The organism is Bacillus sp. JZ105, assembly GCF_053903125.1.
Genome location: NZ_CP096387.1, coordinates 1,957,277 through 2,187,962 on the forward strand (window position 1 = coordinate 1,957,277; position 230,686 = coordinate 2,187,962).

Genomic DNA, 230,686 nt, shown 5'->3' on the forward strand with positions numbered 1-230,686 from the left:
TCATGATTTATTCCTGACAGAAACAGCGGCGTATGCAGACATTGTCCTGCCGGCGACATCAGCCTTTGAAAACGAGGATTTTTATACGTCATACTGGCATCATTATATTCAAATTCAGGAGCCCGTAATTGAACGCTACGGAGAAAGCAAATCCAATACTGAAGTATTCCGCCTGCTTGCCCATGCGATGGGCTTTGAAGATGAAGCCTTCCGCGAGACAGATGCTGAACTGATGGAACAAGCTCTTCATCATCCAGAAAATCCGCATTATGAGGACATTTCATACGAAGCATTAAAAGAAAAAAAATGGATCAAAGCGAAACGTGGACCTTTCCAGGAATTAAAGCTTCAAACCCCAAGCGGGAAAATTGAGCTTTATTCTGAACAAATGAAAAAAGACGGGTATCCAGCACTTCCAACCTATGTGCCCCTTTATCAGGAAAGCGATTATCCGCTTACCTTTATACCGGGACCGAACCATAACTTTCTGAATTCCACCTTCTCACTTCATGAAAAGCATCAAAAGCTTGAGAAATTTCCGAAGCTTCACATGAATGAACAGGATGCAAAGGAAAGAAAAATTGAAGATGGTGACATGGTACGTGTGTTGAACGACCGAGGAGAGTGTGAGCTTGTCGTGTCAGTCGGTCAAAATGTATTATCTGGTGTTGTGGTCAGTCAAGGATTATGGGCAGATCAAAAAGGCAAGAAGCATTTAGTGAATGGATTAACACCTGATCGATTGGCAGATATGGGCGGCGGCGCGACGTTCTTTTCTGGCAGAGTGGAAGTTGAAAAATTATCATAGAAAAAAGCCAGCCATTTTTTAGACTAACCTAGTCAAATGGGACATAAAAAAACACCCTTCAAGTGATACACTTAAACTAAGTGCTAATTTGGAGGGTATTTTTTATGAAAAAAAACAAATATTCAGCTGAAATAAAATGGGCGGTTGTGAAAGATAAATTAAGCGGGCAGTTTACCAATCAACAAATTATGGATAAATATCATATAAAGAATGTATCTCAGATTAAAACATGGATGAAGTGGTATCGAGGAAATCAGTTACATCGATTCGATCAGCCAATTGGAAAACAATATAGCTTCGGGCATGGACCTGACAATGTATCCAAAGAGGAAAAAGTGAATAGGCAGGTTGAACACCTTAAGATGGAGAATGAAATTCTAAAAAAGTATTTGGAGATCGTAGAGGAGTTGAAAAGGGAGTAACCTTGTATTTGATCGAGAGATTACGGAAGAAATATACAGTAAAGTCTGTCTTAAGTATTTTGCAGGTCGCCAGATCGACCTATTATCGTTGGGTATCCGAAGGAATACGTAAAAAATCACAAGTGGAGAAGGCTGTTATTTCCTTATGTACCGAAACGTCGTTCCGGTACGGCCATCGTAAGATCCGAAAGCTACTTCAGCGTCAATATGATATCAAACGAAACCGAAATACTATACAGCGCATCATGCAAAAATACCATCTTCAATGTCGTGTGAAGCGTAAAAGGAAATGGAAATCAAAAGGGGAATCTGTCATCATTGCCCCAAATATATTAAATCGAAACTTCACCGCAATACACCCGAATTTAAAATGGGTAACAGATATTACTTATATTCAGTATGGACCAAGAACGCTCTACCTTTCGACCATTATGGATTTGTACAACAACGAAGTTGTTGCCTACACCCTAGATGATCACCAACAGACATCACTCATATTGGACACATTGAGAGCAGCTTTAGAGAAAAGGAATTCGCCTAAAGGTGTACTTGTGCATTCAGATCAAGGAAGTGTATACAGTTCGTATGCATATCAAAAGGAGCTGGGGGTAAGGAACCTCACAAGCAGTATGTCTAGACGAGGTAACTGTTGGGATAACGCAGTGATTGAATCATTCCATTCCAGCTTAAAATCAGAGGAATTTATGTTTACAAAGTTCAACTCTATATCAGAAAAAGATGTCAGGCAACGAATCGACCGTTACATCAAGTATTATAATGAAGAGCGTATCCAAAAAAAATTAGGCTACCACGCACCAAAAACATTTGGTAGCATGGCAACCTAATAAGGGTGTTTTATTTGTGTCTCAATCTGCTATGTCAGTCTATTTTGCTGGCTTTTTTCATATGCTTTTATCGAATCATCAGCTGATTCGTCATGACATTCGCACTTCCGTTGCTTCGGTAGCCTTCTACAGTTAATGCTGTTTCATACATTTTTCCCATTGGCATGCCTAAGCTTTCCCATTTTTTAAAATGCTCACTGACGGAGACCGTTCCGCTTGTGCGTTTTGTTTGACGTACACTCCAATATTGTTTGAAGGTAGCGTCTCCAATGATAGAAGGCTGATTGACACGGAGCGTTTCATATATGTCATATGTGCCTCCATCGGCATAAAATGATCCTTTATACGTTCCTGTTGGACGATATGTGCCCCATGACTCAACAATGTAGTATTCAGCTAATGGAGATTGTGTCCAGCCATAGACACATAAATAGGAATTCCCGCCTGGGTTAAAGGCTGCGTTGTAGTTGATGGAGATGTTGCCAAGTTGATGATGAGTTTTAGTGGAATCAAACTTCTTTCCTTTTCGAAATAAGGCATTTCCGATATTGTTCCAGCTTGCACTAAATGCCCCGCCGTTATTGAGTGTCATCGAGGTATTTCCGTAATCCTTCCATAATTCAAAATCGTATCCGCTGTGTGTGCCTATTCTATTATCATAAATCGTTTCCGCATGAGCCGGCACAGCCGTGAGTGTCAGCACAAATCCAATACACATCACAAACAACAGCCTCAATCTTTTCAAATTCATTTTCCATCCCTCTCCTTTTTTCATCCGTATTGTTCTGTCATCCCTAAGATGAAAAACCCATCACCTCCTTTCATACAGACCTTTCTGTTAGATGGAACGATACTGATTTAACCCGGCATGGATGTCTTTTGTTTGTGTATAAATCCTTTGATACAAATGAAATAGATCGGCATATACTTCTGCGAGCAGCTGATTTGGCTCATAAACGGCAGCTTGATGGATCAACTGATGTGCACATACTTCAAGTGACGGATACCATCCGCAGCCAACCGCAGCAAGCATGGCTGCACCTATAGCAGGCCCTTGTTCATTGTCTAACTTGATGACTTCAGCCTGAAAAATGTCTGCTTGCATTTGAAGCCAAGTCCGGCTTCTCGCACCGCCGCCAATGGACACAATAGAATCTATGTTTTTTCCTGCTTGCCGGAATAATGCGATAGATTCATTTAGCGAAAAGGTAATTCCCTCTAACACAGCTCTGACAACATGTGCCCTTTCATGCCTGCTGTCTAATCCAATCAAGCTGCCGCGAATGATCGAATCCGCATGAGGTGTTCTTTCCCCGACTAAATAGGGAGTAAAGAGCAATCCTTTCGCTCCTGGCGCTACATGAGCCGCACCTTCTAAAAGTGATTGGAACGATTCCTCAGGAGCCAGTAAGTGTTTTGCCCAGTTAAGACTATATCCTGCGGAAAGGGTGACACCCATTGTGTAAAAAGCGTCTTTTTTTGCATGATGAAACAAATGCAAATTCCCTTGAAGCTCCCTTTCATGATCCTCTTCGTAGGAGAGAATGACCCCAGATGTGCCGATGCTGCATAACGTGCGGTCAGAGGACAAGATGCCAGCACCAATTGCTCCGCAAGCATTATCTGCCCCGCCGGCAAAAACCTTCGCGCCTTCTTTCATCCCAACATCACGTGCAATGTGCGGCAAAAGTGTACCAACCTCCGCCTCTGATGTAACAAGCGGCGGACAAATATGAAGAGGAATATCAAATGCTTGACAAATCTCCTCACTCCACATCTGTTCACCGATATTTAACAGCAAAGTGCCAGCCGCATCAGAATAATCCATATGGACAGCGCCAGTTAAACGAAATCTGACATAGTCTTTTGGGAGTAAAAACAGGTCGATTTGCTGATCAATATGTGGTTCATGTTCCTTTACCCATAATAATTTTGGCAGTGTGAATCCTTCTAACGCCTGGTTTTTTGTGATCTTTTGCAGCCGGTCTCCCAGCTTTTTTGTCATGTGTGCACATTGTGCTGTCGTTCGTGTATCATTCCATAAAATTGCAGGGCGGAGCACTTCGCGAGATTCATTTAATAGAACTAATCCATGCATCTGGCCGGAAAAGCTGATGCCTTCAACTTGTCTTGACTGAACAGACTGCTTTGCCATCAGTTCCTTCATCACAGCCATTGTCTGCTTTACCCAATCCTCGGGGTGCTGCTCACAATATCCAGGCTTCTCTTGAATGAGGCGGTACGGCTTAGAGGCTTCGCAGCACACCTTCCCGCTTTCATCCACTAATATCGCCTTAACCCCGCTCGTTCCAAGATCAATTCCCATCACATATTTCATGTTTTCACTCCTTCAAAACAGATCAGCCCCTTCAATTAATCTTCTAACAAGTATTGATTTAAACGGGCTTTCAGCTGTTCCTCTCTTCCCGATTCGTTTCTGATCAAAGGATGTTTCAGCGCATATTCTTCTAATGTATGAAAGTTTGCCTTCCCTTCTGAAATGTCACGTCCAATTCCTTCAGAAAAGCTGCGATACCGGTGCTTTATCACATCTTCAAACACACGGTCTTCTATGAGTCTATGAGCGACCCGCAATCCTTTTGCAAACGCATCCATCCCGGCAATATGGGCATATAAAATATCTTCAAGTTCAAAGGAAGCTCTTCTCACTTTTGCATCAAAATTAAGACCGCCAGACCCTAGCCCGCCATTTTGCAAAATTTCATACATGGCAAGAGTTGTCGCATACAGATCGGTTGGAAATTCATCTGTATCCCATCCAAGAAGCGAATTGCCTTGGTTTGCATCAACAGAACCGAGCAGCCCATGAATTCTTGCGACCCGTAATTCGTGCTCAAACGTATGACCCGCCAGTGTCGCATGATTGGCCTCGATATTTAATTTAAAATGTGAGTCTAATCCGTATTGTTTTAAAAAGGCGATGGATGTCGCTGCATCTGTGTCGTATTGATGCGTGGTTGGCTCTTTTGGCTTTGGCTCAATTAAAAATTGACCAGTGTACCCAATTTCTTTTGCATAATCAACAGCCATATGCAAGAAAGCCGCCATGTGATCAAGCTCTCTTTTCATGTCTGTATTGAGCAGCGTATCGTACCCTTCTCGTCCACCCCAGAAAACATAATTTTCTGCACCGAGTTCTTTGGCGGTTTCAATGCCTTTTTTGACCTGTGCGGCCGCATAGGCAAAGACATCTGCATGACAAGATGTCGCAGCGCCGTGAACAAATCTAGGGTGCTTGAACATATTGGCTGTGTTCCACAGCAGCTTTACTCCGCTTTGCTTCATGTATTCTTTCATTCTTTCTAAAATGATGTCTAATTGTTGATTGGTCTCTTGAAGCGTCTCCCCCTCTGGCGCGATGTCACGGTCATGGAATGAAAAATACGGAACATCCAATAGGTCAAAAAGCTGAAAAGCGACTTCCAATCTAGCTTTTGCTAAATCCATTCCGCTATAGGAATCCCACGCTCTTTGCATCGTGCCAGTTCCAAACATGTCTGTTCCATCAGCAGTTAATGTATGCCAATAAGCGACTGAAAAACGCAGGTGGTCTTTCATTGTTTTTCCGCCAATCACTTCGCTTGGATTATAGTATTGAAAGGCGAGTGGATTTTTTGATTGTTTTCCTTCATATTGAATTTTGCCGATCCCTTCTAAGCTGTATAACGTTTTCATATTTGAATTAGCCATTCTTCATTCCTCCTGAGTCCACTTTGTAAGTTGATCCAACAAACTAATGATCAATCTATGAGAAAATCACTTTGAATTTTCCATATTTTTTAGTTTTTTAGAAATATTTTCGTTATAATAAAGTTAAAATCATCTATCTTACTGAATACATGCTGAAAAAAGCAGCTCTTCTCAACTTAATCTAAAGACGAAACAAATGGAGTGGATAACGTGGATATCGCTGATCAGAACTTTGTCAAAAAAATAAATCAAAAACTATTATTAAAAGAAATTCTCCAGCATGCGCCCATTTCGAGAGCAAAATTATCTGAACGCACTGGATTAAATAAATCGACTGTTTCCTCTCAAGTAAGTACGTTAATGAAAGAACATCTTGTCTATGAAATCGGTCAAGGTGAGTCTAGCGGCGGGAGAAGACCGGTTTTACTGATGTTTAATAAACGTGCTGGCTGCTCCATCGGAATCGATGTCGGCGTTGATTACGTCAATGGCATATTAACTGACCTTGAAGGGTCCATTCTTTACGAAGAGCAGATCAAGCTCCCACCCAGCTCTCCTGAGGTGACGATACGTAAATTAATTGAATTAATACAGCAGCTCATCTCACAAATGCCCTCTTCTCCATACGGGCTCATTGGTATTGGCCTATGCATACATGGTTTAGTGAATGCAGGTGAACAAATCGTGTTTACGCCGCATTCCAAATGGAAAAATGTTGATCTGAAAACCACGCTCCAAGACACATTCCAAGTACCGATTTTCATTGAAAATGAAGCAAATGCCGGTGCATATGGTGAAAAAATCTTTGGTGCCGCTAAACATTATGACCATTTGATCTATGCAAGCATCGGTACTGGCATCGGGATCGGCATCATCATCAATCATCATTTATACAGAGGAGCGTATGGCTTTTCTGGTGAAATGGGACATATGACGATCGATTTTAACGGACCGACATGCAGCTGCGGAAACCGTGGGTGCTGGGAATTGTATGCTTCTGAGAAGGCCTTGTTTCAGTCTCTTCAAACAGATGATCAGCACATCACCCATCAAGACCTTGAACAGCTGGCCAAGTTAAATGATATGAAAACGCTCAATGCCCTGCGCAACTTTGGGTTTTTACCTTGGCGTCGGTCTCACAAACGTCCTGCATACCTTTAACCCGCAAGCCATTATTTTAAGAAACAAAGTGATCGAATCACATCAGGCGGTTCTACATGTGATTGAGGAGGAGGTATCCTCGCGAATGGATACGCAATTCAGCTCACATGTAGAGCTGCTCCCTTCATCATTAGGACACAATGCACCAGTATTGGGGATGACATCTCTTGTCATAGAAGCGTTTCTGCAAAATGTTACCCTCACAACATGATCTATATATTATTCAAAAAGAGGCAGCTCGTAGCGAGTTGTCTTTTTTATTCATCTGTTTCCTCATAGCGAAAATAGCGAAAATCAGCAGGAAGACGCTCGCCGCTCGTATCTTGGCACTGCATACCGACAAATGCCCCTGTAAAAAACCCCCCACCTCGAATGAAATCATCGGATAAATGGATGGAATCTAGCAGTACATCAATTTCCTTCCACTCTTTCTGATCAAATGAATAAGAATATTTATACGTCTCTTTTCGAACGGTCACTTTTAAATAGACATAAGTGACCTCGTCAGGAATGATAATTTTATGTGCCAATGGCTGAGAAAAGGCAAGGTTTTCACAGACAGATAGTTCAAGCGTGCGGCCAAGTTCCTCATCATATGTCACCTGGAGTGCTGTCCAGTTTTCCGTATTATAATAATTCACAAGACCAGCGGCTTGCTGAAAGTTTTCTGGGAAGAACGAAACAGCTGTCTCTGCTTCAAAATAAAAGCTTTGCCAGCGTCTTGCAACAAATGCTTGGGTAAACTTAGACGTTAAAGATTCGCGGCCGAATAACCTTAAATGCTGAGGTTTCTCCGTTAACGAACCAATCTGATCGGTAAACGGAATTCTTAATGTTTGGAAATGTCTATTTAGTGTTGATTCTTTAAATTCATCGACTGTATGATAGGTTGGTGCAAAAACCTTTTCTTCGATCTTTGGCGCTTCAACCTCTAGCGTCCCCTCTTTTCCGCCTACAACATAAGGCCAGCCATCCTTCCATTCAAGCTTTTGGATCGCTGTTTCTCTTCCTAAAGGACACCACCCTCTCTGTTGAAAAATAGATTCCTTACTTGACTGAATCGGGCGGCCAGTGAGATGAGCGAGATACCATTCATTTGTATGCGTTTGAACGATTGAAGCATGCCCGCATTTTTGAAGCGGATGTTCAGGCGCGTGGAAAGCACTTAAAATCGGGTTATCAGGATGAACCTCATAAGGCCCTTCAATATGCGGGGACCGGGCGATCGTTGCTGCATGCTCATACCTGGTACCTCCTTCTGCCGTTAATAAATAGTAGTAGTCACCGATGTGATACAGATGCGGTGCTTCTGTCAGTTTAATCGGCGTGCCTTTAAAAATGACCTTCCTTTGACCGATGAGCTTCTTTTCCGCCACACTATATTCCTGCAAGGCAATACCTGCAAAGGAATGATGCTTTTCCCTATGATCCCACAGCATATTTAAGACGTATTTCTTCCCGCTGTGATCATGAAATAAAGATGGATCAAAGCCGGAGCTGTTGAGCCGGATCGGTTCACTCCAATCGCCGTCCACCTCACTTGCCGTGACCAAATAATTATGACCGTCTTTAAATGGGCCATCCACTACTTTGATATCTGAATAAATAAGCCAAAACTGCCCATCGGCATAGCTTAAGCACGGCGCCCATACCCCGCCAGAGTCAGGATTCCCCTTCATATCCAGCTGCGACGTTTTTTGCAATGGACGCGCAGCAAGACGCCAATGGACGAGATCCTTTGAATGATAAATTTGCACCCCTGGAAACCATTCAAATGTAGAAACGGCCATATAATAATCTTCTCCTACACGGCAAATACTTGGATCAGGATTAAACCCTTTGAGCACTGGGTTGGTAATCTTCATTGAACTTCCCCCTCTTTCAGAGACCTACATTTTAAAATCGTCCATATGATCGATATACACTTTGTCTCTATTCTCAAGCTCCCGTACGACTTTTTTATGTTTTTCTTCGTCTAGGTTATAAAAATTAATATCCACCATCGCTAAAATCAGTAAGCATACAGGAATCACCGTTGTCGTGATTAAAATGCCAAGTAAAGCTTCTGGTGATTGCATTTGATTCGCAACATAGCCAAAGCGATCGAGTACAAGCCCTGGCACAATCCCGCCTAATGCCATCCCAAATTTAAAGAAAAATCCGATGATGGCATAGATGAGCCCGCCCATCCTTTTCCCTGTTTTATATTCGCCATATTCAACGGTTTCAGGAATGAGCGCCCACATGTAAGCACCGGCTGTAATACTTCCTGCAGCTGCAACGAGCCTAAAAATCAGTATTAAAGTGATTTGACTCGGCGGTATCACAAGTAATGCAAGAAGACCTACGATATTCAGCAACAATGAATAATTCAGCAGCTTTTTCTTTCCTAACAGCTTGTGCAGTTTTGGAATAAACGGCAGCACCATTAAAGCTGGCAGACTGCCAATGAGTCCGTACCATTTCACTAAATCTTCTCTGCCGAGGTTATACGTCACATAATAGATCCCAACAGAGTTACTGATCGAGTTCACGCCAAAAATAATAATAAAGAAAATGCTTAATACAACAAGCGGACGATTCACACGTAATTGCACAAAGATATCACTGAACTTAATTTTTTCCTCCGGCTTTTGAAGCGTGACACGTTCATTCGTGCTTTTAAAACAGAAAATAAGTAATGCACCGCCAAGAACGCCGAGAAAAGCCATCGTCATCTGCCAGCCGAGGGCTGTATTTCCTGTTTTACCGCTCAAAAAAGTCGCAAGAAAAGGAACAAAAAAAGCAACAACTAGACCTCCGAGATTAGCAAAAAGCATACGAACAGACGTAATACTGACAACCTCTTGGTTATTTCTTGTCATTGCGGATGTTAAAGCACCATAAGGAACATTGATGAATGTGTATGTAAGCGATAAACCAACATACGTGATGTAGGCATAAACGAGTTTACCCATTTCAGAAAGATCAGGTGTTGTAAAGCAAAGGATAGCAAGTACCACAAAAGGAAACGCACCGAATAACAAGTAAGGTCTGAACCTGCCAAAACGGCTGTTCGTTCGATCCACCAATGCACCAATAAACGGATCTGCAAGCGCATCAATGGCGCGGACAACTAAAAACATCGTTCCTGCTGCCGCCGCTGATAAACCATACACATCTGTATAAAAAAATAATAGATACGTAGAGACAGTTGCATAAATTAAGTTACATGCGAAATCTCCTGAAGCATATCCCACTTTTTCAGACATACGAACCTTTTTTAAATTCTCACTTACCATGAGCTTTCTCCCTTCTTCTCTTAGCCTCTTCTAATGAACAGATGATGGAGGGCAGCAGCAGTCAATGCAAGGAATATAAAGCGCTTTCAATTTGTTGTAAAAATGAAGCTGAACATCTAATCTTTTCAGCTTAGCCCACATACACAGCAAATGATTTGAATAATGGAATCATCCCCTTTAATGGTCGAATCATTACTTGGAATTCATCTTAGTTTATCGACTAAACAAACTAAGATGAATTCATTTTATAAAATCTGATCTGACTTTTCAATATTTTTTGAAAAAATAATCCAAATAATTGATTTCTTGTCATTTTTCTGCTGAAATGACGTGAAAAACTGAAGTAAATCATTTAATGGTTGCAATTCCGATCACCTCATGCTATATTAATCAAGCGATGAGCTGAATTGTGTAAGTCGGGTAACATGTCTCCTTGAGACACACACGAATGTGGCGTGTGGTTATTCCGCCTCAATACGCAAAAGACATCTTCTCAGGAAGATGTTTCAGACCGTAGACAAACCCCTCCTTTACTTAAAGTAAAAGTGGGGTTTTCACATTTTTTGATAAAAATATCATGTGTTTTACGCTGGACATGGTCCTTTCCATGTCCAGTTTGCTAGCTTTTTAAGGTTCATGGCAGCGAAAGTAAGCATCGCTTGCATTGAAACTTTTTTTAGTCCACGAAGTTTCGTCCAACGCATACCATGCTTTTCTTTGGCATCCGCAAAAACGCGTTCAATTGTTTCTTTCCGTTTTGCATAGATGCTCTTATTTATTTCAGTGAGTCTTAGGTTGTCTGCTTCATCTAGGTAATCCTGCCAAATATGCCGATGAATTTGTTTGGTATGATTTTGACTTTGTGTACAGTTATCTAAAAACGAGCAGGACTTACATACTTCTGAGTCGGACGCATATTGCTTATAGCCTTCTCTAGTCGTTGTACGATAGGAGAGAATTTGCCCGTTGGGGCAAATGTAACAATCAAAATATGCATCATACACGTATTCATTCTTTTTCAAATAACCAGCTTTTGTTTTTGGACGAGTGTAAGGCATGACTGGTCTTATCTCTTGATCCATTAAAAACTTAGCGATGTAAGGTGTTTTATATCCAGCATCTACTGCGACTACATTTGGTTTTCCGATTTTCTCTGTCACCTTTGATACGAGTGAATCTAACATACGACTATCATGAACATTGCCACCTGTGACCAGTGATCCTAGAATAAATCCTTTTGAATCACAAGCTGTATGAAATGAATAAGCAAATGACTTTTCACGTTCATCCTTTACATAGTAGCCACTCTCTGGGTCAGTTGTACTGACCTTGATTTCTTTTATTTCTTCTTTATTCTGAAGGGGTAAAGGCTTTTTTCCATGTTCTTCACGATCAATATTAATTTCCTCATGAAGCTGATTTTGATAACTTCTCGTCTCAACTCGAACGATTTTCTTTTCAAGTTTTTTCTTATTGGCATTCGCTTTGACATGTGTTGAATCAATGAAGGCGACAGAAGGGTCAACGAGGCCTTTTTTCATCGCTTCTCTTAAGATTCGATAAAAAATTTGTTCGAATAAATCTGTATCGTGAAAACGTCTCACGTAGTTTTTACCGAAGGTAGAAAAGTGCGGAATTTTCTCCGAAAATCCATACCCAATAAACCAACGATAAGCCACATTGGTTTCAATTTCTTTAATCGTTTGACGCATGGAGCGAATGCCAAATAGATATTGGATCAAAACCATTTTAATGAGAACAACGGGGTCCACACTTGGTCTGCCATTGTCGGAACTATAATGATCTTTGACAAGATCATAAACGAAGTCAAAATCGATTGCTTGATCTATTTTCCGTACAAGATGATCTTCAGGCACTAATTCATCTAATGCCACTACTTCTAATTGATTTCTTCTTTCTTCTTCACGTTTCGATAACATGTTCATCCCCCACAGAAATGTTAATATCCTTATTATACAAAAAAGCTTGTAGACTTTGTCTACAAGCTGAAACCGCTCATTTATTGAGCGGTTTCAACGTGTAGACAAACCCTCGCATTCTTTGTCAGTCCTGTGCGCTGGTGCTCACGAATAACATATTCGCTCCGCTCCGGTGCTCGCCCTTCCTAGACTGCAAAGGTTTTCTATCACGCTGAAAAGAAGACAAAGGGCTAAAATCAAGATCATTTTAGCCCTTTGTCAACAATCTGAGACATCTTCTCAGGAAGATGTCTTTTTTCTTATCCTATTTTTGTTCCATTTTCAACAGGCTCATCTGTGGCTAGTAAAACTACGTCTTCTTTTGACGGCATGCCCCCTAAGACAAGCACTTCTGATTTGAACCCTGCAATTCTTCTTGGAGGAAAATTGACGACTGCTACGATTTGTCTGCCAGTGAGACTCTCAGCCGTATAACGTTTTGTCAGCTGAGCACTGGATTGCTTTAGACCAATCTCTTCACCAAAATCAATCTTGAGTTTCAATGCAGGTACTCTTGCCTCTGCAAAGAATTCTGCTTCAATGATCGTCCCTACACGAATATCTAACGCCAAAAACTGTTCAATATCTGCCATCTGATTCTCTCCTCTTCATTCAAGGGTAGGTTCATTTACTAGAGTCATCTATGTTTTTTTCATTGTAGCACATTCATTTCGTAAAAAAGTGAGTCAAAAAGCCGATTCAACACAAAACCCTTTTTTAGTTTGCATAATAAATTTATTGTCGTGTATTAAATATTTGCATCCTGAAAATGAATTCAGTAAAATGGCAAATAATCCTACTGCTTCCTCCCAAATATATTGGGGAGGGGTTAACACTTGTTTACATTATCGGATATGTGGACATTTTGCTGGTCGTTTTTCGTCATTCTTCCAATTGTCGCCATCTTGCATCAGCTTGGCCATATTATGGTCGCATGGATGTTTGGCGCAAAGGTTTCTTTTGCTCTTGGCAGAGGCAAAAAAGTATTGAAAATAGGCGTTGTTGAAATTAGACGAATCTATTTTCTAGATGCATTTTGCCATTATGAAGAAATGAGGAAAAATAACCGATTCTCGCACATTCTTGTCTACCTAGGCGGATCATTATGCAACCTGCTCAGTGTTCTCATACTGAATACGATGATCGCCAATGATATCCTGCCAGAACATCAATTTTTCTATCAATTTGCTTACTTCTCAATCTACTATGTATTTTTTGCACTGCTGCCAGTCCAGTATGCAGATCACCATCCCAGTGATGGGCAAGCAATTGTGAATATCATTCGGCACGGTGAACCATGTGACATCATTGACTAACAGGAAGGATTCCCGCTGTCAATTTGATAATGAATCGTTAAAAAGGGAATACCGAATAGCTTCATTTGATGAACCGCTGTGAGACTTTTATCTGTCTCCGGATTCATATGAAAGCTTTCTTCCATTGGCAGTTTCATGGTGATAAAAGGTGTATGCAAATACAACCCTTCGTCACCGGTACTGCCTTTTGGACATGCACTTTTTAAGAGAAAGTCTTCCTTTTCATTAAAAGGTTTTAAAATGGCGGTCAGCTGAGAATAAGGAAGCGGCAGCGCAATATTCATATAGCCCGCAGCTGCATCGTGATGATGAGCATAAAGTGCAAAAAAAACCTGCTCCCCTTTTTCGTTATAACGAATCCACGCCCTGACATTCTTTCGCCCTTCTTTAGGATGTTGAAATGTAGTCAGACGCCCCTTCATTTCATACGGGATACGAGATGTCCCCAAATAGAGCTGGCCTATTTTCTTAAAAACTGGCTGAAGTAAAAAAACAAACGGCCTCACCCACCAATGAAAACAGACTGCTGCTTTTAACGTAAAGGCCGCCGGATTCTCATAAAACCTTCGAATCACAGGTGACACCCTATCAGCTGAAAATGTCGTTCCATTTAAATCATCAAGTGAATCGACTAAACCGAGGTTCTCTTGATCATGCATTCTTTCTTTTTGAAAAGAGATCAAATGAAAACGGCCATGCACTCTTGATATCGGAAAGTCCTTCTGCTTCAATTGATCCTTTGGTCCTTCGATCAGCCATCCAATCAAACCTGGTAAAATAACAAAAAGGGCATTAATACTGCCATGAAACCAAATCATTTGATCAATACTGATATAGGTCACGCGCATGAGCATGCCAGCGGAATAAAGAAGAGATAGCACGATCGTTCCCATTAAGACGCAGCTAGAAAACACAATCAGCACTTTTGCCACAGCCGATCGAAACCTTGTTTTCATACAAAGAATACCGTACAAGTAGAGTGCAATGACATATAGCGTGACGCTGAACGTATCAAATAGACGGGAGAAGCTAATCCCAACAGCAATCATCACAGGCGACAGCAAAATCGCCCAGCCAGCCGCTTTGTATAAAGCTGTCTCTTTTTCTCGCTGTCTCCCTAATAATCCATAGAAAAGCGGGATAAAAAAAGCCGAGTAATGAAAATGAATAGCAGTCAAAACCACGATGATTGGTGAAAAGGTCATCACCTGTATATCTGCCGTGTACAGCCAAAACCAAAGCCCTCCTAAAGCGAGATACATCCATGCACCATCGATGATCAATTCATGAAGCGGAAAGAATCCCCTTTTCAGCAAACGAGTACAGCCATATAACGCCAAAAGAATCGTATACAAAAACCATCCCGATGCAAAAAAGGCAGAATGATAGATGAATGCAGCCGTTGCACAAAGAGCAGCTAATGGAAAGGCTTTCATTAAAAAGCAGAGCAGTATCCCCGGCTTACTCTCCCTCTCTTCCTTCACAAAAAAGGCCAAAACTGCAGGTAGGAAAAACAGAATGGCTATCAGTACAAATAACTCTGCGACCGGACCTGTCATCAAGCGGGTGGTGATAAAACAGTACATGAAGACGAGGCTTGATATCAAATGCCATTTATTCATCATGAGACATCACCCTTTCAGTAAACCGGCCTTTATATGTAAAAAGGGTCCCAAACAATCGGTTTTTCACATGCACATCAATGGTATACTCACCCGCGTGCTCCTCGTAGCCTTCTGTGACATCTGACACACCGTAAAGCCATGAAGGCAGCGGCCACTCACGTCCTAACATGAGCAGCTTCTGCCGGCCGGATTGAATGTGAAGGAACCCATGCTTTGTTACTGTAAAATGAAGCTCTGACATAAGAAGTCTAGGCTTTCCAAAATAGTCTAGTACTTTATGACTCTTCTGATCAATGATCATATCTGCATCAAAGTGCCGTTCCTTCTTTGGAAAATAAAACGTACGAAACCAGTGCATGCCTTCCTCTCCCTTATTTGTCATAAAGGGTTTATTCACAATCCGGAAAGGAATGTTTTTTCCTCTCTCAGGGAAAAAACAGCGAAACAGTGGACCAATTTTGAAGAAAAATCGAATGAGCCTCGTTCCGCCGCCTATTTCCTCCATAGTGCCTTCTGCGGTAAACGCACGGTTGTATCTCTTTTTTAATTTTGGATGAAGCTTATCGTAATCCTTTACTTGATGACGATGAACGACCATGTCTACCTCCCCTTTTTCGTTTGATCGAAAATACATCTAAACAATCTTTTAAATTAATCATTCCTGCAATAGATAGAATCAAAAATGCACTCATCACAAGCGGCTCATGGAGTGTCGTTTGGGGGGATAGGATCCCGATACAAAGCATCAGCAGCAGAAACACACTTTGAAGAATGAACAAATATTTCTTTGATAGCTTAGGTATCAGCCATGATACGCCTATAAGGGCATAAAACAACCGAAATCCGGTACTATGATCAAAAGCAGAATGTGAAAAAGGGATAACCGCTTGGCATAGCCAGACGATGGCAAACAGCAAACAAATTCCATAATGGGCAAGTGTTCTCTCCAGTAACAACCGAGGGTGCGTACCCTTTTCAAGCCACGTCTTTAGTGCGCCAAAACTAAAGGCCGTCATAAACCCCATCATCGGGCGAAAAAGAAATCGATCTGCCCACGCCCATCCTTTTCCTTCTTTCGGTTCATAATCAAATTGCGTTTGAAACACAATATGATCGTTCGTTTTCACATATTTCCAATAGCCGCCGCCTTCTTTGATAAAAGACAATGGGTGTGACGATTTGAATTTAAGCGAGGATGCCCGTTCATTCCGTTCATCCATCATTCTAGTTCGATATGCTCCTGTCCCTGTGACACTTACCCCAAATCCAAGATGCTTTTCATACAAAAAAGTTTGGGGCTGTTCATCTTGGGGTCCATTTAATGAAATGGTTGAAAAGCGCAAATCCCACTGTTCATGAAGCTTTGGATTTTGCGTATATTCCCATACTTTCTCTAAAGGTGCATGAATGGTTGTTTCCACATAAACAGGCTTTCTTTTCATCTGCCTCTACTCCTCTATGTGAATTATTTCACATAATAAGCATACCATGTTTCACAAAACTGTCAAATCTTTATTCGTTTTTCTCGCTAAAAAATTGTGCCAGAGGGACACTCCTTTATGATATCGTTTTGCTATAAAAAAAGACCTGTCAAATAGACAGATCTTCTTTTTGCAATACACCTGTGATATAGAGCCGAACCGCATAGCTCACACTTTCTTCAAGCTGTTCTTTTCGTTGAAATCCCTTTTTATTAGAAATATCACCGAAGCCGTGCAGTAAGCTTCTCAGTCCTCTGACGACATGCGTCATTTCTTCTTCTTTTACACCAAAGCGTGACATAATGGATTGAACAAACTGAACAAGGCGATCTGCTGCAAGGCGTACTTCTTTTTCGTTCATATGTGAAAAGGCAGCTTCATAAAGACCGGGGTGTTCTCGGACAAATTGCACATATTGTCTGGCAAAGGCTAAAACAGCTTCTTCTTTTTCTAGTCCCTCTGTGACTTGCATCCCTTCCTCACAAAGCATGGACAGCCCCTTTACTGCAAGTGCTGCCTGAATCTCATGAAGGCCGGATACGTGATTGTAAAGAGAAGGCGGCCTGATATTCAGCCTTTTAGACAATGTAGCAATAGTCAAAGCGGAGAAACCCTCTTCATCAACAAATGCAGCCGCTGTATCCATAATTTTTTCTTGTGTAATTCCCATTCTTGGAGACACGGTTTACTGCCCTCCTTTTTTTAGCTGGTGCTGTCTTTTTTTAACGGCAGCTTGAAGCTTTTCATGAGGCTCTATAACAAGATCACCATGTCCTGCAGCAAGACAGGATATGCGCAGCGCTAGTAATTTTTCAGCGCTTTTTAATGCGGATGCTGCATCCCATGTGGCAAATGCAGGGAACGGGAAGCTCCACCGAAACTCACCCGTAACCGATAATCCGCCTTTTGTCACAAGTGCATCCCCTGCAATGACAACTCCTGACTTTTCATCGTATAAAGAAATGCTTCCAGGTGTATGCCCTGGTGTTGCAATCACTTTGAGCATCCCAATCTCATCTCCTTCTTCGACAAGCACATCTGGTTTTGTATGAATATTTTTCATAAAACTACCTTTGATTTTTTGCTGGGGTTCATCAGGGAGCAAGGAAAAGTCCCCTTCAAAAAGGCGTGCATCACGTTTTGATAAATAGACGACTGCCTCTGGAAAAGCCTTCTTCACCTCATCTAATGCGCCGATATGATCCATATGACTATGAGTGAGAATAATCTTATGAATGGGTTTGTTCTTTTTACGGGCAAATTCGATGATCGAGTTCGCCGCCATTTTTAAAGCAGCATCAATTAAGATGAGTCCTTCTTCTTCCTCAAAGACATAGCAATTTACCGGAAATAATCGCGGCATCAATGTAAGCTGGTGCAGACGGTCAAAAGTTGTTAATCTCATGATTGCCCTCCTAAAACTAATATCGTTAGTTTTATATTAACTAATAGCATTAGTTTTAGCAATCATTTTTTCATCAACCGCAATATAAATATCAATTTGCGCTTCTTTTGGATCAATAGATCTTTCATCATACCATTCAAAATCACCTGTATAAGTGCGGTATTGACGCTGATCCCACGTCCAAATCCTGTGCCATGTTTCAAGCACGACCTCTTCGATCGGTCCTTTTCTCGTTTGAAATCTTGCGTAGGTGGACGCAGGAATCTTTTTTACATGTTCGATCTGCTGATCCGCGAATTGCCCCGCTGTAAATAAATAAGAACCATGTTCATCTTTTTCATAATCTGAATACAGCCCTATGACTGGAGCTTGTCCCCCATGTAGCTGCTGCGCAAAAAAATCCTGCCAGAGCGGTGCAATCTTCCGCTCTTTTGTTTTCTCTATTTCATTTGTTGTTCGAACAGACAACCCTTTGATCCATTGTTTCTCTAATGTGACGATATCGTACATACATTCTCATCTCCTTTTCTCCCATCATATAAAAAGAAACCTGACAACGGTGTGTCAAGTTTCTAATCGCTTCATAAATTGTTTTAATTGGAGATCAAATGCTTCCTTGATGTGCTGAGGTGAAACAATGTCGACGTCCGGTCCTAAATGGAATAGGAAACTGTGCAGCCAATCATCTTGCGGCACAGTCAATGCTGCCAGATAGGTCCCGTCTGAACATATGATCAATTCGTTCTCATCCACCCATTCCTTCACTTTGCCAACTGATGCTTCCGTTAACCTGAGCGTGAGGGTTGTGACTGAAGGTTCTTCATGCCAAGAGTCATTCCAAGGCTTCTCTTCATTTTTGATTCTTTTCGGCCTGAAATATGCTGAAATGGTGATGAGGTCTGTCATTCTGGTCAGCTTGAATAGACGAAAATCATGTTTCACACAACAAAACGCATACAAGTACCAATGCCTTCCTTTTAAGACTAGCGTATAAGGCTCCACTTTACGTGGAAGTGTTTCACCTTTTGCGTTTCGATAAGTGAACTGGATGAATTGATGCGCGGAGACAGCGGTATGGATCAGCTGAAGCTTCTTTTCTGCCTGGCTGTCTTTCCCCCATGAGCTTAAATCAATAAAGACATGGTGCTGTTTCTCGCTTTCATCGCTTTGTGGCGGAATGAGAGATTTGATTTTTTTCAGTACATGTTCACTTTCTTTAAAGGAGTATGCACTCGTCATGCTTTCAAGGGCAGTTAAAATAAGCTCAATGTCATCATCGGTAAATAATTTTTTCTCTAAACGATAGTCGTCAACAAGTGAAATACCTCCACCTGCTCCTTGTGTTGTCACAACAGGAATACCGGCTTGATTGATGGTCTCAATATCGCGATAAATCGTCCTCACGCTCACTTCGTGAAGTTCAGCAAGGTCTTTCGCTTGTACTTGCTTTTTGCTAATGAGCAGCATCACAATAGACAAAATACGATCGATTTTCATGCCTTTTCCCCTTTTTCATAATTATGGGTTTTGATTTGATAAAAAATGAAAGAATGGTAAAGATAAGGAACAGCCAGCATTCGTTTACATCCCTGCACATGCAGGAGGAGGTTGCATCATGACACATCACGTGTGGCAGTTATTCATAATTGGGAGCATTTTGCTGATCTGCATCGTCTTTCGAATGAATCGAATGCGGCGCTATCAGATTGTGCGCCCGATCAGTCTTTTGATGAGAATGTATGTATTTGGACTCACTGCCCTTATTCTCTTATTAGAAGGCTGGCAAAATCACAGCATTTTCATCTATGCCGCTATTGGTATGCTCTTTGGAAGCAGTCTGGCCGTTCATGCCTATGAGACGATCCGCATGAAAGAAGAAAATGGCCGTCTTTATGTGAAAACGAGTAAATGGATTGAAAGCTTCATTTTATGCTTATTTTTATCTCGACTTAGTTTTAAGCTGGGTGAGCTGACGAACCATTCGCTCACAAAGATTGGTGTCGTTGAACTGTATCAGCATATTGTGAGTGATGATGCCATGACCATGCTCAGCTTTTTTCTGTTAGCTGCTTACTATGTTGTTTTTTCTTATCAAATGATGAAAGCAGGTAAACAATCATCACGTATGCATCATGCGTAAAAAACCTTCCTATATGAGTAGGAAGGTTTTTATCAGTCATGCTGTGCATGATGAATCATTTGTTCAAGTACTTCCATCACATGCTGATCTTCAGGACTGTAAAAAATCGATGTCCCTGCTCGTCTAGATTTCACGAGACGAAGGTTTTTTAAAAAACGCAGCTGATGAGAAACTGTTGATTGCATGAGATTCAGCGTTTCCGCGATATCATTTACCGAGTATTCACCTTGAGACAAGAGGTGCAGAATACGAATACGTGTCGGATCAGATAAGGCTTTAAACGTTTGGGAGACAAGAAATAAACTTTCTTCATCCAGCTCCATCCGTTCCTGTTCTTGATTTGTATTCAGTTCTTCCTTCATTTCGCTTCACCTTTCTTGTTAGTCAAATCACGACTTAATCATATACTAAAACGTCCGGCGTGCAAAGCGGGCACACTTTAGAAAAAAGATTTATTCAAATAGCATTGACACTTGGTAGCATTCTTTTTAAAATGAGCATTATTTATTCATTTTTAGAGGAGCTGATAGGCAAATTGACTGAAGAGCCAAAACTAAAACGCAGCCTGACTGTCTTTCCACTTGTTGTGATCGGGCTTGCTTATATGGATCCACTTGTCGTATTTGATTCATACGGCATTGTTGCTCAGCTGACGAAAGGACACGTAGCTGCAGCTTATATATTTACGTTACTTGCATTACTATTGACAGCGCTTAGCTATGGGAATATGGTGAAGGCTTTTCCAAAAGCAGGATCTGCTTATACATATGCGCAAAAAAGTATTCATCCTCATGTCGGCTTCCTTGTGGGCTGGACACTTTTACTGGATTATTTATTTTTGCCTATGGTGAATTTTGCAATCGGAAGTGCTTATTTAACCGCAGCCTTTCCTGATGTACCTCATTACATTTGGATCATCATACTTGCTATCGCCATAACGACTGTCAATGTCATCGGTATACGGCTTACAGCCAACATTACGGCGCTGTTTGTGACGTTTCAGGTCATTGTCGCCGTCACCTTTGTTGGGTTTGTTATTTATGGGCTCACGCAAAACGCTGGCAGTGGAGAGTTATTGTCAGCCCGGCCTTTTTATTCAGCGAGCTTAGATCCAGCGCTTATTTTTTCAGGAGCGACCATTTTATGTTTCTCCTTTCTGGGATTTGATGCCATTTCGACTATGTCTGAGGAGACCCTTAAACCCAAAAAGACGATTCCGCTTGCCATTTTCTTAACAGTTGCGATTGGAGGCGTACTGTTTACTTTGACATCTTATTTTTTGCAGCAGGTGTTTCCAAATTTTCAGCAGTTCAAACATCCTGATGCAGCCTCACTTGAAATTGCAGAATTTGTGGGCGGCGCATTTCTCCACTCGTTCTTTTTAGCCGGCACAATGGTCGCTGTCATTTCTTCCTCCTTATCGTCACATGCGAGTGCAGCAAGGCTTTTATATGCAATGGGAAGAGATCAATCGTTACCAAAGCGTTTCTTCGGGTATATTCATCCGAAATTAAAAACCCCTGTTTTTAATATTTTATTAATCGGAGCTTTCTCTTTAACCGCAGTCGTTGGCGAACTTGAAGTCATTTATTCCTTTATCAGCTTCGGCGCGTTAATTGGATTTACCTTTGTGAATTTGTCTGTTTTTGCGTACTATTTCGTCAGACAAAAACAAAGAGGTGTACTGAATACATTGAGATATGCAGTGATCCCTCTATGCGGGACAGCGTTTTGCATTTGGCTGTTAACGAGCATCAGTACAAATGCATTAATCATTGGCATGATTTGGCTGATTATCGGTTTTGTTTATTTTTGCTTCAGGCTGAAAACAAGACCCGAATTTACGTTTGGATATGATTGATTATAAGGTTTTCACTTGGTATCCTGCACAGGATATGGCATAATGAAAAGGCTGTACTTCCCTTTTAAAAGCGGGGCAAAACAGGGGTGAACTGACCTTGAAAAAGAAAAAAACAGGATGTTTTGCCATTTCAGGCTGTTTCACGATTTTTCTCTTTGTTTTCGTATTAGCAGCCATTATCTTTTCCTTTAATCAAAAGGAGTTAAAAAAGCTGCCGATTGATACGGAATCAGTTGTTTTGTCGAGATTGGATGATTACAAACCGCTTGTAGAAACAGAGTTAAGAGATCAAGATTTAGATCAGTATACCGGGTTAATCCTCGGTATGATGTATCAAGAATCAAAAGGCAGAGGCGGAGATCCAATGCAAGCCTCTGAATCTCTTGGTTTGAAACGAAATGAAATCAATGACCCTGAGAAAAGCATTAAACAAGGAGTCCATCATTTTTCGACTATGTACAAGCATGGGAAGAAAAAAGGCGTTGATTTGGAAACCATTATTCAAAGCTATAACATGGGAATCGGCTATATTGATTTTGTTGCAAAAAACGGGGGAAAACATTCCGAGAAATTGGCAAAGCAATACTCCAAAAAGCAAGTGAAACGAAACCCCAAGGTCTATACGTGCGGCGGCAATAAAGATAACTTCCGCTATCCGTATTGCTACGGTGATTTCACTTACGCTGAAAAAGTAAAAGAAAAAACGAAAACAGTTGAAGAAAAGATGAAATTGGCTTCTTCATCCTCACCATCATCGTAAAAAAAGCACTTCCGTCAAGGAAGTGTTTCAGATTGTTGTCAAAGGGCTAAAATAATCTTTATTTTAGCCCTTTGTCTTTTTTCAGCGTGATAGAAAACCTTTGCAGTCTAGGAAGGACAGCTACTTTTGCGGAGCGAATTGACATTCGTGAGCACCAGCGCGCAGGACTGACAACGAATGCGAGGGGTTGTCTACACGCTGAAGCACTTCCGTAAAGGAAATGCTTTTCATTTTACCGCTGTTCTTTCCCGATTTCCGGGAGAATCGTTTTTGCTAAATGCTGGTCCATTTCCTCATATTCATCATAATGAATCGTTTCATACAGCTCTTTTCTCGTTTGCATATCCCCAAGTATCCCCTGCTGCGTTCCCTTTTCCATGATTTCTGTAAATAAACGCTCATACGCTTTTGCAGCAACTCTAAGTGATGACACAGGGTAAATGACCATTTGAAAGCCAAATATAGAAAATTCATCTGCATGATAATAAGGCGTCTTGCCAAACTCCGTCATGTTTGCAAGGAGCGGACCTTTAATATGGTTTGACGCATGCGTGAAGTCCTCTGCTGTGATGAGTGCCTCAGGAAAAATAGCGTCCGCTCCTGCTTCTACGTAAAGATTGGCCCGGCGGATGACATCCTCCATTCCATTTACGGACTTTGCATCGGTTCTTGCAATCACCAAAAGCGTTGGTGCCGCTTGTTTGATGGCTTTGATTTTTGCGACCATTTCTTCTACTGGAACGAGTGATTTCCCATTTAAATGCCCGCATTTTTTCGGCATTTGCTGATCTTCAATTTGAACAGCTGCCACCTTACTTTCAACCATTTCTTTTGCCGCTCTTGCTGCATTTAAAACACCGCCATAACCTGTGTCCATATCGACCAAAAGCGGCAGCTGGGAAGCTCGAATAATTTCCTTCGCTTTTTCTGCCATTTCTGTTGAATGGATCATGCCGAGGTCTGGCAGTCCTTTGCTGGCACAAAAAGCGGCACCTGATAAATAGAGCCCTTGAAAGCCCATTTTTTTCGCATAGAGCGCAGACATTCCATCGTGAACGCCTGGAATTTGAAATAAAGCTGATTTGTTCATTTGTTCTTTAAAGGCTGCGGCTAAATCAGCCTGACTTCTTTCTTCATTCACGATCCACACGCTAGCTCCCCCTTATATAACGAATAAGTCCATAAATGCTGGTACTGTTGTTGTTTTTAATTGATTTGGATTTTGACAGAGTGATACAATTTGATCCACTTGCTTTTGTGGAAATCTTGTTTTCAAATGATAGACCCATTTCTTTTCAAGCAGCGGAATGCCTTCCTGTCTTCTTCTGCGATGACCAAGCGGGTATTCAATTTCAATTCGGTCTGTCATCGTCCCGTCTTTAAAGAAAATTTGTACACAGTTAGCAATCGATCTCTTTTTCGGATCTAAATAATCCTCTGTATAACGTTTATCCTCTTTCACAATCATTCGATCACGAAGACGATCAATGGCTGGATTTTGCGCCGTTTCTTCTTCATAATGGTCAGCTGTTAGTTCACCGTAGATCAGTCCAATGGCTGTAATATACTGCAAACAATGATCTCGGTCTGCCGGATTATAAAGCGGCCCTTTCTTATCAATAATCCGAATCGCTGACTCGTGTGTGGTAATCTCTACCCGGTCAATATCATCTAAACGATCTTTTACAGCGTCATGCAGCATCACAGCCGCCTCTGCAGCAGTCTGTGCATGAAACTCAGCAGGATAAGCAATTTTGAAAAGAACATTTTCTATGACGTATGATCCAAGGGGCTGGGCGAGCGTAAGCGGCTTTCCTTTCATAAGAACATCTTCAAATCCCCACTTCTCTGCACTAAGCGGCGTTTGATAGCCCATTTCCCCTTTACGTGTCATCATTGCCAGTCTCACTCCGCGGCTTGTTGCATCCCCTGCTGCCCATGATTTCCTCGATCCTGTGTTTGGGGCGTGGCGATACGTCCTAAGCGGGGAATTATCAACAAACGCTTGTGATAACACATGCTGAACTTCTTCTTTTGTTCCGCCAAGCATTGCACACACAACTGCACTTGTTGCCACTTTAACAAATAACACATGATCCAAGCCATTTCGATTTAGACAATTTTCTAAAGCTAGCACGCCTTGAATTTCATGTGCCTTGACGATTGCATGCAGTACGTCATTCATCGTTAGCGGCTCTTCTCCGTTTGCAAGGCGTGTTCTGCTGATATAATCACTTACAGCTAATATTCCGCCTAAATTATCTGACGGATGCCCCCACTCTTGTGCAAGCCACGTGTCATTATAATCTAACCAGCGGATCATACAGCCAATATTAAAAGCCGCTTGAACAGGATCTAGCACAAACGAAGTGCCGGGAACTCTTGCTCCGTTAGGCACAACTGTTCCAGGTACGATAGGTCCAAGGTGCTTCGTACATTCTGGAAAATTAAGAGCCAGCATTCCGCACCCGAGTGTGTCTATGAGCACATACCGCGCTGTTTCAATGGCCTCTTTGCTCGTAATTTCTCCGTCTACTGCATAAGCAGCGATTTCTTCTAATAGCTGATCTGTTTGATTGGCGACTGCTGTTTTGTTCATGTTCATTCCCCCGTTTTTCCATCATCATTTGAAACCTTTAATCCTCTTGGTCCTAAATACCGGACTCTCGGTCTAAAAATGCGATTATGCAAATGCTGTTCAATAACATGTGCGGCTAATCCGCTAGCTCTTGCAGCAAAGAAAATGGGTGTATAAAGTGAAATAGGGATTCCGAGCACGTAATAAATAGGTGCAGCATAATAATCAAGATTTGGATAAAGGTTTTTCTGCTCTTTCATATAGGCCTCTCCTGCTACACACATGTCATATAGTGTTGTATCTCCCTTTGATTCGGTAAGCGTTTTCAATGAACGTTTTAAAAGAGCGGCTCGCGGGTCCATTTTTCTCATGTATACTCTGTGGCCAAAGCCCATCATTTTTTCTTTTGCGGCTAATTTTCGTTCAATGAGCGCAAGAAATCCCTCTGTTGTTTTTCCTTCAAGAAGCATGTGCATGACAGCTTCATTTGCTCCTCCGTGGAGGTCACCTTTTAATGAAGAGACCGCTCCAGTAAAAGCACCATACATGTCAGAATGCGTGGATGCAATCACTCTAGCCGCAAACGTTGAATTCGGCAGCTCATGTTCGCTATATAATGTGAGTGTTTGGTCAAAAGCGGTAATTTCTTCTTGTGTCGGGGTGCGTCCAGTTAGCATGGATAAAAAGTTTTCAGTGTAGGGTTTGGTCTGATTTGGAAAAATAACGGCGTCTTTTGTGAGAATATAATAGCTTCCAGCAACAATGGCCGGCAGCTGTCCTAGTAATCGAACTGCACGTCTTTCTTGGCACGCTTCAGATCGATCATGTAATGCGTCATCATACCCTGAAAGAGCAGATAAACACGTTCTCATCGCATCCATAGGGTGAGTGGTTTTTGGAAGATTCGTTAATATGGTTTGAATGGTTGGATGTAAGCTCGTTTGTGAGGATATATCTTGCTGAAATTGGTGATATTCCAACTTATCTGGTAATCTTCCATAAATAAGCAGATAGGCTGTTTCTAAATATGTCTTGTTTTGTGCCAGCTCAATGAGGTCGTACCCGCGAATCACAATTTCCTCTTGCTCCACATCTAAGTATGATATGGACGTTTCGCTTGCCACAATGTCTTCAAGCCCCGGTTTATACTGCAATTGTTCAGTCATCATATAACCCCCGTTTCGTCCAATTGTTGATCTCCATACGAGCAAACGGCCAGAAATGATGTGAATCTATAGATGGGAAGATACCGTGCTAGTCGGATACCCAATTTCCATTCTATCCAAAGCACTTCATCTTGTAAATAAAAGAACGTATGTCCAGTTGGACATACGTTAGCTGTAATATGGAGAAATCATGATATAGACAATGACGCCAGTGAGACTAACATAAAGCCAAAGCGGCATCGTCCAGCGGGCAATTTTACGGTGACGCTCGACCTGCATCTGTGCGCCTCTAAATAGTGTAATCAGTGCAAGCGGTACAATAATAGCTGAGAGCACAATATGTGTAATCAAAATAAAGAAGTAAATCGGACGGATGATCCCTTCTCCTCCGAAATGTGTATCAGCTGCCATTGAATGATATGTCACATAGGAAATTAAAAAGACAAGTGTTGTTGAAAATGCAGCAAAAATAAATCGTCTATGTGCTTTAATGTTCTTTTGTTTAATCATAATGAGTGCTGAAAGTAAGAAGATAAACGTAAAGCTGTTCATCACGGCATTCAGTAACGGCAGAAATGTAATATCCAGATGACTAAATTTATCTGTTTTTGGCATTAAAAATAATAAAGCGATTAATCCGTTTATGGCAATTGTTAAAATGACAACAATGCCGGTGAAATTTTTCGGTTTTTGATTCTGTTCGTTCATGTTTGAAAACCTCTCTTTATTAGTTCCGACTAAGAGTATGTTATTTAACTTTCTCTATAAAGTCAATGAATTCGCTGTCTTCGTCGAATTTTAGACAAACTTGCCGATTACTGGCGTTCTAACGGGTTGAAAGATTCATCCACTTCCTTTAGAATGGAAATTTATGTGGTTTTTATGATTTCTTATATGAAAGGAGTAATGGACTTGTCAATCTTACAGGAAACAGCAAAAGATGTGAAGACGTTAGAGCAAGAATTACAGCAATTGCAGTTCCAAATGTATCGAATGCAAGAAAATATGAAAGATATTTCGAAAAAAGCAAAGATCATTGGCATTGATCAGGCGAAAGAAGATGAATGGATGATTGTCTCTGCCATTGAAAATGCTGATACATGTAAAATCATGCTGACCGATTGTGAAAAAGCTTTTCGCGGACAATCTGATTTTTCCTTAATCGCGGAATATCCTGAAGAAGGAAAGATTCATATTGCCGATATTAAAGGACCTCCCGATAATGGGTATGGCTCAATCTGTATGAAGCATTTAAAAGAAATCGCAAGAGAGCAGAACATCCCAGTCATCACAGGTGACCTCGTCAAAAGAGATTGGAATCACGTGGACCGATTGATTCACTTTTATGAAAAGCACCAATTTGATGTCCAAATCAATTGGAAAGAACAAAGCGGAGAAATTTATTGGGTGGACAGCTAATGACAAAAAAACAGCGTGTATGACGGAATATACGCTGTTTTTTGTCGAAAATGCAAATTTTTCTGAAAAATATGTGTTTTTTTAACCAAAAAAAGGGTACAATAAAAGCATCAGGCCGCCACCTGATGCTTTCTTCCAAAAAACAATTGTTTACTAGTTAAGTACTTTCACTTTGACTGTTTTTACGCCCCAATTTTTTGCTTGGGATTCGCTTGGTACATGTACATCAATTTTGTTACCTTTAATTGCGCCGCCAGTATCTGCTGCGATGGCTTCACCGTAGCCTTCAACATAAACCTTACTTCCTAATGGAATGACATTAGGATCTACTGCAATCACTTTCGCATTTGGGTTTTTGTTTAAGTTTACCCCTGTTGCAGTAATACCTGAGATGCCACCATCATTTGCTGTATAAGCCGTAGCCGTTACAGTCATTTCTTTTTGTACACTTTGACTAGCAGAAGATGATTCTGCTTTAGCTGTTTCCTGTTTAGGAGCAGCTTTTTTCGGTGCTTCCTGTTTAGGAGCAGCTTTTTGTGTTGTTTGCTCTTTTTGGACAGGCTCCTGTTTTTGGACAGGCTCTGAGCTTACCGGAGCTGAGCTTTGACCAGCAACACTTAGTGTTGAACCAATCATAATTATATCTGACTTTAAGTTATTCCAAGACTTAATATCGCTAATTGACACATTGAATTTTTGAGCGATTTTCCAGAGGCTGTCCCCCTTCTGGACTTTATACTGCTCCTGAGTTTTCTCTTTTGAAGAGATTGTCAATTTATCACCTACATAAATCATGTCTGTAGATAAATTGTTCCAACCTTTTAGGTCCTTTAGAGACACACCATTTTTTTGAGAGATTCCCCAAAGTGTATCACCTTTCTTCACAGTGATCTCCTTTGCAGAAGCTTGCTGTGCTCCAAATGCTGTTGTTGAGATTGCTGCAACAGCAACCAAGGACATAATTGTCTTCTTCATAAAGTAAATCCTCCCTTGTTAGCTTTTTATGGCGGCTAACGAGTGCTATCGTAACATATGTAAATGTCAATTCAATAACAAAACGATATGTTTTAGATTACAGTTCCTTTACATGAAACATCTCTCTCCATTGGTAAATCAGACCACAAAACAGCTCGATTACCCGCCATATCAAGGTTTTGAAAGGATCAGAAACCTCCTGTTGAAAACGTGTCCAAACGCAGCGAAAAAAAATTTATTTTTCTTCTTCAATCTCTTTATTTTTCTCTTTTTCTATAAATAAACGGATTTCTTCTAAAAAAACATCCCCGTATTTCTCTCTTTTTTGAGCGCCTATTCCCTTAATATGGAGAAGTTCTTCTTCTGTTTTAGGCTGAACGGCTGACATTTCCTTCAAGGTTTGATCAGAAAATACAACAAATGGCGGAACGCCCTGCTCTCTCGCCAGCTTCATTCTCACCGCTCTCAGCTGCTCAAATAATGCATCGTTTTCTTGAATCGCCTCTCTTTTAACTGCCTGTTTTTTATACACAGCCTCTTGCCCGACTAACACTTTTTTTCCTTTATGTGTCACTTTTAATGTTGGATAAGCCCCTTCAGACATGTGCAAATACTCTTCTGTAATTAAAAATTCGATGAAATCACTGATTTGCTGGGCTGATTGCCGCTTCATTAAAGCGTATGTAGGAAGACGGTCGAAACCGAGGTCAAGCACTTTTTTATTTTTAGAGCCTGCCAGTACTTGAGCAATCATCATTTTTCCAAACCGCTCGTTCATTCTAACCGTACACGATAAAACCATTTGCGCTTCTCGAGTAACCTCTTCACGCTCTCTTTCATCAAGGCAATTGCTGCATTTTTGGCAAGGAGGACTTGCTGATTGATCAAAGTAGGCCATCACAAATTGCTGCAAACATTGCTCAGTATGACAGTAATCGACCATTTGTCTTAATTTAAGCAGTTCATGCTGATAGCGCACTTCATCTTCTGTTGACTGTTCAATGAGGAATCGCTGCATTCGTACGCCCTGCGGCGAAAATAGTAAAATGCATTCACTTTGGAGCCCGTCTCTGCCGGCGCGTCCAGCTTCTTGATAGTAGCTTTCAATATCCCTTGGGATTTGATGATGAATCACAAAACGGACATTTGACTTATTAATTCCCATGCCAAATGCAGATGTAGCGACCATGACCTGGATGTCATCGTTTAAAAACAGGTTTTGCTGCTCTTCTCTTACATCGTCATCTAACCCGCCATGATAAATGCCAGCTTTGATCTTTTGTTTCTTTAGCCGATTGTAAATGTTTTCGGCTTCTTTTCTTGTAGCAGTATAGATAATGCCGGACTCAAGCTTATTTTTCTTCATATAATGTGTGATAAAACGGTCACTATTTTCTCCTTTGACCACCTGAAAAGATAAATTTTCTCTAGCAAACCCAGTAAAAATGGTTTCTTCTTCGTTCATGCCAAGCTGTTCACATATATCTCGGTGAACCTTTTTCGTGGCTGTAGCAGTTAATGCAACAATCACTGGTCTTTTTGTTAACTGATTTAAGCATTCTTGAATAAAGCGGTAGCTTGGCCTAAAATCATGCCCCCACTCAGATATACAGTGCGCTTCATCAATCGCAATTAAAGGGATCGTTAACCGATCAAGCAGCTGAAAAAAACGCTCATTTTGTAAACGTTCAGGTGTGATATAAAGCAGCTGATATTCCCCATCTTCACATTTTTTCAGCCTTTTATTCATTTCAGCAGCTGAAAGTGTGCTGTTTAAAAAGGACGATCGTATGCCCATCTCATTTAGCGCATCGACTTGATCTTTCATTAAAGAAATTAGCGGGGATACAACGATCGTTGTTCCTTCCATCATCAGGGCAGGAATCTGGTAGCAAACCGATTTCCCTCCGCCTGTCGGCATAATACAGACGGTATCTTTCTGTTTGTTTACAATCGATTCAATGGCTTGTTTCTGTCCCTGCCTAAAGGCGTCAAAGCCAAAGTATTGTTTCAGGAGTGCTTCTGCTTGTTCTAACATCCAATTCCCTCTCCGTCTTTTGTTTTGTCTATTTTAACATACATTCATGCCTCTTCCTGCTGACTGTACAATTTCGTTTTTTCACAAAATAAAAAGCCATTTTCCGAAATGGAAAATGGCTTGAATCATCCTAGGAAAAGCTGCGGATGCCGTAATCTAAGTAAGAAAGTTTTAAACCACCACTCCTCAAAGTGGGTGTTTGCAGAAACGTTCCTGTCTTCCTCTCTAAGGAGGCATGACATTCCGGCTTCAATATAAAACTCCCTATTACAGCTTAAAGGTTAAAACTTAATTAACATTACGCACATCGCAGCCTTTAAACTATATTACACGAAAGTTTATTAAATTTCAAGAGATCTTTTTTCTATGAAATACTCATGTATACAAGCTATTTGATCATGTGTGCATAAGAAAAAATTATTCTGAAAAAATTTAACCTTTGCTTATGATCCTATTTTTCCTCATCTACATCAGCATCTTGCTCTTCCTCTAATCTTTCATACGTATCTGAATGCATCTGATCCATTGTTTCTCTATTTGTTAAATCGCGCATTTGATCGGAGAATGAACGGTCAAATTCGTTTGGATCTTGAGTACTTTCTTCATTTTTCTTTGCATCTATTGAATAACGTGTATATGGAACTGCTTTTAAACGCTCGTATGGGATCTCTTTCCCCGTTTTCTCACATATCCCATATGTTCCGTCTTCCATTCGTTTCAGTGCTGCATTGATTTCATCTTCAAGCTGATCATCGACTTGATCCAGCGTTTGTTCTGTCATGCGGTCTAAATAGATGCTCCCATGATCAGCGATATGATTCCCAACACCATTTGACATCTCACTCGATTCAACGAGCATCGATTCTTCTTTCTTTTTTGATCCCTTCACATCTTCTTTTAATTGAATCAATCTTTCGTATAAATCAGCTTGTTGTTCTTTCGTTAAGCCCACGGTCAATCACTCCTTTCTCATTACCTTCCCGCTGAAAGGGAAAAGAAAACATCAAAAAAGCCGCCGCCTCTTTGGCAGCAGCTTTCTTCTCTTATAGATGACGAAGTGCTTCTTCTACTGATTTATCGCCTTTATTCAAGTCAAAGGACTTATTTTTCACATTGGATTCTGTTAAGCTCTCCACAAGCACAATGGCTACGTCCTCTCTTGAAATCTTGATGTTTTGATCATCTGGAATATGTTCGGCAGCTTCAATCTTTCCTGTCTTCTCCTCATGCAGCAGGGCACCTGGGCGGACAATCGTATAGGAAAGACCAGACTGTTTTAAGTACTCATCAGCTTTTCTTTTCGCTTCATAATAAGTTTCCATACTTCCTTGCCCTTTTCCTTGGTTCGGATCATCAGCATTATAGGCACTAAGCATAACAAAATGCTGGATGTTTTCTTTTTTCGCTGTATCAACGAGGCGTTTTGCACCTTCTTGATCGACCGCAATGGTCTTATCTGCACCTGTTTTTGAGCCTGAACCAGCGGCAAAGATGACAGCGTCTGCTTGTTTCACAGCATGTGTCACATCTTTTTCAAGATCACCGATGACAGGTGCTGCACCTAGTTCTTTTAGTGCATCAGCTTGTTTTTCATCTCGAATGAGAGCAAGCGGCTCATGTCCTTTTTCTTTTAAATAACGAACGACCAGTCTGCCTGTATGTCCATTTGCTCCTGCAACTAATACTTTCATTGTTCATTCTCCTTTCTGTATCTGTTTCATCTTTATCCTTTTTTGTTATCATTCAAACAATTAAGCAGAAAAAACCCCTTCCCATCAGAATGGGAAGGGCTTAGCCATGTGCGATCTATAAAAATAAGAACGAAGAATGAGAAAAGTGCATATGATCTATGTAATCGCAAGATTGATCAGCAAAGATGTTTTGTCAAAATGGCTTGCACATCACTCAAATCCGTCTCTTTAGAAAAGTCGAGTTCAAATACTTTTGAGCTTGTGACAAGCAGCATACCTGTGTCCTGATCAAACACGCCAGCTTCTTGTATGGCAAAACTTTCAATTGATCGATACGGCAAGGAGACCCTGACTTTCTTCTTAGAAAATACGCGGTTATCGCCAAAGATCAGTCGTTTATTGGTAAAGCAAATTTGGTCGTGACGCAGTCTGTAAACAGCCTCAATTCTTTCCCCTTCAATCAATAAGGATTCGAATTTCTTATCATTTTGTTTACTGACAGAAAAAATACCCACGTAAACCCCCTCTTCCTGCATCAAATTCCTTTATGACAAAACGGCCACACGGCTCTGTGGGTACGTTTTATTCTCACTTTTAGAATACGCTATAAATGGTTGTTATTCCATTACGAATAGATTAAATTTCATTTAACTTTTTCTTTTTGATCCGATGCTCTTTCCTCTACTTATTTAGACTGTTAAAACAGGAAAAAAGTTTCAGTTCTTTTCGAGAAAAATGCTGCATCATTCCAATAAAAAAACAGTGATTATGCCAAATCACTGTTTTTAAATGACTATTCGTCTTTTGGTGTATCAATCGTTCCCTCGGCATACACATCGGAAATCTGTTCGAGCGTAATCGCCATATCAGCATCCTCGTGTTCATGCCATGCATTTTGATTTTTCTGCTCGTCATTTTGCTGCTTTTTCATCATCATCACCCTTTACTGTTTTTCTTAGTATGAGTGATGACCCTCAAAATCATTCAGCTGAAATATCTTCGAAATACTCCTTGTAATACCCGCCTACTTTACCCGTATTGTCTACGACAAACAGGAATTCTTCTGTTTCATTTTTCACTTCATATGTGCTTCCAACCGTTAATGCCCGGTCGACCATATATTTTTTCGCATTTGTATGTACGCATTTTACTTGTTTTAACGTTTGAGCCGTTTGCCAGTTTTGATGGATCATGATTTAAAAACTCCTTTTTTCATCTATACATTTATTGTAGCCAAATTTTCGAGAAATGCAATGAGTGTTATGGATTGCTTTCAAACATGTCGTGTAATATGATAATTGTATACGTTTACATTTTGTGCGTATACAGTTTCGTTGCATGTCCGCTTTTCCCACCTAGAACTCGCAGAAAACAATCCATATCTTTAAGGAGGTTTGTTTATTTATGAGCTCTACAACACTTCAAATTAGTTCAAAACTCGAATCTTTTCTCCAAGGGACGAAAAAACTCTACATTAATGGTCAGTTTGTCACAAGTCACGATAACAAAACCTTTGCTACTCCTAACCCAGCCACAGGCGAAACCCTTATTGATGTTTATGAAGCAGGTGCAAAAGATATTGATGAGGCAGTAAAAGCTGCAAAAAAGGCCTTTCATGGTCCTTGGCGCACAATGTCTGCCGCTGAACGCGCCCGCCTCATGTTCAAGCTTGCTGATTTAATGGAAGAAAACCAGGAAGAGCTTGCACAGCTAGAAACTTTAGATAACGGGAAACCAATTAATGAAACAACAAATGCAGATATCCCCCTCGCTATTGAGCACATGCGCTATTATGCGGGCTGGACGACAAAGATGAATGGACAAACCATTCCTGTCAGTCAAGGATATTTTAATTATACCCGCCATGAGCCGGTTGGGGTTGTAGGACAAATCATCCCATGGAACTTCCCGCTGCTCATGGCTATGTGGAAAATGGGCGCCGCACTTGCAACAGGGTGCACCATCGTTTTAAAGCCAGCCGAACAAACTCCACTCTCTGCTCTTTACTTAGCAGAATTAGTGGACAAAGCCGGCTTCCCAGAAGGCGTAATTAACATCGTTCCTGGTTTTGGCGAAACAGCCGGAGAAGCCTTAACTGATCATCCTGACGTGAACAAGCTGGCCTTCACAGGGTCAACAAGTGTTGGGAAATTAATTATGGAGAAAGCGGCTAAATCCATTAAGAGGGTCACATTAGAGCTTGGCGGAAAATCACCGAATATTATTTTACCTGATGCCGATTTAAAGAAAGCTATTCCAGGTGCTTTAAATGGCGTCATGTTTAACCAAGGTCAAGTATGCTGCGCGGGCTCCAGAGTCTTTGTTCACCGGAGCCAATATGATGAAGTGGTCGATCAAATGGCCAAATATGCAGGATCCCTCAAACAAGGCGCTGGTCTTCATCAAGATACGCAAATTGGGCCTCTTGTAAGTAAAGAACAGCACGAACGCGTGTTAGGCTATATTGAAAAAGGTAAATCCGAAGGGGCGACAGCCGTTGTCGGGGGCGATTGCCCTTATGAGGCTGGCTATTTCGTCTCCCCTACTATTTTTAAAGATGTAGAAGATGAAATGACCATTGCCAAAGAAGAAATCTTTGGACCTGTCTTATCTGCCATTCCTTATGATTCTATTGATGAAGTGGTTGAACGAGCCAACCAGTCTGAATATGGATTAGCAGCAGGACTTTGGACAGAAAACTTAAAGCATGCCCATGATATCGCTGCACGTCTTGAAGCAGGAACGATTTGGGTCAACTGCTATAATGTCTTTGATGCCGCCTCCCCGTTTGGAGGATATAAGCAATCAGGTCTTGGCAGAGAAATGGGATCATATGCCCTTAACAACTATACAGAAGTCAAGAGTGTATGGATTAATCTCCAAGACTAATGACGTCAAGAAAGCCGGTGACCCTGTCATCGGCTCAGATCGTTGACAAAGTGCTAAAATGATTTTTATTTTAGCACTTTGTCTTCTTTTCAGCGTGATAGAAAACCTTTGCAGTCTAGGAAGGACGAGCACTGGCGCGGAGCGAATTGACATTCGTGAGCACCAGCGCGCAGACCTGACACCGAATGCGAGGGTTTGTCTACACGCTGAGCCGGTGACCCTGTCATCGGCTTTTTTTGTGTTTGCATGTGACAGGCCGGCTCCTGAATATAGTATGAAAGGAAAGGAGCATGGCCGTATATGCAAGATTTTAAATTGAAAGTAAACGAATATATCGAAAAATTGCACATAGAAATGCAGCGAAGACAACGAGAAGATGGCGCCTTTGTTTTCTGTTTTGAAGGTCCAATGATGACAAATGCTTTTTTGATTATGCTGTTAAAGGCTGTTGGCGATTCGGATCAGGCTTTGGTTCATCAATTAGCAGAAGCGATACGCGAAAAACAAAATGAGGATGGGTCTTTTTCTTTGTATCATGATCAAACGGGACATCTAACTGCCACTGTGCAGGGCTATTGCGGAATGCTCGTTTCAGGCAGGTTTCAACAAGATGAGCCTCATATGGAAAAAGCAGCGCAATATATTCGATCAAAAGGCGGATTAAAGAACGTTCACTTTATGACAAAGTGGATGCTCGCCGTCAACGGTATGCACCCTTGGCCATACTTCTATGCACCACTTTCCTTTTTACTCATTCCTACATACTTTCCGCTGCATTTCTATCATCTTAGTGCATATGCAAGAATTCACTTTGTGCCAATGATGATTGCACTCAACAAACGATATACTTCTCATGAGAAGTTTCCAAGCCTAGCACACCTTGATGCAAACATGTCTAAGAATCCATTTGATTGGTTTATGGCAAGAGAAGAACGTTCCACTCATCACTTTTTGACTTACATGCGATCGTATACAGCACTCGACAGCCGGCTGGACTTTTTCGGATATGAAACAGCAAAGCGATATATGTTTGACCGCCTCGAAAAAGATGGCACACTGTACAGCTATTTAAGTGCAAGTATTTTTATGGTCTACGCACTTATGAGTCTTGGGTACTCCCCAGGACATCATCTCATTTTAAAAGCAGTCAAAGGCATGAAAAAGCTAGTCACTGACTGTCAGGGCAGAATGTATGCAGAAAATTCCACATCCACCGTTTGGGATACAGCGCTTGTTAGTTATGCTTCTCAAAAAGCTGGCAAAAAACAAGAAGACCCAGTCATCACAAAGTCTTTCTCATACTTACTGAACCGGCAGCAAATGAAGAAAGCAGATTGGGCGATTCATAACCGGCATGCTGCTCCGGGAGGCTTTGGTTTTTCAGATATCAATACGAATAACCCTGATTGTGATGATACGCAAATTGTCTTAAAAGCCATTCCGAAAACATACGCACCAGTTCAGTGGAATCGAGGATTTTATTGGCTTCTTTCCATGCAAAACCGTGACGGCGGATTCTCTGCCTTTGAAAAAAATCAAGATCACTTCCTGCTTCGACATCTGCCTCTTGAATCTGCGGAGGATGCAGCAATTGATCCATCGACACCCGATATTACAGGCCGCGTGCTTCATCTCATTGGTCTTGAAGAGAAAAACATGTCAACGCCTATTCAGAGGCAAAAAGATCAATGTGTCAAGTGGCTCCTAGATCATCAAGAGAAACATGGATCATGGTTTGGCAGGTGGGGTGTTTGCTATATTTATGGAACGTGGGCAGCATTAACAGGTCTAAAAGCTGCCGGCATCCCCTCCACTCATCCTGCTGTTCAAAAAGCATGCCGGTTTTTAAAGCAGATTCAGCGAGAAGATGGCAGCTTCGGAGAATCGTGTAAAAGTGCAGAGGTAAAAACGTATGTCCCCCTTCCGTTTGGCACAGTGGTTCAGACGGCTTGGGCAGCAGAGGCACTTTTACAATATGAGAAGCCAGATGACAAAACGATTTTAAAAGCCATCTCATTTTTGATTCATCATCAGCACACGAGTGAAGCCTTGCACTATCCAGTAGGCATTGGCCTGCCAAAGCAATTTTACATCACCTATCATAGCTACCCATATGTCTTTCCCATGATGGCTTGTTCCACATTTTTAGAAGAAATGAGGCGTAAGAATGAATAAGGAAGAGTACCGTTTGCAGCTCAAAGAGTGGCTTAGCTCCATTCAACCCGCGATTCAAGATGACAACATCCGTCAGAAAGTAGACCATTTATGGTTCTCAATGGATGATGAATATTCTAGTGAACAAGAGTGGTACGAACTGGCAGAACGTATTGCTAAGGACATGAACCTACAAGAAGACATGCGAGAAGTAGCAGCTGGAAGTCACAAGTTACCCCCTCTCCCTTACCGGTATGATGCACTAGAACCGTTTATTTCAAAAGAAATTATGTATTTGCATCACCAGAAGCATCATCAATCATATGTTGATGGTTTGAACCAAGCTGAACTAGCCTTAAAAAATGCAAGAAGAACCAATGATTTTAAAATGATCAAGCATTGGGAACGGGAGCTTGCCTTCAATGGTGCAGGGCATTATTTACATTGTATTTTTTGGTTTTCCATGAGTCCTTCAGGAAAACGAAAACCCACCGGACAAATGCTTCATCTCATTGAACAATCGTTTGACAGCTATGATGCATTTAAATCTCAATTTTCAGCAGCGGCCAAACAAGTAGAGGGTGTTGGCTGGGCTATTCTCGTATGGGCGCCCAGATCTCAGCGATTAGAGATTTTACAAGCAGAACGCCATCAATTTTTGTCACAATGGGACGTGATCCCTCTCCTAGCCCTTGATGTATGGGAGCACGCCTATTACCTTCAATATCTGAATGAAAAACCGAAGTACGTAGATCGTTGGTGGAATGTAGTCGACTGGCGTGAACCAGAAGCAAGGCTTAAGCAAGCACAGCAAGTGAAATGGACCCCTTTTTAAGACGATGCTCCCCATATAGGCAAGTGCTTATATGGGGTATTTTTAGTTTACATAATTTTATTATTAACACCTTTATAAAGAATGGGTTGTTTTTTCAGAAAATTCGTTTAAAATAGGAAAGATATGCGAGGAAAGTGAGATGAAGCAATGAATGAACATTCTTTTAACCATTAGTCAATTTGCAGGAAGAACCTTTGCAATCTGGGTCATTATCTTTGCATGTCTTGGATTTGCTTTTCCTGACGTATTTTCTCAGATTGGACCGTATATTCCGTTTTTACTAGGTGTCATTATGTTTGGGATGGGGCTTACATTATCTGGTGAAGATTTTAAGGAGCTTTTTCGAAAACCTCTCTATGTGCTAATCGGGGTTTTGGCGCAGTACACACTCATGCCGCTGATCGCCTTTCTATTAGCTTACGGATTACAGCTGCCATCTGAAATTGCTGTAGGCGTTATTCTTGTGGGCTGCTGCCCGGGCGGTACAGCTTCCAATGTCATGACCTTCTTGGCAAAAGGCAATATGGCATTATCCGTAGCGGTCACAACTATATCGACCCTTCTTGCTCCCTTTTTAACGCCTCTCTTTATCTATATTTTTGCAAGATCATGGTTACCTGTATCACCGGAGGCATTATTTTTGTCGATTGTCCAAGTTGTGCTAATTCCTATTATCTTAGGGGTTATCGTTAAGGTATTTTTCAAAAAACAAGTAAACTATGCGGTTCAAGCATTGCCGCTTGTATCTGTTGCTGGAATTGTGCTGATCATTGCAGCAGTTGTCAGTGCAAATAAAGAGCAGATTCTTCAATCTGGATTGCTGATATTTGCCGTTGTTATATTACATAATGGACTTGGTCTCTTAATTGGTTACCTGATCGCAAAGTGGTGCAGAATGGATATCCCTTCACGTAGAGCGATCTCGATCGAAGTAGGCATGCAAAACTCCGGGCTAGGTGCAGCGCTAGCAACAGCACACTTCTCACCGCTCGCAGCCGTACCAAGTGCCATTTTTAGTGTGTGGCATAATTTATCTGGTTCCTGTCTTGCGACGTATTGGTCAAAACGAGGACAACATGACAGTGAAAGAAAAAAAGCTAGCCCCTGTTAGGGTGCTAGCTTTTTATAATTGAAGATTATCCTTCAAGTAATAGCTGCTCAGGATCTTCAAGCAGATTTTTAATCGTAACGAGGAATCCAACTGCTTCTTTACCATCGACAATGCGGTGGTCGTAAGAAAGAGCTAAATACATCATCGGACGGTTCTCAAAACGTTCTTCATCAATCGCGACCGGACGAAGCTGAATTTTATGCATCCCTAAAATTCCAACTTGCGGGCTGTTTAAAATCGGAGTTGAAAGCAGAGAACCAAATGTTCCACCGTTTGTGATCGTGAATGATCCACCTTGTAACTCATTAAGAGACAATTTGTTATCTCTTGCTTTTTTCGCAAGATGACCAATTTCTTTTTCAATCCCCGCAAATGACAATCTGTCTGCATCACGGACAACCGGTACGACAAGTCCTTCGTTTGCAGCAACAGCGATGCCGATGTCATAGAATTTCTTTACGACAAGCTCATCACCTTGAATTTCTGCATTAAGCAGCGGATATTTCTTCAGTGCTGCTACAACTGCTTTTGTAAAGAAGGACATGAAGCCAAGCTTGACATCATTTTGCTCTAGGAAGGCATCTTTACGACGCTTTCTTAAATCCATCACAGCTGTCATATCGACTTCATTAAATGTCGTGAGCATCGCAGCCGTTTGTTGAACTTCAACTAAACGTTTTGCAATTGTTTGTCTGCGGCGTGACATTCTTTCACGTTCAACTGGCTTTCCTGGTTGTTCAGTTTGCACCGCAGCATTTGCTTTTGGCGCGGCTTTCGGTGCACTTGCAGGTGCTTCATTCTTTTGATAAGAAGCGACATCCTGCTTTCGTACCCTGCCCAGCGGATCTACGGTTGGAATCTCAGATAAGTCTAATCCCTTCTCTCTCGCTAATTTTCTAGCTGCAGGAGAAGCGATGGTTCTGCCATTACCAGCTTTCGGCTCTTCTTTCACTGCTTCTTCTTTTTGAGCAGCTGCCGGTTCTTCTTTCGAAGCTGGTGCAGAAGCTTGCTCAGGTGCTGGAGCTGCGGACTCGCTTCCGCCAGCTTCACCTGCTGCAATCGTTCCGATGACCTCTCCAACTTGTACAGTGTCACCAGAATCTTTCAGCACTTCTTTTAATACACCAGATTCTTCAGCAGTCAGTTCGACATTGACTTTATCTGTTTCAAGTTCCAGCAGGTACTCCCCCTGCTCCACATAATCGCCCGGCTGCTTTAGCCATTGAGCAATCGTTCCTTCCGAGATTGATTCCGCTAATTCAGGTACTTTAATTTCCGCCATTTTTCATTTCCCCCTTAGTTTTTGCGAGTCAAGCTATCAGATACAATTCGTTCTTGTTCTTTTTTATGCACAGTTGGATCACCCTCAGCCGTACTTGAACGTCTTCTTCGGCCGATGTAACGTACTTTTACTTTTTCAGGCGCAATTTCACGTAAATATGGCTCAATGTATCCCCAAGCTCCCATATTTTGTGGTTCTTCTTGCACCCATACGATTTCTTCTAAGTTTGTCAGCTTTGTTAAAATTCCTTTAATATCTTTGGCTGGGAACGGATATAGCTGTTCCACTCTTGCAACGTGAAGCCAATCTTTCGGCTCTTGCATTTGAGTAAAACGATCACTAATATCAATGGATACCTTCCCGCTAGATAGCACGAGACGTGATACTTTTTCGTGATCATGTACAAGACCTGGCTGTTCAAGAACTGGATGGAACTGTCCATCCGTTAATTCTTGGACTTCAGACAATGTGTTCGGGTTACGAAGCAGACTCTTCGGTGTCATAATGACAAGCGGACGAATCTCTTCACGAAGCAGCATTTTCGCCTGTCTTCTAAGAATATGGAAATATTGCGCTGCACTTGTCAGGTTCGCAACTGTCCAGTTATTCTCAGCAGCTGATTGCAGGAAGCGCTCTGTTCTTCCACTTGAATGCTCAGGACCTTGTCCTTCATATCCATGCGGCAGCAGCATAACTAAACCTGATTTTTGTCCCCATTTTGCACGGCCGGCTGAGATAAATTGATCAAAATACACTTGAGCCGCATTTGCGAAGTCTCCGAATTGAGCTTCCCAAATCACTAACGTTTCAGGAGAATAGACGTTATAACCATATTCAAACCCGATGACTGAGCCTTCTGACAGTGGACTGTTATGAACAGTAAACGATGCATTTGCATCACTCAGTTCATGAAGAGCAATAAATTCATCTCCCGTTTGACTGTCGTGAAGAACAAGGTTTCTTTGAGCAAAAGTACCACGCTCTGAATCCTGTCCGGTCATTCGAATTGGCGTACCGTCTTTTAATATAGATGCAAATGCGAGTGCTTCCCCAAGTGACCATTCTACTTTACGGTCATCTGTAAACACTTTTGCACGTTTTTCAAGGATCCGCTTCAGCTTGCCAAATACTTGGAAATCATTCGGCCAGCTGATCAATTCTTCATTCAGCTTTCGCAATACATCAAATTCTACTGATGTATCCACTGCTGGGAAGCCGTTTGATACAGGCTCTGGCAGTTCAATTTCTTGAATCGTGTTTTCTTTCTTTGAAGGCACCTTTTTATAAGCTTCTTCTATTTTTGCCGTCACAGCCTGCTCGATTTCTTCACGCTGCTCTTTTGTCAAAAGACCTTCTGAGACAAGTTTATCTGCAAAGATATTCTTGACCGTTTTATGCTTTCTGACCGCATCGTACAGCATTGGCTGAGTTGTAGAAGGCTCATCCATTTCGTTATGACCGTATCTGCGGTAACCGATCAAGTCAATAAGGAAATCCTTCTTGAAACGTTTGCGGTATTCTACTGCTAGCTGAACAGCCGCTAAACACGCTTCTGGATCATCTGCATTGACGTGAACAATAGGAATCTCAAACCCTTTTGCAAGGTCACTCGCATATTTCGTCGAGCGGGATTCATTGCTTTCCGTTGTAAACCCGATCATATTGTTGGCAATAATATGGATGGTTCCGCCCACTTGATAGCCTACAAGCTGGCTTAAATTTAATGTTTCTGCCACAATTCCTTCTCCAGGGAATGCTGCATCCCCATGAATTAAGATGGCTAACGCTTTTTCAACGTCTTGAACTGGATAGCCTTTTTGAGTACGTGATTCTTGAGCGGCACGCGTGCTTCCTTCAATGATTGGATCAATGAACTCCAAGTGACTTGGGTTATTCGCAAGCGTGACTCTCGCACTCTTTGTATCTTCGTCTTTGATTTGACGGTCAGCTCCAAGATGGTACTTAACATCCCCTGTCCATCCGTAGCTGATGCCAATAGACCCTTCTGATGGAACAAGCTCTTTATTTGGCGCATGCTGGAATTCTGAGAAAATGATCTCATATGGTTTTCCTAACACATGTGCTAATACATTTAAACGGCCTCTGTGTGCCATTCCAATGTTAATATTTGAAGTCCCTTGTGTAACAGACTCTGAAATAATTTCATCAAGTACTGGGACAAGTGCGTCTAAACCTTCTATAGAGAAACGCTTTTGCCCAACAAATGTTTTATGAAGAAACTGCTCGAACTGCTCAACTTCTGTTAATCTCTTGAATACAGAAACTAGTTTTTCTGCTGGTTTTTTCTTAAATAGTTCACCAGACTCGATTGATTTTGAGAGCCAGTTCCGCTCTTCGAAGTCATGCACGTGATCAAACTCAAATGAAATGGTACGCTTATACGTATTTCTCAAATGGTTAATGGCTTCTATGCCGTTTGAAATGTGTTTTGGTGCATCCGGACTAATAATAGATATCGGAATATTCTTGACATCTTCTTCTGTTAAACCGTACTCCTTTAAAGGAAACAGCTCTTTTAATTCCTTTTCTTTACGAAGAGGATTGACGGAAGCATTTAAATGGCCATACGTTCTGATGTCTTCTGCCAGTTTAACGACTGATGCTATCTTTTGGATTTGTTCAGAAGTAACTACGCTATTTTCTTTTTTCCCAATTTCCTCCTTCATTTCACTCGGTGGTGCACCAAGTTCATCAAATATGCCTCTTAGATCTTCATCAACACTAGTAGGATCCTGGACATACTGATCGTAGAGCTCGAGCACATAGCCGAGGTTCGGACCATGAAATTCTTCCCAACTCAACGGTTGTTTCACATCATTTTGAAACATTTTGAACACTACCCCCAACTTTGATCATCAAGTGATTGAACACTATCTCGATATAACTTCCAGAACACAATGACCAAATTTATGTAATAAAACGCTTCCAATAATATTCTACCACTGTTTTGGATTACTTTCTACATTCTTTGTTCAATTAAAGATAAAAAATTCACAGAAAAACCAAAAATTTAAATCATTCCGAAAAATAATTTGAAGAAAGGGGCAAAACCTTATGCCCCAATGCTTTTATGCAGCAGTTTCTTCAGTAATGGATATAAAACATCTGGCAATGTATCGACATCTGGTACAAAAATGCTGAACTTGCCATACATATCTTGAATGGTTTTCATCTGTGCTTCTTCTATCGGCGAATTGGATAAAAACACATTGATCACCTCAATGCCCTTTTTCCTCGCTTCAAGAACTGCTTCATGCGTATCGACAATCCCGTTTTGTTCGTAGCTGAACGCAGCTGGCTCTCCGTCTGAAAAGACAATCAGAAACTTTTGCTCTTCTCTTCGCTTTAAAATCATCTTTGTCATTTGACGGATCGCATAACCATCCCGGTTATCCTCTTCTGGCTCAAGGGACATAATTGAAGGCCCTGCATCAAATAGAGAATCTTTGAACGACACGACTGTGTTGAAGTAGTTTGGCTGACTTGTTTCTGTTGCGTCGTTTGTATCTTCCCAAAACCCAACAATTTGATGTGGGACTTGCACGGATTTTAACGCTTCATGAAAGAGAACAATGCCTTTTTTCGTCTCATCCATCTTGTCAAACATGCTCGCTGAACAGTCTACTAATAAGGTGAAAACAGCATCAATCTGAGAAGACGGCGCCTGTTTTTTATAGAAAAGACGCGGGTTAGACTCTGTAAAGTAGCGAATCAGCTTTTTACTGAGACGTCCTGCATGAAGGTCTGTTTTAGGCCATGATTTTTTATGTTCAAGTGTTTTTTGGATCATTTGTTTTAAGCGTTTCTGATAAGGCTCAATTTCCTTAGCATGCTGCTTGTATATATCGATTTGTTCTGGCTTAGGAGGATCTGGTGAAATCATGACTGGAAACGCATATTTGTTTTCTTTTCCATTCTCATGACCATCTGCTCCGCTTTCTTCACCTTCAGCCTCTTCCAGCGCTTCAAGCTTTGAATAATCTTTTCGGTGTGTTTGCTTTGCAGAACCTTGGACAGTTCCGAGTGCCTGATCTCCGTCATCACCTTCTCTTGCCGCATCCTTACCAAGATCACTTTTACCGCCGTGCTCTAAATCAAATTGTAGGAAACTTTTGGATGGCGCTTCGGTTTCTCGATGCCACACTTCCATGTACTCTTGGTGAATGTCTTCATCGCCTTCTTTTTCTCGGTCGACTTTAATGTCCTCACTTAATGTAGGTTTTCTTTTTAAATCATGGAACAGCGGTTCTTTTGCCGCTTGTTCATAGTCCAATTCAGGGAAGAAAAAGTACGTATTCAGCATATCCTTTTCAAGCAGTTCATCGAAGCCTTCCGTCAATTCTTTGACAATAGCTGCGATGTCTGCTGTTGAACCCGCATCATACACACGTTCAAGACTTGACTCAATAAACGGAATCATCGGGTTGATCTGCTCATGAAGAGGCGGAATCTCTTCGAGCGGAGAATCAGCTGTCAGCTTCACATAAATCGCACAAAAAAGTGCATCTGTTAAAATACTTCGTTCTTGGTTAATCGTTAATTGTGTCTTAAAGTGACGCCGGTACAGCTCTCTTCTTCGTTTAAATACCTTTTTTGTTCCTGGGCGGTCATGTTTAATCCGCTCTTCAATCCGGATATCTTCAAACAGCATAAACAATTGTTTACATACATCAGGAATGGATAATGTATGGGCATAGCGAATGATCTCCTGAAATACCGTAAGATCACTATAAACCGTCCCTACTGCACGAAGGAACACATCACTTTTCAGCCCTGCTAGCATATCTTCTTGTTTACGATCATCCCAAAAATGACTGATGAAAATTTTCTTTTCAAACGGTTCATAGTAGGACTGCACACCGTATTCAAGCTCGACATCATCACTTTTTGCTAACGTTTTGGCTAAATCCGTTAATTCCATAAATAGAAATGAATCGATTCTGCTGTCATTAAATTTGATGAATTTCAAAAGTCAGAACCTCACTCGAATAATGTTTGAGCGATATTTCTTACCGCTGCTTTTTCCCGGTCATCTTCCAGCTTTTCAACAATGCCTCGTTCAACGGCACGAAGCGGCGGAATGTATTGCGCAAGATCACAAGTATCCAGGAGTGCGCGGATGGATGCTGCTTCTTCACTCACCTGTCCGTTATGAGCTTGTGTAATGAGGTCTGATGAGAGCTGAACGAATTGATCAATTAACCGCTCATCCTTTAAAACAGATTGAGATTGCAGTACATCTTTCAGGATACCGCCGCCGATATATGGAACGTCAATGACAACAAAACGGTTTTTTAACGCTTCATTTAAAGGTACTGTGCCGACATATCCTTCATTGATTGCCGCAATGACGCCAAAGCCTTCTTCTGCTCGAACAACCTCACCTGTAAATGGGTTTGTCATCATTTTTCTGTAGTCGAGTACACCATTTAAAATAGGCAGTGTTTCTGGCTTCGCCATGTTGATTTCATCAATATATAAAAGATGGCCTTTTTTCATTGCTTTTGTCACAGGTCCTTCAATGAATTCAATCGAAGCCACCTGACCATCATTGTGAATGGTTTTATAGCCAATCAAACTTTCAGCATCAAGATCAACCGAGCAGTTTACACTGTGCATCGGCTGCTGAAAGAAAGCGGATAATGTTTCTGCTAGTTTTGTTTTACCTGAGCCGGTCGGCCCCTTTAAAAGAACATTTTTTCCTAATGCTAATGCAATCATGGCATCTTGAATGATAGAAGTATCCTGTGATTCATAGCCGCCTGTTCCAATAAGTGGACGAAATTCTTCTTCCAGCACTTTTGCTTTTGCTGCAATTATTGCTTGAATTTCTTCTGGGAGTGATTGTTCGTTAAACATGTATGATTAATTCCTCTCTTCGATCATTTTCCTCACCAAGTATACTAAAAAAACCTTTATGCACTCAATACATAAAGGTTAGACTTCTGTTATTTTACCATTTCTTTTGTGATCGATCCGCAAGCGATGCGTTTCCCTGAGTTTCCAGAAGGGTTGCTTAAATAATCATCTGCTTCTGCATGAATGATAAAGCTTCGCCCATTTTGATCGATTAATTGATTCGGGCCTCCCTTTAACGTCACATCCGGTACGTTCACAACCACATCAATTTGTCCATCTGCTCCTACCTCTAAATTAGGCATATCTCCAGCATGGTGCCCCTTTGGATTGTCAAAACCATGCTCTCTATGGGTTGGATTAAAGTGAGCCCCTGCCTTTTCAAAATCTGGCGTTTCACATATTCCTGTTTCATGAATATGAAAACCGTGAGGACCTGGCGGCAGCCCTTTCGCTTTTACATGCAGATCCAGCCCATTTTCTGAGGATTCTCTTATTTCAATGCTTCCTATTTTTTGCCCGCTTTCGTTTATGAGTGACGTTGTGACTGGTGCTTGTTTAGGTGCTGAAACTTCACTTGTTTCTTCTGTCGTTTCTTTTTTCGGCGGTGCATGACATGCTGATGCGGTAAAGATCAAACATATCATGATCATCCACACTGACTTTTTCATTTATGACTGCCCCCTTTTGTTATCAGTATGGACAATCACAGCAGCAGGCAAACAAAAAAAGCCGAAATCGGCTTTTTTTAGAAGAAACGTTTTGCACCTAAGTAGGCTTTTTTCCAATATGGGTTGCTTAAGTTCGAGATTCCTACTCCATTGTCACTTGCATGAAGGAAATCTCCTCCGCCAAGGTATAGTCCCATATGAGAAGGTCCTGCTTTGTACGTTGTAAAATAAACAAAATCTCCAACTTGTGGTGTGCTTACAGGAGTCATCATATTCCAGTAGCCAGCTGTGCTTAATCTGGATACAGATGAAACTTTGTTAATGAGATAGTAAACAAAGCCGCTGCAGTCAAATCCTGCTGGTGTATTACCGCCCCATCTGTAAGGAACGCCTGTCAGCTTTTTCCCCTCTTGAATCATTGTCGTGATCTTTGCGTTCATTGGTACATCGTTTTTGTTATTGTTGGCCGGAGTTGTTGAACCGTTAGACGTAGAGCCATTCGATCCAGTTGAGCCGGAAGCTGCACCATTGATTTTTAAGACTTGTCCAATTCTAAGCACATCACTTTTCAAGCTGTTGGCTGTGCGGATTGATTGAACCTGTACTTTGAATTGATTCGCAATTTTCCATAACGAATCGCCTGATTTTACAGTATAAGAGCTTGTTTTCCCGCTAGAAGACTGGTTACTGTTTGAATTGCTTGGCTTAGTAGGTTTCGGCTGACTTGGTTTTGATGCAGCCGTTCCTTTTACTTTCAATACTTGATTCGGATAAATCATATCAGATTTTAATCCGTTCAATGTTTTGATTTCACCAATCGACATATTTAGCGAATTTGCAATTTTCCAAAGGGAATCCCCTAATTTAACCTTGTATGTACTTGAAGATGATGAACTATTTGAGTTCGTTGTCTTTTTGCTTGAGCTGGAATTTGAAGATGAGTTTGAATTTGATGACTGGCTTCCGCTCGTCTTCGTGCTTCCAGATACCTTTAGCTTTTGACCAGGACGAATCAGGTCGCTGTTTAAGCTGTTTAGGCTTTTTAAGCTCGCAACTGACATTTTATGATTTTTTGCAATCAGCCATAAAGAATCTCCAAGCTTTACAGTATAGCTGGAAGTCGTTGAAGCACTTGATTTCTTTGCTTTTGACCTTGTTGATGAACTGGATTTCTTGCTTTTTTCACCAGGAATTTTTAAGCTTTGTCCTGCAAAAATCATTGTCGTTTTTAATTGATTAAGAGATTGAAGCTCCGAAATACTTGTATTGTACTGTTCGGCAATCTTCCAAAGTGAGTCACCGCTTTTCACCTTGATCGTCTGTGCTTCTGCCGGTGCAGCAAACACAGCTGAGCCAGCGATCGCTGAAACTGTGAGTCCGGTTACTACTTTTTTCTTCATAGAGGAATCTCCGCCTTTCGTGATTTTGTCCAATAAGATTTATGTACTAGTTTTGAGTTTAGCATTTAATGGTTCTGCTTCTCTTGCACTATTTTATCTTTATTTCTATTATATTACTCGACATGAAGACGTTGGGCAATAACAAATAGGCTAAAGCAGCCAACTCAAAATGCTAAACAACAAAGCCATATCGTTTCTATCGGCTGTTTGTTGTATTTATAAACATTTTTTAAGGAATTTTTAAGTTGACGTTTAGAAATTTGTCAAAACAAGCACGCTGCTAGTTTCATAGTTCTATTCTACATGACAAATTTTTCTGTATCAAATGACTTTTTACTTAATTGGCTGTTTTTTCTCCGTAAATAAAAAAGCATCCTTCCGAATGAAGAATGCAGCGTTCGTTTTTATTTTCTTATTTCCGGATCTTTTACGGTAAGCGGATAAAGCACGCCTTCTTTCGCAAACGACATTTTCCCCGTTTCTTCTGATACGACAAGAACAAGTGCATCTGTCATACCAGAGAGTCCGATCGCTGCCCTGTGCCTTGTGCCAAGCGAAGGACTCACTTTTTTTGAGGTAAGCGGCAGCACATTTGCAGCAGAAACAAGTGTATTTTCTTTGACTAAAAGAGCGCCATCATGCAGTGGATTTCCCGGGTAGAAAATGCTTTCTATTAAGGAAGCACTAATTTTCGCATGAAGGTTTGTCCCTTTTTGAATAAAATCCTCAACCTCATCGCGTCTTTGAATCACAATGAGTGCTCCATGCTTTTGTTTTGATAAATTCTCAATGGCTAAAGAAAATTGAGCAAATCCTGGTGTGAATTCTTCCATATACGCTTGTAAATAAAACGACGAGGCCTCTGCATGCATTTCATTAAACTGATCATGCAATGCTTCGAGATCACAAAGTAAACACTGCTCTGTTTCATCAAGAGAATCAATGATGTCACTTGCATCCTTCATAATGTTCATCAAATGTGTTCTCATCCCGGCTTTAAATATCACTTCTTCGTTCGTCAGGTGGATCATCTGATCTTTTCCCTCCTTCTTTCGCTTGTTGTTATAAAATAGCAAATTGTGCACATTCTATTTGTATGGAGGTGAGCTTAATATGACCATTCAGAAAATCATCCAATATGCTTGCAGCATTTTAGGTGTTGTCAGTCTTTCTTTTATTTATGCCCAAATGTTTAAAAAAACGAAGCCATCTAAGAAAAATAATCCGACGGAGAATTGATTTTTTTACATAGCATGATATAATTCCTCTCGTTATTTCTGTTCAGAGAGGAACTTATGATGAGAGAAACGAATAGCATTCGAGCAAAGCTAACACTATTTTTAACCATTTTGATTCCGATTTTAATCACCCAAGCAGGTCTTTCGCTTATTACCTTTTTAGATACGGTGATGTCTGGAAAAGTGAGTGCAGAAGACCTTGCGGGTGTTGCAATCGGTTCTAGTATTTGGACACCTGTTTATACGGGACTTGCCGGGATTTTGATGGCCGTTACTCCGATTGTGGCTCAGCTGATGGGCGCTGGGCATAAAGAAGATGTTCCCCGGGCTGTCTTTCAGGCGATTTATTTATCCTTTCTTTTAAGTATCGCTGTGATTGTCATTGGTACGATCAGCGTTCCTTACATACTAGGAGGACTTGGACTCGAGCACTCTGTAGAGGATATTGCCCGGCATTTTCTCAGCTTTCTTGCTTTTGGCATCATTCCGCTGTTTGGTTATTCGGTGCTAAGGTCATTTATTGATGCATTAGGGAAAACACGTGTGACAATGTTCATCACGCTCACAGCACTTCCTATTAACTTTGTTTTAAATTACGCATTGATTTTTGGGAATTTTGGCTTTCCAAAGCTTGGGGGCGCGGGTGCCGGTCTTGCATCTGCAATGACGTATTGGGCGATTTTCATCATGAGTATTTTTATTGTCATTAAAGCAGAACCATTTGCCTCATTTCGTTTGTTTCAAAAACTGCCTCGAATGAATATCTCCCGTATAGGGCAAATACTGAAAATTGGCCTTCCGATCGGGTTTGCGATCTTTTTTGAAACGAGTATCTTTGCCGCAGTGACGCTATTAATGGGGCACTTTGATACTATTACTATCGCCAGTCACCAAGCAGCGATGAACTTTGCTTCTATTCTTTATATTTTACCGCTTAGTATCTCAATGGCGTTAACGATCGTTGTTGGGTTTGAAGCGGGGGCTAAGAGGTATCAAGACGCGCAAAGCTACAGCTATATCGGCATTGGAACGGCGGTATTATTCTCATTATGTACGGCGGCCCTCATCTTGCTATTCAGACCAGAGATCGCTGGTTTATATACAGCTGAATCAGCTGTTTTACAAATGACACAGCACTTTTTGATTTACGCGATCTTTTTCCAGCTGTCAGATGCGATTGCTGCACCCATTCAAGGGGCTCTGCGCGGCTATAAAGATGTGAATTATACGCTGATTGCTGCTTTTGTCTCTTACTGGGTCATCGGTCTTCCTGCCGGTTATCTCATTGGCACATATACCTCCTTTGGGGCGTTTGGTTATTGGATCGGACTGATTGCCGGGCTTGCCGCAGGCGCCATCGTCCTCTTTATCCGTCTCAGATTGATTCAAAAACGTCACCTTCGATATGTATCGAACCACTAAATACAACACAAAAGCAGCTGACAAATATCAGCTGCTTTTGTGTTTAATCATTCCATCGATACGTCCACAAAATTTCTTCATCAAACCATTTCTGGACAACTGGTTCATTGTTTTTCAGCTTTTGTTCAAGCTCTCTCAGCATGCCCTCTGTTTGCGTTCTATGCGCTCTCAGTGCATTTAATTTGATATCTGCAACATCTGTAATATCAATCACAATATCCGCATGTCCAAGGACTTCTTCTCTATTCTTCGTAATGGCCATGCAGTATGTGACAGGACGGTCTTCTTTTTTCTTGCGATATAGAGCACGAATCACAGCTTCACCTGTCGCATCATGATCAGGATGTACACCGTGTCCTGGATAAAACGTCACAATGAGTGTCGGTTTGACTTCATCAATGATGGTTTCCATCACATCTGCTAAATACTCGTCGTCTTCAAATTCCAATGTTTTATCACGCAGGCCAAGCATACGTAAGTCTGTGATATCCATTTCTTTGCAGGCATTGATTAATTCCTGTTTTCTTAATTCAGGAAGTGTTTCACGGTTCGCATATGTTGGGCTTCCCATATTTCTGCCCATTTCTCCAAGTGTCCCGCATGCATATGTGACGGGAATTCCGCGTTTTCTGCTTTGTGCAATGAGACCAGCAACCCCAAAGGATTCATCATCGGGGTGAGGCAGCATCACTAGTACATGTTCGTTCATGACTTGTCACCCTTTCTTCTACACCTGAAATGGTGTTTCACTAATTTGTAATGAAATCGCTAGTTTACCGTCTGGCAAGTGTCCAGCTAATAGCAGGCGGCCTTGGTCATCAAACACATAATCGGTTAATCCTTCTGCGTAAATCCAGCCATCTTCTGTTTTCATTCCAACACGGTATGGACCTTGTCCTTTTATTTTCGCCTGTGAATAGACGACTTTCGCGTTGCGGATATACGCAACAACCGTCATATTTTGTTCATTTACATGAGCTGAATAAGAACCAGTTGTCGTTTCAAGATGAACGAAGACTGGACGATTTAAAAACGATTCAAGATGTGCAGTGACATCTTCCGTTTGAATTGGTTTCATGAGTGGTTCCTTCCTTCATTTTGAATTAATTCTCGCAGCTTTTTCGTATGTAAGCTGATCAGCTGCAGCTGATGATCATGCTTAAGCTCACTTTCTAAAATTCTCTCCACAGCAAGCACATACTTTTGGTGTAATGATTTCCTTGCCCGCGGATGTGTTCGTGCATCAAGTAAATCATCACATATAGCCTCGTGTAAAGAAGACATATCATCAACATCAAGCTGACGATTTTTCCATAAAGATTGATAGGCGGCTGCAAGCTCATGAGCTGACGACATATGATCACCTCTACAGTTTTGGTAACAACTTATTATGACATGATCCGCCTGCAAAAAAAAGCAAACTGCTCGTTTGGCTTAATGAGAATTCGCTGTTTTTTTCATGCGTAATTGAGAGGTGGTAAACAGTAAAATCGCCACCCAAATACAAAGGAATGTCACAATTTTAGCTGCGGATAAGTGTTCGTGATAGACAAACAGCCCTAAAAACAGCGTAATTGTCGGTGCAATGTATTGCAAAATGCCCACTTGATAAAGTGGAATTCTTTTTGCGCCTTCTGAGAATAAAAGAAGCGGCACGGCTGTAAAAACGCCTGCAAAAAATAAGAGACCGAGCGACCCGAAGCTGTTAGGATTCATAGTCACGACAGGTTCTTTTAAGAAAAATAATAAGTACACAAGTGCAGCCGGTGCGAGAAGCAGCGTTTCAATCGTCAAACCAATCGCGCTCGTGAAGCTCATCCTTTTTTTAATCAAACCATAAAAGCCGAAGCTAAGAGCTAATAAGAAAGCAACAACAGGAAATGACCCGTATTGAACTGTTGAAAGGATCACCCCAAATGCGGCAATGAGGATGGCAATGGTTTGCAATTTATTTAGTCGTTCTTTTAAGAAAATAATGCCTAATAGAACGGATACAAGCGGATTAATATAGTACCCTAAACTTGCTTCTAGCATAAGACCATGATTGACTGCCCAAATGTAAACATACCAGTTGACCGAAATTAAAATAGCAGATAAAAGTAATGAAAAAAATGCTTTACCATCCAGTATGAGACCCTTCACTGTCTGCATCGCTGGACGGACTTGTTTTAAATACAAAAGAATACCGCACATAAACACAAATGACCATACAATTCTGTGCGCTAAAATTTCGCCTGACGAAATATGCTCCATCAGCTTCCAATATAACGGGAATAAACCCCAGAGTATAAAAGATGCTGCAGTGTAGAGAACACCTTTTGATTGCTGTTCGTTCAATGTAACCATCCCTTTCTAAATCTAACGTATATTATAGCACGCACGCAGGCGAATGGGCATATACTAATTCAGGGCATTTAGAAAGGATGATTCGCATGTTTGACTGGAACCGATTATTCCCTTTTCAAAAGCAGTTCTCAAAAGAAGCCTTAAAGAATTCAGATCCTAAAGACGTTGAGCAGTATGTCAATCAAGTCATGGAAAGTGTATTCGGCTCCAATTATCCTGCTCAGTTCCCATTTCAGAACCCCCTTTCTCAAAATCAAAAAACGAGAGAAACTGATGCCGAAAAAGAAAAAGAGCCAGAAGTCGAAGTGTTCGAAACGACTGATCATGTGTTTGTCAAAATTGAACTTGCTCGTCCGAACACAGAAAAAGTCAAAATCAAACATACAGCCAATCTGCTGTTTATTGATCATTTTCCTGAAGAAGGGACGCAGAAGAAAGTCGTCCTCCCTGCTGCTGTGAAACGTAAAGGAACGAAGGCATCATATCAAGATGGTATATTGGAAATTATGTTTTTAAAACATGATGATCCAGGAATTTCTGAAATTGATATTCCATTATAAAAAGCCTGCTTTAAAAACGGAAGCAGGCTTACTCTTTTTAATAATATGGTGGATATCCGCCGCCATAAGGTGGTGGAGCAGGCGGTGGTGGCGGCGGGTAATATGGACGGGGATAATTAAAAATCGCACTTCCTAGAAATCCGCCAAGCAGTCCGCCGACTAAAGGAGCGCCAAAACCAAAAAACAAAGGGACTCTGGATTCATATGGCGGAATGCCAGGGGCGCCGCCTCGAAAATACGGAGTATGAGGGTACATGCATTTCTCCTCCTTTGTCATGTGCCTAACATCAGCATATTCATCAGGAGTCAAAATGTTTGGGCAAACCTGAAACTAGGCTTGTTCCTTTTTCTCGTGAGAGCCTATATACTTCCCAGCCCACCGAGATACCTCATGAAACACTTCATGTAACGCATTCCCTTTTTCAGTTAAACTGTAAATGACTTTGACAGGCGTCTCAGGCAGGACAGTCCGCTCTATAATCCCTTCTTGCTCGAGCTCTTTTAAACGCTCTGCGAGCATTTTTTGACTGATCGACGGGATCGTGTCTGTGAGGTCTTTAAAACGCTTTGGTCCATCAAGCAATACATGTATAATGAGACCGTTCCACCTTTTTCCTAGAAGTAAAAAAGCTTGCTGAATGTGTGGACATAATTGGAATTCCATAAATTTCAGCCTTTCTTTTCATGATTGTTTGACAAACTAACGGTGTACAATTTAAAATAACCCTAGTTACAATAAGTAAGTTTCTCACTTTTTATTTATTGTACCATATTATTTGCAAAAACGGGAGGAAATATCCATATGGCGACCGATCAAAAAACAATTGACATCTTAAAACAAAGAGCTTCAGTAAAAGAGTATGATACTTCTCATGAAATGACAAAAGAAGAGTTAACAGAGCTTCTTGAAATCACAACTAAAGCACCATCTGCTTGGAACCTTCAGCATTGGCATTTCACTGTTTTCCATAGTGCTGAAGCAAAAGCAAAATTACTTCCAATCGCTTACAACCAAAAGCAAGTATCGCAGGCATCAGCTGTTATTGCAGTTCTAGGTGACCTAGAAGCTAACCAAAATGGCGAAAAAATCTACAGTGAGCTGGCAGAACAAGGCTTCATAACAGAAGACATTAAAGAAACATTGATGACTCAAATCAATGGCGCATACCAAAGCGAGCAATATGCACGCGAAGCAGCGTATTCAAATGCTTCATTAGCTGCTATGCAATTAATGATTGCGGCAAAAGCAATGGGCTATGATACATGTGCAATGGGTGGTTTCAGTAAAGACGCGTACATCAAAGAATTTAATGTAAGCGGCCGCTACGAACCGGTTATGCTGATTTCAGTTGGTAAAGCAGCGAAAGAAGCTCATAAAAGCAACCGTTTCGACATCGAAGAAGTTTCTGATTTCCTTTAAAAATTGGCAAGGTCTCAGCATATATGCTGGGGCTTTTTTATTTGCTTTAAATATTATTTCTACATACTTTCTTTCACCTTCACCCTCTTTACATCTTCACTCTCTCTCCTTTCTCAAGAATGAAAGCGTTATATTAGTATGATATTCATCAAAATGATTGTTTTTTCTGAAAATGGTCTTGTGATCTAATCTGACAACTGCTATTATTATGAAATTACAAAATATTCAGGAGGAAATTATGAACAAAAAATTGATGCTGGCACTGCTAATCGCGATTCCATTCATTGGACAGCTCGCTTTGCTGCCTTTTGCGAATCGTATTCATCCATTTGTCATCGGGCTGCCCTTTTTCCACTTCTGGCTCTTGCTATGGATTGTACTCACACCAATTTGCACATTTATCATTTATAAGATGCAACATTCAAATGGAGGAACAGACTAATGCAAGGAAATTTAACAGCTTTATTGATTACTGCAAGTATTATTTTCATCGTCGTGGTCATCGGATTTGCCGCTGGTCGTGACAAATCATCAAGACAGTCAGTAGAAGAATGGTCTGTCGGCGGGAGAAAATTTGGCGGACTGCTTGTCTGGTTCCTCGTTGGCGCAGACTTATATACAGCTTATACCTTTTTAGGGCTTACAAGTACAGCTTATACAGCTGGAAGCGTCGCTTTTTTCGCTATTCCCTATTCAGTCCTAGCTTATTTTATTGCTTATTTCTTTTTACCGAAACTATGGACGGTGGCGAAAAGTCACAACCTTACAACACTTGCTGATTATGCACGTGAGCGCTTTGACAGCAAGCTGTTATCTAGTTTGATTGCGATTGTTGGGGTGCTTATGCTGATTCCTTATATTTGTCTTCAGCTGAGCGGAATTCAAGATACGTTAACTGTCGCTGGAACTAATTATATTAATGTGAATGCAGTTGTTATCATTTCATTTATTTTAGTCGCACTTTATACATTTTTCAGTGGTATTAAAGGTCCTACATATACAGCCATTATTAAGGATATTCTCGTTTGGGTGATCATGCTGTTTATGGTCGTTTCACTGCCAATTATTCATTTTAACGGCTGGACACCGATGATGAACACGTTAGCCAAAGAAGCGCCTCAGCTTCTAACGATCCCTGAAGGCGGTCCTAAAGGCATTTTATGGTTCATAACTGCTTCAGGCGTTTCTGCTCTTGCTTTGTTTATGTGGGCACACGCAGCAACTGGGGTTTTTACAGCCAAAAGCGCAGATGCCATCCGTAAAAACAGCATGTTTTTGCCTCTTTATAATATTGTATTGATTTTGGTCATCTTCCTTGGATTTATTGCTTTTTTAGTCTTACCAGAAGATACAAATCCAAGATTTGCTCTTCTTCATTTAATTCAAACGTCATATGGCGGCGTGATGCAGGGACTCGCTTATTCAACAATTGCACTGGCTTCCCTTATTCCATGCTCCATCATGGCCATTGGCGCATCAAATTTATTTGCCAATAATTTATACCGTGACTTAATTCATCCGAATGTGTCACCTAAAAGATTGACCATCATTACACGTTCGATGGTGTTTATCGTCATCGGGCTCGCTCTTTTATTCGGGATGCTGTTCCCAACTGCACTTGTCACGCTTCAGCTCATTGGTGTTTCAGGAATGGTTCAAATCTTCCCAGCTATTGCCATCAGCTTGTTCTGGAAAAAACAATCGAGAGAAGCAACGATTGCCGGGTTAGTCATTGGAATCATCGTGACCTTTACAGCGAATATCTCACAAGTCACGTTCGGTCTTTATGAAGGATTTCTTGGTTTACTAGCAAACGTCGTCGTCATCTTGATCTTGAATCCATTTTTCCAAAAGAAGGTCACATCCAATTCTGTCATGAATGATCTATTTGAAAAGGATGATGAAAAAACAGAAGCGGTCACAAGATAAGAAAAAGCAGTCCCCTGATGAGGACTGCTTTCATCTTGCAGGCAAAGTCTACAAGATTTTTTGCATAACACAATTCTTTATTTTTTACGGCATGAATGTAATGAATGGTTTCAAAAGCTGATAGGTAATCTTCTCTATTGTTAAAATACAGTTCATTAATTTTATCAGGTGATAAATGTTCATAAATGAGTAAATCTGCTTTCTCTAACACCTTTTCGATTTCACGGTACGAAAAACACGATTTCATTGGTTCCCCGCTTATTGAAGCCATTTTCACCATATTTTCAACTCTATTAGAGGTTCCTTTTTCTTCGAATAGTTTTTCATCTGCATAATCAAAAACGATCGAACTTCCTGATGGAACCTTGGTGAATAAATAACCTATTAAGCTTGAAACCTCTTCTTTCGTTAAATAGTATGAAACACCCAAAAGACTAAAGAACGTCTTTTTGTGATCAAATCCTTTACCTATTAGGTTTTGATAAGACAAATTTTTGGTGAAGTCCATAGAAACAAAATGAAGATTATTTGGGATTTTTAATTTAGCCTCGTCCAATCTTTGCTTTTTAAATTCCTGTGTAGTGGGATGATCAATTTCGAATATTTCTAAGCTGCTTTCTAATTCTGGATGCCGGAAACTAAAAGTATCTAATCCAGCACCAAGTATGACATATTGTTTTATTCCTAACGCTACCTCATGAAGCAATACTTTTTCGCAATACGCAGCACGTGATAAGGTTATTGGAGAAAGCTGGACTTGTGTAATCCATTTTAATATTTCTTCTGTATTTCCTTCGAATTTTTGAGCGATATCTTTGTTGAAGAAATGTATGCCTTGAACCATATTTTCTTTGATGTCATTGAATTCTTTTTCAGAAATTAATTCTTTAGCTATATCATCATTAAAGATCTTAGGTGTATCAAATTGACTATGATAGGATCTGGCAAAAGCCGATATTAACGAAGTGACACTGGACTCATCTTTCTTCATACAAACACACTCCTTCATTTTAGAACAAAAAATAGGATTCTCCTGGCCAGGAGAATCCTATTATATATTCTAAAAACAAGAAAGTAAATTATAGCACAATTACATTATTTTGTCAAGTTTAAAACAGTCTTTTTCCATACAAATATTAACACATAGCAGCGTTACATGGATCAAAAAAGAAGGTATTCTTACTGGCAAGTGATGAAAGAACCGTGTTCAGCATAAAAACTCTATATGTTTTTATACAATTTTAAAGCAGTCCCCTGATGAGGACTGCTTTTTTTATTTCATTTCTTTTTTCAAGACTTCAATGGCTTTTTTCATTTGTGTATCGTTGTTCTTTAATTTATCTTGGATCTTTGTCATCAGAACGGTCGTTGTATCTCCTGTCAGAATACCGTCTGCCTTGAGATCGTTGTCTGTTTGGAAGCTTTTGACGATAGACTGGAATGCTTGATCGTACTCACCGTTTGCTTTTGCTTTGTAGCCAAGCGCTTGGAACATTTTTTGAGCTGCTTTGACTTCATCTCCATTGTCATTTAGCTCATATGATTTTTTCGGGCTTAAGTAAGGCAGCTTTGCATAACTTGGGAGAGCTGCTTTCACCTGTGGTTCGATACCTTTTTTGTGAATCCAAGAACCGTCTGGTGTCAGCCATTTTGCAATGGTTAACTTGACACTAGAACCATCATTATAGTTTTGCGCATTTTGAACAGTTCCTTTGCCAAACGTCTTTTCACCCACAATTTGAATGCCTGAAGATTGGTGCAGAGCTGCCGCCATGATTTCAGCAGCGCTGGCTGAGCCGCCATTTACAAGGACAACTGCCGGCTGATGGACTTTGCGTTCTTTTTCAGCCTTGTACACTTGTTTCTTCCCTTTTTCTTCAACCTGCATGATGACTTTCCCTTTATCAATAAAGTCATTGCTCATTTCAATGGCTTCTGTCATGATGCCGCCTGGATTATCTCTCAGGTCAATGACAAAACCTTTTGCCCCTTTTTTCTCGAGGTCATCAATTGCTTTATCCAGCTCTTTCGATGTGGTTTCAGCAAAGGACGTAATTTGGATTTCTCCTATTTTATCTTTTGTGAGTTTTGCATACACAGTTTCAAGCGGAATCGTGTCTCTTGTGATGGTCACATCTACATTGCCGACTCCTTGCCGGTTGAGATGCAGCTTAACATCCGTTCCTTTTTTCCCTCTGATGAGAGAAACTGCTTTATTGACCGACATTCCTTTGGTGCTTTTTCCATCCACTTTTAAAATATGATCATGAGGTTTCAAACCAGCTTTTTCAGCAGGAGAGCCTTTAATCGGCGCGACAATTAAAATTTTTCCATCCTTCTCTTCTACTTGTGCACCAATTCCTTCAAATGAAGAAGAAATGGTATTGTTAAATCCTTCGGCTTCCTCCTGATCCATATATGTAGAGTATGGATCATCAAGTGATGCAATCATTCCTTGGATCGCACCATCTACTAGTTTTTGATCATCCGTTTTTTCGTAATACTCATCCTTTACCTTCGTATACGCAGCCATGAGTTTACTAAACTTCTCGTCTCCTGAGACGCTGACAGCACCTTGTTTTGTGATCACAAATGTAATCGCTGAGGACAGTGCAGCAGTCACTAGAATGGCTACCACGAACTTCATTTGTTTTTTCAAAAAAACACCACCTTTATCTCCTTTCATTATTATCAAGGACGATGCTTCATCCGTCAACCAAAGGATCAACTTCTATTTGAAAAGATAAGCCATTTGCCCCTCTATTGCATAATCTTTAGAGAAGAACAGGATAAGGAAAGAAGGGATTATATGAATGATTATGTAGAAATGCTTGCTTATTTTGGCGTATCAGGTGCCCATCCTGGCGGAATTGAGTTAACAAAAACGATGATTGAGCATATAAAACTGCCGCCTCATGCACGTATACTGGACGCCGGATGCGGTACAGGACAGACGGCTGCCTATTTAGGAAATATAGGTTATCAGGTGGAGGCCATTGATACACATCCATTGATGATTGAAAAGGCGAACCTGCGATTCAAGCGGGAGGAACTGCCGATCCGCGCTTTAGAGGCATCCATTGAGCAGCTGCCCTTTCCAGATCAGGCATTCTCTCTACTCATCAGTGAATCTGTTTTAAGCTTTACCAAACTGCCTGATGCACTAGCTGAAATTAAACGTGTGCTTGCTCCTGGCAGTCAATTGATTGCAAATGAAGCTGTGTTAAAAGCCTCTCTTACACCTGAAGAGATGGCAGTTGTTCAAAATTTTTACGGCTTTCACTCGCTCTTGTCGCTTGAAGAATGGAAGGAGCAGTTAACAGCAGCAGGATTCCGTGACATTCAGATTCTTTCATTCGATGAACATATGGTGCAGGAGGAACCGACAGAGATGGAATTATCTGAACACATACCGCCTTCTCTTTACGAGACGCTGCAAACACACTACGATCTCATTCAAGCACACCGAAAGCAGTTAAGCCACATTCTATTTGAATGTACCGTATAAAATGAGCGAATCTCCTATATGTTTTGTCCAAACTCTATGAAGTCTCTCGCATAGGATAAGAGTGAAAAGAGTTTGTCATAAGGAGGAAAAACATGGAGCGCTACTACAAGCTTTGTCAGCAGCACATGGGGAAAGTCGCTAGAATCACTGACCGTAATGGCAGAGTACACGTCGGACGCATTGAGCGTGTGACAAACCGCAAAGTTTATATTCGTCCAGTCGGCGGGTCTCGCGGAGGCTTTGGCTTTGGCTATTGGGGCGGATATTATGGCTGGGGTGCAGCGTATGGCATCGGCCTCGGTTTCATCACCGGCTTCGCATTAGCAGGATTGTTCTTTTTTTAAAAGAAGAATAAGAGAAGGCCTCCCGAATAGCTGGGAGGCCTTTAACTTGTTTAGATTTTCTTTACTTTGTTCATGTATTCTTCAAATGTTAAATCGTGATCATGCATCGCTTTTGCGGCTTCTTTTCCCACATAGCGCAGATGCCACGGCTCATATTCGTATTTCGTAATGTCTTCTTTTCCTTTTGGATAACGGATGATAAAGCCATATTTATAGGCGTTTTTAGCCACCCATTTGCCATCTGGTGTTTCACCAAACTTTTCAGAGATCTCAAAACCGGCACTTTTTGAGGAAATGTCCATGGCTAAACCTGTTTGATGTTCACTTTCGCCTGGTAAAGCGACTGCTTCTTGTGCTTTTTCTTTGCCTTTTAATTTGACCTCACTATCAAAAATGACTTTTTGACGGTCATAGGAGCGATAGCCAGATACTGCAGCAAGCTCGAAGTTTTCCTTTTTTGCACCTTTGAATAACTTCTCAAGCGCTTCCGCTGCTTCTTTGCGGATATATCGCTTTTCAATATCTTCCGAAAAAGAGAATTCTACTTTTGGTACAACAAGATCAGAAGGTTTATAGGTTCCTGGTAATGCATATTCTTTGTTGACAAGTGCTAGCACATTTTCAGGATTTTGAATGGTTTTCAGACCGCTCACAACCTTGATGTCATTGAAATATTCACTCTTTAACGTCAGCTCTTGATTCGATGAATCTGCCTTATCGTTTGAGTTGTGCTGGGGAGATGAACTTGCTGCGTTTTTTTGTTCGTTTGTTTTGTTTGATTCAGATGTACCGCTTTTTTGATCCAGCAACTGGCAGCCTGATAGCGCGGCTGTCAAACCAAGAATCGATACGATTGAGAGTATTTTGTAGCTTTTCTTCATGACATACCTTCCTTTTGCTCTTCTAAAAAAATAAAGATGCGCTACATTGTAGCACACCCTTTATACTATTATAAAACGGAGTCTAGCGCAATTAAGATCATTTCATCAAACGTTGTTTGACGCTCTTCAGCCGTTGTTTCTTCTCCTGTTAGAACATGATCACTCACAGTCAAAATTGATAACGCTTTTCGATCAAATTTTGCTGCAAGAGAATAAAGAGCGGTTGTCTCCATTTCGATCGCTAGGATACCATATTGAGCCATGAGCTCAAGTGGTTTTTCATTGTAAAATTGGTCTGCTGTAAATACATTTCCGACACGTACAGCGACATTTTTTGCTTCTGCCGTATCGTAGGCTTTCTTGAGCAGTTCAAAATCAGCGCATGGCGCATAATCAATTGGTCCAAATGCCACACGATTCATTTGTGAATCTGTTGATGATGTCTGGGCTAAAATGACGTCCCGTACATTGACATCTCTTTTGATGGCTCCGCAAGATCCAACGCGAATTAAGTTTTGAACATCGTAGTTTTGAATGAGTTCATTCACATAAATCGAAATAGACGGTACGCCCATTCCAGTGCCCTGTACAGAAACACGTTTTCCTTTATAGGTTCCAGTATAGCCATACATTCCGCGCACTTCGTTATAGCACTCAACATATTCTAAATATGTATCTGCAATATATTTCGCACGAAGCGGATCGCCTGGCAGCAATACCGTTTCTGCAATTTGTCCTTTTTCTGCTCCAATATGTACACTCATTTTTTAGCCTCCACTTACGTTTACTATGTATTTTATCCTATTTATTATAAACGATCGAGCTTAAAAAGGAAAATACCAGCTGGATCTCAAGCTGGTATCATTCATGATCTATTTAACCTATCGTCATTAATCGTTCACTGCGTTTCCACCCTGCCGGAGAGAGCTGATAATAGCACTTCCCCTTTTTCTTATCATCAATCACAACAATATCACCTGTTGTGATAAACCGCGCATTGTAATCATTAGGGACTGTATCATGTACATTAAATGTCGAGAATGCTTTTTCCAGTACATCAAGGTGTGTTCTGCCGCCAATCTTTGTCCGGTACACAGGCTGATGCCCGCTTGCAGCGCCATATTCAGGTGTCTGATAAATGGTTAACTGAAATGCTGAAGGTTTCTTTTGAAAAAATCTCAACGTTAATTGCATTCAAATCCCTCCCCTTTTATATAAAATTGGCTGGGATCTGTCAATTTCCTTCTTCTATTTTTGTCGAATGACAGGCAATCTTTCGTCAATCTTTTTACAAATGAGAAATAAAGCGAGTCCTATCGCAAAGCCTCCTGCAACATCTGTCAAATAATGCACCCCGATATACATCCGGCTGATGCCAATGACTAGGACGCCTAGCCCTGTGATCAAATAGACGATTTTTTGTCTTTCTTTCAGCCATGGGATCATTTCAACTAATAGATAAGCAATAAAAGGGTAGATTGTGGCTGCATTCATCGAATGTCCGCTCGGAAAGCTGTAATACGTTTCACCTACAAGGTGATCAAAGGCCGGACGCTCTCTAGCAAACAGCCCCTTTAATTCATGATTGATTGTTTTTTCTGTGAGATATAATAGAAAAAGCATCATGATAGAGTAGTAGCGCTTATACATAAACAAGACCACACTAAAAATGAGCATGATTGGAACGAGCAGCGCGCTGATGCCAAAATCCGTCAAAACCAGCATAACATCATTTAAAAAAGGGAGTCTGATGCTTTCAAACCATAAGATGATCTGGTTGTCCAAATCTTGAAAAGCCCCAGATACCATGAGCGCAGCAATAGCGCCAAATAAAATGAAAAGAAATAGGATGTACACGTGAAGGATTCCCCTCCCTCTCTCTTCAGAATCTCTTCAAAGTATAGTGCCTACCACGCCTCTTCTTCAACTATCATTGCTTTTTTCAGCATATATTCAAATGTAATGTCAGCCAGCTCAAATGTTTCAAGCTCAGCAGGTATGTACCCTCTTTTGATCAGCTCCACGTAGAAGAACTCCGCAATTTCCTCTGTATCAATCACCAAATCTGCTTCTTTCATTGCATTCCGCCTCCTTTTTTATGATGTATGAACGCCGGCTGTTTTTTATTACAGTTTGTCATAATGGCTCATTCCATACATATAAATGCTGTAAACAAAAAGAAAAGGGGCTTGAAAGAATGAAATGGTTAAGCATATTAGATGGAGAAACTTTTGATCAGGTGATGGGCCGTATCTTGAGGGGATGGTTTTATGTGATTGCATTTTTCTGTGTGCCTTATTTTTTATTCGTGTTAGGACAAGTCTTTCTTTAACCAAAATGTTCGTGTAAACTTTCCAAAATAAAATCCATCATATCCTTATATTCTGGATCTTTGAAAAATTCATAGAGAATTTTATAATCGTTATAAATATCAAGAAGCTCATCCACTATAGATACAGCCAGAAATTCAAGTGAAGATTCGCTTTCTTGTTTCTCATTTAGCTGTAATAGAGCCGTTTGGACCATATCTTCTTCTAACTCTTTTGAGGTTTCTCCGACGTAATGCACAAAAAGAAGCTGATGAACAAACTGGTCCATCTCATATTTTCTTAGGACAAGCGTTAAATCTTCCTCTTCTGTTTCCAGCCACTCTCCGTCTTTCAGCCTCGTGAGTTCGTAAATGACATCTTCCCAGCCATCTTCAAGGTAGCGCCAAATTTCAGTCCGATGACCGATGATTTTAAATAACTCTTTTCCGTAATCTTTTACATAAACAACATCGCCAATGAGGAACTCATATTCAATGTCCAGCTTTTCTGTGTCGACAATCACTCCGCTGTACTCATCGTAAAGCTGAAGTGATGTTTCAAAATAAAGCACCTCATTATGATTGACCTCATATAAATAGTGCTGGTCAATTTGATGGACTTTTGTAATCGTTCCGACTGTGCCGTACATGACAACGACGACAATTTCCCCTACTTGATATTTTGGTGCTTTCGCCTTCATTCTGTCTCCCCCTTGCCCGACTTTTGGTCTTAACGTATCGTATGCCGGCGCAAGGAATTCTGCATGGGCAACCACACCATGCAAAACGCCATTTTATTTCTCATGAAAAAACCGCTTCTCCATTCGGATAAGCGGTTGTGTGTTATTTTTTTTTGACTTCTACTTCGTATTGCTCAAATGCTTCGTCAAATGTTGTCATTGAGCTTAAATAATCACCATTTAATTCTAAATAAGCGCACAGCTCATGATAATCTGTGGAAGCTTTAGGAAAGCTGTGATCCTCATACGCAGCATTTGCGAAATGGCTGATTTCATCTTTCGGTTTTGGATGTCTGAACTTCATTAAATAATGGTAAAACGACTTCACCTGTTTTTCCCTCCGCGACACACTATTTTGTTGTTATATTATACAGCAATTTGATGACTTGTATAGGCGGAGGTACAACTTATGATGAAAAGTCAAAGTAATTTCGCTTTAATAACCGCTCCATGCTCATTAATTCCTCGTAGGAGATTTTTTCTGGAAGTTTTGTCTGATCCACTAAAATTAATTGATCCTCAATCTCTTTGACCGTCTCATCTTTTTGATAGATCATCCCGCAGTGCGTGCAGGAAATGGACGGCGTTTCGATGATTTCAATTGATTGTGTGCCCGTGATCAGTTCCCAATAGACTGTTGTCTGCTCCGCATTTGCTTTGTTTTCCTCACACCAATCACATGTCAGCAAGGCTATTTCTCCTCCTTTACGGTTTGTTCTTTTTTGAGCTGCGCTTGATATTTCTTCTCTTTTAATTCATCTCGTTTTTCACGTTTGTTTTTAAGTGTGTCGTGCTCAGGATTTGTCTCATATGCTTCTCTACGTTTCATTCGGCTTAAATTCTCAGGCGTAAACGATCTCGCCTCATCCTCAAATAGTGCGGTAATACCAATTGCCGGTTCTTGTTTCTCTTCATAAATTTCATTAAAATACGCATCTGCCTGGCCTGCGACGTAATGCTCTGGTTCTGGATAAGTGGTGATGACACCTTCAAAGTTACGTAGGACGACTTTGTCAGGGCTTTGCGATAACAAATAATTTGGCTGTAAGGCAATTTTCCCTCCGCCTCCTGGCGCATCTACAACAAAACTTGGTACTGCATAACCGCTCGTATGCCCTCTTAAGCCTTCAATGATTTCAAGCCCTTTTGATACGGGTGTTCTAAAGTGGCCAATGCCCTCAGATAAGTCACATTGATAAATATAATATGGTCTGACCCGAATCTTCACAAGATCGTGCATCAGCTTCTTCATAATCGGCACACTGTCGTTAATACCTGCAAGGATGACGGCCTGATTCCCTACAGGAACGCCGGCATTCACAAGACGTTCGCACGCTTCTTTTGCTTCTTTTGTGATTTCAATACTTGTATTGAAATGGGTGTTCAGCCATACTGGGTGATATTTTTTCAAAATCTCGCACAGCTCATCTGTAATACGCTGCGGAAAGACAACCGGCGCGCGGGTTCCAATCCGAATGATCTCAACGTGCGGAATATCTCGTAAGTTTTTCAAAATGTATTCAAGCACTTGATCGTTGATTAACAGCCCATCTCCGCCAGAGATTAACACGTCCCGCACCTCAGGTGTTTCTCTAATATATCCAATTGCAGCATCTAACTGCTTTTTCGGCACACCCATACCAATCTGGCCGGAAAAACGTCTTCTCGTACAATAACGGCAGTACATGGAGCACTGATTTGTCACAAGAAACAGCACACGATCTGGATATCGGTGCGTGAGCCCCGGGACAGGTGAGTCCTCATCTTCATGCAGCGGATCTTCCAGATCATATTTTGTTTTATGAAGCTCTTCTGCAATTGGCACAGATTGCATACGTATTGGACATCTTGGATCGTCTGGATTCATCAGTGAGGCATAGTAGGGTGTAATGTTGAGTGGAATGGTTTTGGTGGAAATCTTCACCCCTTCTCGTTCCTCTTCTGTTAAGTTTACGATTTTTTCTAAATCCTCAAGCGTTTTCACGGTATGCGTCAGCTGCCAAATCCAGTCGTTCCACTTTTCCTCAGGTACATCCTTCCAAAGCTCAATGTCCTTCCAGTGACGTGCCGGTTCATACAATTTCTGATTCATATCCATTCCCCCTATCAGCATTCACTTTATACTATGCAAGTTATGTGCCAACATGGGAAAATGCCCCTATTCTTTACAAAAGGAGCTTTTACCCGTCATATTCAATTGGATGTTGTGCCTATATTTCGGCATCTGCATATTTCTTTAATTTATATTGCAGCGTTTGTCGAGGGATTTTTAAAGCAGCGGCGGTTTTTTTAATATTCCCATTATGCTGATGTAAAGCTTCTTGAATCAATGTTTGTTCAAATGAAGACACTTGATTTTTTAAGGAGGATTCAGATGTTTCTTTTTCCAGCTTTTGCTCACGTAAATGAGCCGGAAGGTATAGAGGGATGATCTCTTCCGCTTCCTTTGGCATCATCAACACAGCATGTTCTATTGTATGTTTTAATTCTCTGACATTCCCAGGCCAGTGGTGCGCCATAAACAATCGTTCCGTTTCTTCAGAAAGGCGTGTAACGTTTTTTGAAAACTGCTGACGATAGGTTTGAATGAAGTGGCGGGATAGCAGCGTGATATCTTGCTTTCTTTCACGAAGCGGCGGGATATGAAAAGATGATACATGCAGTCTATAAAATAAATCTTCTCTTAAAATTTGCTTTTTCACTGCTTCGAATGGGTCCATATTGAGCGCAGTAATGAGCCGAATATCCACTTGAATGGACTTTGCATCACCGATGCGGCGCACCACGCCATCTTCTAACACACGTAATAATTTCGTCTGCAGCGTGAGCGGCATCGCTTGCAGTTCATCAAGAAAAAGTGTGCCCCCATCAGCTAATTCGAAAAGTCCCTTGCGATCAAGCGCGCCCGTATAGCTCCCTTTGACAGATCCGAACAATAAACTTTCAAGTAATGATTCTGGGAGTGCTGCGCAGTTTTGCGGAATGAACACTTGATTTTTTCGATCAGATTCATGGACAATGGCTTGAACGAGCACTTCTTTTCCTGTCCCTGTTTCCCCGTAGACAACAACTGATGATGGATAAGCAGCTGCTTTTTTTGCCCTTTCAAGCATTTCTTTTAAAAGCGGATCATTTGTTAAAAATGAAGCAAAATCATGCATTTGTACGGCCTCAGCCGCATCTTGTGTCCGCTTTTTTTGACCTAAACGATTGGAAAGGGCTGACAGCTTTGATACATCTTTTGCGACTTCGACCGCGCCTATTAACTCGTTATCTTCAATAATAGGCAATGTCGTGTTCACTGTTTCAATTCTTTCTCCGTTTTTATTCAAATAGGTTTGCAGCGAATGATAAATGGGCTTTCCTGTTCTCAACACATGCATGAGCGTACTTGTTTTTTCTGTTAAAGAGGGATACACATCAAGGATGTACTTGCCAATCACCTCTTCTTTTTGTAAACAGTCAAATTTAGCGGCATTATGATTGTAAAAGATCGTTATTCCTTGATCATCTACAACGTGAATGGCTTCATCAATGGCTTCTAAAATCAATTCAAACCAATCTGCTCTTTCGACAACCTTCCCCATTCTTTCCCCCTCACTTTCAGTGCCAAAAAACCGGCATCAATTGCCGAGTTTTCAGCGGCTTGATCATTTCTTCTAAAAGGTTCCTGTCCTTTTCATGTTTCGCTTTTTCCTTTCTACTTCCTGCAATCATTGCGAAAAAAGCACCCCTCTTATGAGGAGTGCTTTCGTCCGGATGTTTGATAAAGAGACATATCGAATTCTTGCAGCGATTCCCTATAGAGCGGCACAATCGGCTTTCCTTCCTGAAATAACGTAAATTGGGACGGGTACAGCTTAATCGGCTGATGATAAAAAGCAAACCGCTTCACGACCTCAGGATCAATTCGGCAAAAGGTATGATGCACAAGCAAATAAACATCTTGTTTCCATTTAAACAGCCGCCTGTTTGGCGGACTGAAAACAGGAGAAGCTTGAATGATGCTGCCATCCTCAAATGCCTGAAGCTGATCATTTGAAATCGAATAGATCTCTTTTTGGTGAAACTGAAAATATTGCACGTCACGTTTTGAAGCAAACCGTCTTTTTTTCTGATCTTCAATATAAAAGAACGTTTTCCCATAATCTGCGGTGACGACTGTATAATTGGGCACCGCCAGCTTCTCTTTCATTTCATATTTCATCTCACATAACAACGGAACACGGATCGCACGCCTGTTCTTTTCATTGATCCAGCGTTTTTCAATTCCATGAAGTTTCCCGTCTGCGATCTGATAATAATCTCCTTCTTTTTCAATGACCGTTCCGTCAATTAAATCATACGGCATACTCGAAAACAGATGATGAAAGGAATGGGGCGTTTTATACGTTGTATCCAGTACATCTTTTAATGGAAAAAACGCAGCGAAGTGATTCAGCCTCATCCAAAATACAGAATCTGCATGATGCCAGTGCTTTGGCTCATCGTCCCAATATTGTCCGTATTTTTCATAAATCAGTGGAAGCAAGCAGCTTCTGTGCATGACCGAACAATGGTCCACTTGAAAGGACGCATGCTCTAAGATTTGATCTGCTTCTCGAATAAAACTCATCGTTTCCACTAAATGCTGATCAACATGCACGACCCGCTGCGAGGAATACACAATATCTATGTGAGGCTTTGACCGAAAAACATCCACCATTTTAAGCAAACGATTTTTATCGTACACGGTATCATCGGTTAAATAACAAATGAGCTCACCTGTTATACGGGTTAATGCCTCATTAATAAGCGTCGCATATCGTGCGGTTAACAACCGTTTTGCCGGATGAACTGTGTGCGAATAAAGCTGAATGCGTTCATCACTTAAATAGGGCTGGATCTTTTGAATGGTGCCCTCTTCTGAGCCATCATCCATAATCAAAAGCTCCCAATGCGGATACGTTTGATCTACCATACTCTTTAGCACACGATCAATGAAATCTGGTTTATTGTAGCTTGTTAAAATCACCGATACTTTCATGATCATTATCCTTTTTGATTAGATTAAAAAGCCCCCCAGCTGACAATGTTCACATAAGGAACACTCACTCTTAGCTGATTTGTCGCGTTTTTAAAGACTGCAACCGTATCAAACAATTGCACGACAACTACGTTTTGAAGTACATCTCCATTGACTAAATGAACACGCGGCACTGGAATGCCAAGCTCAAGCCATGGACGAAGTAATTCTTTGATGTCTGACACATTCTCTTCCCCACTTTCTTCTAAAAGACGAAGAAGAAGTAAAATCAAGATGACTTCAAGCACTCCTTCCGACTCTAGTAATTCTTCGTTCCAACCTTCTAATAATTGTTCAAATTCCATTTATAATCCCTCTCTCTTCACATTTAATCTTTACTAGAGTATGAGCGCCACTTCATTTAGCCTCAGCATTTGAAAACATTTTTAAAAATGTGTGAAGTGATTAATTGAAAAAAAGAATCAGGAATCAGCGTTCTGCTTATGCCAAAAAAAATGAACGGCATATACATAGGGGTGAGTTTGAATTGATGAAGAAAGGATGGGGAAAAAATGAGCGAAAAGCGTGCTGAATTAAAAAAGGAACTATTGAAAGTGTTTTTCAAACCAATTACTCATGCATTAACAGCTAATCTCGAAGAAGGAGGAGTTCAAATGGAAGAAAAATTGAACGATTTATTTAGTGAAGTGGCAGCTGAGGCATCACCTTCAGATTCTGCTACAACACTCGATGTATCTCAGCCAGCAAGATGGATCTTTGCAAGACTTGCACCAGGAACAGTCATTAGCATTGTCACTGACTCAGGAGATTTAATTGGGCCAGTTCAATTTGTATCATTCGATGCTTCAACAGGTGTTGTATTTGTTACACAAGAAAGCTCTGTCACACCTACAGGCTCAGCAACGACTCTATTAGATGTAGATAAAGTTGAAAGTGTTACATTCACATCTTAATGTGAGAGGGTCATCATGAAGCTTCTTTATATCAGTTCTGGCTACGGCGGAATCTATCACATGTTTGATCAATGGGTAGAAGAGAGCTTCATTGATTCCCCCTTTTCATGTGTAAAGATTGATAGAGAATCTCTACCCACTAACATGCACAAAATCCGGACATTTTCTCCGGATTTTGTTTTGATGATGATCGGTGATCATGTTCCGAAAGATGTGCTTCATCAATTCAAACAAGAAAAAATCCCGATCGTTCTGTGGATGACAGAAGATCCCTTTTATACAGATGTGTCAGCTGCTTGCGCACGTGATGCGCGGCTCATATTAACGATCGATGAAGGGGTTTTGCCATTTTACAAACAATTAGGTGCTGAAAATACGCACTACTTTCCCATTCCGGCAAATACACGTGTCTTTCAGAAAAATGAATCGCCAGAAGAGATGTTCACGTATGACATTGCACTCGTTGGCTACCCTTATCCCAACCGCATCAAAGCCATCGATACACTCTTGCAGCAAAACAAATGGCGTATTCTCGTTGCAGGTAAGGAATGGCACCGTCACTTCAATAAATCACGGAGACAATATCGTGATTTCACACTAATAACGACTTGGCTGAGTCCTCAGCAAATGGCGGACATCTATCAGCAGACAGCGATTGTTCTGAATCCGCATAGGCCGGCTCAATTTGCGTATAACAAAAACAAAGCCATGATTCAAAATATGAGCCTTAATAACAGAGCATTTGACATTGCTGCAACTGGAAGTTTTCAATTGACGGATCTGCATCCGCCGCCTGCTTTTTCAAGCTTTGTTTTTTACAAAGATGAAGACGATTTAATAAAACAGGTGGAATACTATGGATCAAATGCAGGTGAAAGAAAGGCGGCTGCACTGAACAACTACGAGCAAACCGTTCGCTGGAATACATTTGATACGATGCCACAAAGACTTTATGACATTGTAAAAAGCGCCCTATAACTGGGCGCTTTCAAATTGTTGACAAAGGGCTAAAATGATCTTGATTTTAGCCCTTTGTCTTCTTTTCAGCGTGATAGAAAACCTTTGCAGTCTAGGAAGGACGAGCATCGGAGCGGAGCGAATTTGACATTCGTGAGCACCGGAGCGCAGACCTGACACCGAATGCGAGGGTTTGTCTACACGCTGAAAGCGCCCTATAACTGGGCGCTTTTTCTCGTTGAATGCCAGCTTATGCATGATCTTCCGCATCTCGGCGAGCCAATAAGATTTTCTCGGCCTCTTTCCGGTCTGCCTCTTGTTTCACCACAAGTGACCGCGTGTGATCCATCATATATGCTCCGACAGATCCTTCTAAAAAGGAATGAATGCATTCTTTTGCATAATGAGCATGAAAAGCATATACCGCACCATTTAGCCGGCCATACGTATAAGGCTGCTCATGCTTTGGCATGAAAAAGGAATGATTGTCCTTATATAAAGTAGCTTCATTGTTTTCATGCAGTGTCCAAGTTTCATTTGGGTTTTCTAACGCCTCTGTAAAAGATGCGGTGCAGTCATATCCCCCCTCCACTAAAAGCTGCAAGCACTTCTCGATATCTGCCGGCTGTCTTAGAGGAGACGCTGGATGCAGATACAGCACAATATCAAAGGTTTTCCCCTCCCGCTCTAAATATGCAAGCGCATGCTTCACAGCTAACAGTGACGGCGTTTGTTCTGTCACATGGGTGCTTGGCAGTTCAATCACATTTGCTCCGTAGTGAGATGAAATGATTTGCGTATTGACATCCTCTGAGGAAACGATGACTTCATCTAACTCAATCATTTGCAGTAACGGCTGAATGGTCCAATAGATAAGCGGCCTCTCTGCCAATATGCGTATGTGTTCATCATGCTGGCCGTCGTGACTTCTAAATGCAGGTATCATGGCTAAAATACGATTTCCCCTATACATGTCTTCTCTTCTCCCCTCGCGCACAGCTCCCTACAATTTTCTTCTCTGCCCGAGCTGACCGCAGTACTGAAGTATTCAGGTCTCTCGTTTTTCTAGTTGATCTCTTATCTCTCCATATTCTATTAAGACAACAAGCAGATGGTTATAATTTGTTCACCTAATTTATACATGAAGTGGTTCTTTTCCTCAAACGAATGCCGCTCTTTCACATATGATGCAAAGTAGAGAAATGAGAGTTGGGGGATTAGATATGTCTAAACAGATAGAAACGACTTTGAAGACCTTTTTTCGTGACAAAACGATATTGGTTACAGGCGGTACAGGATCAATCGGCCGGCAAATCGTGAATAAATTAACAAGTTGCTCTCCAAAGAAAATAATCGTCTTCAGTAAAGATGACAGCAAACAATACATGATGAAAAATGAGTACGCAGATCATCCAGAGGTCGCATTCGCTTTAGGAGATGTCCGGGATGCAAGCCGCGTGAGACAGCTCGTCAAGGGTGTGGATATCATTTTCCATGCAGCGGCCTTAAAACAAGTACCCACTTGTGAAGATAATCCGTTCGAAGCCGTTCAAACGAATATCATCGGCGGGCAGCACGTCATTGAAGCCGCAATTGAACATGAAGTGAGTCATGTCGTCAACATCTCCACTGACAAAGCGGTTTCTCCAACGAATGCCATGGGTGCAACAAAATTGATTTCAGAAAAACTATTTTTCCAAGCAAACGAAAGTATTCCGAATCAAAAAACGAGATTTTGCTCTGTACGCTTTGGCAATGTGCTTGGATCTAGAGGTTCCGTTATTCCGATCATGCTCCAGCAGCTATTAAATGAAAAACCTTTGACCGTGACTGATCCTCATATGACACGTTTTTTTATGTCCATTGAAGAGGCTGTTTCCCTCACACTTCAAGCAGCAATCATGATGAAAGGCGGCGAAACCTTCATTCTCAAGATGGAGTCCTTACAGCTTGCCGATCTCCTAAAAGCGTTTCATGAATATGCCGCTCAAATCAATGCTAAATCTCCAGATGTTCTTGTCGTCGGAAAAAGACCTGGCGAAAAGCTTCACGAGGAGCTTACATTCCCGCACGAAGCAGATGCACTGTTTGAACATGAACAATTTTATGCCATTTTACCGAGACCACATTTGCACCCTGCCTTTCAAAAAGTTGACTTAACGAATTACACCTCAAAAGAAGCACCGCTCATTACAAAAGAAAAGCTGTTCCACATCATTGAACAACTACATCATACACATCATAAAAAATAAAAAATCGTCACACGGAAGCAGCTGCTTTCCATGTGACGATTTTTAAATGGATCAATCAAATAGATGTTTCAAATCCCCGTAGCCTTCTTTTTCAAGATCATCCTTTGGGATAAATTTTAAAGCGGCTGAGTTAATACAATACCGAAGTCCGTTTGGCCCTGGTCCATCAGGAAAAACATGACCTAGATGAGAATCAGCTGTTTTACTGCGAACCTCTGTCCGCACCATTCCATGACTCGTATCAATCTTCTCTGCTACCTCTTCCTCTTCAAGCGGTTTTGTAAAACTTGGCCATCCGCAGTGGGCATCAAACTTATCTAAAGAAGAAAAAAGCGGCTTTCCTGAAATGATATCCACATAGATACCTTCTTCTTTATGATCCCAAAATTCATTTTGAAATGGCGGCTCTGTGCCATTATTTTGCGTGACTTCGTACTGCATGCGGTTTAATTCTTTTATACGCTTTTCTTTTTCATTTTCCATTATTTATCACTCCAATGGGACTCAATAAAACCGGCTCTGCCCGAACCGACATGATATCGTTCGTAGTGCATTTTGTTTTTCTTATAATAATGCTGATGATATTCCTCTGCTGGATAAAAAGGGCCTGCGTCTAAAATTTCTGTAACGATTGGCTTTTTGAAAATCCCGCTTTGGCTCAGCTGCTCTTTCGATGCTTCAGCTAGCTTTCGCTGCTTGTCATGATGAACATAAATACCTGTACGGTAAGATTCCCCTCTATCGCCAAATTGCCCGCCATCGTCTGTTGGGTCTATTTGCTGCCAATACAGCTCTAGCAGCTTCTCATATGGAAACACGTCAGGATCAAACGTAATTTGAACCGCTTCTCTATGTCCCGTTGTATTTGTACATACTTCCTCATAGGTCGGATTCACTGTATGTCCGCCAGTATACCCTGATTCAACTTTGATAATGCCCGGCTGTTCATCAAAAGGTTTAACCATACACCAGAAGCAGCCTCCTGCAAATGTGGCTAATTCTTGTTTTTCAGACATATTAGTGCCCCCTTCATTTAAAAAATGGTATCATCATATTATAACATGATAAAAAATAATGAAAATGATACGACTTGTATACCAAAATAAAAGAAAGCATTCTGTCGTATCTTTAAAATATAATGGGGGTTTAATGATTGGAACAAAGAAAACAAATGATGTACGAAATGGACACTTTACTGAGAACCGTATTTAAGCAGATCCGTTATGAGATTAACAGCCTGCTCGAAAACGAATTATCTCGGAATGAATTTCTTATTTTAAATCTGCTCCGAGAGCAAGGGGCAAAAAAAGTAACGGAATTCGCTTCCATTCTTGGAGTGTCAGCAAGTCATATTACCGCTGTGACTGACACACTCGTAGAAAAAGGCTGGATCACTCGTATCCGCTCAAAAGAGGACCGCCGCATCATCAAAATCCACTTAACCGATAAGGGTAAGGAAATTACTGAGCATTTTGAGAAAAAGAAAACGGAATACTTTATGGAGCGGTTTGAATCATTTGATGACGAAGAACTAAAAACAATGATCAAATTATTTAAAAAGCTGGATAAAAGTCAAAAGGATTAAGCATAGATTTTAGCGCTCAGGACATGCTACGGATAAAAAGAGGTGGAATGAACCATGACAAGCCCTTATCTTTGTCCAAACTGTAAAACAAACAGAACGCGCTTTAATCTCATTGAGCAGCTTTCAGAACCTGTCAAGCTAGATCCAGCAACAGGAGCAGTTGTCGAAAGATACGAAGGAGAACAGCTGTCTCCTTTTCACTTGAGCTATCAAGGTCCTCAAATGAAAGTCCAGTGCGGTGTTTGTGGTTTAATTGAGGATGAAAAAACGTTCATTAAACTAGCTGAATATCATCAATATTCTTCTCCTTCTTAACATGCCGGCCTGACGGAATACGTCAGGCTTTTTTCTATGCTTCTTTTGCCTATACAGATCGTCTTTTTCATGCATACGCTACAAAAAACACCATTGTATGAGAAAGAAGGGATTGATGACATGCAGCAGCTCTTTTATTATGACTTTCCATATCGGCCATTCGCTGACACCTACGAGCATCTTCAAAGCAGCCCTTCATCAAAAGCCTTTATTCGATTATTTCACGCTGCACCAGATCTCAGTGAGCTCGCTGTTTATGTGAACCGGAAGCAGGTAATGAAACCAATGCCTTACAGCCATTTAACCGCTTATATGGAGTGGGATGAGGGAATGTATGAAATAGAAGTGTTCAAACTGGCTACAAATGAGAGAATTCTTCATTCCCGCATTCGATTTAAGAGCGGCGAGGTCTACACATTATGTATCACAGGTGCCCGTGCAGGCTTTGCACTGCTGACTGAGCGGCAGACTACTTTGATCAAACAAGAAGACCTGTCAGCACTTACATTTGTACAGCTGTCTCCGGACCTTCCTTCTATAGATATATATGAACGAGACCAAGGGATCATATCGAAGGAGCTTGATTATGTAAACAGCACCCACCTTCATCATTTCTCTCCAAATAAATATCATTTTGAATTGAAAGCCGCCGGCACTCAAAGTGTACTGCTTGATATCCCAAAAGTTCATCTGCAAACAAAGCGTGCATACCTGATTCTGCTTCATGGTTTTGCGAACGGAGAACCTGAACTTATGGCAAAGGTGGTTTTGTCTCGGCAACTATAAAAAAGAGCCTTTCCTAAAATGGAAAAGGCTCCTTACGAGACATCTTCAGCTTTTTCTTGCTTTTGAAAATCAAAAGCAAGAATCATCGTGCCTAGAAATAATGCACAGTAGGCAATATTTAAGTAAAACTGATCGATATTTTCTGCTTTTAAAGCATTGACAGCTGTTATGCCAAAGTACGCAGCAAATAAAAACGACAGTAAACTAAAATATTGATAGACTCGCTTCATGATTTCACTCCTGACTCACACATTCTATTGCTTTGGATGATAATATGAGAATTCAATTTCATCGTTCTGCAGATCAATTTTGTTTGCTTTGACATACATATCATTCGTCAGCGGCATTTCTGAAAGACGCACTTCAACCGTTTTTTGATCCGGTTTTACATGAACGAACTCTGGCAGCTCATAGAACTGACCCATGTAGCTTAAAACAAAACTAATCGGAATGCTCAATTGTCCAATTGAAAAGTCATCCACTTTCAAAAGCACATCACCATTATCTTCAACAGTTGGCGTAAATGAGACGTTTGCATCAATCGTTGAAGAGAAAGCTTTAATTGCGCCTGTTACTTTCACATCTTGATCGATTGCTACATGAAAGTCTGGCATATCATTTGATCCTTGATTTTTCAAATAATCATTCACAAAGCTGGTGAGTGATTCCTTTGAGCTGGATATATTAAAAGCATATTCGCTTTTCACTTCTTTGGTTGAAGCGGATTGACCGCCTGGCAGCAGCATCAAAATACCGCATCCAATCACAATCAATAGATTGATTGCAAGCAAAATAAAAAATAAGCTTTTCCATTTTTTCATCTGTTTCACCCTATTCCTTCGGCAGTCCTTCTTTTTTCACTTCGGAGAATAAACGATTTGCCATAAGAGAGTACCCCTTTTGGTTTGGGTGGAAATCATCTTCTGCCAGTAATTTTTCATCAGAACCTTCTTCAAATAAATCTGCTACATTGACCATATCCGCATTGCCGTCTTTTTTGAGTTCCTTTTTGGCAGCGGCATTCCAGTCTTGAACGACTTCATCAATATCTCGCAGCTCAGACAAACTGAACTTAAAAGGATTGTACATGCTGACATACATGATTTTCGCATGGTCATTCTGTTCTCTCAGCCTAGACAGAATGGTTTTAAAGCGCTCTTCAAAAGGACCCTGCTCTTTTTGAAAAGGAGCAAACGTCAAATTAAGCACATTTTGACGGACAACATGCATGAGGTCATTCCCGCCGATCGTAAAGAAAATATAGTCAGCGTCTTTCAGTCCGTCCTGCACCTTTTTTTCTTTTAATCTTTTTAATAAATCTACTGTTCTACTGCCTTTAATGGCATAGTTTTTTAATGTGACAGACTGCACGCCGTCCACTGCTTCTATCTTGTCACGGGTCATGCCTGCATAGCCTTTTTTATCTTGATCTCCAATTCCTTCTGTTAAAGAATCTCCAACCGCTGCGATGGTAATATGTTCTTTTACTTTTGGTGTGTCTTCTAGTTTATCCTTTATGCCAGCCTCTTGCGCGGAACATGCAGAAAGAACAAAAGCTAGAGACATCACAATCAAAATCAAACGAGCCTTCAAACGATGATGTCCCTCCTTTTTCTGATTAAAAAAGTGTATCATGTTTTCGCCCATTTGAACATCCTTATGCTAGCTTCGGTTCAGCGTTTTGATGTCCTTGATGATGTCATCATAAGGTGTGTTTTGCACGCCATCATAATTTTTCATCACTTTCCCATCTTGATTGACAAGAAAAAACAGGGACTGATGAATCACTTGGTCTTCATCTTCAGGTTTTTTTACAATGGTTTTAAAGCTTTTCATTGCGAATTTTTCAATTTCTGACTGTGAATACCCAGTGAGAAAATCCCAATTTTTAAAGGACAATGGATAGGCTTTTGCAAATTCCTTTAACTTTTTCGGTGAATCGACCTCTGGGTCCACGCTAAAGGAAATGATATGCGCATCCAATTTTTCTTCTTTTAACCGTTTTTGCAGCTCTGTCATATGAGCGGTCATCGGCGGACAAATCGTTTCACAGCTTGTGAAAATAAAATCAGCGACCCATACTTTCCCCTTCAAATCATCCAATGACACCTTTTGGCCATCTTGGTTTTCAAACTCAAACGGCTCTATTTGATAATTTAAAGCATCCTTGATTTGTCCATTTGAACATGAGACTAAAAGAAGCACGCTTATCATCATAAGCGCACCAAGTAAGGCTCTCCTTTTTCTATCCATGATATGTCCATCCCCTTTTTCTATCAATCGGTATAAAAAGTAAAGCCTATTGCGCCCTTTCCAGTATGACACGAAATAATCGGTGTTGTGTAGGCGATGTCAATCAGTGCTTCAGGTGTGTGATCAAGCAGCGCTTTTTTTAGCTTTTCAGCGAGTTCTAATGCATCAGCATGTGCGATCCCAATGGCTTGAACTGTTTTTCCCTTCACCGCCTGTACATACTGTTTTGTCAGATGGCGGACAAGCGCAGAGTAGCTTCTCACATTCGCTTCTGGCGTATATACCCCGTCTGTTAAGCTGGCAATAGGTTTGATGTGAAGAAGTGAGCCGATCAGCGCCTTTCCTCTTCCAATTCTGCCGCCTTTGACGAGATTTTCTAATGTATCGATCGTGACATATAGCTTTGTTTGATGACGGATTTTATCTAATTCTGTGATAATATCTTCACGGCTTGCACCCTTTTTGGCTAGTTCTGCTGCTTTGATGACTTGAAATCCTAATCCATAGGAAATAAAATTCGAATCAATCACCGTGATATTTCCATCTACCATTTTCGAAGCGCTTTCAGCAGTTTGAACCGTACCACTCATTCCACCAGTTAAATGGATACTGATCACTTCACTTCCATCTGCCGTCAGCTTTTCATATAATTCGACGAATTGACCGATCGCAGGTTGAGACGTTTTCGGCAGTTCCTCAGCGGCCTCCATTTTTTCAATAAATTCATCTGGCTGTATATTCACTCGGTCAATATAATCAACTCCAGAAATGGAGATATTGAGCGGAATCACGTGAATGGAAAGATCATTGATTTTTTCTTGCGGAAGGTCCACAGTTGAATCTGTTACAATTTTAATTTGTTTCACTATCGTCTCATCCTTGCTGTCTTAGTCTTTACTTATGATATTACCTTATTTCCTGCACACTTGAAAACAACTGACCTAACGTTTTTGAAATTGTCACATTTTCTTCTTGTCACGAAAAAAATCCTTGCCAAAATGAGCAGCAGCCATTTCAAAATGGCGGCTTGCCCCTTTTGACAAAGATTCCTGCTTACGCATTGTGTTTCAGTGTAGGCTCCTGATAGATCTGTTCATATGTGCTCCACTTGACGTTACGTTTCACATCCTCTCTGAAAGAGTACACAGCTCTCTTTCCTTTAGATACATAGACTTTTTTCAAGAAAGCTTCAAGTCTAAAGGTGAGCATGAAACGATACGTCTCATCTCCCTTTAGAACAGGGACTTCTGTTACCTTGATCTGAGCTCCATCCATCCGTCTAAAACATATTGTTTTGAGCAGCACAAACGATCAATCCTCTTTTCCAATTATCTGTTAAGCCTAAATAAATAGGTGGAATAAATCTTGATCTTTATTCACTTCAACATAGTGGAAGCCTTTTTTATCCATCCGCTCAATCAGCGCCGCATAGTCATCTCTTTCTTTCAATTCGATGCCAACAAGCGCAGGACCTTTGCTTCGGTTATTCTTTTTCGTATATTCAAAGCGTGAGATATCATCATTTGGCCCTAACACTTCATCTAAAAATTCACGAAGCGCTCCTGCTCTTTGCGGAAAATTGACAATAAAGTAATGTTGAAGCCCTTCATAGATCATCGAGCGTTCTTTGATTTCCTGCATTCTGCCGATGTCATTATTGCCTCCACTGACAATACAGACAACATTTTTTCCTTTGATCTCCTCGCGATGAGCATCTAATGCTGCGATCGGCAATGCGCCTGCCGGTTCTGCTACAATCGCACATTGATTATACAGCTCTAAAATCGTTGTACATACTTTCCCTTCTGGTACAAGACTGATTTTATCGACAACAGACTGAAGCGATGTAAACGTCTTTTCGCCAATCCGCTGAACCGCTGCTCCGTCTACAAACTTATCAATCGAATCAAGTGTCACAACCTTGCCCTTCTCATGCGAGGCATGCAGTGAAGCTGCGCCAAGCGGTTCGACTGCAATGATTTCGGTTTCTGGTGAGATATTTTTGATATATGTACCAACACCAGATAACAGACCTCCACCTCCGACACTTGCAAATAAAAAGTGAGGCTCCACTTCGATATCATTTAAGATTTCGACAGCAGTCGTCCCTTGTCCTGCCATCACATCCAGATCATCAAACGGATGGATAAATTCGCGCTTCTCTTCATCTCCGCATTTTACGGCTTCATGATACGAATCATCAAACGTATCTCCGGTTAAGATAATTTCAACATACTCTTTTCCGAACAGCTCCACTTGTGATACTTTTTGTCTCGGCGTCGTAGCAGGCATAAAGATTTTCCCGTGGATGCCTAAATATTTACAAGAATAGGCAACCCCCTGCGCGTGATTTCCAGCACTTGCACAGACAATGCCATTTTCTAGTTTATTTTTTGGAAGCTGGCTCATTTTATTAAAAGCGCCTCTTAATTTAAAGGAACGAACTACTTGAAGATCCTCTCTTTTTAAGTAGACATTGCATTCATATCGTTCAGAAAGTCGCTCATTTTTTTGAAGTGGTGTATGAATGACTACATCCTTCAAATTTTGATGGGCTTTTAAGATGTCTTTCACTTGAATTAGCGTATTTTCTTTGAGCAACGGTTTCATGTACAAGATCCTTTCTCTTTAACCTTATTTAATTTGTCATTATAACATGAATATTCAAAAAATAAACCAATAGATCATGGATCCATCATAAATTTTATAAACTTTTTCATTTTCCTGTACATTTGTTTTAATTGGGTGTTACAATTGAACCAATTAGAACCACAAAGAAAGGAATCACCCCATGGCCACTCAATCGTTCGCGTCTATCTATGGAGATCATCAAGATATTAAACATGCAATTCATCTGGCAAAACAATTTTCGAAAAACGAGCAGCCGGTCTTGATAACAGGAGACATCGGCACAGGCAAAACGAAATTCGCCCAAGAAATGGCGAACGCATCACTGACACACATGTATTGCCCCATCTTGAATGAAGAAACCTTACAGAAAGCCTTCACAGAAAAAAACAATCAAATTCTTTATTTAGATGAAATCAGTGCATTAAGTATTTCTATGCAGCACAAGGTCATTCACTTTCTAGAAACGTCACCTGCAACAAAAGTAATCGCTTCTTCGACTTTATCAATAGAGGCACTCAGGGTTTCTTCTGCCTTTTTACCCGAGCTGTTTTATCGTCTGAATGTTCTTCATTTGGCTCTTCCACCTTTAGCCGAACGAAAAACAGACATTCCTGTGTTAACAAATGCTTTCTTTCAAGAGCTGAACATGGCTCCTGACATTGATCCAAGTGTTTGGGAAGCCTTGCAGCAGTATCCATTTGAAGGAAATGTGCAAGAGCTCAAAAATATCGTTCATTATGCTGCTGCCATACTCGAGGGCCACACGGTATTTTTACATCATTTACCGCCCTTTGTGTTAGCACCCCTTCCCTCAGCCGTGAAAGGGAAAAAGGAAGAACACCAGCTCACACTAATGGAAAAACAAGAGTTTGTTTTCTTGCTGGAAGCCATTAAATCTCTCAATGAAAAAGGAGAAGCAGCCAGCAGGCGCATCTTGTCTGAATTAAGCAAACAAGGAGACATCCCGCTGACCCCTCAGCAGGTGCGAAACCGGTTAGATGATCTTGAGAAAAAAGCATACGTGACGAAAGGAAAAGGCAGGGCCGGAACGAAGATTACACTTGAAGGTCTTTCATTCCTGAAGTCGCTTGATGGTTATATACCGGTTCAATAAAAGGAGGACATCCATTGTTTACTGTAAAAGAAGAAATTGCAAACGCCATTACACATGGCATTGGTGTTATTTTATCCATTCCAGCTATTGTGTTTCTCGTCTTATTCGCTGTTCAATACGGCACCGTCACAGACATTATCAGCTTTTCGATATTTGGTGCATCCATGCTGCTGCTCTATTTAAGCTCAACCCTGCTTCATAGCATTCGGCACCAAAAAACAAAAGATATTTTTGAAATCCTCGACCATTCGGCTATTTATGTATTGATTGCTGGTACATATACACCCTTTTTACTTGGACCACTAAAAGGTGCACTGGGTTATACACTCCTTGCGATTGTATGGGCGCTTGCTGCTGGTGGGATTGTCTTTAAAATCTTTTTCGTCAAACGCTTTATTATCGTATCTACCCTTGTCTATTTATTAATGGGCTGGATGATCATCATTGCCATCAAACCGCTTTATATCCAATTAACAGGTGCAGGATTTGGCCTCTTACTGTTAGGCGGCATTTTATATTCAGTCGGAACCATCTTTTATATTTGGCGGAAAATCCCCTATCATCATGCGATTTGGCACAGCTTTGTTCTCGGCGGCAGCGCCTCGATGTTCTTCTGCATTTTATTCTATTGTGTGAACGTTCCTGCTGCATAGAAAAAACCAGCATCCACTATTCGGATGCTGGTTTTTTCTATGCACGCTTTTGTGCGTAATCACTGATCATGACAGGAGCTTTAATATGAATATCAACATTAACAGGGCGCAGTCTTTTCACGATCTTCCCCGTTAAAAGACGATCCGTTCCACTCGTTTCAATCGGTACAAGCGGACAATCGTATTCTTCAGCAAGCGCCTCTGCAATGTGACGATATGCTTCTGAAAGCAAGATACTCTGCCCAGACATGATTCTTTCCTTTGCTTCTTCTAATAAGACCTCATCCGTTTGATTCTGATGAATGACCGCCATTTTTTTGAGCCATTGTTTTATAATCGGATACCGAAAGAGCTTCGGCTTTGCCATAAAAGCAAATGGCTTCTCAAGGTGGCCGATCAATAATGTCGTTGTGACTGGATTCAGCTCTTTTGTGACATAAATAACCGGGCCATCTGGCAGCTTCTTTTGCTGATGAATGGTCATGACTGATCCTGATTGGTCAATACATCCCCGGGCAAATCTTTTTGCATGCTCATGAATGAGATGCATTCGTTTCGTATAGGAAATGCGTGGATCCGTTAATTCATGATCGTACAAATGCCTCATACTTTTTAAAAAGGATACAACAACATACATCGTTAAAAACCAATAACGAAACAACCGTACTCCTCCTACTCACTTATCCTTTTTTGTCATAGACGACAAATTCATAATTGTAGGGGTTCTTTTCGTCACGATGGCCTTTTTCGCGTGATACAATCGTCCATTCATCTTCATTGTAATACGGGAAATAGCGGTCTCCTTCAAACGCATGGTGAATGTGCGTGATATAGAGACGATCCGCATATGGCATCATTTCTTCATACAGCTTAGACCCGCCAATGATAAATAACTCTGTCTCGCTTTCCCCAATTGCCAAAATATCAGCAATTGAATGAACAACCTCGCATCCTTCTGCTTTAAATGAAGAACTTGTAGTCAGCACAATATTTCGGCGGTTAGGCAGCGCTCGTCCAATGGATTCAAAGGTTTTTCTGCCCATGACAACCGTATGACCGCCTGTGACTTTTTTAAAATACGCTAAATCTGCTGGTAAATGCCAAGGCATTTGATTATCTTGACCAATGACTCTGTCTTCTCCTGTCGCCGCAATCATGGAAATCATACACTGACTTCTCCTTTAATATGCGGATGCGGATCATAGTTCTCAAGCACAAAATCATCAAAGGTAAAATCAAAAATGCTTTTTACATCTCTTGTAATGCGAAGCGTAGGCAGCGTGCGTTCCTCGCGCTCTAGCTGCATTTTCACCTGTGGAAGATGATTTTGGTAAATATGAGCATCTCCGAGTGTATGAATAAACTCTCCTGGCTCAAGATTTGTGACTTTGGCAATCATCATCGTTAGAAGAGCATATGAAGCGATATTAAATGGCACGCCTAAAAAGATATCTGCCGATCTTTGATATAGCTGGCAGGAAAGCTTCCCGTTTGATACGTAAAATTGAAACAGACAATGACAAGGAGGCAGCGCCATTTGATCAATTTCCCCCGGGTTCCAAGCACTGACGATCAGTCGTCTTGAATTCGGGTTGTGCTCAATATCATGAATCAGCTTTGCGATCTGATCCACTGTCTCGCCGTCTCCGCTCGCCCATGATCTCCACTGCGCCCCGTATACACGGCCCAGCTCTCCATTTTCATCTGCCCATTCGTTCCAAATCCGGACACCATTTTCTTGAAGATATTTGACATTTGTATCACCTTTTAAAAACCAAAGCAACTCATGAATGATTGATTTCAGGTGTAATTTCTTTGTGGTTAAAAGAGGAAACCCTTCCTGTAAATCAAATCTCATCTGGTAACCGAACGTGCTGATTGTACCTGTACCCGTTCTGTCACCTTTTTCATCCCCGTGCTGTAATACATGACGGCATAACTCTTTGTATTGTTTCATTTTTTTCATCCTTTATTTATGTTCTTGTTGTAGTTTACCTTATTTCGGCTTTTCTTGAAACCAAAAAAACATGCCTGCATGATGAGCAGACATGTTTTTCTTTTTATGCTTGATTCACTCGTTCCTGCTCTTCATCCTTAATATCTTGGTGTGAGTGAGCAATGCGGCTTGCAGCTGCTGCGGCAAGTGCAGCGACTAGGTCATCAAGGAAAGTATGTACTTCCCCTGGACGGCCTTCATCTAATTCACGAATAATACCAAATTTCTCTTTATCTAAATAACCGAAGTTGGTCAAACCGATTGATCCATATACATTGACAATGGAAAGCGGAATAATCTCATCAATTCCATATAGCGGCTCATCTGTTTCAACTAAGTGCTGTAAAGGTTCTGGCAAAAGCTTTTTTTCTGCCAGCTGATCAAGGGCAAGTCCTGTTAAAACTGCATGGACAATTTCTCTTTTATTCAGCACTTTTTCAACATTTTCAATACAGACACTAAGTGGAAGGTTTGGATGATATTTTTCTTGGAGCTTCAGCACAATGTGTGCGATATCTTCAATTTTCACTCCGCGATCGTTTAACATTTGTTTTGTAATCTGCACCATTTCGTTCATTGTATATTTTTTCAATTGGCATGACATCTCCTTCTAGTGGCTCATCCAGCTCGGTGGGGTGTTTTTATCCCAGTAAATATTACCGAGTTCATGATGCGTCTGGAATCCATCTTCTGCTGTATGGTAATGAAAGTTAAACCAATATCCGCTGTGAGGCGGCTGATCTCTTCTGACATGAAAACGGAGCAAATCTTCTCCAGTCTTACGGTTGTAAATGTGGAAGATTTTTTCGCCATTTCCGCTTGAAGGCTGATCAGTTATCACAACATCTTGAAATTTTTCGTCATCTTTGAAATTTGTTAAATAGTCGGTTAACACTTGTTCAATCTTCGGCTGAATTTCTTCTCTGTACTCGTCCTCAATGACAGGTGTGATTTTACGGCCAAATTTGAGAAAGGATTGATTTTCTGCACTTGACAGCACCTCTTGCTTAAATTGCTCAAAGGGGTCTATCTGCTCTTTGCTTTCCTCTTGCGTTCGTTCCCAGCTGCGCAATTCATCTGATGTATCATAAACAGCTGTATAAGGTGTTTTATCAGATGAAGAAAGTTCAGAGGGCTTGTCTGTCATCAAAGCCGACGGAGGAGAGACTAAACCAAAAGTTGCAATCGTAAAGAGCACAACAAGCGTTTTTCTCATCCACATCTTCATGATATCTAATTCCTTCCATAAGTTATCATACTGCTATTCTAGCATATAATGAATTTTCAGTCATTCAATTTGGTCATCGATTTGAGACTTTCTTTTTCATAATAAAACGTTTACAATGGCAGTAAGGGCGACTAAAATTTGGGAGGAATGGGTATGCTTGAAGGGTTTTTTATTACGGCTTCCTTGCTGACGTTATTTTATTTTGTCTATATGGAAATTACAGATTAAAAGCCCTGAATAAGGGCTTTTTTAGATGCTTGACAAGGAATTAAAAAGAATTGTCTGACACCTGAACCTTTAGCGAGGGCTTTTTTCTTTCTCAATATATCCATAATGAAATTGGGCTGTTTTTCGTTTTAAAACGTGAAATTGATAGGAATCTGCTAGAAATCGGGTGCTTTTCCAATGATCTTTTAAAACCACTCTTTTTCTCGCCACTCGCAGTGCTTCTAGGACGGCTGTTTCGTGGTCAAAGTAGTGCTCTGCCGCATGACGGAGCGGGGCAATACTTGCAGATTCTTGAATCGTCTCCTCAAACATCGGATCAAAATAGACGACATCAATTGATTCATCAGAGAGCTTTTGTAGCTGCTCGATACTGTCTCCACTTACAACAGATATCCGTTTCATCGCTTCATCTGCCTCTCTTACCCCAGTCTCCCATGTGTTTAATCCTTCTCGCACTAGCAATGCTGTCATGGGATTCTTCTCGATACCAATGACTCTTCCATTCGGACCTACTCTCATGCTGGCTGTAATGGCATCTGATCCTAGGCCAAGTGTACAATCTAAAAAGGAATCACCCGGCTGAAGCTGCGTGGCTTCGATTAAAGGATCCTTTTCTCCGCGCATAAGCCGCTTCACCCTGAACATCGCTGAGCTTGGATGGAAGAAGAACTTTTCACCATTTGGCTGATACCATTCAAATCTTTCTTTCCCCACAACAAGGACGTCTCCTCGTTTCATCGCAAGCTGCTTGACGGATTGTTTGCGCCTTTCTACATACTCACCATGTAAATCCTCTGCAAGGGCTTTTGCAGTTTCAATTGTTTGTTCATTTGCTCTAAAGCTTGTTGTGATAAGCATGCGGTTCCTCCATCATGATCAAGAAAAAATGCCCTGATTTGAACACAGGACATTTCAACATGTGTATTAGCAATGTTTTTCGAATGCAGATAAGACGTTGTGCATGATGTCTTCCATTTCATGACCTTCAATTTCGTCACGCGGAATAAAATGAACGAGTTCATTTCCTTTTAAAAGTGCCATAGATGGAGACGATGGCTCTTCCCCTGTGAAGTATTCTCTCATTTTTGCTGTTGCTTCCCTGTCCTGACCAGCAAACACTGTGACAATTCGATCTGGTGTTTTTTCTGCCTTCATCACAGCTTGTGTAGCAGCTGGGCGTGCTAAGCCGGCAGCGCACCCGCATACAGAATTGACAACGACAAATGTCGTTCCTTCTGCTTCTTGCATCGTTTGTTCTACTTCTTCTTCCGTTGTTAGTTCTTGAAACCCTGCACTTGTCAGCTCTTGACGCATCGGTACAACGAGCTGGCGCATGTATTCTTCATATGCCATTGACATAAAAAAGCCCCCTCTATAATCCTTATGTTGTGAATAAAGGATACTATAGAGAGAGCCAATTTTCAAATGTTCGATATCAGATTAAATTTTCATGATTCCGCCTGTATTGGCTGATGTCACAAGTTTTGAATATCTAGCAAGATAACCCGTTTTTACTTTTGGCTCAAAGCCTTTCCAGTTTGCTTTTCTTCTTTCCCATTCTTCCTCTGGAACATCTACGCTTAAAATGCGCTGTTCGATATCGACAATGACATGGTCACCATTTTCAACAAAGGCAAGCGGGCCGCCTTCAGCTGCCTCTGGAGAGACGTGTCCAATAGACAATCCGCGAGAAGCGCCGGAAAAACGTCCATCTGTAATTAAAGCAACCTTTGGTCCAAGACCCATGCCGACGATTTGTGAAGTAGGTGCAAGCATTTCAGGCATGCCAGGTCCGCCTTTAGGTCCTTCGTAGCGAATGATGACAACATGTCCTGCTTCTACTTTTCTATTAATGATACCTTCAAGAGCTTCTTCTTGGGATTCAAATACGATGGCAGGTCCCTCGTGGCGTGTGATCCCGTCTTGTACTCCGCCCGTTTTAATGATGGCTCCATCTGGCGCAAGGTTTCCAAATAAAACGGCTAAGCCGCCTTTTTCAGTAAATGGCTTGTCAATTGGATAAATGACGTTATAATCTTTTACCTCATGCCCCGCAATGTTCTCGCCAAGCGTTTTCGCAGTGACGGTCATTGTATCTAAATGAAGAGCTCCTTCTTTTTTAGACAATTCATTTAGTGCCGCTGTAACACCGCCTGCTTCATGTAAATCCTCAATATAAACATCTGAAGCTGGAGCAAGTTTTGATAAATGAGGCACACGTTCTGCTACTTCATTGATGCGTTCAAGTGAATATTCAACACCTGCTTCATTCGCAATCGCCAATGTGTGAAGAACGGTATTGGTTGAACCACCAAGTGCCATATCTAATGCAAATGCATTATCAATTGCTTTTTCAGTGACAATATCACGTGGTTTAATATCTTTTTTGATGAGCTCCATGAGTTGTTTTGCAGACTTCTTCGCAAATTCTCTTCGTTCTGGTGATGTCGCCAAAATCGTTCCATTTCCAGGAAGAGCAATCCCGAGTGCTTCCGCTAAACAGTTCATTGAGTTAGCTGTAAACATACCTGAACAAGATCCGCACGTTGGACAGCCAAACTGCTCTAATTCATTTAATTCCTCTTCATTGATTTTACCTGACTGGTATGCACCAACGCCTTCAAATACAGAAGAAAGCGAAATTTTTCTGCCATCACTTGTTCTACCCGCTTCCATCGGTCCGCCGCTCACAAAGACAGTCGGGATATTCACGCGCATCGCTGCCATCATCATTCCTGGTGTGATTTTATCGCAGTTAGGAATACAAACCATTCCATCAAACCAATGAGCAGATACAACGGTTTCCACAGAGTCCGCAATGATTTCACGGCTTGGCAATGAATATCTCATTCCGATATGACCCATGGCAATTCCATCATCGACGCCAATCGTATTGAATTCAAATGGAACCCCGCCAGCTTCACGAATAGCTTCCTTCACAATCTTCCCGAATTCCTGAAGATGGACATGTCCTGGGACAATATCAATATAGGAATTACATACGGCAATAAATGGCTTGCCGAAATCCTCATCCTTTACCCCCGCCGCTCTTAGTAAGCTTCGGTGAGGTGCTCTGTCGATTCCTTGTTTAATCATATTACTGCGTAGTTCTGCCATCTGTTTAAAAAGCCTCCTATACTACAAGTCTTGTTGACTGCATAATTTTGAGTTGATTTTATTTTACAAATTTTCTGTTTATTTAGCCACCTATGAATGATTGATGACTAACATGGCTGCTGAAGCAAGCGCTCAGCAAGGTTCGTGTCATAAAATCTGACCTCCAATATTCTATATTGGTACTACTATATAGAGTTTTTTCGCATATTTCAACAATATTCAAAATAATTTTTCTAAAAAAATTTTTCTGTCTATCGTTTTTAGAAAAACAAGCTGCTTTTCATTGGCAGCTTGTTCTTCTTTCTCATCATTCTGATGCATTCTTTCTACTTTCTGTCATTTGTTTCCATACTGAGCCTTTTGCTTCTTCTCCATGCTCAATACGCTCAATCGCCATTTTCACTTGAAGACTGACTTCAAACTCAGGGTCTTGCTCTGCTTCTTTTAATGCTTCAAGTGCCGTTTCGTCCCCTTCTTCATAAAGGAACATAGCTGCACGCCAGCGGACGAGCTTACTCGGGTCCTTTAATGCTGCGATCATGGCTTCGATAGCACTTGGGTCCCCAAGGTCAGAAATACAGTCGCCAGCCGTTCTGCGGACCGTCACTGTTTTGTCTTCGAGCCCCTTATATAAAATAGGCAGAATGGCAGGATCTTCAATCATGCCAGCATTCACAACGGCTTGTCTGCGAATAGACGTTTTTGGATCCTCCATTGCTTTCATTAAAACAGGTATGTCCTTTAGCTCTGGCTGCATTTGCTCTAAATGGGCAAAACGTTTTTTCCAATCTTCCTCTTGCAGCATCTCTTCTGTTACATCATATGCCTTTCGGTTCACCTGTCTATCTACAGCTTCCTGACCTTCTTTAACCGCCTCTGTTAAGCGGGCTAAACGCTCGTCATCATAGGCTGCTTGCAGCTCCTCTGTGACTTCCTGACCGATATCAGCAAATTCTCCAAAACGAACGCCGTGTTCTTTCCACACACGTTCAAACACGACATTGTCTGAGCTGCTTCTAAGCTTTAAAATGGCTGCTTGAAAACGTTCAGGCATGCCAAACCGTTCTTCTCTTTCACCGTCTGACAGTTTGACCTGCATTGGAATCCCATTAAACATTTGGACAAACACTTTCACTTCACCAAATGTGTCATCGCCTGACTGAGATCCTTCCTGAAGACCTTCTGTTTCTTGTCCAAAAGCTTCTCTGACCTGTTGTAAAATACCCTGCCAGTCAAACTTTGCATTTCGCTCAACCGCTAAGAAATCTGCAACATGATAAACCCCTTTTACACCTTCAATGCTTAAAATACGCTTGATCATTTCTGGTGCTTCGTCTTTTTGATCCTTTTTGTAGTTGTTGCTTTTACCGCCGGCAAGTGCTTCTGTCAAAATCACCTTCATGGTATTCGGGCTTGGCGTTGGTTCTATTGCTGTTATTTTCATTGATATATCCTCCTTACACACATAAAGACCCTACTCATCTGTAAGGCCGCATTCTTCTTTCCACTTCTTGATAAATAAACTCATCAATTCATGCCGCTCATCAGCAAGCTGTTTTCCTGCATGAGTGTTCATCAAGTCTTTTAATTTGAGCAGTTTTTCTTCCATATGCTTGAGCACAGAGCGCTGCTGCGTATCCTCTGTATAATGGGGCTCACCTGTTGCGCCAGCATACGTAAACACTCTAGCGATACCGCTTGCTCCTATCGCATCCAGCCTATCGGCATCTTGAACAATGGTCCCTTCTAACGTCATTGGCCTAAACTGCTTTTGCCGATGACGAAAAGACATCGTTGTAATAATGTCCATGATATAGCGGATATCACGCGGGTCCAATTCCCACAAGAGGAGCTGGTTCTCAAGCTGTTTTTCAGTGACCTTCCATTCACTTGACAGCTTTTCATCAATGACATCATGTACAATCGCTGCCATCTCGATGATAAATAGAGAGCCGCCTTCCTGATTTGCAATACGGACGGCAAGCTGGCGTACACGAGCAACATGAGCCGCATCGTGTCCTGTCGGTTCATTCTTCAGCCTGTCTGACACAAAGGAGGCTGCTGCCTCCAATTGTTTTTGCTGCATGACTGTCAGCATCTTATTTGTTAAGCAGAGCGATGATTGAGCTTTCTAATTCTTTTGGTGGTGTTTTCGGCGAGAAACGTTCAATGACTTCTCCGTTTTGGTCCACGATAAATTTGGTGAAATTCCATTTCACTGTTTTTGTCCCAAGCACACCTTTCGCTTCACTTGTTAAATGCTTGAACAGCGGGTGCGCCTCTTCGCCATTGACATCTACTTTCGCAAACATAGGGAAGGTCACTCCATAATTCAAAGAACAGAATTCTTGAATGGCTTCTTCTCCTTCTGGCTCTTGGTTCATAAATTGGTTACATGGAAATCCTAAAATTTCAAGGCCCTTTTCATGATATTGATCATATAGCTCTTGTAATTGTTTAAATTGAGGAGTCAGCCCACATTTGCTTGCTGTATTTACAATAATGAGCACTTTTCCTTTGTAATCTGCCATCGATTTTTCCTGACCGTTAATGGTCTTGACCTGAATATCATAAATTGACATCTCATAGCCTCCTGGGATTCACTTTTTCCTATCGTAACATGCTTCTTTTAGAAAATCGCTTTTTATGCTCCCGATTAAAAGAGTCCTGTCACACTGCCGTCTTCTAATAAATCCATGTCGAGAGCCGCAGGTTTTTTAGGTAAGCCAGGCATTGTCAAAATGCTTCCGGTTAAGGCCACAATAAACCCTGCTCCTACAGATGGCTTTAACTCTCGAATCGTAATGGTAAAGCCTTTAGGTCTGCCGATTAAAGCTGGATCATCCGAAAGAGAATATTGTGTTTTTGCCATACAAACCGGCAAATGAGCCCAGCCATTTTCCTCAATGGCAGCCAGCTGCTTTCTTGCTTTAGTTGTGAGCGTGACCCCATCTGCCCCATAAACCACTTTGGCCACTTTAGATAACTTTTCTTCGATGGAATCGTTCTCTTCATACAAATAGGTAAAGTTGTTCTTTTTCTTTTCAATAAGTGCTGCTAGTTCCTCGGCAAGAGCTGTCCCGCCTTCGCCTCCTTCTTCCCATACATTCACGGCTTTGACTGGATGGCCATGTTTGCTGCACCAATCTTCTATCGCTTGAATTTCTTCTTTTGTATCCGTCATAAACCGGTTGACCGCGACAATATATGGAAGACCAAAAGCTTGCACAGTTTCAATATGCTTTTCTAAATTATGTATACCTTTTAATACGGCTTGTGCATTCTCTTCTTTGAGTTCGGTTTTCTTCATTCCTCCATGCATCTTTAATGCTCTCACTGTTGCGACAATGACAACTGCACCAGGTTTGAAATCACCAGCTCTTGTTTTAATGTGGAGGAACTTTTCTGCTCCAAGATCTGCTCCAAATCCAGCTTCTGTTACGACATAATCAGCTAATTTTGCTGCCATTTTGGTTGCAATTAAACTATTGCATCCATGTGCAATATTAGCAAAAGGACCGCCATGGACAAGGGCTGGGGTTCCTTCAATCGTTTGAACAAGGTTCGGTTTGAGTGCGTCTTTTAAAAGTAGCGTCAGAACACCTTCATATCCAAGTGCTCCCACTGTGACTGGCTCGCCTTCTTGATTATAGGCAACAACAATAGAAGAAAGACGTTTTTTTAAGTCGTTTAAGTCTTCTGCTAAACAGAGGATCGCCATCATTTCGGAAGCCACTGTAATATCAAATCCGTCTTCTCTAGGATACCCATTTAACTGACCGCCAAGTCCGACAACGACCTGTCTTAATGCACGATCATTTAAATCAAGCACCCGCTTCCACACAATGCGCCGCGTGTCGATGCCGAGTTCATTTCCGTGATGGATATGGTTATCAATAAATGCAGATAAGGCGTTATGTGCAGATGTAATGGCATGAAAATCTCCTGTGAAATGAAGATTGATTTCTTCCATTGGCAGCACCTGTGAATATCCTCCGCCCGCTGCTCCGCCTTTAATCCCCATTGTAGGACCTAATGATGGCTCACGCATCGCAATGATCGCTTTTTTGCCAATTTTTTCGAAGGCTTGACCAAGGCCGACAGTTACGGTGGATTTCCCCTCACCTGCTGGCGTAGGGTTCATCGAAGTGACAAGAATCACGTGTCCTTCTTTTTGTTTCTTTAAACGATCAAAAATAGTCAAAGAAATTTTCGCTTTTGTGAAACCATAGCATTCTAATTCTTCGTCATGTATTTGCAGCTTTGCTGCGATGTCCTGAATCGGTCTCAGCTTAGCCTTTTGGGCAATGTCAATGTCTGATAAATGCTTTGTGATCATAACAAAACGGCCTCCTTTTTTTACAGAAACAGCATTCTTTTTTGCTCTATTTTTCATTGTAACATAATTGAAACATTGAAATATCGCCAGAAAGTTCCTATAATGAAATGAAATTAGCTTTGGTTCAGGGGGTGGCGAGTTGCCTATTAACATACCAGTTCATCTGCCGGCAAAACAAATACTAGAGAGCGAAAATATTTTCGTCATGGATGAGACAAGGGCATTCAAGCAAGATATCCGTCCTTTGAATATCGTGATCTTAAATTTAATGCCAAAAAAAATACAAACTGAAACGCAGCTGCTGAGAATGCTCGGTAATTCTCCTTTACAAGTGTACTTTACGTTCTTGATTCCAAGTACACATACACCGAAAAATACGTCGAGAGAGCATCTAGATGAATTTTATACAACCTTTGAATCAATTCGCCATAAAAAATTTGATGGAATGATCATTACTGGCGCACCAATCGAGCACTTACCTTTTGAAGAAGTTTCTTATTGGAAAGAGCTGCAGGACATTTTGGACTGGAGTAAAACCAATGTGACGTCTACCCTTCATATTTGCTGGGGTGCACAGGCAGGTTTATATCACCATTACGGGATTGAAAAAATCAAGCTTCCTGAGAAAAAATTTGGCGTATTTGAGCATATTGTGAAAGAGAAAAAAGAAAGATTAGTCAGAGGTTTTGATGAAGTATACTATGTCCCACATTCTAGGCATACAGATATTAATACAGAACAATTAAAAAACACGCCGAATTTGAAAGTCTTGAGTATGTCTGAAGAAGCGGGTGTTTGTTTAATTGTTTCAGATGATGATAAACAAGTATTTTTAACGGGACATCCCGAATATGATACAGATACATTGATGCAGGAATATGAAAGAGATTTGTTGAAACATGATACAGTCCAAAAACCTGTCCACTATTTTATAGAAGATGGGGAGACATTAATCCCAGTAAATCGCTGGAAAGCCCATGCCACCTTATTGTTTATGAATTGGCTTAATTATTATGTTTATCAAGAAACACCATACGTTTGGGAATAAAACAGACTGTGGTCTGATGATAAATCGTCAAAATGTGTTAAAATACAAATGGCTCTGTCTTCCATTATCAATTGAATCTGTTTATTTTTTAAAATTAGTTTAATTCTTTCGTAACGAATGATATGCTCTAACTGTTTATATGTTATCTTTTTGTATATGTAGACCTATGAGATTAATAGTTTTCGTACGAAGTTTTGTTGTTGTTGATTACATTTGAGGTGAATATTCTTGAATACCAATAAAAAAATATTAATCTTGACCGCAAATTATGGAAATGGACATATGCAGGTAGCAAAAACACTGTATGATGAATGCAAATCCAAAGGGTTTGAACATGTTGTAGTTTCTAATTTGTATCAAGAATCGAATCCCATTGTGTCAGAAGTGACTCAATATTTATACTTGAAGAGCTTTTCCATTGGGAAACAATTTTATCGCTTGTTTTATTACGGTGTAGATAAAATTTACAATAAACGCAAATTTAACCTTTATTTAAAGATGGGAAATAAGCGTCTCGATGAATTAATTCAGTTACACAATCCGGACATCATTATTATTACATTCCCGATGATTGTGGTACCAGAATACCGGAACAAAACAGGTAAAGTGATTCCGACTTTTAATGTCATGACAGATTTTTGTCTCCATAAGATTTGGGTACATGAAAACATCGACCGTTACTATGTTGCAACCGATTATGTGAAACAAAAATTAATGGAAATCGGCACACATCCAAGCGATGTCAAGGTGACAGGCATTCCTATTAGACCACAGTTTGAAGCAGACGTGCCAAAATCGATGATCTATAAGAAATATGGATTATCATCCGACAAAAAAGTTCTTCTCATCATGGCCGGTGCTCACGGTGTACTAAAAAATGTGAGGGAATTATGTGAGGCGCTGCTTCTCGACAGTGAAGTACAAATTGTTGTTGTATGCGGAAAGAACGCCGCGCTGAAACAATCGCTTAGCGTTCTTGAACAAGCACACCCAGATCAATTGAAGGCGCTTGGATATGTGGAACAAATTGATGAATTGTTCAGAGTAACAGATTGTATGATTACAAAACCAGGCGGCATTACTTTAACAGAAGCAACTGCAATCGGTGTCCCGGTCATTCTTTACAAGCCTGTCCCTGGACAAGAAAAGGAAAATGCTCTTTTCTTTGAGGATTATGGCGCTGCCATTGTCATTAACAGACATGAAGACATTTTAGAAACTGTGACCAACTTGCTGCAGAACGAAGAAAAATTAGAAACAATGAAACAAAACATGAAAAAACTGCACTTAAAACACTCTTCTCAAACCATTTTGGAAGATATCGTCGAGCAGTCAGATCTCATTATGAATAACAAAACTTATGCTCGCGCATTATCATAAAAAGGTGTCCGTTAATGACGGACACCTTTCAGATTGTTCACAAAGGGCTAAAATGATTTTTATTTTAGCTCTTTGTCTTCTTTTCAGCGTGATAGAAAACCTTTGCAGTCTAGGAAGGACGAGCACTGGCGCGGAGCGAATTTGACATTCGTGAGCACCAGCGCGCAGGACTGACAAAGAATGCGAGGGTTTGTCTACACGCTGAAAGGTGTCCGTTAATGACGGACACCTTTTTCTTCACCCTTGATTTCCATTTGTTGTGTATACTTCTTCAAACGGCTGAACGACAACAAAGCCGCTTCCACTAAACTTCATTTGAATGGATTCTCCGCTTCCCCTGCCAATAAAAGTTTTAAAGGAAACATCAGTCACAAATTCAGTTTTTAAATCCCCTGACCACGCAACAGTCGCATTCGGATCTGTATAAACAGAGTCACCAGACTGAACAATGAGCGTCAGCGGCTCATAATGACTTGTGATGGCAACTAAGCCCGACCCTTCTAATTTGACATTAAATAATCCACCTGCAAGCATGCCGGACACTTTTTTCATCAATTTGATATCCCAGCGGACAGATGGTTCAAATGCGAGCAGGTCGTTTCCATTCACAAAAATAGATTCTCCTTGAGCCATTCGAAGAATCGATATTTTTTTCCCTTGATCTGCCACATATAATTTCCCATCACCTGTCGCCTTCATTAGTGAGGTCCCCTCTCCTGAGAGCATTTTTTTGAACATCTTTGAGACGCCGTGCTCAAAAACACCCTCACGCTCAAATTTGATTTTTCCTCGATAGGAGACCATGGAACCTGTTTTCGCCCAAATGGTGTCAGTCAAATTAATTTCTAAAAGTCTTGATGTTTCAAGTTCGAAGACACCTTCTCCCTTATCTTCTTGCTGCGTATTCTGAACAAATTCTTCAAGTGTATAACGATTCATGATTGCACCTCTTTCTTTATTTTTTATATACGGACAAACTGCATGCTAAGTTCCGAAAAGAACGTTTTATATTTCATTGTTATTCACCAAAAAAACAAAAAAATCAAACATTCTGCTCAAAATTTGGCTCGCCTGCTTGACGCTTTACTTTTGATGGTGTATAGTGGAACCATCATTTAACAACTGCAAAGTCGTTAGGTGATGAAAATTTTTTTTAGTATGCCAAAAGGTGTGCTACAGTACTAGGAGGAAAAAGCAATATGCAAAACGGTAAAGTAAAATGGTTCAATAATGAAAAAGGTTTCGGCTTCATTGAAGTTGAAGGCGGAGACGATGTATTCGTTCACTTCACAGCTATCGAAGGTGACGGCTACAAGTCTTTAGAAGAAGGACAAGAAGTTTCTTTTGAAATCGTTGAAGGTAATCGTGGACCTCAAGCTGCAAACGTAACAAAACTTTAATCAACTAAATCAATGATGAAACGACAAAATAAAGAGAGGCATATGCCTCTCTTATTTGATTTTCAGCTGAATTTCAATGGCTAAAATATTTTGCTTCAGTCGTTGTTCAATTTCAGAAATATCTTTTTCGAGAAAAGGTCTTCCCTTCTTTGCTACATCTACTAGCTGCTCTAGATCGCTGTATACCTCTTGAAATGTTCGATGTAATACCGTTTCGAAATCCTTATTATCCATGCCGGCCTTCCCCTTTTCCTCTATTATCCGTCACTTAGTCAAAAAGTAACTCAACCAAAACTTTCTATAGTTATATCGGCTCATTTTTCAGAATATGTTCTTTTTTTACACATTCTATCCGTTTTTTTCATGAGCGGATGTTTGAGCAGGGAAAACCGGGGCGGCAGCCGCTTACTTTTTAAGCAGCGTCTGTCCGTATTCTTTTATTTTCTCTCCTACTGTGCATTGCTGAATACAAAAGGAGTGGGCGTATTTTTTGCCATATTCTTTTCGAAAGTGCTTCTTAATCAAACAATCTGAACAATACGTGTCTTGGAGATCCGTCAATTCTTGTACTGCTGTTTTTTTATCCACATTATTCAGCTCCGTCTGCTTCTAATTTCAATTTACTTTCAATTGGAACGTCTGCAAGCATCTGCCTTGCAAGCTGATCCGCTTCTGCATTCTGTTTACGATCGATGACTTCATATGTTGGCGTAAGCCTCAGCTCTTTTAAAGCCGCTTCAATCCGGTCGAGCCATTTGTTATGTATATCATCATAACAAGGCCATTCTCCTTTTAATTGATTCATGACAACAAGTGAATCGCCTCTAATCGTGACAGAATTTCTGCTTGCTCCAAGGTCTTTTAAAGCTTTGACTGCCTCAAATAAAGCCGCATACTCTGCTTCATTATTGGTGACTCCTTGGAAGGGCTGATTTTTTCTCAAACGATAAGCATCTTCTCCAAGCTTATAGTAGACGACAACCCCAAGGCCAGAGTCGCCTGTTTCTTTGTGAAAACTTGCATCAAAATAGACCTGAAGCTGATCAGGTTCAAGCTTTAGTTCTTCATTTAGCTTTTCAAGTTCTTTAATAGACCACATCGCCCCTTTTTCATCTTCAAATGATAGGAGTGACTGTGGTTCTTTTTTGTCGATATGTTTGGCTAAAATCAAGGCCTCTTTTAGCTCCAACCAATCTTCTTGGAAAAAAGCAATGGACCCAATCGATTTCACTTTCATTGTATAGTGTGCTCTTAATTTCATTGATCACATCGCCTTCCCGTGCTTTTAAGGTAAACATACGTTATGCTATAATCAAAAAGTTACATTTTACAATGAGAAAGGAAGTTCATGTCACTTGTTTAATGAAGGTATTTGGATCTTATTTGCGATCATTAATTTTATCATTGTTCTTCTATTTTATAAAGGATTTGGCAAGATGGGCCTTTTCGTCTGGATTGGCTTTGCGACGGTTGCTGCAAATTTACAAGTGGTCAAAACCGTTGAATTGTTTGGCTTAACGGCAACACTTGGAAACATTTTATATGGCAGTGTGTTTTTTGCAACGGACGTATTGAATGAAAAATATGGACAAAATGAAGCGAGAAAAGCTGTCTGGATTGGTTTTGCCACCCTTTTAACGCTAACCGTTGTCATGCAGGAGGCTTTGCTTTTCCATCCAGCTCCATCTGACATTTCTCAAACGTCGCTGGAAACGATATTTGGCTTTATGCCAAGGGTCGCACTTGGCAGTCTTGCTGCTTATATCATCAGTCAAATGTTAGATGTTTATGTATATTCGTTTATTCGCCGGATATTTCCTTCCGATGGTGCGCTCTGGGTGCGCAACGCTGGAAGTACGATGATCAGCCAGCTGCTTGATACACTGATCTTTACAACCATTGCCTTTCTTGGCTCCTATCCATTTCATGTATGGATCGAAATCTTCATCACGACTTATGTGATTAAATTTATCGTCGCCGCGATTGCGACACCATACGCGTATGCAGCGAAAAGAATGGTTCCGCTTGATGAAAGGGGGAAATAAATTGCCGGCTGAAATATACATTGATGGTGCTAGCGCAGGTAATCCGGGTCCTTCTGGCATCGGCATTTTCATTAAATATGATGGAAAAGCAGAATCTTTCTCGATTCCTCTTGGATCAATGAGCAATCACGAAGCAGAATTTTCGGCTCTCATTGAAGGGATGAAAATCTGCGTTGAAAAAGGACTGCGATCTGTTTCGTTTCGAACAGATTCACAGGTAGTTGACCGTGCGGCCAATGCAGGATTTGCAAAAAATCCAGCCTTTCAGCATTTTTTAAAAGAGATGATCGAGCTTCAAAGCCAGTTTGATTTATTTTTCATTAAGTGGATTCCAAGCAAGGAAAATCAAGTAGCTGATCAGCTCGCTAGAAAAGCGATTCACCTTTCTAAAGGATGAATCGCTTTTTTTCGGTTATGCTAATGTATGAGGTGATACTGATTGGATAAAGAAAATAAAGGTCGTGTCACAAATGGGACAACCCCTCAAGGTGATGCGCAAACAAAAGATAAGCAGCCACTATCTCAGCTCGAAAATAGAGCGAAGAAAAGCAATACAAAAAGATGAAACTAGAGATCAGCTTAGCTTAGCTGATCTCTAGTTTACTTAACCGATTTACCATCGGTTCAATTCCTTTGATTTGATGGTATCGCAGCATGGCAGCAGCCCGTTCTTGATTGATGTTCATCTTCGTCTCATCAATTGGACAGCTCAGCGGGACATCACATTTGATCTCTGCCAATAGACGGGAAAGCTTCAAATCTTCTAATCCTGCTTGCATTTTCTTTTGCTGGGCAGCCGTTAGTTCATGAACATTTTCTAATAATCCGTCAATGGTTTGATATGTTTGAATAAATTTTAATGCTGTTTTTTCTCCGATTCCTTTGACGCCTGGGTAATTATCACTTGAATCCCCCATAAGTGCTTTCATATCGATCAGCGCCTTTGGAGAGATGCCCATTTCCTCTTCAAATAAGGCTTTTGTATAATGTTTATAATTCCCGATTCCTTTTTGCATTAGAGCAACCGTCACTTGTTCATTCAATATTTGCAGCAAATCTCTGTCCCCAGTTAGGACAGTCACACGTGCTTCATTTTGATAGAGTGACGCCAGCGTGCCGATACAATCATCTGCCTCAAAGCCCTTTAAACCAACGTTTACAATTCCTAATTCTTCTGTCGCTTCTTTTGCTAAATCGAATTGCGGAATGAGCTCGGCAGGTGCCTCTCCTCGATTTGCTTTATAATCTTGAAACAATTCATTTCGGTATGTTTGGCTTCCCATATCCCAGCAGCAAACAATATGAGTTGGCTCAAATGTCTGAACAGCGGTTAATAAATGCTTCAAATAGCCATTTACTCCATTTGTCGGGACACCATGATCATTTATCATAAAATTTCGATGGACAGCCGTTGCATAAAACGATCTGAACAGAAGCGCCATGCCATCAACCAGCAATACGTGTTTATTCATTCTTATAAACTCCCTTTTTCAAAACAATACTCCTATTCTATCATAGAACATCGAATTCGACATAAAAAAGGCGCCTTCTTCTTTTGGAAAAGAAGCGGCACCCGGGGGATTACTTTTGACCGTATTGCATTTTTTTGGATTCTGCTTCAGCGTAGGATAGCATCTCTTTTTGTTTAGGGTGACGCTCATCCTGCTTTTTTGCATGCTGCTTTTTTTCCATCATCATTCCCCTTTCTCGGTTCACTTGTTAAGATGACCAAAAAAGAGAAAGTTACTCTTTACTTCTGTTTTCGTTCGACATACTCCCTGATCATATCAATCGTGACATGCTTACGCAGCGGAACAATTCCGCCTCGTGCAAGCTCATTCATCTTCGAAGTAATTTCATTGATCTCGTCAGTTGTAAATGGGTCGTTTTGCTCACACTTGAAAACAGCAGTCTCTATTGCCTGCTCTCTTTTCTGCTCAAGCGCAAGAAAAGAGTTGATATGGGCATTCTGTTTTTGTGAATGTGCGGAAATTTCTTCGTGTACGCTCGTCATTTTTTATCAACTGCTTTCTTTTTTATATAGTCTATCATGAATCAAATGGTGTTCAACTGGTTCTTCCATTCATTTGTTTGCTTGTATACTTGTTCTATCATCGCCTGCTCTTTCGCATCTGTCGTCAAGCTCATGGTAAATGTTTGTTTTTGTTCACTCAGCTGCTTGAGCGCTTCTGTTTCATATCTTTCAGTAAAAGTCTTCACCATTATATCGTATCTGTTCTGTAATTCTTCTTTTTCTTTATCTGCCCATTTCGTCGTTAATTGGAAAAGGACATCTCGAATCGCTTCAATAAACGCTGCCTTCCCGTTTTGTTCAAAGAAAGCTTTCGTTGATTTTTGCTTTTTTAAGAGCGGCTCAAACGGCGTTAGATCCGCTTCCACTTCAATTTGTTTCAGCTCGGCATTTTTCTCATCTGGCGGCGACAGCCGGAGAGAAAAGTAAGGATCTTCTGCACACGCAGCCTGTAACCCTTTCTCCCACTCCTCTTTGAAGTATTGAGTGATAAATGATTCCATTCGAATATCAAGCGCTTTTATCTCCTGTACAAACTCAAATTCATAATCCTTTAACGCTTGTTCCAGCGCTTTTTTCAGCTCCTGCCTGAAGTCCCCTTGAGATATTCCAGGATAAAAGGCTGTCTTTAACAGATCATTTGCATAAAGTGACAAGCGCTGAACAATGTGGTAGAGCTGTTCGTGCAAGTCCTTTTTCACACTTTCTGTTACTAGCTTAGATCGTTTAATATGGCTCATTTGATCAACGATCGCTTCATAGGATGTGTCTATCTTTTTCATTTCTGCTTGCTTTTCATCTTCCGACTGATGAAGCGTCTCATGCAGCTTGTCAACTGTTCTACATAATGTACTCGCTTCAAAATACAGAAGCTCAATTGCATCTTTCGTTAATTCTTCCTCAATAAAATAGTCGAGCTGTGTTCTAAGCTGTGCATACTGGTTATAAGGCGACTGGCCCTTGCCTTCAATCTCTTCCTTACTCGATACATGATGAAGGTTTGGATGCCGGATGCCTTCTTTTGTGAGCTCATTTTTCACATAGTCAAAGACGGTTTCAAGCTCTGTTTGATCTTTTGCGAGGTCAGCTGCATTGATAATAAAAAACATTTTATCCATGCTGAATGAATCTTTTACAAGCCCGAGTTTACGTAAAAATGACCGGTCTGCTTTTGAGAAAGAATGCTGGTAGTAAGTTAAATAAAGAAGGGCATCAGCATCCTTCATATATTGAAAGGCAATCTCTGTATGACGTTTATTCATACTGCTGGCGCCTGGTGTATCAACAATCGTCAGTCCTTTATCTGTTAAAGGTGTACTTAAATACACCGTCACTTCCTTCACCACACAAGAAACAGCCTCTTCTGCCACATATGGCTTTAATTCTTGCAGGGTGACATTGAGCGGTGTTTGTTTTTGAATGGAATCACGGAACTTTTCATGAGCGTTTAAAAAATGGTCAACAATGATGCGGTGATCCTGTTCAAGCTCTCTTTTTTTCAGCGTTCGTTCGAGTTTCGCTTGAAACGTATCTCCCTTTTCTTCTGTTATAGAAAAACCGAGAATTTGATCGAGCTCTTCTAATATTTCCTGCTCGGTTTTAAACATCACTTTCACGCTTTCATGCGGATGGTCTTCTGTCGGCCGCGTCAGCTTATTGATCGTGGCCGTCGTTGGTGTAGGAGATGATGGCAGCACCTTTCTTCCAACAAGGGCATTGGCAAACGAAGATTTCCCTGAACTAAAAGCACCGAATAAGGCGAGTGTAAATTCCTTCGCTTGCAGCCGCTTTGTTCGTTTTTCAAAGGACTTTCTTTGAGATTGAAGCGCGTTTAATGGCTTTAAAATTTGAGAAAGCTGCTCAAACTGGTCAATCGACTGCGCTGTTGGAATATGCTGTGATTGTCGCATTTGATCAAGCGCTGTCTGCTGCTGATTTTCTTTTTCGCTTTTTTCGGTATGAGTTGATGTTTGATTCTGATTTAGCTCGTCATGCTGCATCCGGTGTTTTTTCACATAAAACCAATCTTCTTCGATCTGCTCATTTGTTCCGTTTTGCCATATATCCCAGACATGCTCAATATCTCTTCTGATTTGATCATTTTTTTCCATGCATTGCTCCAGCGCTTGGAGCTCCTGTGCTGCCTGGGTCCATTTATCTTGCTGCTTTCTCTTTTCATTCATGAGCTGGGTGTTCAGCATGTCGGTCATTTGTTCAATCAATGGTATTGCTTTTTGTTTCGTCTGTCTTTTCAGTGCTTCACCAGCATCTTTTGCATATTGCAAAACGTATTCATTTGAAAATGTCGCACCGTGATGGATCACGTTTTCAAGCAGTGATTCTTCTACAGGCGTTTCAAACGCCATCACTTGATTTAATAGCTCTTCACCAAGCTGATGCTTCTTGACTTCTTTTTTGAGCAGCTCAGCAATATGCCAGTCTACTTCTGCTTTCATTCTTGCTTTGACATCTGCTAAGAACTCGTTCGCCCGCTTTTCTTTTTCCTGCTCGGTTTTATTTTTCGCGAACAGCAGTCCTACCTTAAAGCCAGATGCTTTCGATTCAATATAGTCACTTGCGAGCTCTCTCATTTTAAATGGGGTTAGATTTGCATTTTTTAAAATGTTCTCGACTTCAGAAGACACTTCATCTTCTAACTGTTTTGCTCCATTTTCAATGAAGCTTCTTTTCGCTTCAAGTTCCTTCACTTCTTTTCTTTTTTCTTGAAGCTGTAAATCCAGTCCCTCTTCCTGCAGCTCTTCTTTTAATGAATCAATATGTTCTTTTAAAACGTGCTCTATTTTCTGTTCGGTATAGGCGCGAAGCGATGCTTCTGGCAATGTTTGTAATTCTTGCAGTTTCTCGATTAAACGAATCATTTCGTTTCTTGGATGCGCCTCATCGGTTACAGATGTAAAGTATAGGTGTTCTTCTTCAATGCCTTCTTTTTGAAGCATATCAACTACTTGATTTTTGTAGTCTTCAAACGCTGTCTCATGCTCATCATGTCGATCGACTTGATTTACGATAAAATAAAGATTTGGCACTTTCTCTTTAATGGAGCGAATGAAACGAATGTTTTCCTCCGAATGAACATGGTTGTAATGAACGACATAAAAAAGAGCATCTGCTTGATGAAGAATAGACGCAGCAGATAAAAAGTGAGCATGATCCGTTGAATCAATCCCGGGTGTATCAATCACTGCCACCTTTTCTTCCAGTCCTTTATAGTCCCCGCTCATTTCCACCATTTCAATCTGTTCTCCATCCTTACAAAAACGCTGAACTGCTTCTTTATCATAAGAACCGCTCATTTTTGCAATACGGCCATCTGAGGTGTGAAGCTTGACTTCACTCTCCCCTTTCCTCACGACGACCAAGTTTGCACTTGTTGGTATTGGACTCGTTGGCAGGATGTGATCATGAAGCAGATGATTCACAAGTGATGACTTTCCAGCTGAATAGTGGCCGGTAAATGCGATATACATTTCTTCTTCTGCTTCCTTTTTGATAATCGATGCAAGTTTGGCTGCGCGTTCATGATCATCCCTTTTGAGAAGGCTTTGATATAAAGCACCTGTAGTATGAACGAGCGAATCTCGAATAGACAAGTCTTCCATGACGATAAACCCCTTTGCTTTTAGAAAAGTCAGTTATGTATGTGATACCATTTTACACAAAATGAAGAGATTTTTCTTCCGATCTGAGGAAATAAAAAAAATCTGCTGCCCGATCAGTCGCAATTGACTGCGATCAGGAAGCAGATTTTTTAGAAACACCTTTTAATACGAAGCCAATTAATAGGCTGTATACACAGACCGTACCGAGTAAGAAAACCATTGTCATGTGATCACCGTCCATCCTTCATGATTGAGAATGCTTATCATTAATGAAAGTGTATCACAATTGATAATGATTTTCAATATTAATTTAACAAATACTGATTGAGCGCTTTCTCTTCTGTTTGAATTCTCACAGCCATCATCCACGCATTTAAACATGTGAACAAAATGGCGGTAAAATAGGCATTAAATAAAAGCGGGATCAGCATCAGCTCAATCGCCACCACTACATAGTTAGGATGCTTCAACCAGCGATAAGGTCCTTTTTTCACCATCATCGCATTTGGTACAACTAAAATCTTTGTATTCCAATACGTCCCAAGAGAACATAATGCCCAGTATCGAATCACCTGTGTGGCCAGCAGGATAACGAGCAGCACAAGAAAATAGCGCGACGGCGGCCTGTTTAACCCCCTTACCTCAACCATAAGTGAGAGAAAAAAGCCCGCATGCATAGCGACCATATAAGGATAATGACTTGCACCAAATTCAATGGCACCGATCGCTTTTACTTTCTTTTCATTTCTTTTAGCCACAAGCATTTCAATAAGCCGCTGACAAACGAAGAAACCAATGACGAGCCAAATGATCATGATAAGACTTCCTCCCATTTCATGAGCAGCAGCTCTGAGGAAAAGCCCGGACCAAGCGCTCCGCAAAGACCCATATCTCCCGCTTCAGCGGATTGATGTTCAAGATAATGTTTGATCACATACAAAACTGTGGCAGAGGACATATTCCCGTGTTGTTTAAGTACTTCTTTTGATGAAAAAAGTTGATCCTCTTGTAAGGATAGACTTTCAATATAGGCGTCAATCACTTTTTTTCCTCCAGGATGAGCAAGAAAAACTGATAGATCTTCTGCCGAATACCCTTGCTGCTCTAAAAATTGATCAACCTGCTCTTTTAACCAGCCGGAAATAATGGAAGGAATGTCACGGGAGAAAATAACCCGAAAGCCGTCACTTGTAAATTCCCAGCCCATCACATCTTCAGAGTCTTTCATTGTGACAGATTGTGTACCAATTACTTTAGGGACTGTTTTGAGATGAGTATATTCTGATACACCTTTTTCTCCAGTTAAGAGTACCGCGGCTGTCCCGTCTCCGAACAAAGATGTACCAATTAAATTGCTTTTTGATTGATCTTGCGGCTGGAAAGTTAAACTGCACAGTTCACAGGCGACAACCAGCACCTTTGCTTCTGGAAATGCCCTTATGTATTCGTAAGCCCGGGACAACCCTGCCGCTCCGCCCCCGCACCCTAATCCCCAGATCGGCACTCGTTTCGTATAAGGCGAAAAAGGAAGAACATTCATCAGTTTTGCATCAAGACTTGGTGTCGAAAGGCCGGTGCTTGAAATAAAAAACAATGCATCGATCTCATCAAACGGAATCGGTTTTTTCAGGAACGCCTTCTCGTGGAGACAGTGTATGACCGCTTCTTTTGCATGAGCCAATGCTTTTTCCAAATAGAGATTGTTTTTCTCCTCAAAAGAGTGGTGCGTCTGATACCATTCAATTGGCTGCACAAACTGTCTGCTCTCGATTTCTCCGTTTTGAAAAGCTCTGAGCAGCCGGTCGATATCTTTAAACGATTGTTTAAATTGGGATCTAGCAAAATCAGCCGCCTTTTTCTGATCCACATGATGTTTTGGCAGACTCATTCCAACAGAAAGAATGTACGCCATCGGCTTCACCTCTTTTTTCGATTAATATCCCCTATCGAAAAAAGGATATACATGCCAAAACGTCACAATTCAGTCAAAATATTTTCCTCCGGCTAACTTTTTGTCTTGACGACAATTGATAAATATTGGATAATATAGGTGAAAACATGATGTAGTTTTCCTCCTTCACAGGTTCGTTCTAAGCCAAGCGAACCTGCTTTTTTTATGCAAAAAACACTTCTAAAAGAGAAGTGTTCAGACCGTAGAATCCCCCCCTTTACTTTTTACTTTAAATAAAAGTGGGGGTTTCACTATAATTATAAGGGGTTTACGCTGGACATAGTGTTTTCCATGTCTAGTTAGGCAAATGACTTTTCACGTTCACCTTTTACATAGTAGCCAATCTCTGATTCAGTTGTACTGACTTTGATTTCTTTTGTTTCTTCTTTATTTTGTAGTGGTAAGAACTTTTCTCTATGTTTTTTGAGATTAATCGCCTCTGTCTCCACTTTCCACATGAGCACCCTTTTTTCAATGAAATCGTCATTATACAACACTTTCATAAGGAATCTCCCTTTCGCTTCGAATTAATGGTCAAATCTGCTGCTATCTTAGCGTATAAATATTAACGTTTCGATCATTATTCGGAATGATTTTATTTAAACATGAATGGATCACCTTTTTTTGCTGATCAACACAAAGTAACAACCATATAAAAAGGATTTTTTCCACTATATACTTAATCAATATGAGTACCAAGAAAAACAGTGAAAAAAGAAAGGATCTACAACATGGTTCGGCTCAAAATTTAATTGACTGGAGTGATTGTAATGAAAAAGGTTTCCAAAAAAAAGACACCCTACAACACGATACTTCTCTCAAAGGTAATTGGTTTAGTGCTTCTTACACTGTTTCTCTTTTTTATCTGGGATATGTCTAAACCCCATTTGCAGGCGACAAATGGGCAAGCAAAAAATGTTGCCAGCAGTGACTTCCGTGACACAAGCATCAGTCTGAAAGCAAAAGATCAGTCTACAAGAACATTGGATACACATTTTAAGACCAATCCAAACCAACAGGCAACGAATAAAACGGTCTTTTTAACATTTGATGATGGTCCTTCTGCTACATCAAATCAGCTGTTAAATGTATTAAAAGCACATCACGTGAAGGCGACGTTCTTCATGCTTGGACCGCAAATCCAAGCACACCAATCAGCTGTGAAAAGACTTTATCAAGAAGGACATCAATTAGGTCTTCATGGCATGACGCATGATATAAACCTCTTTTATCAGAACAGCGAGTCTCCCGCAAATGAAATGAGAGAAGCTCAGCGTATTCTTGCCTCTGTTACAGGCGTCAACAGCCGTCTTGTAAGAACTCCTTATGGCAGTGTTCCAAATTTAACATATCATCAAAAAGTACGTTTAAACCAAAATGGCTTTATTTACTGGGACTGGACGATTGATAGCCTTGACTGGAGATATAAAAACTCACAATATGTTCCAGAAGTATTGAATCAATTGCAAATGTTTGAGAAAAATAAACCATGGGAACCAAAAGTTATTTTAATGCATGATCAACCCTCTACCACAAACTATTTAGATAGCCTGATTATACAGCTAAAAGCAAGGGGCTATACATTTGCAGTCATTAACGAAACAATGCCGCCGGTACAACATTAATAGTGCTAATCACAAAAAGCCCGTATCTAAAAGATGCGGGCTTTCAGCTTGTAGACAAACCCTCACACGCTCCTTCCCAGGATCCTAGGACTTCAAAGGTTTTTTATCAAGCTAAAAAGAAGACAAAGAGCTAAAATAAAAGGTCATTTTAGCTCTTTGTCCATCATCTGAACCCTTATCCAAGAGAGGGGTTTACATAACAGATTGCTTAGGTTCTTCTGCCAGGTCATGCCCGGCTTCTTTTTTAAAAGGAATCATGTGATAAATAATATGAAGCAAAATAGCGGTAAAGCTTCCAGCCACAATGCCGTTACTTGTTAATAATTTAATCGAATCTGGCAGATGCTCAAACATTTGCGGTACGACAGTAACTCCTAAGCCGATTCCCACGGAGCAAGCGACGATCAGCAAGTTCTCCTGCTTTGCAAAGTCCACGCGTGAGAGCATTTTAATACCGTATGCAATGACCATGCCAAACATGGCAACCATTGCACCTCCAAGAACTGATTTTGGAATAATCGTCGTAAAGGCAGCGATTTTAGGAAAAAGACCAAATAACATGAGCAATGCCCCTGTGACGACAATGACTTGGTTTTTCTTGACGCCTGTTAACTGGATCAATCCAACGTTTTGCGAGTAGGCTGTGTACGGAAAAGCATTAAAGATTCCGCCTAATAACACAGCAATCCCCTCTGCCCGATAGCCTTTAGCCAAATCCTTCTCTTTTAATGACCGGTTTGTTAAATCACCTAATGCGAAATAAACGCCTGTTGATTCAACTAATGACACAATCGCAACTAACGTCATGGTCATGATTGGTGCAAATTCAAAGGTCGGCATCCCAAAATAAAATGGCTCAATCATACGGAAAACCTGAGCGTTTGCCACCTCAGCTGTTTCCACTTTCCCCATAAACGCAGCAACTGCTGTCCCAAGAAGAATACCGATTAAAATGGCGATCGCCTTCATAAATCCTTTCGTGAATCGATAAAGCAGTACAATGATAAACAGTACAAGGAAAGCGAGTCCTAGATTTTCAAAAGAACCATAGTCTGCACTTCCTTCTCCTCCTGCCATATTGTTCATCGCTACAGGAATGAGGGTGATACCAATAATGGTGACGACAGAACCAGTGACAATAGGCGGGAAAAATTTCACAAGCTTTCCAAAGAAAAATGAAAGAAGAATGATAATACATCCTGAAGCGATAATACTTCCATAGATAGACGAAATTCCATACTTAGAGCCAATCGCAATCATGGGAGAAACCGCAGTAAATGTACAGCCTAATACAACCGGCAGACCAATCCCAAAAAAGCGGTTTTTCCAAACTTGAAGCAATGTGGCAGCCCCGCACATGAAAATATCTGCCGAGATTAAGTAAGTCAGCTGTGCAGGCGTGAGCCCGAGCGCATCTCCAACAATGAGCGGCACCAGAACAGCACCGGCATACATCGCCAGCACATGCTGAATACCCAGCGAGAGCGTTTTGACTTTTTTAGCGGCACTCATGATTGTACCTCCCGTACAAACGTGACTTTCCCTTCCTCAAGTGATTCAATACGAGCGAGCGACTCAACACGGTAGCCCATTTGCACAAGCGCATTTCTTCCAGGCTGGAATGATTTTTCAATGACAATACCAAAACCGGCTACTTTCGCCTGCGCCTGCTTTGCAATCGCAGCAAGTCCTTTCGCAGCTTCACCATTCGCTAAAAAGTCATCGATGATTAACACACAATCATTTTCACTAAGATGCGTATTTGAGACAGCAATCGTGCTTTCTACTTTTTTTGTAAAAGAGTACACACTGGCTGTTAATAGGTTATCCGTTAATGTGAGTGATTGACGTTTTCTTGCAAACACAACAGGTACTTGAAGAGCAAGCCCAGCCATCACAGCAGGTGCGATGCCAGAAGATTCGATTGTGATGATTTTTGTAATGCCATCGTGCTGAAATAATCTAGCAAACTCTTGCCCGATCTCATGCATTAACAAAGGATCAATTTGATGATTTAAAAAAGCATCTACCTTTAACACTTGATTTGACAGAACGATTCCTTCGTTCTCAATTTTTTGACGTAACAATTCCATCATTCTTCCCCCTAGCATATTGGCAAACATTCAATTTTGGTATAAAAAAAGCATTGCTGTCCATGAGGAGCAAGCAATGCGAAAACGATCAACGGATCTTCAGCTCAAAACAAGAGCTGTTTCATTTTGCTCACTCATAGTCGGATCGTATCGGTGTCCGGTAGAAACTTGCGTGCCATCATCACGCGATTATATGAGTGTTATAGTGTTCAAATTATAACAAGATTTCAGACGCTTGGAAAGCACTTTTCTAGAAAAATACCGAACTTAAATAATAGATCAGAACAAAATGTTCGTTTTTAGAATATTCAAGCATCAAAAAAGCACCCCTCTCATGAAAGGGTGCCCTTCTTTTATGATAAATACAGTTTCGTATATTTATCTGTTAAGTAGTCGATTAAATATTGCACATTTAATTCTTCGCCTGTTGCATCTTGAATGATTTCAGATGGCTTTTTCCGTTTTCCATGCTGGTGAACATGTTCCGTCAGCCATTCTTTTATCGGTGCAAAAGACCCATTTTGAATAAGCTCATCAAAATTTGGTAAATCTTTGATCATTTGCTGCTTTAATTGTGCTGCATACATATAACCAAGGGCATATGAAGGGAAATAGCCAAAGCTTCCATCAGACCAGTGAACATCCTGCAAGATACCGAGTGCATCATTAGGAGGCGTAATGCCAAGATACGCTTGATATTTTTCATTCCAAAGTGCAGGCAGATCTTCAACCGCTACTTCTTCATTGAAAATCGCTTTCTCAATTTCATAGCGGATGATAATGTGAAGCGGATATGTCAGTTCATCGGCTTCAATTCGAATGTAAGTCGGCTTTGATTCATTCACTGCATGCACAAAGTCTTCTAAAGAAACATCTTTAAATTGCTCAGGAGAAGCTTCTTGCAGCTTTTGATAATACGTTTTCCAGAAATCTTCGTGTCTGCCGATAAAGTTCTCAAAGAAAAGAGACTGTGATTCATGGATACCCATCGAAGTCCCATCACATAAAAGTGTTCCGCTCAGTGCTTCATCAATGTTTTGCTCATAAATCGCATGACCACATTCATGAATCGTGCCAAAGATCGCCATTCGAAAATCATGCTCATCAAAACGGGTCGTCACACGTACGTCACCTCTGCTTAACGTTACAGCAAAAGGATGGACTGTTGTATCAAGGCGGCCTGCGTCAAAGTCATATCCTAGTTCTTTTAAGAAAAAGAGACTCAATTCCTTTTGTTTATCGATTGGGAAGCTTTTCGATAAAAATGAAGTATCCGGCTTATTAGGTGAGGCTTCGATTTTTTTCACTAGAGGAACAATAGCGTCACGAAGTGCACCAAATTTTTGATCAAGCTGTTCAACCGTCATATCTGGCTCATAGTTATTGAGCAGCACATCATAAGGCGTTTTTTTCACGCCCCAATATTGGATGAAACGCTTGTTAAAGTCAATAAGCTGTTTTAAGTATGGTGCAAAGAGTGAAAAGTCTGATTTCTCCCTTGCTTCTACCCATACATGCTCCGCTTTTGATTGCAAAATCGAGTATTCTTTAAATTCTTCTTTCGGAATTTTACTGTTTTCATCATACTCTTTTTGTGATAATTCGAGCGCCTTCTGTGTATCTTTTGACAGCTCATCTCGATGTTTGTTTAATGCGAGAAGAAGATCTCTCATTTCATCAGAAGTCTTCATATTAAAAATATCACTTGATAATTGACCGATCGTTTCAGCTCTAAAATCCGCACTTTTTTTAGGTGCTTGTGTTCTAGAGTCCCAATAAAGTAAATGGAGCGCCTCTGTATAATGGGCGATTTTCCCTAGTAATTGATAAAACGCTTTCTCAGTTGCTTCAAGACTCATGCGTTTGTTCCCCCAATCAATAAAATATGTAAGTACGTTTCAAGGCTACTTCAATGAATGTTCTTTTGTCAATGAAAAAGGAGGATACACCGTGGTCTCCTCCTCATTTGCAAGTTTTCACCTATTTAAGATGTGATGATGGGCTTCACTGGCAGGACGGATTCAATTTTACTTTGAAGCTTAGTATCTTCCTTACGATCAAAGTAAATATGAATGCTTCCTGCGTCTTGGCTTGTCCGGATCAGTCTTCCGATCCCTTGGCGTAAGCGAAGCAGCATATACGGAAGGTCAACTTCAGCATGTGCATCCTTTGCTTCATTCCGTTTCGCTTCAAATACTGGATCATGCGGCGGATAAGGAAGTCCCCAGATGATCACATTTGTTAATGATTCACCTGGAATATCAAGCCCTTCCCACAGATGTACTGAGCATAACACGGATGTCTCATCAGCTTGGAACTTTTGAACAATCGTGCTGATTTCCTCGTCTCCCTCAAAATATACGTCAAACGGCAGTGATTCATTTGCTGCTTCAAGTTGTTTTCTAAAGAAATGAAGTTCATCAAATGAAGGGAAGAGAATCAGAGATCGTCCTCCTTTTTCTTTCAGCTGAGTGATCACTTGCTGTGCTTTTGCCTCTTGCTCAGCGAGCTGCTGAATTCCATGGAAATAAATCTTCATTTGTTCATCGTAATCATACGGCGAAGCGACACTCATTGATAAGTAATCTTTAATCCCAAGACTTTCAGCTAAATAATCAAAGGATTGATTCTCAGACAATGTAGCGGAAGAGAAAATATATGGTCTTTTTTGCGAGAATACTTTTTCGCCAAGTACCTCTGCGACCGTCTTCGGCATCACAACAAATGTTGTATCTAATTCCTGTTTTTCCAGCCAGCTAATGGCATTTTTTTGATAAAGCGATAAAGAATACGCCATTTGTTCAATGTATTCTTCCACAACAGATAATTCGTATTGATCGATCGTATACATCTCAGATTCAAACACGAGCGCTTCCCCGATTTTTTCAAGCAAGTCACACAATTCACTTGCAGAACGCTTCACCTCATCGACACGCCCAATTTCAAGCCGGTGCGAGCCTTTGACTTCTTTGGCATGCGTTTTTAAGAGATAAAAGAACTCATCGTTTGTTGCAAGTGCATCTTCAACAAGCTCTGCAAATTCTTCGCGTATGTCGTTTTGCAAAAGACGTTCCAAAAATGTTTCGAGCGTTGATTGCTTCACTCGGTACGTTAACGCTTTTTGTGCGGCAAACTCGAGAAGATGTCCCTCATCAAATACGACGGAGCTATGCTCAGGAAGCAGCGGAAGCTGACCCTCACGTTTCCGGGATTCCTTCGTCCACACATGCTCCATGTAAAAATCATGTGAACAGATGATGAGATCTGTCGCTTTCCGGTAATGATCTCTTGATAAATTCAGACCGCAGCGATGACGCATATCGCACGTCAGGCAGTCCTGAAACGAGTCATAGCCAATTCGTGACCATTCATCATTTGATAACTCTGGATACTCTTTTCGATCGCCATACGGATAAAAGGTTTGCATGCCATGTGATTCATGAACAAATGAAGGCAGTGATTCATAAATATCGAGCCACTTTTCATCATCTTCACGCTGCATCGTTTTCTCCAGCTTTTTTAAGCATAAATATTGATCATGCGATTTACTTAATCTCGCATCTATTTGAATATCAAGGTGATTGGCAATTTTATAGATATCACCTTCTTGTTTAACGAGCTGTTCAATTAACGTTTCGTCTGCACATGCAATAATCGCAGGCTTCCCTGTATACCTTGCATATGTGACGGCAAATAATAGATAGACGATGGTTTTGCCTGTGCCTACCCCAGCTTCGGCAAACATCACACTTTTTTCTTTAAAGGCTCTTTCTAGTTGAAAAGCCATAAATATTTGTTCATCTCGAAGATCAAAGCCCTTTTCTGGCAAAATGTCATAAAACACATCACCAATCCAGTTGCCCAGTTCTTCGTAAAAATTGTGTTCTTTTGATAATGAAAAAGGCAAACGAGATGCTGTCACCTGCTTCAACCCCCAACTTTTGAATCATTCAGACATTCAATAGTACCATTTACGCTGGGGAAAAACAATCTTTTTTTATGAGCGCAGGCGATGTTGATAGCTTTCCTTCATTAAAAATGCATGCTCAGAACGTTCTATGTATGCCTGAGCCAGCGCTAAATCTTCGATGGCTGCCGTAAGCTGAGCAGATTGTCCACCTTCATGCCCTTCAATTTCTTGAGCAGTCGAAGCGAGTGCTTTTTGGATTAACTGAATTTGATCATAATGAATCATGAAGACACCTCTTTTTTTAAAATCAAGTTCAGTTTATTCCGTCTCGCTGAGAGTTATACCTTTTCAGCACAAAAAAGCCGCACCTTCTTTCGGTGCGGCCATTTCTTACGATTCGGCTGGTTGCTTTCTAGGCGGGCGTTTTCCCCAATATTGATAATAGTCTGTTTTAATAAATCCGTTAAACAGTTTTCTCTTTTTCGTCGCTTTTCTTCCGAAGTACTCTTCGAATTTTTCGTGTGACGTTAAGATGTAAATGGACCATGTATCTAGGTTCTTAAACGCTTCACCCATTCCTTGATACATTTTTTCAACTGCTGGTTTATCACTCAGTCGTTCACCATAAGGAGGATTTCCGACAATCACACCGTACTCTTCTTTTGTTTGAAAGTCTTTTACTTGCATTTGTTTAAACTCAATCAGTTCACTCAGTCCTGCTTCTTCTGCATTCATTTTTGCGATATCTACCATACGATGGTCGATGTCACTTGCAATAATGCGGAGCGGCTGATCATAGTTTGCTTTTTCTTCTACTTCCACACGCGCTTTGTTCCATACGTCTTCACCGATCCATTCCCATGATTCAGACGCAAAATCCCGGTTAAATCCTGGAGCAATGTTTTGTCCTATCATCGCTGCTTCAATGGCGATTGTTCCTGATCCGCAGAAAGGATCCACAAACGGACGGTCAGGTGTCCAGTTCGTTAATAAGACGAGCGCAGCAGCAAGCGTTTCTTTAATAGGTGCTCCGCCTTGATCCATGCGGTATCCGCGTTTATGAAGACCTACACCAGATGTATCAAGCGTAAGAACCGCTTTATCTTTTAAAAGAGCGATCTCGATTTTATATTCAGGTCCCGTCTCTTCAAGCCATTCAGACTGAATGTTGTAGGAGGATTTAAGCTTTTGCGCAATGGCTTTTTTGACGATGCGCTGGCAGTCCGGCACACTGGCAAGCTGAGATTTAACAGATTTCCCGATGACAGGAAACGTACTGTTTTTTGGTAAAAAAGCGGCCCAGTCAATGGCTTTCGTCCGTTCAAAAAGCTCATCAAATGTTTTTGCCGAAAATTCAGCAACTTGTACCTTAATTCGGTCTGCTGTACGCAGCCAAAGGTTTGCACGGCAAATCGCAAGAGCATCCCCCTTGAAAATCACTTTTCCGTTGTCGACTGTGCACTCATAGCCAAGGTCTCTTACTTCTTTTGCAACAATTGCTTCAATTCCCATTGGAGCTGTTGCGATGAGTGTATAGGTTTTCATTGATTTATCACCTGTTTTCTCGTCCTTTTATGTATTCAAGATAAAAGCTCTCCATATGTTAAAATAGGAGAGCTTTGTTTCATCATGTTTATAATAACGGATTTAACGTTCTGTAAGCCATGTTTTGTTCCATTGTACTGCAAACGGCAAAAGCCTCGTACTCAGGTGGTAATCATCTATCTACAGAATTCTCTGTCCTTCTCTCCGTTTGGTTCCTTTGAGAAAGTTCCCCTACCAAGTTTGGGTTTCTCGCTCGAGGGGTTTACCGCGTTCCACTCTCACCATTTCTAGTGAGACTTCGTCACTGTGGCACTTTCAAGGATACTTTGCCATATCCTAAAAAGGACGTAGGCATTTTTCCTGCCGTCAGCCTTTCCCAGGCTGCCCTGGCTTATTTTTTCGCCAGGCACGAACACTACGGGCATCTCAGCACCGTGCGAGCATGGACTTTCCTCTGCAATGCCCTAAATAGCATTACAGCGATTACCCGAACGTTAATCAATAAGCGTTATTATAAACGACAATGACATCTGACACAAGCTTTTTCAGCAAGACTCAATCATAAAGTTTGCTGCCGAAAACGTGTTTCTCAAGGTTCGATAGTCTTTTTAAAATATCAAAGTTTGTTGTATTAGACTGTGCAGGCTGTCTTTTCCCTTGTTCAACAGCTTCTTCAAGCTGTTTTGACAAGTGGAGGTTTTCTTGTTGAAGTTTTTCGATTTCTTGGTTGAATGTCTCATAATCTTTAATGACCATATCTAAAAATTTATCGACTTCTTCTTGTTTGTATCCTCTGACACCTGTTTTAAATTCTTTTTCTAAAATTTCTTTCGCAGAAAGCTTTACTTTATCAGCAAGCATCTTTTTCACCTCATATCGTGAATTCATAGTATATTTTTTCAGAAATACGTGACGTTGTCAAATTTTCTCTTGCTTTTAATCAAAAAACGGATCTTCCGCCTCAACCTGTGCTCTTAGATCATCCATCGTGATGTACATAATGGGGTAATCGGTATAGGCTTCCGTCTCCCTGATCATATACTTCGGTGATCCCTCATGCTCGGGATCATATAAGACGAGAAGACCATCTGTTTTTTCAATAAAAAAGCGGTTCTTTTGCTTAAATTGTGCCGGACTTTCATATGGTCTATGAGTGACACTTTCTACAAAATCGGCCTGTGCAAGAATACCTTCATACAACTCTTTGTTTTGTTCATTCCAGCGCTCTTCCTGTTCATAAAATGGCGTAATGACTGCAAGTTTTAACGCTGGATATTCCTCCTGAAGTTCAAACACCACTTCGGCTGTCCAAATTTCTGCCCCAAGCTGGCCTGAGATGAGCACCCATTCCAGACCTTCTTCAATAAGGGCTGTCAGCCTTTTTTGAAGCTCCGCTTTTATGTATTGAAGTGCAGGCTCGTCTTGTTTGAATATCCCAAGCTCAAAGGGCTTGTACCCTGTGACAGCAATAATTTTCATTTTTTCACCTGCTTTTAAAAAATGGGACTTATAAAAGTCCCATTCACTTTATCTGTTACAGCAAGGTCCACCGCAGTTAAAGTGTTGATGTGTTGTCGGGTCCACCTGAGAAAACGTATGCGGGAAGTAGTGAACATGTTTGAAATTATGGTGGTGAACATTTGTCACATGCTGCGGGTGGATATGCGGCACAATTGTTGTTGACTCGCTGTGTGTACAGCAATGATTCGTCGGATGAACAATTGGCTGTGTAACATTCGGATGGCAATGATGATGATGGTACATGTAGCATTCCCCTCTCCTTTATTTTCTTACATTAACAATGTATGAATCAAGGGGTGTACATGTACTAATGCATTAACCTATTTTAAAAGTTGGCAAGAAAAATATCTTTATAGTTTGAAAACACAAAAGCGACCAAAATGACCACAAGAAAAAACAAGTAGAAAAGACCCTTATACATGCTATACGCTCCTCATTCAATATCTAACGTTATTTTACAGGATTCGCGGACTTTCTACAATAAAAGTGCTAAACAATTTTTATTTTCGGCCGAGAGCCGAACGTTGTCATTTTTTGCGCTTTCCCGGGTAATAATATTTCATTGCCCAGCTTTTCTCAATAGCCGTTTTTTTCGTTTCTCAAGCTCTTCTTTGTCTCGCTCGCTTAACGATGGGAAAGATAATAAAGATTCCGTGATGGAAAGAGCTGATCTTGCATTTTTTTGGTAATGCTCTTTACACTTCGCAAGCTCTATACCCGCTTTTAATGCTAAATGGACATCACTTGATTCAAATAATGTTTCCCAAATTCGAACTGCTTCATCCCATTCTTTTAGCCGTTTATATTGTAATGAGAGGTCAAAAGCCGCCTGATTGGCATGTTCAAAATCAGCACCTGTTAATTCCCGCAAATGCTTCGTAGCTTCCTGTACATCACGATGCGCAAGATGCCACCTAGCCAGCGCGTATTTCTCATCGTGCTCCTTTACCGCATCCATAGATAGAATTTTTTTGGATAGATGAATGTAGAGGCTGATTAACGAAAGGACGTCTAATTCATTATGAGTCAAAATCCCTTCGATGAGCTTCGGGTTTTGTTCCTTTAAAAAGTGAAAATAGATCATCGGTGCCAAAAAACCTGGTGTGTCCCCTTCCCGGTGAACGTGCAGCTCTTCTTTTTCAACCACAGACAGCGCCATTCGTTCATATTTATGCTTCCACAATCGTCTTGACCCATGCAGAAGATCAAAGTGGCCAAACTCTGGAAGCGCAGGGATTTGATCCCGCAACAAAGTGTGTCTCGTTTTCACTTGCGGCCAATCGAATGATTTTCCATTATATGTAACGAGTGATTCTACGTTCACTTCATCGAGAAAGCTTTTATAAAGAGCCGCTTCATTTCCCGGATTTGTGAGCAGGTGCTGTTTCACCACTACTTTGTCAGCAAAAACCCGTGCATGTCCTAGCAAGAAGATCATATTTCCCGTTCCGCCAGATAATCCAGTTGTTTCTGTATCAAAGAAAAACAGTTCATGCGGCTTGTAACCTTTAGCCGATAGAGAATGCTGGATGCTGCTTTTGTTCCATGCCTCGATGATCTTTGGCAGTTCCGCAAACGAGTAGAGTCCATGCTTATCATCCAATGAATAGGTGACTTCTCGAATGAGACAAAAGGAATCCTCAAAGTGATAAGGAGCTGCACCCAATTGCTCCCATTCCTTTAAAAATGGGATGTTTTCGGCCGTCACAGGCTGAGGTTGTCCTTCCACTATTTTTTGCCGTTTTTCGTTTGGCTGGTTGTGCGATAGGTGCTTCTTCATTCGATTTAATTTCCCTTTTAAAGACATAAGTAGGTGCCTTCCTCCTTTCCCTTAAAATACAGACATCAATTCAACAATGCTGCTTTTTCCGCTCACCTCTTTCATTTCCATGCCAATGCATGATGGACAGCCGTTCTCACAGCGGCACCGCTCTATCAGCTGAATGGCTGCACCTGCTATTTCATCGAAACGAGCTTGGACTTCTTTGCTTAAGCCGATTCCCCCAGGGTAGTGGTCATATAAAAAGACTGTCGGTTTACCGGTATGTGCCGCTTTAATTTGTGAAACAACATGAATATCTGAGCGGTCACACATCACAAAAGCAGGTACAATGTGCTGAAGAACATTTGCGATCCCAAGCAGCAGCTGTTCAAGTGTTTTCTCTTCAAATCTCCGCTCAGCACCATGTAATTCAAACCAAGCCGCACTCGTATGAATTTCTTCTTCAGGTAGGTGAATTGGACCAGAGCCGATATTTTCACCAGTACTGAGCCGGATTTTTTTGAAAATTGTAGGCATTGCGTTGACAGTCACATCACCGTAGTGAACAGATACTGCTTCTTTCTCTGTTGTCTGATCGATTTCAAGTACCTTGAGCTGAACAGCTAAATTCGCATCTGTATAGTATTCTACATCTACTTGTTTCACATAAGCCTTTAAATGCTCGTAATCTAGCTTTTCTACTTGATACTGAACCCCTTCATGTAAATAAATCGCCTCATCATGAAGCAATGTCATTGCACTGAATCGATCCATCTCTCCAATAATCCGAACATTCGCTACGTCGGATTGATCCACAATCACCACATTTTCCTGGCTTGCAGACCGCAGGCTGATGCCATGCGCTGGGAACGATTGATCTGACCAATAATACCGGTTCCCGCTAAAATGAAGAACCCCTTCCTCATGTAAGTATTGCAAAATGTCTTCTACTTCCATGCCGCCAAACTGTTCATCCGTCCGAAATGGCAGCTCGTAGGAGGCACATTTTAGATGATCCACTAAAATAATGAGATTTTCAGGATTGATTCTGGCTGCTTCAGGCGGTCTATTAAAGAAATATTCAGGATGTCTGACAATATATTGATCAAGGGGTGAGGAGCTTGCCACCATAATAATGAGCGCCTCCTCATGACGCCTTCCAGCACGTCCTGCCTGCTGCCATGTACTCGCTACACTGCCAGGATACCCTGTCATAATGCATACCTTGAGCTGACCTATATCTACCCCTAATTCTAGTGCGTTCGTGCTGACGACACCTAGAATGTCTCCTTCTCTTAACCCCTTTTCAATCACGCGCCGCTCTTTTGGCAAATAGCCTCCGCGATACCCGCGAATCGATTTTGGACCGATTTCTTTTTTCACAAGCTCTTGAATATGACTTAAAATCACTTCTACTCGTACTCTGCTTCTAGCAAAAACGATCGTTTGAATTTTTTCTTTTAAAAATGTTTTAGCTAATTGGTTGACGACAGTGGCAGCGCTTTGTCTAATATTTAATGGTTTATTCACCACCGGCGGATTATAAAACACAAAATTCTTTTTACCGCTAGGCGCTCCGTTTCGTTCAATAAGATGTACTTTGCTCCCTGTGAGCTGCTGCGCCAGCTCTTTTGGATTCGCAATCGTTGCGGAAGTACAAATAAACACCGGATCACTTCCGTAAAATGCACAAATTCGTTTTAACCTGCGAATCACATTAGCCACATGACTGCCAAACACACCTCGATATGTATGAAGCTCATCAATGACAATATACTTCAAATTCTCAAACAAGCTGACCCATTTCGTATGATGAGGCAAAATCGCTGAATGCAGCATATCTGGGTTTGTGATGACAATATGGCCTGCTTGTCTGACTCGCTGCCGAATGGCCGGGGAGGTATCCCCGTCATATGTTTCACTATGAATCGGAACATCCATCTCGTGGATGATCTCGTTAAGTTCACTCTTTTGATCCTGCGCGAGCGCTTTTGTTGGGAATAAATAAAGAGAGCGGTTTGTCTGGTCTTCTGCAATCGACTGAAGAACAGGCAGATTGTAGCAAAGCGTTTTACCTGAAGCTGTTGGTGTAACCGTTACTACATGCTCACCATTCATTACTCGTTCAAAGGCTTCTTTTTGATGAATATACAGTTCTTTCACGCCTCGTTTTTCAAGCGCCTTTTTTAGCCTGTCGTCCACTCTTTCAGGAACGGGTGAGGTCTGTGCAGGCTTTGCTTCAATTTCATGCCAATGTTCTACCTGTTCGTCTTTCTTTAATTCTTCTATCAGTTCGTTCATTGTTTTCTTTTTCATATTGCGTCCACCTCTCATTCTAGTGTACCGAATATTTGTTTGCATGACTAGGCGGCAATTTTTTGATGCGGGGCTTATGAGCAAATACTTTGAACAGTTGTAACAGGATCTATTACACTTCTAAAGTGAAATGATTTTATCAAGGAAGAAGATGATCAGATTGAAAAACGAATTTAAGCCTTTATTTGAACCATTTACGTTTCCAGGAGGCGCCTCTATTGATGGACGGTTAGTGGTTGCTCCAATGACACACTTCGGTTCTCATGACGATGGCACTATTTCCAAAGACGAAATTGATTTCATTACAGCTAGATCAAGTGAAATGGGCATGGTGATTACAGCATGTGCGAATGTGACTCCAGATGGGAAGGCATTTGAAGGACAGCCTTCTATCGCAAGAGATGAAGATATTCCAGGCTTGAAAAAACTGGCTTCAGCTATCCAGGCGAAAGGAACTAAAGCCATTATTCAAATTCATCACGGCGGCTCTCAGGCTCTTCCTCATTTAGTTCCAAACGGTGATGTGGTTGCGCCAAGTGATGTGTTCAAAGATGGAAAACAAATTGCACGCGCTTTAAAAGAAGAGGAAATTACTCATATTATCGACTCCTTTAAAGAAGCGGCAAGACGAGCGGTTCAAGCAGGGTTTGACGGTGTGGAAATCCACGGAGCAAACGGTTATTTATTACAGCAATTTTACTCACCGCATAGCAATCAGCGTACAGATCAATGGGGAGGAAATGAAGAAAAACGTCTAGCTTTCCCTATTGCTGTTGTAGATGCAGTTAAAGAGGCCATCAAAGAACATGCGGCTAAACCGTTTATCTTTGGATACCGATTATCTCCTGAAGAACCAGAAACACCTGGTTTAACAATGACAGAAACGTTTACATTAGTGGATGTTCTCAAAACAAAAAGCCTCGATTATTTGCATATCTCTTTAATAGAGATTGGCTCTAAAGCAAGACGAGGCGCAGATTCTAATAAAACACGTATGGAACTGCTAAAAGAACGCTGCGGCGATGCTCTTCCGCTTATTGGAGTAGGCAGCGTCATTACAGCTGAAGATGCACTCCATGCTTACAATCAAGGAATTCCTCTCATCGCTGTCGCACGAGAGTTGATCGTCGACCCAGATTGGGCTAAGAAGATTAAAGAAGGCAGAGAACAAGAGATTGAAACGGTCATTAAACGGAGCCAAAAAGACAAGTATCTCATTCCAGAAGGATTGTGGTCTGTCATGGAAGCGAGTCAAGGCTGGGTTCCGATGGAGGATTAATGTCCTCAGCTCAATAAAAAACTACCCTATCCGCGGGTAGTTTTTTCTATTCATGGATTATTTCATTTTCACTGTAAAGAGCTTGGACATCTGCTTTTCTACAGAGCCTTTTGGTTCTTTATCAAGTCGTTCGACCATGTCACCATTCATAATCACAATCGGTGTCACTGTACTTGACGCTTTCTCTTCAATCAGTTCTAAATCACACGTAATAAGAGGATCCCCGATTTTCACCTTATCCCCTTCTTTCATGTGCGCTTCAAATCCTTCACCATTTAACCCAACTGTTTCAAGTCCGATATGAATCAGAAGCTCAAGCCCCGAGAGTGTTCGAATGCCAATTGCATGTTTTGTATGGAAGAGCTGAATGATTTCACCCTCTACTGGTGACACAATCGTCCCACTTTTTGGTTTTACTGCTACGCCGTCTCCCATCATCTTTTGAGAAAAGACGGGATCTGGTACGTCAGTCATATCCATTAACTCTCCATCCACTGGAGAATAAATGACTTCTTCCTTTACATCATCTTGGTTTTTTCCGAAACCGAATAATTTTTTCAGCAATGTCAATTTGCTCCCTTCAAGCTTTGCTTCCTAGATCTATTCAGTGTATGAAACTTTGCACCCATACACCTTGCTTCATTCAACACTATTTAATCATAATTTTTTCCTCTCATCAATTGATAACCGCCTGAGCCCCCTCTGCATAGGCTGTAGATGAGAGGTGATTCAAATGAAACATGAAGGCGAAAAAAAACATGAAATGCTGGCAAATGAAGAAATGCTATATGAAGCGATTGAACAATTTTTTGCATCCTCCCCGTTTCACGAGATTTTAAATAGTGCAGAGGCACTCATGACCACATCGCATTCACTTGCATCCATTACGACCGATGTGAAAGAGGATGAACAAAATGTGTATATTGAGATTCAATTTCCAGACCATTTTGTCGAAGGGGATATTGCGCTAGAAGTAAAAGCCCAATATTTACACTTATCAGTACAGGAAAAAATCAAAACGGAAACGACTTCCTCGTATTCAAGTTTTACCAAAACCATTTTAATGCCGGCAAAAATAGATGAGACGAAAATGAAGAGTGTGTGGAAAGATCAATCGCTTCATGTGTCCGCGCCAAAGCAATCAACCCAATAGATCAATCTATTGGGTTTAATTATGCTTTAAAAATGCTTGTAAATCCTTTCGCCAATGAGCCTACTTGATTCATTGTACTCATCATTTGGCCAGCTGTATCAAACATTTTGTTAAAATCGTATTGCCCATTTGTCTTTTTGAATTGTGACAGCACACTTTTAAATTGAGATGGCTGCTGTTTTTGCGGTCTTGGCAATGGATAAGGGTTCATAGGCGGCTGCATGGGCATCATGCCTGGCGGCGGCTGCATAAGCGGCACGTTTTCTTGGTATCCATAAGGCGGCTGATAAACAGTAGATGGTGCCTGATTCATTCCCCCTCCACCTTGATATGGCGGCATAAAATAGTCTGGAGGCTGCGGAGGCGGCTGCTGCATCTCTGGATACGGAAAAGGCCTTTGCTTGAATTGATTGAATTCATAAGGCTGCTGGTTTGAATAAGGGAACATCTATCTCGCTCCTCTCGCTCTCAACACATATTGATGTCACTCATATATTATGACCAAGAGCAGAAGATGTGCCTAAAGAAGTCATAAGAAAAACGCAGCATGATGTCTTTAGCTGCGCTTTTTGATTTCTTCTATTAAAAGGTTCAGAGTGTAAACCACTGACTCAACTAAATTTTTCACACGGGGTGCGTGCTGTTTGCCAAAATAAGATTGCAGGACAACCTCTTTACCATTTTCTTTTACAGCTTCAAGCTGTTCTTGGTGTAAATATCTAGGTTTGGCCTGCTCAATAAATGAGATGGCAGCGGTGAGCCACTCTTCCATTTTCTGATCAAATGTAACAACAGCCGGCTGAATATCCGTATAAAAATCATACGATGGGTACTCCTCTTCAGCCTTTCCCTTTTGGTACTGCTTATACGCTTCTTCGATCCATATTCTCAAGTTTTGTGTATGTTCAAGTAATGTTTGATTATCCAAAGTGTTCACCTCTATGAACCATCCTATCAAACGTTTACCTATTGCTCAAATAGAAAAGCTATCCGGCGTGATATGCCGGTCTTGCTGCCAGTTTATACTCGGCTGCATGAAGCTTCACTTCACAGTCCTTTACTTCTGATTCAAGCCGGTCAATTATTTGTTCCTGCTCTTCTATCGCTGCACGTTTTGTCTGCTTCACAGCAAGAGACAGCTCTTCCTCCACCGCATCAATTTTCCGCTCGATTTCCTCTAACAACTGCATAATGGATTCTTTTGATACAAATTCACTCATCATCAGATTCCTCCTTTATTGTCTCTCGTTACATTCTCTTTTCTTTCTCCCCCTCCTTCACACATGACAAAACTAGAAGCAAATCGCCAATCTAAGTGTAGATAAGCGCTATTTCTTCCTTTTCGACAGATGCTTGTCCTTCTTTGTATGATTGCGTCCGATTGTGTAAATTCTAAGGACAAAAGGAGGTAGATTTCATGAAAAAGCAGCCAGCACCAAAAGAGCAAAAGCCAAAAGGGAAAGAAAGCAGTACAGATCAGCTTGATAAAAAGCTCGGCGGTCCTAATCGTCCATCTACGTAAAAAAAAAGCAGGCACCCCCTGCTTTTTATTTATGCAAAAAATAGTGCTCTAATGAGAAAAGAAAACGAAGCTGTCTTTTTTTATGAAAATACCAGTCGGTCAGCTCAATCTGTTTTGGCAGCGGCTCTGCCTCAAATAAAGATGGACTCAATTTCATTTGAAACCAATCTTCCCTTTGATCGTCTAATGAATGTGTCATCACCGGATAAACCGTCCGAAGAAAAGGTGTTGACCTTCTAGCGATCCCTAAAAACCGTTCAAAATCAAACCGAGATCCCGTATGCGGAACGGTATGCAAAAAATGATAAAAATCCGAAAACAAATCGGCTCGAAATAATAGTTTCGCTAGTTTTTTACCTAATGTAATGCGTTCCTTTACATTGGAAAACTTCCGTATGGTTAAGCCGTACAAATGCCCGTCCACCGTTGGAAAAACAACGGTTTGGAAATGTCCCCACTCGCTGAAAAGATATTGAATCGAGTGAAAAACATTCTTTTTCAGAAGAGGATTTTGTATAATAGGAGATTGTATAGTATATTGTTCATTTATGATGAGTGCATAAAGCAGACGCTCTGTGTCACGCTTTAGCCAGAAACGTTCCCACTCAGCGCTCATAAAACGAGACACAGAGAAATAAGGCAGCAGATGAAACAAAGGTTTACTGCACCGCTTAGACCATTCATACAAAAGAAGCTGAGGGTAAGCATCCGAAAAGATCAGCCAATTCGCTCTTTCATATGCTGTGAAAAAAAGGTGCCCCTGCTGATCCGTTAAACCTGGATGGAAGAGTTCTCCCTTTAAATCTGTCATGGACCATCCTGCATTTCTCGAGACAAAGGAAGCAAGCAGCGACCATTTCATCTCTGGATGCCGGTCATAAAAGCGCTTGTAAGCATTTGTCCTCGTCAGGTTGTCTTTATTTTTTGCTTTCGTTTCACGCAAAATTTGCTGAGTGATGATGTGCTCTTCTTGGGACAACATGGTGATCTCTCCAATACAAAATGCATTAAAAGGAGGCTGAAACTTGATGATTCGGTATCCAAACGGAAAATCGTATCAGCCCATTCAACAAATTGGGACAAAAAAAAGAATCAGCGGCGAATCCTCTTATAGTAACCGCGGGATGACGCTTGAGGCTGATTTAAATGAAACGAACCAATACTATTTGGTCAACGGGATCGCAGTCATTCATAAAAAGCCTACCCCAGTTCAAATTGTGAATGTGGATTACCCAAAAAGAAGTGCTGCTGTCATTAAAGAAGCTTATTTTAAACAATCATCCACAACAGACTATAACGGGGTGTATAAAGGCCGCTATATCGATTTTGAAGCAAAGGAAACCAAAAGCACTACCTCGTTTCCGCTCAAAAATTTTCACGACCATCAAATTGAGCATATGAAACAGGTTGAAAAGCAAGGCGGCATTTGTTTCGTTATTATATCCGCTTTTGGCTCCGTTTATTATTTGCCCGCTTCAGATCTCTTCTTCTTCTGGGAGCGGCAGAAAAAAAACGGCCGTAAATCCATTAGCAAAGACGAATTAATGGAAGCTGGCCAGATAATGACACTTGGATATTCGCCAAGAATTGATTATATTAAAGTAGTGGAGACACTTCATTTTTCGGATGAAAGCAATCAGCAATTACGTTCGAAAAAGGTTTAACACGAAAGGTTGAGATGTGATGTCTGATCAATTTACAAGTCGTGAACAGCGACGTAAAGCAAGTCAAGAAAACAATAAGAAGCAAAAGAACAAAAAAGGCAAAAAGAAAGCAGGTCTATTTAAAAAAATATTTTTATCTTTACTCGTGATCGGTCTACTTTGTTTAGTTGCCGGAATCACAACTTTTGCCGTTTTTGCATCAAGCGCTCCTTCTATTGATGATAGTAAGCTTAAAACACCATACTCTTCAAAGCTTTATGATAAAGACAAGAAAGTGTTTGCAGAAGTTGGTGCAGAAAAAAGAACGTATGTCTCGATAAAAGATATACCCGATGTGGTAAAAGACGCATTTATTGCGACTGAAGATGCACGTTTTTATAAGCACCACGGGATTGATCCAATCCGTATCGGGGGTGCCCTTGTCGCAAACGTTGAGGACGGCTTTGGTGCTGAAGGCGGAAGTACCATTACACAGCAGGTTGTGAAAAACTCCCTCCTAACCAATCAAAAGACGTTAAAACGGAAAGTACAGGAAGTATGGCTCTCGATTCAGCTTGAGCAAAAATACTCTAAAGATGAAATTTTAGAAATGTATTTAAACCGTATTTTCTTCTCTCCTTATGCTTATGGTGTTGGGAAAGCAGCTGAACAATTTTTCGGAGTCACAGATTTAAATAAACTAACTGTTGCACAGGCTGCTACACTTGCAGGGATGCCGCAGAGTCCTTCTGCCTATAACCCAGTGAAACATCCCGAGGCAGCGGAAAAACGCCGTAATATCGTTTTAAGCCTTATGAAAAAACAAGGCTACATTTCAGAAAAAGAATATGACGTTGCAAAAGCAACCCCTGTCAGTAAGACAGTTGTTTCAGCTAGTAAATATAAGAGCCAAAACTCTAGTAAGTACTCTGCCTACATTGAAGAAGTGATGGAAGAAGTACAGAAAAAAGCCAAAGTGGATGCATCAACTGATGGATTAAAAATCTATACATCACTTGATCGAAATGCACAGGATCATCTAAATGATATCATCAATGGAGATTCAGTTGGATTTACGAAAGGGATGCAGGCGGGTGTCACCCTGCTTGATACGAAAAATGGTGAAATACGCGCCATTGGGGGTGGACGTGATGTACCAGCCGGCGGATTTAACTATGCGACGGATGCAAAACGCCAGCCAGGGTCCACAATCAAACCGATCTTAGATTACGGCCCAGTCATTGAAAACAAAAAATGGTCAACATATCAGCAAATTGATGATGCGCCATATACGTACTCAGATGGTACACCGATTAACAACTTTGACAGAAGACACTTAGGAAAAATGTCGATGAGAAGTGCTTTGGCACAATCACGTAACATCCCTGCACTTAAAGCATTCCAAGAAGCTGGTTCAGCGAATGCCGCTCAATTTGCTAATAATTTAGGCATGGACTTACCTTCTGATATTCCAGAATCTTATTCAATTGGTGGGTTTGAAGATGGTGTGTCTTCATTAAAAATGGCTGGAGCATTTAGTGCATTCGGTAATAACGGATACTATAATGAACCGCACGCTGTTACATCTGTTGAATTTAATGATGGGACAAAGCTTGACCTTACGCCAGAATCCAAAGCTGCGATGAGTGATTACACAGCATTTATGATTACAGATATGCTGAAAACGGCTGTCCAATCTGGAACTGGTACACTTGCGCAAGTACCGAACGTTCAAGTAGCTGGTAAAACAGGTACAACAAACTTTACAGAAGATGATATTAATAAACACAATATTCCTTCTGGCGGTGCGAAAGATTCTTGGTTTGTCGGTTATACGCCGCAATATACAGCAGCCGTATGGACTGGAATCGGTAATTCAAAAGATGCAGACGGAAAAATATGGCTGAATGATTACGAGCAGCGTGTTGCCAAAATCGTCTTCCAGCGATTGATTTCTCAAATTGATGATGGAAGCGGCTCATTTGAAAAACCAGACAGTGTCGTTGAAGCTACGGTTGAAAAAGGATCCGATCCAGCAAAATTAGCTGGACCGAATACACCAAGTGACAAGAAGACAACAGAATACTTTGTTAAAGGAACGGTTCCAACAAAAGTGTCTGAGACATACGAGAAAAAAGAAGCCGATAAGCCTTCTGATTTAAAAGCGGTGTATGATGAAGAGAAAAAATCCATCACACTGACTTGGGGCTATTCTGACGATGCTGATGCTACATTTAATGTCAAGCAAGCGGTTGATAATGGCGGCTATAAAGAAATTCAAAACAGCTCTGCTAAAGAAGCGGTCATCTCTGATGTGAAGCCTGGCTCCACATATAAATTCCAAGTGACAGCCACTGTAGATGATGTCACAAGTAAAGCGGCTTCTACCTTCCTCACCATTAAGGATGACGCAGATGAGGAAGAAAAAGCGGATGATGAGAATAAAGAAGAAGAAGAACCGCAGAAGCCTGACGACGAGCAGACAGACCAAACAGACGATAACAAAAATCAGCCTCCTGGTACTGATGAGCAAAAGCCTGATGACAAAAAAGATCAAGATAAGGATAAAGATCAGAACCAAGGCGGAAATACAGAAAACGGAAATAATGGGTCTTCAAATGATGGATCAGACAGTACAAATGGGAACAGCAACTCGCAAACTGATAATAAAGATAAAAAGAAAGATGATGCGAAAGCCAACTCTCAAAGTTCCAATTCACAATCAAATTCAACTACTCGAAAAGAAGATGAATAATGAAAAAGCACTTGCCTCCTATGGCAAGTGCTTTTTTTAACGCTGCTGTCTGATTTTCTTAAGTGCTTCATATTTTCCATACTGCTTTTTTAATTCGGTGTATAGCTCGTCCAATTGAATAAAGCAGTGATATTGAGTAGGTTTTAGCAAAATGAACTCTAAACGTTCCGTCCAATTAATCGGAGCAACAGGAAATGTCTCTTGCTTGATATGTTCCCATTCAAACGTTTGGACACTCTCCCCTTTGATCCAGTAAAACACCGCAATCATACTGACGATTCCTTGCAGCATATCATCTTCTTCACAGCGGGATTTTCTTGTTTGGAAACGAGGAAGCATTTTTTCTTTTAATTCGTTCCACAGCTCAAACATCACAGGAACAAAATCTTCCGTTTCCTGCCATGGAAGCTCGTCTGTTAAAGGTTCTGAAGATAGATCATATGCGAGCGGATTGGCTCTCAGTATATCTACTCGATCACCTTTAATCTCTACCTTTTTTTCTTTTAGCTTTTCGACATATGAGGTGAAAACAGCTGCCCCGCTCATGCCAGCTTCACCAATCCTTTTTTCAGCCTCTTCTGTCCTTCTCTGCACATATCAAGAAGCGGACACGATTCGCACTGCGGCCGCTGCGCCTTACAATGATATCTCCCAAAAAAGATCAGACGGTGATGCGTCACAGACCAATCTTCTTTTGGCACCTTTTTCATCAAGGTTTGCTCTACTTCAAGCACAGAATCTTTCCAGCGGCAGATGCCTAGACGCTTGCTGACTCGTTCTACATGTGTATCTACTGCTATTGCCGGTACCCCAAAAGCAACTGAAACGACGACATTTGCTGTTTTCCGGCCAACCCCAGGAAGCTTAACAAGCTCATCCCGATCCTTTGGTACTTCACCGCCATATTCTTCAATCAGCATTTTGCTCAACTTTTGAATGTTTTTAGCCTTATTTCGATAAAGACCAATCGAGCGAATATCTTGCTGCAGTTCTTCAAGCGGTACACTTAAATAGTCTTCTGGTGTTTTATATTTTTGAAATAACGTTTTGGTGACCTTGTTTACAAGCACGTCCGTACATTGAGCAGAGAGCGCAACAGCAATCACAAGCTCAAATGGGTTGGCATGAACAAGCTCACACTCAGCCTCTGGAAACATATCTCCTATAATATCTAAACACTCATTGATTTGTTTTTTTGATAACATGCCTTCTCCTTTATTGGTTATTGTTCCAGCCAATTATAAAAAGGAACTTGTCGTTTATAAGTGGACGTCTCTTCGTTTGAAGGTGGCGTTTTCTGCTGAGAACGAAAATGCTGGCTATGTTCTTTTGCTTCTTTCGCTGTTTTCAGCCCTTTCTTTTTCCACTCAAATAAAATTCGATCAATATAACGGAAATTTAATTTCCCTGATAAAACGGCTTCTCTTAGTGCTAGCCGAATCATCTCAGCATCATGATGGTCTTGATCCATCCAGATCGAAAGTGTTTCTCCTTCAAGAGGTGACAGCGGTCTGCCGAATTCATCTTCAAATAAAGCATATAAAGATTTTTCAGCCTGCACCTGATGTTTTTGCGCTTCTTTCGCCTGTTTTGTTTCTAAAAAGTCATACAGCACGCCCCATAAAGGTTCTACTGAGTAACGATCATGCTGAATACCAGACCTGTCTTCAAATGGCTGAATCGAGATAAATCCTTTTTGAATCAGATGCTGAACCATATACGCGCACTCTTCCGCTGAAATGGTCATGCCATGAGAAAGCTCTTCAAATGTTTGAAAGAAAACGCCTTGTTCTTCATTCATTTTAATCTTGAGCATCACCATCATCTGTGATTCATTCAGTCCTAACTGCTCATAATGAGCAATCAGCAAATTAGGCAAACTTGTCGACCCCATTTGCTGCATATTAATAAATTGCTGCCTATTCATCGGATACACCTCTTCACTTTAAGTATATCACGTTTTATTTCACGTGCCCCCCTCAAAAGACGTTTGAAAAAGCCTCCATTTGTTGGAGGCTTTCACGTCTTAAGGGTATAAACGGTTTAATAATCTTGGGAAAGGAATGGTTTCACGCACATGCGGCGCTCCGCTAATCCAAGCAACTGTACGTTCAAGTCCAAGACCAAAACCTGAATGCGGTACAGAACCGTATTGTCTTAATTCTGTATACCATTTGTAAGTTTCCTGATCAAGCCCATGTTCTTTCAATCTTGCTTCAAGAAGCTCTAAATCATGAACACGCTCAGAACCGCCAATAATCTCTCCGTAGCCTTCTGGTGCAATCAAGTCTGCACAAAGGACAACATCTTCACGATCCGGTGCTGGCTGCATATAAAACGGTTTTAATGATGTTGGGTAATGAGTGATAAACACTGGTTTATCATAGCTTTCGGCGATCGCTGTTTCGTGAGGCGCCCCGAAATCATCTCCCCATTCGATATCATCAAAGCCTTTTTCCTGCAGGAATTTAATCGCTTCATCGTAAGTGATGCGCGGGAATGGTGCTTTGATGTTTTCTAATTTTGCTGTATCACGGCCTAGCGTTTGCAGCTCCACTTTACAGTTTTCAAGTACACTTTGCACAACATGAGACACATAATTTTCTTGATACTCAAGGTTTTCATTGAATTCAACAAAAGCCATCTCCGGCTCGATCATCCAAAACTCAATTAAATGACGTTTTGTTTTAGATTTTTCAGCTCTAAATGTTGGGCCAAATGAGAATACTTTTCCGAGTGCCATTGCTGCAGCTTCCATGTAAAGCTGCCCACTTTGAGAAAGGTATGCATCTTCATCAAAATATTTCGTAGCAAACAGTTCCGTTGTGCCTTCAGGTGCACTTCCAGTTAAAATTGGCGGATCTACTTTCACGAAACCTTCTTGATGGAAGTATTCATATGTAGCACGAATAATTTCGTTACGGATTTTCATAATGGCATGCTGTTTTTTAGAACGAAGCCATAAATGACGGTGATCCATTAAGAATTCTGTTCCATGCTCTTTTGGTGTAATTGGATAATCTGTCGCTTCATGAATCACTTCAATGGATTTCACTTGCAATTCAAAACCTAGCGGTGAACGCTCATCTTTTGTCACTTGACCTGTTACATAGACAGATGTTTCTTGTGTGACTGATTTCGCAAGCTTAAAGACTTCCTCTTCCACTTCTGCTTTTACTACGACTCCTTGAATAAAGCCTGTCCCGTCACGCAGCTGCAAAAATGCAATTTTTCCGCTTGAACGTTTATTGGCAATCCATGCGCCGATGGTTACTTCTTGATCGACGTGTTTGAACACTTGATTAATCGTTGTTTTCAACATAATTCCCTCCAAAGCCAGAAAGAAACTCACCTATTTGGCAGGTGTGAATCTTTTTTCATACATTTTATTATAACCGTTCTAAATCAGCATGGTCAACGCAAGACAGGAGAAACTACGGTGTTAAATTTTTTTCCACGTGTCCTGTCGAGAAATCGACATAGCTGAAGCTATATTGATTGTTTTCATTTAAGTACGTCACTTCCCAAAGGAGTACGTCACCTTCTCTCGCTAATTTGACTTCTTTTAGCTTAGAGATCGTGTTCTCCTTTTGAACGGCCTGTACTGCTTGATTTGAGGTAATGCCTTCTTTTGCTTTTTTTGCGATCACTTTTTCTTTTTTGCTGGCAGGAACCCAAACGTAGGTCATTTCATTCTGTTTGTTTTTCCCTTCAACAATAAATTGTTTTTCTTTCCCGACAAAGGTTTCCACTTGCTCCACTTGTACGATGTTTGCTTGTTCTTTTGCTCGTTCGATCGCTGCTTCATGCCCTTGTTCTCTTTGTCCCATGGCAATTTGATAAATCCACGTAAAGCTGATGATGCCAATAAGCAGAACGAGAGCCACTACTGATGAAATAATCCAGACTATTTTTTTCATGTCAAGCTTCCCCTATGTGCGGTATATCGTAAATACCGCTTGATTTTGGTCTTCTTGATCTAATGCTAATCCAAACATGAGATCTTCTCTTTTAAGCGTTCTGTTCAATAAGTCAACGATTTTGTATAGGTCTTCTGAATGCTTAATTTGAACAGTTGAAAGTACCTCTATTTTACTTTCCACTTCTAATTCCTCCTCGGTACGTAAATATTGTTAGACATACTTTTCTGCATGGGAACCGATACTATTTTTACAACGGAACACAAAAAGCCGTTACGATAAATTAACTCCAAACCCACACCAGCTAAAGGCCGCTTATGACAGCGGCTTTTCGTTGTTAAGGTTTTCTATATACGCCTCAAGTGACTCTTTTGACATCTCGTGAACTGGCGCATGAGGGAGTGATTCTAAAAATAGTTTTCCATATGAAGCGGTTTTCACTCGGCGGTCTAAAATCAGCAATGTGCCTATGTCTTTTTCAGAGCGCAGCAATCGTCCAGCTCCTTGCTTAAACGTTAACACAGCTTCTGGTAAAGCGACGGCTTTAAATGGATTCTTCCCTTGTTTTTTAGCTGCATCACATTTGGCTTCAATGAGCGGAGAATCAGGCGGCCGGAACGGTAGACGTGCCATGATAACTGTTGTCAGCTCTGAGCCCGGAAAATCTACACCTTCCCAAAAACTACCCGTACCAAGTAAAATGGCCTGTTTTGCTAATTTGAACATTTTCGTTAATTTTACGGGGCTTCCGCCTGTCAAACCTTGAGCAAAAAGGGCTGACTGCATCCCTTCTGTTTTTAGCTCTTCATAGACTGCTTTTAACATCTCATGTGAATTAAACAAAACCAATATTTTGGCATGCTGCTGCTTTTCCATGACCTTAATATATTGCGCGGCTTGCTTTACATAATCTCGTTCATCACGGTTCGTAATCGGCGGCATGTCTGCTGGAACGATGACCTTAAGCTGTTTTTCAAGTTCGAAAGGTGAATCAATTTGCACAAGATGAGGGTAAAAATCTTGCAGGCCAAACCGTTCCAAGCAATAATCAAAGCGGTGATTGATGGTAAGCGTCCCTGATGTGAGGACAACACTCTTTTTGTTCATAAAGAAACGGTCAGCCAAAAGCTCCCCAGTATCTAACGGCTGTGCATGCATAAAGACAGCGTTTTTGGCACCTTTTGCATCAATTTCAATCCAAACCGTTTCATCGTTTTTCGGTTCAAAGATAAACCGGTACAGTGTACTGCAAAAAGTATGCATAAACGACATGACTTGGTCGTATTCCTCTGCTTCAAAGGCAAAGTGTTCTGTCAGCTGATCACTTTTTTGAAGAAGCTCATTTTTTTGCTGCTCATACAGCTTCTCACAAGCAATTAACAAGGAACAAAGCTTACTTGCCGTTTCTTTAATCCGTTTCCACTGAGCATGTTTTGAATGATGACGTACTCTATGAATGAGACGATTGATATCGGCTTTCGGTTTTGTCCTTTTCACAAATGAATGGACGGTGCTAAAGAATGCATCACTTTCCATTTGAAGCTGGTTGAGATACTCATTCATTTCGATAAAGGTGTCTGTCTGTAACCCTGCATGATGAAATCTCTTTTTCAGTTTCTTTAACAGTCCGCCTTGCAAGGAGCCAAGCTGCGTTAATTTCGCGTGTAGCTGGATATAAGACGCACTATCCCCTAGTGTTTCATTGGCTGTTTTCTCAAATTGATGGGCTTCGTCTATCACATACACGTCAGCATGCTGAAAGATAGACGATGCCTCCGTTTGTGATAAGAGCAGACGATGATTCGTTAAAATTAAATCAGCTGTTTTTGCCCTTTTTTTGGCACGCTCATAAAAGCAATACTCTTTAAAACGGCGCTTTTTCGATGTAAACGGCATATGCACACAGGAAATACGGTCTTTGATATTGGCAGCTCCTGACGGTAAATTCAGTTCAGATAAATCACCTGTTTCTGTTACAAGGAGCCACATTAAGATTTGCGCCTTCGTTAAGACGACATCATAGTTATCATCTTCCTCATGAAGCACATGCTCAAACTTATCTAAACAAATATAATGCGCCCGACCTTTAAATACACAGGCAGCAGGCTCAAACGGGAGCAATTGATTCAACATCGGCACATCGCGCTGAAGCATTTGCTGCTGCAAAAGGATAGAATATGTACTAATAATGACAGGTTTTCTTGATTTCCTCGCTTCTAGAGCAGCTGGGATGAGGTAAGCGAGCGTTTTCCCAATACCCGGTGCCGCTTCAATTAATGCATAGGCTCTTTCATGAAACACGTCTCTTACTTTATTCATCATTGTGAGCTGGCCTTCTCTTACTTCATAGCCTTCTACGGTTTGCGGAAGCTTCTTTTTGATTTCCTCAAACAGCTGTTCATCATCTTCACCTACTGAATGAGTCGTCCTACTGATAGGATTGGTGACATCTTTTACAGCAAAAGAGCCGACTTCCACCAAAGAATCTTCCTGGCTGGCATGGCTTGTTTCAAGCTGCTTAATTAAAAGTCCTATATCACTTAGGAGATAAGAGGATAATCTGCGCAGCTGCTTCAGCACATTTTTCGGTGTATGTTTTAATTGATGTAATAAAGTTAAAAATAACATGGCAGTAACTTCCGCATCACTATCCGCCCTATGCGGGTGGTCATGTGGAAGCATGAGCTCTTCACTTAATTCAGTAAGCTTATAACCTTCAAGCTCAGGATAAAGAATTCTAGAAATCTCAACTGTATCAATTGCTAGCACATCCAGCTCATTTTTCCCGCATGCTTTTAGTTCATCATTTAAAAAATTCAAGTCAAAATGAACATTGTGCGCAACAAAATAAGCACCCTGTATGAGATCATACACCTCTTGGGCAATGTCCTCAAAAAACACCGCATCGTCAACCATGTGCTGCTGAATGCCTGTCAGCTGTTCAATAAATCCAGGGATTGCTTTACCCGGGTTCACATATTTTGAATACCGTTCGACAATTTGTCCATTTTCAATGACCACCGCAGCTATTTGAATGATTTTATCACCCTTTTTAGGTGAATTTCCGGTGGTTTCAATATCAACGACAACAAACCTTTGATCGGTCATAAAATGGACACCTCAATTCCTCGTTTCACCCTGAAGTGAAACACACTCTGGACAAAATAGATGAAACAGAACAGCCTCTCTTCTGAAACTGTTCTGTTTCCACTGAGCTTGCGTTATAAAATCGTTCTCGCAGGCTCTTGCCCAATCATTTGTTCAATTTGATTTTGTTTATTTAACACGACCACTTTTGGTGTATGTGTCTTAGCTTCTTCTTCTGACAGCATCCCATAAGCGATAATAATGACTTCATCTCCTGGCTGAACCAATCTCGCCGCCGCACCATTTAGACAAATGACACCGCTCTTTCTTTCGCCGGGAATAATATATGTTTCAAGTCTCGCGCCATTATGATTATTGACAATTTGTACTTTCTCATTTGCCATCATACCTGCCGCATCAAGTAAATCTTCGTCAATTGTGATACTTCCTACATAATGTAAGTTTGCTTCTGTTACCGTTGCTTTATGAAGCTTAGATGTCATAAAGGTTCTATACATGTTTTTCACCGCTTTCAGGAACATGGAAAATCACATTATCAATCAGTCTTGCCCGTGAAAATTTCACCGCAACCGCCATAATGACTTGACCTGCTAACTGTTCAAGCGGTTCAAGTTCTGGATATGAGTAGATCTCAATATAATCAATTTCTCCGCACGTCTGAACAAGTTCCTCTTCAATCAGCTGATACACACGACTAACATCACATTCACCTTTTTCAACAGCTGACCGTCCTTTTTTTAATGCGCGGTATAAAGCGGGGGCTTCTTGTCTTTCTTTTTCTGACAAGTACACATTTCTTGAGCTTTTCGCTAACCCGTCTTCTTCTCTGACAGTCGGTACAGATACAAGGTGAAGATCAAAGAAGAAATCCTTGATCATCGCATCGATCACAGCGACTTGCTGTGCATCCTTTAGACCAAAATAGACATTTGTTGGCGATACAAGATGAAACAGCTTTGTGAGCACAGTGACAACGCCGTCAAAATGTCCTGGGCGTTTTTTTCCGCATAAGACATCTGTCCGCTTTTGAACCGTCATCGTAATAGATGGTTCATTTGGGTACATTTCCTTCACATCAGGTGTAAATAAAATATCCACCCCTGCTGCTTCTGCAAGACGCTGGTCTCTTTCCATATCCCTTGGATAGGATTCAAAGTCTTCATTTGGCCCAAATTGCAACGGATTGACAAAAATACTCATCACGACAATATCATTTTGACCTCTTGCCTCTTTCGCAAGCGTCAGATGTCCTTCATGAAGAAAACCCATCGTTGGGACAAAGCCGATTGAATGCTGGTTTTCTTGATGCTGCTTGATTAACTCTTTTAGCTCGTGAATATGGGTGACAACATTCATTTTTTGATTCCCCCATATAAGCCATCAAGGACTTCTTCTTTGATATGAAACGTGTGCATGTCCTCTGGAAATGTGCGTGCTTTTACTTCTTTCGTATATTGAATGAGCGCTTCTTCTAAAACAGTATCAATTTGCGCGTATTGTTTCACAAACTTAGGTGTTCTAGACACCCCGTATCCTACCACATCATGGTAAACGAGAACTTGTCCGTCTGCCTCAGCTCCTGCACCAATTCCGATCACAGGAATCTTCAGCATGCCGGTAATTCGTTTTGTCAGTTCGCCAGGTACGCATTCCAATACAAGAGCGATTGCACCGGCTTCCTCACATTTCAAGCTGTCTTCAATCAATTTTTGAGCACTTTCGTGGTCTTTTCCTTGCACTTTATACCCGCCAAGTACACCAACTGATTGAGGTGTGAGACCTAAATGACTGACGACAGGAATGCCGCCTCTTGTTAGAGCTTGAATGGATTCAAATACTCCATCTCCGCCTTCTAGCTTTAAGGCATCAGCACCGCTTTCTTGCATGATGCGTGCTGCATTTTTCATTGTTTCTTCTAACGAATAATGGTAAGACATAAATGGCATATCGGTCACAACAAATGTGTCTTTTGCGCCTCTTTTCACTGCTTTTGTGTGATGGATCATATCATCCATCGTGACTTGAACTGTGGAATCTAGTCCAAGTACAACCATCCCGAGTGAATCACCAACTAAAATCATGTCGACTTCCGCTTTTTCCGCTAGCTTTGCAGCTGGATAGTCGTATGCGGTCAGCATCACAATAGGTTCGTTTTGTTCTTTCATTTTGAAAAAATCTAGCTTTGTCTTCATTTGTTCCTCCTCATTCTGGAGAGGAGATGGCTTGCCTCACATCACATGCTTTGATTTCTCATGTGCGGCGAATCATCCCTCTGTCCAAGTCCCTTAGGATCAAGGCAGAAATTTATCAAATTTTTCTTCCTAACAGGTACAGTTCTTTGCAGATACTGCCCACACGAAGTATATCAAAAATGTGCCGGGTGTTCCACTCAAGTTGCCTTGATCTGAATGTCTGCGGAGTAGATTTTTTGGATACCGTCCTCCGTTTCAAGCAATAAAACACCTTCTTCATTGATGCCAAGCGCCTTCCCCGTGTATTGCCCATTGACGGTACGGGCAACAATATGTTGACCGATCGTCATCGCAAACGATTCCCATAATTGTTTAATCGGCGCAAATCCTTGCTTTATATAATCATCATACCTTTTTTCAAAAGTGGACATGATCTGTTGTATGAGTGCAGCCCGATCCACTTTTTCATTCAGTTCCATTCGCAGACTTGTGGCGACATTCTTTAGGTCATCCGGAAAGTCATCAGCTGTTTGGTTCACATTAATGCCCGGCCCAATGATGACCGCATGAACCTGGTCCGCTTCTGCTTTTAATTCAGTCAGAATGCCAACGACCTTTTTTCCATTCAACAAAATATCGTTTGGCCATTTAATAGATGGACTGAGTCCTGTTTGCTGCGCAATCGCTTCTGCGATGGCTACAGATGCCAAAAGCGTCATTTGCGGCGCTTTATGCAGCGGAATTTCAGGTCGGAGAATAAGACTCATCCAAATGCCTGTCCCATTTGGTGAATGCCACGTTCTTTGAAGACGCCCCTTTCCGTTTGTCTGATGATCGCTGACAACAATTGTGCCGTGGGGCGCACCTTCATTGACAAGATCATGGGCAATCAGCTGAGTTGAAGCGACTTCTTTCTGAAAGTAAATATGCCTGCCAAAGCTCTCTGTTTCCAGACCAAACAGAATTTCGTCCTCACTAATTTTGTCCGGTTTACGAAGCAGACGGTATCCTTTTCTTCTAACTGCTTCTACCTCATACCCCTCTTTTCGCAAGTCCTCCATATGCTTCCACACAGCTGTTCGGGAGCAGCCAAGTTCATCACAAATCTGCTGACTTGAGACAAAATCCTCACTGGATGCTGTAAATAGTTCAATTAATCGTTTTCTAATTGCGGATCGCATGCTTTAAGCCACTCCTCTATGGCTTCTTTTCGGTTTTCTAAACGGTTTTGCAAAACGGCTTTTTTCACAAAATTGAGCTCCTCTGCAATCCATTTCCCAGACGTCTTTTGCCGAAAGGCCATTAAATCTTTTCCTGAAACAGCGAGATCTTGGAGCTTTTTAATCGGCAGTGCATCATAAGAACGCTTCGCTGCCTCCAGCTCATCAAAGAAAATGCGGCGCTCATGTTTTAGCTGTGTGATCTTCAAACTAGATAAGAGCACGTGTTCACCAGCTTCAAACATGTTTTCCGCATCCCAGTCACAATCAACGTATTTACTAATGGCTACTGCTTCTTTCAAAAGCTTGGTTGACAGCTTCCATTCTTTTAAGAAGGCCGCAGCCTCCGCTTCATCTAGGCCGAGCAAATGGATGCAAGCCCCCCATACCTCTTCTAGTCCATCCAGTAAGTAATATGGAAAGGCTTGAAAGGATTCATGAAGACGCTCCTCTTTGAGACCTGGCAATTCTTCATATAATTTGGTTGAAATGAGTACTTGAATGGCCTGCTTACAATGACGGCCTTTTAAAAGCTTCTCCATTTCAATCTTTTTGCGCTCAACTGATATGTTGGCAAGCAGATGCTTATCCTTTTTCATAGCTTCAGCCGTTTCATCAGCGAGTTCAAAGCCAAGCTGGCTTAAAAAACGGACAGCTCTCATCATGCGAAGCGCATCTTCTTGAAAGCGGCACGCAGGATCTCCAACAGTTTGAATTCGTTTCCGCTTTATATCCTGTTTACCACCTACATGATCAATAATTTCCCCATTTATATCCATGGCCATTGCATTAATCGTTAAATCTCTTCTTAAAAGATCTTCCTTAAGCGACGTAATAAACGCCACTTCTTTCGGTCTGCGAAAATCTTCATATTCTGATTCCGTTCGAAACGTCGTGACCTCATAGCTGACACCATCATGCAACACAATGACAGTGCCATGCTCCTTACCGACATCTACTGTTTTTTCAAATAAAGACTCAACCTTATCAGGTGTTGCATCTGTCGCAATATCGATATCACCGATTTCCCGTCCTAATAGAACATCTCTCACCGCTCCGCCGACAAAGTAAGCCTGATGCCCATGTTCGTGCAGTGTATGTAATATAGGGATCGCATGTGTGAATGGTTCATTCATCTTCATCATCACCTTCGATCAATTCTAGGTAAAGCTTCTCATATTCACTCACAATCTTATCTGAGGAGAAATGAGCCTGAACACTAGACTGAGCTGCCGCTGACACTTTTTCATGTAGCGCTTCGTCTTTCAGCAGAGACAATGAGTGCTTTGCTGCTCCGTCTATATCGCCGAGCGGGACAAGAAACCCTGTTTCTCCATGTGTAATGACCTCTGGAATACCGCCGACATCTGTCCCAATACAAGGAACACCGCAAGCCATTGCTTCAAGAAGCACAAGCCCAAAGCTCTCCTTCTCTGAAAGAAGCAGCTTCAAATCACTTATTGAATATAGCTCCTCAACCTTCTCTTGCTTTCCTAAAAACAATACGCGGTCTGTCAGTCCTAATTTTTTCACGAGTTCACATACAACCGATTTCTCAGGACCATCACCAATGAGCAGCAGCTTTGCCTGCACCTGTTCAGCAATCTTTTGAAACACATGAATCACATCATGCACCCGTTTCACCTTTCGAAAGTTTGATACGTGGATGATGACCTTTTCGTTCGGTAAAAGACCATAATGTGTCTTTAGCAAATCGTGATCTTCACGCAAATACACCCGTTCATCAACAAAATTATGAATCGTATCAATCTTTTTATCTGGTTTGATGAGATCGTACGTCTGCGCAGCTAATGAATGTGACACCGCTGTTACGCGATCCGATGATTCGATGGCGAACCGAATCACTTCTTTTAATGATGGATCATAGCCTAAAACCGTAATATCCGTTCCATGAAGCGTCGTAACGACTTTCACAGAGTGTCCAGTCATTTGTTTGGCTAAGAACGCACAGACAGCGTGCGGGACCGCATAATGCGCGTGAATAATATCAAGCTTTTCTCGTTTTGAGACTTCTGCCAATTTACTTGCGAGCGCAAGGTCATAAGGCGGATATTGAAAAACTGCATATTGATTCACATCCACCTCATGAAAATAAATATTCGGATATACTTTATTAAGCCTAAACGGAATGCTAGAGGTAATGAAATGAACATCGTGCCCTTTTTCAGCTAAACGTTTTCCAAGCTCTGTGGCTATAATGCCTGAGCCGCCGACACTTGGATAACAAGTAATTCCGACCTTCAGTTTTTTCATAATTACCCCCCAAGTAAGTCATCGTCCAACAAAAGTGGTTTCTTTGTGATAAACCCTTCTGCATAAGCTTTGTTGACTTCTCTTCCATACATAGACTCTCTCATTTTGACAAAATCAATATAACCGTTCACAAGAGGTGTCTCTACTGAGTTTGCCGATTTAACAAATTGGCTTTTATACGCATGCAGGCTATCAATTTTTTGGTGCATTTCCTCAGAAATATCGATCACAAAATCGGGACGATGGTGCCCATTAATCATGTAATAATACATTTGGCTTATTTTATGCGCTGGCTGCTTGTATGAATCTTCAAATTTATGTATACCTGCAGAAAAAGCGGCCTCTTCTACAAGTGAGCCCGCATGGCCATGATCTGGATGGCGATCTTGGTGGTACGGAGCGAAAATCAGTTTTGGTTTGTATGTTCGGATCACGCCCGCAATTTCCTTCATCGCTTCGTCATTTAGATACAGCCCTCTATCTGGCAGTGTAAGCTGGATTCTCGCTCTGACACCTAAAATAGCGGCGGCGGCTTTTGCTTCTTCTTTGCGGCTCTCTACCGTTCCATTTGAAGATAATTCGGCCTGGGTCAAGTCGCAAATCCCGACGCGCGCCCCTTTTTTTACGTATTTTGCAATCGTTCCGCCCATTCCGATCTCTACATCATCGCTATGGGCACCGAATGCAAGGATATCAAGTCGTTTCATTTGTTCCTCCGTTTTTTGCTACATCTCGAAAATCAAACGTACCTTTATTTAAATTCCTGACTAAAATTTCAGCAGTTCCCATATTGGTGGCTAATGGAATGTTATACACATCGCAAAGCCGGATGAGTGCAGATACATCCGGTTCATGCGGCTGCGCAGTAAGCGGGTCTCTAAAAAAGAGCACAAGATCCATTGCGTTATCAGCAATTAAAGCACCGATCTGCTGATCTCCCCCAAGTGGTCCTGATTGGAAACGATGAATGGGAAGCCCCGTCGCTTCTTTCACTCTCAAACCTGTTGTCCCTGTTGCGTAAAGTGTATGATCTGCCAAAATATCACGGTACGCAGTGGTAAACTGAATCATGTCACTTTTTTTCTTATCATGAGCGATTAAAGCAATGTTCATCAGGAATCCACTCCTTATTAGTCGATGATATTTTCTAAACCATAGACGAGCTGATCAATGTGCATAACCTGTTCTACTGAAAGTTTCACGCCTGACATAAAGGATGCACGGTTATAAGAATCATGACGAATGGTGAGCGTCTGTCCGTCCATTCCAAACAGCACTTCTTGATGTGCAATCATACCAGGAAGTCTCACGCTGTGCAGACGGATACCATCATAATCTGCTCCTCGTGCCCCTTCGATCAATTCTTTCTCTTCTGGATGTCCCTGCTTTTTGCTTTCTCTTACTTCTGCAATCATTTCAGCCGTTTTTAAGCCCGTACCGCTTGGTGCATCTAGTTTTTTATCATGGTGAAGCTCAATGATTTCAACGTCAGGAAAATAATTCGCTGCCATTTTGGCAAATTTCATCATTAAGACCGCACCGACGGCAAAGTTTGGTGCAATAATACAGCCTATGCCCTTTTCTTCTGTTAATTGCTGAAGCTCTTTTAGGTCATCTTCTGAAAATCCAGTTGTTCCTACGACTGGACGCACGCCATGTTCAAGTGCTTTTTTTGTATGTACTTTCCCGATTTCTGGTGTTGTCAGATCAATTAATACATCTGGTGCTGTTTCTGAAAGACATACATCAATGTCCGTATAAATTGGCGCATGAGATGTCGTATGAATCACATCAGATAATTTCTTTCCTTCATGCACGTGATCAAGTGCTGCCACCAGCTCAAAATGGCCTGTTTCTTCCGCCAGCTTCACAGCCTCTATCCCCATTCTTCCTCTTGCTCCAGCGATTACTACTTTGATGGTTTCATTCGTCATCGTCTCTACTTCCCTTCTTTTTTCGTCCAGCGGTCTTTATCTCTTGTGTTGAATTTATGCATCACACGATCATGTGCTTCTTCTAGTGAAATATCAAGTGAATTAGCGAGGCATGTTAACACAAACAAAACATCGCCAATTTCTTCTTCCATGCTTTTTTCTGTTTCCGTTGTTTTTTTCGGCTTTTCTCCATAGTAATGGTTAACCTCTCTTGCCAGCTCCCCTAATTCTTCTGTCAGGCGGGCCATCATAGCAAGCGGGCTGAAATAGCCTTCTTTAAATTGTCCTATGTAATCATCTACTTCTTGCTGCACGTGACGCAGCGTTTTTTCTTTCGTCATGAAGCTCATCCTCCTATCCATCTCTTACATGTTAGCGAAATCATAAATATTTGACAAATGTTTAAGACTCAGTTTGCTTGTTTCTCTCCCATACCATATAATATTATCGCTGTCTAAGCAAAAAAAGGAGTGGTCTCTTGCTAAAAGAAATTCGTCTTAAAAATATCGTATTTATTTTAATAGGATCTGCGATTTTTTCTTTCGGTCTTGTTCATTTTAATATGCAGAACAATTTGGCGGAAGGCGGATTTACAGGTATTACACTGCTTTTATATTTTCTATTTCACATTGATCCATCTATTTCAAACCTCGTCTTAAACATTCCGATCTTTTTTATTGGCTGGAAAATGCTCGGCAGAACGATGTTTGCTTATACAATTGTAGGAACAGTGAGTCTTTCTGTCTTTCTTGCCATCTTCCAGCGCTTTCAAATACATATGCCTCTCCAGCACGATTTAGCCTTAGCAGCCCTCTTTGCAGGGGTATTTATCGGAACAGGCCTCGGAATCATCTTTAAATTCGGCGGTACAACAGGCGGTGTGGACATCATTGCAAGACTGATCAACAAGCATTATCAGGTGGCAATGGGACGAACAATGTTCATCTTCGACGCATGCGTCATTACCATCTCTCTAACCTACTTAAATTATAAAGAAGCGATGTATACACTTGTCGCAGTATTTGTTGCTGCGAAGGTCATTGACTTCATGCAGGAAGGTGCTTACGCTGCCAAAGGCGCCATGATTATCTCTGAAAAAGATGACATCATTCAAAAGAAAATCACGGATGAAATGGAGCGCGGTGTCACCATCTTAAAAGGGGTCGGTTCCTATACAAAACAGGAGCGTAACGTTCTTTATTGCGTCGTTCCAAAAAACGAGCTTGTCCACCTTAAAAGCGTCGTGACCTCAGTCGATCCTCATGCGTTTGTATCTGTCAGTGACGTGCATGATGTACTCGGTGAAGGCTTTACATTAGATGAACACAAAAAGCCGCTCAATCCGCATTAAAAAAGAAGCACCAGTTTTGGGCTTCTTTTTTTATGATTTAGGATAATCAGCCTGACGTTTTTGCTTCTTTTCTTTTTCAGCACGATATTTCCGAAATCCCACATACGTTAACGTTAATAAAATAATACTCCCAGTTGTTAAGATGACCCATAAAAGCGATGGATCCGCTTCATCTTCATCGACGTGAGCAAACACACTCGATAAATCCTCTTCCAGCTTCGTGAGACGTTCAAGCTTTGTCCCACTTGATGCTTTTAAAAATTCACCTTGCTCAATCACTTCCATGTGCTGCTTAATCGTCTGGAGCTTTTCAGACGAAATATCAATGGTTAAACTTGGATAGATCATATCGTATAAAGAAACCAGCTCATTCCAAGTTTCATAAAATGTCGTCGATTCTGGATCTTTTACTTCTTTTTTCAAAGCAGGAAAAGATCCCATAATGGGCTTTTCGAGCGAACCCCAAAGAGGCTCAGAATCCGACTGAATCGCATCAAGCAGCATTCTAAATTGAGAGGCATAACGAAGTTTTTCGCGCTCATTCAATTCTTCCTGCGGCAGCCCTTTTATCATATCTTGATAGCCAAGTGTAATTTGCCGAATCTGCGTATTCGTCAAAGTTCCACGCCAATTCTCAGCTTTAAATGTCTTTTCAACATACAATGCGACTTGTAACGCCTCATCATATTTAGCTTGTCTCGTTAATTGAAAGATGGAATCTGATAGTTCCGTTAATTCTTGCAGCGTGTTAGCAGCTGTTTCCTCACCTTTGGCAACAGCTGGCTGTAATACGAGAAAAAATAATAGAATCATCGCGATTGGCTTTCGTTTCATGCAAGTCCCTCCTAGCCCTTCTCCTTACAGCGTATGAAGAAAAGGACAAGGTTAGACCAACATTGTTAAGGGAGTTCCAGCTTGACCGATTTTTTCGATAGAACGAGATAATACGAAATAAGAAGAACCGCAATACTTAGCCAAAACGTCACGTAGCCGATCTCGTTTGAATAAGCAGACAGCATAGAATAACGGGGCATCATACCAAATACATAATCAATCACATCGTTATGTAAGATCCAAATGCCGGCTACCACAAGATGACGCATTTGAAAACGATAATACGGCGCAAACAATACGGCTTGTACCGCCATCGCAAAGTGAGACCCAATCAGCATGTATCCTTCCCACGGAAAATCATCAACAGATAAAAGCACAAAGATATTCATTCCTACCGCCCATAACCCATATTTAATCAAGGTCACAAGAGCAAGCGCTTCAAAATAAGGAGCATTTCGTTTCATCAAAAACGCAAGTAATACAAATAAAAAGAAAAAGCTGGCCGTTGGACTGTCTGGCACAAAAGCTAAAAAGACAGCCGGTGTCTCTACGAGCTGCGGAATATACCAATAGTAGCCGTACACAGTGCCAAGGAAATTGATCATAAGCACCAGCACAAGCATGTAGCGCGTCGCTAGCAAATATTGAATCCATCTCATATGTCTCTTCACTCACGATCTGTTAAAATCAGAAAAAAGCTGACAGCGCCAGCTTTTTCTCTTTTGAGTATATCCTTGTACTTGCATTTAAACAACTGAATTATTTTGATTTGACCTCAGATAAATATTTAGAGAGCTTCTCGAGTTCTTCATCACTGCCTTTAAAGACACCCTTTGGCATGTTGCCTTTTCCTTCTACAGCGATTTTAGCGATCTCCTCAGGCGCAAGACCGTTGTCAACGAGTGACGGTCCGGCTGCTCCGCCCTGCATGTTATCCCCATGGCAGGAGATACATGTCTGCTCTTGATAAATTTTATACTCTTCAGCTGAAGTATCAATCTCTGCTTCTTTCTTAATCTCACCTTGTTTTGCCGCTGCTTCCCAATCATGAGTTGCAACAGACTCCCACGTTAAATATGTTGCTGCGCCGATTGCAAGAATCATCATCCCGACTGCAATTGGTCTTCTATACGGTCTGCGTTCTGGACCTGAATCAAGAAATGGTGCGAGCAAAAGTGCACCAAACGCAATTCCAGGCATAATCATCGCGCCAACGACAGTGTAGCTACCTGCAGCAAATTCATATTTTAATAACTGGTACAAAAATAGGAAATACCAGTCTGGCAGCGGAATATAGCCAGTATCTGTTGGATCAGCCATCCGCTCAAGCGGAGGCGTATGAACAACAGTTAGGACAAGAAATCCAATTAAAAAAACGGCACCTACAAGCCATTCCTTTAAAAGAAAGTTCGGCCAAAAGGCTTCTGTTTTTCCCGGATATTCGGAATAGTCTTTAGGTATGTTAGGTTTTCTTTCTGCCGGTATTCTGGAATCTCCGACAAACTTCATCCCTTTTCCCCTATGCAAAGTCATCCCCTCCTCATTGAACATTCATCAAACGCAGCATTTTATAGCGGTCCAGAAATTCCTTGCTTACGAATCATAATAAAGTGGGCAGCCATCAGCCCAAATAATGCCGCTGGCAAGAAAAAGACATGGATAGCGAAAAATCTCGTCAGCGTTTGTGCCCCTACAATGTCAGGATGACCTGCAAGCAGCGTTTTGATCTCTTGACCAATGAAAGGTGTTGCTTCTGCTATTTGAAGACCAACCTTCGTCGCAAACAGCGCCTTCATATCCCATGGTAAAAGATAACCTGTAAAACCAAGTCCAAGCATCACAAAGAAAATGAGCACACCAACAATCCAGTTCAGCTCTCTCGGTTTTTTATACGCCCCTTGGAAAAAGACCCTTAGCGTATGTAAAAACATCATCACAATGACTAAACTCGCACCCCAGTGGTGCATCCCTCTGACAATCTGGCCAAATGCCACTTCATTTTGCAAATAGTAGACAGATTCCCAGGCATTTTTAATATCCGGCACGTAATACATCGTTAAAAACATGCCCGAAAGGACTTGAATGACTGTCACAAAAAACGTTAAACCGCCAAAACAATACACAAAAGCGGAGAAATGATGTGCTGGATTGACGTGCTCTGGCACCTCGTGATCCGCGATATCTCTCCATATTGGTGTAATGTCCAGCCGCTCATCTACCCAATCGTAAATCTTGTTAAGCATCGTTACCCTTCCCCTTTCGGCACAGCTTTTCCAAGATAGAGGTATCCGTCCTTCACTTGCTGCTTATAATGGTCAAGCGGTGCAAGCGGTGGAGTTCCGGGTACGTTTGTACCATCCTTGTCATACAGCCCATAATGGCACGGGCAGAAAAATTTGTTTGGATTTTTCGGATCACTGTTCCAGTTCACTGTACATCCTAAATGTTTACAGATTGGCGATAAAGCGACAATTTCATCCCCTTCTTTGTACACCCATGCTGACCTAGATTCCTTTGACTCGTACCATGCATCTACTTGATCAATTTTAAAGTCAAAGCGCTTCGGTTCCTTTGTCAGTTCATCTACACTGACAACTTGAACCATATCCTGATCCTCTGTTCCTTTTAGCACAGGGTCAAGCGCAAAGCGAACCATAGGCATGAGCATTCCAGCGGCCATAAATCCCCCCACGCCGGTCAACGTGTAATTCAAAAATTGACGCCTGGACACTCCATGTCTCTTCTCGCTCATTTTTTTCTCCCCCCCTCAGGTCGTCAGCTACTTTATAACTGAATTAGAAAAAATTTCATAAAACTAGGACACCCTCATAATATATCAATCTATTCACAAGGTCAACATCCTAAAAAGCTATGTACAATGCAAATGTAAGGGTTTTTATGAAGGGTTCCATTTTTGTAACAAAAAGTTCAAAATTTGTTCTACACTGTCTTGAATGACTTTTTGCTTTAATTCAACCTTCAAATGCTCCAGCGGAACCGGTTTGAGCAAAAATAGCGATTCACTGATCTCAGCATGCTCTTTCCACTGGTGATCAGATGTGATCAATACGACATGCTGAAAATGATCTTTGAGCGACTGCTTCATTGCGAATATGTCTTCTTGTTTCCGGTCACTCACTTCTAAATATGTATATGTTGGAAAAAGAAAAACCCGCCCTTTTAACTGTCTTTCAAGTTCTTCTGCTACAAGAATAGTAAACTCTCCTAAAGACACGGTTTGTTTCATTTGATCTGCATCAATCCCAACTAATGGAATGATAGCGGTATCAATGTAAGCTTTAGATTGCAAAAAGCGATCTGCGTCCTCTGCTTGAAACCTCATCAATTTCCCCTCTTTCATGACATAAGCCCTGCCTGTATAGGGCAAGGCTTATTCGTTCAGTTTATGACAATAGGCTTAACTCTTTTGCCAGCTTATTAAATGTTTCTTGATCATGACGGTCAAGTGCTTCATCTATCTCTTTCATGAGCCGTTCTTTTTGGAAAGTTGCGATTGAGTGCTCAAGCACTTTCTCAGCAAGATCCTTATCTTTTTCGTTCTCATAAAGATCCTTTGGAATATGTGGATTTGTTTCAAGAACAGCCGCATATTCCGGCGAACGATAAGCAGAACGGAAATTCAATTGAATAAACAAATCCTGCTGTTTATTCAAACGAATATCATGAAATGACTTTTCAGCATCTGTCGTCATGATGTTTTCTTTATAAAATCTAAAGGGAACTTCATCCACACAGTGTGTTGACATGATGATTCCCCTTGGGCAAAATTCTGCTTGCTCTACAAAATGAACCTTTTCCATCAAAGAGTCGTGACTCATTAAATAATTTAATATCCAAACACACTCTCTTCGCTTTAGCTGATAATGGTTTAAGAACCACCGGATAAATTCCTTTTTTTCATTGACAGAAACAGGGGTCTGCATGTTATTCCCTCCTCTATCGTAAATTAAATTGCTATACATGAATTATTCAACAAACCAGTTCTTCATTCCTGCAAACTATAAGGAAATTTCGTCTTCAATTCTTAAAATCGTTTCTTCAATTTCTTCATTCGTGCCATCTTTCTCTAGAACTTTGCGTAATAACGGCAATGCTTCTTTTTGTCTGCCCTCTTCTAAAAGGAACGAAGCGTATTCATATAAAAAGTCACGCTCCTCATCAAAATCAGGCAGGGCAAGCTTGAAATACTCGGCAGCTTCTTTGTATTCTTCTCGCCCGACAGAAGCAGATGCAGCATACCAATTCCATTTTGGATCATCTTCCCCAAAGCTTTTAACCTCTTTAATAACATCCAGAATTTCATCAAACAGCTCTTCATTTAAATAGATCGCCAGCAATGTTTGAACTGCTTCAATATAACCCGGATCGAGAGCAAGTGCTTCTTGAAGCAGTTTTTTCGCATCTTCTGAATCCCCATTTTTCAAATCAATCTTGGCACCATATAAATATAATTCTTTGTTATACTCATCAACTTTAATACCCTCTTTTACTACTTCTAAAGCCTCGTGATATAGTCCTTCTTCCTCATAACTTTTCGCTAAAGGCATATAAAGTGACGAATAGGACGGATCAATATCTTTCAGTTCTGTAAGCTGCTGAATGGCTGTTTTCGTTCTGCCAGCCCTCATTGCTGTAAATCCGTAGCCAAAAAGAGTATTCGGGTCTGCTTGATCTTTTACTGCCTTTTCGTACCATTCAAGTGCATCCTCAAATTCTCCAGCTGTGCTGAGCGATTCAGCGAGCCGCTGATACACATTGACACCGCCAACCTCATGCTGCTGATCTGCCACTTTGTAGAAATAATCGGCCGCTTTTTTTGAAAGGCCTTGAGAAAAATACAACTCACCTAATGCAAAATCGATGATGGCTTCATTCGGAAGTAGTTCTTTCGCTTTTAAAAGCTTTTGTTCACTGACTTCAAATAGTCCCTGCATTTGATACAAATCTGCCATTAACAATAAACTCTCTGGGTACGCATCATCATCTTCAGGAATCGTTTCTAATACTGAAATCGCCTTCTCTTCTTCATCAGAGTCAATCAACAGCTCTGCATAAAAACACGTTAAACCTGTTTCCTCTGGATATAAATCATGTAAATCACTGATGAGATTCCGTGCTTTATCGATATCTCCCCAATCATAATATAATTGAGCCGCTTGCGCCTTTTCTTCATCATGCAAATGCTTCTCTGCTTGAGCAAGTGTTTGGAGTCCTTTTTCAGTCTCACCCGCCTCAACTAATTTTATGGCTTCTTGTAATGAACTATTCAAATCAAACCGTTCCTTTCTGTTTCCAAAAACCTAAACTATTGTTACTTCATATCATAATCGACAGGTACACATCCAGCAAATATGTTGCTCTTTTAAAATGAACTCATTTTTGTGTTTTAAAGACTGTTTTTCATTTCATCTTATACGAAACGGATGATTTGTAAACTGCAGACACTATTTTGATCGGACAAAATGTTTTTTTTCAAGGTTTCACCTTGAGACAAGCTATGCTATATTTCTGACAAATATGCAAAAGGAAAGAAAAAGCCTGAGGACCTCCTCAGACTGTTTTCGTTAAATATTCAATGTGTTCAAAGAAATTCGGGTATGAGACACGAACAGCATTTGTATCTTCAATCTCAATTGCTTGCTTTGTCACACATGCGGCAATTCCCAGCATCATACCGATACGGTGATCTCCGTAGCTTGAGACGACTGCGCCGCCTTGAAGCGTAGTTTTACCATGAATCTTCATACCATCATCTGTTGCTTCAATATCAGCACCGAGTTTTTTAAGTTCTGATACGACTGTATCAATTCGATTGGTTTCTTTAACTTTTAACTCAGCAGCATCTTTAATGATCGTTGTTCCTTCTGCTTGGGTCGCAAGAAGTGCAATAATCGGAATTTCATCGATGAGTCTTGAAATCATGTCACCAGAAATTTCAATCCCTTTTAATGATGAAGTAGAAATCGTTAAATCACCATACGGTTCTCCGCCTTTGGCATCTACTTCATTGATTTCAAGATTTGCACCCATAAGTTTCAGCACATCTATAATGCCTGTTCTTGTTTTGTTTAGCCCGACATTTTTTAAGACAATCCGGCTGTTAGGAACGATTGATCCAGCTACAAGGAAAAATGCAGCTGAAGAGATGTCTCCAGGAACAAATATATCTGTTGCTGTTAATGTCTGGCCGCCTTCAATGGAAACACTTTGTTCATCTTCATCTAGTTTTACACCAAACATAGAGAGCATTCTTTCTGTATGATCTCTTGATTTATGTGGTTCAGTTAATGTTGTTGTACCCTCTGCTTGCAGCCCAGCTAAAAGGACAGCCGACTTAATTTGTGCACTTGCCACCGGAGACTCATAAGAGATGCCTTTTAAATGACCGCCACGAATAGACAGTGGTGTATACTCGCCATTTGCTCTGCCGTCTATTTTGGCTCCTAGTTGTTTCAGCGGACCCGTCACACGTTTCATTGGTCTTTTGGCAATACTCTCATCACCAATTAGTGTACTGTGAAACTCACAACCAGCTAATATTCCCATCATTAATCGAATGGTTGTACCAGAATTGCCAACATCGAGAATGTCAGACGGCTCCTTGAGCTCTTTCAGTCCTTTACCATGAATGACAACATCTGTCCCTTTTTGTTCAATTTCAACGCCCATCTTTCTAAAGCAATCAATCGTACTTAAACAGTCAGCTCCAGGAAGAAAGTTTTTCACTACTGTGGTCCCTTCAGCAATTGCACCAAACATCACTGATCTATGTGAAATAGATTTATCACCTGGGATATGAATTTCTCCATTCATAGGAGCATTTTTATGAATTTTCATGTTTGTCACCTCAGTCAGCATAAAATGTATCGTAATTCGCTCTATTTTTTATACAGATTTCTGCACGCTTGCGGTCGTCGTCTGTTTGAAAACTAATGCGTAAAATCCCATTAATGTCTTCCCGCGTCTCAATAATACGGATATTTGTAATACTAATATTTTCACTTGCTAGATGCCCTGTAATCTCCGATATGACCCCAGGGTGATCCGGAACATCGACATACAGATCATAAAAAGCAGGAATGGCTCCTTTTTTCCTTAGAGGCAGTCCATCACGATATTCCTTTGCTTCTTGAAAATAAGAGAACAATCCTTCAGCATCTTCTTGCTCTACGAAGGTTTCAATGCGGTTAATCTCTTTTTTCCATTCATGAAAACGGTCTAAAATCTTGTGTTTATTGTGCAGCAGAATATCCCTCCACATTGCAGGATTGCTTGAAGCAATTCGTGTGATATCACGAAAGCCTCCAGCAGCAAACCGTTTAACAAGTGGGAATTGTTCTTCGAAATGATGTGCTTGATGCACAAGGCTGGCTGCAACAATATGAGGGAAATGGCTAATTACACTTGTCACAGCATCATGTTCTTCTGGTGTCATCTCGATGAAATGAGCATTTGTCCCCTTTAACAAATCCATCAACTGATCAACAGCTTGGCGGTTTGTTTCCCTTGCAGGTGTTAAAATGTAGAACGCATTTTCAAATAAAAAGTCTTTTGCTGCAATAACACCTGACTTATGAGAGCCTGCCATTGGATGTCCACCAATAAATTGGTACTGCTCAGGCAGCGCTTTTTCAGCAAAATGGACGACCTTTTGCTTCGTGCTGCCGACATCAGTAATTATAAGCTCTCTTTCAATTCCAGAGTCTGCAATATCACTAAGCATCTTTACTGTTTGCTGGACAGGTGTTGCCAAAATAATGGTCGAAGATTCTTCTAAACCAGCCAAAAACGAATCAGCTGTTGCATCAATAATTCCCAGCTTTGTTGCAGCAACCATTTGCTCTTTGGAAACATCAAAACCTACAATTTTTTTATGAGGATACTCTTTTTTAATCGAAAGTGCAATGGATCCCCCAATTAAACCGAGTCCAGCGATTAATATTGTTTCGTTTGCATCATTCATATTCATCACCTGATTTTTCGCGAAAATTAAACAACCTATTTCAACAGCTTATATGTATTGAGGTTGGTACAATGAAAGCCATATCCTGCCTTAGGATATGACTTTCTGGTTATGCTACGCACGAATGCCTTGCAGTAAATCGGCAAGTGTACTTAGAATGTCTTCATTTTGCTCTTTTGTTCCGACGGTAATACGTAAAGAAGTCGGAAAACCAAGTGCTTTCCCGGAACGAACAATGTAACCTTTTTTCAATAATGCATTGAACAATTCATCTGCATCTCTTTTAAAATCAATCAGCACAAAGTTTGTTTGAGATGGATAGATATATAGTCCAAAACGGTCTGCAAAATCTTGATATTGCTTGAGACCTGCTTCGTTTTTCTGTCTGCATGATTGTATGAAATCTTGATCTTTGATCGCTGCACGAGCCGCTGCCTGAGCGATACGGCTGGTATTAAACGGCTCTCTCGCTGGTTCAATGGCAGTAATCAGCTCTTCTGATGCAATTCCGTAGCCTACTCGAAGCGCTGCAAGTCCATATGCTTTAGAAAACGTTCGAAGGACAATGACATTTTGATAATTGTGTAATAAAGATAAACTGTTTGGAAAATCTTCCGCACGCACGTATTCAAAATACGCTTCATCTAGAACAACAAGCACGTGAGCTGGCACTTCATCTAAAAACGCCACAATCTCAGATTCTGATAAATGATTTCCTGTCGGGTTATTTGGATTACATACCCAGACAACCTTCGTGTTTTCATCGATCGCATCCAGCATGCCCTTCAGATCGTGAGCTCCTCCTTCTAAAAGAGGCACTTCTCGAATTTCAGCATGTTCAATCACTGCATTGTGACGGTATTGCGGAAAAGATGGAGATGGGATGACGGTATTTGTATGTTGGTCAAGGAATGCTCTCGCAATAATTTGCACAAGTTCATCTGAGCCGTTCCCGAAAATTAATTGTTTTTCACTTACTTGAAGAAACTCAGCAAGCTCCGTTCTTAAACTTGCGCTGTATCCATCAGGATAAATCGCTAAATGTTCGAGCTCAGCTTGTATTGCCTCTCTTGCATGTACAGAACATCCAAAAGGGTTTTCATTTGAAGCCAATTTCACAATTTTGTCTAATTGATATTCTTTTTTGACCTCTTCAATTGGTTTCCCAGGTTGATACGGTTTTAGCTGTTTTAATTGATCTTTGATTTGCAAAATGTTTCACCTCATTTGAATGAATAGAGGGCACTAAATGTTTTTGCATATGTTTCAAATTCTCTTAAAGCCTCTTGACGTGTATCACTTGCCAGCAATTGTTCTTGAAGCTCTTCAATTTTTTTCACAAGTGCACTTCCGACAACAACACCGTCACTCAGTTTATTCATTGAGTCTACCTGCTCTCTTGTTGAGATGCCAAAACCGACCGCAACCGGTATGTGACTCAGCTGTTTCACTTGTTGAATAAAATCTGTAATTGACGCGTCAAAGGATTGTCTGACACCTGTTACACCAAGAGATGAAACACAATATACAAAACCTTCTGCCTGCTCTACAATGTTTACTAATCGTTCCTTGCTTGTTGGTGCAACGAGTGAAATATATGAAATGTCATGTGTTTGACAGTTCTTTTGCAGCTCGCTGCTCTCTTCAAACGGCAAGTCGGGTGTTAAGAGTCCCGAAATATGATTTTTGCGCAGTAAAGCGAAAAAGTATTCTGTGTCTAATTGTAACACAGGATTATAATACGTAAATAGAATTACAGGAATTTTTACACCGTTTTTTTTCATCTTCCCTGCTAATTCTATCGCTTTTACGATATTCATGCCATGATTTAGAGCTCTTTTGGAGGCTCTTTGAATGACAGGACCGTCTGCTAATGGATCGGAATAAGGAACACCGAGTTCAATCGCATGTGCACCGGCAGCTTGAAGGGAGATAGCTAAATCAATCGTGATATCTTCTGACGGATCTCCAGCTGTGATAAATGGGATAAATAATTTTTCGCCTTCCTCTAATTGAAATCTAATCATTTTGTTTTCCCCTCACTTTCGAGCACGTTCATTAAGGTATGCACATCCTTATCGCCTCTTCCTGAGAGGCAGACAAGAACGATTTCATCTTCATTCATCGTCTTGCTTACCTCAAACGCCTTGGCTAGCGCATGTGCAGATTCAATTGCTGGCAGAATTCCTTCTTTTTCAGTCAGCAGCTTTAGTGCATCTAGTGCTTCTTGATCTGTCGCACTCACATATTGAACCCGCCCGCTCGCATGTAAATATGCGTGTTCTGGTCCAATTCCCGGATAATCTAAACCAGCGGAAATAGAATATGGCTCAATAATTTGGCCAAATTCATCTTGGATTAAATATGTCAAAGACCCGTGGATCACACCTTTGGTTCCTTTCGTGATGGTTGCAGCATGGAGCGGCGTATCGATTCCTTTTCCAGCTGCCTCTACACCAATGATATCTACTTCTTCATCTAAAAATGCCCGGTACATTCCAATGGCATTACTTCCGCCGCCAACACAGGCAATGACTTTATGAGGAAGCCTTCCTTCTTTTTCAAGCAGCTGCTCTTTTGCTTCATCACCAATCATGCGCTGGAACTCGCTGACGATTTGAGGATACGGATGAGGGCCTACAACGGAGCCAATCATATAAAAATGATCACTGCAGTGCTGAACCCAATAGCGGATGGCTTCGTTGGTTGCATCTTTTAGTGTGCCATTTCCGCTTGTGACAGGTATGACTTCAGCGCCCAGCAGTTTCATTCGAAAGACATTGAGTGATTGTCTTTCCACATCTTCTTTCCCCATAAATACCGTGCAGGATAACCCGAACTTTGCGGCCACCGTTGCAGCAGCTACTCCGTGCTGGCCCGCGCCTGTTTCTGCGATGATGTTTGATTTCCCCATTTTTTTCGCAAGCAGGGCCTGACCAAGCGCATTGTTAATTTTATGAGCACCCGTGTGGTTTAAATCTTCTCTTTTTAAATAGATTTTTGCGCCGCCGAGGTATGCTGATAATTGGTCAGCATATGTAAGCGCAGTTGGTCTGCCTGAATAGTTTCGAAGTAGTGATACATATTCTGCTTGAAAAGCAGGGTCTTCTTTTAATTCACGAAATGCCTGCTCGATTTCTGCAAGTGGCTGCATGAGCGTTTCCGGGACAAATTTCCCTCCGAATTCTCCGTATCTGCCAATCTCATTTGGATATGCGTACATCATTTAACATCCTTTCTTCGAGCGCTTCGATCTTAGCGCTGCTTTTCTTTCCGTTTTCTTCTATTCCGCTTGAAAGATCGATCGCTTCTGGACCATAGGCAAGGAGCTCTGCTATCGTTTCTGGTGTGATGCCGCCTGCAATTATGCAAGTTTTCTCCAGCCGTTTTGCATGCTGAACGTATGCAGGCACCGCCTCCCAAGCAAAAGCTGTTCCAGAGCCGCCTCTCATCCCTTTTACTTTCGCATCAATGAGGAAGCCATCGACAACAGGTGCAAATGCCGTCATTTTTTCAAGCGTGTTTGTGATATTGGATTCGTGGTGGAACACTTTCCAAACGACAGCCCCTGTTTGTTGTTTGATTTCTTTAGCGTCATCCTGCGTTTCATCTCCATGAAGCTGTACGATATCTAAAGGTATATGTTTTGTGATCTCACACACTTTTTCGATCTTTTCATTTACAAATACACCGGCAATTTTTTTCTCACACTTTGTTTGGATGAGCCATTGTTTCACTTGATCTGGCTGGACTTGTCTTTTACTTGGAGCAAAAATAAATCCAATGGCATCTGCGTGAGATTGCGCAATACATTCCACATCATCTTGTGATACTGCCCCGCAATATTTTACATAAGGCTTCACCCTGTTCATTCTCCAAACAATGTCTGAACAGCTTTTTCTTGTGATTGTTCTCTCATTAATGATTCTCCTACAAGAACTGCACCCGCTCCATGTTTCTTCACAAAGGCCAGATCATCAAATGTTTGAATACCGCTCTCACTCACTAGTAAAACATCTTTTGGAACAAGGGGTGCGATCTCTTTTGTTTGTTCGACTGTTGTTGTAAATGTATTTAAATTCCGGTTGTTCACTCCAATGATTTCAGGAGTGAACAACTTTAAAATATTTTCCAGTGTATCTGCTGCATGTACTTCGACTAGGACATCAAGGCCTTTCTCTTTCGCTTCAGCATAGAGCTCTTGCAGCTTTTGCGGCTCAAGTACTTCTCCAATTAATAAAATGGCATCTGCCCCTATACGTCTTGACTCTTCTACCTGTATGGAGTCAATGATGAAATCTTTTCTTAAAATTGAACGATCTACGTGTTTTTTAATGAGGGATAAGTATTCGTTTTTCCCTTGAAAGAACGGTTCATCCGTTAAAACAGATAAGCAATCAGCGTTTGATTTTTCGTAAGCTTTTGCTGTTTGTAAAGGATCAAAATTCGGTTGAATGATTCCTTTGGAAGGAGACGCTTTTTTCACCTCCGCAATGAGACCAATTGAGCGATGAGGATTCATGAGTGCTTCTTTAAATGATCGTCTTTCAAAGTGTCCATCTACTGGTAACTGCAATGTTTGAATATGTTCTTTTTTGCGGGCAATGATTTGATTAAGCATAGATCTCTTCCTCTCTCGTTTTTTGTTTTAAACGAGCCAATTGTTCTTTGGCTGCGCCGTTTTTAATCGTTTCAATCGCTTTTAATGTTCCGGCCATGAGGCTTTCTGACTTCCCTGCGACATATAAAGCCGCTCCAGCATTCAGGGCTGTAATATGAAGCGGCGCCCCTTCTGTTTGATGATTCAATATATTCTGAATCAATTTAGCACTCTCTTCCGGTGATTGGACCTGAATTTCTGATAAATATCCTTTTTGCAGCCCAAAGTCTTCTGGATTGAGTGTATATTCTGTCATGACATCTTTTTTGAGTTCAATCACATATGAATTTGCTGTAATCGTTAATTCATCCAGCCCATCTTCTCCGCAAACAAACAGCACATGTTCTGGCTCTAACGGTGCAAGGGCTTCTGCCATTAATTTTGCCTTTTCCTTTGAGTAAACGCCGATGATTTGCTTTTTGGCTTGCATTGGGTGGCAAAGCGGACCTAAGAGATTAAATACCGTCCGGAAGCCGAGCTGCTTGCGGACTGCGGCTACTTGTTTCATAGATGAATGATACAATGGTGCAAATAAAAAGCCCATGTTTTTCTCTTGTATTTGTCTTCTTGTTTCTTCTGGTGTGGATTGAATATGAATCCCAAGACACTCTAGTACATCGGCACTCCCGCTTTTAGAAGAAACTGATCGATTTCCGTGTTTGGCGATTTTAGCTCCAGCGGCGGAAGCGACAATGGCAGCGGCAGTTGATATATTAAAGGTGGAGAGTCCATCGCCTCCTGTGCCGCAAGTGTCAACAACATCAAGCGATCGTTCCATTGGTGCCGCATTTTGCCGCATGGCTTTCACAAAACCCGTCATTTCTTCAGCGGTTTCTCCTCTATGCGCTAAAATCGAGAGACTGGCAGCGACTTCAGCATCTGTTAAAAAGCCGCTCATCATATCATGCATGAGTTTATTTGCTTCATTTTCTGATAGAAAGCCTCCATTAACAAGAGCTGATAGTCGGTGATTCATCTTGCACACTCTCCTTTTCTGAGAAAATATGTTCCGCAAGCTGAATGGCTTTCAGAAGTGCTCCTGCCTTGTTACAAGTCTCTTCCCATTCGTTTTCTGGGACAGAATCAGCCACAATGCCGGCGCCTGCTTGTATAGAAGCGGTCTGATTTTTGACGCTCATCGTACGAATGGTAATACAGGAGTCGATATTGCCGTCGAATCCAATATAGGCAATACAGCCGCCATATGTTTCCCTTGGCTCAGGCTCCATTTCATTTAATAATTGCATCGCTCTTATTTTCGGGGCACCTGTTAATGTACCTGCTGGGAATGCGGACATAAGCGCATCAACTGGATGTGTATCCCGCTTTAGCTTACCTGTCACAATGGAGATGATGTGCATGACATGTGAAAAATTCACTACTTTTGTAAAGGTAGGTACGGATACACTGCCGTATTCTGCCACACGGCCTACATCATTTCTGGCAAGATCCACTAACATGTAATGCTCGGCTTTTTCCTTTTCATCTTCAAGCAGCTCTCTTGCTAGTTCAGCATCCTCTTCTCTTGTTGTTCCTCGTTTTCTTGTGCCAGCAATAGGATGAATTTCTAAATGCCCATTTTTGGCATGGATTAATCGTTCTGGCGAGCTGCCGACTAAATCACGATCTTTTAATTTCATAAAATACATATAAGGAGATGGATTCACAATCCGAAGCACGCGGTATAACTCAAATGAACTCACTGATACAGGGATATCAAATCGCTGCGAGAGTACGCCTTGAAAAATGTCACCCGCTCGAATGTATTCTTTGATTTTTTCTACGTCTTTTAAAAATTGCGCTTTTTCATAGGTTGACGTCACATGTTCAAAGGATGGCGGCTCATTCATATTCCCTGATAAAATCAGTTCTTTCATATCAACCTTTGAATGGAGCTTGTGAATCATCTGTTCAAGCTGCTTTTGTTTTTCTTTGTAGGCGCGTATTTTTTCGTCTTCTGTTTCATGTCCGGCCAGCTGAGTGTATTGGATAAAATGAACATGATTTGTTTCATGATCAAAGGCAATCATCGTTTGGCAGACAAATAATGTGCAATTTTCTGCCAGCGATGCGCTGCGGTGAGGCCTGACAGAAGGTTCAATGTTTGGGATCAGATCGTAGCTTAAGTACCCAACAGCCCCGCCTGTAAATGGGATATCAATATCTGGCGTTTTGATTTGATATTGCTCTTTCATCCAATCCAGCAGTTCTTTCAGCTCTTGCTTTTGCATGACTTCCTGCCCCGCAGCGTCACGTGCAACGTATTTGTTTTGGTCATCATGTAAGGTTAAAAACGGGTGCAATCCAATGAAGGAATATCTCGACCAGCTGGAAGACTCATCTTTGCTTTCTAGCAAATACACAATATCTTGTTTGAGTTTTTCAACAATTTGAATCGGTGAGAGCGTATCGACTGTAATGGTTTCAACAATTGGGATCGTTTTGTAGGACTCACTGTCCTTTAAAAATTGGGTCAGGTTTGATTGGGAATTCATAAGCACACTCCTTAAATGGGATTAAGGAGAATGAGGGGACATATAGAGGGTTTGTATGAGTATACGAAATAAGCCTAAAAGAGGGTTGCTCTTTTAGGCAGTATGATTAAATAGAAGTATCGTATCTCTGCTCAACTCTACTCATCTCAACTACCCTAGTCTCATTCTCATCTTCTCTAAGCTTGCAATGCCGTTTACACCTGTGTGTAAACTTCGGCTGTTCATATCGTATTATAATTCCTTGTTTTTTGTCAACTGTAAATCAGGGCGAAGCGTCACAGCTTCTTCCAAGTATACATGCTGTATGTCTTCCTGCTTTGTATCCGTCTGGACAGTCATTAAGACACGAATACATTGCTTTAAACCGCCATCAATGTCCAGTTCCTGCATGCAAGTAACTGGTACATATGTCCATCCTTCAAACTGACGAAGTGCTTTTGCCGGAAAAACGGAGTGAATATCTTGTGTAGCTGAAATCAAGATCTGCACGACACGTTCTGGATCTACTTGGTTTCTTGAAATGATCGCTTCTAACAGCTGCTTCGTTTTGTTTAACACTTCTGTTTCTGTATCTTCTATCACAGTTGTAGCCCCACGTATGCCGCGAAACATCATAGACATCCCTCCTCCCGTTTCCATTCTTCGAGCCAGTAGTGCAGCTCATCTTTTGTGAAAGACTGTAAGGTGACGTCTCCAACCTGTTTTAATAAAACAAATTGAACACTGCCGCCTCTTGCTTTTTTATCACCAATCATCCGGTCAACAAATATTTTCGTGGAAATGTCTTGTGTGACTTGTACAGGGAATCCAAGCTCTTTCATCCACTCTTTTAGTTCTAAACGATTAAGGCTGAGCCCCAGCTGCTTTTCGCTCACATACAGCGCAAACTGCATGCCGATGGCAATGGCATCTCCATGCGTGATGACGCCATATCCGTATTCTGCTTCAATGGCATGCCCCAGTGTATGGCCTAAATTCAAAAATGCACGCACACCTTGTTCTTTTTCATCTTCTTGAACAATTGACGCTTTGACTTGAATGCCTTGATACAGCATATGTGCCAGCTCGCTTTTTGATAAATCCGTCAAAGAACGAATAGACATGAGTTCTGATAAAAATTCTTCACTTGAAATCAGTGCATGTTTGATGACTTCTGCAAAGCCTGATCTTCGTTCAATTTGAGATAGTGTCTCAAGCATACTAGTATCATAGATCACAGCTTTCGGCTGATGAAACGCACCGATTAAATTTTTACCAAGCGGATGGTTAATCCCTGTCTTCCCGCCAACTGCACTATCATGTGCCAGCAGCGTCGTCGGCACTTGGATAAAATCAATGCCTCTCATATAAGTGGCAGCAGCAAAGCCAGCCAAATCTCCAATTACGCCGCCTCCCAGTGCTATAATGCAGGAGGAACGATCAAGCTGACATTGAATGGCTTCCGTATGAATATGCTCAAATTCGGCAAAGGATTTTGACTGCTCTCCGCTTGGCACAACCACTTTGTTCACAGGCCACTTCTCTTGAAGTAAGCGAACCATCTCATCACCATAAATGGCATCAACAGCTGCATCTGTGACGATTAAGAGCTTCGTATAGGAATGCCCAGTGGAAGTTATCAAGTCAACGATATTGCGTTTAATCCCATCACCGATAAATACAGGATAAGTGGCTGAAGACGTCTTAACTTCCAGTGTTTTCATTAAAATTCCCTCTGAAGCTGGCGCATTTTTTCAACATTTTCTTTAATGCGGTCGATTTGGTCAAGGCCAAACTGCTCCACAACTGCATTGGCAATTTCCCATGCCACGACTGCTTCTGCAACAACACTTGCGGCAGGAACTGCGCAGCTGTCAGAACGTTCAATACTTGCAGAGAAAGGTTCTTTTGTTTCAATGTCCACGCTTTGAAGCGGCTTATAAAGCGTTGGGATTGGTTTCATAACCCCTCTTACGACAATTGGCATACCAGTTGACATTCCGCCTTCAAGGCCACCTAGGCGGTTTGTTTTTCTCGTATAGCCCTTTTCTTCATCCCAGATGATTTCATCATGGACCTCACTGCCATTTTTAGAGGCTGCCTCGAAGCCAATACCGAATTCAACCCCTTTAAAAGCGTTGATACTAAGTACAGCGCCTGCAAGCTTGCTGTCCAATTTACGGTCGTAATGAACATAGCTGCCAACCCCAACCGGCATCCCTTCAACGATGACTTCAACAATTCCGCCAATTGAATCGCCGTTTTTCTTCGCTTCATCAATTGCATCCATCATTTTCTGACCTGCTTCACTGTCATAGCAGCGAACAGGTGATTCTTCTGTTACCTTCTGCAAATCTTCAATAGACTCATATGCTGTATGAGCTGCTTTCACTCCGCCAATTTCAAGAACGTGGCCAGCTACTTTAATCCCTAGATGCGCCAAGATTTGTTTGGCAACTGCGCCTGCTGCTACGCGAACAGTTGTCTCGCGGGCTGATGAGCGCTCTAATACGTTTCTCATATCACGGTGTCCATATTTGATCGCCCCATTTAAATCCGCATGTCCTGGTCTTGGACGGGAGATTTGACGCTTCATTTCACTTTCTTCTTCTTCCGTGATCGGCTCTGCCCCCATCACCTTTGTCCAATGCTTCCAGTCGTTGTTTTCAACAACAAGTGCGATTGGAGAACCTAATGTTCTCCCGTGGCGAACACCACTTAACACTTTTGCCTGGTCTTTTTCAATCTGCATTCTTCTTCCGCGGCCATGACCTTTTTGTCTTCTAGCCAATTCATAATTGATGTCATCCTGCTCTATGTAAAGTCCCGCTGGAACTCCTTCAATAATTGTGGTCAATTGTGGACCATGTGATTCACCTGCTGTTAAGTACCTCATGACTTTATCTCCCTTCATCGCATTAACGCTTTTAAGTAAAAATATAATAACACACTTGCTACTAAAAAGTCAGCTACATACCCTTCTTTTGATAAAAGAAAGTATCAGCAGATGTCAGTCCAAACTTTTCTGGGTGAAAAATTTGCTCTGTAGAACCAACAAATAATACGCCGTTTTGTTTTAAACTGCTGCTCATTTTTAAGTAAATTTCTTCTTTTGCCTCCTCAGTAAAGTAAATCAGTACATTTCGGCAGACGATGAGGTCAAGCTGTTTTTCATATGGATCTGCTAAAAGGTTGTGCTTCTTAAATTGAATATGCTTTCGAACCTCATCCTTCACAGTGTAAAATGAAGAATCTTCTTTTGTGAAATATTTTTGCTTGATATGATCTGGCACCTCTTGCAGAGAGCGTTCATGATATCTGCCTTTTTGAGCTGACTGCAGAACTTTATCATCAATGTCAGTTGCAATAATTTGGAAGTCTTTCACAAGAGGATGGCTTGACAGCAGCATGGAGAGTGTATATGGCTCCTCTCCTGTCGAACATGCTGCACTCCAAATCTTTAAGGTGCCGCCATTTTTCGAAAGCAGCGGCAGGATTTTTTGATCAAGTACTTCCCAGCGCTGATAGTTTCGGTAAAATTCTGACACATTAATCGTCATGCGGTCCATCGTCTCATCTAATAGTGCTCTGTCCTTTTCAAGCGCGGCCGCGAATGCTTCAAAATCTTTATATCCTTTTTTATCATAAAGTGAGGTTAATCTCCGTTTCATTTGTGCTTCTTTATATAAATTTAAATCAACCCCGGTTAGTTTTTTCCATTTCCCGACAAATACTTGATATGAATCCATCAATGTCCTCTCCTGTCTCATCTATCTTTGTCCTAGTATAGCTGTTTTTATCGAAAATTTGTATCTTCTCATGCGAAATTTCGTGTAGAAAGTTCAATATAAAAAAGCCAAAGCGCTCATTAGATGAACACCTTGGCTTGAATTTTAATAAATCCAGTTTGAGATGGTTTGATCCCAGCTTGTGAGTTCTTCTTGTTTGAAGAATAAGTTAATTTCTCTTTCAGCACTTTCTGGTGAGTCTGAACCATGGATAATGTTTTTCCCAACAGTCAATCCATAGTCACCTCTTATTGTGCCTGGAAGCGCTTCCTTTGGATTTGTTTTGCCGATCATCTGTCTTGTTACGTCGACTACCTGTTCACCTTGCCATACCATTGCAAATACAGGTCCTGATGTAATAAAGTCAACCAATTCCCCGAAAAACGGTTTTTCTTTATGCTCTCCGTAATGGGTTTCTGCTACTTCCTTTGGAATACTCATTAGTTTTGCACCAACAAGCTGAAGTCCCTTTTTTTCGAATCTTGACACAATGTCACCGATTAATTGTCTTTCCACACCATCAGGTTTGACCATAAGAAATGTTTTGTCCATATACGTTTTCCACCCCGTCGTTATGTATGTATAGGCTTACATTGTTACAAAGTGATCGTATCATTTTTTTTTATAATAATCAATTTTTGACAAAAAATTTCACAAAAAAACCAATCAACACAACGTTGATTAGAATTTTCGTTTCCCAATATATTTTGCAATGGAGGCGAGTGACGTTCTCGCTCGTCCTCGAGGAAGTTTGTCGAGCTGTTCAAAAGCTTTTTTCAAATACATTTCACTCACTCGAATTGAGCGGTCGATCGCATCTGTTTGTTTGAGGCTTTCAATGACAGGCTTCAGCTGCTTCTCCGTCGTTTCACTATTGATCAGCTTCAATTGACCTTCTAGTGTCGGATTTTTCAGTGCATATAAGACTGGGAGTGTGACATTCCCTTGTAAAAGGTCTCCTCCGACAGGCTTGCCAAGCTCTTCTTCAGTTGATGTGAAATCAAGGACATCATCAATGATTTGATAGGACATGCCGACATAGTATCCAAACCAATAGAGGGCTTTATGTGTTTTTTCATCTGTACCTGCTGCAATGGCGCCTAATTGACAGCTGCCTGCAATGAGCAAGGCTGTTTTTCGTTTGATTCTTCTTAAATATGTACGCAGGTTTTGATCCATATTATATTTATCTTTCACTTGCTCTATCTCACCAAGACAAAGCTCGACGACCATTTTTGACAAAATTTCATGTGCCATTGGGTGATTGATTTTTGTCATGTATTCAAGTGATCTCGCAAACATATAATCCCCTGTGTACATGGCAATTCTGTTATCCCATTTTGCCTTTATCGTTGGTTTGCCTCTTCTCAGCTCCGCATCATCAATAACATCATCGTGAACAAGTGATGCCATATGAATCAGCTCGAGGGCAACGGCGACATATTTAATTTTATTAATGTCATAGTCACCAAACATGCCTGAAAGGAGAACAAAAACGGGGCGGATTCGTTTTCCGCCCGCTTGCAGCAAATGAAGACCTGCTTCACTTAATAATGCATAATCAGAGCGAACTGTTTGTTCAAGCTCTTTTTCAATTATATCGATATCATGATTTAAAAAAGAGATCATTGCTTTTAGTTTCATTATCTTCACCCAAATATCGTTTATTCAAAGCTTCTTTCCGATATGTGTTGCTGCTACACCGCCTGTAAATGGATGATACGAGACATCAGACAACCCGGCCTCTTCGAACAGAGCCGCCAGCTCTTTCATGCCAGGGAACGTTTTGGCTGATTCTTGAAGCCATGAATACTCCTGATAGCTTTTGGCAAACAGTTTACCAAAGAGCGGCATAATGTATTTGAAATAGATGTAGTAGCCCTGTTTAAATCCGATCATCTCAGGCTGTGAAGTCTCAAGACAGACAACGATTCCGCCAGGCTTCACTACTCTTCTCATTTCCTTTAGCACCGTTAAATAATCAGGAACGTTTCTAAGTCCAAAACCGATGGTGACATAATCAAATGAGTTGTCCTCAAAAGGGAGCTCCATCGCATTGCCATGAAGCAATTCAATTTGTTTGTAGCCCCCAGTCTTCACCTTCGTTTCTCCAACACTCAGCATGTTTTTACTAAAATCAAGGCCTTTGACCTCGCCTTTTTCTCCAACAGCATCTGCAAGCGCAATTGTCCAATCGGCTGTCCCGCAGCATACATCTAATGCTTTAGACCCTTTTTGCACATTCATAAGTTTCATTGTTTTATCGCGCCATTTTTTATGCTGTTTAAAGCTGATGACAGAGTTCATTTGATCATAGTTTTTATAAATTTTTTCAAATACACCGTGTACTCGCTGTTCTTTTGATTGCTGCATGACTTACCCTTCTTCCACTTTCTGATGGTACGCAGGCTCATTTTTCATATGATCCAAGCGATTTAATAGCTCTTTTTGAACGACCGGAGATGAAACAAGATGCTCCTTGATCGGCCGTTTGGCCTTTTCATAGCCTTCATTCTCAAAATTGTCAAAACATGAATAGGCGTCCGTATAACAATCGTTCAAAAAAAGTTTTAAATGTTTGTCATTTTCTGCTTGTTTCATGAAACGTTTATAAACAAGAAAACGACTTGCAATCTCATTCCAATGCGTTAATTGAAAATGCTCAGAAATCCTTTGGAAAAGCGCAGATTCAACTGTAGCTACACTTTTGTAAAAGTGCGCTGCATCTTGAATGGACCGGTCATACAGTCTAATTTTATGTTCATTGATCTCTTTGATCGCCGTAGCAAGCGTGCGGATCATATAAATGTCTTTCATGTCAGAGAGAAGAGAATAATAGAGACCGCTGAAATAGTCTCCTGCCAGGATGGTCAGCTGACGATTTTTGAATTCGTCTTGCTTGATGGCTGCAGCAGTTGTGACTTCGTCATGGGTATCAAGGGCAATTTGCACAAGCATCGCCGTTAAAACATAATTTTCTTTTTTCTCTGCATCAATTTGAGCTTCTTCAAACATTGCATGAAAAAGAAGGAGCTTGTCTTCATCGATGAGTGGTGCGCGTAAATGCTTCGCCAAATAAGGATGAGAAAGCTTTTTATTTAATTTTATATTTAGATTAGATAAAATTCCGTAGATGTCTTGCAAAGATATCACCCTTGTCCCAAAAATTACAGTTTCATATGTAGACCTGCACATTGTATAGAGATTTATTATACCATATCAGCTCTCACTTTTATGCTATCAAGTGCTACAACTTCTTTATTTCTTTGCTTCGCTTTGAATTTCGCCGAAGCTTGTTTGAATGACAGCATCGCCTCTTACTTTGATCGCTGACGTATGCTCAGTAAATTGTGCAATGATCACTTCACCTTTATCGAGTTTCTCGGAATGGTGAAATCTTGTATCAGAGCCTCTTGTTAGGCCGATGACGTTTACACCATTATCAATGGCTTTAATCACCACAAAATCAGATGCTTTATTTTCACTCATTTTGTTCACCTTCCATCTATTGAATTAGTCGTTTTTAATAAAGGAAAGCACTTCTGCTCTTGCGGCTGCATCATTTGCAAATGTGCCGCGGACGGCTGAGGTCACTGTTTTAGCGCCTGGCTTTTTCACTCCGCGCATCGTCATACACATATGCTCTGCTTCAACGACAATCATCACGCCATGCGGATTAAGTGTTTCCACCATACTATCTGCAATGGTTGATGTAATGCGTTCCTGAAGCTGCGGGCGTTTTGCCACGGCTTCTACAGCTCTTGCCAGCTTACTAAGTCCCGTTACTTTTCCTCCGCGCGGAATATAAGCGACATGGGCTTTCCCGTAGAAAGGCACGAGGTGGTGTTCACACATTGAATGGAAAGCAATATCTTTTACAAGGACGAGTTCTTCGTGGTCTTCGCCAAAAATGGTTTTAAAATGTTCTTTTGGATCTTCATTTAATCCCGAGAACACTTCTTCATACATTTTTGCGACTCGTTTTGGGGTATCAAGAAGTCCTTCACGATCCGGATCTTCTCCGATTGCTTTTAATATATCGCGTACCGCGTGTTCAATTAATTCTTTATTTATTTCACTCATGTATTATATCCTCCAAAGGCGATTACATTTCATTCAGATTCTAGCACACTTCAGATCCTAAAAGCAAAGGAGAGCGTTCTAAACGAACCTTTTGAATCAAAAGGAAAAGCCCCTTATGAAAGGGGCTTTTCGAGACCAGTGTGAAACTGTATATGTATAACTCCTTCAACAGGATCATTACACATAACGATTATTTACCTGCCACCGCGTCTTTAAGTGCTTTACCTGGTTTGAAAGCAGGTACTTTGCTTGCAGGGATTTCGATCTCTGCACCAGTTTGTGGGTTACGTCCTTTACGAGCTGAACGCTCACGTACTTCAAAGTTACCAAAACCAATAAGTTGGATTTTGTCACCATTTTTAAGTGCATCTAAAATTGTATCAAAAACAGAATCAACTGCTTTTGTCGCGTCTTTTTTAGATAACTCGCTTGCTTCAGCAACCGCGTTAATAAGTTCTGTCTTGTTCATGCCTTTCACCTCCTCCCAAAAATATGCATTCAGTAGATTGTTATCATTTCTTCACAATTCATCTTCTTTCTATACCCTTTTTCAGAAAAAAAGAGCGTCTAGAAAGCGTTATACATGGCTTTTCATTAGAAAACATCTCTTTGAAGGAATGTTTGTCCAACAAAGTGAAGATTTTCTGTAAGTAGATTAACACATATGAAATACCATATCAAGCATTTTAAAGGGAAGAATCCTTATTCGTCAAGGATTAAGGGCACTTTTGCGAACGAATATTCCTAATTTCAGCCTGAATCTGACTAATCTTTATACAATTGTCTTTTTATGACTCATTCTACACGCAAAAAAAAGACCCCATCAATGAGAGGTCTCACTTGCTATAAAATAATCGCGATCAAACCGCCTGATCCTTCGTTAATGATTCTTTCAAGCGTTTCCTTCAGCTTATATCTTGCGTTTTCCGGCATGAGAGACAGCTTTGCTTGAATGCCTTCTCTGACAAGGGAGCTGAGGGAACGGCCAAATATATCTGAATTCCAGATCGAAAGCGGATCATCTTCAAAGTCTTGCATTAAGTAGCGGACGAGCTCTTCACTTTGTTTTTCTGTTCCGATAATCGGTGCAAATTCGCTCTCTACATCTACTTTGATCATATGAATAGATGGAGCGACCGCTTTTAATCTCACGCCGAATCTTGATCCCTGCCTAATGATTTCCGGCTCATCTAAACTCATATCTGATAGCGCTGGCGCTGCAATCCCGTAGCCAGTCTGCTTCACCATTTTTAATGCGTCTGATACTTGATCATATTCTGTCTTAGCATGAGCAAAGTCTTGCATGAGCTCTAGAAGATGGTCTTTTCCTCTAATTTCTACACCAACCACTTCTTTTAAAATATGATCATATAGATCATCTGGCGCATACAGGTCAATCTCCGCAATCCCCTGACCCATTTCAATTCCTGCTAAACCCGCTCTTTCGATAAAATCAAATTCACTGAATTGACCAACGACACGGTCGACATCTCTTAATCTTTTAATATCCTTTACAGTTTCCTTTACTGAATCCTGATAGCTCTCTCTCAGCCAGTGATCTTCTTTCAGCACCATTACCCAGCTTGGCAGGTTCACATTCACCTCTAGAACCGGGAATTCATATAATGCTTCACGAAGAACGCTGAGTACGTCTTGCTCTCTCATACTTTCTACGCTCATGGCGAGTACTGGAATATCATACTTTTGGCTAAGTTCCTGCCGGAGCGCTTCTGTTTCAGGATGATATGGCCTCACAGAGTTAATGACCATAATAAACGGCTTTCCAACCTCTTTGAGTTCATCAATCACACGTTCTTCAGATTCAATATAATCATGTCTTGGAATTTCTCCAATGGAACCATCTGTTGTAATCACTACACCTATTGTTGAATGCTCTTGAATGACCTTGCGTGTACCAATTTCCGCTGCTTCATGAAACGGGATTGGCTCTTCATACCACGGCGTATTGATCATTCTTGGGCCATTTTCATCTTCATACCCGCGCGCACCAGGGACAGTGTATCCCACACAATCGACAAGTCTGATGTTGACATCAAGGCCGTCACTCACGTGAATTGATGCTGCTTGATTCGGTACAAATTTTGGCTCTGTGGTCATAATGGTTTTTCCTGCTGCGCTTTGCGGCAATTCATCCTGTGCTCTTGCACGATCTGCCTCATTATTGATATTCGGGAGCACCACGAGCTCCATAAACTTTTTAATAAACGTAGATTTCCCTGTACGAACAGCGCCAACGACTCCTAAATATATATCGCCTCCTGTTCGTTCAGCGATATCCTTGAAAATATCGACTTTTTCCAAGTGATCCCCTCCCGGACTTGCTATCCTCGTTTTCAAATTAAATACTCTATTCTTCAATCAAACTGTGCTTGAAAGGTGTCTGGACAATATATGTGTATGACGTTGTCCTATTTGAATATGACACCTTTTTGTTTTGAGAGTAAGTTTAGCCATAAAAAAACCTTTCTCCTCATTTATATGCAGAGGAAAAAGGTTCATTCTTGTTTATGACGTCTTTTTTTCTAAAAAGGCAGGCTCACCTTTTTTGTTGATGGTATATGGGACAGAAAACGCGGGTACAAACGGGGTTTCCTGCCAATATACATCCTGAATGTTTTCACCTGGTTTCAGCTTTTGCTTCGTATTCTTCAAAATGTGAGCAAAATCACTGCGATAGTCCACATAGATGTCACCGTTTGATGAAATCAGTAATGGGAGGGAATTCCCTGTCACAGGACTTATCACCGCAGGCGGCGATTTTAATCCTAGTTTTTTTTCATTTAACGTATATAAATTGGCTGATACGACTTTGCCGTATGGCGGATATGTATGTTCATCTTGATACATCTTGATTCTAAGCCGTAATTCATTGATGGTCTGCGTCATTTTAACATCAAGCAGTTTCACAGTGGGTTTCTTTTCGACGTCTGTGAGGACATAAATATATTCGCCCCCGCCTTCATAAGATGTAGACGGTACATCGTGTAAATATCTTGGTGACAAGCGCTTAAAGTCGATGACATATTTCTGATAAACCGGCGTGTCTGCTTCTTTCGTTTCTATAGGCAAAAGACCATTTGTTGCTTTTTGAAATTCCTCAATCGCTGTCTGTACACTTTGCAGCTGCTCTTCGTATGGCACCCGGTTCTCAGCTTTGCGGTTCTCTGGATACAGACATCCTGTTAATAACATAAGTGCTAACAGTGTGACACTGACTTTTGCTTTGATCATCACATTCTTCCTTTTTCTTTATTCATTGACCGGTCCGCTAAAGACAACTAAAAACACAATGATACCTGATATCAGCATCAAGCTGTATGCAACGGTTGAGGCCGTTATTTTAAGGAATTTGCTTTTCAGCTTAAACCTGCTTAAATAAATGGTTACTACGGCTAAAAACATGAGCCCCATTGAACCAAGCGCAAACCACATCTTGATTAAAGCAAAACTCATCGTGCCTGTCCCCCTTTAAAACGAACGAATTGTAAGCGTTTATATTTCATTTTAAACCAAAAATAAGGTAAATATCAATCATTTTTCCAATCATTCAGAAAAAAGCGCATAAAAAAACTGAAGCAAAGAGGGGGACTCTGCTTCAGTCATTGGATCGACTATTTTCCTCATTCTGTAGAGGCAAAGCTCTATTCAAACTTCATTGCTATTTTATGCAAGTCTTCCCCTTCTTGCATCCTCTACATGCCTAAGTTCAGTCTTTCCTTTTATTTTGTTTGGTTTTCAAACATGTTCACAAGGTCTTCCATCTCATGTGTTTTCACACGTGCCATCAATGATTCTACAGCATCGTCCACCTTTTTCCCTTCAAACAGGACGCCGTAAAGAGCCTCTGTAATCGGCATGCTGACCTTGTATTCTTTGGAGAGCTGATAAGCGCCTTTTGTTGTGCGGACGCCTTCGACAACCATGCCCATTTTTTCAAGCACTTCTTCGAGCTTATATCCTTTACCGAGTAAATTCCCGCAGCGCCAGTTACGCGAATGAACACTTGTACATGTCACGATCAAATCGCCAACGCCTGTTAATCCGGCAAATGTAAGGGGATTCCCTCCCATTTTTGTGCCAAGACGTGCAATTTCAGCAAGTCCTCTAGTAATAAGCGCCGCTTTTGCATTATCACCATATCCAAGTCCGTCTGTGATACCAGCCGCAAGAGCAATGATATTTTTCAATGCGCCGCCGATTTCCACCCCAATCACATCAGGGTTGGTGTACACTCTAAAATGATTGTTTATGAACAAATCTTGAACAAATTGAGCTGCTTCAATGTTTTCTGACGAGACAGTGACAGTTGTCGGATGACGCAGACCTACTTCTTCTGCATGACTCGGTCCTGATAGGACAACGACAGCCTCTCTTTTCTCAGATGGGACTTCTTGTTCAATCATTTGAGAAATTCTAAGAAGTGTATCTGGTTCAATTCCCTTACTGACATGGACAAATGGCACCTTCGATGAGATCAGCTCATTTGCCTGCTTCAATACCTCACGAATGGCCTTTGTTGGCACAGCAACAATAACCGCCTCTGTCCCCTCTAAAGCCTGCTTCATATCGGTTGTCGCCTGAATAGATGCTGGCAGTTCGACATTTGGCAAGTAATCATGATTTTCATGTTTCTCATTGATTTGATCAATGAGCTCTTGTCTATGTCCCCACATGTGTACATCATGATGATTATCAGCTAATACAAGCGCAAGAGCTGTTCCCCAGCTCCCTGCTCCAAGTACTGAAATTTTCTTCATCCTGCTCACCCTTTTTATTTTCTCGCTCTCGCAAATATTTTAATCGGCGTTCCTTCAAAACCAAATGCATCTCGAATGCGGTTTTCTAGGAAACGCTCATAAGAAAAGTGCATAAGCTCCGGATCGTTGACAAACACAACGAAGGAAGGAGGCTTAATGGCCACCTGTGTTGCATAGTAAATCTTTAAGCGCTGTCCGTTATGGGTCGGCGTTGGATTCATCGCCACCGCATCCATGATGATATCATTTAAAATATTGGTTTGAACGCGCATTGCATGGTTTTCGCTTGCTGTGATAATGGACGGCATTAATGTATGAATTCTCTTTTTCGTAAGAGCAGACATAAACAAGACAGGTGCATAATCAAGGAATTGAAAATGCTCGCGGATGTTTTGCTCAAATTCCTTCATCGTACGCTCATCTTTTTCAACAGCATCCCATTTGTTCACAATGATGACAACAGCTTTACCAGCTTCGTGTGCATAGCCAGCAATTCGTTTATCCTGCTCAATAATGCCTTCCTCGCCGTCAAGGACAACAGCGACAACATCAGAGCGGTCAATGGCTTTTAATGCACGAAGTACACTGTATTTCTCTGTTGTTTCATATACTTTTCCTTTTTTTCTCATACCTGCTGTATCAACAATGACAAAGTCACGCTGATTGTACGTAAACATCGTATCGACAGCATCTCTTGTTGTACCAGCGATGTTGCTGACAATGACGCGGTCTTCTCCGAGCATCGCATTCACTAAAGAAGATTTCCCCACATTCGGACGGCCAATTAAGCAGAACTGGACAACTTCTTCATCATATTGCGTATCCGGTAAATTCTTGAAATGTTCGGCCACTGCATCCAGCAGATCACCAAGACCTAATCCGTGTGTTCCAGAAATCGGAAACGGCTCGCCAAATCCGAGTGCATAAAAGTCATACACGTCGCTTCTCATTTCAGGGTTGTCCAGTTTATTGACAGCAAGTACAACTGGCTTTTTCGTGCGATATAAAATTTTTGCGACTTCTTCATCCGCAGATGTCACACCATCTCGGCCATTCACCATAAAGATAATGACATCCGCTTCGTCCATTGCAATTTCTGCCTGATGGCGAATTTGCGCCAAGAATGGCTCATCTCCAATATCAATTCCACCAGTATCTATTAAATTAAAGTCATAATTTAACCATTCAGCAGAGCTATAGATTCGATCTCTTGTTACACCAGGTGTGTCTTCTACAATCGATATTCTTTCGCCTGCGATTCGATTAAAAATTGTAGATTTTCCAACGTTGGGCCTTCCAACAATGGCTACGACAGGTTTACCCATAGTACCCTTCCTTTCAATCCAGCCGCGATTCAATATGTTCATCATCATGTTTCAACCGGGATTTATAATTTTCATTCATTTTTATGAAATAAACCCTTCAAACATGAAGGGTTCAACTTATATATTATATCAATTTTTAATCAGACCACAATGAATAACTTAAAAATGTTTGACAATCAAGTAAAGATCTTCTCCAATGCCATGTGCAATTCCATCTAAAATGGCCTCTAAATTCATGGCATACATGTCGAGCTCTTCTTTATTTTCACAGAAAAATACCGCTGTTCCGCCAATGACCCGCTCTTTATTTGTTGTTGCCACAGCCAATATAAATTGTTCAATGGTGTTCGCCATACCCTATTACCTCACTTTCTTTTTAATGAAATCTGTCGGCATTCGAATGGCATTTTCTAAAATAGGCACCTCTTCTAATACACGGACAGCCAAATCTTCACGCTGCCATTGCGGTAAAATGAACACACCAAGTGTACCGGTATTCAGATCACGTTTTGCGAGCGGACAGAGCGATGGCTCACCAGAATCGCGGTACACGCCAAGCACATTCGATAAATCAAATAAAATGGCTTGCCGCTGTCCAAGGTTGGCAATCGTTGTAGCAGAGTTGAAATTTTTCGGTGTCAAAATAAAGCCCATTCCATGCTCTAAAATGAGCTTTTGCTTTTCAGGCAGCCCGATATTCATAATGTATATATCATTCACATAAAGCCCTGCCCCATCAAAGCGAAGTTCCCCTTTTTGAATGCTGACGATATCCTTTAATTGACTGCCTGACATTAATAGCTTTGCCATGAAAAAACAAAGAATACCGACTACTGTTCCAACAACAAGCGAGAAGAAAATACAGGCTGTCGTTGTAATGAGTGCAGTGAGAATGGCAATATAATTTCGACTTTCAAAGGCAATGGCAATGCCTTCAATATATGTACTGCCTCGTGAGACAAGCTCATACGAATCCATTTGGGTTAACGTATTTCTTTCCATATTTCGGACATCTCGAAATTGTGTGGCTGCCAAAGTGAGAAAGGTAATCGCTGTAAATTCCTCCTGAATTAGTGCAGGCATAATGATCGCACCTAATCCTGACGCAATAAAACCAAGTGCAATGTGAATCACTTGTCCATGAATATACGTCGGGTATTGCCGGTAATCCGTTCTTAACATGTAAAGTCTGGCCGCCATCCCAAAGATGACACCAATAATCACAGGAAACGTATAGTCTGTCATGTTGATTTTGCAGCCCCTTTTACTGATTTTCTTGATGAACGGGCGTTCAAGAGCTTTTCAAGCTGATCGACACCTAATAAGAAGACCGCTCCTTGTACAACGAAGGAAAGAAAAGAGAGATCCCCAATGACAATTGATGATGTGAGGCGGTGAATCGTCAGCGCATAAAGGGCTTCGCCGAGACATACTGACATCATCCATAGGGTGATTCTTTCCGTTAACGGCTGTCCATATGTCATACACATTAAGATCAGCAGGGCAAATACGGCCCAATCCACCTTTATTATCGTGAACCAAACAGGGTCATATAATGCAAATATCATAAAAAAGGCATACGCGCTCACCATTGAGCCCAATTGCATGATTCTCATCATTCGGTAACTCGGCCGGAAGATGACGAAAGCGGCACATGCATATAAAAAAGTCATTAAGAATCCCGCATTGATGCTTATATCTAAAACGGATACCATGACATGACTGAATATAATATGGACAAGTACGCAGAAGCCCAGCACGGTGCGCCACAAACTTTTTTCCATGATAAATGTCACCATAATCCAAACGAACCATATAGACCAAAAATAGTACAAAGCCTCCAACGCCTCATCACCTCAATTACATTATGGGAAAATCTCCAATTTTTAAACATGCGGATCGTTACCGGCTTTGTATGAAATAAACAAGAGGTGACACCCTAATAACCTGAGGAGGGATACATGATGGGAAAAGATAGACAGGAAAAGCGTTTAAAGGCGTCAAGAAGAGTGGAATCTGACCGCGATCAATCCATTCATCATAAGGGTGCAACAGCATTAGAAGGTCCAGAAAGCGCTCGAAAAAGAAATCAATAAAAAAAGGCATGTGATCATCACATGCCTTAGATTTGTTGACAAAGGGCTAAAATGATGTTTATTTTAGCCCTTTGTCTTCTTTTCAGCGTGATAGAAAACCTTTGCAGCCCTAGGAAGGACGAGTACCGGAGCGGAGCGAATTGTACATTCGTGAGCACCGGCACGCAGGACTGACACCGAATGCGAGGGTTTGTCTACGCGCTGAGGCATGTGATATCACATGCCTCTCTTACTATAGTACGTAGTGTCAACGCCTCTTTCTTTGAGCCAATGACTTGTTTCCCCTGAGATCACAACTTGTGCCTGTCTCAGTTCTTCAATCGTCTTCACGCCAAGCACTGTCATCATCAACTTGATATCTTCTTGAAGTTCCATGATATCTGCGATGAGACCGCTTTCTCCTCCACTGGTCAATGATTTTAAGAAAAATCCAGCTAGACCAGCAGCAGATGCGCCAAGAGCCATTGATTTGGTTACATCAAGAGCATCTTGAATACCTCCGGAGGCTAAAATCGTCTGATTCTGAAAGGCTGTATGTACTTCAGCAAGACTCGCTGCAGTTGGAATTCCCCATTGATCAAAATAACGAAGTGCTTTTTGGCGGCGGAGATTTTCAATCTTAGAAAAGTTCGTACCACCAAATCCGCCTACATCAACGGCTGCAACCCCAGCATGAAATAACTTTCCTGCCGTCTCCTTGCTCATGCCAAATCCGACTTCTTTTACGACAACAGGCACACCAACAGATTCAACGATAGCTGCAATCCGCTCAAGCGCCCCCCTGAAATCGCGATCGCCTTCAGGCATGACAATCTCTTGGATGACATTCAGATGAATTTGGAGCATATTTGCCTCGAGCATGTTAACTGCTTCTTGAGCTTGCTTCATTGTTGCTTCACTGCCTAAATTCGCAAATACTATCCCATCCGGATTGACTTTACGAACGACTTCATATGTTCGTCTTTCTTCTTTATCTTTCAGTGCAGCCATTTGAGATCCAACTGCTACTGGGATATTGGTCTCCTTCGCTGCGATCGATAAAGAGCGGTTGATCTCATAGGTGGATTCTCCGCCTCCGCCAGTCATTGCATTGATAAAAATTGGCGAACCGAAAGTCAGTCCGCCAATTGTCGTATGTGTATCAATTTGTGATGTGGCAAGATCTGGTAAACTGGCGTGAACGAAGGAAACATCTTCTAAACCTGTTGCTGCATGCTGGCCAGTGGACAACGCATGCTCAATATGCTGCTTCTTTCTTTCTGCTCGCGTCAATTTTGATCACCAAATTATTTTAGTTTATTGAGTTTATCACCGATCAGGTCACCAAGCTGGAATCCGCTTGTGTTTTCTTCTTTCGCCTGATATTGACGATAATCCTCTTCGATTTGTTTTTCAGGATTTTCTTCTAAATCACGGATGCTTAGTGAAATGCGCTCTTCGTCTTCATTCACATCAAGCACTTTCACTTTCACAGTCTGCCCTTCTTCAAGGACTTCTTGCGGCGTGCCGATATGTTTATGAGAGATTTGGGAAATATGCACAAGCCCTTCTACACCTGGCAGAATTTCAACAAATGCACCAAAGCTTACAAGACGCTGAACAGTTCCTTCAAGCACATCACCTTGTTTTACCTTTTCACCAATTTGGCTCCAAGGTCCTGGTAATGTTTCTTTAATAGATAGTGAGATACGTTCGTTATCACGATCAACAGCAAGTACTTTCACCTTGACTTCCTGTCCTTCTTCTACTACGTCAGATGGCTTTTCAACATGCGCATGGGATAGTTGAGAAATGTGAACTAATCCATCAATGCCGCCAATGTCAACAAATGCACCAAAATCAGTAAGCCGCTGCACTTTACCATCAATCACACTGCCTACTTCAAGCTTTTGCAGGAAGTCCTGCTTTTTGTCTAATTGCTCTTGCTCAACGACTGCACGGTGCGAGAGAATCACGCGATTTTTTTCGCGGTCAAGTTCTACCACGACAAGTGAGAGTGTTTTCCCTTTGTAATCTGTGAAGTCTTCTACATAGTGTGCTTCTACAAGAGATGCAGGAATAAATCCGCGCACACCAATGTCAACAACAAGACCACCTTTTACAACGTCTTTTACTTCAGCTTCAAATACTTCTTTTGTTTCAAACTTTTTCTCTAGGTCTTCCCAAGCGCGGTCTGCATCAACAGCACGTTTCGATAAAATCAAAGCATCGTCTTCGACCTTTGTTACTTTAAGCTCTAACTCGTCGCCATCTTTCACGACATCTGATGCTTTTTCAACGTGAAGACTTGATAATTCACTGATTGGGATGATACCAGGTTGTTTCACATTGACGATATCTACATTGACATGCTTGTCCTCAACTTTAGAAACAATCCCTTTCACTACATCTCCAACCTCTGGTACCTGAACATCGATTTGATTCATTTCCTCTGTCATTTCGATAACCTCCTTGGTCCAAACCTACACAGCTTAGTTAAAACGACTTGGCGAATATGTGTCTTAAGCATGATGATTGCCAGCCGAATATGTATTATAGAAACATTCAAATCAATATAATTGCTTGAATGATCAATAAAAAAATAGTATTAGTATAAACTTCTAATAAAAGACCTTGTTTGTCAAGAGTTAAACCTCTAACTTATAAAAGTTTTCTAAAATTTCTTACTGTTTCTCCACGCGGTCTGCTGCTTCTAAAATTTTCCCTGCCACCTCTTGAATAGAAAGTGAAGTGGTGTCAATTTCAATGGCGTCATCCGCTTTCTTCAAAGGCGAGACTTCACGTTCAGAATCAAGCTTATCGCGTCTTGCAATCTCTTCGATCAGCTGATCGTAATTGACATCGTAGCCTTTTTTCTGATTCTCATCAAAGCGGCGCTTTGCTCTTTCTTCTACTGATGCAAGCAAGAAAATTTTCACTTCAGCATCTGGAAGTACGTGAGTGCCTATGTCTCTTCCGTCCATAACGACGCCGCCTCGTTTGCCAAGCTCTTGCTGCCTGCGGACCATTTCTTCCCGAACAGCTCTGTGCTTTGCAACAACCGATACTTGGTTGCTTACGCGGTCTGTGCGAATATCCTCTGTGACATCCGTATTGTTTAGATGGACTTTTTGACCCTCGTCTGTTGTTACTAGTTCAATGACCGTTTTTTTCAGTAATGAATCAAGTGCCTGTTCGTCTTCAAGGTCTACTCCTTGATTGAGTGCCGCAAGTGTAATCGCGCGGTACATAGCACCTGTATCAATATAAATATATGATTTTTTGGCTGCGACAATTTTTGCCACAGTGCTTTTGCCTGCTGCTGCAGGACCGTCAATTGCAATAGATAATTTCTTTTTCATAATACCTCTCCTTGATTGAATCTCCCTTATGAATTGTAACACGATCACCGCTCAAACGGGGGAATTTTCTATCAATCCTTCTGCTTAAACGTCTCAATCCATTCTTCAATGCTCATATTATTCACACCCTCATACTGCACGACTTTTGACAAAAAAAGTTCTCCTTTCGTCAAATGAAGTGTGATCTGAACAGTTAGCAATAAAACAAGCTGAATGAGCACCACTTTCAATAACCATCTTTCCATTGTCTTCATACAAAAAGCCTCCACGCTAGATTCTTTCCTCTCTAGTATGGAAGCTTTTTACACCCTTTATTCTTATGCTTTTTTCACGCGTGTTAAAAGCTGCTGCTGAAAGCAGTATTTCATGATGTGCTGCTGGTGGTCATTTGTGATCTCTGAAAACTCCATGATCGCTCTTGTTTTGCCAGACTGTTCATCTTGATATACTCGATTCATCTCTGCAACCGCTTTTATTTTCACGGGCTCTTTAAGGGGAAGTTCAAACTCTGTGACGACTTCTCCATACTCTTTCAATGACACGCCCTCAGGTACAGCAATCGCCACGCCGCCAGCACTCATATTCACAATAAACGTCTCAAAGGCCTCTTCATCCGTTTGCATGATAGTGGCTTTGACCATCGTATCCACTCTCAAATATTCTCTTCGCTGAAGCCGAATCATTTCTTCTTTTGGCGGAATGGAAATAACAATCATCGGAATATCTTCTTTTCTTTTTCCGATGACTTCGCTTGTACATTTGTATGGAATTTGGTTTTCGTCAAAAAAGAAGACGGTGATTTCTGTTTGCTGGTTTAAGTAGATGGTGCGTCCCGTTTCTTTATCAGCTGGATAATTAATGCAAATATCATCGTTATTATTTTCCAAAACCTTCGATTTTGCTGTTTTCACTTCTTTGTTCTCATTGACATATTCAATTGTGATTGCATCCCCTATTTGTAACATTCCTCATCACTCTTTTCATCTGTGAAATCGTATCCTCTCCTATATTAAACCATGTCTAAAACAAAAGGAAAAGACATATTAGCCTTTTCCTCGCTTCCTTTTCTATAGGTCTTTATATATAGGTTCTGCGTTTTTTAGTTTGTCTACTCGTTCTTCTTTTCCAGTATCTGCATTAATGAACATGCGGTACGTATCGTTTTTTATCGTTCCGAGGAACTCATAGCAGAGAACTTCCTCTGACATATCATTTTGCACAATCGCTAAATGAGTATCTTCGATCTTTACATGCTGATTTAATGTTTTCTTCGCTTCTTTTTGCGAGATTTTAGGTGTTTTAATGTCTCGTGTTTTATGATTCGTTAAGTAATCCTTCGCTGAAAACCCAACAACCTCACCATCGTCTAATGCAACTTTCATACGTATACTATCTGGATAAAGCAGAACATTTTTTTGAAGAGGAACATAGGTAAATACACCGATATTATCAAATTGTGCACTTTCATCTAAATGAAACGATTCTGTGTCAAACCCTTGCTTCTTTAGAAAGCTGAGTGCTTTTTTTGATGCATCATTTAAACTGATTTTCTGTTTTTTCACGTCACGATTTTGAAGAAGGTAGACTGGGTGTCCTCCTTTTTCAGTTAAGTCTAAGTAAAAGTTTGCATGGCTGTCTGGATCAGACATCGATAAGCTGTACACGTCGCGATTGGTTTTGCTGCCGCTTTTTCTCACTTTAAAATGTTGATTATGGTCGGGTGTGAATTGCTGTGCAATACGGATCGCTTCTTTTTTTGAAATCTTATCGCCTTTTAAATGATCGTAGCCTTGTGTTTCTTTTTCTGTGGACACATTTGCAGGCCCAAGATCGACATCTGCAAATGCATCTGCATTTCTCTCGACTGTTTTCAGCCCGTCAATGATGGTGTTGTCGTTCTTTCGATCGCCGTCAGCGAGCGCCATTTCAACATCCATCCATTTTAAGTTTTTATTAAGTACGAGGTGCTGCACTTGTCTAAGTTCGTTTTGGATATCTGACGCTTGTTTATATAGAGCTGTAATGGTTTTGTGTGTATCTTTATTTAATGGTTCATCTGATAAAGATTTAACTGATGATTTGTAGCTAAAATCTCCGACATTCGCCAGGAATTCTTCCGTTTTATTAAAAGGCATCAATGTAAGCGGGAGCTGGCTGACATTGTTATGCGCTTCTGATGACATTCTCCATACATCTGCAAGTGCTGGTGAGATGGATGTTTGGCTGTTCATCGCAAGAGTTGCGCCCAGTTTGTCATGCAGCTGATCCACTTGATACGTTAAATCATGGAAGGCTCTTTGGTAGTTGTTCTCAGCATGAAGCAGTACGGCGTCTTTTTCTTGATGTTCTTTATAGCCCCAGTAACCTGTTGAGATGACAGCAATTCCTAAAATAGCAATCAATATTCCTCTGATCATTTATTTACACCTCTTTTTATTCGCAGAATATATGTTTCCCGATTCGTTTAATTTGTGGTCTTCCCCAAATCCATGGACTTGTTGCTGTATCAGGATTAAAGTAATAGATGGCGCTCTCAGATGGATCCCATCCATTGATTGCATCAAATACAGCTTTTTTTGCCGTTTCATCTGGTGTCATATAAAATTGCCCATCTGCTACAGCGGTAAACGCAAGCGGTTCAAAAATGACTCCTGCGATCGTATTTGGAAAGGTCGGATTGTTCAAACGGTTTAAGATAACGGCCGCGATGGCTACCTGTCCTTCGTACGGCTCACCTCTTGCTTCACTGTACACAGCTTGCGACAAGAGCTGAATATCATTACTAGAAAAACCACCAGGCATGTTGGCTGCTGTTTGTTTTGGTGTTTGATTTCCCTGCTGGCTGCCTGACTGATTGCTAGACTTCCCCGATGATCCACTTTGACTTTTTTGATTTTCGTTTGTACCTTGGGCTGTCTTTTTTTGCGAGCTTCTTTGCGCAGGATCCTTTGTTTGCTGATCAAGAGGTTTCCCGCCATAATGGGTAAACTGGTTCCCTTGCTGCAGCTGCTTTTGAACAAACTCTTTGTAGTATTTCGTCTTTTGAACTAATAAGCTTTTTGTTTTTTCACCTACAAGTCCATCGACCTTCTTCATGCCAAATTGGCTTTGAAAGTTGCGAACGGCCCAGTACGTCCCCCAGCCATAGACGCCATCGATTTTGCCATTGTAAAACCCATTGTATTGGAGCCGCGCTTGCAGCTCGACTACATCTTCTCCTGTTGCGCCGCGCTGGATGACTTGGCCGGTGAAGGCTTCACTTTTACTGGCTGTCAAAAGTGAAGACGCAAGAAGAACGATTGAGAAGATAATAACAATTTGTTTCATGAAACGAGCTTTATCCATATTTGATCCTCCTGTACTTTTGATGTTTGAATATATGTTTCTTCCGATCCCTATTTTTATACATTCAACACAGGAGAGAATTGGATGGAAAAGACAAAAAAACGCCCTATAAACAAATAGGACGTTTTCCAAAATTAAATTTGCACCATTTTTACCGCACGGGCTTTTTTTGCTTTCCTTAAACCAAACCACCATAAAAAAATCATGAACGGCACCATGATATATCCCCAGTTTTTCATCCCTAATAGAATGAAATCATACAGGCCGTGAAAGAGCACAGGGAGCGTTAAAGAAAGGATCAGCCATTTGCGCTGCTCTTTTTTATCAGAGAAGCGGGCTTTTCCGATATAAAATCCCATCACAACACCAAATAATGCGTGACTTGATACAGGTAATAAAGCACGGGTAAACGCATATTCGACCCCGTGACCGACTAAGTAAAGGATATTTTCAAGTGTTGCAAAACCAAGGGAGACACTCGTTCCATACACAATTCCGTCATAGTGTTCGTCAAACTGGGCATGTGCATAAACGCTGACCATTAAAATAAACCATTTTAATGATTCCTCTAAAAAGCCCGACGTCACAAATGAAATCAAGATTGGGTTTGTTGTGATGTTTTCCTCTTGAAGGACATATTGAATAAACATGGTTGGAAACACAAGTATGACACCTAGCATAAAAGATCTGATGACCATGTGAACCGGCTCATTATCGTACTGATCTTTCAAATAAAAATAACTTAAAAGTGCGATGCCGGGAGCTAAACCTGCTGAGATGATTGCGATCATAACCAGACCTCTTTCCCTACATTATCCTTCATTATCGTACCATGATTTACCCTTTTTTTATATGACTCGGGCCCATTTTTCTAAAAATATCTTTCTATATAATCCCAATTTATATAAAAAAGAACCGAACCCCTTTGAAGGATTCAGTTCATTTTTTATCCGTTGATTCTTTTGTTGATTTCTTCTGCAATGAGTCCGCCATGAAATCTTCCATTTTCAATGAAAATTTCATTGGCATTATTTCCAGCAGCAATGACTCCCGCAATGAAAATACCTTCAACATTCGTTTCCATCGTCTGTTCATCAAATGCTGGACGGCCTGAGTCTGGATCAATCGTGACACCCATTTTTTCTAAGAAAGAATGATCTGGATGATAACCAGTCATGGCAAATACATAATCACTTTTCACTCGATCCGTTTGATTTTGCTGGTTTGTAAAGATCACATCTTCTTCTGTGATTTCTTTCACCTGCGCACCAAACTCCATTCGAATTGTTCCATTACGGACAAGCGCTTCAAACTCTGGTAAAATCCAAGGCTTGATGCTGGATGAATATTCAGTTCCTCTATACAGGACAGTAACTCTGCTTCCGCATTTCACAAGTTCTAGCGCAGCATCCACACTGGAGTTTTTCCCGCCGATCACCGTCACATCTTTATCAAAATATGGATGTCCTTCTTTAAAATAGTGATATACGTGAGGAAGATCTTCTCCTTTGACGTTCATATAGTTTGGATGATCATAATAGCCAGTCGCAATGACGACGTAATCACATGAATAGTTGTCTTTTGATGTATTCACCGTAAAACGGCCATCTTGTTTCGTCACAGCATTTACTTTTTCAAAAGCATGCACACGCAGTTTTTTTCGTCTAACGACCTCTCGGTAATAAGAAAGTGCCTGAATACGAACGGGCTTACGGTTTTCAGTAATAAAAGCGACATCACCGATTTCAAGCTTTTCACTTGTACTAAAAAAGGTTTGATGTGTTGGGTAATGATAAATACTGTTCACGACATTCCCCTTTTCAATCACAAGTGCATCAATCCCAATTTGCTTGAATGCGATGGCAGCTGATAACCCGCATGGGCCTCCTCCTATTATGATCACTTTTTCTTGTTTCATTTGTTCCACTCCTGTCATTTCACTGCAATAACAATTGCTGGGCTGTTTGATTCTTTGTTCCATTCCATAAAAAAATCTCCTATTTAAGGATAGGAGATTTTAAGGCGCGATGCAAATCAGCCGCTTAAATCCAGCCTCTGAATCGAGAAGCTTCAGCCATTTTACGTACACCGACCATATATGCAGCAAGACGCATATCAATTCGGCGGTTTTGCGCCATTTCATAAATATTATTAAATGATTTCACCATCATATCTTCTAAACGAGTTTCAACTTCTTCTTCTGTCCAGTAGAACCCTTGGTTATTCTGCACCCATTCAAAGTAAGAAACAGTTACCCCACCCGCACTCGCAAGCACGTCTGGAACAAGCAGTACACCGCGATCTGAAAGAATTTTGGTTCCTTCCAGTGTCGTTGGGCCATTTGCTGCTTCTACGACAATTTTGGCTTTAATGTCTGCCGCATTATCTTCTGTGATTTGGTTTTCAATGGCTGCAGGTACTAAGATATCACAATCCAGCTCAAGCAGCTCTTGGTTTGTAATTGTATCGTTAAATAGTTTAGTGACGGTTCCAAAGCTGTCACGTCGGTCAAGCAAGTAGTCGATGTCTAGACCATCTTCATCGTATAATCCGCCGTATGCATCTGAAATCCCTACGATTTTTGCCCCAGCATCATACATGAATTTAGCTAAGTAGCTTCCTGCATTTCCGAATCCCTGTACGACAACACGAGCCCCGTTAATGTCAATTCCTTTTTTCTTCGCCGCTTCTTTGATGCAGATCGTCACACCTTTTGCTGTTGCAGTATCACGTCCGTGTGATCCCCCAAGAACAATTGGTTTTCCTGTAATAAATCCTGGCGAGTTAAACTCATCAATTCTAGAATACTCATCCATCATCCATGCCATAATTTGAGAGTTCGTAAACACATCTGGCGCTGGAACATCTTTGGTTGGTCCAACAATTTGACTGATGGCGCGAACATAGCCGCGGCTTAGTTTTTCAAGCTCTCTAAATGACATTTCTCTTGGATCACAGATAATACCGCCTTTTCCTCCGCCATAAGGAAGATCCACAATTCCACATTTTAAACTCATCCAAATTGAAAGCGCTTTTACTTCTTTTTCCGTAACGTTCGGGTGGAAACGAATTCCGCCTTTTGTTGGACCGACAGCATCATTGTGCTGTGCGCGGTAACCAGTGAAAATTTTCACCGATCCATCATCCATACGTACTGGAATTTTGACCGTTAATAGACGAATTGGCTCCTTCAGCAATTCATACACTTCCTGCGGATACCCTAATTTGTCTAGCGCTTTATGTATGACGGTTTGAGTTGACTTTAAAACATCTAGCTTATCTTCTGCATTATGAGCGGCGTTTTGATCGGCTGCCATTAAAATAAACCCCCTAGAAATCTTTCATGATCTACTGCTCCCTTTCAAGCAATAGTATACACCTTCGTACTGGTAAAGCAAAGGTAAAAAGCGTTTTTTATCAAAATAAAATATCAGCGTTTATAAATATAAAAAAGGATATAAAAAAATACTGTTGTTTCATCACAACAGTATTAAATATAATAGATAAAAGTGATTAAAAATACATTTGAATCGTTTTCACAGCATCTTCTTGCATGATCACTTTTCCATATTCTTTTAGCCGGTGGATGGTGAGTGTCGTAGGTGAGCCAAACTCTGCTAAAATCGAAATGACTGTATCAGCAGATAATTCTCCAACATCATCCAAGCTGAGGTAATATTGACCTTCATAATGGTAAACTGTACCCCCTAAAAGTCCAATACGACTTAAACTATGGGACAGTTGAATCACATCTTCAAACGAGGCAAATTGATAGAGCACATGCTTACTCTCGTCGAGCTTGACTTGCATCTCAATGTAATCTTCATCAAACTCATCATCAGCATCTTCCTGCTGACTCTTTGTGACAATGACGACCATCCCCTGCGCCTGAAGAGAAAATACTTCAACAGCAATCGGTCCATTCGCTTCAAAACCGAGCTCCTGATTCGCTTCGTTCATCATGTCTTTAAACAGCTGATGGACTTTGAACGAATCTTTCCAAAGGTCTTCTTTCGTAAGACCTCGGTCTGTCAGGTCATCTAGTGTGAGAAAAATTTTGATTTTATTATAATTCAGACGCTCCAGTCGCATAACGTTCCCTCCTGCCTCTTCTAAACACACATCATACTGTAGTATATGAGATGATGAGTCATAGGTTCTTAATTTTGTATTCAGTTTACACTGTGTCAAGACGGAAGACAAGCATGAAGCTATGCTTACGGTGACTTTTATGGAAAATATTGAGGGTGCCGCAAGTTAACGCGTTTTTAGAGGCATTAAATAGATCAGATGGGTTTCTGGCTCTGCTCCGAGACGCATGGGAATTTTTGTTGTCCCGTAGCCATTACTAATGAGAAAGAACGCACCTTTGACCTGGCCAGTTCTTCCTTTTTCATACGGTCCAAATTTCCCAATCCGAATCTGCCCCCCATGCGTATGACCGCTCAGGACAAGGTCGATACCCTCTTCTTCACTCATCAAATGATGCACATCTGGATTGTGTGATAAGAGAATATTGACATCATCTTTCACAAACTCAGGCCGTATCGCTTCATAATCTGCTTTTTCAAGCCGAATATCATCAATTCCTCCGATTTTGATTCGCTGGCCTTCGAAATTCCATACTGCCGTTTCATTTTGCAAAGTCGTGACATCGTATGCATGAAGAATTTCTTTAAACCTTTGCTGGTGCAGCTCATGATCATTATTTCCCCAAACAAAATAAACCGGCGCAATTCTTGATAAACGTTTCACATTTTCTTCAATCCTTGCATAGGGTACACCTTTTTCTGCTAAATCTCCGCCAATCATAATCACATCTGGCTCATCCTGTCTGATTTCTGCTAATAAAGTGTCACTGATGAGACGTCTGTGTGTATCAGAAATAAAGAAAATGACTGCGGGCCTGTCTGATTGAAGTGCTTCTATTGTAAAATAATGCTTTTTGATGTTGTTTTGTTTTGCCGTTTTCACCATTTTTGCCGTTACACACACACCTGTTGTAACAGCCGCAATGGCGGCAGTAAATCCGATGGCATATTTCATCACAAATGGCTCCCTTACGTATCTTTCTTTCATAAGACGCTTGAAAGAAAAAAGACGTTTCAACTGTTAAACGTCTTTTTTCTCATTTATTTACTTTCATAATAGAGATTAATGTCATATTGCTTCTGCATATAGTGAAAAACCGTCTCGCGCTCTTTCCACTGATTTGACTGCGGCCATAAATCTGTGCTTTTTTGTATAATTTCACATCTAAGCCGATGATATTCATCCTCAGCCTTTTCTTCTTTTTTCTTATAGTAATAAGATGCGTAAAAAGCAAAGACCTCAGCCATGATCCAAAACAGAAATACTTCATGACCAAGCAGAGTTGCAATCATGGCTTCCGGCTGAAGCGAGCCGCCTCCCGCATTTGCCGTGATCACAAAATAAAACAAAAGAATGGCCAGCGATAGAAGGGCTGTCCATTGCCATCTTTTGCACTGCTTGGCAAAACCCTCATATTTATGCTTTCTTTTGATCAATGTTTCCATCATCTTCTGTGTCGGCTGATCCATATATCGGCTAATTGTGTGCAATGTCATCACATACACCCTGTCCCTTTTTTCTACATATGTATGTGCGTGCTTCTTCATTCATGTCAAGTGATTAGTTTTCTAGTGGAATATTCAGCACTTGACCACTGTATACGCTGTTACCTTTTAAATGATTATAGGCTCTAATTTTCTCTTCACCCGAACGGTTTTTGTAATACTTCATTGAAATTCGATAAAGATTTTCCTCTGAACCAACAGTGTGCTGCACGACACGGACTGGCTTTTCTTCCTGCTTCTTTTTCTCTTCGGCTTCTTTTCTTTTTTTCTCTTCCTGCTGCTTTTGCAAGGCTAGCTGCTGCTGTTCACGCTTTTTGGCAGCTTCAGCTCTCTCGCGTTCTTTTTCTTTCGCTGCTTGTTCACGCTCTTCTTTCTCTTTAGCCGCTTTTTCTTTTTTCTTCTGTTCAGCTTTTTCTTTCAATCGCTGTTTTTCTTCCTCTTTCTTTTGCTTCTCATCATCAGACGCATCCGCTTTATCAATGCTTGAGTCATTTTTTGTTTCGGCAAGTGCTGACGGGACTGGGTCTGTGTCAGCACTTGATGTAGAATCAATATTATATACATCTTGATTATTATTATGGTTGATTTCCTTTGATGTGTAGTAGATCAAAAGGAAGAACACTGTGACGACGATAATAGGAAAGATAATAGCCAGTGTTGTAAACAATGGATTACGCACCTTTTTCGTGCGCTGCTTTTTATATTCATGGAAATCTTCTCGTGTAGGAAAGTGAGAGTCATCTGAAGGCTGAACTTCTTCTTCAAAAATTTCCTCTACATCATCATGGATGTTTGTCAGCTGCTCCTTCTTTCTCTTCATTCTCGACATTTCTTCCATGTTCATCCCTCCCCCTATATTTCAAACGAATTTGACAAGCAAAGACTAAGTCAATGACAAAATGGGTCATGACAGGAACAAATAAATTCCCCGTCCACTCGTATAAAAGTCCTAAAAAAATACTAATTGAAACCACAAGGATAAACAAGAGTATTTTTGATAAGTAGCGAAAGTGAAGGAGCGCAAACACAATACTGGCAATCTCCAATCCAAATTGCTGCTGGACGATCCCTCGGAATAGAATTTCCTCTGAAAAGGCAATGAGCAGTGTTAACCAAACAATATGCGGGATGCTGCGGTTTTTGAACATTTTTTCATTTAATCCGCCATCATCATACATATGAGCAGGAAACACCTTCATGACAATCGCATCCACAATGATCACAACCGCAGCGCCGCCAATACCATAAGTCAGTATCCGCGCATCTTGGATCTCCCAAAGGGATGTGAAATCTGTCCAATGATCGAACATAAATATACCTAGTAAAAAGGATATGACCAGCATCAGCAGCTGCGTGAAATACAGCTGTTCTACGACTTGTCGATCAGTTAATTTTTCAATGATCCGGCGATGTTGTTCAATCAATGCTGCGCCTCTTTTGTCAGATGAAACATACGATCCAGCACGGTCTTCCAGTGTGTCATTTCATTCAGCTCCAATGGTTGATCTTTTTTTTCATAATCAGACAGGTCAAGTCCGCAAGAAGAGCAGCAGCTGCCAGAGGATGCGCTCTCTGATTGATCAAGCTGTTCGTAAAAGTATGATAACAGAGATTGTCTAAAGCAGCTACGATCTGTGATCCGCTCCTTAAATTGCCACACTTTTCTCAGTTTTTCAGTTTGTCTGTCCTGCAATTTCTCTTTCAGTTTCATCAGGAGCACACGCGGCTCGTCAGACTGATACATCCTGTAATAATGGATCAGCATTCTTGCACGTGTCTCCTGAAGCCCTGACTCCATCAATTGTTCACGTAATTTCTTTTCATCATTTGTCTGTATTTGTGTGAGCCTGGCTAAGAAGAAATCAATTTCTGGATCATCAAAGCCCTCTGCTTGTATTAAATGCTGTTGAATGTCCGCATCCTCTTCTGTATACAAAAGAATGCTGACACTCTTTTTCCCGTCCCGTCCTGCTCTTCCAATTTCCTGCATAAATGCTTCAATTGACTGCGGCGGGCTCATATGAATAACAAATCGTATATCTGCTTTATCAATTCCCATTCCAAAAGCACTTGTACAACAAATGAGATCAAGCTGTCCGCTGATAAATTGCTGCTGAATAAGCATACGGTCTCCTGCATCCATCCCGCCATGGTAATACTCTACACGCTGATGGGTTTTTTGTTTCATAATGAGCGCCATATCTTCTGTCATTTGCCGGGTTGGACAATAAATCAGGCCGGGGCCTTGCAAGTATTCAACAAGCTCAATGGCCCGTTTTTCTTTTGCTTCTTTCGTTTCGTGCGCTTCTTTGACTAATGCGATGTTTGGCCGGTTGACAGAATGGATATGAAAGTCTGGATGCTGCAATCTTAACGTTTGTACGGTATCTTTAAGTGTTTGTTTCGTTGCAGTTGCCGTCAGTGCTAAGGCAACAGGATGACCTAACGCTTCTCTCCATTCTCCCAGCTTGGAATATTCCGGACGGAAATCATGCCCCCACTCGGATATACAATGGGCTTCATCGACGACGAACAGACCAATATGCATCGATTTGAGCTGTTCTAGCAGCACCTCAGACATTAATGCCTCAGGGGCGACGAATAAAAATTTATATGATGGCAAATGCCGAATGATATGCCGTCTCTCCTGAAAAGACAATGTGCTGTTCAGTGCCGCCACTCGTTTTTCTCCGCGCATTTTCATTCGTTCGACTTGATCCTCCATAAGCGATAACAGCGGCGAAATAATGAGAACTAATCCATCTGTCATATAGCCGGGAACTTGATAGCAGATGGATTTCCCGCCGCCAGTAGGCAGCATGGCCACCGTATCCTTTTGATTCAGTACACTTTGAATAATATCTTCTTGACCCGTTTTAAAAGAATCGTAACCAAAATATCGCATGAGCGTCTGATGAAGCTTATCCATTTGCTTTCACCATCCTTGTCAGAGCCAATCGTATTTGAAAATAAGTAAATGGATGTTCGAGTTTTTCTTTAATCAGCTTCATCTTATTTGTTTGAAGCTCTCTGGCTACTGCATGAATGGCCTGCTGCTCTTCTTCGCTCACATACGGCTCTATTGAGAAGCTCGGTTCATGTATGGAAAGCTCGACAATATGGTCTTCGATCGTTGCCTTTTTTAAAGAACGAATGTGAGCAATCTGATCAATATCAAAGCCTTTTTGCACAAGCTCGAGCGTTTTGTGAGTAGAGGTTGTCAGCACACGTTTGAATTCAAGGCCACCTAAGAGCTTTTGCATGAGCTGCGCCTCACCTTTTTGGGTAGCATGAATAAAATAATGGAGGACATTCCAAAAAAGCAGGTACACATACCACACATCTTCTTTTAGCCACTCTGCCATTTGCTGATACGTACGCCCAATTCTTTCATTTGAGGTCAATGAATAAACAAAAATCAGCGCCTCTTGATCACTTATACGGCTAAGGAGCTTGTCTAGTTCATGATGCAGCTCTTCCGAAAGCTTATTCTTCTCGTGATGCTGTTTTAAGAAGGATTTCGTCCAGCTTTGTACAGATACATCTCTTTGTATTGGGACATATTGATGCGATCCAGCCAGATGGTGAGACAGCACTTGTACAAGTAACGAGAGCCTCATCCATAGCACCTTTCCTTTATCATGATATTTCGCACCATGAAAATAAGCGGGCATCGGTTTTTCTGAGAAATACTGGTTTAGCATATGCTGTCCTGCATCTGTAACAGTGAATGTCTCCCCTGTTTTTTTGATGTAGTGCTTTTCGACAAGCTTTATAGTAGAGTGATTCAGCTGATCCCTCGTAAACCCCGGGTAACAGCCGAAATACTTTGAAAGCTGAAACAAACTGGCATCCTGTATGGTTTGTGATGATTTTTTTCCTTTAAAGAGATGGTAGACAGCACTTATGGAGCGTTCGCCGTTCAATTTATATACGCTGTCCATTAACATGACATCCAAATAATGAAGAGTCATTCGCCAAAGCACCTGTCTTCCTGACAAAATTCGAATATTTTCTCCCTTTATTTTAACAGATTTCATAAAAGAAGAAATGTTTAAACTCAATTTGTGGGGGAAAGTTATGAACAAACCCTTATGTGATAAGCATTCTCAATCACTTTACAGTTGAAATGTGAAATTAAAATCATTACAATAAGATTTGAGGAAATTGTTTTTTATCGGTGAAACTAAAAAGGTTAGACCATTTGTTCCATCGAACAATCTGGGAGGTATTTTTTTAACATGGCAAAATATACAATTGTAGACAAAGACACATGTATTGCTTGCGGCGCATGCGGTGCAGCTGCTCCAGACATTTATGATTATGATGATGAAGGCATTGCATTTGTTACGCTTGATGACAATCAAGGGACTGTAGAAGTTCCAGAAGTACTTGAAGAAGATATGCTTGATGCATTTGAAGGATGTCCAACGGATTCAATAAAAGTTGCGGACGAATCTTTCGATGGTGACCCGCTTAAGCATGAATAGTATAAAAGCCCCTTATGCAGGGGCTTTTTTATATTAACTATTTTGAAGTCGGCGTTTATTTTCAAACCATGGACGCATTTTCACAAAAATGAGGCTGAATACGATGGTAAGGATGATTCCTTTAATAAAGTTAAATGGTAAGATCCCTGCTGTAATGGTCGTCTTGAGCGCATGATCAGATAGTTCTGGCGCGTTTAAGAACCATGTGTAAGCTGGCAGGAATAAGAAGTAATTTAAAATACTCATCATCACAGTCATAAGCAATGTACCTGCGATCATAGACCATGCCATCCCTTTTGCTGATTTGATTTTTTTGAACATAAAGGCGACTGGCAAGATAAATAATGTGCCTGCAATGAAGTTCGCGACTTGCCCAACAGGAACGCCGGACATACTGCCTTGAATGAGGTAATGCAGTACATTTTTTAATGCCTCAACAGCAATCCCTGCACCCGGTCCATAAATTAAAATGGCAATAATCGCCGGGATATCACTGAAATCAATTTTCAAATACGCTGGAAGACCTGGGAAAGGAAAATCCAATAAAATTAACACAAACGAAATACTGCTGAGCATACTGGTAACAACTAAACGCTTTACTTTACTTTGATTCAATATTCTCTCTCCTTTTCGATCAAATCTTTCGAAAAGAGGATTGTTCCATTTTAGCCACAAAAAAACCGCCCTTGAAAACAGGAGCGGGGAAATTGGGCTAGACAAATAAACGTGTGAACATCAATGTTTTCAACGTTTATGAACCTCCATCTTCTCCCATCCAGACTATACTGTCGGCTTCGGAATCACACCGAATCCTGCCAAAAAGGCTCGCGGGCTTAGAGACTATGCTCATCACCGCCGGTAGGGAATTACACCCTGCCCCGAAGATTGATCATTATTTAATTCGACATCATTATATATGATATATGAGCATTTGTACAGATAAAAATCCTGAGCAAATTCATCAGTTTTAAGAAATCGTAAAAAACACAAAAATTCTAATGACAAATGCGGAAAAATTGGTTATCTTTTGTTTAAAGGTGTTCATTCTTTATAAAGACACAAAGAAATGTTCGTGTTTTCTTTTTCACTTTACTGCTTTAATTTGATTGACACAGTGAAAAGGAATATGGTAAATTATCAGATATTTATGACGTTTATTTTAGGAGGAAATCTTACGATGTTTCGAGTATTAGTCTCAGATAAGATGAGCAATGATGGTCTTCTACCACTTTTAGAATCAGATTTTGTTGAAATTGTCCAAAAAAATGTAGCAGAAGCAGAAGATGAATTACACACGTTTGATGCCTTACTTGTCAGAAGTGCCACAAAAGTAACGAAAGAGCTTTATGAAAAAATGAGTTCATTAAAAATTGTCGGCCGTGCCGGTGTGGGAGTAGACAATATTGACATTGATGAAGCGACCAAGCATGGCGTCATTGTGATCAATGCACCAAACGGTAATACGATCTCGACAGCTGAGCATACGTTCGCCATGATTTCATCACTTATGCGTCATATTCCGCAAGCCAATATTTCTGTCAAATCAAAAGAATGGAACAGAGGTGCATATGTTGGTGCTGAGCTTTACGGAAAATCTCTTGGGATTGTCGGCTTAGGCAGAATCGGAAGTGAAATCGCCCAGCGTGCAAGAGCATTTGGCATGACAGTTAACGTGTTTGACCCATTTCTTACAAAGGAACGTGCAGAAAAAATTGGCGTCAATGCGAAATCACTTGATGAAGTACTCGAAGTATCAGATATCATTACTGTACATACGCCATTAACAAAAGAAACAAGAGGACTTCTCAATAAAGAAACGATTGCAAAAACGAAAAAAGGTGTTCGTCTAGTAAACTGTGCGCGCGGCGGCATTATTGACGAAGCTGACCTTCTTGAGGCACTTGAAAGCGGTCATGTCGCAGGAGCTGCACTCGATGTATTCGAGGTAGAACCTCCAACTGATAATCCGCTTGTGGATCATCCACACGTCATTGCAACTCCGCATCTTGGTGCCTCTACAAAAGAAGCACAATTAAATGTAGCAGCGCAAGTATCTGAAGAAGTTCTTCAATTTGCAAAAGGCCTTCCTGTCATGTCATCTATTAATCTACCAGCGATGACAAAAGACGAGTTCAAAAAGATTCAGCCTTATCATCAATTTGCAGGAAAACTTGGACGTCTTGTCTCTCAATCCATGAGAGAACCTGTAAAAGAAGTAGGCATTTCTTATGAAGGCTCTATTTCAAAACTCGAAACATCCTTTATTACAAAGAGTCTCCTGTCAGGCTTTTTAAAAGAGCGTGTTGATTCGACTGTGAATGAAGTAAATGCTGGAATGGTCGCAAAAGAACGAGGCATTAGCTTTAGTGAAAAAATTTCTTCCAGCGAATCTGGTTACGAAAACAGTATTTCTATTGAAGTCAAAGGTGATCTTTCAACCTTTACTCTAAAAGCAACTTACATCCCGCATCTAGGGGAACGCGTGGTTTCTATTAATGGCTTTAATATTGATTTTTACCCAGATGGACACCTAGTCTATATCCAGCATACAGATGCACCTGGTGTGATTGGAAAGGTTGGACAGATTTTAGGCGACCATGATGTCAACATTGCAACAATGCAGGTGGGACGTAAAGAAAAAGGCGGCGAAGCCATTATGATGCTTTCTTTCGACAAGCATCTAGAGGACGAAATTGTGAAAAAATTAACTGAAGTGCAGGATATTCTTTCTGTCCGCCTGATTGATCTATAAAAAACAGTGATAAACCTCATGCTTTGCATGAGGTTTTAGATTGTCGACAAAGAGCTAAAATGATTTTCATTTTAGCTCTTTGTTTTCTTTTATTCAGCGTGATAGAAAACTCTTGCAGTCTAGGAAGGGCGAGCACCGGAACGGAGCGAATTTGACATTCGTGAGTACCGGCGCGCAGACCTGACAACGAATGCGAGAGTTTGTCTACACGCTGACCTCATGCAAAAGCATGAGGTTTATTTTGTTGAAACCATTAAACGGTCTCCTGTTCGAATGAGATGAGTCGTCAGCTCATTGATCTTTTTCAATTGTTCCACAGTCATTTCATGCGCCTTTGCTATCGACCAAAGGGTATCCCCTTGTTTAATGACATATGTATTTTTTTCATGTCCATTTACATGAAGAGCCGGCTCTTGGAAACGCTCCACAGCAATCATTTTGAGCGGATCTATTGCATCCTCTTTGCTGACTGACCAATTTCCACGATGTACTTCAAAATGCAAATGTGTGCCTCTAGAGGCTCCTGTGTTGCCAATGATGCCAATCGGCTGTCCCGCTTGTACATGGTCACCCTTTTTCACAAAACGCTCGTGTAAATGAGCGTAGACAGTTTCGTATCCGTTTGGATGCTGAATAAATACAACTTCTCCATATGTAGCCGATACATACGAACGCGTGACCACACCTTCACTTGCAGCAAAAATGGATTCTCCTTCTGGCGCAGCTATATCTAATCCCTTATGCGAGCCGCCCCTTGTCCCAAACAAGTCAGTGACTTCTCCTTTCACTGGTTCCACCCATTCGGTTGTTTTCTGCGCATGGGCAAATGGCGCTAAGATCAAGAGCAAAAAACAGCTGGCACCTATGAAGCAATACCTTTTCATCAGTGACTCCCCTTTTTTGAGGTTCTTTTCATGACAGCTTAGTATACAGCAAGAAGACCATTTTCTATACATCAAAAAAGAACGCAATGAAATGCTTGCGTCCTTTAACGTTCTTTTATGACAACTGGATTCGGCAGAGCCGGTACCTCTATTGGTTCGTTTAATTCATATGGTCCTACTTGATCTGTTCCTGCATATTGAATGGTGACATCTGTAAAACCAAAATCTTTTGCTGTGAGCAGCAGACCTTCAATGAGTAGAGTATGATCAATTGAGTCCGTTAATTGCGCTGATGCTCCAAACGTGATGGTTACATGCTTACCTTTTGATGTCACTTCTTTAATGGGTTCTTCTTTAATTAATGGTTCAAGTCCAGAATCACTCGTGCGTTTCATGGCCTCTACCGCATCTTCATAAGTAGAATAATGTGTTTTTGAGGGCACCAAAAAAGTCCCGCTCTGATTTTCTAACACGTAATAAGCTTTCTTCGTTTGTTTATCAATTGATATCGTACCAATGCTGCTAGTCCCTAATTGAAGATGAGAGCCTTTGACTGACTTGACCTCCACTTGTTTATACCTGCTCCATTTGAGCGTTTCTTTTACCATATCTTTAAATCGATTGGCTTCCTTTATCGTATCAAGGGACAAATCATTTTTTAACTGAAAAACAAGCGTATTCCCATTTTCACGAAGGTCCACCATCTCAAGATAAGATTGAAGAGGCTTTGTCATTTCAGGCAGCTGCACCTGTTCATATGTGTTCATTATCTCCTGCAAATGGTCATGTTCATTATCTTTTTCAATACTGATGGGAACCACTTGAGATGTTGATTCATCTATGTATGCAACCGTCATATACTTTTGCTTGTCTTTATGAGAAACAACGTGTGTGGTACCATTTGCCTGTTTGACCGGCTCTAATGTGGCATTTACCTGTCCTTTGTCAGCACTAGATTCCACTTTCATCTGTTGATGCTGTTCTTGAGCAGCCGGCTGAAATAAATGAGGAGAAATTAAAAACGCCATAAATAAAACCACAACGGTTGCCACCGCTGGACCGATCCATTTAACACTTTTCTTTTTCTTCCCGCTTGCCATCAGCACCTGCTGGTATATCTGCTTAGATGAACGGTTGTCCTCCACCTTTGGAAGCTGACTTAGTAACACCTTGATTCGTTCTTCGCTCCAATCGGACCTGTTCGTTTTCATTCACTAGCTCCTCCTTCAAAAGCTCCATATGTTTTCGGAGCACTTTCAGGCCTCGGTGCTGCGTTGTTTTGACTTTGCTTTCCGAGAACTTTAGCGCCTTTGCCGTCTCCATGATTGAGTAGCCCTGGATAAACCTTAAAATGATGACAGCTCTTTGATCAATTGTGCAGTGATCAAGTGCGGCATAAATTTCTTTTGTATTTTCATCCTGTACAGCTAGTTCGTCTGGGAGCAAGTCCGGGTCTTTTACATCCTGCTTATCCCAATCAAACGTGCCGAGCACCCGTTGTCTAATGGTTTGCTGCTTGCGAAACCAGTCAATCGCCACATGCCTTGCAATTGAAAACAGCCATGTTTTCTCGCTGCTTCTTCCTTCAAAAGTTTTATATGAGTGAAGTACCCGAATGTAAACCTCCTGTACGAGATCCTCTGCCTGATTTTTATCTTTAACCATATAAAATAAAAACTGGTACAAATCTTGATGGTACGAATCATATATTTTTTGAAAGGTTTCATGCATAGGAAACCCCTCCGTTCACTTATTTTTGTCGAGTGACTCTTACAAAACGTTACATTACAACTTTATGACAAATATATTACAAGTTCGACAGTTTGGAAAGGGCTTTTTGTTTAACTTCTCCTTAAAAATTTGAAAAAAGAAAAAACACTTCATTTTCTTTCGAAAAGAAGTGTTTCTCATGTAACAAGATTCTTCGTCAAGATTAGACGAGTTCCTGCTTTTTTCTCGGAATATAGAATGTAAAGTGTGTACCTGCACCCGCTTTGCTGTGAGCATGTATAGAGCCTTGATGTGCCTCGACAATGTTCTTCACAATCGCCAGGCCAAGTCCAGTACCAGAACGTCCTCTTGTCCTTGCTTTATCGGCTTTATAGAAGCGTTCGAAAATAAAGGGCAGATCTTCTTCCGGAATTCCGCTCCCCGAATCTTTTACATCCATTTTCAGTCCGTTCTCCACCGATTGAACCGAGAAGTGAACCTCGCCGCCCTCTGGTGTATGACGAATGGCATTATCAATAAGATTCGTAAACACTTGTTCAATCTTATCTGGATCGAATACAAAGTTCGGTTCATCCACTTGAATATCATACGTAAGGTCGATTTGTTTTTCTTTCGCAATCCCGAGAAACTTACGGTAGATCTTCTCTGTCAGCTCTTCTGTATCTGTTGATTCAAGATTCAGTGTAATATGACCTGCTTCCATTCTCGCTAGATCTAGAAGGTCATTCACAAGACGTCCCATTCGAAGTGATTCATCATAGATAATTTGCGCAATCTCTTTCTTTTCTTCTTCTGATCCTGCAATATCATCTACAATCGCCTCACTGTACCCTTGCAGCATGGCAATTGGTGTACGAAGTTCATGACTGACATTGGCAATGAAGTCTTTTCTCAGTTTATCAAGTCTTCGTTCCTCCGTCATATCACGAAGGACTGCAACTGCTCCCCTGACATCCTGCTGATTATACAGCGGAGACATGAGAAGAACCCAGGTACGCCCTTGCAGCGTAACTTCGATCATTTGCTCTTTTTCTGTGCTGACAGCTGTATGAAAAAGCTCGCGCGCTTCTGGCGGCAGTTCATCTCCATCTTTAATCTTCATATTTTGCTCATAATACCATGCCTGCAAAAATCGTTCTGCAGGAGGATTTGTCATCAAGATCGTTCCATCAATATTGATGGTGATGACACCATCAGCCATACTGCTTAAAATATTAGATAAATGTTCTTTTTCTTGATTTAAGGCTGTGATATGGAATTTAAGCTGCTTCCCCATTTGATTAAAGGCAATCGCCAGTTCTCCAATTTCATCTTGCGTTAAGATAGGAATCTTTGTATCAAATTTCCCTTTCGCCAAATCTTGTGCACCCTCTTTCATCTTTCTGAGAGGGTAGGTGACACGTGTTGACAAGAAGAAAGCGAAAATAGTGGTCAGTACAATCGCAATTCCGGCTGCTAAAAAGATGTAGCGTGTCGTATGTTTCGTTGTTTGTTCTACAGCGAGGAGTGACTGAGAAAGAAAGACCATGCCTTTTTTTCCGTTCGCCTCATATGGAACACCAACTACAATCCGTTCATCTTTTTGATTGCCTGCATCAGGTTCTGCACGTTTACTGATTTTTTTACGATCTTTCAGTGCTTGATTTAAATCGCTGTCCGCTTCAATTTGTTTCTTTGTAATCGCAGGAAGCTTCCCGTCTTTTTCAGACGAATACCACTCTAGCCCGTCCTCTTGGATGATCGCAATACTCGTCAATTTGTCAGCGAGTTCTGATGTAATCGACCTTGCAAGCGATTGATCCTCATGGCTTTCTAAAATGACCGCTACTTTGTTTGCCATTTGTGTTAAATCAGATTTGGCTTCTTCTACATGATAATTCTCAATGAACTCTAAAAGAAGCACAGTTAAAATGGATAAAACAATCAGGACGAGGAAAAGAATGGTTAACCATAGCTTTCCTACAACACTTTTCCACAGTTTCATTCAGCGCCGACCTCAAATTTGTACCCGACACCCCATACAGTTACGATTTTTTTCGCTGCTTCTGGTGACACTTTATTCAGTTTTTCACGAAGTCGTTTGACATGGGTATCGACTGTTCGTAAGTCTCCAAAGAATTCATATTGCCATACTTCTTTTAGCAGCTTTTCTCTGTCATAGACCTTATCTGGTGTTTTTGCAAGGAAATATAAAAGCTCATATTCCTTCGGCGTGAGGCTGACTTCTTTGCCATCAGCCGTCACTCTATGTGCATCATGGTCAATAGAAAGATGAGAAAACACAAGAACATCCTTTGTTGTTGTCCCAGTATTCAAATAAGATGTTTGAGACGATCTTCTAAGCAATGCCTTTACACGTAAAACCACTTCACGCGGGCTGAAAGGTTTGACGATGTAGTCATCCGTTCCTGCCTCAAATCCTTGAACGCGGTTGGCTTCTTCTCCTTTTGCCGTCAGCATAATGATTGGAGTTGCTTTTTTGTCTCGAATTTGATTACACACTTCGATTCCATCTGTACCAGGCATCATTAAATCGAGCAAAATGAGATCGTAATCGGTTTGAAGCCCTTTTTGAATCGCCTCATCTCCATTTTCCGCTTCATCGATTTCATAATTTTCACGTTCTAAATACATTTTTAAAAGGCGGCGAATTCTTGCCTCATCATCTACGACTAATATTTTCGTTTGAGTTGTGTGTTCCATTAGACAGTCCTCCTGCTTTCTCCGTTGTTACATTCATTTTAACAAAAAGCCGAATCGAAGCATAAAAGTTGGCTTTTCCTTGTGATCATGCGTAAGAATGAAGCCCCGCAATGACAAGGTTGACAAAGATGAGATTAAACATAATAATGGCGAAGCCGATCACAGCAAGCCAAGCGGACTTTTCACCATGCCAGCCTCGCGACAAGCGAAGATGAAGATAGGCAGCATAAAAGAGAAACGTAATCAATGCCCATACTTCCTTCGGATCCCAGCCCCAAAACCTAGTCCATGCAATTTGCGCCCAAATCATGGCAAAGATTAGCCCGCCTAACGCAAATACAGGGAAACCAATTGAAACAGCCCTATACCCAATTTCATCAACTAAATCTAGGTTCACCTGTTTCACTAGCGGTTGAAGCAGAGCGCTCAGTCGTTTGCGAATAATCAATCGAATGATTCCGTATATGATCAGCCCTACGCCAAATGACCATAACACCGTATTGACCTTTCTGCCTGAAAAAACAGGCGGCAGCTCAACAAACGGTTCCAAACGATCTTCCGTCACAAGCTCCCCCTTATGAGGTCCGACAAGAGCTGGGAGCTCATAGACCATCTCACTTTTTTCTTTATTTTTATCGATCCAATTAAATGTCGCTTCATATCCTGTCATTCTAAAGATAGACGTGACAGCGATAAATGCAAGTGTAACCACAATCATAAACATGACAAGCTCTAAACCAAACGTCTTCTTCCCTGGCTTTGTTTGATCCACATGTTTTAATAGAAAGATGACACCTGCCACAAAGCTGATGGCTAAAATGGCTTGGCCAAGTGCTGCTGTTGTCACGTGAATATAAAGCCAATTACTTTGAAGTGAAGGAATCAGCGGTGAAATATCTGATGGGAACATACTTGCATAGGCAATAATCAATAAAGCGATTGGAAGTGTGAATAAACCAAGTACAGACACTTGATACACAAAATATAAAATGATGAATGCGAGCACCAGCATCATGCCAAAAGCCGTAGTGAACTCAAACAAATTACTGACTGGTGCATGACCAGATGCGATCCATCTTGAAATAAAATAACCCAACTGGCTCAAAAAACCGATGATGGTAAGCGTAATGCCAATGAGTGCCGCCTTATTCCTGCGCGGTCCTTCTTCTTTCTTTTTTCCCTTAATGGCACCACCAAAAAAAGGAACTGCCGCTAAATAAAATAGAAAAGCTGCAAATAACAGATTTTCACTGACTGCCGCCATCTAATCCTTCCCCCTTGCTTTTGCTGATACTTGTTGTATCAGGCAGCTCTTTTTGATCAACTGGCTGTTTGATGCCACTGCCGTTCAGTAACACGCCAAGATCGGACTTTAAGCCGAACCAGTTTTTGTTTGTATGTCCTGCCACCAATACTTTTCCATCCTTTGCCGACAGCCAGATTCTTCTATGCTGCCAATACATCCCCTGCACGACACCAATCATGAAGATGATTCCGCCTACTATGAGCACGCCAAGCGTTAAATCCTTTCGAACTGTTAACCCTGTGACGTTTTTCGTTTCAACCCGATCAAACTTCATTTTATATAGATTATTATCAGAACCCTCTACTGTCTCTTGAATGGCGACAAAGCTTTTTTCACCTTTAGGTTTTTCAGGAGAAATCATTTCAAACACGAAAGCAGGATTATTCGGATTCCTTGTTTTCGTACTCGGCGTTCCATCATCGTCAAAATAAAAATCAGGCAGATAGCTCATCACCTTGACTTTGTAACCGCTACCAAGATCATATTCTGACTTAGGCTCCAGCAGATTAATCTTCACTGTACCGAAAGATTTTCCTGTATCTTTACGAATCAGCTGAAAGACCATTTGATCGAGTTCATTTTGTTTAAAATCCACTTGATATAATGAGAAATTGTCAAACTTGAGCGGTTCATTCACTTTGATATCGTGTTCTGTTACCTTCTTCAGCTTGGGCTTTTCACCAAATACAACTTCTCCTTCACGTTTGTATAAGATGGCATCGGTTTTATAGCTTTTTACCACTTGACCGTCGCCAGCTTTTTCAATAGCATTCTCAAACACTTCTTTTTCATTTCCAGTTTCATAGCGATCAATTGAAAACGCATTATTTTTCAAGAAGTATTGACCATCCGTACCTGGAATTGGTGCAGTTTCTCCTTCTCTCACCCACAGCGTTTCGTCCACGTACATGCCCGGGACAAACCGAAGCATCGCGCCAATGAGAAAGATGATTAATCCAATGTGATTGACGTAAGGTCCCCAGCGTGAAAAACGTCCTTTTTCGGCTAAAATATGCCCATTTTCTTCTCGCACGCGGTAACGCTTTTGTTTCATTGCTTTTATGATGCCTTCATATGTATGCTGATCTAATGTTTTGTCTGTCTCACTGAACAGACGCTGTCTTCTCATAAAGCCTTCTTTTTTGATAACCCCTTGGTTTTTGAGTGCTCGATAAAGAGGAATAACGCGGTCGAGACTGCAAATGACAAGGGAGATCCCGATTGATGCGACAAGAGCTAAAAACCACCAAGAATTATAAAGATCATGGAATCCAAGTGTGTAATACAGCTTGCCAAACGATCCATATTGCTCTTCATAATACGTGGAAGCAGATGCACCTGGCGGAATAAATCGCTCCTGCGGAAAAATCGTTCCAAGCGAAGAAGCGAGCAGTGTAATGACAATCAGCCACACACCCACTTTAACGGAAGAAAAAAAGTTCCATACTTTATCAACAATCGTTTTGTTGTATGTTTGCGAGCGTCTTGCACTGCCGTCATATCTCATATCAAGCAGCTTTGAAGAGTTTTTCTCTTTAGCCGCAATGGGATTCCCGCATGATTCACATAGAACAGTACCGATTGGATTAATATGTCCACACTCGCACTTTACCTCTTTCATTCTATGACCCCTTTGGTTTAATCAAATTCATATATTCATAGACATTACGTTCTGTCATCGTTCCCTTTATGACTTTGATTACCTTGCCTTCAGGATTGATTAAAAATGTGGTTGGCAGCGGCGTAATATCATATGCCTCTGTCACTTGACGATCTTTGTCCATGGCAACAGGAAAATTCACGCCATAGGATTCCATAAAATTTTTCACGGCAATTTTGGATTCCGCAACATTGACTGCAACAATTTCCACACCGCGATCCTTGAACACTTCATATTGATTCGCCATATAAGGAAATTCTTGTTTACACGGACCACACCATGTACCCCAAAAATTAAGAAAGACACCTTTGCCTTTTAAGTCCTTTAACTCAATCCGATCCCCATCCACAGATTGAAGGACAAAGTTTGGCGCAATAGATCCTTCTTTGACTCGATCCTGTTTGGCAAATACTGAGTTATACATTGTATAACATAGTGCAGCAAGCATCACGAGGAGAATGCCCGTCCGTATGAAAAACCGTCTTTTTTTCATCTGAAGTACCCCTTCCCCATAGACATTCAGGTAAATTATAGCATTCTCCTTCTTTTGATGCTTCTTCATTTTTTGAAGTTTATGTGAAAATTAAAAAGCGCTTTTCCCATGATCAGCAATTGCTCTCAGGCGCTTTACTTCATGCGGAGACAATTCTCTGCGGTCTCCTGGTCTCATACCTTCAATATGAAGGAACGAATATTGCTCCCTTTTTAGCTTTAACACATCATGTCCAATCGCTTCAAACATGCGGCGCACCTGTCTGTTTCTGCCTTCGTGAATGGTTAATTGAACAATACAAGTTTGTTTTCGTTTATCAATAGAAAGCATTTTCGCACGAGCAGGTGCTGTTTTTTTATGATCTAACATGATCCCTTTTTCTAGCTTTCTAAGCAGTTCCTTTGATGGAATGCCTTTTAGCTTCGCTGCATACGTTTTATCAATTTCGTATTTCGGGTGCATGAGCTTATGGGCAAATTCCCCATCATTTGTAATCAAAATCAAACCGCTCGTATCATAATCTAACCGGCCGATTGGATAAAGACGCTGCGGGACATCATCAAAGAAATCTGTGACGACCTTGCGTCCTTTATCATCCTCGGCAGCCGAAATGACGCCGCGCGGTTTATAAAGCATAAAGTAAACCGGTTCTTCTCTTTCAAGCTTTAATCCATTGACTTCAATTTTATCTGAAGAGCCCACCTTCACTCCGAGCTCTGTCACTGTTTGACCATTAACGGTAACTCGTCCTTCTTTAATTAATTCTTCAGCCTTTCGTCTTGAAGCGACGCCGGCATGTGCAATTACTTTCTGTAAACGTTCCATTTGTCTTTCACCTCATGTACTATCTTACTTGCTTGACTTAAAACAAACAAGCATTCGTGGAAAAATAAGCGTTTCGTCTGTCTAATTTCAGCTAAAAAGCGATTTTCCATCCATGAAACACAAAAAAGCGCCTGATTAGGCGCCGCTAAATAACAAACTGACGATAATCACAGAGGCAATGACACCAATGAGATCTGCTAGCAAACCTACTTTCAGCGCATCTCCCATTTTTTTAATCCCAACTGCTCCAAAATAGACCGTTAAAATGTAAAGGGTGGTATCTGTTGACCCTTGCATGACAGCTGCAAGCTGGCCAATAAAAGAATCTGGGCCATACGTCGCTATTAAGTCTGATGTCATGCCAAGTGCAGCTGTTCCTGATATCGGGCGAATAAACGCAAGCGGCACCACTTCTGGCGGGAAACCAATCGCTGTAAAAACTGGTTTTAATAGTCCCATAACAAAATCAAGCGCACCTGATGCACGGAATATCGTAATGGCTACAAGCATACCGACTAAATAGGGAATGATTGAAAAGGCAATTTGAATGCCCTCTTTTCCTCCCTCCACAAATGTTTCATAGGTTGGTACTTTTTTAATGGTTCCAGCAATCAAAATTCCTGCGATGATCAGTGGAATCAAAGCAAGTGACAGCCAGTTAATAAATGCCACAAGATCACCCCCGCCTGCTTCTGCGATAGTGGAAATAACGATCGATGATAATTGCACCGATTCCTGAAATGAGTGTTGCTAAAATGGTTGGCCCTACAATGTCTGTTGGCTGATCTGCCCCATAGGTCATTCTTATTGCTATGACGGTTGTTGGCACAAGTGTGATAGAGGATGTGTTGACCGCTAGAAATGTAATCATAGAACGGCTTGCCTCATTTTTTCCGCCGTTTAATGCTTTCATCTGCTCCATCGCTTTAATGCCAAGCGGTGTAGCGGCATTCCCGAGACCAAAGAAATTCGCCATGAGATTGGACAAAATATACCCCATTGCAGGATGATTAGGCGGAATATCCGGGAATAGCTTTGAAATAAAGGGCCGGCACAATTTACTAAAGAAATTTAACAGCCCTGCCTCTTCGGCAATCTTCATGAGCCCGAGCCAAAAAACGAGGACACTAATCAAACCAATTGAAATAGTAACCGCTTCTTTTGAGCCTTTAAATACAGCCTCGTTCACTTCCTGCATCGTTCCATTAAACATCGCATAGACAAGACCGATGACAGTGAGAAATACCCAAATTAGATTGACCATGAAGATCCGCCTATAGATGTCTGAAAGACAGACTTAAACATTTCTTGAAAGCTTTTTTGAGGCATGCGGTTTCGTTTATTTTCATAAAAAATCGGTAATTGCTCGATCACCTGTCCATCTAATAAAATCGTCATTTTTCCTACAACATCTGGGATGGCTTCGGCGTTTTTTTTCCATTTCTTTTCTGGGGTGAGCATTTCTGTTTCAATTTTGACAAGTTTTTTCTCATCTTCATTTAAAAAATAGTCCACATCACGCTTAATAAACGCTTTTTTTTCGTAAAAGGTCCCTTTTAACGAAGCAAGCCTTCCTTTTTCAGCAAGCACATACGTTTTATAGTGATCAAATGCATATTCAAACATAGAGATATGATCCTTCCAGTCGTCCGGTGCATTAATGGTCACAGCGATCAGCTGAGCATCACCCTTTGCAGCGGTGGAGACAAGTGTTCGTTTTGCAAGCTTTGTATATCCTGTTTTCCCTCCAGTGGAATATTCGTATAAACCGGTGAGCAGCTTGTTTTTATTTTTCCAATAGCCTTCCATTGTCTTCGCTTTATAGAAAGTTGTACCGGCAATTTTTTGATATTGCTTATGCTTCATCGCGTATTTTGTTAGGATCGCCATGTCATAGGCTGATGAATAATGATTTTTATGATCATCTAGTCCGTGCGGATTTTGAAAATTCGTATTCTCCATTCCTAGTTCAGCCGCCTTTTGATTCATCATAAAAATAAAGCCTTCTAAGCTGCCGCCAACATGCTCTGCAATGGCAACAGCTGCATCATTTCCAGAACGCAGCATGAGCCCGTATGTCAAATCTTCTAAGCTCACCTTCTGCCCTTCCTTTAAATAAATGGATGACCCCTCCGCCTGAATCGCACGTTTTGATACTTTGACGGTATCTTTCATTTTTCCTGATTCAATGGCTAATACAGCCGTCATAATTTTTGTAATACTGGCGATTCTTCTTTTTTCGTGCTCGTCCTTTCCAAATAGGACTCTGCCTGACTGTCCATCTATTAAAATGGCGCTTCTTGCACTCACTGATAATGACATGTCTGCTTTGGCATGTGAAGAAAAAGGCAGTAAGAGTGTAAATAGAAGAAGGACTGCTGTTCCAATTTTTAAATAGGGCATGTTCATTCACGTCCTTGTCCGTTTTGTACAAGTGTATGCTCAGCTGAAAAAGTTATGATGCCTCGTCCATAAAAAAAAGCGCCTCTACATGTAGAAGCGCTTCTTCGACTTACTTATACCATTTTCACTTGCTGATGAGATGTCGTATATTCCAGCTCTTCTCTCATCGCTAAAAAGTCTTTTTCTAATGAAGAAAATAATTGTTTCATATCAGCGGATACTTCATGGTGAAAAACAATGCTGCTTTTTCCTGTATAGGCCGAACGGCTGTCTTCATACCATGTATCCTTTTTTGGCGTGAAAAATTCTTCAATACATTGATGATAAATACGGTGGAGCATCTGCTGTGCGGCTTGCTGCGGGAATGTCTGCTGCTGGCTCATTTTCCTGCAAACTGCTGCTGCATCCTCGCTGTACACTGCAAGCTTCCGTAATGTACTTAATATGTCACAATAATAGGCTTCCGCTTCGGGGTTTAATCGTTTCAAGCTTGATAAGGTGGTTTCGTTCAGAAAACCATTCATTTCAATTGCAACCTTTGATAAAAAGACGCCTGCTTGATCAACTTGAGCCTTTACATTCATATGTGCCATTTGTTTCGTGTTTACCTTCCCCTCATGGCTTTGTCACCATTTTATCTGTCATCAAAAGATTTTAGACCTAAAATCTTTTTTATATTTTATCATACCTTTTTCACTCTTTTGAACTATTTTATGTCTTCAAATGTTTGATTGAAGTTTTCAAAAAATAGATCGGCCTCTTCTTGTACTCCATCTGCTTCCACATTCTCTGGAAGCGGCGGTAATTCATCTAAGGCTTTTAAGCCAAATTGTTCTAAAAAGGTAGGGGTTGTCCCATAAAGAATCGCTCGTCCCGGACCATCGGCACGTCCTACTTCACAGAGCAGTGCTTTGGCTACTAAGCTATGAAGTACCCGCTCTGATTTGACTCCTCTAATCTCCTCTACCTCACTGCGTGTAATCGGCTGTTTATAAGAAACAATGGCAAGCACCTCCAGCGCTGCCTGCGACAAACCCTTGGATGGTGTCTCGACTAATTTTTTTAAATACATGCTGTGTTCTTTTTTCGTCAGCAGCATATATGAATCTGCATATTCAATGAGCTCAATCCCTCGTTCTTGTTTTTGATATTCTTCCTTTACGGAAGACATAATGTCGAGTAATACCGACTCATCTACTTCAAGAACAGACATGAGCTGTTTTCTTGTTAAGCCTTCGTCACCTGCTGCATACAGCAGCGCTTCTATGATGGCTTTCCAATTCACGATATCAAGCGTCATGAATCGTTTCACTCCCTATGATATAAATGTCTTCAAAGTTCCCTTCCTGCTCTAGCATGATTTGATGACTTTTCATCAATTCGAGAACAGCAAGAAACGTCACGACAAGGTGTTCCTTTTGATCATGTTGAAATAGAGTCATGAAATTGGTCCGCTTTTTTGTTTTTCTTAAATGGTTCATAATCTCATTCATTTTGTCTTCAATCGGGATTTCTTGTCTTGTAATCTTTGATGGTGCTGGTTTCGTTATTTTCTTTCGATTTAATACCTTTTGGAACGCACCTAACATATCATACACCGTTACGTGTAAATTTGTGTCCTTCGCTTCTGATTCTTTTGCAAATTCGCTTAAATCACTCGGTGGTTTTGTAAAGGCATTTTGCCTTTCTTCTTCGCGTTCCTTTAGTTCTTGTGCTGCATTTTTATACTTGCGGTATTCAATCAATTTGCCAATCAGCTCTTCTCGAGGGTCTTCTTCCTCTTCGAGCAGGTCTTCATCAAACAGCTCTTCCTCTTGTTTCGGAAGAAGCATTCTGCTTTTAATACTCAGGAGGGTTGCAGCCATGACCAAATATTCACTCGCAACATCGAGCTCAAGCTCCCTCATCGTGTGGACATATAATAAATACTGCTCCGTAATTTTAGCGACGGGAATATCATAAATATCAATTTCCAACCGGTTAATTAAATGTAAAAGCAAGTCCAAAGGACCCTCGAACGAATCTATTTTCACCTGATATTCCAGCATCTTTTTCTCACCATTTCTACTGTCTTCTAAGTACCGTTTCACCGGCTAACCTTTAGTATAAGACAGGATAAAGCTCTCGTCCAATATAATTTCGGCCAAAATGCCTTAGGCAAATCAAGAAAAACAGTGGATCCGCCCATACCAATAAGGGCATTTATACATAGAATACCATTGTAATCAGAACTGATGAAAAAGGAGGCCGTATCATTATGGGAGATGGCTATAACTTCGGCGGAGGATTCGCGCTAATTGTCGTGCTTTTCATCTTGCTGATCATCGTTGGCGCGGCTTGGGTTTATTAAAGAAACAGAGCGTCCTTTTCACTAAAGGGACGCTCTTAGATTGTTGACAAAGGGCTAAAATGATCTTGATTTTAGCCCTTTGTCTTCCTTTCAGCGTGATAGAAAACCTTTGCAGTCTAGGAAGGGCGAGCACCGGAGCGGAGCGAATTTGACATTCGTGAGCACCGGAGCGCAGACCTGACACCGAATGCGAGGGTTTGTCTACACGCTGAGAGCGTCCTTTTCACTAAAGGGACGCTCTTTCTTCTTTTCTTTTCGATATGTTAGACTGAGAGTGGAAAAGGAGATGACCGCTGTGTATCCTGAAGCGTACGTGGCTTTTTTACACGAATTTCATACGACAAGAGATTATTTTGAGTGTCATGAAATTTTAGAGGAATATTGGAAGGAAGATCCCCCTGAGCAGCGCAAAGAATATTGGGTCGGGCTCATTCAGCTCGCTGTTGCCTTGTATCATCAAAGACGGGGAAATGGAAAAGGAGCAAAACGGCTCATTTCTAACAGTCTTCATTTGTTAGAAGCAAACCGTTCAGTATTATCGAATCTCGGTCTGGATGATGAGGCATTTCTGATGCTTCTGAGAACGCTGAAAAAGAAAATGGATGAAGATTTGCCCTATGAAAGTGTGATGCTGCCGATCAAAGATGAAGCACTTCTTTCTTTATGCATAGAAATGGCCCAAAATGAAGGACTGATCTTTGGACAGGAAAGCAACTTATCCCATACATTTTTAATCGAAAAACATAGACTCCGTGACCGGACAGAAGTTTTGCTGGAACGAAAAAAGCAGATTGAACGTAAAAAAAGCAGAGGACTGTAGCCTCTGCTTTTACATGTGTGATATTTAATTTGATTCGCTATGACACTTTTGAAAGAAGCCTTGCGTTAATTCATTTGGAATGAGTGTTTTGGTTTTAAATATTTCTTCCACGGCTAAAACCATTTCCTTGCCGATTCCTTGATCACGATGGGATGGATTCACACTAATATGCTCAATTTGTACTTGGTCGTCTGTTTTCAACACACCAATAGCACCTACAATATCCTCGCCATCTTTCCATAGGAACAGCTGCCGATCTTCATCCATTTCATATGACTTCATCGTCTGCTGAAGCTGTTTGACGTCTTTCTCACCCGGCATAAAGGACAGAAGTCCCATGGCAATTTTTTCAAAAGACCTCTTGTAACGAATTAACATATATACCCCTCAATATTCAAATTATCCTAATTTCCAGCAAATGTCTTATGATTCATTTGCTCATCACACATTATAAACATTTTTATACCGTTTTTAAACTCTTTTTCACTAAATTAAGAGAACGTTCGATTGAGATTCGCCATTTCAATAGCAGCTGCAGCCGATTCGCTGCCTTTATTTCCTGCTTTTGTACCAGCTCTTTCAATGGCTTGTTCAATAGATTCTGTTGTGAGTACACCAAAGATAATCGGTACCCCTGTTGACATAGCACTCTGAGCAATTCCTTTAGCAGCTTCATTACAAACATAATCATAGTGAGTCGTTGCGCCTCTGATCACGGTTCCAAGTGTGATGACTGCATCATATTTTTTGGTTTCTGCTAATTTTTTTGCCATGTACGGGATTTCAAAAGCGCCTGGTACCCACACAACATCGATATCATCACCATTTGCTCCGTGTCTGAGTAATGTATCTTCTGCTCCATCTAACAGTTTACTTGTAATAAAATCATTAAATCTCGCTACAACGATTGCAAATTTTAGTCCTTCTGCTACTACATGGCCTTGTATTGTATTCATATGTTGATCATCCTTTTTTGTGATTTTTATTTTGTTTCAATAGCGGCTGTTCGATTGTTGTTTAAATATGTCTGTAATGCTTCGATTGTCAGCATCTTTAAATCATGCTGTTTTTGGATCTCCTTTAGTTCAGGGACGCGCGCCATTGATCCATCTGCATTCATAATTTCACATATGACACCCGCTGGCTCTGAGCCTGCCAGTTTAGCAAGATCAACCGCCGCCTCTGTATGACCTGGTCTTTCTAGTACGCCGCCCTCTTTTGCAATAAGCGGAAAAACATGTCCTGGACGGGCAAATTCGTCTGGTTTTGCGTCTTTATTTAACATGGCCAGCATGGTCGTGGAGCGCTCAAAAGCACTAATACCGGTTGTCGTTGTCACATGGTCGATGCTTACTGTAAATGCTGTATGGTGTGCATCCGTATTATGTTCAACCATTGGATGCAGATTCAGGTGTTTGGCGATCGACGCATGGACTGGCGTACAAATGAGGCCTCTTCCATGTAAAGCCATGAAGTTAATCACCTCAGGTGTGGCATGCTCAGCAAGTGCCACAAAGTCTCCTTCATTTTCTCTGTCTTCATCATCCACTACGATAATGATTTCTCCTTGTTTAAGGGCATTTACTGCCTCATCAACGGAATGATACATACAATCGCCTCCTAGAATCCGTGCTCTTTTAGAAATGATGGGGTCAATCGAGATGGCTGTTTTTCGCTCTGCTCTTTTGTTAAAAAGCGATAAATGTATTTACCGATCATGTCACACTCTATATTCACGATATCCCCCATAGATTTAGTCGGGAAAATAGTTCCTTCAAGCGTATGAGGAATAATAGAGACTGTGACATATGAATCTCGCAAATCGAAAATGGTCAAGCTGACACCATCTATTGCGATCGAACCCTTTTGGGTGAGCATATCTGTGAGGGTCTTGTTCATCTTTAAATCATAGTAAATGGCATTACTCTTCTTTTCTATCCGGGTAATGACAGCCGTTCCATCAACATGGCCTGAGACAAAATGCCCGCCAAATCGTCCATTTGAGGACATGGCTCGCTCTAAATTCACTGGACTGCCTTGTGTCAGCTGGTCCAGCGATGTCGCTTTGACCGTCTCTGGCATCACATCTGCCGTAAACTGTTCTTTTGTGAAGCTTGTGACTGTGAGACATACGCCATTAATAGCAATACTGTCTCCGAGGTGAACATCTTCCAGCACACGGCTGCATGTAATGACAATTTCCATGGCATCTGCTGACTTTTTACTTAATGACTGAACGGTGCCAACTTCTTCAATTATCCCCGTAAACATGTGATCCTCCCTTTCGTTTCGTTTGTATTTCTCACTTTTAAAAAAAGCGATGTTAGGGACATGTGATCGATTGAGCACCTTCGTCGCTTTTTATGGTCCATACAAGGTAGATGAGGGATCACTTAATAAACACTGCATGCAGTCTATTAACGACAAAATCATACAGAAAGCCCCGGAAAAAATTCCGGGGCTGTGGTTTTTTTGCATCAGAAATAAGACTATGATCAAAAAATATTTTTCGTTCATAGCTTTCTTTATCCTTCTCCCATCCAGACTTTCACTGTCGGCTTCAGCTTTTCACTGAATCAACCGTTAATAAATTAACGGGTCACGGGCTGTAAAGCATTTGCTTTATTACCGTCGGTCGGGATTTTCACCCTGCCCCGAAGGATACAATCGATATTTAGCTGTCCTTAGGAGCTATTATAGCGATCCTTGTTGTCAAATGCAACAATCAAGATTTCTTCACAAAAAAAGCCTCCTTATAGGAAAGGAGACATGTTAATTAACGACTTTTACAACTTTAATCAGTCCATCTATTCTTTTTTCATTACTAAAGTAGGCTTTAATACGATCGCCTTTTTTCAGATCGGCTACATCATCTTCAAATTTCTTACCATTAAAAATAATTTTTGTGCCATTCTTCGCCTGACCGTAATATTCATCTCCATCAATTTTCGTAATGGTATATTCATAGATGGTGTAATCTTTATCATTATTTGTTAAGCTTTCGCCAATAGCTGTTGGCACATCTTCAATTTTCATGCCATTCATGTATAAATAACCTGCGCCTAAACAAAGCAGTAAAACAAATAAGATCGCAATTTTTAATTTAATTTTCCCCATATTTAGAACCTCCATCATCTGCACTTCGCCTATTTGTATGTTTTATTCCTTCTTTTATTGAAATAAAACCAAAAAAGCTGATTTTCATTAATGGTTACTTATATAACGATTCAGATGGCCCTTTGGTTCCACCTCTTAATCATTACATATGATACGAATATGCGTTCTTTATTAAGGGGGTCTTTTTCCTGTTTATTAGTTCGTAACACACCATACTGCAAGCTTTTCATTATATTCTTTTTTCGAGTGCAAATAAGTCTTCCTCTAACAATTGTGACCGCTGAACAGCGATGCTGCGGCTGTCGCGAACCCCTTGATTATAGTAGTAGCTTCCAAGGTTTTTTGTGATAAATTCTAGTATATTAATGGCTGCTAATTCACCAATCTCTTCTTCTCGTTCTTCGGCAAAATAACGCTGAATGGCCATCGTCATTTGATTTTTCTCTTCTTTTGTGAGTGGTTTCAAAGTATCCCCTTCTTTCTTTCCGATTTCTTCATTTGCATCTGATGTGCTGGCACCCCGCAAATACGAATGTTTGTTCTCCTATCATATCATAAAAATACATTCTGCGCATGACTGCCCTATAAGAAAAAGCGTATTTTGATGTAATGGATCAAATACGCTTTCACTATGCTGTATGATTTTTTCATGGAAGCTGTCATAGCGTGTTGTCCATTTTATTTTAAAATGGATAGGATCGTCGCTACAGAATGATCTACAAATGAACGCTCTGGACGTGACTTCATGAGGACGGTAAGCCCGATGAAAGAAACGACCAGTGTCTGTGCTAAGGCTTTAGCATTCAAGCTGCTTTCAAGCTCACCCGAGCGAATACCTTGCACAATCTTTTCTTCAAATATGACCGAAAGATACATCTGATGCTCCCTTGTCAGAATTTCAAATTTCTCTTCGTGTGGAGCAAGTTCCACTATCGTATTAATGCAAAAACAGCCTTTACTCGGGCCATCTCTATATTCCTCTTCCACTACATCTGTAAATAAAGTATGAAATGCTTTCTTTACAGATTGATTGTTTTGAAGTTTTGTTCGAATACGGGCTGCATGCTGCTTTGTATATTTACGTAATGCAACCTCAAATAACTCCTCTTTATCTCCAAAGGCTGAGTATAAGCTTGGCCGCTGTATTCCCATTTTTGCAGTCAAATCGCTTAACGTTGTAGCTCTATACCCCTTTTCCCAAAAAAGCACCATTGCATCATCCAACGCTTTTTCCTCATCAAACTCACGCTGTCGAACCATCCTCAATTCCTCTTTTCAACAATAAAATCATTTCACCAAAACAATTATTCATTTATTTGTAAGGATATCATTTTTTATTACCAATCAGTACATTATAATTTTATTTTATTCATGTAAAATTGTCAAACTGTCTTTCTTTAATCAAGATCAAATTAGAATAACTGGATGGAACTCTTGACTTTAAAATATTTTATTGGTTATCATTAACAGGAATCATTTTATACCGATCGATATATTATACTCTTTAGTATAAAAAGGAGAGGATGCAATGAATGGTTAAAGATGAAATGACTCCAAGAGATCATCCTGATATGAATTTTCGGTTAAAACCTGAATCAAAGATGAGTCACTATATGGCACTACTTTTTGCAGCAGCGTGCGGGATGGCTGTTGCAAACATATACTTCGCACAACCGTTACTAAATTCACTGGCAGACGAGTTCGGTATCACGTATTCATCCATTGGTATTGTCATTACGATTACTCAGCTTTGTTATGCGGCGGGGCTGCTACTGATAGTACCGCTTGGTGATCTGTTGAATCGACGACGGCTCATTATCGGTCAGATGCTTTTATCTGTGCTTGCCCTCATTCTAGTCGGCATCGCTCCTATCGTCACCGTCCTATTTCTAGGATTAGCAGTGGTCGGACTGCTCGCTGTAGTCACTCAGGTACTCGTTGCGTTTGCAGCAAGTTGGGCTGCTCCAGAAGAACGCGGCCGTATAGTCGGCTTGGTGCAAAGTGGAATCGTAACCGGCATTCTTCTCGCTCGAACCTTTGCTGGTGTATTAACCGATTTTGCTGGCTGGAGGTCTGTTTATCTTGTTTCTGCCGTCATCATGCTTATCCTAACTGGCGTATTGTTCCGAGTGCTCCCGCGTGATGACAGCAAAAGAGAGTCATTATCCTATGTTCATCTGCTTCGTTCAATGTTTATATTGTTCATACAAGAACGAATCCTGCGCATCCGTGGGATTTTGGCTCTTCTAATTTTTATCGTCTTTGGTACGTTATGGACTTCACTCGTACTGCCTCTCAGTACTGCGCCATACTCTCTTTCACATACTGCAATTGGCGCATTTGGTCTTGCTGGAGCAGCCGGAGCGTTAGGGGCTGCTCGGGCTGGCAGCCTTGCTGATCGAGGTTTTGGACAGTTCACAACTGGTATAGCCCTTGTCCTATTATTCATTTCATGGTTTTTCATCAGTTTGACTGAACATTCACTTATTGCATTAGTCATTGGCATTATCATTCTTGACCTCTCTGTGCAGGCAGTTCATGTGACCAATCAGAGTATGATTTTCACAGTACGGGCTGAGGCGAGAAGCCGGCTGACTGCGGCTTACATGATTTTTTACTCCATCGGCAGTGCGACCGGTTCAATTGTTTCAACCAGTATATACGCGACCTATGGCTGGAGCGGAGTATGTCTTTTTGGTGCCTCTATCAGCGCTTTAGCCATTTTGTATTGGATCATCACCTATCGCCTAACGAAACAAATCACAGTCGTCTCACAAACAAAATAAAAAACACCGCGATTAAGCGGTGTTTTCAGATTGTTGACAAAGGGCTAAAATGATCTTTATTTTAGCCTTTGTCTTCTTTTCAGCGTGAAAGAAAACCTTTGAAGTCTAGGAAGCTCGAGCACTGGAGCGGAGCGAATTTGACATTCGTGAGCACCAGCGCGCAGAGCTGACAACGAATGCGAGGGTTTGTCTACACGCTGAAAACACCGCGATTAAGCGGTGTTTTAGATTAAGCATCTACAACTTCAACTTTTTCCATGCCTTGGCCTTGCTCCATATCAAGTACAGCCTCGATACCAGATGTTACCTTGCCAAAAACCGTGTGAACACCGTTTAAGTGCGGCTGCGGGTCATGCACGATAAAGAATTGGCTGCCGCCTGTGTCTTTACCAGCATGTGCCATTGATAATGAACCTCTTTCGTGCTGATGAGGATTTCCTTCTGTTTCACATTTAATTGTGTAACCAGGACCACCCGTTCCATTACCGTTTGGGTCGCCGCCTTGGCTGACGAAGCCTGGGATCACACGGTGGAATTTCAATCCATCGTAGAAGCCTTCATTCGCTAATTTTTCAAAGTTTGCTACTGTACCTGGAGCAGCCTCTGGGTAAAGTTCAAACTCAATTTTCTTTCCATTCGTTAATTGTATGTATCCTTTTTTCGCCATTTTTCACATTCTCCTTTCAGGTTAAACAACGCTCATTATAGCACATTTTCGGTGATGTTAAACATCCCCTGCTCTTCGATTGTCATTTACCTCTTAGCTGATGATTGATAAAATAGGGTTGCTTGATTCTTTTTTCCTAATAAAATGATATTTGACTAAATGACATGTCTTCATTTATCGGAACAGGAACACATCTTAAAAAGAAAATTGAAACGTCAAGCCAATTAGTTACGTCTATATGATGGAGTGCACTACTTTACGTGTACTCAAAAGCTAAAGTTTCTCTTGAAAGGGGAACGCTTTCGACTTGAAGGAGGTCAACATGTTTAAAAAAATGATGCTTGGTATGATGGCAGCGCTCCTTTTCCTAATTGGTGCGCCAAAAGTCAGCTTAGCGGATGCAGCTGTCGGCGATGTCATCGTCACACTCGGGCAAGACTTAACACCGGCTGATCGCCAGAAGGTGCTTGACGAGTTGAATCCACCTGAAAATGCGACAAAAATTGAAGTAACCAATAAAGAAGAGCACGAATATTTAGGAAAGTATATCCCTCGTTCTCAAATCGGGACGAGAGCATTATCATCTTCATCGATCACCATTGAAAAATCAGGTACTGGTCTGACTGTGGATACACACAACATCAAGACCATTACAGATGAGATGTATCTAAATGCTTTAATGACAGCAGGTGTCAAGGATGCCAAGGTAGTCGTGACTGCTCCATTTGAAGTATCTGGTACAGCCGCACTGACGGGCTTACTAAAAGCGTATGAGGTATCAAGCGACAAAGCCATTCCAGAAGATGTGAAGCAGGTGGCAAACGAAGAGCTTGTGACAACTTCTAAATTGGGTGACTCTATCGGGAAAGATAACGCTTCTGCCCTTATTGCAAAAATCAAAGATGACATTGCAAAAAACGGTGTCCCTAAAAACACAAAAGAAGTAGAAGAAAAAGTGGATCAGGCTGCTTCTGATTTGAATTTAAATTTGACGCAGGATCAAAAAGATCAGCTTGTCTCGCTATTTGATAAAATGAAAAACATCAATATCGATTGGAATCAAGTGGGATCGCAAATTGATAAAGCAAAAGACAAGATTACTAAATTCATAGAATCGGATGAAGGGAAAAACCTTCTTCAAAAGATTTGGGATTTCTTTGTCTCCATTTGGAACGCGATCGTTTCTGTATTCACTGGAGGAAAATAATTCATGAAAAAAAGCTACCTGAACAGGGACTGACCCCCGTTTTTGAGACAGGGATCAAAACACCTTTATAAAACAGCCAGTTGCCGAAACTCTTTTGGTGACTGGCTGTTTAATTTCAATTGAATTCGGATATTGTTATAATAATCAATATACTCCCTGACCGTTTTTTCTACAATGGCTGTTGTAGTGTTTGTCAGGTGGTGGAGATAGAATCCTTCTGTTTTTAAACTGGAGTGGAAGGATTCTATGGGGGCATTATCAGCGGGCATTCCCTTCCGGGACATGCTCATGGTAATGCTTTTTTCCTTTATCTCCTTTTGATAAGCATAAGAAGTGTAGACCGAACCTTGATCACTATGAAGTACGCAGCCTTTAGGTAATGTCTGTAACTGCTTCAATGTATCTAAAACAAGAGAAACATCCTGTTTATCACCAATCGTATAAGCCACAATCTCACTAGTATACAAATCTTTTATGCTGGATAGATAAAGTGGTTTTTGACCAAATGGCAAATACGTTATATCTGTCACCAGTTTTTCAAGTGGCTTTGTCGCAGTAAAATCCTGTTTTAAGTGATTTTCTGCAATATAGTAAGGTTGACCAGTCTGTTTACGCTTTTTTATTTTCACACGACACTGTAAACCGTAGGTTTGCATAATGCGTTGTACTGTCTTATGATTTATTCTCCTTTCTTTTCGCAGTAGGGCCGTTATTTTACGATAACCATACGTATATTGGTGTGACTCACAAAGCGACGATATGAGGTCAATTAACACTTGCTGTTTTGGCAGGAGATCTTGTTTTTTCCAACGATAAAATGTTGATCTTGCGAGCTCAAACATCTGACAGAATGCACTTACACTTACTGTGTCTTTTACCGCATCATAAATCGACACGAATGCTTCTTTTTTCACTTCCTTTCCCATTCTATATACTTTTTTAATAGGTCAATTTGTTGCTTTAAATAAAGATTTTCTGTTTTCAACTTCTCGTTCTCATTTTGATATTCTGGTCCTTTCCCGTAGGTATACTGCTTTCCAACTGGTTGATGAAATCGATGGATTTCACCCTCGCGATACCATTTCATCCACGTTTTCACTTGTGTTCTATTCTTAATTCCTAACTTGTCCATGATTTCTTTTGTCGGGATTCCAGCTAACCTCATTTGAACGGCCTCTTCTTTTACACTAATCGGATAACTAACTCTTTTTCCCATACAAAAAACACCTCCAAATTGTTTTCAGATATGCTATACCCGATTTTTCAATTTAAAGGTGTTTTTATTTGTCTCACTTTATGGGGTCAGTCCCACACCAGGCGGCTTTTTTTAAGTAGATGATTTCACTTTTGATTGATACGGTAAATCAAGTTTGACAATGTCCTCATATGTTTCACGCTCAACCACAAGCTGCGCTTCCCCGTCTTCTACAAACACAACAGCTGGGCGCGGGATGCGATTATAGTTGTTTGACATACTATAACCGTAAGCTCCGGTACAAAAGACGGCTAATAAATCCCCTTGTGATAACTCTGGCAGATCGATATCCCAAATGAGCATATCTCCGCTTTCACAGCATTTACCGGCAATTGAAACCGTTTGATCATGCGTTTGGCTCATTTTGTTGGCACTTGCCGCTTCATATTTCGCTTGATATAAAGCCGGACGAATGTTATCACTCATTCCGCCATCTATCGCCACATAATCACGGATGCCAGGTACATGTTTTGATGATCCGATCGTATAAAGAGTCGTCCCTGCATCTCCTACAAGAGAACGGCCTGGTTCTATCCAAATCTCTGGCATATCGAACTCGTAGCGGGCCACGTTCTCTTTCACAGCTTGGATAATTTTCTCGACATATTCTGTCGCAGGAAGTGGTTCATCCTCTTCTGTATAACGAATGCCAAAGCCGCCGCCTAAGTTTAACACTGTTGAAATAAAACCAAATGTTTCTCTCCATTCATCCAGCTTCAAAAAGATTTTATCTGCTGCAAGGACAAAACCAGCCGTATCAAAAATTTGTGAACCGATATGACAATGAACACCTAAAAGCTCGATCATTTCTGAACCAAGCACTTGTTTCACCGCTTCATCTGCTTGTCCATTGTGAAGATCAAAGCCAAATTTTGAATCCTCTTGGCCTGTCGTAATATAATCATGCGTATGCGCTTCGACACCAGGCGTGATGCGGAGCAATACTTTCACTTTTTTTGACAGTTCTTGACCAAGCTGTTCAATGAGCTTCATTTCATAGAAATTATCCACAACAATACAGCCGATCCCATGCTCTAAAGCCATTTTTAATTCTTCTCTGCTTTTATTATTGCCATGGAAATGAATTTTTTCTACTGGGAATCCAGCGCAAATGGCTGTGTGAAGCTCACCGCCTGATACGACATCAAGAGATAATCCTTCTTCTTTGGCAAGCTGAAACATGGCGATGGAAGAAAATGCTTTACTCGCATATGCTACCTGTGCCGTTAATTCTTCTTCTATAAATGCTTTTTGAAAGCTTTTTGCGCGCTCCCGTATTAAAGCCACATCATATACATAAAGTGGTGTCCCATACGTTTCAGCTAAAGAAACAGCATCAACACCACCAATTTCTAAATGACCGAGTTCATTTTGTCTGCAAGTGCCGTGTAAATACAATGTCATTCCCTCTTTCTCCGCTTCGGCTGAAAAAAGGCAGCTGCGTGAGCTGCCTTTTGCCGTGTCTCAAAGTTAAAAATACAATATCACAATCTTCAGCCACTTTCAATGAGCGTTAAGAATTTGGCGGAATTTTTGATCTGTTTTGAGGGTGAACGATGCTCGGCCTTACTTTTGAGCCAGGAACAGACGTCCGAATCAGCACTTGCCACAAAGCCTTTCCATTAAAAGGAATGAACGGCCACATATAAGGTGTCTGCAATGAACGAATGGATGTTAAATAAATGATTAACAACGTAAAACCAATGATGAGTCCATTCAGCTTAAAGATCGCCACTAGTGCTAGGATGATCAGCCTTACAATCTTATTGGCGACACTCAGCTCATAGCTTGGCGTTGTAAAGGTACCGATCGCTGCCAGCGAGACGTATAAGATGACCTCTGGTGTAAATAAACCAACATCAATGGCGATTTGTCCAATTAAAACAGCCGCGATCAGTCCCATGGCGGTCGATAATGCGGTTGGCGTATGAATGGCTGCCATCCTTAAAAATTCCACCCCAAAATCAGCAAGAAATACTTGAAGAATCACAGGAATATGAGAAGGTTTGTTAAATCCAATATAGCTTAAATTGTCAGGCAGGAGATTTGGTTCGAGGATAAAAAGAAACCAAATCGGCAAAAGAAAGGTAGAACATAAAATGCCTAAAAAGCGTACCCATCTGAGGAATGTACCAACGGCAGGCGCCTGGCGGTATTCTTCTGCATGCTGAACGTGGTGAAAAAAAGTGGTTGGTGCAATGATGACACTAGGGGATGTATCCGTAATGATGATGACATGCCCTTCTAATATGTGGTTCGCGGCGACATCTGGACGCTCGGTGTAACGCACTAGCGGAAAGGGATTATATCCTTGCTTAATTATAAATTCTTCAACCGTTTTATCAGACATCGTCAGCCCATCGACTTTGATTCCTGATACTTCTTTTTCTATAATATCCACAAGATCTGGGTCTGCAATATCTTCAATATAGCAGACACATACATCCGCTTTTGAACGTTCGCCTACTTTGAGCATTTTGTATCGCAGCTTTTCATCCCGCACTCTTCTTCGAATAAGCGCAGTATTAACAATAATGTTTTCAACAAAGCCGTCTCTTGCTCCCCTGACCACCTTTTCTGTATCCGGCTCCTCAGGCATTCTGCCAGGATAGCTTCTAACATCAATGATAAAGGCGTAGTTTTCACCTTCTACAACGACTGCTACAAGCCCAGACAGCACTTGATCCACTGCTTCATCCAGCGTATCTACCTTGGAGACCTGCTGATTGACAAGACGGTTCTCGACTACATGTGCAAGATCATCTGACTCAGGTTCGTTGTCATTGATTTCGATCAGCTCTTTTAATAAGTAGATAATATACTGTGTATCACACAATCCATTTACATAGTAAAGCTGGATTTCCTGATCGTGTATATAAATTTTCCGAACACCAAGGTCAAAGCTGAGACCCATTCCGACATTTTCCTTAAAGTAATCTTCATTTTTCTTCGGGTCTCGGTACACGTTTACCTTGTCTTTCTTCATGGAAACCACTCCTTTCTAATATTAATTCGACTGCTCTCATCGTGATTGGAGATCCTTTGCTCAGATCATCTTTCCGTCCCATCTTGCCAATATCTCCAATCCCGACTACTAACGGAAGATTGAGGGAGTCAAGACAATACACTGTATCCCCGCTCATTTTATGGGGCTCCATTTCGGGAAGACCGTGTTTGTCGACACCGTATTCTGTCAGTTCACCTTCCCTGTCAATGGAGACATGGACCTTTGTCCATTCGGCTTGGTGCGTTTTGGATGCCACTGCAATCGCTCCAATGACTTCGATTTCAGGGTGGCGCGCCACATGTTTCATCGCCGTCTCGCCTGTTCCTTCACCTGTCAGTCCAGAATCATCGAACATCACAAAGACTGGATCATACGGCGTTTTTAAAATCATCTGAACAAGTTCAGGTCCTGTCCGTTTGCTTGGATTTCCTTTTGAGCTGGAAATACATCGTCCGCCAACATTTTTAGCGGCAAGCTCAATGGTTTTGGCAGCATATATATCTCCGTCTGTCACTAAAATGACTTTCCGTCTTTGCCCCATATTCGGTTATCCTTTCGGTTTAAAGATAAGTGCGATAATAAATGAAAATAAAATCGCAGCTGATATTCCAGCAGAGGTTAATTCAAAGATACCGATACCGATGCCGATGAATCCGTGCACGTCTGCCTGATGCATGGCCCCATGAAGCAAGCTATGACCAAAGCTGACGATTGGTACGGTTGCGCCCGCACCTGCAAATTCAATAAATTTATCATAAATACCGAATCCGTCTAAAATAGTACCTGCCACAACAAAAGTAGTCATGACATGTGCAGGCGTGAGTTTGAGTACATCTAGCAAAAGCTGGCCAATGACGCAAATAAGTCCGCCTGCCACAAAAGCGATAAGATAATCCATTAGCTCTCTCCTCCTGCACGCTCAAATACGACACCGTGCGCAATGGTTGGGATGGTCTCTTTTTGCTGAACCATCATTGGGCTGAGTAACGCCCCGGTTGCCACAACGAGTACTCTTTGCAGATTCCCTGCTTTCATTTCTTGAAAAATATGACTAAATGTCACAACAGCTGAACAAGCACAGCCGCTGCCCCCAGCAAATACGTTTTGGTCGGGTGTATAGATGATTAAACCGCAATCATCGTGCTTTCGCCCAAGCTGAATGCCTTCTTCTTTCAAGAGATCCTTTAAGATCGGTGAACCAATGCCTGATAAATCTCCAGTTAAAATCAAATCGTAATCATCTACTGTTCTGCCTAAGTCTTCTAAATGCTGCTTGATGGTGTCTGCCGCTGCTGGTGCCATGGCCGATCCCATATCAAATGGATCTGTAATGCCAAGATCCATGACCCTGCCTACCGTTGCGCTCGTAATTTGAATTTGAGAGGGCTCTTGGCTGATAATAACGGCTCCGCCACCAGTTACTGTACTTGTTGCTGTATCTGGCTTTTGTCCTCCGTATTCTGTCGGATTACGAAATTGGCGTTCTGCAGTCGCATTGTGACTGCTTGTTGCTGCGATGGCTCTATTTGCAAAGCCGCCATCAATGAGTGCTGACGCAATGGCGACCGATTCCATTGAGGTCGAGCATGCCCCAAACAAGCAGAGAAACGGGATTTTCAGCTCTCTTGCCACATAGTTTGCTGTGACGTTCTGGTTGAGTAAATCTCCAGCCAGCAAAAGATCAATATCGCTTTTTTGCAAATTTGCTTTTGATAAAGCGGTTGATATTGCATCATCCATGAGCTTCCTTTCAGCCATTTCCCAGTTCTTTTGATCACAGTGCATTTCATCGTACGTTTTATCAATTAAATGACCAATCGGGCCTTCTTTTTCTTTCGGTCCTGCAGCAGTTCCTTCTGCATTGACATAAAGCTTGTGCTCAAATACCCAAGATTGTTTACCTGTTAGTTTCACCTTTCATTCCTCCTACGAAAACATCTTTTCCAAGATGTATCGAATGATCCCTACGATATATGCCGAGACGACACCAAATACAATGACGTTCCCAGCGAGTTTAAACATATTTGTGGCAACACCTAAAACAAGCCCTTCACTTTTATGCTCAAGGGCAGCACTTGTCATACTGTTAGCAAAGCCTGTCACCGGTACAGCTGATCCGGCTCCAGCAAACTGGCCGATTCTATCGTAAATACCGATACCCGTTAATAGAGAAGAAATTAAAATGAGGGTTGCCACTGTCGGGTTCCCTGCTGTCTTTTCGTTAAAATCAAAAAAGTGGATATAGAAATGTTGCAGCCCCTCACCTATCAGACAGATTAAGCCGCCAACTAAAAACGCCTTGATGCAGTTGAGGACATAAGGAGGTTTGGGCTGATACGTTTTCACCTTAGATGGATAGTTCTCTTTTAAACTCGACACGTGTTGTTCCCTCCAATTGATTAAATATAAATAAGCCAATGAAATAGTGAACCAAATACCTTTCCTAAGACGATGGCCATGAGCAGCAAAACAATTTTCCCGTCCATGCCAATTCTTTTCGTTAATATAGGAAGTACATTTAATACTTCAGTGAGTGCAGCTGCAAGCATACCGACGAAGATTCCTGATAAAAGACCGACCGGCACCGCCAGCCATTTGGTTAAATGCAGATGTATTTGACTTAAGGTGGCCCAGCCGCCAACAACCGCCCCAGTAATGACAGCCGCCTCGTACCCTTGTATGAAGCGCTGCGTTTTAGTTAATTGCATTAAGCGGGGAATGATGCCAAGCACTGTAAGAAAAGCCACAAATCCTGCTCCAACCGTTAAACCGCCGCCAAGTCCAACGAGTACGACAAAAAGCCACTTACCGATCATGGATATCCTTCAATGTTTCTTTATTTTCATTAAGTGCGACATAATGATCGAGATCGAGCTGATATTTAAACATTTCCACTTCGAGCGGACTTGGTTCTTCATTTAAACGCTTTTTAAATACATGATTGAAAAACAAAATCATGCCAAAACCGAGTCCAAAGCTATATGGAATTTGTAATAAATACGGATGCTCAACCGTTTTCCCTGTGATCATTTCATATAGGCGGATATGAACGAGCCGCATACTGACATCCTCGTGGAAATTCATAATGGCAAGCGCCGCTCCAACAAATAATAGGAGCCATACAAACACAAATAAAACGGGAGAAAGCTGGCGTTTGCCTGTATCAATTTCAACAATAGCCTCAGAGCCGCCAACGGTTTGAATGTCGATATCTGGCCACGTTTTTTTAATCATTTTGACGACATGTATGATATCAAGAACGGCGATGTGACGATCCTTTTTGCTGACATGATACACCGGCATTTTACTAAGCTTTTGCACAGCAAACTCACTACCAGTGATTTGGGCGATATCCTCTAAATAAATGAGCTGGTCGATACCAGTCTTGATTCGATGGCGCAGCCGAATAAAGATTTGTCCGTCCATCCAAGTCACTTCCTATACGATGGGTTAAAAATAGTATGTGGTGAAAAATGGTTCTCATACTGATTGAACTTGATTTACCGGTAATTACCACACAAAAAAAGCCAGCCGAATCGGCTAGCTGTCTTTTTGATCCATTTGCATTTGGATTTGTTTTAAAATTTTCTTTTCAAGCCGTGAGACTTGTACTTGTGAAATGCCAAGTCTTTCTGCAACCTCAGATTGTGTCTGGTCTTTATAATACCTTAAATACACAATGAGTTTTTCCCGTTCTTCTAATTCCTTGATCGCTTCTTTCAGTGCGATTTTGTCAAACCATCTTTCCTCAGAATGATCGGCTATTTGATCAAGCAATGTAATCGGATCCCCATCATTTTCATACACCGTTTCATGAATGGATGATGGGGAGCGTACCGCTTCTTGGGCGAGGACGACATCCTCTGGTGTGATATCAAGGTATTCGGCAATTTCCTGAACGGTTGGCATTCTTCCATGGGACTTAGACAATTCATCCCTTGCCCGCCGAATTTTATTTCCGAGTTCCTTTAATGACCGGCTGACTTTGACCGTTCCATCATCCCGAATGAATCGCTGAATTTCACCAATGATCATGGGGACGGCGTACGTTGAAAACTTTACATCATATGACAAATCAAATTTATCAACAGATTTCAGCAGTCCAATACAGCCAATCTGAAATAGATCATCTGGTTCATATCCCCTATTTAAAAAGCGCTGAACAACGGACCAAACAAGACGCATGTTTTTTTCTACGAGGAGGTCTCTTGCTTGCTGATCACCGTCTTGGCTTTTTTTGATGAGCTCTTTGACTTCATCATTTGACAGCTGGGCTTTTTTAGCTTGCTTTTTTACCTCCACATCCATATGAGCAG

General features: G+C 41.1%; 252 protein-coding genes, 2 other RNA genes, 2 pseudogenes and 3 riboswitches (1 of these 259 only partly in view). Of the genes and pseudogenes, 48 read left to right on the forward strand and 208 right to left on the reverse strand.

The features are described from left to right. A protein-coding gene (locus M1D81_RS09815) for a molybdopterin oxidoreductase family protein (protein ID WP_456267037.1) crosses the window boundary here: on the forward strand, positions 1 to 808 show its 3' portion. Its footprint begins 1,235 nt before the window's first position; the window shows 808 of its 2,043 coding nt (coding positions 1,236–2,043); its start codon lies beyond the left edge, outside the window; its stop codon occupies positions 806 to 808. 104 nt (positions 809 to 912) lie between these two features. Beyond that, positions 913 to 2,075 (forward strand): IS3 family transposase gene (locus M1D81_RS09820; RefSeq protein ID WP_456265149.1). Its coding sequence is split into 2 segments (ribosomal slippage): positions 913 to 1,189 and positions 1,189 to 2,075, totalling 1,164 coding nucleotides; the frame shifts between segments, so codons are not numbered across the junction. A gap of 67 nt (positions 2,076 to 2,142) precedes the next feature. Here the strand turns inward: M1D81_RS09820 and M1D81_RS09825 are convergent. From M1D81_RS09825 to xylA, 3 genes are all read right to left on the reverse strand, one after another. Further along, the gene (locus M1D81_RS09825; RefSeq protein WP_024422656.1) at positions 2,143 to 2,826 is read right to left on the reverse strand and encodes a glycoside hydrolase family 11 protein; all 684 of its coding nucleotides are present in this window, start codon (positions 2,824 to 2,826) and stop codon (positions 2,143 to 2,145) included. Between the two features lie 87 nt (positions 2,827 to 2,913). Next, on the reverse strand, positions 2,914 to 4,413 hold the full coding sequence (gene xylB / locus M1D81_RS09830) for a xylulokinase (protein ID WP_456267036.1): 1,500 nt from the start codon (positions 4,411 to 4,413) through the stop codon (positions 2,914 to 2,916). A gap of 35 nt (positions 4,414 to 4,448) precedes the next feature. Continuing rightward, entirely contained in the window at positions 4,449 to 5,786 is a 1,338-nt protein-coding gene (gene xylA / locus M1D81_RS09835) for a xylose isomerase (protein ID WP_456267035.1), read from the reverse strand. A 210-nt stretch (positions 5,787 to 5,996) separates the two neighbouring features. Here xylA and M1D81_RS09840 point away from each other — a divergent pair. Beyond that, positions 5,997 to 7,158 (forward strand): annotated as a pseudogene (locus M1D81_RS09840) (ROK family protein). Between the two features lie 46 nt (positions 7,159 to 7,204). Here M1D81_RS09840 and M1D81_RS09845 read toward each other — a convergent pair. The 4 genes from M1D81_RS09845 to csaA all read right to left on the reverse strand — a co-directional run bounded on the left by M1D81_RS09845 (position 7,205) and on the right by csaA (position 12,800). Further along, positions 7,205 to 8,812 (reverse strand): glycoside hydrolase family 43 protein, encoded by a 1,608-nt coding sequence (locus M1D81_RS09845; RefSeq protein ID WP_456267033.1) that lies wholly within the window; start codon positions 8,810 to 8,812, stop codon positions 7,205 to 7,207. A 24-nt stretch (positions 8,813 to 8,836) separates the two neighbouring features. Further along, positions 8,837 to 10,228, reverse strand: a complete 1,392-nt coding sequence (locus tag M1D81_RS09850; RefSeq protein ID WP_456267032.1) for an MFS transporter — start codon at positions 10,226 to 10,228, stop codon at positions 8,837 to 8,839. Positions 10,229 to 10,812: 584 nt separating this feature from the next. Beyond that, positions 10,813 to 12,168, reverse strand: coding sequence for an IS1182-like element ISBpu1 family transposase (locus M1D81_RS09855; protein WP_456265168.1), 1,356 nt, complete (start codon positions 12,166 to 12,168; stop codon positions 10,813 to 10,815). Between the two features lie 299 nt (positions 12,169 to 12,467). Further along, positions 12,468 to 12,800 (reverse strand): chaperone CsaA, encoded by a 333-nt coding sequence (csaA, locus tag M1D81_RS09860; RefSeq protein ID WP_041109443.1) that lies wholly within the window; start codon positions 12,798 to 12,800, stop codon positions 12,468 to 12,470. Positions 12,801 to 13,043: 243 nt separating this feature from the next. On the opposite strand from csaA, the gene M1D81_RS09865 reads away from it, so the two are divergent. Then, entirely contained in the window at positions 13,044 to 13,523 is a 480-nt protein-coding gene (locus tag M1D81_RS09865) for a site-2 protease family protein (protein ID WP_456267031.1), read from the forward strand. On the opposite strand, the gene M1D81_RS09870 is transcribed toward M1D81_RS09865, so the two are convergent. The 7 genes from M1D81_RS09870 to M1D81_RS09900 all read right to left on the reverse strand — a co-directional run bounded on the left by M1D81_RS09870 (position 13,520) and on the right by M1D81_RS09900 (position 19,531). Further along, positions 13,520 to 15,145, reverse strand: coding sequence for a YndJ family protein (locus M1D81_RS09870; RefSeq protein WP_456267134.1), 1,626 nt, complete (start codon positions 15,143 to 15,145; stop codon positions 13,520 to 13,522). The genes M1D81_RS09865 and M1D81_RS09870 overlap by 4 nt on opposite strands. Continuing rightward, the gene (locus M1D81_RS09875) at positions 15,138 to 15,746 is read right to left on the reverse strand and encodes a DUF4166 domain-containing protein (protein ID WP_456267030.1); all 609 of its coding nucleotides are present in this window, start codon (positions 15,744 to 15,746) and stop codon (positions 15,138 to 15,140) included. The genes M1D81_RS09870 and M1D81_RS09875 overlap by 8 nt, the downstream gene beginning before the upstream one ends. Next, the gene (locus M1D81_RS09880; RefSeq protein ID WP_208946506.1) at positions 15,709 to 16,590 is read right to left on the reverse strand and encodes a hypothetical protein; all 882 of its coding nucleotides are present in this window, start codon (positions 16,588 to 16,590) and stop codon (positions 15,709 to 15,711) included. The genes M1D81_RS09875 and M1D81_RS09880 overlap by 38 nt, the downstream gene beginning before the upstream one ends. A gap of 148 nt (positions 16,591 to 16,738) precedes the next feature. Continuing rightward, a complete protein-coding gene (locus M1D81_RS09885) occupies positions 16,739 to 17,311 on the reverse strand; it encodes a TetR/AcrR family transcriptional regulator (RefSeq protein ID WP_456267029.1) in 573 nt (190 codons plus the stop codon). A 3-nt stretch (positions 17,312 to 17,314) separates the two neighbouring features. Then, positions 17,315 to 18,034: an MBL fold metallo-hydrolase gene (locus M1D81_RS09890; protein ID WP_456267028.1), complete on the reverse strand. Its 720-nt coding sequence runs from the start codon at positions 18,032 to 18,034 to the stop codon at positions 17,315 to 17,317. 36 nt (positions 18,035 to 18,070) lie between these two features. Further along, positions 18,071 to 18,544, reverse strand: coding sequence for a GyrI-like domain-containing protein (locus M1D81_RS09895; RefSeq protein WP_456267027.1), 474 nt, complete (start codon positions 18,542 to 18,544; stop codon positions 18,071 to 18,073). A 54-nt stretch (positions 18,545 to 18,598) separates the two neighbouring features. Continuing rightward, the gene (locus M1D81_RS09900) at positions 18,599 to 19,531 is read right to left on the reverse strand and encodes a helix-turn-helix transcriptional regulator (RefSeq protein ID WP_456267026.1); all 933 of its coding nucleotides are present in this window, start codon (positions 19,529 to 19,531) and stop codon (positions 18,599 to 18,601) included. A 118-nt stretch (positions 19,532 to 19,649) separates the two neighbouring features. Between M1D81_RS09900 and M1D81_RS09905 the strand changes: the two genes are divergently transcribed. After that, positions 19,650 to 20,174 carry a mother cell-specific membrane sporulation protein gene (locus M1D81_RS09905; RefSeq protein ID WP_456267025.1) on the forward strand — a complete coding sequence of 175 codons (525 nt, stop codon included), beginning with the start codon at positions 19,650 to 19,652 and terminating at the stop codon, positions 20,172 to 20,174. Positions 20,175 to 20,206: 32 nt separating this feature from the next. On the opposite strand, the gene czrA is transcribed toward M1D81_RS09905, so the two are convergent. Continuing rightward, complete coding sequence (gene czrA, locus M1D81_RS09910; protein WP_024422670.1) at positions 20,207 to 20,536, reverse strand: Zn(II)-responsive metalloregulatory transcriptional repressor CzrA; 330 nt, start codon at positions 20,534 to 20,536, stop codon at positions 20,207 to 20,209. Positions 20,537 to 20,709: 173 nt separating this feature from the next. Here czrA and M1D81_RS09915 point away from each other — a divergent pair, with 173 nt between their 5' ends. Next, a complete protein-coding gene (locus M1D81_RS09915) occupies positions 20,710 to 22,035 on the forward strand; it encodes an APC family permease (RefSeq protein WP_456267024.1) in 1,326 nt (441 codons plus the stop codon). Positions 22,036 to 22,132: 97 nt separating this feature from the next. Then, on the forward strand, positions 22,133 to 22,795 hold the full coding sequence (locus M1D81_RS09920) for a lysozyme family protein (protein ID WP_456267023.1): 663 nt from the start codon (positions 22,133 to 22,135) through the stop codon (positions 22,793 to 22,795). Positions 22,796 to 23,027: 232 nt separating this feature from the next. On the opposite strand, the gene prpB is transcribed toward M1D81_RS09920, so the two are convergent. The 4 genes from prpB to M1D81_RS09940 form a co-directional block, all read right to left on the reverse strand. Next, positions 23,028 to 23,945: a methylisocitrate lyase gene (gene prpB / locus M1D81_RS09925; RefSeq protein WP_024422673.1), complete on the reverse strand. Its 918-nt coding sequence runs from the start codon at positions 23,943 to 23,945 to the stop codon at positions 23,028 to 23,030. Positions 23,946 to 23,957: 12 nt separating this feature from the next. Then, on the reverse strand, positions 23,958 to 25,394 hold the full coding sequence (locus M1D81_RS09930) for a bifunctional 2-methylcitrate dehydratase/aconitate hydratase (protein WP_456267022.1): 1,437 nt from the start codon (positions 25,392 to 25,394) through the stop codon (positions 23,958 to 23,960). Between the two features lie 2 nt (positions 25,395 to 25,396). Continuing rightward, a complete protein-coding gene (gene mmgD / locus M1D81_RS09935) occupies positions 25,397 to 26,539 on the reverse strand; it encodes a citrate synthase (protein ID WP_456267021.1) in 1,143 nt (380 codons plus the stop codon). A 168-nt stretch (positions 26,540 to 26,707) separates the two neighbouring features. Continuing rightward, positions 26,708 to 27,247 carry a DUF420 domain-containing protein gene (locus M1D81_RS09940; RefSeq protein ID WP_024422676.1) on the reverse strand — a complete coding sequence of 180 codons (540 nt, stop codon included), beginning with the start codon at positions 27,245 to 27,247 and terminating at the stop codon, positions 26,708 to 26,710. 198 nt (positions 27,248 to 27,445) lie between these two features. On the opposite strand from M1D81_RS09940, the gene M1D81_RS09945 reads away from it, so the two are divergent. Continuing rightward, entirely contained in the window at positions 27,446 to 27,958 is a 513-nt protein-coding gene (locus M1D81_RS09945; RefSeq protein ID WP_456267020.1) for a hypothetical protein, read from the forward strand. 153 nt (positions 27,959 to 28,111) lie between these two features. On the opposite strand, the gene M1D81_RS09950 is transcribed toward M1D81_RS09945, so the two are convergent. From M1D81_RS09950 to M1D81_RS09985, 8 genes are all read right to left on the reverse strand, one after another. After that, on the reverse strand, positions 28,112 to 28,933 hold the full coding sequence (locus M1D81_RS09950) for a LysM peptidoglycan-binding domain-containing protein (RefSeq protein WP_456267019.1): 822 nt from the start codon (positions 28,931 to 28,933) through the stop codon (positions 28,112 to 28,114). Positions 28,934 to 29,168: 235 nt separating this feature from the next. Further along, positions 29,169 to 30,971, reverse strand: coding sequence for a DNA helicase RecQ (recQ, locus tag M1D81_RS09955; RefSeq protein WP_456267018.1), 1,803 nt, complete (start codon positions 30,969 to 30,971; stop codon positions 29,169 to 29,171). Positions 30,972 to 31,104: 133 nt separating this feature from the next. Next, a non-coding RNA gene (ssrS, locus tag M1D81_RS09960) (6S RNA) lies at positions 31,105 to 31,290 on the reverse strand. 132 nt (positions 31,291 to 31,422) lie between these two features. Further along, on the reverse strand, positions 31,423 to 31,923 hold the full coding sequence (locus M1D81_RS09965) for a TraR/DksA family transcriptional regulator (RefSeq protein WP_456267017.1): 501 nt from the start codon (positions 31,921 to 31,923) through the stop codon (positions 31,423 to 31,425). A gap of 91 nt (positions 31,924 to 32,014) precedes the next feature. Further along, a complete protein-coding gene (locus M1D81_RS09970; protein WP_456267016.1) occupies positions 32,015 to 32,662 on the reverse strand; it encodes an SDR family oxidoreductase in 648 nt (215 codons plus the stop codon). 176 nt (positions 32,663 to 32,838) lie between these two features. Next, entirely contained in the window at positions 32,839 to 33,177 is a 339-nt protein-coding gene (locus tag M1D81_RS09975) for a PH domain-containing protein (RefSeq protein WP_024422682.1), read from the reverse strand. Positions 33,178 to 33,455: 278 nt separating this feature from the next. Next, positions 33,456 to 33,593 (reverse strand): DUF4025 domain-containing protein, encoded by a 138-nt coding sequence (locus M1D81_RS09980; protein ID WP_075611524.1) that lies wholly within the window; start codon positions 33,591 to 33,593, stop codon positions 33,456 to 33,458. Positions 33,594 to 33,642: 49 nt separating this feature from the next. After that, on the reverse strand, positions 33,643 to 33,855 hold the full coding sequence (locus M1D81_RS09985; RefSeq protein WP_024422683.1) for a DUF6501 family protein: 213 nt from the start codon (positions 33,853 to 33,855) through the stop codon (positions 33,643 to 33,645). Positions 33,856 to 34,066: 211 nt separating this feature from the next. Here M1D81_RS09985 and M1D81_RS09990 point away from each other — a divergent pair, with 211 nt between their 5' ends. From M1D81_RS09990 to M1D81_RS10005, 4 genes are all read left to right on the forward strand, one after another. Then, positions 34,067 to 35,551: an aldehyde dehydrogenase family protein gene (locus M1D81_RS09990; RefSeq protein ID WP_456267015.1), complete on the forward strand. Its 1,485-nt coding sequence runs from the start codon at positions 34,067 to 34,069 to the stop codon at positions 35,549 to 35,551. A 300-nt stretch (positions 35,552 to 35,851) separates the two neighbouring features. After that, complete coding sequence (locus M1D81_RS09995; RefSeq protein ID WP_456267014.1) at positions 35,852 to 37,726, forward strand: terpene cyclase/mutase family protein; 1,875 nt, start codon at positions 35,852 to 35,854, stop codon at positions 37,724 to 37,726. Further along, on the forward strand, positions 37,719 to 38,540 hold the full coding sequence (locus M1D81_RS10000) for a superoxide dismutase (RefSeq protein WP_456267013.1): 822 nt from the start codon (positions 37,719 to 37,721) through the stop codon (positions 38,538 to 38,540). Before M1D81_RS09995 ends, M1D81_RS10000 begins: the two co-directional genes overlap by 8 nt. 151 nt (positions 38,541 to 38,691) lie before the next feature. Further along, positions 38,692 to 39,651, forward strand: a complete 960-nt coding sequence (locus M1D81_RS10005) for a bile acid:sodium symporter family protein (RefSeq protein ID WP_456267012.1) — start codon at positions 38,692 to 38,694, stop codon at positions 39,649 to 39,651. 25 nt (positions 39,652 to 39,676) lie between these two features. Here M1D81_RS10005 and odhB read toward each other — a convergent pair whose 3' ends face one another. From odhB to cdaS, 7 genes are all read right to left on the reverse strand, one after another. Continuing rightward, a complete protein-coding gene (gene odhB / locus M1D81_RS10010; RefSeq protein WP_025093122.1) occupies positions 39,677 to 40,933 on the reverse strand; it encodes a 2-oxoglutarate dehydrogenase complex dihydrolipoyllysine-residue succinyltransferase in 1,257 nt (418 codons plus the stop codon). 14 nt (positions 40,934 to 40,947) lie between these two features. After that, a complete protein-coding gene (sucA, locus tag M1D81_RS10015; protein WP_456267011.1) occupies positions 40,948 to 43,782 on the reverse strand; it encodes a 2-oxoglutarate dehydrogenase E1 component in 2,835 nt (944 codons plus the stop codon). A 224-nt stretch (positions 43,783 to 44,006) separates the two neighbouring features. After that, the gene (locus M1D81_RS10020; RefSeq protein ID WP_456267010.1) at positions 44,007 to 45,923 is read right to left on the reverse strand and encodes a vWA domain-containing protein; all 1,917 of its coding nucleotides are present in this window, start codon (positions 45,921 to 45,923) and stop codon (positions 44,007 to 44,009) included. A gap of 11 nt (positions 45,924 to 45,934) precedes the next feature. Continuing rightward, positions 45,935 to 46,813, reverse strand: coding sequence for an AAA family ATPase (locus M1D81_RS10025; protein WP_456267009.1), 879 nt, complete (start codon positions 46,811 to 46,813; stop codon positions 45,935 to 45,937). 89 nt (positions 46,814 to 46,902) lie between these two features. Then, positions 46,903 to 47,481 carry a superoxide dismutase family protein gene (locus M1D81_RS10030; protein ID WP_456267008.1) on the reverse strand — a complete coding sequence of 193 codons (579 nt, stop codon included), beginning with the start codon at positions 47,479 to 47,481 and terminating at the stop codon, positions 46,903 to 46,905. 77 nt (positions 47,482 to 47,558) lie between these two features. Then, positions 47,559 to 48,881 (reverse strand): LysM peptidoglycan-binding domain-containing protein, encoded by a 1,323-nt coding sequence (locus tag M1D81_RS10035; protein WP_456267007.1) that lies wholly within the window; start codon positions 48,879 to 48,881, stop codon positions 47,559 to 47,561. A 404-nt stretch (positions 48,882 to 49,285) separates the two neighbouring features. After that, positions 49,286 to 49,912: a sporulation-specific diadenylate cyclase CdaS gene (gene cdaS / locus M1D81_RS10040; protein ID WP_254734021.1), complete on the reverse strand. Its 627-nt coding sequence runs from the start codon at positions 49,910 to 49,912 to the stop codon at positions 49,286 to 49,288. Between the two features lie 82 nt (positions 49,913 to 49,994). Between cdaS and M1D81_RS10045 the strand changes: the two genes are divergently transcribed. Together M1D81_RS10045 and M1D81_RS10050 are read left to right on the forward strand one after the other, a co-directional pair. Beyond that, complete coding sequence (locus tag M1D81_RS10045) at positions 49,995 to 50,120, forward strand: hypothetical protein (protein ID WP_008359993.1); 126 nt, start codon at positions 49,995 to 49,997, stop codon at positions 50,118 to 50,120. Between the two features lie 59 nt (positions 50,121 to 50,179). Then, positions 50,180 to 51,541: an MATE family efflux transporter gene (locus tag M1D81_RS10050; protein WP_456267006.1), complete on the forward strand. Its 1,362-nt coding sequence runs from the start codon at positions 50,180 to 50,182 to the stop codon at positions 51,539 to 51,541. Positions 51,542 to 51,584: 43 nt separating this feature from the next. On the opposite strand, the gene bshB2 is transcribed toward M1D81_RS10050, so the two are convergent. From bshB2 to rarD, 4 genes are all read right to left on the reverse strand, one after another. Continuing rightward, on the reverse strand, positions 51,585 to 52,250 hold the full coding sequence (bshB2, locus tag M1D81_RS10055) for a bacillithiol biosynthesis deacetylase BshB2 (RefSeq protein ID WP_456267005.1): 666 nt from the start codon (positions 52,248 to 52,250) through the stop codon (positions 51,585 to 51,587). A gap of 18 nt (positions 52,251 to 52,268) precedes the next feature. Beyond that, entirely contained in the window at positions 52,269 to 52,619 is a 351-nt protein-coding gene (locus tag M1D81_RS10060; RefSeq protein ID WP_008359999.1) for a YojF family protein, read from the reverse strand. Next, entirely contained in the window at positions 52,616 to 52,897 is a 282-nt protein-coding gene (locus M1D81_RS10065; RefSeq protein WP_024428326.1) for a hypothetical protein, read from the reverse strand. The genes M1D81_RS10060 and M1D81_RS10065 overlap by 4 nt, the downstream gene beginning before the upstream one ends. A gap of 78 nt (positions 52,898 to 52,975) precedes the next feature. Beyond that, a complete protein-coding gene (gene rarD, locus M1D81_RS10070; protein WP_456267004.1) occupies positions 52,976 to 53,887 on the reverse strand; it encodes an EamA family transporter RarD in 912 nt (303 codons plus the stop codon). Positions 53,888 to 53,973: 86 nt separating this feature from the next. Between rarD and M1D81_RS10075 the strand changes: the two genes are divergently transcribed. Next, positions 53,974 to 54,447, forward strand: a complete 474-nt coding sequence (locus tag M1D81_RS10075) for an Hsp20/alpha crystallin family protein (protein ID WP_456267003.1) — start codon at positions 53,974 to 53,976, stop codon at positions 54,445 to 54,447. A gap of 37 nt (positions 54,448 to 54,484) precedes the next feature. On the opposite strand, the gene M1D81_RS10080 is transcribed toward M1D81_RS10075, so the two are convergent. Both M1D81_RS10080 and M1D81_RS10085 read right to left on the reverse strand, forming a co-directional pair. Beyond that, a complete protein-coding gene (locus M1D81_RS10080) occupies positions 54,485 to 54,703 on the reverse strand; it encodes a hypothetical protein (protein WP_024422697.1) in 219 nt (72 codons plus the stop codon). Between the two features lie 75 nt (positions 54,704 to 54,778). Continuing rightward, complete coding sequence (locus tag M1D81_RS10085; RefSeq protein WP_456267002.1) at positions 54,779 to 55,111, reverse strand: winged helix-turn-helix transcriptional regulator; 333 nt, start codon at positions 55,109 to 55,111, stop codon at positions 54,779 to 54,781. Between the two features lie 138 nt (positions 55,112 to 55,249). On the opposite strand from M1D81_RS10085, the gene M1D81_RS10090 reads away from it, so the two are divergent. The 3 genes from M1D81_RS10090 (at position 55,250) to M1D81_RS10100 (ending at position 57,796) form a co-directional block, all read left to right on the forward strand. After that, positions 55,250 to 55,867, forward strand: coding sequence for a nitroreductase family protein (locus M1D81_RS10090; RefSeq protein WP_024428323.1), 618 nt, complete (start codon positions 55,250 to 55,252; stop codon positions 55,865 to 55,867). Between the two features lie 238 nt (positions 55,868 to 56,105). After that, positions 56,106 to 56,309, forward strand: coding sequence for a DUF3311 domain-containing protein (locus M1D81_RS10095; RefSeq protein WP_024422700.1), 204 nt, complete (start codon positions 56,106 to 56,108; stop codon positions 56,307 to 56,309). Continuing rightward, positions 56,309 to 57,796, forward strand: coding sequence for a sodium:solute symporter family protein (locus M1D81_RS10100; protein WP_456267001.1), 1,488 nt, complete (start codon positions 56,309 to 56,311; stop codon positions 57,794 to 57,796). Before M1D81_RS10095 ends, M1D81_RS10100 begins: the two co-directional genes overlap by 1 nt. Here the strand turns inward: M1D81_RS10100 and M1D81_RS10105 are convergent. Both M1D81_RS10105 and M1D81_RS10110 read right to left on the reverse strand, forming a co-directional pair. Next, positions 57,786 to 58,787, reverse strand: coding sequence for a class I SAM-dependent methyltransferase (locus M1D81_RS10105; RefSeq protein ID WP_456267000.1), 1,002 nt, complete (start codon positions 58,785 to 58,787; stop codon positions 57,786 to 57,788). The genes M1D81_RS10100 and M1D81_RS10105 overlap by 11 nt on opposite strands. Before the next feature lie 282 nt (positions 58,788 to 59,069). After that, the gene (locus tag M1D81_RS10110) at positions 59,070 to 60,455 is read right to left on the reverse strand and encodes a S41 family peptidase (RefSeq protein WP_456266999.1); all 1,386 of its coding nucleotides are present in this window, start codon (positions 60,453 to 60,455) and stop codon (positions 59,070 to 59,072) included. A 150-nt stretch (positions 60,456 to 60,605) separates the two neighbouring features. On the opposite strand from M1D81_RS10110, the gene M1D81_RS10115 reads away from it, so the two are divergent. Then, on the forward strand, positions 60,606 to 61,304 hold the full coding sequence (locus M1D81_RS10115) for a class I SAM-dependent methyltransferase (protein ID WP_456266998.1): 699 nt from the start codon (positions 60,606 to 60,608) through the stop codon (positions 61,302 to 61,304). 92 nt (positions 61,305 to 61,396) lie between these two features. After that, on the forward strand, positions 61,397 to 61,648 hold the full coding sequence (locus M1D81_RS10120) for a hypothetical protein (protein WP_024422704.1): 252 nt from the start codon (positions 61,397 to 61,399) through the stop codon (positions 61,646 to 61,648). A gap of 50 nt (positions 61,649 to 61,698) precedes the next feature. Here the strand turns inward: M1D81_RS10120 and M1D81_RS10125 are convergent, their stop codons facing one another. The 12 genes from M1D81_RS10125 to cgeC all read right to left on the reverse strand — a co-directional run bounded on the left by M1D81_RS10125 (position 61,699) and on the right by cgeC (position 70,947). Further along, positions 61,699 to 62,529, reverse strand: a complete 831-nt coding sequence (locus M1D81_RS10125; RefSeq protein ID WP_456266997.1) for a M15 family metallopeptidase — start codon at positions 62,527 to 62,529, stop codon at positions 61,699 to 61,701. A gap of 68 nt (positions 62,530 to 62,597) precedes the next feature. Next, a complete protein-coding gene (deoD, locus tag M1D81_RS10130; RefSeq protein WP_456266996.1) occupies positions 62,598 to 63,293 on the reverse strand; it encodes a purine-nucleoside phosphorylase in 696 nt (231 codons plus the stop codon). Between the two features lie 112 nt (positions 63,294 to 63,405). Then, positions 63,406 to 63,723, reverse strand: coding sequence for a hypothetical protein (locus tag M1D81_RS10135; RefSeq protein WP_087977970.1), 318 nt, complete (start codon positions 63,721 to 63,723; stop codon positions 63,406 to 63,408). A gap of 54 nt (positions 63,724 to 63,777) precedes the next feature. Next, entirely contained in the window at positions 63,778 to 64,386 is a 609-nt protein-coding gene (locus tag M1D81_RS10140) for a phosphatase PAP2 family protein (protein ID WP_456266995.1), read from the reverse strand. Positions 64,387 to 64,436: 50 nt separating this feature from the next. Then, on the reverse strand, positions 64,437 to 64,607 hold the full coding sequence (locus tag M1D81_RS10145) for a YozD family protein (protein ID WP_065214722.1): 171 nt from the start codon (positions 64,605 to 64,607) through the stop codon (positions 64,437 to 64,439). Positions 64,608 to 64,857: 250 nt separating this feature from the next. Further along, positions 64,858 to 65,538, reverse strand: a complete 681-nt coding sequence (locus M1D81_RS10150; protein WP_456266994.1) for a hypothetical protein — start codon at positions 65,536 to 65,538, stop codon at positions 64,858 to 64,860. A 142-nt stretch (positions 65,539 to 65,680) separates the two neighbouring features. Then, a complete protein-coding gene (locus tag M1D81_RS10155; protein WP_024422709.1) occupies positions 65,681 to 65,905 on the reverse strand; it encodes a YozE family protein in 225 nt (74 codons plus the stop codon). A gap of 79 nt (positions 65,906 to 65,984) precedes the next feature. Then, a complete protein-coding gene (locus M1D81_RS10160) occupies positions 65,985 to 66,266 on the reverse strand; it encodes a YokU family protein (protein WP_024422710.1) in 282 nt (93 codons plus the stop codon). A gap of 2 nt (positions 66,267 to 66,268) precedes the next feature. Then, the gene (gene kamA / locus M1D81_RS10165) at positions 66,269 to 67,669 is read right to left on the reverse strand and encodes a lysine 2,3-aminomutase (protein ID WP_456266993.1); all 1,401 of its coding nucleotides are present in this window, start codon (positions 67,667 to 67,669) and stop codon (positions 66,269 to 66,271) included. Positions 67,670 to 67,787: 118 nt separating this feature from the next. Further along, positions 67,788 to 69,164, reverse strand: a complete 1,377-nt coding sequence (locus M1D81_RS10170) for a sigma-54 interaction domain-containing protein (RefSeq protein ID WP_456266992.1) — start codon at positions 69,162 to 69,164, stop codon at positions 67,788 to 67,790. A gap of 149 nt (positions 69,165 to 69,313) precedes the next feature. Further along, on the reverse strand, positions 69,314 to 70,609 hold the full coding sequence (locus M1D81_RS10175; protein ID WP_456266991.1) for a glycosyltransferase family 2 protein: 1,296 nt from the start codon (positions 70,607 to 70,609) through the stop codon (positions 69,314 to 69,316). A gap of 17 nt (positions 70,610 to 70,626) precedes the next feature. Next, positions 70,627 to 70,947, reverse strand: a complete 321-nt coding sequence (gene cgeC / locus M1D81_RS10180) for a spore maturation protein CgeC (RefSeq protein WP_456266990.1) — start codon at positions 70,945 to 70,947, stop codon at positions 70,627 to 70,629. 207 nt (positions 70,948 to 71,154) lie between these two features. On the opposite strand from cgeC, the gene M1D81_RS10185 reads away from it, so the two are divergent. Next, a complete protein-coding gene (locus M1D81_RS10185; protein WP_456266989.1) occupies positions 71,155 to 71,556 on the forward strand; it encodes a hypothetical protein in 402 nt (133 codons plus the stop codon). Positions 71,557 to 71,571: 15 nt separating this feature from the next. Next, positions 71,572 to 72,534 carry a CgeB family protein gene (locus M1D81_RS10190; RefSeq protein ID WP_456266988.1) on the forward strand — a complete coding sequence of 321 codons (963 nt, stop codon included), beginning with the start codon at positions 71,572 to 71,574 and terminating at the stop codon, positions 72,532 to 72,534. A 229-nt stretch (positions 72,535 to 72,763) separates the two neighbouring features. On the opposite strand, the gene M1D81_RS10195 is transcribed toward M1D81_RS10190, so the two are convergent. After that, a complete protein-coding gene (locus M1D81_RS10195) occupies positions 72,764 to 73,486 on the reverse strand; it encodes an acylneuraminate cytidylyltransferase family protein (RefSeq protein ID WP_456266987.1) in 723 nt (240 codons plus the stop codon). Positions 73,487 to 73,736: 250 nt separating this feature from the next. Between M1D81_RS10195 and M1D81_RS10200 the strand changes: the two genes are divergently transcribed. Next, positions 73,737 to 74,765 carry an SDR family NAD(P)-dependent oxidoreductase gene (locus M1D81_RS10200; protein WP_456266986.1) on the forward strand — a complete coding sequence of 343 codons (1,029 nt, stop codon included), beginning with the start codon at positions 73,737 to 73,739 and terminating at the stop codon, positions 74,763 to 74,765. Positions 74,766 to 74,816: 51 nt separating this feature from the next. Here M1D81_RS10200 and msrB read toward each other — a convergent pair whose 3' ends face one another. Continuing rightward, positions 74,817 to 75,248: a peptide-methionine (R)-S-oxide reductase MsrB gene (gene msrB, locus M1D81_RS10205; RefSeq protein ID WP_456266985.1), complete on the reverse strand. Its 432-nt coding sequence runs from the start codon at positions 75,246 to 75,248 to the stop codon at positions 74,817 to 74,819. Next, on the reverse strand, positions 75,248 to 75,781 hold the full coding sequence (gene msrA, locus M1D81_RS10210) for a peptide-methionine (S)-S-oxide reductase MsrA (RefSeq protein ID WP_456266984.1): 534 nt from the start codon (positions 75,779 to 75,781) through the stop codon (positions 75,248 to 75,250). The genes msrB and msrA overlap by 1 nt, the downstream gene beginning before the upstream one ends. 137 nt (positions 75,782 to 75,918) lie before the next feature. Between msrA and M1D81_RS10215 the strand changes: the two genes are divergently transcribed. The 3 genes from M1D81_RS10215 (at position 75,919) to M1D81_RS10225 (ending at position 77,451) form a co-directional block, all read left to right on the forward strand. Beyond that, the gene (locus M1D81_RS10215; RefSeq protein WP_007500780.1) at positions 75,919 to 76,350 is read left to right on the forward strand and encodes a MarR family transcriptional regulator; all 432 of its coding nucleotides are present in this window, start codon (positions 75,919 to 75,921) and stop codon (positions 76,348 to 76,350) included. 54 nt (positions 76,351 to 76,404) lie between these two features. After that, positions 76,405 to 76,665: a hypothetical protein gene (locus tag M1D81_RS10220; protein ID WP_024422721.1), complete on the forward strand. Its 261-nt coding sequence runs from the start codon at positions 76,405 to 76,407 to the stop codon at positions 76,663 to 76,665. 69 nt (positions 76,666 to 76,734) lie between these two features. Continuing rightward, positions 76,735 to 77,451: a DUF4397 domain-containing protein gene (locus M1D81_RS10225; RefSeq protein ID WP_456266983.1), complete on the forward strand. Its 717-nt coding sequence runs from the start codon at positions 76,735 to 76,737 to the stop codon at positions 77,449 to 77,451. Positions 77,452 to 77,483: 32 nt separating this feature from the next. Here M1D81_RS10225 and ypmT read toward each other — a convergent pair whose 3' ends face one another. The 7 genes from ypmT to ilvA form a co-directional block, all read right to left on the reverse strand. Then, positions 77,484 to 77,681: a protein YpmT gene (gene ypmT / locus M1D81_RS10230; protein ID WP_151039985.1), complete on the reverse strand. Its 198-nt coding sequence runs from the start codon at positions 77,679 to 77,681 to the stop codon at positions 77,484 to 77,486. Between the two features lie 24 nt (positions 77,682 to 77,705). After that, positions 77,706 to 78,272: a YpmS family protein gene (locus M1D81_RS10235; protein ID WP_024422724.1), complete on the reverse strand. Its 567-nt coding sequence runs from the start codon at positions 78,270 to 78,272 to the stop codon at positions 77,706 to 77,708. A gap of 10 nt (positions 78,273 to 78,282) precedes the next feature. Next, a complete protein-coding gene (locus M1D81_RS10240) occupies positions 78,283 to 79,044 on the reverse strand; it encodes an SGNH/GDSL hydrolase family protein (protein ID WP_456266982.1) in 762 nt (253 codons plus the stop codon). A 69-nt stretch (positions 79,045 to 79,113) separates the two neighbouring features. Then, positions 79,114 to 79,704, reverse strand: a complete 591-nt coding sequence (locus M1D81_RS10245; protein WP_456266981.1) for an SCO family protein — start codon at positions 79,702 to 79,704, stop codon at positions 79,114 to 79,116. Between the two features lie 23 nt (positions 79,705 to 79,727). After that, a complete protein-coding gene (locus tag M1D81_RS10250) occupies positions 79,728 to 80,570 on the reverse strand; it encodes a DegV family protein (protein ID WP_024422727.1) in 843 nt (280 codons plus the stop codon). Positions 80,571 to 80,757: 187 nt separating this feature from the next. After that, positions 80,758 to 81,009, reverse strand: a complete 252-nt coding sequence (locus M1D81_RS10255; RefSeq protein ID WP_024422728.1) for a YpmP family protein — start codon at positions 81,007 to 81,009, stop codon at positions 80,758 to 80,760. Between the two features lie 36 nt (positions 81,010 to 81,045). Then, a complete protein-coding gene (ilvA, locus tag M1D81_RS10260; RefSeq protein ID WP_456267133.1) occupies positions 81,046 to 82,314 on the reverse strand; it encodes a threonine ammonia-lyase IlvA in 1,269 nt (422 codons plus the stop codon). Between the two features lie 181 nt (positions 82,315 to 82,495). Between ilvA and M1D81_RS10265 the strand changes: the two genes are divergently transcribed. Further along, entirely contained in the window at positions 82,496 to 83,449 is a 954-nt protein-coding gene (locus M1D81_RS10265; protein WP_456266980.1) for an AAA-type ATPase lid domain-containing protein, read from the forward strand. 14 nt (positions 83,450 to 83,463) lie between these two features. Further along, positions 83,464 to 84,102 (forward strand): PAQR family membrane homeostasis protein TrhA, encoded by a 639-nt coding sequence (gene trhA, locus M1D81_RS10270; protein ID WP_024422731.1) that lies wholly within the window; start codon positions 83,464 to 83,466, stop codon positions 84,100 to 84,102. Positions 84,103 to 84,139: 37 nt separating this feature from the next. On the opposite strand, the gene M1D81_RS10275 is transcribed toward trhA, so the two are convergent. The 12 genes from M1D81_RS10275 to M1D81_RS10330 form a co-directional block, all read right to left on the reverse strand. Next, positions 84,140 to 84,763 (reverse strand): lysophospholipid acyltransferase family protein, encoded by a 624-nt coding sequence (locus M1D81_RS10275; protein WP_456266979.1) that lies wholly within the window; start codon positions 84,761 to 84,763, stop codon positions 84,140 to 84,142. A 19-nt stretch (positions 84,764 to 84,782) separates the two neighbouring features. Next, positions 84,783 to 85,268 (reverse strand): type 3 dihydrofolate reductase, encoded by a 486-nt coding sequence (gene folA, locus M1D81_RS10280; RefSeq protein ID WP_456266978.1) that lies wholly within the window; start codon positions 85,266 to 85,268, stop codon positions 84,783 to 84,785. Beyond that, positions 85,265 to 86,059, reverse strand: a complete 795-nt coding sequence (locus M1D81_RS10285) for a thymidylate synthase (RefSeq protein ID WP_024422734.1) — start codon at positions 86,057 to 86,059, stop codon at positions 85,265 to 85,267. Before M1D81_RS10285 ends, folA begins: the two co-directional genes overlap by 4 nt. A gap of 103 nt (positions 86,060 to 86,162) precedes the next feature. Then, positions 86,163 to 86,690 (reverse strand): phosphatidylglycerophosphatase A family protein, encoded by a 528-nt coding sequence (locus M1D81_RS10290; RefSeq protein WP_024428140.1) that lies wholly within the window; start codon positions 86,688 to 86,690, stop codon positions 86,163 to 86,165. An 18-nt stretch (positions 86,691 to 86,708) separates the two neighbouring features. Continuing rightward, positions 86,709 to 87,326 carry a YpjP family protein gene (locus tag M1D81_RS10295; protein ID WP_456266977.1) on the reverse strand — a complete coding sequence of 206 codons (618 nt, stop codon included), beginning with the start codon at positions 87,324 to 87,326 and terminating at the stop codon, positions 86,709 to 86,711. A gap of 297 nt (positions 87,327 to 87,623) precedes the next feature. Continuing rightward, positions 87,624 to 88,412 (reverse strand): class I SAM-dependent methyltransferase, encoded by a 789-nt coding sequence (locus M1D81_RS10300; RefSeq protein WP_456266976.1) that lies wholly within the window; start codon positions 88,410 to 88,412, stop codon positions 87,624 to 87,626. Between the two features lie 66 nt (positions 88,413 to 88,478). After that, entirely contained in the window at positions 88,479 to 88,913 is a 435-nt protein-coding gene (locus M1D81_RS10305; protein WP_456266975.1) for a BrxA/BrxB family bacilliredoxin, read from the reverse strand. Positions 88,914 to 88,994: 81 nt separating this feature from the next. Continuing rightward, positions 88,995 to 90,671, reverse strand: coding sequence for a dihydroxy-acid dehydratase (gene ilvD / locus M1D81_RS10310; protein WP_456266974.1), 1,677 nt, complete (start codon positions 90,669 to 90,671; stop codon positions 88,995 to 88,997). A 307-nt stretch (positions 90,672 to 90,978) separates the two neighbouring features. Continuing rightward, a complete protein-coding gene (locus M1D81_RS10315) occupies positions 90,979 to 92,115 on the reverse strand; it encodes a conserved virulence factor C family protein (protein ID WP_025093098.1) in 1,137 nt (378 codons plus the stop codon). Positions 92,116 to 92,145: 30 nt separating this feature from the next. Next, positions 92,146 to 92,757 carry an HD domain-containing protein gene (locus M1D81_RS10320; protein ID WP_456266973.1) on the reverse strand — a complete coding sequence of 204 codons (612 nt, stop codon included), beginning with the start codon at positions 92,755 to 92,757 and terminating at the stop codon, positions 92,146 to 92,148. Between the two features lie 13 nt (positions 92,758 to 92,770). Beyond that, entirely contained in the window at positions 92,771 to 93,253 is a 483-nt protein-coding gene (locus M1D81_RS10325) for a glutathione peroxidase (RefSeq protein ID WP_456266972.1), read from the reverse strand. Between the two features lie 74 nt (positions 93,254 to 93,327). After that, on the reverse strand, positions 93,328 to 95,010 hold the full coding sequence (locus M1D81_RS10330; RefSeq protein WP_456266971.1) for a formate--tetrahydrofolate ligase: 1,683 nt from the start codon (positions 95,008 to 95,010) through the stop codon (positions 93,328 to 93,330). 139 nt (positions 95,011 to 95,149) lie between these two features. Between M1D81_RS10330 and metA the strand changes: the two genes are divergently transcribed. Further along, on the forward strand, positions 95,150 to 96,058 hold the full coding sequence (gene metA, locus M1D81_RS10335; RefSeq protein WP_456266970.1) for a homoserine O-acetyltransferase MetA: 909 nt from the start codon (positions 95,150 to 95,152) through the stop codon (positions 96,056 to 96,058). 228 nt (positions 96,059 to 96,286) lie between these two features. Continuing rightward, on the forward strand, positions 96,287 to 97,438 hold the full coding sequence (locus M1D81_RS10340) for a diglucosyl diacylglycerol synthase (RefSeq protein WP_456266969.1): 1,152 nt from the start codon (positions 96,287 to 96,289) through the stop codon (positions 97,436 to 97,438). Positions 97,439 to 97,675: 237 nt separating this feature from the next. Here the strand turns inward: M1D81_RS10340 and M1D81_RS10345 are convergent, their stop codons facing one another. Further along, complete coding sequence (locus tag M1D81_RS10345) at positions 97,676 to 98,377, reverse strand: AIM24 family protein (protein WP_456266968.1); 702 nt, start codon at positions 98,375 to 98,377, stop codon at positions 97,676 to 97,678. A gap of 260 nt (positions 98,378 to 98,637) precedes the next feature. Here M1D81_RS10345 and cspD point away from each other — a divergent pair, with 260 nt between their 5' ends. Continuing rightward, on the forward strand, positions 98,638 to 98,838 hold the full coding sequence (cspD, locus tag M1D81_RS10350) for a cold-shock protein CspD (protein WP_024422747.1): 201 nt from the start codon (positions 98,638 to 98,640) through the stop codon (positions 98,836 to 98,838). A gap of 51 nt (positions 98,839 to 98,889) precedes the next feature. On the opposite strand, the gene M1D81_RS10355 is transcribed toward cspD, so the two are convergent. The 3 genes from M1D81_RS10355 to M1D81_RS10365 form a co-directional block, all read right to left on the reverse strand. Then, positions 98,890 to 99,072 carry a hypothetical protein gene (locus tag M1D81_RS10355; protein WP_008346368.1) on the reverse strand — a complete coding sequence of 61 codons (183 nt, stop codon included), beginning with the start codon at positions 99,070 to 99,072 and terminating at the stop codon, positions 98,890 to 98,892. A 171-nt stretch (positions 99,073 to 99,243) separates the two neighbouring features. Continuing rightward, on the reverse strand, positions 99,244 to 99,426 hold the full coding sequence (locus tag M1D81_RS10360; RefSeq protein ID WP_024422748.1) for a zinc-finger domain-containing protein: 183 nt from the start codon (positions 99,424 to 99,426) through the stop codon (positions 99,244 to 99,246). Position 99,427: 1 nt separating this feature from the next. Then, a complete protein-coding gene (locus M1D81_RS10365; RefSeq protein WP_456266967.1) occupies positions 99,428 to 100,099 on the reverse strand; it encodes a ribonuclease H family protein in 672 nt (223 codons plus the stop codon). A gap of 94 nt (positions 100,100 to 100,193) precedes the next feature. Between M1D81_RS10365 and M1D81_RS10370 the strand changes: the two genes are divergently transcribed. The 3 genes from M1D81_RS10370 to M1D81_RS10380 are packed head-to-tail and all read left to right on the forward strand — an operon-like array spanning position 100,194 to position 101,448. Next, positions 100,194 to 100,883: a queuosine precursor transporter gene (locus M1D81_RS10370; protein ID WP_456266966.1), complete on the forward strand. Its 690-nt coding sequence runs from the start codon at positions 100,194 to 100,196 to the stop codon at positions 100,881 to 100,883. Position 100,884: 1 nt separating this feature from the next. Further along, positions 100,885 to 101,280 carry a reverse transcriptase-like protein gene (locus tag M1D81_RS10375; protein ID WP_456266965.1) on the forward strand — a complete coding sequence of 132 codons (396 nt, stop codon included), beginning with the start codon at positions 100,885 to 100,887 and terminating at the stop codon, positions 101,278 to 101,280. Positions 101,281 to 101,322: 42 nt separating this feature from the next. Further along, positions 101,323 to 101,448, forward strand: coding sequence for a hypothetical protein (locus tag M1D81_RS10380; protein ID WP_003215584.1), 126 nt, complete (start codon positions 101,323 to 101,325; stop codon positions 101,446 to 101,448). A gap of 19 nt (positions 101,449 to 101,467) precedes the next feature. On the opposite strand, the gene M1D81_RS10385 is transcribed toward M1D81_RS10380, so the two are convergent. The 7 genes and pseudogenes from M1D81_RS10385 to M1D81_RS10415 form a co-directional block, all read right to left on the reverse strand. After that, entirely contained in the window at positions 101,468 to 102,355 is an 888-nt protein-coding gene (locus M1D81_RS10385; protein ID WP_456266964.1) for a 5'-3' exonuclease, read from the reverse strand. A 278-nt stretch (positions 102,356 to 102,633) separates the two neighbouring features. Next, positions 102,634 to 102,897 carry a YpbS family protein gene (locus M1D81_RS10390; RefSeq protein ID WP_456266963.1) on the reverse strand — a complete coding sequence of 88 codons (264 nt, stop codon included), beginning with the start codon at positions 102,895 to 102,897 and terminating at the stop codon, positions 102,634 to 102,636. Between the two features lie 41 nt (positions 102,898 to 102,938). Then, positions 102,939 to 106,535: a dynamin family protein gene (locus M1D81_RS10395; protein ID WP_456266962.1), complete on the reverse strand. Its 3,597-nt coding sequence runs from the start codon at positions 106,533 to 106,535 to the stop codon at positions 102,939 to 102,941. A gap of 133 nt (positions 106,536 to 106,668) precedes the next feature. Then, entirely contained in the window at positions 106,669 to 106,776 is a 108-nt protein-coding gene (gene fbpC, locus M1D81_RS10400) for a Fur-regulated basic protein FbpC (RefSeq protein ID WP_306299200.1), read from the reverse strand. 64 nt (positions 106,777 to 106,840) lie between these two features. Then, positions 106,841 to 107,350 carry an isoprenylcysteine carboxyl methyltransferase family protein gene (locus M1D81_RS10405; protein WP_456266961.1) on the reverse strand — a complete coding sequence of 170 codons (510 nt, stop codon included), beginning with the start codon at positions 107,348 to 107,350 and terminating at the stop codon, positions 106,841 to 106,843. Beyond that, positions 107,347 to 108,447 carry a type III polyketide synthase gene (locus M1D81_RS10410; RefSeq protein ID WP_456266960.1) on the reverse strand — a complete coding sequence of 367 codons (1,101 nt, stop codon included), beginning with the start codon at positions 108,445 to 108,447 and terminating at the stop codon, positions 107,347 to 107,349. Before M1D81_RS10410 ends, M1D81_RS10405 begins: the two co-directional genes overlap by 4 nt. Before the next feature lie 341 nt (positions 108,448 to 108,788). Continuing rightward, positions 108,789 to 108,989 (reverse strand): annotated as a pseudogene (locus M1D81_RS10415) (IS5/IS1182 family transposase); the annotation flags it as partial. A 267-nt stretch (positions 108,990 to 109,256) separates the two neighbouring features. On the opposite strand from M1D81_RS10415, the gene M1D81_RS10420 reads away from it, so the two are divergent. Further along, positions 109,257 to 110,111, forward strand: coding sequence for a polysaccharide deacetylase family protein (locus tag M1D81_RS10420; RefSeq protein ID WP_456266959.1), 855 nt, complete (start codon positions 109,257 to 109,259; stop codon positions 110,109 to 110,111). A gap of 192 nt (positions 110,112 to 110,303) precedes the next feature. On the opposite strand, the gene pbuX is transcribed toward M1D81_RS10420, so the two are convergent. The 12 genes from pbuX to M1D81_RS10480 form a co-directional block, all read right to left on the reverse strand. Further along, positions 110,304 to 111,623 (reverse strand): xanthine permease PbuX, encoded by a 1,320-nt coding sequence (gene pbuX, locus M1D81_RS10425; protein ID WP_456266958.1) that lies wholly within the window; start codon positions 111,621 to 111,623, stop codon positions 110,304 to 110,306. Then, entirely contained in the window at positions 111,620 to 112,204 is a 585-nt protein-coding gene (gene xpt / locus M1D81_RS10430; RefSeq protein WP_456266957.1) for a xanthine phosphoribosyltransferase, read from the reverse strand. Before xpt ends, pbuX begins: the two co-directional genes overlap by 4 nt. Positions 112,205 to 112,321: 117 nt before the next feature. Continuing rightward, positions 112,322 to 112,421: riboswitch (purine riboswitch) on the reverse strand. Positions 112,422 to 112,557: 136 nt separating this feature from the next. Further along, positions 112,558 to 114,063: a carboxypeptidase M32 gene (locus M1D81_RS10435; protein ID WP_456266956.1), complete on the reverse strand. Its 1,506-nt coding sequence runs from the start codon at positions 114,061 to 114,063 to the stop codon at positions 112,558 to 112,560. Between the two features lie 125 nt (positions 114,064 to 114,188). Then, a complete protein-coding gene (locus M1D81_RS10440) occupies positions 114,189 to 116,126 on the reverse strand; it encodes an ATP-dependent DNA helicase (protein WP_456266955.1) in 1,938 nt (645 codons plus the stop codon). A 75-nt stretch (positions 116,127 to 116,201) separates the two neighbouring features. Continuing rightward, positions 116,202 to 116,399: a hypothetical protein gene (locus tag M1D81_RS10445; protein WP_024422762.1), complete on the reverse strand. Its 198-nt coding sequence runs from the start codon at positions 116,397 to 116,399 to the stop codon at positions 116,202 to 116,204. Positions 116,400 to 116,504: 105 nt separating this feature from the next. Beyond that, positions 116,505 to 117,659: a THUMP domain-containing class I SAM-dependent RNA methyltransferase gene (locus M1D81_RS10450; protein ID WP_456266954.1), complete on the reverse strand. Its 1,155-nt coding sequence runs from the start codon at positions 117,657 to 117,659 to the stop codon at positions 116,505 to 116,507. 108 nt (positions 117,660 to 117,767) lie between these two features. Further along, an RNA gene (rnpB, locus tag M1D81_RS10455) (RNase P RNA component class B) lies at positions 117,768 to 118,154 on the reverse strand. Between the two features lie 60 nt (positions 118,155 to 118,214). Continuing rightward, positions 118,215 to 118,520 carry a cell division regulator GpsB gene (gene gpsB / locus M1D81_RS10460; RefSeq protein WP_012010336.1) on the reverse strand — a complete coding sequence of 102 codons (306 nt, stop codon included), beginning with the start codon at positions 118,518 to 118,520 and terminating at the stop codon, positions 118,215 to 118,217. Between the two features lie 75 nt (positions 118,521 to 118,595). Further along, the gene (locus tag M1D81_RS10465) at positions 118,596 to 119,138 is read right to left on the reverse strand and encodes a DUF1273 domain-containing protein (protein WP_456266953.1); all 543 of its coding nucleotides are present in this window, start codon (positions 119,136 to 119,138) and stop codon (positions 118,596 to 118,598) included. 48 nt (positions 119,139 to 119,186) lie between these two features. Next, positions 119,187 to 119,423: a CotD family spore coat protein gene (locus M1D81_RS10470; RefSeq protein ID WP_080652975.1), complete on the reverse strand. Its 237-nt coding sequence runs from the start codon at positions 119,421 to 119,423 to the stop codon at positions 119,187 to 119,189. Positions 119,424 to 119,739: 316 nt separating this feature from the next. Continuing rightward, complete coding sequence (locus tag M1D81_RS10475) at positions 119,740 to 120,987, reverse strand: ribonuclease H-like domain-containing protein (protein WP_456266952.1); 1,248 nt, start codon at positions 120,985 to 120,987, stop codon at positions 119,740 to 119,742. 24 nt (positions 120,988 to 121,011) lie between these two features. Further along, on the reverse strand, positions 121,012 to 123,258 hold the full coding sequence (locus M1D81_RS10480) for a DEAD/DEAH box helicase (protein ID WP_456266951.1): 2,247 nt from the start codon (positions 123,256 to 123,258) through the stop codon (positions 121,012 to 121,014). A gap of 160 nt (positions 123,259 to 123,418) precedes the next feature. Between M1D81_RS10480 and M1D81_RS10485 the strand changes: the two genes are divergently transcribed. After that, positions 123,419 to 124,537, forward strand: coding sequence for an NADH-dependent flavin oxidoreductase (locus M1D81_RS10485; protein WP_456266950.1), 1,119 nt, complete (start codon positions 123,419 to 123,421; stop codon positions 124,535 to 124,537). A 57-nt stretch (positions 124,538 to 124,594) separates the two neighbouring features. On the opposite strand, the gene M1D81_RS10490 is transcribed toward M1D81_RS10485, so the two are convergent. Then, a complete protein-coding gene (locus M1D81_RS10490; RefSeq protein WP_456266949.1) occupies positions 124,595 to 125,101 on the reverse strand; it encodes a PTS sugar transporter subunit IIA in 507 nt (168 codons plus the stop codon). A gap of 169 nt (positions 125,102 to 125,270) precedes the next feature. On the opposite strand from M1D81_RS10490, the gene M1D81_RS10495 reads away from it, so the two are divergent. Next, positions 125,271 to 125,690: an Hsp20/alpha crystallin family protein gene (locus tag M1D81_RS10495; protein WP_456266948.1), complete on the forward strand. Its 420-nt coding sequence runs from the start codon at positions 125,271 to 125,273 to the stop codon at positions 125,688 to 125,690. A gap of 19 nt (positions 125,691 to 125,709) precedes the next feature. On the opposite strand, the gene M1D81_RS10500 is transcribed toward M1D81_RS10495, so the two are convergent. From M1D81_RS10500 to M1D81_RS10510, 3 genes are all read right to left on the reverse strand, one after another. Then, positions 125,710 to 126,138, reverse strand: a complete 429-nt coding sequence (locus M1D81_RS10500; RefSeq protein ID WP_456266947.1) for a YppG family protein — start codon at positions 126,136 to 126,138, stop codon at positions 125,710 to 125,712. A gap of 108 nt (positions 126,139 to 126,246) precedes the next feature. Beyond that, complete coding sequence (locus M1D81_RS10505) at positions 126,247 to 126,627, reverse strand: YppE family protein (protein ID WP_226340828.1); 381 nt, start codon at positions 126,625 to 126,627, stop codon at positions 126,247 to 126,249. A gap of 49 nt (positions 126,628 to 126,676) precedes the next feature. Continuing rightward, positions 126,677 to 126,910: a DUF5446 family protein gene (locus M1D81_RS10510; protein WP_223251001.1), complete on the reverse strand. Its 234-nt coding sequence runs from the start codon at positions 126,908 to 126,910 to the stop codon at positions 126,677 to 126,679. Positions 126,911 to 127,107: 197 nt separating this feature from the next. Between M1D81_RS10510 and sspM the strand changes: the two genes are divergently transcribed. Next, positions 127,108 to 127,212 (forward strand): acid-soluble spore protein SspM, encoded by a 105-nt coding sequence (sspM, locus tag M1D81_RS10515; protein ID WP_456266946.1) that lies wholly within the window; start codon positions 127,108 to 127,110, stop codon positions 127,210 to 127,212. 25 nt (positions 127,213 to 127,237) lie between these two features. On the opposite strand, the gene M1D81_RS10520 is transcribed toward sspM, so the two are convergent. Next, positions 127,238 to 128,194, reverse strand: a complete 957-nt coding sequence (locus M1D81_RS10520; protein ID WP_456266945.1) for a DUF2515 domain-containing protein — start codon at positions 128,192 to 128,194, stop codon at positions 127,238 to 127,240. A gap of 46 nt (positions 128,195 to 128,240) precedes the next feature. On the opposite strand from M1D81_RS10520, the gene recU reads away from it, so the two are divergent. Beyond that, on the forward strand, positions 128,241 to 128,876 hold the full coding sequence (gene recU / locus M1D81_RS10525) for a Holliday junction resolvase RecU (RefSeq protein ID WP_456267132.1): 636 nt from the start codon (positions 128,241 to 128,243) through the stop codon (positions 128,874 to 128,876). A 19-nt stretch (positions 128,877 to 128,895) separates the two neighbouring features. Beyond that, positions 128,896 to 131,610 carry a PBP1A family penicillin-binding protein gene (locus tag M1D81_RS10530; protein WP_456266944.1) on the forward strand — a complete coding sequence of 905 codons (2,715 nt, stop codon included), beginning with the start codon at positions 128,896 to 128,898 and terminating at the stop codon, positions 131,608 to 131,610. Positions 131,611 to 131,646: 36 nt separating this feature from the next. Here the strand turns inward: M1D81_RS10530 and M1D81_RS10535 are convergent, their stop codons facing one another. The 17 genes from M1D81_RS10535 to M1D81_RS10615 form a co-directional block, all read right to left on the reverse strand. Beyond that, positions 131,647 to 132,156 carry a YpoC family protein gene (locus tag M1D81_RS10535; protein WP_456266943.1) on the reverse strand — a complete coding sequence of 170 codons (510 nt, stop codon included), beginning with the start codon at positions 132,154 to 132,156 and terminating at the stop codon, positions 131,647 to 131,649. Beyond that, positions 132,153 to 132,815 carry an endonuclease III gene (gene nth / locus M1D81_RS10540; protein ID WP_024422776.1) on the reverse strand — a complete coding sequence of 221 codons (663 nt, stop codon included), beginning with the start codon at positions 132,813 to 132,815 and terminating at the stop codon, positions 132,153 to 132,155. Before nth ends, M1D81_RS10535 begins: the two co-directional genes overlap by 4 nt. A gap of 17 nt (positions 132,816 to 132,832) precedes the next feature. Further along, positions 132,833 to 133,537, reverse strand: coding sequence for a DnaD domain-containing protein (locus tag M1D81_RS10545; protein WP_456266942.1), 705 nt, complete (start codon positions 133,535 to 133,537; stop codon positions 132,833 to 132,835). 99 nt (positions 133,538 to 133,636) lie between these two features. Beyond that, a complete protein-coding gene (gene asnS, locus M1D81_RS10550; protein ID WP_024428109.1) occupies positions 133,637 to 134,929 on the reverse strand; it encodes an asparagine--tRNA ligase in 1,293 nt (430 codons plus the stop codon). A 115-nt stretch (positions 134,930 to 135,044) separates the two neighbouring features. Further along, positions 135,045 to 135,530: a cell wall elongation/penicillin-binding protein regulator TseB gene (tseB, locus tag M1D81_RS10555; protein WP_456266941.1), complete on the reverse strand. Its 486-nt coding sequence runs from the start codon at positions 135,528 to 135,530 to the stop codon at positions 135,045 to 135,047. Between the two features lie 12 nt (positions 135,531 to 135,542). Further along, positions 135,543 to 135,713, reverse strand: coding sequence for a YpmA family protein (locus M1D81_RS10560; protein WP_065214698.1), 171 nt, complete (start codon positions 135,711 to 135,713; stop codon positions 135,543 to 135,545). Between the two features lie 132 nt (positions 135,714 to 135,845). Next, a complete protein-coding gene (gene dinG / locus M1D81_RS10565; RefSeq protein WP_456266940.1) occupies positions 135,846 to 138,638 on the reverse strand; it encodes an ATP-dependent DNA helicase DinG in 2,793 nt (930 codons plus the stop codon). Positions 138,639 to 138,751: 113 nt separating this feature from the next. Continuing rightward, positions 138,752 to 139,135 (reverse strand): aspartate 1-decarboxylase, encoded by a 384-nt coding sequence (gene panD / locus M1D81_RS10570; RefSeq protein WP_024422780.1) that lies wholly within the window; start codon positions 139,133 to 139,135, stop codon positions 138,752 to 138,754. Beyond that, positions 139,128 to 139,994 carry a pantoate--beta-alanine ligase gene (gene panC / locus M1D81_RS10575; protein WP_456266939.1) on the reverse strand — a complete coding sequence of 289 codons (867 nt, stop codon included), beginning with the start codon at positions 139,992 to 139,994 and terminating at the stop codon, positions 139,128 to 139,130. Before panC ends, panD begins: the two co-directional genes overlap by 8 nt. Next, positions 139,991 to 140,830: a 3-methyl-2-oxobutanoate hydroxymethyltransferase gene (gene panB / locus M1D81_RS10580; RefSeq protein WP_456266938.1), complete on the reverse strand. Its 840-nt coding sequence runs from the start codon at positions 140,828 to 140,830 to the stop codon at positions 139,991 to 139,993. The genes panC and panB overlap by 4 nt, the downstream gene beginning before the upstream one ends. Before the next feature lie 197 nt (positions 140,831 to 141,027). Further along, entirely contained in the window at positions 141,028 to 142,011 is a 984-nt protein-coding gene (locus M1D81_RS10585) for a biotin--[acetyl-CoA-carboxylase] ligase (RefSeq protein WP_456266937.1), read from the reverse strand. Further along, positions 141,984 to 143,186, reverse strand: a complete 1,203-nt coding sequence (locus M1D81_RS10590) for a CCA tRNA nucleotidyltransferase (protein ID WP_456266936.1) — start codon at positions 143,184 to 143,186, stop codon at positions 141,984 to 141,986. Before M1D81_RS10590 ends, M1D81_RS10585 begins: the two co-directional genes overlap by 28 nt. Beyond that, complete coding sequence (gene bshA / locus M1D81_RS10595) at positions 143,179 to 144,324, reverse strand: N-acetyl-alpha-D-glucosaminyl L-malate synthase BshA (protein WP_456266935.1); 1,146 nt, start codon at positions 144,322 to 144,324, stop codon at positions 143,179 to 143,181. Before bshA ends, M1D81_RS10590 begins: the two co-directional genes overlap by 8 nt. A 2-nt stretch (positions 144,325 to 144,326) precedes the next feature. Continuing rightward, positions 144,327 to 145,031 carry a bacillithiol biosynthesis deacetylase BshB1 gene (bshB1, locus tag M1D81_RS10600; RefSeq protein ID WP_024422785.1) on the reverse strand — a complete coding sequence of 235 codons (705 nt, stop codon included), beginning with the start codon at positions 145,029 to 145,031 and terminating at the stop codon, positions 144,327 to 144,329. Next, positions 145,018 to 145,437, reverse strand: a complete 420-nt coding sequence (mgsA, locus tag M1D81_RS10605; protein WP_456266934.1) for a methylglyoxal synthase — start codon at positions 145,435 to 145,437, stop codon at positions 145,018 to 145,020. The genes bshB1 and mgsA overlap by 14 nt, the downstream gene beginning before the upstream one ends. Positions 145,438 to 145,454: 17 nt before the next feature. Beyond that, positions 145,455 to 146,258: a 4-hydroxy-tetrahydrodipicolinate reductase gene (dapB, locus tag M1D81_RS10610; RefSeq protein WP_262090241.1), complete on the reverse strand. Its 804-nt coding sequence runs from the start codon at positions 146,256 to 146,258 to the stop codon at positions 145,455 to 145,457. Between the two features lie 5 nt (positions 146,259 to 146,263). Next, positions 146,264 to 146,599, reverse strand: coding sequence for a nucleotide pyrophosphohydrolase (locus M1D81_RS10615; protein ID WP_024422788.1), 336 nt, complete (start codon positions 146,597 to 146,599; stop codon positions 146,264 to 146,266). Positions 146,600 to 146,736: 137 nt separating this feature from the next. On the opposite strand from M1D81_RS10615, the gene M1D81_RS10620 reads away from it, so the two are divergent. Then, positions 146,737 to 147,609 carry a YitT family protein gene (locus M1D81_RS10620; protein WP_400624047.1) on the forward strand — a complete coding sequence of 291 codons (873 nt, stop codon included), beginning with the start codon at positions 146,737 to 146,739 and terminating at the stop codon, positions 147,607 to 147,609. 30 nt (positions 147,610 to 147,639) lie between these two features. On the opposite strand, the gene ypjB is transcribed toward M1D81_RS10620, so the two are convergent. The 36 genes from ypjB to M1D81_RS10800 form a co-directional block, all read right to left on the reverse strand. Continuing rightward, positions 147,640 to 148,443, reverse strand: coding sequence for a sporulation protein YpjB (gene ypjB / locus M1D81_RS10625; RefSeq protein WP_456266933.1), 804 nt, complete (start codon positions 148,441 to 148,443; stop codon positions 147,640 to 147,642). Positions 148,444 to 148,508: 65 nt separating this feature from the next. Then, the gene (gene lhaT / locus M1D81_RS10630) at positions 148,509 to 149,102 is read right to left on the reverse strand and encodes a lipoprotein heptaprenylglyceryl N-acetyltransferase LhaT (protein WP_456266932.1); all 594 of its coding nucleotides are present in this window, start codon (positions 149,100 to 149,102) and stop codon (positions 148,509 to 148,511) included. A 100-nt stretch (positions 149,103 to 149,202) separates the two neighbouring features. Then, positions 149,203 to 149,970, reverse strand: coding sequence for a c-type cytochrome (locus M1D81_RS10635; RefSeq protein ID WP_456266931.1), 768 nt, complete (start codon positions 149,968 to 149,970; stop codon positions 149,203 to 149,205). Positions 149,971 to 150,011: 41 nt separating this feature from the next. Continuing rightward, the gene (gene qcrB, locus M1D81_RS10640) at positions 150,012 to 150,686 is read right to left on the reverse strand and encodes a menaquinol-cytochrome c reductase cytochrome b subunit (RefSeq protein WP_456266930.1); all 675 of its coding nucleotides are present in this window, start codon (positions 150,684 to 150,686) and stop codon (positions 150,012 to 150,014) included. Positions 150,687 to 150,688: 2 nt separating this feature from the next. Next, positions 150,689 to 151,195, reverse strand: a complete 507-nt coding sequence (locus tag M1D81_RS10645) for a ubiquinol-cytochrome c reductase iron-sulfur subunit (RefSeq protein ID WP_007500911.1) — start codon at positions 151,193 to 151,195, stop codon at positions 150,689 to 150,691. 144 nt (positions 151,196 to 151,339) lie between these two features. Beyond that, positions 151,340 to 151,786 (reverse strand): YpiF family protein, encoded by a 447-nt coding sequence (locus M1D81_RS10650; protein WP_456266929.1) that lies wholly within the window; start codon positions 151,784 to 151,786, stop codon positions 151,340 to 151,342. Between the two features lie 61 nt (positions 151,787 to 151,847). Continuing rightward, complete coding sequence (locus tag M1D81_RS10655) at positions 151,848 to 152,387, reverse strand: ReoY family proteolytic degradation factor (protein WP_008344562.1); 540 nt, start codon at positions 152,385 to 152,387, stop codon at positions 151,848 to 151,850. Between the two features lie 75 nt (positions 152,388 to 152,462). Beyond that, on the reverse strand, positions 152,463 to 153,734 hold the full coding sequence (locus tag M1D81_RS10660) for a tetratricopeptide repeat protein (protein ID WP_024428100.1): 1,272 nt from the start codon (positions 153,732 to 153,734) through the stop codon (positions 152,463 to 152,465). A gap of 280 nt (positions 153,735 to 154,014) precedes the next feature. After that, entirely contained in the window at positions 154,015 to 155,301 is a 1,287-nt protein-coding gene (aroA, locus tag M1D81_RS10665; protein ID WP_456266928.1) for a 3-phosphoshikimate 1-carboxyvinyltransferase, read from the reverse strand. Positions 155,302 to 155,311: 10 nt separating this feature from the next. Then, positions 155,312 to 156,427 (reverse strand): prephenate dehydrogenase, encoded by a 1,116-nt coding sequence (locus tag M1D81_RS10670; protein WP_456266927.1) that lies wholly within the window; start codon positions 156,425 to 156,427, stop codon positions 155,312 to 155,314. 114 nt (positions 156,428 to 156,541) lie between these two features. Continuing rightward, positions 156,542 to 157,639, reverse strand: coding sequence for a histidinol-phosphate transaminase (gene hisC, locus M1D81_RS10675; RefSeq protein WP_024422797.1), 1,098 nt, complete (start codon positions 157,637 to 157,639; stop codon positions 156,542 to 156,544). 11 nt (positions 157,640 to 157,650) lie between these two features. Next, positions 157,651 to 158,454: a tryptophan synthase subunit alpha gene (gene trpA, locus M1D81_RS10680; RefSeq protein ID WP_456266926.1), complete on the reverse strand. Its 804-nt coding sequence runs from the start codon at positions 158,452 to 158,454 to the stop codon at positions 157,651 to 157,653. Then, positions 158,451 to 159,650, reverse strand: a complete 1,200-nt coding sequence (gene trpB / locus M1D81_RS10685; RefSeq protein ID WP_122631040.1) for a tryptophan synthase subunit beta — start codon at positions 159,648 to 159,650, stop codon at positions 158,451 to 158,453. The genes trpA and trpB overlap by 4 nt, the downstream gene beginning before the upstream one ends. Then, a complete protein-coding gene (locus M1D81_RS10690; protein ID WP_056767138.1) occupies positions 159,631 to 160,299 on the reverse strand; it encodes a phosphoribosylanthranilate isomerase in 669 nt (222 codons plus the stop codon). The genes trpB and M1D81_RS10690 overlap by 20 nt, the downstream gene beginning before the upstream one ends. Beyond that, positions 160,296 to 161,048, reverse strand: a complete 753-nt coding sequence (gene trpC / locus M1D81_RS10695; protein ID WP_456266925.1) for an indole-3-glycerol phosphate synthase TrpC — start codon at positions 161,046 to 161,048, stop codon at positions 160,296 to 160,298. The genes M1D81_RS10690 and trpC overlap by 4 nt, the downstream gene beginning before the upstream one ends. After that, positions 161,041 to 162,063, reverse strand: a complete 1,023-nt coding sequence (trpD, locus tag M1D81_RS10700) for an anthranilate phosphoribosyltransferase (protein WP_456266924.1) — start codon at positions 162,061 to 162,063, stop codon at positions 161,041 to 161,043. The genes trpC and trpD overlap by 8 nt, the downstream gene beginning before the upstream one ends. Next, the gene (gene trpE / locus M1D81_RS10705; protein WP_456266923.1) at positions 162,035 to 163,582 is read right to left on the reverse strand and encodes an anthranilate synthase component I; all 1,548 of its coding nucleotides are present in this window, start codon (positions 163,580 to 163,582) and stop codon (positions 162,035 to 162,037) included. Before trpE ends, trpD begins: the two co-directional genes overlap by 29 nt. Before the next feature lie 231 nt (positions 163,583 to 163,813). Further along, positions 163,814 to 164,197, reverse strand: a complete 384-nt coding sequence (gene aroH, locus M1D81_RS10710; protein ID WP_024422804.1) for a chorismate mutase — start codon at positions 164,195 to 164,197, stop codon at positions 163,814 to 163,816. Continuing rightward, a complete protein-coding gene (aroB, locus tag M1D81_RS10715; RefSeq protein WP_456266922.1) occupies positions 164,194 to 165,285 on the reverse strand; it encodes a 3-dehydroquinate synthase in 1,092 nt (363 codons plus the stop codon). The genes aroH and aroB overlap by 4 nt, the downstream gene beginning before the upstream one ends. Next, positions 165,285 to 166,457 (reverse strand): chorismate synthase, encoded by a 1,173-nt coding sequence (aroC, locus tag M1D81_RS10720; protein ID WP_024422806.1) that lies wholly within the window; start codon positions 166,455 to 166,457, stop codon positions 165,285 to 165,287. Before aroC ends, aroB begins: the two co-directional genes overlap by 1 nt. 73 nt (positions 166,458 to 166,530) lie before the next feature. Continuing rightward, complete coding sequence (locus M1D81_RS10725; RefSeq protein WP_034623453.1) at positions 166,531 to 167,310, reverse strand: CheR family methyltransferase; 780 nt, start codon at positions 167,308 to 167,310, stop codon at positions 166,531 to 166,533. Between the two features lie 144 nt (positions 167,311 to 167,454). Further along, complete coding sequence (ndk, locus tag M1D81_RS10730; protein WP_456266921.1) at positions 167,455 to 167,901, reverse strand: nucleoside-diphosphate kinase; 447 nt, start codon at positions 167,899 to 167,901, stop codon at positions 167,455 to 167,457. A gap of 129 nt (positions 167,902 to 168,030) precedes the next feature. Next, on the reverse strand, positions 168,031 to 168,993 hold the full coding sequence (hepT, locus tag M1D81_RS10735) for a heptaprenyl diphosphate synthase component II (RefSeq protein WP_061109294.1): 963 nt from the start codon (positions 168,991 to 168,993) through the stop codon (positions 168,031 to 168,033). A 24-nt stretch (positions 168,994 to 169,017) separates the two neighbouring features. Beyond that, positions 169,018 to 169,722 (reverse strand): demethylmenaquinone methyltransferase, encoded by a 705-nt coding sequence (locus M1D81_RS10740; protein WP_456266920.1) that lies wholly within the window; start codon positions 169,720 to 169,722, stop codon positions 169,018 to 169,020. A 3-nt stretch (positions 169,723 to 169,725) separates the two neighbouring features. After that, entirely contained in the window at positions 169,726 to 170,493 is a 768-nt protein-coding gene (locus M1D81_RS10745) for a heptaprenyl diphosphate synthase component 1 (protein WP_456266919.1), read from the reverse strand. A 114-nt stretch (positions 170,494 to 170,607) separates the two neighbouring features. Continuing rightward, positions 170,608 to 170,838, reverse strand: a complete 231-nt coding sequence (gene mtrB, locus M1D81_RS10750) for a trp RNA-binding attenuation protein MtrB (protein ID WP_008344541.1) — start codon at positions 170,836 to 170,838, stop codon at positions 170,608 to 170,610. Positions 170,839 to 170,862: 24 nt separating this feature from the next. Then, entirely contained in the window at positions 170,863 to 171,432 is a 570-nt protein-coding gene (gene folE / locus M1D81_RS10755) for a GTP cyclohydrolase I FolE (protein WP_003215789.1), read from the reverse strand. 190 nt (positions 171,433 to 171,622) lie between these two features. After that, on the reverse strand, positions 171,623 to 171,901 hold the full coding sequence (hbs, locus tag M1D81_RS10760; RefSeq protein ID WP_003215863.1) for a non-specific DNA-binding protein Hbs: 279 nt from the start codon (positions 171,899 to 171,901) through the stop codon (positions 171,623 to 171,625). Between the two features lie 374 nt (positions 171,902 to 172,275). Further along, positions 172,276 to 173,754: a stage IV sporulation protein A gene (gene spoIVA / locus M1D81_RS10765; RefSeq protein ID WP_008344534.1), complete on the reverse strand. Its 1,479-nt coding sequence runs from the start codon at positions 173,752 to 173,754 to the stop codon at positions 172,276 to 172,278. Positions 173,755 to 173,958: 204 nt separating this feature from the next. After that, complete coding sequence (locus M1D81_RS10770; RefSeq protein WP_456266918.1) at positions 173,959 to 174,684, reverse strand: hypothetical protein; 726 nt, start codon at positions 174,682 to 174,684, stop codon at positions 173,959 to 173,961. Positions 174,685 to 174,702: 18 nt separating this feature from the next. Continuing rightward, positions 174,703 to 174,906: a DUF2768 domain-containing protein gene (locus M1D81_RS10775; RefSeq protein WP_024422813.1), complete on the reverse strand. Its 204-nt coding sequence runs from the start codon at positions 174,904 to 174,906 to the stop codon at positions 174,703 to 174,705. A gap of 266 nt (positions 174,907 to 175,172) precedes the next feature. Then, positions 175,173 to 176,210 (reverse strand): NAD(P)H-dependent glycerol-3-phosphate dehydrogenase, encoded by a 1,038-nt coding sequence (locus tag M1D81_RS10780; RefSeq protein WP_456266917.1) that lies wholly within the window; start codon positions 176,208 to 176,210, stop codon positions 175,173 to 175,175. Positions 176,211 to 176,224: 14 nt separating this feature from the next. Beyond that, on the reverse strand, positions 176,225 to 177,535 hold the full coding sequence (der, locus tag M1D81_RS10785; protein WP_041085918.1) for a ribosome biogenesis GTPase Der: 1,311 nt from the start codon (positions 177,533 to 177,535) through the stop codon (positions 176,225 to 176,227). 159 nt (positions 177,536 to 177,694) lie between these two features. After that, positions 177,695 to 177,889: a capping complex subunit for YIEGIA gene (locus tag M1D81_RS10790; protein ID WP_008344527.1), complete on the reverse strand. Its 195-nt coding sequence runs from the start codon at positions 177,887 to 177,889 to the stop codon at positions 177,695 to 177,697. Between the two features lie 6 nt (positions 177,890 to 177,895). Beyond that, positions 177,896 to 178,780 (reverse strand): YIEGIA family protein, encoded by an 885-nt coding sequence (locus M1D81_RS10795; protein ID WP_024422816.1) that lies wholly within the window; start codon positions 178,778 to 178,780, stop codon positions 177,896 to 177,898. Further along, positions 178,777 to 179,379, reverse strand: a complete 603-nt coding sequence (locus M1D81_RS10800; RefSeq protein ID WP_456270875.1) for a YphA family membrane protein — start codon at positions 179,377 to 179,379, stop codon at positions 178,777 to 178,779. Before M1D81_RS10800 ends, M1D81_RS10795 begins: the two co-directional genes overlap by 4 nt. Positions 179,380 to 179,499: 120 nt before the next feature. Between M1D81_RS10800 and M1D81_RS10805 the strand changes: the two genes are divergently transcribed. Further along, the gene (locus tag M1D81_RS10805; protein WP_073206119.1) at positions 179,500 to 179,631 is read left to right on the forward strand and encodes a YpzI family protein; all 132 of its coding nucleotides are present in this window, start codon (positions 179,500 to 179,502) and stop codon (positions 179,629 to 179,631) included. A gap of 216 nt (positions 179,632 to 179,847) precedes the next feature. On the opposite strand, the gene fni is transcribed toward M1D81_RS10805, so the two are convergent. From fni to M1D81_RS10890, 17 genes are all read right to left on the reverse strand, one after another. After that, positions 179,848 to 180,903 carry a type 2 isopentenyl-diphosphate Delta-isomerase gene (gene fni / locus M1D81_RS10810; RefSeq protein WP_456266915.1) on the reverse strand — a complete coding sequence of 352 codons (1,056 nt, stop codon included), beginning with the start codon at positions 180,901 to 180,903 and terminating at the stop codon, positions 179,848 to 179,850. 14 nt (positions 180,904 to 180,917) lie between these two features. After that, positions 180,918 to 182,069: a 30S ribosomal protein S1 gene (gene rpsA, locus M1D81_RS10815; RefSeq protein ID WP_024422818.1), complete on the reverse strand. Its 1,152-nt coding sequence runs from the start codon at positions 182,067 to 182,069 to the stop codon at positions 180,918 to 180,920. Positions 182,070 to 182,294: 225 nt separating this feature from the next. Then, positions 182,295 to 182,972: a (d)CMP kinase gene (gene cmk, locus M1D81_RS10820; RefSeq protein WP_456266914.1), complete on the reverse strand. Its 678-nt coding sequence runs from the start codon at positions 182,970 to 182,972 to the stop codon at positions 182,295 to 182,297. A 71-nt stretch (positions 182,973 to 183,043) separates the two neighbouring features. Next, complete coding sequence (locus M1D81_RS10825) at positions 183,044 to 183,226, reverse strand: DUF5359 family protein (RefSeq protein ID WP_024422820.1); 183 nt, start codon at positions 183,224 to 183,226, stop codon at positions 183,044 to 183,046. Positions 183,227 to 183,289: 63 nt separating this feature from the next. After that, the gene (locus M1D81_RS10830; protein ID WP_456266913.1) at positions 183,290 to 183,937 is read right to left on the reverse strand and encodes a flagellar brake protein; all 648 of its coding nucleotides are present in this window, start codon (positions 183,935 to 183,937) and stop codon (positions 183,290 to 183,292) included. Positions 183,938 to 184,039: 102 nt separating this feature from the next. Continuing rightward, positions 184,040 to 185,389 carry a germination protein YpeB gene (gene ypeB / locus M1D81_RS10835; RefSeq protein ID WP_456266912.1) on the reverse strand — a complete coding sequence of 450 codons (1,350 nt, stop codon included), beginning with the start codon at positions 185,387 to 185,389 and terminating at the stop codon, positions 184,040 to 184,042. 16 nt (positions 185,390 to 185,405) lie between these two features. Then, positions 185,406 to 186,317, reverse strand: a complete 912-nt coding sequence (gene sleB, locus M1D81_RS10840) for a spore cortex-lytic enzyme (RefSeq protein WP_456266911.1) — start codon at positions 186,315 to 186,317, stop codon at positions 185,406 to 185,408. Positions 186,318 to 186,451: 134 nt separating this feature from the next. Then, entirely contained in the window at positions 186,452 to 187,108 is a 657-nt protein-coding gene (gene prsW / locus M1D81_RS10845; protein WP_456266910.1) for a glutamic-type intramembrane protease PrsW, read from the reverse strand. Between the two features lie 155 nt (positions 187,109 to 187,263). Next, positions 187,264 to 188,235: a YpdA family putative bacillithiol disulfide reductase gene (locus M1D81_RS10850; protein WP_456267131.1), complete on the reverse strand. Its 972-nt coding sequence runs from the start codon at positions 188,233 to 188,235 to the stop codon at positions 187,264 to 187,266. Between the two features lie 124 nt (positions 188,236 to 188,359). Then, the gene (locus M1D81_RS10855) at positions 188,360 to 189,634 is read right to left on the reverse strand and encodes a Glu/Leu/Phe/Val family dehydrogenase (protein ID WP_456266909.1); all 1,275 of its coding nucleotides are present in this window, start codon (positions 189,632 to 189,634) and stop codon (positions 188,360 to 188,362) included. A gap of 196 nt (positions 189,635 to 189,830) precedes the next feature. Next, on the reverse strand, positions 189,831 to 190,409 hold the full coding sequence (locus tag M1D81_RS10860; RefSeq protein ID WP_024428080.1) for a genetic competence negative regulator: 579 nt from the start codon (positions 190,407 to 190,409) through the stop codon (positions 189,831 to 189,833). A gap of 165 nt (positions 190,410 to 190,574) precedes the next feature. Beyond that, positions 190,575 to 191,363, reverse strand: coding sequence for a metallophosphoesterase (locus M1D81_RS10865; RefSeq protein WP_456266908.1), 789 nt, complete (start codon positions 191,361 to 191,363; stop codon positions 190,575 to 190,577). Between the two features lie 86 nt (positions 191,364 to 191,449). Next, complete coding sequence (locus tag M1D81_RS10870) at positions 191,450 to 191,905, reverse strand: DUF2663 family protein (protein WP_087975853.1); 456 nt, start codon at positions 191,903 to 191,905, stop codon at positions 191,450 to 191,452. 64 nt (positions 191,906 to 191,969) lie between these two features. Continuing rightward, positions 191,970 to 192,752, reverse strand: coding sequence for a LysM peptidoglycan-binding domain-containing protein (locus M1D81_RS10875; RefSeq protein WP_456266907.1), 783 nt, complete (start codon positions 192,750 to 192,752; stop codon positions 191,970 to 191,972). Beyond that, on the reverse strand, positions 192,697 to 193,338 hold the full coding sequence (locus M1D81_RS10880) for a CPBP family intramembrane glutamic endopeptidase (RefSeq protein ID WP_024422830.1): 642 nt from the start codon (positions 193,336 to 193,338) through the stop codon (positions 192,697 to 192,699). Before M1D81_RS10880 ends, M1D81_RS10875 begins: the two co-directional genes overlap by 56 nt. Further along, entirely contained in the window at positions 193,335 to 194,843 is a 1,509-nt protein-coding gene (locus tag M1D81_RS10885) for a RecQ family ATP-dependent DNA helicase (protein ID WP_456266906.1), read from the reverse strand. The genes M1D81_RS10880 and M1D81_RS10885 overlap by 4 nt, the downstream gene beginning before the upstream one ends. Next, the gene (locus M1D81_RS10890; RefSeq protein WP_456266905.1) at positions 194,836 to 195,888 is read right to left on the reverse strand and encodes a helix-turn-helix domain-containing protein; all 1,053 of its coding nucleotides are present in this window, start codon (positions 195,886 to 195,888) and stop codon (positions 194,836 to 194,838) included. The genes M1D81_RS10885 and M1D81_RS10890 overlap by 8 nt, the downstream gene beginning before the upstream one ends. Before the next feature lie 267 nt (positions 195,889 to 196,155). On the opposite strand from M1D81_RS10890, the gene M1D81_RS10895 reads away from it, so the two are divergent. Next, on the forward strand, positions 196,156 to 196,404 hold the full coding sequence (locus M1D81_RS10895) for a ferredoxin (RefSeq protein WP_008361239.1): 249 nt from the start codon (positions 196,156 to 196,158) through the stop codon (positions 196,402 to 196,404). A gap of 33 nt (positions 196,405 to 196,437) precedes the next feature. Here M1D81_RS10895 and M1D81_RS10900 read toward each other — a convergent pair whose 3' ends face one another. Further along, positions 196,438 to 197,019, reverse strand: coding sequence for an ECF transporter S component (locus M1D81_RS10900; protein WP_081258390.1), 582 nt, complete (start codon positions 197,017 to 197,019; stop codon positions 196,438 to 196,440). A 144-nt stretch (positions 197,020 to 197,163) separates the two neighbouring features. Further along, a riboswitch (FMN riboswitch) is annotated at positions 197,164 to 197,294 on the reverse strand. Between the two features lie 287 nt (positions 197,295 to 197,581). Here M1D81_RS10900 and serA point away from each other — a divergent pair. Beyond that, positions 197,582 to 199,156, forward strand: a complete 1,575-nt coding sequence (gene serA, locus M1D81_RS10905) for a phosphoglycerate dehydrogenase (protein WP_041109657.1) — start codon at positions 197,582 to 197,584, stop codon at positions 199,154 to 199,156. Positions 199,157 to 199,392: 236 nt separating this feature from the next. On the opposite strand, the gene M1D81_RS10910 is transcribed toward serA, so the two are convergent. From M1D81_RS10910 to M1D81_RS10980, 15 genes are all read right to left on the reverse strand, one after another. Continuing rightward, positions 199,393 to 200,040, reverse strand: coding sequence for a M23 family metallopeptidase (locus tag M1D81_RS10910; RefSeq protein ID WP_024422835.1), 648 nt, complete (start codon positions 200,038 to 200,040; stop codon positions 199,393 to 199,395). A gap of 104 nt (positions 200,041 to 200,144) precedes the next feature. After that, positions 200,145 to 201,251, reverse strand: coding sequence for a sigma X negative regulator (locus M1D81_RS10915; RefSeq protein ID WP_456266904.1), 1,107 nt, complete (start codon positions 201,249 to 201,251; stop codon positions 200,145 to 200,147). Continuing rightward, entirely contained in the window at positions 201,163 to 201,771 is a 609-nt protein-coding gene (sigX, locus tag M1D81_RS10920) for an RNA polymerase sigma factor SigX (RefSeq protein ID WP_024422837.1), read from the reverse strand. Before sigX ends, M1D81_RS10915 begins: the two co-directional genes overlap by 89 nt. 202 nt (positions 201,772 to 201,973) lie before the next feature. Continuing rightward, a complete protein-coding gene (locus M1D81_RS10925) occupies positions 201,974 to 203,755 on the reverse strand; it encodes an ATP-binding protein (protein WP_456266903.1) in 1,782 nt (593 codons plus the stop codon). Continuing rightward, positions 203,752 to 204,474, reverse strand: a complete 723-nt coding sequence (locus tag M1D81_RS10930) for a response regulator transcription factor (RefSeq protein WP_003215596.1) — start codon at positions 204,472 to 204,474, stop codon at positions 203,752 to 203,754. Before M1D81_RS10930 ends, M1D81_RS10925 begins: the two co-directional genes overlap by 4 nt. A gap of 85 nt (positions 204,475 to 204,559) precedes the next feature. After that, positions 204,560 to 205,738, reverse strand: a complete 1,179-nt coding sequence (gene ccsB / locus M1D81_RS10935) for a c-type cytochrome biogenesis protein CcsB (protein ID WP_456266902.1) — start codon at positions 205,736 to 205,738, stop codon at positions 204,560 to 204,562. Then, positions 205,722 to 207,401 (reverse strand): cytochrome c biogenesis protein ResB, encoded by a 1,680-nt coding sequence (resB, locus tag M1D81_RS10940; protein WP_456266901.1) that lies wholly within the window; start codon positions 207,399 to 207,401, stop codon positions 205,722 to 205,724. The genes ccsB and resB overlap by 17 nt, the downstream gene beginning before the upstream one ends. Before the next feature lies 1 nt (position 207,402). Beyond that, positions 207,403 to 207,933 carry a thiol-disulfide oxidoreductase ResA gene (gene resA / locus M1D81_RS10945; RefSeq protein WP_041085967.1) on the reverse strand — a complete coding sequence of 177 codons (531 nt, stop codon included), beginning with the start codon at positions 207,931 to 207,933 and terminating at the stop codon, positions 207,403 to 207,405. A 90-nt stretch (positions 207,934 to 208,023) separates the two neighbouring features. After that, positions 208,024 to 208,758 (reverse strand): 23S rRNA pseudouridine(2605) synthase RluB, encoded by a 735-nt coding sequence (rluB, locus tag M1D81_RS10950; RefSeq protein WP_024422842.1) that lies wholly within the window; start codon positions 208,756 to 208,758, stop codon positions 208,024 to 208,026. Between the two features lie 135 nt (positions 208,759 to 208,893). Continuing rightward, complete coding sequence (locus tag M1D81_RS10955) at positions 208,894 to 209,430, reverse strand: spore maturation protein (RefSeq protein WP_024422843.1); 537 nt, start codon at positions 209,428 to 209,430, stop codon at positions 208,894 to 208,896. Positions 209,431 to 209,434: 4 nt separating this feature from the next. Then, positions 209,435 to 210,022, reverse strand: a complete 588-nt coding sequence (locus M1D81_RS10960; RefSeq protein ID WP_024422844.1) for a nucleoside recognition domain-containing protein — start codon at positions 210,020 to 210,022, stop codon at positions 209,435 to 209,437. Then, positions 210,010 to 211,161: a D-alanyl-D-alanine carboxypeptidase family protein gene (locus tag M1D81_RS10965; protein ID WP_456266900.1), complete on the reverse strand. Its 1,152-nt coding sequence runs from the start codon at positions 211,159 to 211,161 to the stop codon at positions 210,010 to 210,012. Before M1D81_RS10965 ends, M1D81_RS10960 begins: the two co-directional genes overlap by 13 nt. A 113-nt stretch (positions 211,162 to 211,274) precedes the next feature. After that, a complete protein-coding gene (locus M1D81_RS10970) occupies positions 211,275 to 211,754 on the reverse strand; it encodes a YpuI family protein (RefSeq protein ID WP_044332823.1) in 480 nt (159 codons plus the stop codon). A 113-nt stretch (positions 211,755 to 211,867) separates the two neighbouring features. Further along, positions 211,868 to 212,461: an SMC-Scp complex subunit ScpB gene (scpB, locus tag M1D81_RS10975; RefSeq protein WP_456266899.1), complete on the reverse strand. Its 594-nt coding sequence runs from the start codon at positions 212,459 to 212,461 to the stop codon at positions 211,868 to 211,870. Then, positions 212,451 to 213,209 carry a segregation/condensation protein A gene (locus tag M1D81_RS10980; RefSeq protein WP_024422848.1) on the reverse strand — a complete coding sequence of 253 codons (759 nt, stop codon included), beginning with the start codon at positions 213,207 to 213,209 and terminating at the stop codon, positions 212,451 to 212,453. The genes scpB and M1D81_RS10980 overlap by 11 nt, the downstream gene beginning before the upstream one ends. 209 nt (positions 213,210 to 213,418) lie before the next feature. Here M1D81_RS10980 and M1D81_RS10985 point away from each other — a divergent pair, with 209 nt between their 5' ends. Beyond that, positions 213,419 to 213,511 (forward strand): YjcZ family sporulation protein, encoded by a 93-nt coding sequence (locus M1D81_RS10985; RefSeq protein WP_012010430.1) that lies wholly within the window; start codon positions 213,419 to 213,421, stop codon positions 213,509 to 213,511. A 295-nt stretch (positions 213,512 to 213,806) separates the two neighbouring features. Then, positions 213,807 to 214,331: a DUF309 domain-containing protein gene (locus tag M1D81_RS10990; RefSeq protein WP_456266898.1), complete on the forward strand. Its 525-nt coding sequence runs from the start codon at positions 213,807 to 213,809 to the stop codon at positions 214,329 to 214,331. A gap of 24 nt (positions 214,332 to 214,355) precedes the next feature. On the opposite strand, the gene M1D81_RS10995 is transcribed toward M1D81_RS10990, so the two are convergent. From M1D81_RS10995 to M1D81_RS11025, 7 genes are all read right to left on the reverse strand, one after another. Then, positions 214,356 to 214,709, reverse strand: coding sequence for a GNAT family N-acetyltransferase (locus M1D81_RS10995; RefSeq protein WP_456266897.1), 354 nt, complete (start codon positions 214,707 to 214,709; stop codon positions 214,356 to 214,358). Positions 214,710 to 214,822: 113 nt separating this feature from the next. Next, entirely contained in the window at positions 214,823 to 215,287 is a 465-nt protein-coding gene (ribH, locus tag M1D81_RS11000; RefSeq protein WP_029706184.1) for a 6,7-dimethyl-8-ribityllumazine synthase, read from the reverse strand. 26 nt (positions 215,288 to 215,313) lie between these two features. Then, positions 215,314 to 215,940, reverse strand: a complete 627-nt coding sequence (ribB, locus tag M1D81_RS11005; protein ID WP_080701153.1) for a 3,4-dihydroxy-2-butanone-4-phosphate synthase — start codon at positions 215,938 to 215,940, stop codon at positions 215,314 to 215,316. A gap of 11 nt (positions 215,941 to 215,951) precedes the next feature. Then, positions 215,952 to 216,602, reverse strand: coding sequence for a riboflavin synthase (ribE, locus tag M1D81_RS11010; RefSeq protein ID WP_423059497.1), 651 nt, complete (start codon positions 216,600 to 216,602; stop codon positions 215,952 to 215,954). Positions 216,603 to 216,855: 253 nt separating this feature from the next. Beyond that, positions 216,856 to 216,997, reverse strand: a riboswitch (FMN riboswitch). A 106-nt stretch (positions 216,998 to 217,103) separates the two neighbouring features. Then, the gene (locus tag M1D81_RS11015) at positions 217,104 to 217,448 is read right to left on the reverse strand and encodes a hypothetical protein (RefSeq protein WP_008344451.1); all 345 of its coding nucleotides are present in this window, start codon (positions 217,446 to 217,448) and stop codon (positions 217,104 to 217,106) included. 229 nt (positions 217,449 to 217,677) lie between these two features. After that, complete coding sequence (locus M1D81_RS11020) at positions 217,678 to 217,914, reverse strand: DUF2164 domain-containing protein (protein ID WP_024422853.1); 237 nt, start codon at positions 217,912 to 217,914, stop codon at positions 217,678 to 217,680. A 212-nt stretch (positions 217,915 to 218,126) separates the two neighbouring features. After that, positions 218,127 to 218,708, reverse strand: coding sequence for a TetR/AcrR family transcriptional regulator (locus tag M1D81_RS11025; protein ID WP_456266896.1), 582 nt, complete (start codon positions 218,706 to 218,708; stop codon positions 218,127 to 218,129). Between the two features lie 311 nt (positions 218,709 to 219,019). On the opposite strand from M1D81_RS11025, the gene M1D81_RS11030 reads away from it, so the two are divergent. Further along, positions 219,020 to 220,234, forward strand: coding sequence for an MFS transporter (locus M1D81_RS11030; protein ID WP_456267130.1), 1,215 nt, complete (start codon positions 219,020 to 219,022; stop codon positions 220,232 to 220,234). Between the two features lie 229 nt (positions 220,235 to 220,463). Here M1D81_RS11030 and M1D81_RS11035 read toward each other — a convergent pair whose 3' ends face one another. Then, the gene (locus M1D81_RS11035) at positions 220,464 to 220,901 is read right to left on the reverse strand and encodes a peptidylprolyl isomerase (protein ID WP_008359679.1); all 438 of its coding nucleotides are present in this window, start codon (positions 220,899 to 220,901) and stop codon (positions 220,464 to 220,466) included. A 322-nt stretch (positions 220,902 to 221,223) separates the two neighbouring features. On the opposite strand from M1D81_RS11035, the gene M1D81_RS11040 reads away from it, so the two are divergent. Next, the gene (locus tag M1D81_RS11040; protein WP_456266895.1) at positions 221,224 to 222,108 is read left to right on the forward strand and encodes a DUF1002 domain-containing protein; all 885 of its coding nucleotides are present in this window, start codon (positions 221,224 to 221,226) and stop codon (positions 222,106 to 222,108) included. Between the two features lie 65 nt (positions 222,109 to 222,173). Here the strand turns inward: M1D81_RS11040 and M1D81_RS11045 are convergent. From M1D81_RS11045 to sigF, 10 genes are all read right to left on the reverse strand, one after another. Continuing rightward, a protein-coding gene (locus tag M1D81_RS11045) for an IS3 family transposase (protein WP_125587610.1) occupies positions 222,174 to 223,324 on the reverse strand; the annotation gives its coding sequence in 2 pieces (ribosomal slippage) (positions 222,174 to 223,054 and positions 223,054 to 223,324; 1,152 coding nt in all). 111 nt (positions 223,325 to 223,435) lie between these two features. Then, a complete protein-coding gene (lysA, locus tag M1D81_RS11050) occupies positions 223,436 to 224,761 on the reverse strand; it encodes a diaminopimelate decarboxylase (protein WP_456267129.1) in 1,326 nt (441 codons plus the stop codon). Positions 224,762 to 224,876: 115 nt separating this feature from the next. After that, on the reverse strand, positions 224,877 to 226,349 hold the full coding sequence (locus tag M1D81_RS11055; RefSeq protein WP_456266894.1) for a spore germination protein: 1,473 nt from the start codon (positions 226,347 to 226,349) through the stop codon (positions 224,877 to 224,879). After that, a complete protein-coding gene (locus M1D81_RS11060; RefSeq protein WP_456266893.1) occupies positions 226,303 to 226,911 on the reverse strand; it encodes a stage V sporulation protein AE in 609 nt (202 codons plus the stop codon). The genes M1D81_RS11055 and M1D81_RS11060 overlap by 47 nt, the downstream gene beginning before the upstream one ends. A gap of 6 nt (positions 226,912 to 226,917) precedes the next feature. Continuing rightward, on the reverse strand, positions 226,918 to 227,268 hold the full coding sequence (gene spoVAE, locus M1D81_RS11065; protein ID WP_007501045.1) for a stage V sporulation protein AE: 351 nt from the start codon (positions 227,266 to 227,268) through the stop codon (positions 226,918 to 226,920). After that, the gene (gene spoVAD, locus M1D81_RS11070) at positions 227,268 to 228,284 is read right to left on the reverse strand and encodes a stage V sporulation protein AD (protein WP_024428061.1); all 1,017 of its coding nucleotides are present in this window, start codon (positions 228,282 to 228,284) and stop codon (positions 227,268 to 227,270) included. The genes spoVAE and spoVAD overlap by 1 nt, the downstream gene beginning before the upstream one ends. Positions 228,285 to 228,296: 12 nt before the next feature. Beyond that, positions 228,297 to 228,749 (reverse strand): stage V sporulation protein AC, encoded by a 453-nt coding sequence (gene spoVAC / locus M1D81_RS11075; RefSeq protein ID WP_456266892.1) that lies wholly within the window; start codon positions 228,747 to 228,749, stop codon positions 228,297 to 228,299. Positions 228,750 to 228,769: 20 nt separating this feature from the next. Continuing rightward, entirely contained in the window at positions 228,770 to 229,186 is a 417-nt protein-coding gene (locus tag M1D81_RS11080; protein ID WP_087977144.1) for a stage V sporulation protein AB, read from the reverse strand. Beyond that, entirely contained in the window at positions 229,176 to 229,796 is a 621-nt protein-coding gene (locus M1D81_RS11085; protein ID WP_456266891.1) for a stage V sporulation protein AA, read from the reverse strand. The genes M1D81_RS11080 and M1D81_RS11085 overlap by 11 nt, the downstream gene beginning before the upstream one ends. A gap of 114 nt (positions 229,797 to 229,910) precedes the next feature. Then, on the reverse strand, positions 229,911 to 230,678 hold the full coding sequence (gene sigF, locus M1D81_RS11090) for an RNA polymerase sporulation sigma factor SigF (RefSeq protein WP_024422864.1): 768 nt from the start codon (positions 230,676 to 230,678) through the stop codon (positions 229,911 to 229,913). Positions 230,679 to 230,686: the final 8 nt, after the last annotated feature.

Bases quoted from the DNA above. Each gene is read 5' to 3' on its own strand.
- M1D81_RS09825 (WP_024422656.1), bottom strand. From the start codon at position 2,826: ATGAATTTGAAAAGATTGAGGCTGTTGTTTGTGATGTGTATTGGATTT.
- xylB (WP_456267036.1), bottom strand. From the start codon at position 4,413: ATGAAATATGTGATGGGAATTGATCTTGGAACGAGCGGGGTTAAGGCG.
- xylA (WP_456267035.1), bottom strand. From the start codon at position 5,786: ATGGCTAATTCAAATATGAAAACGTTATACAGCTTAGAAGGGATCGGC.
- M1D81_RS09845 (WP_456267033.1), bottom strand. From the start codon at position 8,812: ATGAAGATTACCAACCCAGTGCTCAAAGGGTTTAATCCTGATCCAAGT.
- M1D81_RS09850 (WP_456267032.1), bottom strand. From the start codon at position 10,228: ATGGTAAGTGAGAATTTAAAAAAGGTTCGTATGTCTGAAAAAGTGGGA.
- M1D81_RS09855 (WP_456265168.1), bottom strand. From the start codon at position 12,168: ATGTTATCGAAACGTGAAGAAGAAAGAAGAAATCAATTAGAAGTAGTG.
- csaA (WP_041109443.1), bottom strand. From the start codon at position 12,800: ATGGCAGATATTGAACAGTTTTTGGCGTTAGATATTCGTGTAGGGACG.
- M1D81_RS09870 (WP_456267134.1), bottom strand. From the start codon at position 15,145: ATGAATAAATGGCATTTGATATCAAGCCTCGTCTTCATGTACTGTTTT.
- M1D81_RS09875 (WP_456267030.1), bottom strand. From the start codon at position 15,746: ATGGTCGTTCATCGTCATCAAGTAAAGGATTACGATAAGCTTCATCCA.
- M1D81_RS09880 (WP_208946506.1), bottom strand. From the start codon at position 16,590: ATGAAAAGAAAGCCTGTTTATGTGGAAACAACCATTCATGCACCTTTA.
- M1D81_RS09890 (WP_456267028.1), bottom strand. From the start codon at position 18,034: ATGAGATTAACAACTTTTGACCGTCTGCACCAGCTTACATTGATGCCG.
- M1D81_RS09895 (WP_456267027.1), bottom strand. From the start codon at position 18,544: ATGTACGATATCGTCACATTAGAGAAACAATGGATCAAAGGGTTGTCT.
- M1D81_RS09900 (WP_456267026.1), bottom strand. From the start codon at position 19,531: ATGAAAATCGATCGTATTTTGTCTATTGTGATGCTGCTCATTAGCAAA.
- M1D81_RS09905 (WP_456267025.1), top strand. From the start codon at position 19,650: ATGACACATCACGTGTGGCAGTTATTCATAATTGGGAGCATTTTGCTG.
- czrA (WP_024422670.1), bottom strand. From the start codon at position 20,536: ATGAAGGAAGAACTGAATACAAATCAAGAACAGGAACGGATGGAGCTG.
- M1D81_RS09930 (WP_456267022.1), bottom strand. From the start codon at position 25,394: ATGAACAAAACAGCAGTCGCCAATCAAACAGATCAGCTATTAGAAGAA.
- mmgD (WP_456267021.1), bottom strand. From the start codon at position 26,539: ATGACTGAACAATTGCAGTATAAACCGGGGCTTGAAGACATTGTGGCA.
- M1D81_RS09940 (WP_024422676.1), bottom strand. From the start codon at position 27,247: ATGAACGAACAGAATCAAAAACCGAAAAATTTCACCGGCATTGTTGTC.
- M1D81_RS09945 (WP_456267020.1), top strand. From the start codon at position 27,446: ATGGACTTGTCAATCTTACAGGAAACAGCAAAAGATGTGAAGACGTTA.
- M1D81_RS09950 (WP_456267019.1), bottom strand. From the start codon at position 28,933: ATGAAGAAGACAATTATGTCCTTGGTTGCTGTTGCAGCAATCTCAACA.
- recQ (WP_456267018.1), bottom strand. From the start codon at position 30,971: ATGTTAGAACAAGCAGAAGCACTCCTGAAACAATACTTTGGCTTTGAC.
- M1D81_RS09970 (WP_456267016.1), bottom strand. From the start codon at position 32,662: ATGAAAGTATTAGTTGCAGGAGCAAATGGACATACAGGCAGACTGGTC.
- M1D81_RS09980 (WP_075611524.1), bottom strand. From the start codon at position 33,593: ATGAAAAAGCAGCAAAATGACGAGCAGAAAAATCAAAATGCATGGCAT.
- M1D81_RS09985 (WP_024422683.1), bottom strand. From the start codon at position 33,855: ATGATCCATCAAAACTGGCAAACGGCTCAAACGTTAAAACAAGTAAAA.
- M1D81_RS09990 (WP_456267015.1), top strand. From the start codon at position 34,067: ATGAGCTCTACAACACTTCAAATTAGTTCAAAACTCGAATCTTTTCTC.
- M1D81_RS09995 (WP_456267014.1), top strand. From the start codon at position 35,852: ATGCAAGATTTTAAATTGAAAGTAAACGAATATATCGAAAAATTGCAC.
- M1D81_RS10000 (WP_456267013.1), top strand. From the start codon at position 37,719: ATGAATAAGGAAGAGTACCGTTTGCAGCTCAAAGAGTGGCTTAGCTCC.
- M1D81_RS10005 (WP_456267012.1), top strand. From the start codon at position 38,692: ATGAACATTCTTTTAACCATTAGTCAATTTGCAGGAAGAACCTTTGCA.
- odhB (WP_025093122.1), bottom strand. From the start codon at position 40,933: ATGGCGGAAATTAAAGTACCTGAATTAGCGGAATCAATCTCGGAAGGA.
- sucA (WP_456267011.1), bottom strand. From the start codon at position 43,782: ATGTTTCAAAATGATGTGAAACAACCGTTGAGTTGGGAAGAATTTCAT.
- M1D81_RS10025 (WP_456267009.1), bottom strand. From the start codon at position 46,813: ATGTTTAACGAACAATCACTCCCAGAAGAAATTCAAGCAATAATTGCA.
- M1D81_RS10030 (WP_456267008.1), bottom strand. From the start codon at position 47,481: ATGAAAAAGTCAGTGTGGATGATCATGATATGTTTGATCTTTACCGCA.
- M1D81_RS10035 (WP_456267007.1), bottom strand. From the start codon at position 48,881: ATGAAGAAAAAAGTAGTAACCGGACTCACAGTTTCAGCGATCGCTGGC.
- cdaS (WP_254734021.1), bottom strand. From the start codon at position 49,912: ATGATCCACCTGACGAACGAAGAAGTGATATTTAAAGCCGGGATGAGA.
- M1D81_RS10045 (WP_008359993.1), top strand. From the start codon at position 49,995: ATGACCATTCAGAAAATCATCCAATATGCTTGCAGCATTTTAGGTGTT.
- M1D81_RS10050 (WP_456267006.1), top strand. From the start codon at position 50,180: ATGAGAGAAACGAATAGCATTCGAGCAAAGCTAACACTATTTTTAACC.
- bshB2 (WP_456267005.1), bottom strand. From the start codon at position 52,250: ATGAACGAACATGTACTAGTGATGCTGCCTCACCCCGATGATGAATCC.
- M1D81_RS10060 (WP_008359999.1), bottom strand. From the start codon at position 52,619: ATGAAACCAATTCAAACGGAAGATGTCACTGCACATCTTGAATCGTTT.
- M1D81_RS10065 (WP_024428326.1), bottom strand. From the start codon at position 52,897: ATGTCGTCAGCTCATGAGCTTGCAGCCGCCTATCAATCTTTATGGAAA.
- rarD (WP_456267004.1), bottom strand. From the start codon at position 53,887: ATGGTTACATTGAACGAACAGCAATCAAAAGGTGTTCTCTACACTGCA.
- M1D81_RS10075 (WP_456267003.1), top strand. From the start codon at position 53,974: ATGTTTGACTGGAACCGATTATTCCCTTTTCAAAAGCAGTTCTCAAAA.
- M1D81_RS10080 (WP_024422697.1), bottom strand. From the start codon at position 54,703: ATGTACCCTCATACTCCGTATTTTCGAGGCGGCGCCCCTGGCATTCCG.
- M1D81_RS10085 (WP_456267002.1), bottom strand. From the start codon at position 55,111: ATGGAATTCCAATTATGTCCACACATTCAGCAAGCTTTTTTACTTCTA.
- M1D81_RS10090 (WP_024428323.1), top strand. From the start codon at position 55,250: ATGGCGACCGATCAAAAAACAATTGACATCTTAAAACAAAGAGCTTCA.
- M1D81_RS10095 (WP_024422700.1), top strand. From the start codon at position 56,106: ATGAACAAAAAATTGATGCTGGCACTGCTAATCGCGATTCCATTCATT.
- M1D81_RS10100 (WP_456267001.1), top strand. From the start codon at position 56,309: ATGCAAGGAAATTTAACAGCTTTATTGATTACTGCAAGTATTATTTTC.
- M1D81_RS10105 (WP_456267000.1), bottom strand. From the start codon at position 58,787: ATGAAGAAAGATGAGTCCAGTGTCACTTCGTTAATATCGGCTTTTGCC.
- M1D81_RS10115 (WP_456266998.1), top strand. From the start codon at position 60,606: ATGAATGATTATGTAGAAATGCTTGCTTATTTTGGCGTATCAGGTGCC.
- M1D81_RS10120 (WP_024422704.1), top strand. From the start codon at position 61,397: ATGGAGCGCTACTACAAGCTTTGTCAGCAGCACATGGGGAAAGTCGCT.
- M1D81_RS10125 (WP_456266997.1), bottom strand. From the start codon at position 62,529: ATGAAGAAAAGCTACAAAATACTCTCAATCGTATCGATTCTTGGTTTG.
- deoD (WP_456266996.1), bottom strand. From the start codon at position 63,293: ATGAGTGTACATATTGGAGCAGAAAAAGGACAAATTGCAGAAACGGTA.
- M1D81_RS10135 (WP_087977970.1), bottom strand. From the start codon at position 63,723: ATGCAATTAACGTTGAGATTTTTTCAAAAGAAACCTTCAGCATTTCAG.
- M1D81_RS10145 (WP_065214722.1), bottom strand. From the start codon at position 64,607: ATGAAAGAAGCAGATTTGGTGATTGATACAGAGGAAATTGCGGAGTTC.
- M1D81_RS10150 (WP_456266994.1), bottom strand. From the start codon at position 65,538: ATGAAGGCGAAAGCACCAAAATATCAAGTAGGGGAAATTGTCGTCGTT.
- kamA (WP_456266993.1), bottom strand. From the start codon at position 67,669: ATGAATCAGAAATTGTATGAACCGGCACGTCACTGGAAGGACATTGAG.
- M1D81_RS10170 (WP_456266992.1), bottom strand. From the start codon at position 69,164: ATGGGGAAGGTTGTCGAAAGAGCAGATTGGTTTGAATTGATTTTAGAA.
- M1D81_RS10175 (WP_456266991.1), bottom strand. From the start codon at position 70,609: ATGATCATGAAAGTATCGGTGATTTTAACAAGCTACAATAAACCAGAT.
- cgeC (WP_456266990.1), bottom strand. From the start codon at position 70,947: ATGGAATTTGAACAATTATTAGAAGGTTGGAACGAAGAATTACTAGAG.
- M1D81_RS10185 (WP_456266989.1), top strand. From the start codon at position 71,155: ATGAGCGAAAAGCGTGCTGAATTAAAAAAGGAACTATTGAAAGTGTTT.
- M1D81_RS10190 (WP_456266988.1), top strand. From the start codon at position 71,572: ATGAAGCTTCTTTATATCAGTTCTGGCTACGGCGGAATCTATCACATG.
- M1D81_RS10195 (WP_456266987.1), bottom strand. From the start codon at position 73,486: ATGTATAGGGGAAATCGTATTTTAGCCATGATACCTGCATTTAGAAGT.
- M1D81_RS10200 (WP_456266986.1), top strand. From the start codon at position 73,737: ATGTCTAAACAGATAGAAACGACTTTGAAGACCTTTTTTCGTGACAAA.
- msrB (WP_456266985.1), bottom strand. From the start codon at position 75,248: ATGGAAAATGAAAAAGAAAAGCGTATAAAAGAATTAAACCGCATGCAG.
- msrA (WP_456266984.1), bottom strand. From the start codon at position 75,781: ATGTCTGAAAAACAAGAATTAGCCACATTTGCAGGAGGCTGCTTCTGG.
- M1D81_RS10220 (WP_024422721.1), top strand. From the start codon at position 76,405: ATGACAAGCCCTTATCTTTGTCCAAACTGTAAAACAAACAGAACGCGC.
- M1D81_RS10225 (WP_456266983.1), top strand. From the start codon at position 76,735: ATGCATACGCTACAAAAAACACCATTGTATGAGAAAGAAGGGATTGAT.
- ypmT (WP_151039985.1), bottom strand. From the start codon at position 77,681: ATGAAGCGAGTCTATCAATATTTTAGTTTACTGTCGTTTTTATTTGCT.
- M1D81_RS10235 (WP_024422724.1), bottom strand. From the start codon at position 78,272: ATGAAAAAATGGAAAAGCTTATTTTTTATTTTGCTTGCAATCAATCTA.
- M1D81_RS10245 (WP_456266981.1), bottom strand. From the start codon at position 79,704: ATGGATAGAAAAAGGAGAGCCTTACTTGGTGCGCTTATGATGATAAGC.
- ilvA (WP_456267133.1), bottom strand. From the start codon at position 82,314: ATGAAACCGTTGCTCAAAGAAAATACGCTAATTCAAGTGAAAGACATC.
- M1D81_RS10265 (WP_456266980.1), top strand. From the start codon at position 82,496: ATGGCCACTCAATCGTTCGCGTCTATCTATGGAGATCATCAAGATATT.
- folA (WP_456266978.1), bottom strand. From the start codon at position 85,268: ATGATTTCCATGATTGCGGCGACAGGAGAAGACAGAGTCATTGGTCAA.
- M1D81_RS10285 (WP_024422734.1), bottom strand. From the start codon at position 86,059: ATGAAACAATACAAAGAGTTATGCCGTCATGTATTACAGCACGGGGAT.
- M1D81_RS10295 (WP_456266977.1), bottom strand. From the start codon at position 87,326: ATGAAGATGTGGATGAGAAAAACGCTTGTTGTGCTCTTTACGATTGCA.
- M1D81_RS10300 (WP_456266976.1), bottom strand. From the start codon at position 88,412: ATGCTTATCACAACAAGCTTTAGAGCAAATGAACAAACAATTGAAACT.
- M1D81_RS10305 (WP_456266975.1), bottom strand. From the start codon at position 88,913: ATGTCAATGGCATATGAAGAATACATGCGCCAGCTCGTTGTACCGATG.
- ilvD (WP_456266974.1), bottom strand. From the start codon at position 90,671: ATGGCAGAACTACGCAGTAATATGATTAAACAAGGAATCGACAGAGCA.
- M1D81_RS10315 (WP_025093098.1), bottom strand. From the start codon at position 92,115: ATGAAAATAACAGCAATAGAACCAACGCCAAGCCCGAATACCATGAAG.
- M1D81_RS10320 (WP_456266973.1), bottom strand. From the start codon at position 92,757: ATGCAGCAAAAACAATTGGAGGCAGCAGCCTCCTTTGTGTCAGACAGG.
- M1D81_RS10325 (WP_456266972.1), bottom strand. From the start codon at position 93,253: ATGTCAATTTATGATATTCAGGTCAAGACCATTAACGGTCAGGAAAAA.
- M1D81_RS10330 (WP_456266971.1), bottom strand. From the start codon at position 95,010: ATGATCACAAAGCATTTATCAGACATTGACATTGCCCAAAAGGCTAAG.
- M1D81_RS10345 (WP_456266968.1), bottom strand. From the start codon at position 98,377: ATGAATCGTTATACACTTGAAGAATTTGTTCAGAATACGCAGCAAGAA.
- cspD (WP_024422747.1), top strand. From the start codon at position 98,638: ATGCAAAACGGTAAAGTAAAATGGTTCAATAATGAAAAAGGTTTCGGC.
- M1D81_RS10355 (WP_008346368.1), bottom strand. From the start codon at position 99,072: ATGGATAATAAGGATTTCGAAACGGTATTACATCGAACATTTCAAGAG.
- M1D81_RS10365 (WP_456266967.1), bottom strand. From the start codon at position 100,099: ATGAAATTAAGAGCACACTATACAATGAAAGTGAAATCGATTGGGTCC.
- M1D81_RS10385 (WP_456266964.1), bottom strand. From the start codon at position 102,355: ATGAATAAACACGTATTGCTGGTTGATGGCATGGCGCTTCTGTTCAGA.
- M1D81_RS10390 (WP_456266963.1), bottom strand. From the start codon at position 102,897: ATGACGAGCGTACACGAAGAAATTTCCGCACATTCACAAAAACAGAAT.
- M1D81_RS10395 (WP_456266962.1), bottom strand. From the start codon at position 106,535: ATGGAAGACTTGTCTATTCGAGATTCGCTCGTTCATACTACAGGTGCT.
- fbpC (WP_306299200.1), bottom strand. From the start codon at position 106,776: ATGGACGGTGATCACATGACAATGGTTTTCTTACTCGGTACGGTCTGT.
- M1D81_RS10405 (WP_456266961.1), bottom strand. From the start codon at position 107,350: ATGATCATTTGGCTCGTCATTGGTTTCTTCGTTTGTCAGCGGCTTATT.
- M1D81_RS10410 (WP_456266960.1), bottom strand. From the start codon at position 108,447: ATGGCGTACATTCTTTCTGTTGGAATGAGTCTGCCAAAACATCATGTG.
- M1D81_RS10420 (WP_456266959.1), top strand. From the start codon at position 109,257: ATGAAAAAGGTTTCCAAAAAAAAGACACCCTACAACACGATACTTCTC.
- pbuX (WP_456266958.1), bottom strand. From the start codon at position 111,623: ATGAGTGCCGCTAAAAAAGTCAAAACGCTCTCGCTGGGTATTCAGCAT.
- xpt (WP_456266957.1), bottom strand. From the start codon at position 112,204: ATGGAATTGTTACGTCAAAAAATTGAGAACGAAGGAATCGTTCTGTCA.
- M1D81_RS10435 (WP_456266956.1), bottom strand. From the start codon at position 114,063: ATGAGTCTTGAAGCAACTGAGAAAGCGTTTTATCAATTACTAGGGAAA.
- M1D81_RS10445 (WP_024422762.1), bottom strand. From the start codon at position 116,399: ATGATTCATTATGATCAAATTCAGTTAATCCAAAAAGCACTCGCTTCG.
- M1D81_RS10450 (WP_456266954.1), bottom strand. From the start codon at position 117,659: ATGAAAACCTATACACTCATCGCAACAGCTCCAATGGGAATTGAAGCA.
- gpsB (WP_012010336.1), bottom strand. From the start codon at position 118,520: ATGCTTGCTGATAAAGTAAAGCTTTCTGCGAAAGAAATTTTAGAAAAA.
- M1D81_RS10465 (WP_456266953.1), bottom strand. From the start codon at position 119,138: ATGAAAATTATTGCTGTCACAGGGTACAAGCCCTTTGAGCTTGGGATA.
- M1D81_RS10470 (WP_080652975.1), bottom strand. From the start codon at position 119,423: ATGTACCATCATCATCATTGCCATCCGAATGTTACACAGCCAATTGTT.
- M1D81_RS10475 (WP_456266952.1), bottom strand. From the start codon at position 120,987: ATGTCTTTAAAAGGGAAATTAAATCGAATGAAGAAGCACCTATCGCAC.
- M1D81_RS10480 (WP_456266951.1), bottom strand. From the start codon at position 123,258: ATGAAAAAGAAAACAATGAACGAACTGATAGAAGAATTAAAGAAAGAC.
- M1D81_RS10495 (WP_456266948.1), top strand. From the start codon at position 125,271: ATGAAACATGAAGGCGAAAAAAAACATGAAATGCTGGCAAATGAAGAA.
- M1D81_RS10500 (WP_456266947.1), bottom strand. From the start codon at position 126,138: ATGTTCCCTTATTCAAACCAGCAGCCTTATGAATTCAATCAATTCAAG.
- M1D81_RS10510 (WP_223251001.1), bottom strand. From the start codon at position 126,910: ATGAGTGAATTTGTATCAAAAGAATCCATTATGCAGTTGTTAGAGGAA.
- sspM (WP_456266946.1), top strand. From the start codon at position 127,108: ATGAAAAAGCAGCCAGCACCAAAAGAGCAAAAGCCAAAAGGGAAAGAA.
- M1D81_RS10520 (WP_456266945.1), bottom strand. From the start codon at position 128,194: ATGTTGTCCCAAGAAGAGCACATCATCACTCAGCAAATTTTGCGTGAA.
- recU (WP_456267132.1), top strand. From the start codon at position 128,241: ATGATTCGGTATCCAAACGGAAAATCGTATCAGCCCATTCAACAAATT.
- M1D81_RS10530 (WP_456266944.1), top strand. From the start codon at position 128,896: ATGTCTGATCAATTTACAAGTCGTGAACAGCGACGTAAAGCAAGTCAA.
- M1D81_RS10535 (WP_456266943.1), bottom strand. From the start codon at position 132,156: ATGAGCGGGGCAGCTGTTTTCACCTCATATGTCGAAAAGCTAAAAGAA.
- nth (WP_024422776.1), bottom strand. From the start codon at position 132,815: ATGTTATCAAAAAAACAAATCAATGAGTGTTTAGATATTATAGGAGAT.
- M1D81_RS10545 (WP_456266942.1), bottom strand. From the start codon at position 133,537: ATGAATAGGCAGCAATTTATTAATATGCAGCAAATGGGGTCGACAAGT.
- tseB (WP_456266941.1), bottom strand. From the start codon at position 135,530: ATGAAAAAAATAGTCTGGATTATTTCATCAGTAGTGGCTCTCGTTCTG.
- dinG (WP_456266940.1), bottom strand. From the start codon at position 138,638: ATGACCGATCAAAGGTTTGTTGTCGTTGATATTGAAACCACCGGAAAT.
- panD (WP_024422780.1), bottom strand. From the start codon at position 139,135: ATGTATAGAACCTTTATGACATCTAAGCTTCATAAAGCAACGGTAACA.
- panC (WP_456266939.1), bottom strand. From the start codon at position 139,994: ATGAATGTTGTCACCCATATTCACGAGCTAAAAGAGTTAATCAAGCAG.
- panB (WP_456266938.1), bottom strand. From the start codon at position 140,830: ATGAAGACAAAGCTAGATTTTTTCAAAATGAAAGAACAAAACGAACCT.
- M1D81_RS10585 (WP_456266937.1), bottom strand. From the start codon at position 142,011: ATGCGATCCGCAATTAGAAAACGATTAATTGAACTATTTACAGCATCC.
- M1D81_RS10590 (WP_456266936.1), bottom strand. From the start codon at position 143,186: ATGAATGAACCATTCACACATGCGATCCCTATATTACATACACTGCAC.
- bshA (WP_456266935.1), bottom strand. From the start codon at position 144,324: ATGAAAAAACTGAAGGTCGGAATTACTTGTTATCCAAGTGTCGGCGGC.
- bshB1 (WP_024422785.1), bottom strand. From the start codon at position 145,031: ATGAAACGACTTGATATCCTTGCATTCGGTGCCCATAGCGATGATGTA.
- mgsA (WP_456266934.1), bottom strand. From the start codon at position 145,437: ATGAACATTGCTTTAATCGCTCATGATAAGAAAAAAAGTGACATGATT.
- dapB (WP_262090241.1), bottom strand. From the start codon at position 146,258: ATGACGAATGAAACCATCAAAGTAGTAATCGCTGGAGCAAGAGGAAGA.
- M1D81_RS10615 (WP_024422788.1), bottom strand. From the start codon at position 146,599: ATGACGAAAGAAAAAACGCTGCGTCACGTGCAGCAAGAAGTAGATGAT.
- ypjB (WP_456266933.1), bottom strand. From the start codon at position 148,443: ATGAAACGAAAGCCAATCGCGATGATTCTATTATTTTTTCTCGTATTA.
- lhaT (WP_456266932.1), bottom strand. From the start codon at position 149,102: ATGAGATGGATTCAATATTTGCTAGCGACGCGCTACATGCTTGTGCTG.
- qcrB (WP_456266930.1), bottom strand. From the start codon at position 150,686: ATGCTTAACAAGATTTACGATTGGGTAGATGAGCGGCTGGACATTACA.
- M1D81_RS10645 (WP_007500911.1), bottom strand. From the start codon at position 151,195: ATGAGCGAGAAGAGACATGGAGTGTCCAGGCGTCAATTTTTGAATTAC.
- M1D81_RS10650 (WP_456266929.1), bottom strand. From the start codon at position 151,786: ATGAGGTTTCAAGCAGAGGACGCAGATCGCTTTTTGCAATCTAAAGCT.
- M1D81_RS10655 (WP_008344562.1), bottom strand. From the start codon at position 152,387: ATGCAGACCCCTGTTTCTGTCAATGAAAAAAAGGAATTTATCCGGTGG.
- aroA (WP_456266928.1), bottom strand. From the start codon at position 155,301: ATGAAAATTCATAAAAATGCTCCTATGAATGGAGAAATTCATATCCCA.
- M1D81_RS10670 (WP_456266927.1), bottom strand. From the start codon at position 156,427: ATGAATGATGCAAACGAAACAATATTAATCGCTGGACTCGGTTTAATT.
- trpA (WP_456266926.1), bottom strand. From the start codon at position 158,454: ATGATTAGATTTCAATTAGAGGAAGGCGAAAAATTATTTATCCCATTT.
- trpB (WP_122631040.1), bottom strand. From the start codon at position 159,650: ATGTACGCATATCCAAATGAGATTGGCAGATACGGAGAATTCGGAGGG.
- M1D81_RS10690 (WP_056767138.1), bottom strand. From the start codon at position 160,299: ATGAACAGGGTGAAGCCTTATGTAAAATATTGCGGGGCAGTATCACAA.
- trpC (WP_456266925.1), bottom strand. From the start codon at position 161,048: ATGCTTAATCAAATCATTGCCCGCAAAAAAGAACATATTCAAACATTG.
- trpD (WP_456266924.1), bottom strand. From the start codon at position 162,063: ATGAATCACCGACTATCAGCTCTTGTTAATGGAGGCTTTCTATCAGAA.
- trpE (WP_456266923.1), bottom strand. From the start codon at position 163,582: ATGAATTCCCAATCAAACCTGACCCAATTTTTAAAGGACAGTGAGTCC.
- aroH (WP_024422804.1), bottom strand. From the start codon at position 164,197: ATGATGTTTCGCGGCATACGTGGGGCTACAACTGTGATAGAAGATACA.
- aroB (WP_456266922.1), bottom strand. From the start codon at position 165,285: ATGAAAACACTGGAAGTTAAGACGTCTTCAGCCACTTATCCTGTATTT.
- aroC (WP_024422806.1), bottom strand. From the start codon at position 166,457: ATGAGGTACTTAACAGCAGGTGAATCACATGGTCCACAATTGACCACA.
- M1D81_RS10725 (WP_034623453.1), bottom strand. From the start codon at position 167,310: ATGGATTCATATCAAGTATTTGTCGGGAAATGGAAAAAACTAACCGGG.
- ndk (WP_456266921.1), bottom strand. From the start codon at position 167,901: ATGGACAAAACATTTCTTATGGTCAAACCTGATGGTGTGGAAAGACAA.
- hepT (WP_061109294.1), bottom strand. From the start codon at position 168,993: ATGAAACTAAAAGCAATGATCTCTTTTTTAAATCATGATATCGATATA.
- M1D81_RS10740 (WP_456266920.1), bottom strand. From the start codon at position 169,722: ATGCAGCAATCAAAAGAACAGCGAGTACACGGTGTATTTGAAAAAATT.
- mtrB (WP_008344541.1), bottom strand. From the start codon at position 170,838: ATGAGTGAAAATAAAGCATCTGATTTTGTGGTGATTAAAGCCATTGAT.
- folE (WP_003215789.1), bottom strand. From the start codon at position 171,432: ATGAGTGAAATAAATAAAGAATTAATTGAACACGCGGTACGCGATATA.
- hbs (WP_003215863.1), bottom strand. From the start codon at position 171,901: ATGAACAAGACAGAACTTATTAACGCGGTTGCTGAAGCAAGCGAGTTA.
- M1D81_RS10770 (WP_456266918.1), bottom strand. From the start codon at position 174,684: ATGATCAAAGCAAAAGTCAGTGTCACACTGTTAGCACTTATGTTATTA.
- M1D81_RS10775 (WP_024422813.1), bottom strand. From the start codon at position 174,906: ATGAGTTTTGCTTTAATCAAGATGTGGTTTGCGCTTGGTTCAATGGGG.
- M1D81_RS10780 (WP_456266917.1), bottom strand. From the start codon at position 176,210: ATGAAGAAAATTTCAGTACTTGGAGCAGGGAGCTGGGGAACAGCTCTT.
- der (WP_041085918.1), bottom strand. From the start codon at position 177,535: ATGGGTAAACCTGTCGTAGCCATTGTTGGAAGGCCCAACGTTGGAAAA.
- M1D81_RS10790 (WP_008344527.1), bottom strand. From the start codon at position 177,889: ATGGCGAACACCATTGAACAATTTATATTGGCTGTGGCAACAACAAAT.
- M1D81_RS10795 (WP_024422816.1), bottom strand. From the start codon at position 178,780: ATGACAGACTATACGTTTCCTGTGATTATTGGTGTCATCTTTGGGATG.
- M1D81_RS10805 (WP_073206119.1), top strand. From the start codon at position 179,500: ATGGGAAAAGATAGACAGGAAAAGCGTTTAAAGGCGTCAAGAAGAGTG.
- rpsA (WP_024422818.1), bottom strand. From the start codon at position 182,069: ATGACAGAGGAAATGAATCAAATCGATGTTCAGGTACCAGAGGTTGGA.
- cmk (WP_456266914.1), bottom strand. From the start codon at position 182,972: ATGAAAAAGAAATTATCTATTGCAATTGACGGTCCTGCAGCAGCAGGC.
- M1D81_RS10825 (WP_024422820.1), bottom strand. From the start codon at position 183,226: ATGAAGACAATGGAAAGATGGTTATTGAAAGTGGTGCTCATTCAGCTT.
- M1D81_RS10830 (WP_456266913.1), bottom strand. From the start codon at position 183,937: ATGTTACAAATAGGGGATGCAATCACAATTGAATATGTCAATGAGAAC.
- ypeB (WP_456266912.1), bottom strand. From the start codon at position 185,389: ATGATCAGAGGAATATTGATTGCTATTTTAGGAATTGCTGTCATCTCA.
- sleB (WP_456266911.1), bottom strand. From the start codon at position 186,317: ATGGATAAAGCTCGTTTCATGAAACAAATTGTTATTATCTTCTCAATC.
- prsW (WP_456266910.1), bottom strand. From the start codon at position 187,108: ATGATCGCAATCATCTCAGCAGGTTTAGCTCCCGGCATCGCACTTTTA.
- M1D81_RS10850 (WP_456267131.1), bottom strand. From the start codon at position 188,235: ATGAAACAAGAAAAAGTGATCATAATAGGAGGAGGCCCATGCGGGTTA.
- M1D81_RS10855 (WP_456266909.1), bottom strand. From the start codon at position 189,634: ATGGCAGCCGATCAAAACGCCGCTCATAATGCAGAAGATAAGCTAGAT.
- M1D81_RS10860 (WP_024428080.1), bottom strand. From the start codon at position 190,409: ATGCGACTGGAGCGTCTGAATTATAATAAAATCAAAATTTTTCTCACA.
- M1D81_RS10865 (WP_456266908.1), bottom strand. From the start codon at position 191,363: ATGAAATATGCCATCGGATTTACTGCCGCCATTGCGGCTGTTACAACA.
- M1D81_RS10870 (WP_087975853.1), bottom strand. From the start codon at position 191,905: ATGACATTGCACACAATTAGCCGATATATGGATCAGCCGACACAGAAG.
- M1D81_RS10875 (WP_456266907.1), bottom strand. From the start codon at position 192,752: ATGGAAGAAATGTCGAGAATGAAGAGAAAGAAGGAGCAGCTGACAAAC.
- M1D81_RS10885 (WP_456266906.1), bottom strand. From the start codon at position 194,843: ATGGATAAGCTTCATCAGACGCTCATGCGATATTTTGGTTACGATTCT.
- M1D81_RS10890 (WP_456266905.1), bottom strand. From the start codon at position 195,888: ATGACTCTTCATTATTTGGATGTCATGTTAATGGACAGCGTATATAAA.
- M1D81_RS10895 (WP_008361239.1), top strand. From the start codon at position 196,156: ATGGCAAAATATACAATTGTAGACAAAGACACATGTATTGCTTGCGGC.
- serA (WP_041109657.1), top strand. From the start codon at position 197,582: ATGTTTCGAGTATTAGTCTCAGATAAGATGAGCAATGATGGTCTTCTA.
- M1D81_RS10910 (WP_024422835.1), bottom strand. From the start codon at position 200,040: ATGAAAAGGTATTGCTTCATAGGTGCCAGCTGTTTTTTGCTCTTGATC.
- M1D81_RS10915 (WP_456266904.1), bottom strand. From the start codon at position 201,251: ATGAAAACGAACAGGTCCGATTGGAGCGAAGAACGAATCAAGGTGTTA.
- sigX (WP_024422837.1), bottom strand. From the start codon at position 201,771: ATGCATGAAACCTTTCAAAAAATATATGATTCGTACCATCAAGATTTG.
- M1D81_RS10925 (WP_456266903.1), bottom strand. From the start codon at position 203,755: ATGAAACTGTGGAAAAGTGTTGTAGGAAAGCTATGGTTAACCATTCTT.
- M1D81_RS10930 (WP_003215596.1), bottom strand. From the start codon at position 204,474: ATGGAACACACAACTCAAACGAAAATATTAGTCGTAGATGATGAGGCA.
- ccsB (WP_456266902.1), bottom strand. From the start codon at position 205,738: ATGGCGGCAGTCAGTGAAAATCTGTTATTTGCAGCTTTTCTATTTTAT.
- resB (WP_456266901.1), bottom strand. From the start codon at position 207,401: ATGAAAGAGGTAAAGTGCGAGTGTGGACATATTAATCCAATCGGTACT.
- resA (WP_041085967.1), bottom strand. From the start codon at position 207,933: ATGAAAAAAAGACGGTTTTTCATACGGACGGGCATTCTCCTCGTGATG.
- rluB (WP_024422842.1), bottom strand. From the start codon at position 208,758: ATGGAACGTTTACAGAAAGTAATTGCACATGCCGGCGTCGCTTCAAGA.
- M1D81_RS10960 (WP_024422844.1), bottom strand. From the start codon at position 210,022: ATGGTCAATCTAATTTGGGTATTTCTCACTGTCATCGGTCTTGTCTAT.
- M1D81_RS10965 (WP_456266900.1), bottom strand. From the start codon at position 211,161: ATGCCCTATTTAAAAATTGGAACAGCAGTCCTTCTTCTATTTACACTC.
- M1D81_RS10970 (WP_044332823.1), bottom strand. From the start codon at position 211,754: ATGGCACATATGAATGTAAAGGCTCAAGTTGATCAAGCAGGCGTCTTT.
- scpB (WP_456266899.1), bottom strand. From the start codon at position 212,461: ATGACGCTTGATATCGTGAATTGGAAAGCCATCATAGAAGCGCTGCTG.
- M1D81_RS10980 (WP_024422848.1), bottom strand. From the start codon at position 213,209: ATGCTGGAATATCAGGTGAAAATAGATTCGTTCGAGGGTCCTTTGGAC.
- M1D81_RS10985 (WP_012010430.1), top strand. From the start codon at position 213,419: ATGGGAGATGGCTATAACTTCGGCGGAGGATTCGCGCTAATTGTCGTG.
- M1D81_RS10995 (WP_456266897.1), bottom strand. From the start codon at position 214,709: ATGTTAATTCGTTACAAGAGGTCTTTTGAAAAAATTGCCATGGGACTT.
- ribH (WP_029706184.1), bottom strand. From the start codon at position 215,287: ATGAATACAATACAAGGCCATGTAGTAGCAGAAGGACTAAAATTTGCA.
- ribB (WP_080701153.1), bottom strand. From the start codon at position 215,940: ATGTATCATTCCGTTGATGAGGCAGTAAATGCCCTTAAACAAGGAGAA.
- ribE (WP_423059497.1), bottom strand. From the start codon at position 216,602: ATGTTTACGGGGATAATTGAAGAAGTTGGCACCGTTCAGTCATTAAGT.
- M1D81_RS11015 (WP_008344451.1), bottom strand. From the start codon at position 217,448: ATGGGGAAAATTAAATTAAAAATTGCGATCTTATTTGTTTTACTGCTT.
- M1D81_RS11025 (WP_456266896.1), bottom strand. From the start codon at position 218,708: ATGGTTCGACAGCGTGAGTTTGATGAGGAAAAAGCGTTGGATGATGCA.
- M1D81_RS11030 (WP_456267130.1), top strand. From the start codon at position 219,020: ATGAATTTTCGGTTAAAACCTGAATCAAAGATGAGTCACTATATGGCA.
- M1D81_RS11035 (WP_008359679.1), bottom strand. From the start codon at position 220,901: ATGGCGAAAAAAGGATACATACAATTAACGAATGGAAAGAAAATTGAG.
- M1D81_RS11040 (WP_456266895.1), top strand. From the start codon at position 221,224: ATGTTTAAAAAAATGATGCTTGGTATGATGGCAGCGCTCCTTTTCCTA.
- M1D81_RS11055 (WP_456266894.1), bottom strand. From the start codon at position 226,349: ATGAAGAAAGACAAGGTAAACGTGTACCGAGACCCGAAGAAAAATGAA.
- M1D81_RS11060 (WP_456266893.1), bottom strand. From the start codon at position 226,911: ATGGGGCAAAGACGGAAAGTCATTTTAGTGACAGACGGAGATATATAT.
- spoVAE (WP_007501045.1), bottom strand. From the start codon at position 227,268: ATGGATTATCTTATCGCTTTTGTGGCAGGCGGACTTATTTGCGTCATT.
- M1D81_RS11080 (WP_087977144.1), bottom strand. From the start codon at position 229,186: ATGATCGGTAAGTGGCTTTTTGTCGTACTCGTTGGACTTGGCGGCGGT.
- M1D81_RS11085 (WP_456266891.1), bottom strand. From the start codon at position 229,796: ATGGACGGACAAATCTTTATTCGGCTGCGCCATCGAATCAAGACTGGT.
- sigF (WP_024422864.1), bottom strand. From the start codon at position 230,678: ATGGATGTGGAGGTAAAAAAGCAAGCTAAAAAAGCCCAGCTGTCAAAT.